Annotated in this window: 224 protein-coding genes, 2 tRNA genes and 1 pseudogene (2 of these 227 only partly in view); 100 read left to right on the top strand and 127 right to left on the bottom strand. The window is 60.3% G+C overall.

All coding sequences use genetic code 11. The annotated features are described in order from the left end of the window. Positions 1-40 carry the 5' end (the start) of a LysR substrate-binding domain-containing protein gene (locus WDZ78_RS09225; RefSeq protein WP_020011388.1) on the bottom strand. 914 nt of this gene lie to the left of the window's left edge, so only the first 40 of its 954 coding nucleotides appear in the window; the start codon lies at positions 38-40; its stop codon lies beyond the left edge, outside the window. An 87-nt stretch (positions 41-127) separates the two neighbouring features. On the opposite strand from WDZ78_RS09225, the gene WDZ78_RS09220 reads away from it, so the two are divergent. Continuing rightward, positions 128-1,093, top strand: a complete 966-nt coding sequence (locus WDZ78_RS09220) for an MBL fold metallo-hydrolase (RefSeq protein ID WP_020011389.1) — start codon at positions 128-130, stop codon at positions 1,091-1,093. A gap of 54 nt (positions 1,094-1,147) precedes the next feature. Here the strand turns inward: WDZ78_RS09220 and WDZ78_RS09215 are convergent, their stop codons facing one another. Further along, positions 1,148-2,461: an MFS transporter gene (locus WDZ78_RS09215; RefSeq protein ID WP_020011390.1), complete on the bottom strand. Its 1,314-nt coding sequence runs from the start codon at positions 2,459-2,461 to the stop codon at positions 1,148-1,150. A gap of 218 nt (positions 2,462-2,679) precedes the next feature. Further along, on the bottom strand, positions 2,680-3,249 hold the full coding sequence (locus tag WDZ78_RS09210; RefSeq protein WP_004430175.1) for a GNAT family N-acetyltransferase: 570 nt from the start codon (positions 3,247-3,249) through the stop codon (positions 2,680-2,682). Between the two features lie 296 nt (positions 3,250-3,545). On the opposite strand from WDZ78_RS09210, the gene WDZ78_RS09205 reads away from it, so the two are divergent. Continuing rightward, complete coding sequence (locus WDZ78_RS09205; protein WP_425672969.1) at positions 3,546-4,538, top strand: glutathione S-transferase family protein; 993 nt, start codon at positions 3,546-3,548, stop codon at positions 4,536-4,538. 12 nt (positions 4,539-4,550) lie between these two features. Here WDZ78_RS09205 and WDZ78_RS09200 read toward each other — a convergent pair whose 3' ends face one another. After that, on the bottom strand, positions 4,551-5,042 hold the full coding sequence (locus WDZ78_RS09200) for an NUDIX domain-containing protein (RefSeq protein WP_425672856.1): 492 nt from the start codon (positions 5,040-5,042) through the stop codon (positions 4,551-4,553). Positions 5,043-5,108: 66 nt separating this feature from the next. Between WDZ78_RS09200 and WDZ78_RS09195 the strand changes: the two genes are divergently transcribed. Next, entirely contained in the window at positions 5,109-6,059 is a 951-nt protein-coding gene (locus WDZ78_RS09195; RefSeq protein WP_425672855.1) for a metallophosphoesterase family protein, read from the top strand. A gap of 214 nt (positions 6,060-6,273) precedes the next feature. Here WDZ78_RS09195 and leuA read toward each other — a convergent pair whose 3' ends face one another. Further along, entirely contained in the window at positions 6,274-7,983 is a 1,710-nt protein-coding gene (leuA, locus tag WDZ78_RS09190) for a 2-isopropylmalate synthase (RefSeq protein ID WP_020011395.1), read from the bottom strand. 354 nt (positions 7,984-8,337) lie between these two features. Further along, positions 8,338-9,516 carry a benzoate/H(+) symporter BenE family transporter gene (locus WDZ78_RS09185; RefSeq protein WP_111793511.1) on the bottom strand — a complete coding sequence of 393 codons (1,179 nt, stop codon included), beginning with the start codon at positions 9,514-9,516 and terminating at the stop codon, positions 8,338-8,340. Positions 9,517-9,790: 274 nt separating this feature from the next. On the opposite strand from WDZ78_RS09185, the gene WDZ78_RS09180 reads away from it, so the two are divergent. Continuing rightward, the gene (locus WDZ78_RS09180; RefSeq protein ID WP_425672854.1) at positions 9,791-10,873 is read left to right on the top strand and encodes an esterase-like activity of phytase family protein; all 1,083 of its coding nucleotides are present in this window, start codon (positions 9,791-9,793) and stop codon (positions 10,871-10,873) included. Positions 10,874-10,944: 71 nt separating this feature from the next. Here WDZ78_RS09180 and WDZ78_RS09175 read toward each other — a convergent pair whose 3' ends face one another. Both WDZ78_RS09175 and WDZ78_RS09170 read right to left on the bottom strand, forming a co-directional pair. Continuing rightward, the gene (locus WDZ78_RS09175) at positions 10,945-11,589 is read right to left on the bottom strand and encodes an NrsF family protein (RefSeq protein ID WP_020011398.1); all 645 of its coding nucleotides are present in this window, start codon (positions 11,587-11,589) and stop codon (positions 10,945-10,947) included. Continuing rightward, a complete protein-coding gene (locus tag WDZ78_RS09170; RefSeq protein WP_425672968.1) occupies positions 11,586-12,101 on the bottom strand; it encodes a sigma-70 family RNA polymerase sigma factor in 516 nt (171 codons plus the stop codon). The genes WDZ78_RS09175 and WDZ78_RS09170 overlap by 4 nt, the downstream gene beginning before the upstream one ends. Positions 12,102-12,319: 218 nt before the next feature. Here WDZ78_RS09170 and WDZ78_RS09165 point away from each other — a divergent pair, with 218 nt between their 5' ends. Beyond that, complete coding sequence (locus WDZ78_RS09165) at positions 12,320-12,577, top strand: pentapeptide MXKDX repeat protein (RefSeq protein WP_425672853.1); 258 nt, start codon at positions 12,320-12,322, stop codon at positions 12,575-12,577. A 70-nt stretch (positions 12,578-12,647) separates the two neighbouring features. On the opposite strand, the gene WDZ78_RS09160 is transcribed toward WDZ78_RS09165, so the two are convergent. After that, complete coding sequence (locus tag WDZ78_RS09160; RefSeq protein ID WP_003523060.1) at positions 12,648-13,229, bottom strand: ATP-dependent Clp protease proteolytic subunit; 582 nt, start codon at positions 13,227-13,229, stop codon at positions 12,648-12,650. 235 nt (positions 13,230-13,464) lie between these two features. On the opposite strand from WDZ78_RS09160, the gene WDZ78_RS09155 reads away from it, so the two are divergent. Next, entirely contained in the window at positions 13,465-14,055 is a 591-nt protein-coding gene (locus tag WDZ78_RS09155) for a HupE/UreJ family protein (RefSeq protein WP_020011401.1), read from the top strand. A 100-nt stretch (positions 14,056-14,155) separates the two neighbouring features. Further along, positions 14,156-14,902: a DUF2076 domain-containing protein gene (locus tag WDZ78_RS09150; RefSeq protein WP_425672852.1), complete on the top strand. Its 747-nt coding sequence runs from the start codon at positions 14,156-14,158 to the stop codon at positions 14,900-14,902. 25 nt (positions 14,903-14,927) lie between these two features. Here the strand turns inward: WDZ78_RS09150 and queF are convergent, their stop codons facing one another. The 4 genes from queF to WDZ78_RS09130 form a co-directional block, all read right to left on the bottom strand. Further along, on the bottom strand, positions 14,928-15,392 hold the full coding sequence (gene queF / locus WDZ78_RS09145; RefSeq protein WP_004430149.1) for a preQ(1) synthase: 465 nt from the start codon (positions 15,390-15,392) through the stop codon (positions 14,928-14,930). Positions 15,393-15,409: 17 nt separating this feature from the next. After that, complete coding sequence (locus WDZ78_RS09140; RefSeq protein ID WP_026363876.1) at positions 15,410-16,312, bottom strand: cation diffusion facilitator family transporter; 903 nt, start codon at positions 16,310-16,312, stop codon at positions 15,410-15,412. Positions 16,313-16,467: 155 nt separating this feature from the next. Then, positions 16,468-16,869: a glyoxalase superfamily protein gene (locus WDZ78_RS09135; protein WP_020011404.1), complete on the bottom strand. Its 402-nt coding sequence runs from the start codon at positions 16,867-16,869 to the stop codon at positions 16,468-16,470. A gap of 69 nt (positions 16,870-16,938) precedes the next feature. Continuing rightward, on the bottom strand, positions 16,939-18,045 hold the full coding sequence (locus tag WDZ78_RS09130) for a branched-chain amino acid ABC transporter substrate-binding protein (protein ID WP_425672851.1): 1,107 nt from the start codon (positions 18,043-18,045) through the stop codon (positions 16,939-16,941). 284 nt (positions 18,046-18,329) lie between these two features. Between WDZ78_RS09130 and WDZ78_RS09125 the strand changes: the two genes are divergently transcribed. Then, a complete protein-coding gene (locus WDZ78_RS09125; RefSeq protein WP_425672850.1) occupies positions 18,330-19,505 on the top strand; it encodes a DUF3095 domain-containing protein in 1,176 nt (391 codons plus the stop codon). A gap of 130 nt (positions 19,506-19,635) precedes the next feature. On the opposite strand, the gene WDZ78_RS09120 is transcribed toward WDZ78_RS09125, so the two are convergent. From WDZ78_RS09120 to WDZ78_RS09105, 4 genes are all read right to left on the bottom strand, one after another. After that, positions 19,636-19,956 (bottom strand): ArsR/SmtB family transcription factor, encoded by a 321-nt coding sequence (locus WDZ78_RS09120; RefSeq protein WP_003524068.1) that lies wholly within the window; start codon positions 19,954-19,956, stop codon positions 19,636-19,638. A gap of 539 nt (positions 19,957-20,495) precedes the next feature. Then, positions 20,496-21,542, bottom strand: coding sequence for a choline ABC transporter ATP-binding protein (gene choV / locus WDZ78_RS09115; RefSeq protein WP_020011407.1), 1,047 nt, complete (start codon positions 21,540-21,542; stop codon positions 20,496-20,498). Continuing rightward, complete coding sequence (choW, locus tag WDZ78_RS09110) at positions 21,539-22,390, bottom strand: choline ABC transporter permease subunit (protein WP_425672849.1); 852 nt, start codon at positions 22,388-22,390, stop codon at positions 21,539-21,541. The genes choV and choW overlap by 4 nt, the downstream gene beginning before the upstream one ends. A gap of 285 nt (positions 22,391-22,675) precedes the next feature. After that, positions 22,676-23,629, bottom strand: coding sequence for a choline ABC transporter substrate-binding protein (locus WDZ78_RS09105; protein ID WP_004430127.1), 954 nt, complete (start codon positions 23,627-23,629; stop codon positions 22,676-22,678). Here WDZ78_RS09105 and WDZ78_RS09100 point away from each other — a divergent pair. From WDZ78_RS09100 to WDZ78_RS09085, 4 genes are all read left to right on the top strand, one after another. Further along, positions 23,532-23,903, top strand: a complete 372-nt coding sequence (locus tag WDZ78_RS09100) for a hypothetical protein (RefSeq protein WP_170940901.1) — start codon at positions 23,532-23,534, stop codon at positions 23,901-23,903. The two genes, WDZ78_RS09105 and WDZ78_RS09100, sit on opposite strands and share 98 nt — an antisense overlap. Positions 23,904-23,945: 42 nt before the next feature. Beyond that, complete coding sequence (locus WDZ78_RS09095; protein ID WP_020011410.1) at positions 23,946-24,527, top strand: thymidine kinase; 582 nt, start codon at positions 23,946-23,948, stop codon at positions 24,525-24,527. A 113-nt stretch (positions 24,528-24,640) separates the two neighbouring features. Continuing rightward, complete coding sequence (locus tag WDZ78_RS09090) at positions 24,641-25,093, top strand: pseudoazurin (protein ID WP_004430118.1); 453 nt, start codon at positions 24,641-24,643, stop codon at positions 25,091-25,093. A gap of 237 nt (positions 25,094-25,330) precedes the next feature. Next, entirely contained in the window at positions 25,331-26,488 is a 1,158-nt protein-coding gene (locus WDZ78_RS09085; RefSeq protein WP_020011411.1) for a DUF2333 family protein, read from the top strand. A 31-nt stretch (positions 26,489-26,519) separates the two neighbouring features. Here the strand turns inward: WDZ78_RS09085 and WDZ78_RS09080 are convergent, their stop codons facing one another. Both WDZ78_RS09080 and WDZ78_RS09075 read right to left on the bottom strand, forming a co-directional pair. Continuing rightward, positions 26,520-27,236 carry a helix-turn-helix transcriptional regulator gene (locus WDZ78_RS09080; RefSeq protein WP_425672848.1) on the bottom strand — a complete coding sequence of 239 codons (717 nt, stop codon included), beginning with the start codon at positions 27,234-27,236 and terminating at the stop codon, positions 26,520-26,522. A gap of 100 nt (positions 27,237-27,336) precedes the next feature. Continuing rightward, complete coding sequence (locus WDZ78_RS09075; protein ID WP_004430114.1) at positions 27,337-27,858, bottom strand: TIGR00645 family protein; 522 nt, start codon at positions 27,856-27,858, stop codon at positions 27,337-27,339. A gap of 343 nt (positions 27,859-28,201) precedes the next feature. Here WDZ78_RS09075 and WDZ78_RS09070 point away from each other — a divergent pair, with 343 nt between their 5' ends. Beyond that, positions 28,202-30,442 (top strand): TonB-dependent hemoglobin/transferrin/lactoferrin family receptor, encoded by a 2,241-nt coding sequence (locus tag WDZ78_RS09070; RefSeq protein ID WP_425672847.1) that lies wholly within the window; start codon positions 28,202-28,204, stop codon positions 30,440-30,442. A 56-nt stretch (positions 30,443-30,498) separates the two neighbouring features. On the opposite strand, the gene WDZ78_RS09065 is transcribed toward WDZ78_RS09070, so the two are convergent. Beyond that, positions 30,499-31,443 (bottom strand): extensin family protein, encoded by a 945-nt coding sequence (locus WDZ78_RS09065; RefSeq protein WP_425672846.1) that lies wholly within the window; start codon positions 31,441-31,443, stop codon positions 30,499-30,501. A gap of 336 nt (positions 31,444-31,779) precedes the next feature. Between WDZ78_RS09065 and WDZ78_RS09060 the strand changes: the two genes are divergently transcribed. Beyond that, positions 31,780-33,969: an anthranilate synthase gene (locus WDZ78_RS09060; protein ID WP_026363879.1), complete on the top strand. Its 2,190-nt coding sequence runs from the start codon at positions 31,780-31,782 to the stop codon at positions 33,967-33,969. Then, the gene (locus WDZ78_RS09055) at positions 33,966-34,478 is read left to right on the top strand and encodes a GNAT family N-acetyltransferase (protein ID WP_020011418.1); all 513 of its coding nucleotides are present in this window, start codon (positions 33,966-33,968) and stop codon (positions 34,476-34,478) included. The genes WDZ78_RS09060 and WDZ78_RS09055 overlap by 4 nt, the downstream gene beginning before the upstream one ends. Here WDZ78_RS09055 and WDZ78_RS09050 read toward each other — a convergent pair. Then, a complete protein-coding gene (locus tag WDZ78_RS09050) occupies positions 34,475-35,419 on the bottom strand; it encodes an HD-GYP domain-containing protein (RefSeq protein ID WP_020011419.1) in 945 nt (314 codons plus the stop codon). The genes WDZ78_RS09055 and WDZ78_RS09050 overlap by 4 nt on opposite strands. Before the next feature lie 277 nt (positions 35,420-35,696). Between WDZ78_RS09050 and ade the strand changes: the two genes are divergently transcribed. Then, a complete protein-coding gene (ade, locus tag WDZ78_RS09045) occupies positions 35,697-37,391 on the top strand; it encodes an adenine deaminase (RefSeq protein ID WP_425672845.1) in 1,695 nt (564 codons plus the stop codon). A gap of 28 nt (positions 37,392-37,419) precedes the next feature. Here the strand turns inward: ade and WDZ78_RS09040 are convergent, their stop codons facing one another. The 3 genes from WDZ78_RS09040 to WDZ78_RS09030 form a co-directional block, all read right to left on the bottom strand. Continuing rightward, positions 37,420-38,052, bottom strand: a complete 633-nt coding sequence (locus tag WDZ78_RS09040) for a hypothetical protein (protein WP_244559867.1) — start codon at positions 38,050-38,052, stop codon at positions 37,420-37,422. A gap of 228 nt (positions 38,053-38,280) precedes the next feature. Next, positions 38,281-38,736 carry an aminoglycoside 6'-N-acetyltransferase gene (gene aac(6'), locus WDZ78_RS09035; protein WP_425672844.1) on the bottom strand — a complete coding sequence of 152 codons (456 nt, stop codon included), beginning with the start codon at positions 38,734-38,736 and terminating at the stop codon, positions 38,281-38,283. After that, on the bottom strand, positions 38,733-40,397 hold the full coding sequence (locus WDZ78_RS09030) for an alpha-glucosidase family protein (RefSeq protein WP_425672842.1): 1,665 nt from the start codon (positions 40,395-40,397) through the stop codon (positions 38,733-38,735). The genes aac(6') and WDZ78_RS09030 overlap by 4 nt, the downstream gene beginning before the upstream one ends. A gap of 153 nt (positions 40,398-40,550) precedes the next feature. On the opposite strand from WDZ78_RS09030, the gene WDZ78_RS09025 reads away from it, so the two are divergent. Together WDZ78_RS09025 and WDZ78_RS09020 are read left to right on the top strand one after the other, a co-directional pair. Then, on the top strand, positions 40,551-41,471 hold the full coding sequence (locus WDZ78_RS09025; protein WP_425672841.1) for a sugar kinase: 921 nt from the start codon (positions 40,551-40,553) through the stop codon (positions 41,469-41,471). Between the two features lie 197 nt (positions 41,472-41,668). Then, on the top strand, positions 41,669-42,718 hold the full coding sequence (locus tag WDZ78_RS09020) for a bifunctional monoglucosyl/glucuronosyl diacylglycerol synthase (RefSeq protein ID WP_425672840.1): 1,050 nt from the start codon (positions 41,669-41,671) through the stop codon (positions 42,716-42,718). A 193-nt stretch (positions 42,719-42,911) separates the two neighbouring features. Here WDZ78_RS09020 and WDZ78_RS09015 read toward each other — a convergent pair whose 3' ends face one another. The 5 genes from WDZ78_RS09015 to WDZ78_RS08995 all read right to left on the bottom strand — a co-directional run bounded on the left by WDZ78_RS09015 (position 42,912) and on the right by WDZ78_RS08995 (position 47,424). Continuing rightward, the gene (locus tag WDZ78_RS09015) at positions 42,912-43,523 is read right to left on the bottom strand and encodes a hypothetical protein (protein WP_161974110.1); all 612 of its coding nucleotides are present in this window, start codon (positions 43,521-43,523) and stop codon (positions 42,912-42,914) included. A gap of 121 nt (positions 43,524-43,644) precedes the next feature. Continuing rightward, on the bottom strand, positions 43,645-44,253 hold the full coding sequence (locus WDZ78_RS09010) for a DUF2026 family protein (protein WP_425672838.1): 609 nt from the start codon (positions 44,251-44,253) through the stop codon (positions 43,645-43,647). A 195-nt stretch (positions 44,254-44,448) separates the two neighbouring features. After that, positions 44,449-45,879, bottom strand: a complete 1,431-nt coding sequence (gene der / locus WDZ78_RS09005) for a ribosome biogenesis GTPase Der (protein ID WP_003510370.1) — start codon at positions 45,877-45,879, stop codon at positions 44,449-44,451. Positions 45,880-46,012: 133 nt separating this feature from the next. Continuing rightward, entirely contained in the window at positions 46,013-46,684 is a 672-nt protein-coding gene (locus tag WDZ78_RS09000) for a tetratricopeptide repeat protein (RefSeq protein WP_020011428.1), read from the bottom strand. A gap of 155 nt (positions 46,685-46,839) precedes the next feature. Continuing rightward, positions 46,840-47,424, bottom strand: a complete 585-nt coding sequence (locus tag WDZ78_RS08995; RefSeq protein ID WP_425672837.1) for an NnrU family protein — start codon at positions 47,422-47,424, stop codon at positions 46,840-46,842. A gap of 148 nt (positions 47,425-47,572) precedes the next feature. Between WDZ78_RS08995 and WDZ78_RS08990 the strand changes: the two genes are divergently transcribed. Further along, positions 47,573-48,556, top strand: coding sequence for a polysaccharide deacetylase family protein (locus tag WDZ78_RS08990; protein WP_425672836.1), 984 nt, complete (start codon positions 47,573-47,575; stop codon positions 48,554-48,556). A gap of 84 nt (positions 48,557-48,640) precedes the next feature. Here WDZ78_RS08990 and sbmA read toward each other — a convergent pair whose 3' ends face one another. The 4 genes from sbmA to WDZ78_RS08970 all read right to left on the bottom strand — a co-directional run bounded on the left by sbmA (position 48,641) and on the right by WDZ78_RS08970 (position 53,395). After that, entirely contained in the window at positions 48,641-49,909 is a 1,269-nt protein-coding gene (gene sbmA / locus WDZ78_RS08985; protein ID WP_026363883.1) for a peptide antibiotic transporter SbmA, read from the bottom strand. Between the two features lie 183 nt (positions 49,910-50,092). Continuing rightward, positions 50,093-51,283 (bottom strand): MFS transporter, encoded by a 1,191-nt coding sequence (locus WDZ78_RS08980; protein ID WP_020011432.1) that lies wholly within the window; start codon positions 51,281-51,283, stop codon positions 50,093-50,095. 244 nt (positions 51,284-51,527) lie between these two features. After that, the gene (map, locus tag WDZ78_RS08975) at positions 51,528-52,280 is read right to left on the bottom strand and encodes a type I methionyl aminopeptidase (protein ID WP_003510360.1); all 753 of its coding nucleotides are present in this window, start codon (positions 52,278-52,280) and stop codon (positions 51,528-51,530) included. Between the two features lie 53 nt (positions 52,281-52,333). Next, a complete protein-coding gene (locus tag WDZ78_RS08970; RefSeq protein WP_020011433.1) occupies positions 52,334-53,395 on the bottom strand; it encodes an LLM class flavin-dependent oxidoreductase in 1,062 nt (353 codons plus the stop codon). A gap of 220 nt (positions 53,396-53,615) precedes the next feature. On the opposite strand from WDZ78_RS08970, the gene WDZ78_RS08965 reads away from it, so the two are divergent. The 5 genes from WDZ78_RS08965 to WDZ78_RS08945 all read left to right on the top strand — a co-directional run bounded on the left by WDZ78_RS08965 (position 53,616) and on the right by WDZ78_RS08945 (position 60,749). Continuing rightward, positions 53,616-54,392, top strand: coding sequence for a 3-hydroxybutyrate dehydrogenase (locus tag WDZ78_RS08965; protein ID WP_026363884.1), 777 nt, complete (start codon positions 53,616-53,618; stop codon positions 54,390-54,392). 137 nt (positions 54,393-54,529) lie between these two features. Then, positions 54,530-55,999 carry a xanthine dehydrogenase small subunit gene (xdhA, locus tag WDZ78_RS08960; protein WP_425672835.1) on the top strand — a complete coding sequence of 490 codons (1,470 nt, stop codon included), beginning with the start codon at positions 54,530-54,532 and terminating at the stop codon, positions 55,997-55,999. 194 nt (positions 56,000-56,193) lie between these two features. Beyond that, positions 56,194-58,533, top strand: a complete 2,340-nt coding sequence (xdhB, locus tag WDZ78_RS08955) for a xanthine dehydrogenase molybdopterin binding subunit (RefSeq protein ID WP_425672834.1) — start codon at positions 56,194-56,196, stop codon at positions 58,531-58,533. A gap of 193 nt (positions 58,534-58,726) precedes the next feature. Further along, positions 58,727-59,581, top strand: a complete 855-nt coding sequence (gene xdhC / locus WDZ78_RS08950; protein WP_425672833.1) for a xanthine dehydrogenase accessory protein XdhC — start codon at positions 58,727-58,729, stop codon at positions 59,579-59,581. A gap of 238 nt (positions 59,582-59,819) precedes the next feature. Continuing rightward, positions 59,820-60,749 carry a LysR substrate-binding domain-containing protein gene (locus WDZ78_RS08945; RefSeq protein WP_020011439.1) on the top strand — a complete coding sequence of 310 codons (930 nt, stop codon included), beginning with the start codon at positions 59,820-59,822 and terminating at the stop codon, positions 60,747-60,749. On the opposite strand, the gene WDZ78_RS08940 is transcribed toward WDZ78_RS08945, so the two are convergent. Further along, positions 60,725-61,063 (bottom strand): hypothetical protein, encoded by a 339-nt coding sequence (locus WDZ78_RS08940; RefSeq protein WP_026363886.1) that lies wholly within the window; start codon positions 61,061-61,063, stop codon positions 60,725-60,727. The genes WDZ78_RS08945 and WDZ78_RS08940 overlap by 25 nt on opposite strands. 506 nt (positions 61,064-61,569) lie before the next feature. Here WDZ78_RS08940 and puuD point away from each other — a divergent pair. From puuD to WDZ78_RS08920, 4 genes are all read left to right on the top strand, one after another. Then, the gene (gene puuD / locus WDZ78_RS08935; protein WP_003510343.1) at positions 61,570-62,832 is read left to right on the top strand and encodes a urate hydroxylase PuuD; all 1,263 of its coding nucleotides are present in this window, start codon (positions 61,570-61,572) and stop codon (positions 62,830-62,832) included. Then, complete coding sequence (gene guaD, locus WDZ78_RS08930; RefSeq protein ID WP_425672832.1) at positions 62,829-64,139, top strand: guanine deaminase; 1,311 nt, start codon at positions 62,829-62,831, stop codon at positions 64,137-64,139. Before puuD ends, guaD begins: the two co-directional genes overlap by 4 nt. 303 nt (positions 64,140-64,442) lie before the next feature. After that, positions 64,443-65,162 (top strand): sulfite exporter TauE/SafE family protein, encoded by a 720-nt coding sequence (locus tag WDZ78_RS08925; RefSeq protein ID WP_425672967.1) that lies wholly within the window; start codon positions 64,443-64,445, stop codon positions 65,160-65,162. Positions 65,163-65,241: 79 nt separating this feature from the next. Continuing rightward, positions 65,242-66,375 (top strand): alpha-hydroxy acid oxidase, encoded by a 1,134-nt coding sequence (locus WDZ78_RS08920; protein ID WP_020011443.1) that lies wholly within the window; start codon positions 65,242-65,244, stop codon positions 66,373-66,375. A 108-nt stretch (positions 66,376-66,483) separates the two neighbouring features. Here WDZ78_RS08920 and WDZ78_RS08915 read toward each other — a convergent pair whose 3' ends face one another. Together WDZ78_RS08915 and WDZ78_RS08910 are read right to left on the bottom strand one after the other, a co-directional pair. Continuing rightward, on the bottom strand, positions 66,484-66,816 hold the full coding sequence (locus WDZ78_RS08915; protein WP_371258472.1) for a DMT family transporter: 333 nt from the start codon (positions 66,814-66,816) through the stop codon (positions 66,484-66,486). Between the two features lie 8 nt (positions 66,817-66,824). Beyond that, a complete protein-coding gene (locus WDZ78_RS08910; RefSeq protein WP_425672831.1) occupies positions 66,825-67,409 on the bottom strand; it encodes a TetR/AcrR family transcriptional regulator in 585 nt (194 codons plus the stop codon). Between the two features lie 189 nt (positions 67,410-67,598). On the opposite strand from WDZ78_RS08910, the gene WDZ78_RS08905 reads away from it, so the two are divergent. Beyond that, the gene (locus tag WDZ78_RS08905) at positions 67,599-68,867 is read left to right on the top strand and encodes a serine hydrolase (protein WP_425672966.1); all 1,269 of its coding nucleotides are present in this window, start codon (positions 67,599-67,601) and stop codon (positions 68,865-68,867) included. A gap of 3 nt (positions 68,868-68,870) precedes the next feature. On the opposite strand, the gene WDZ78_RS08900 is transcribed toward WDZ78_RS08905, so the two are convergent. From WDZ78_RS08900 to WDZ78_RS08860, 9 genes are all read right to left on the bottom strand, one after another. After that, positions 68,871-69,614, bottom strand: a complete 744-nt coding sequence (locus WDZ78_RS08900) for a metallophosphoesterase family protein (protein ID WP_020011447.1) — start codon at positions 69,612-69,614, stop codon at positions 68,871-68,873. Between the two features lie 5 nt (positions 69,615-69,619). After that, the gene (gene uraH / locus WDZ78_RS08895; protein ID WP_020011448.1) at positions 69,620-69,976 is read right to left on the bottom strand and encodes a hydroxyisourate hydrolase; all 357 of its coding nucleotides are present in this window, start codon (positions 69,974-69,976) and stop codon (positions 69,620-69,622) included. Beyond that, positions 69,973-70,473 carry an ureidoglycolate lyase gene (locus WDZ78_RS08890; protein WP_425672830.1) on the bottom strand — a complete coding sequence of 167 codons (501 nt, stop codon included), beginning with the start codon at positions 70,471-70,473 and terminating at the stop codon, positions 69,973-69,975. The genes uraH and WDZ78_RS08890 overlap by 4 nt, the downstream gene beginning before the upstream one ends. A 3-nt stretch (positions 70,474-70,476) precedes the next feature. After that, entirely contained in the window at positions 70,477-70,839 is a 363-nt protein-coding gene (locus WDZ78_RS08885) for a DUF86 domain-containing protein (RefSeq protein ID WP_425672829.1), read from the bottom strand. Continuing rightward, the gene (locus WDZ78_RS08880) at positions 70,836-71,129 is read right to left on the bottom strand and encodes a nucleotidyltransferase family protein (RefSeq protein WP_425672828.1); all 294 of its coding nucleotides are present in this window, start codon (positions 71,127-71,129) and stop codon (positions 70,836-70,838) included. Before WDZ78_RS08880 ends, WDZ78_RS08885 begins: the two co-directional genes overlap by 4 nt. 53 nt (positions 71,130-71,182) lie before the next feature. After that, entirely contained in the window at positions 71,183-71,680 is a 498-nt protein-coding gene (gene uraD / locus WDZ78_RS08875) for a 2-oxo-4-hydroxy-4-carboxy-5-ureidoimidazoline decarboxylase (RefSeq protein WP_425672827.1), read from the bottom strand. Next, positions 71,680-72,603 carry an allantoinase PuuE gene (gene puuE / locus WDZ78_RS08870; protein WP_020011453.1) on the bottom strand — a complete coding sequence of 308 codons (924 nt, stop codon included), beginning with the start codon at positions 72,601-72,603 and terminating at the stop codon, positions 71,680-71,682. The genes uraD and puuE overlap by 1 nt, the downstream gene beginning before the upstream one ends. Before the next feature lie 203 nt (positions 72,604-72,806). After that, positions 72,807-73,514 (bottom strand): DUF1045 domain-containing protein, encoded by a 708-nt coding sequence (locus tag WDZ78_RS08865; RefSeq protein WP_020011455.1) that lies wholly within the window; start codon positions 73,512-73,514, stop codon positions 72,807-72,809. 95 nt (positions 73,515-73,609) lie between these two features. Further along, entirely contained in the window at positions 73,610-74,818 is a 1,209-nt protein-coding gene (locus tag WDZ78_RS08860) for an NAD(P)/FAD-dependent oxidoreductase (RefSeq protein ID WP_425672826.1), read from the bottom strand. Between WDZ78_RS08860 and mnmD the strand changes: the two genes are divergently transcribed. Next, positions 74,817-75,584 (top strand): tRNA (5-methylaminomethyl-2-thiouridine)(34)-methyltransferase MnmD, encoded by a 768-nt coding sequence (mnmD, locus tag WDZ78_RS08855; protein ID WP_425672825.1) that lies wholly within the window; start codon positions 74,817-74,819, stop codon positions 75,582-75,584. The genes WDZ78_RS08860 and mnmD overlap by 2 nt on opposite strands. A gap of 31 nt (positions 75,585-75,615) precedes the next feature. Here the strand turns inward: mnmD and WDZ78_RS08850 are convergent, their stop codons facing one another. After that, complete coding sequence (locus WDZ78_RS08850) at positions 75,616-79,290, bottom strand: response regulator (RefSeq protein WP_425672824.1); 3,675 nt, start codon at positions 79,288-79,290, stop codon at positions 75,616-75,618. A gap of 505 nt (positions 79,291-79,795) precedes the next feature. On the opposite strand from WDZ78_RS08850, the gene WDZ78_RS08845 reads away from it, so the two are divergent. Further along, entirely contained in the window at positions 79,796-81,268 is a 1,473-nt protein-coding gene (locus WDZ78_RS08845; protein WP_080866364.1) for a DEAD/DEAH box helicase, read from the top strand. A 233-nt stretch (positions 81,269-81,501) separates the two neighbouring features. On the opposite strand, the gene WDZ78_RS08840 is transcribed toward WDZ78_RS08845, so the two are convergent. The 4 genes from WDZ78_RS08840 to WDZ78_RS08825 form a co-directional block, all read right to left on the bottom strand. Further along, positions 81,502-82,410 carry a DMT family transporter gene (locus WDZ78_RS08840; RefSeq protein ID WP_425672823.1) on the bottom strand — a complete coding sequence of 303 codons (909 nt, stop codon included), beginning with the start codon at positions 82,408-82,410 and terminating at the stop codon, positions 81,502-81,504. Between the two features lie 164 nt (positions 82,411-82,574). Then, positions 82,575-82,964: a DoxX family protein gene (locus WDZ78_RS08835; RefSeq protein ID WP_003520528.1), complete on the bottom strand. Its 390-nt coding sequence runs from the start codon at positions 82,962-82,964 to the stop codon at positions 82,575-82,577. Between the two features lie 241 nt (positions 82,965-83,205). Next, on the bottom strand, positions 83,206-83,823 hold the full coding sequence (locus WDZ78_RS08830) for a L,D-transpeptidase (protein ID WP_026363891.1): 618 nt from the start codon (positions 83,821-83,823) through the stop codon (positions 83,206-83,208). A 78-nt stretch (positions 83,824-83,901) separates the two neighbouring features. Further along, positions 83,902-84,798: a DMT family transporter gene (locus WDZ78_RS08825; protein WP_026363892.1), complete on the bottom strand. Its 897-nt coding sequence runs from the start codon at positions 84,796-84,798 to the stop codon at positions 83,902-83,904. 442 nt (positions 84,799-85,240) lie between these two features. On the opposite strand from WDZ78_RS08825, the gene WDZ78_RS08820 reads away from it, so the two are divergent. The 6 genes from WDZ78_RS08820 (at position 85,241) to WDZ78_RS08795 (ending at position 90,074) form a co-directional block, all read left to right on the top strand. Next, positions 85,241-86,650 (top strand): circularly permuted type 2 ATP-grasp protein, encoded by a 1,410-nt coding sequence (locus tag WDZ78_RS08820; protein WP_026363893.1) that lies wholly within the window; start codon positions 85,241-85,243, stop codon positions 86,648-86,650. Positions 86,651-86,653: 3 nt separating this feature from the next. After that, positions 86,654-87,595, top strand: a complete 942-nt coding sequence (locus WDZ78_RS08815) for an alpha-E domain-containing protein (RefSeq protein WP_003509488.1) — start codon at positions 86,654-86,656, stop codon at positions 87,593-87,595. A gap of 21 nt (positions 87,596-87,616) precedes the next feature. Then, the gene (locus tag WDZ78_RS08810) at positions 87,617-88,432 is read left to right on the top strand and encodes a transglutaminase family protein (RefSeq protein ID WP_425672822.1); all 816 of its coding nucleotides are present in this window, start codon (positions 87,617-87,619) and stop codon (positions 88,430-88,432) included. A gap of 4 nt (positions 88,433-88,436) precedes the next feature. Further along, complete coding sequence (locus WDZ78_RS08805; protein WP_425672965.1) at positions 88,437-89,033, top strand: class I SAM-dependent methyltransferase; 597 nt, start codon at positions 88,437-88,439, stop codon at positions 89,031-89,033. Positions 89,034-89,150: 117 nt separating this feature from the next. Continuing rightward, entirely contained in the window at positions 89,151-89,615 is a 465-nt protein-coding gene (locus tag WDZ78_RS08800) for a GNAT family N-acetyltransferase (RefSeq protein WP_020011468.1), read from the top strand. A gap of 48 nt (positions 89,616-89,663) precedes the next feature. After that, complete coding sequence (locus tag WDZ78_RS08795) at positions 89,664-90,074, top strand: VOC family protein (RefSeq protein WP_425672821.1); 411 nt, start codon at positions 89,664-89,666, stop codon at positions 90,072-90,074. 200 nt (positions 90,075-90,274) lie between these two features. Here WDZ78_RS08795 and araD1 read toward each other — a convergent pair whose 3' ends face one another. The 4 genes from araD1 to chvE form a co-directional block, all read right to left on the bottom strand. Continuing rightward, positions 90,275-91,270 (bottom strand): 2-keto-3-deoxy-L-arabinonate dehydratase AraD1, encoded by a 996-nt coding sequence (gene araD1 / locus WDZ78_RS08790; RefSeq protein ID WP_026363895.1) that lies wholly within the window; start codon positions 91,268-91,270, stop codon positions 90,275-90,277. Positions 91,271-91,389: 119 nt separating this feature from the next. After that, a complete protein-coding gene (gene gguB, locus WDZ78_RS08785) occupies positions 91,390-92,586 on the bottom strand; it encodes a sugar ABC transporter permease GguB (RefSeq protein WP_020011471.1) in 1,197 nt (398 codons plus the stop codon). Further along, a complete protein-coding gene (gene gguA, locus WDZ78_RS08780; protein ID WP_020011472.1) occupies positions 92,583-94,121 on the bottom strand; it encodes a sugar ABC transporter ATP-binding protein GguA in 1,539 nt (512 codons plus the stop codon). Before gguA ends, gguB begins: the two co-directional genes overlap by 4 nt. 90 nt (positions 94,122-94,211) lie before the next feature. Continuing rightward, positions 94,212-95,276 carry a sugar ABC transporter substrate-binding protein ChvE gene (chvE, locus tag WDZ78_RS08775; protein WP_020011473.1) on the bottom strand — a complete coding sequence of 355 codons (1,065 nt, stop codon included), beginning with the start codon at positions 95,274-95,276 and terminating at the stop codon, positions 94,212-94,214. Between the two features lie 254 nt (positions 95,277-95,530). Here chvE and WDZ78_RS08770 point away from each other — a divergent pair, with 254 nt between their 5' ends. Further along, the gene (locus WDZ78_RS08770) at positions 95,531-96,535 is read left to right on the top strand and encodes a LysR family transcriptional regulator (protein WP_003509470.1); all 1,005 of its coding nucleotides are present in this window, start codon (positions 95,531-95,533) and stop codon (positions 96,533-96,535) included. Between the two features lie 71 nt (positions 96,536-96,606). Continuing rightward, positions 96,607-97,086, top strand: coding sequence for a hypothetical protein (locus WDZ78_RS08765; protein WP_425672820.1), 480 nt, complete (start codon positions 96,607-96,609; stop codon positions 97,084-97,086). Positions 97,087-97,141: 55 nt separating this feature from the next. Here the strand turns inward: WDZ78_RS08765 and WDZ78_RS08760 are convergent, their stop codons facing one another. Together WDZ78_RS08760 and WDZ78_RS08755 are read right to left on the bottom strand one after the other, a co-directional pair. Continuing rightward, the gene (locus tag WDZ78_RS08760) at positions 97,142-97,405 is read right to left on the bottom strand and encodes a hypothetical protein (protein WP_425672964.1); all 264 of its coding nucleotides are present in this window, start codon (positions 97,403-97,405) and stop codon (positions 97,142-97,144) included. Between the two features lie 260 nt (positions 97,406-97,665). Continuing rightward, the gene (locus WDZ78_RS08755; RefSeq protein WP_003520548.1) at positions 97,666-98,172 is read right to left on the bottom strand and encodes a MarR family winged helix-turn-helix transcriptional regulator; all 507 of its coding nucleotides are present in this window, start codon (positions 98,170-98,172) and stop codon (positions 97,666-97,668) included. A gap of 521 nt (positions 98,173-98,693) precedes the next feature. Here WDZ78_RS08755 and WDZ78_RS08750 point away from each other — a divergent pair. Both WDZ78_RS08750 and WDZ78_RS08745 read left to right on the top strand, forming a co-directional pair. Next, positions 98,694-98,770 (top strand) — tRNA-Arg (locus WDZ78_RS08750). A 229-nt stretch (positions 98,771-98,999) separates the two neighbouring features. After that, a complete protein-coding gene (locus tag WDZ78_RS08745; protein ID WP_425672819.1) occupies positions 99,000-99,329 on the top strand; it encodes a hypothetical protein in 330 nt (109 codons plus the stop codon). A 204-nt stretch (positions 99,330-99,533) separates the two neighbouring features. Here the strand turns inward: WDZ78_RS08745 and WDZ78_RS08740 are convergent, their stop codons facing one another. The 9 genes from WDZ78_RS08740 to uppW form a co-directional block, all read right to left on the bottom strand. After that, positions 99,534-101,480, bottom strand: coding sequence for a methyl-accepting chemotaxis protein (locus WDZ78_RS08740; RefSeq protein WP_425672818.1), 1,947 nt, complete (start codon positions 101,478-101,480; stop codon positions 99,534-99,536). A 347-nt stretch (positions 101,481-101,827) separates the two neighbouring features. Beyond that, the gene (locus tag WDZ78_RS08735; protein WP_020011552.1) at positions 101,828-103,030 is read right to left on the bottom strand and encodes an MFS transporter; all 1,203 of its coding nucleotides are present in this window, start codon (positions 103,028-103,030) and stop codon (positions 101,828-101,830) included. Between the two features lie 2 nt (positions 103,031-103,032). Further along, on the bottom strand, positions 103,033-103,605 hold the full coding sequence (locus tag WDZ78_RS08730) for an NADPH-dependent FMN reductase (RefSeq protein WP_425672817.1): 573 nt from the start codon (positions 103,603-103,605) through the stop codon (positions 103,033-103,035). A gap of 140 nt (positions 103,606-103,745) precedes the next feature. Then, positions 103,746-104,657: a homocysteine S-methyltransferase family protein gene (locus WDZ78_RS08725; protein WP_026363910.1), complete on the bottom strand. Its 912-nt coding sequence runs from the start codon at positions 104,655-104,657 to the stop codon at positions 103,746-103,748. Between the two features lie 20 nt (positions 104,658-104,677). Then, positions 104,678-105,367 carry an ABC transporter permease gene (locus WDZ78_RS08720; RefSeq protein ID WP_425672816.1) on the bottom strand — a complete coding sequence of 230 codons (690 nt, stop codon included), beginning with the start codon at positions 105,365-105,367 and terminating at the stop codon, positions 104,678-104,680. Positions 105,368-105,379: 12 nt separating this feature from the next. After that, entirely contained in the window at positions 105,380-106,102 is a 723-nt protein-coding gene (locus tag WDZ78_RS08715) for an ABC transporter permease (protein ID WP_425672815.1), read from the bottom strand. A 22-nt stretch (positions 106,103-106,124) separates the two neighbouring features. Continuing rightward, entirely contained in the window at positions 106,125-106,895 is a 771-nt protein-coding gene (locus WDZ78_RS08710; protein WP_003509438.1) for a transporter substrate-binding domain-containing protein, read from the bottom strand. Positions 106,896-106,935: 40 nt separating this feature from the next. Continuing rightward, positions 106,936-107,715 (bottom strand): ABC transporter ATP-binding protein, encoded by a 780-nt coding sequence (locus tag WDZ78_RS08705; RefSeq protein ID WP_425672814.1) that lies wholly within the window; start codon positions 107,713-107,715, stop codon positions 106,936-106,938. Between the two features lie 174 nt (positions 107,716-107,889). Further along, on the bottom strand, positions 107,890-109,248 hold the full coding sequence (gene uppW / locus WDZ78_RS08700) for a Wzy-type polysaccharide biosynthesis protein UppW (protein WP_425672813.1): 1,359 nt from the start codon (positions 109,246-109,248) through the stop codon (positions 107,890-107,892). Positions 109,249-109,790: 542 nt separating this feature from the next. On the opposite strand from uppW, the gene WDZ78_RS08695 reads away from it, so the two are divergent. Next, on the top strand, positions 109,791-110,861 hold the full coding sequence (locus tag WDZ78_RS08695; protein WP_020011559.1) for a hypothetical protein: 1,071 nt from the start codon (positions 109,791-109,793) through the stop codon (positions 110,859-110,861). A 48-nt stretch (positions 110,862-110,909) separates the two neighbouring features. Here WDZ78_RS08695 and uppG read toward each other — a convergent pair whose 3' ends face one another. Together uppG and uppI are read right to left on the bottom strand one after the other, a co-directional pair. Further along, positions 110,910-111,983, bottom strand: coding sequence for a polysaccharide biosynthesis glycosyltransferase UppG (uppG, locus tag WDZ78_RS08690; protein ID WP_425672963.1), 1,074 nt, complete (start codon positions 111,981-111,983; stop codon positions 110,910-110,912). Positions 111,984-111,985: 2 nt separating this feature from the next. Continuing rightward, positions 111,986-113,056, bottom strand: a complete 1,071-nt coding sequence (uppI, locus tag WDZ78_RS08685) for a polysaccharide biosynthesis UDP-hexose transferase UppI (RefSeq protein WP_020011561.1) — start codon at positions 113,054-113,056, stop codon at positions 111,986-111,988. A gap of 212 nt (positions 113,057-113,268) precedes the next feature. On the opposite strand from uppI, the gene uppH reads away from it, so the two are divergent. After that, the gene (uppH, locus tag WDZ78_RS08680; RefSeq protein ID WP_245259282.1) at positions 113,269-114,180 is read left to right on the top strand and encodes a polysaccharide biosynthesis endo-1,4-beta-xylanase UppH; all 912 of its coding nucleotides are present in this window, start codon (positions 113,269-113,271) and stop codon (positions 114,178-114,180) included. A gap of 8 nt (positions 114,181-114,188) precedes the next feature. Next, positions 114,189-115,133: a polysaccharide biosynthesis UDP-hexose transferase UppJ gene (gene uppJ, locus WDZ78_RS08675; protein WP_020011563.1), complete on the top strand. Its 945-nt coding sequence runs from the start codon at positions 114,189-114,191 to the stop codon at positions 115,131-115,133. Between the two features lie 22 nt (positions 115,134-115,155). Here the strand turns inward: uppJ and WDZ78_RS08670 are convergent, their stop codons facing one another. Continuing rightward, complete coding sequence (locus WDZ78_RS08670) at positions 115,156-115,404, bottom strand: hypothetical protein (RefSeq protein WP_003509419.1); 249 nt, start codon at positions 115,402-115,404, stop codon at positions 115,156-115,158. Positions 115,405-115,558: 154 nt separating this feature from the next. Next, complete coding sequence (uppL, locus tag WDZ78_RS08665) at positions 115,559-116,359, bottom strand: polysaccharide biosynthesis UDP-hexose transferase UppL (protein ID WP_020011564.1); 801 nt, start codon at positions 116,357-116,359, stop codon at positions 115,559-115,561. Positions 116,360-116,604: 245 nt separating this feature from the next. Here uppL and WDZ78_RS08660 point away from each other — a divergent pair, with 245 nt between their 5' ends. Next, entirely contained in the window at positions 116,605-116,814 is a 210-nt protein-coding gene (locus WDZ78_RS08660; RefSeq protein ID WP_003509414.1) for a hypothetical protein, read from the top strand. Between the two features lie 24 nt (positions 116,815-116,838). Here WDZ78_RS08660 and uppM read toward each other — a convergent pair whose 3' ends face one another. Next, positions 116,839-118,461, bottom strand: a complete 1,623-nt coding sequence (gene uppM, locus WDZ78_RS08655) for a polysaccharide biosynthesis protein UppM (protein ID WP_425672812.1) — start codon at positions 118,459-118,461, stop codon at positions 116,839-116,841. Between the two features lie 260 nt (positions 118,462-118,721). On the opposite strand from uppM, the gene uppO reads away from it, so the two are divergent. The 3 genes from uppO to WDZ78_RS08640 all read left to right on the top strand — a co-directional run bounded on the left by uppO (position 118,722) and on the right by WDZ78_RS08640 (position 121,064). Further along, positions 118,722-120,137, top strand: coding sequence for a polysaccharide biosynthesis phosphomannomutase UppO (uppO, locus tag WDZ78_RS08650; RefSeq protein WP_425672811.1), 1,416 nt, complete (start codon positions 118,722-118,724; stop codon positions 120,135-120,137). Positions 120,138-120,270: 133 nt separating this feature from the next. Beyond that, complete coding sequence (locus tag WDZ78_RS08645; RefSeq protein WP_003509402.1) at positions 120,271-120,672, top strand: group II truncated hemoglobin; 402 nt, start codon at positions 120,271-120,273, stop codon at positions 120,670-120,672. Next, on the top strand, positions 120,669-121,064 hold the full coding sequence (locus WDZ78_RS08640; RefSeq protein ID WP_112954918.1) for a DUF423 domain-containing protein: 396 nt from the start codon (positions 120,669-120,671) through the stop codon (positions 121,062-121,064). Before WDZ78_RS08645 ends, WDZ78_RS08640 begins: the two co-directional genes overlap by 4 nt. 9 nt (positions 121,065-121,073) lie before the next feature. On the opposite strand, the gene WDZ78_RS08635 is transcribed toward WDZ78_RS08640, so the two are convergent. The 3 genes and pseudogenes from WDZ78_RS08635 to WDZ78_RS08625 form a co-directional block, all read right to left on the bottom strand. After that, the gene (locus WDZ78_RS08635) at positions 121,074-121,361 is read right to left on the bottom strand and encodes a hypothetical protein (protein ID WP_060725229.1); all 288 of its coding nucleotides are present in this window, start codon (positions 121,359-121,361) and stop codon (positions 121,074-121,076) included. Further along, positions 121,342-121,665 (bottom strand): annotated as a pseudogene (locus WDZ78_RS08630) (DUF2325 domain-containing protein); the annotation flags it as partial. The pseudogene WDZ78_RS08630 and the gene WDZ78_RS08635, both read right to left, overlap by 20 nt. Positions 121,666-121,919: 254 nt before the next feature. Then, the gene (locus tag WDZ78_RS08625) at positions 121,920-122,561 is read right to left on the bottom strand and encodes a TetR family transcriptional regulator C-terminal domain-containing protein (protein ID WP_060725230.1); all 642 of its coding nucleotides are present in this window, start codon (positions 122,559-122,561) and stop codon (positions 121,920-121,922) included. Positions 122,562-122,822: 261 nt separating this feature from the next. On the opposite strand from WDZ78_RS08625, the gene WDZ78_RS08620 reads away from it, so the two are divergent. The 10 genes from WDZ78_RS08620 to WDZ78_RS08575 all read left to right on the top strand — a co-directional run bounded on the left by WDZ78_RS08620 (position 122,823) and on the right by WDZ78_RS08575 (position 135,795). After that, positions 122,823-124,070: a Zn-dependent hydrolase gene (locus tag WDZ78_RS08620; protein ID WP_060725231.1), complete on the top strand. Its 1,248-nt coding sequence runs from the start codon at positions 122,823-122,825 to the stop codon at positions 124,068-124,070. Further along, positions 124,067-125,524: a dihydropyrimidinase gene (gene hydA / locus WDZ78_RS08615; protein WP_425672810.1), complete on the top strand. Its 1,458-nt coding sequence runs from the start codon at positions 124,067-124,069 to the stop codon at positions 125,522-125,524. Before WDZ78_RS08620 ends, hydA begins: the two co-directional genes overlap by 4 nt. After that, positions 125,521-125,964 (top strand): NUDIX hydrolase, encoded by a 444-nt coding sequence (locus tag WDZ78_RS08610; RefSeq protein WP_425672809.1) that lies wholly within the window; start codon positions 125,521-125,523, stop codon positions 125,962-125,964. The genes hydA and WDZ78_RS08610 overlap by 4 nt, the downstream gene beginning before the upstream one ends. Next, positions 125,961-126,755: an ABC transporter ATP-binding protein gene (locus tag WDZ78_RS08605; RefSeq protein WP_425672808.1), complete on the top strand. Its 795-nt coding sequence runs from the start codon at positions 125,961-125,963 to the stop codon at positions 126,753-126,755. Before WDZ78_RS08610 ends, WDZ78_RS08605 begins: the two co-directional genes overlap by 4 nt. A gap of 222 nt (positions 126,756-126,977) precedes the next feature. After that, a complete protein-coding gene (locus tag WDZ78_RS08600) occupies positions 126,978-127,853 on the top strand; it encodes an ABC transporter permease (RefSeq protein WP_425672807.1) in 876 nt (291 codons plus the stop codon). Continuing rightward, positions 127,850-128,722 (top strand): ABC transporter permease, encoded by an 873-nt coding sequence (locus WDZ78_RS08595; RefSeq protein ID WP_425672806.1) that lies wholly within the window; start codon positions 127,850-127,852, stop codon positions 128,720-128,722. Before WDZ78_RS08600 ends, WDZ78_RS08595 begins: the two co-directional genes overlap by 4 nt. A 21-nt stretch (positions 128,723-128,743) precedes the next feature. Further along, entirely contained in the window at positions 128,744-129,736 is a 993-nt protein-coding gene (locus WDZ78_RS08590) for an ABC transporter substrate-binding protein (protein WP_026363912.1), read from the top strand. Between the two features lie 362 nt (positions 129,737-130,098). Further along, positions 130,099-131,292, top strand: coding sequence for an efflux RND transporter periplasmic adaptor subunit (locus WDZ78_RS08585; RefSeq protein ID WP_425672805.1), 1,194 nt, complete (start codon positions 130,099-130,101; stop codon positions 131,290-131,292). 13 nt (positions 131,293-131,305) lie between these two features. Then, the gene (locus WDZ78_RS08580; RefSeq protein WP_425672804.1) at positions 131,306-134,626 is read left to right on the top strand and encodes an efflux RND transporter permease subunit; all 3,321 of its coding nucleotides are present in this window, start codon (positions 131,306-131,308) and stop codon (positions 134,624-134,626) included. 479 nt (positions 134,627-135,105) lie between these two features. Continuing rightward, positions 135,106-135,795 carry a Crp/Fnr family transcriptional regulator gene (locus WDZ78_RS08575; protein WP_425672803.1) on the top strand — a complete coding sequence of 230 codons (690 nt, stop codon included), beginning with the start codon at positions 135,106-135,108 and terminating at the stop codon, positions 135,793-135,795. Positions 135,796-135,867: 72 nt separating this feature from the next. On the opposite strand, the gene aidB is transcribed toward WDZ78_RS08575, so the two are convergent. The 21 genes from aidB to WDZ78_RS08470 form a co-directional block, all read right to left on the bottom strand. Next, positions 135,868-136,692, bottom strand: coding sequence for an AidB family quorum-quenching N-acyl homoserine lactonase (gene aidB / locus WDZ78_RS08570; protein WP_425672802.1), 825 nt, complete (start codon positions 136,690-136,692; stop codon positions 135,868-135,870). A 3-nt stretch (positions 136,693-136,695) separates the two neighbouring features. Continuing rightward, the gene (gene ureG / locus WDZ78_RS08565; RefSeq protein ID WP_020813394.1) at positions 136,696-137,307 is read right to left on the bottom strand and encodes an urease accessory protein UreG; all 612 of its coding nucleotides are present in this window, start codon (positions 137,305-137,307) and stop codon (positions 136,696-136,698) included. Positions 137,308-137,562: 255 nt separating this feature from the next. Further along, the gene (locus tag WDZ78_RS08560; RefSeq protein WP_425672801.1) at positions 137,563-138,234 is read right to left on the bottom strand and encodes an urease accessory protein UreF; all 672 of its coding nucleotides are present in this window, start codon (positions 138,232-138,234) and stop codon (positions 137,563-137,565) included. 3 nt (positions 138,235-138,237) lie between these two features. Then, a complete protein-coding gene (gene ureE, locus WDZ78_RS08555; protein ID WP_020011584.1) occupies positions 138,238-138,723 on the bottom strand; it encodes an urease accessory protein UreE in 486 nt (161 codons plus the stop codon). Between the two features lie 274 nt (positions 138,724-138,997). Further along, a complete protein-coding gene (locus WDZ78_RS08550; RefSeq protein ID WP_003510133.1) occupies positions 138,998-139,534 on the bottom strand; it encodes a peroxiredoxin in 537 nt (178 codons plus the stop codon). Positions 139,535-139,677: 143 nt separating this feature from the next. Further along, positions 139,678-140,349 (bottom strand): TIGR02117 family protein, encoded by a 672-nt coding sequence (locus tag WDZ78_RS08545; RefSeq protein ID WP_425672800.1) that lies wholly within the window; start codon positions 140,347-140,349, stop codon positions 139,678-139,680. Positions 140,350-140,358: 9 nt separating this feature from the next. After that, positions 140,359-142,068 (bottom strand): urease subunit alpha, encoded by a 1,710-nt coding sequence (ureC, locus tag WDZ78_RS08540; RefSeq protein ID WP_269340321.1) that lies wholly within the window; start codon positions 142,066-142,068, stop codon positions 140,359-140,361. 4 nt (positions 142,069-142,072) lie between these two features. Continuing rightward, a complete protein-coding gene (locus WDZ78_RS08535; protein WP_425672799.1) occupies positions 142,073-142,717 on the bottom strand; it encodes a Urease operon accessory protein in 645 nt (214 codons plus the stop codon). Positions 142,718-142,721: 4 nt separating this feature from the next. After that, positions 142,722-143,144 carry a lysozyme inhibitor LprI family protein gene (locus tag WDZ78_RS08530; RefSeq protein ID WP_425672798.1) on the bottom strand — a complete coding sequence of 141 codons (423 nt, stop codon included), beginning with the start codon at positions 143,142-143,144 and terminating at the stop codon, positions 142,722-142,724. 3 nt (positions 143,145-143,147) lie between these two features. Beyond that, positions 143,148-143,504, bottom strand: a complete 357-nt coding sequence (locus WDZ78_RS08525; protein ID WP_020011590.1) for a GFA family protein — start codon at positions 143,502-143,504, stop codon at positions 143,148-143,150. Between the two features lies 1 nt (position 143,505). Further along, the gene (locus WDZ78_RS08520) at positions 143,506-143,811 is read right to left on the bottom strand and encodes an urease subunit beta (RefSeq protein ID WP_003510142.1); all 306 of its coding nucleotides are present in this window, start codon (positions 143,809-143,811) and stop codon (positions 143,506-143,508) included. Positions 143,812-143,830: 19 nt separating this feature from the next. Beyond that, entirely contained in the window at positions 143,831-144,088 is a 258-nt protein-coding gene (locus WDZ78_RS08515) for a DUF1272 domain-containing protein (RefSeq protein WP_020011591.1), read from the bottom strand. Between the two features lie 9 nt (positions 144,089-144,097). After that, complete coding sequence (locus WDZ78_RS08510) at positions 144,098-144,400, bottom strand: urease subunit gamma (RefSeq protein ID WP_004443305.1); 303 nt, start codon at positions 144,398-144,400, stop codon at positions 144,098-144,100. A gap of 110 nt (positions 144,401-144,510) precedes the next feature. Next, positions 144,511-145,362 carry an urease accessory protein UreD gene (locus WDZ78_RS08505; protein ID WP_020011593.1) on the bottom strand — a complete coding sequence of 284 codons (852 nt, stop codon included), beginning with the start codon at positions 145,360-145,362 and terminating at the stop codon, positions 144,511-144,513. After that, positions 145,269-146,522, bottom strand: coding sequence for an alpha/beta hydrolase family esterase (locus tag WDZ78_RS08500; protein WP_034501293.1), 1,254 nt, complete (start codon positions 146,520-146,522; stop codon positions 145,269-145,271). The genes WDZ78_RS08505 and WDZ78_RS08500 overlap by 94 nt, the downstream gene beginning before the upstream one ends. Before the next feature lie 242 nt (positions 146,523-146,764). Beyond that, positions 146,765-147,460 carry an urea ABC transporter ATP-binding subunit UrtE gene (gene urtE / locus WDZ78_RS08495; RefSeq protein ID WP_020011595.1) on the bottom strand — a complete coding sequence of 232 codons (696 nt, stop codon included), beginning with the start codon at positions 147,458-147,460 and terminating at the stop codon, positions 146,765-146,767. Positions 147,461-147,668: 208 nt separating this feature from the next. Next, positions 147,669-148,430, bottom strand: coding sequence for an urea ABC transporter ATP-binding protein UrtD (urtD, locus tag WDZ78_RS08490; protein WP_020011597.1), 762 nt, complete (start codon positions 148,428-148,430; stop codon positions 147,669-147,671). A gap of 4 nt (positions 148,431-148,434) precedes the next feature. Continuing rightward, the gene (gene urtC / locus WDZ78_RS08485; RefSeq protein WP_425672797.1) at positions 148,435-149,607 is read right to left on the bottom strand and encodes an urea ABC transporter permease subunit UrtC; all 1,173 of its coding nucleotides are present in this window, start codon (positions 149,605-149,607) and stop codon (positions 148,435-148,437) included. Continuing rightward, on the bottom strand, positions 149,604-151,217 hold the full coding sequence (urtB, locus tag WDZ78_RS08480) for an urea ABC transporter permease subunit UrtB (RefSeq protein ID WP_425672796.1): 1,614 nt from the start codon (positions 151,215-151,217) through the stop codon (positions 149,604-149,606). Before urtB ends, urtC begins: the two co-directional genes overlap by 4 nt. Before the next feature lie 286 nt (positions 151,218-151,503). After that, positions 151,504-152,793, bottom strand: a complete 1,290-nt coding sequence (gene urtA, locus WDZ78_RS08475) for an urea ABC transporter substrate-binding protein (protein ID WP_003520618.1) — start codon at positions 152,791-152,793, stop codon at positions 151,504-151,506. Positions 152,794-153,136: 343 nt separating this feature from the next. Continuing rightward, positions 153,137-153,343 carry a DUF2735 domain-containing protein gene (locus WDZ78_RS08470; RefSeq protein ID WP_425672794.1) on the bottom strand — a complete coding sequence of 69 codons (207 nt, stop codon included), beginning with the start codon at positions 153,341-153,343 and terminating at the stop codon, positions 153,137-153,139. Positions 153,344-153,823: 480 nt separating this feature from the next. Between WDZ78_RS08470 and WDZ78_RS08465 the strand changes: the two genes are divergently transcribed. The 5 genes from WDZ78_RS08465 (at position 153,824) to WDZ78_RS08445 (ending at position 161,006) form a co-directional block, all read left to right on the top strand. Continuing rightward, positions 153,824-154,858 carry a glutamine synthetase beta-grasp domain-containing protein gene (locus WDZ78_RS08465; protein ID WP_026363914.1) on the top strand — a complete coding sequence of 345 codons (1,035 nt, stop codon included), beginning with the start codon at positions 153,824-153,826 and terminating at the stop codon, positions 154,856-154,858. A gap of 217 nt (positions 154,859-155,075) precedes the next feature. Next, complete coding sequence (locus tag WDZ78_RS08460; protein ID WP_425672793.1) at positions 155,076-155,846, top strand: SDR family oxidoreductase; 771 nt, start codon at positions 155,076-155,078, stop codon at positions 155,844-155,846. Between the two features lie 31 nt (positions 155,847-155,877). Further along, a complete protein-coding gene (locus WDZ78_RS08455) occupies positions 155,878-159,273 on the top strand; it encodes a hybrid sensor histidine kinase/response regulator (RefSeq protein WP_425672792.1) in 3,396 nt (1,131 codons plus the stop codon). Further along, the gene (locus WDZ78_RS08450; RefSeq protein WP_013636721.1) at positions 159,270-160,199 is read left to right on the top strand and encodes a response regulator; all 930 of its coding nucleotides are present in this window, start codon (positions 159,270-159,272) and stop codon (positions 160,197-160,199) included. Before WDZ78_RS08455 ends, WDZ78_RS08450 begins: the two co-directional genes overlap by 4 nt. Before the next feature lie 282 nt (positions 160,200-160,481). After that, positions 160,482-161,006 (top strand): AAA family ATPase, encoded by a 525-nt coding sequence (locus WDZ78_RS08445; RefSeq protein WP_020011607.1) that lies wholly within the window; start codon positions 160,482-160,484, stop codon positions 161,004-161,006. A 24-nt stretch (positions 161,007-161,030) separates the two neighbouring features. Here the strand turns inward: WDZ78_RS08445 and WDZ78_RS08440 are convergent, their stop codons facing one another. The 7 genes from WDZ78_RS08440 to WDZ78_RS08410 all read right to left on the bottom strand — a co-directional run bounded on the left by WDZ78_RS08440 (position 161,031) and on the right by WDZ78_RS08410 (position 167,552). Then, positions 161,031-161,738 carry a polysaccharide deacetylase family protein gene (locus WDZ78_RS08440; protein ID WP_425672791.1) on the bottom strand — a complete coding sequence of 236 codons (708 nt, stop codon included), beginning with the start codon at positions 161,736-161,738 and terminating at the stop codon, positions 161,031-161,033. Between the two features lie 130 nt (positions 161,739-161,868). After that, the gene (locus WDZ78_RS08435; RefSeq protein ID WP_425672790.1) at positions 161,869-162,987 is read right to left on the bottom strand and encodes a branched-chain amino acid ABC transporter substrate-binding protein; all 1,119 of its coding nucleotides are present in this window, start codon (positions 162,985-162,987) and stop codon (positions 161,869-161,871) included. A gap of 119 nt (positions 162,988-163,106) precedes the next feature. Beyond that, entirely contained in the window at positions 163,107-163,460 is a 354-nt protein-coding gene (locus WDZ78_RS08430; protein ID WP_020011610.1) for a DUF6867 family protein, read from the bottom strand. A gap of 181 nt (positions 163,461-163,641) precedes the next feature. After that, on the bottom strand, positions 163,642-164,370 hold the full coding sequence (locus WDZ78_RS08425; RefSeq protein WP_020011611.1) for an ABC transporter ATP-binding protein: 729 nt from the start codon (positions 164,368-164,370) through the stop codon (positions 163,642-163,644). After that, the gene (locus WDZ78_RS08420) at positions 164,370-165,248 is read right to left on the bottom strand and encodes an ABC transporter ATP-binding protein (RefSeq protein WP_020011612.1); all 879 of its coding nucleotides are present in this window, start codon (positions 165,246-165,248) and stop codon (positions 164,370-164,372) included. Before WDZ78_RS08420 ends, WDZ78_RS08425 begins: the two co-directional genes overlap by 1 nt. After that, a complete protein-coding gene (livM, locus tag WDZ78_RS08415) occupies positions 165,248-166,645 on the bottom strand; it encodes a high-affinity branched-chain amino acid ABC transporter permease LivM (protein ID WP_020011613.1) in 1,398 nt (465 codons plus the stop codon). The genes WDZ78_RS08420 and livM overlap by 1 nt, the downstream gene beginning before the upstream one ends. Positions 166,646-166,649: 4 nt before the next feature. Beyond that, the gene (locus WDZ78_RS08410) at positions 166,650-167,552 is read right to left on the bottom strand and encodes a branched-chain amino acid ABC transporter permease (RefSeq protein WP_004430050.1); all 903 of its coding nucleotides are present in this window, start codon (positions 167,550-167,552) and stop codon (positions 166,650-166,652) included. A gap of 335 nt (positions 167,553-167,887) precedes the next feature. On the opposite strand from WDZ78_RS08410, the gene cysQ reads away from it, so the two are divergent. From cysQ to WDZ78_RS08390, 4 genes are all read left to right on the top strand, one after another. Then, positions 167,888-168,676, top strand: coding sequence for a 3'(2'),5'-bisphosphate nucleotidase CysQ (cysQ, locus tag WDZ78_RS08405; RefSeq protein WP_425672789.1), 789 nt, complete (start codon positions 167,888-167,890; stop codon positions 168,674-168,676). Positions 168,677-168,999: 323 nt separating this feature from the next. Further along, positions 169,000-170,040 (top strand): DUF2793 domain-containing protein, encoded by a 1,041-nt coding sequence (locus WDZ78_RS08400; RefSeq protein ID WP_425672788.1) that lies wholly within the window; start codon positions 169,000-169,002, stop codon positions 170,038-170,040. A gap of 191 nt (positions 170,041-170,231) precedes the next feature. Further along, positions 170,232-170,507, top strand: a complete 276-nt coding sequence (locus WDZ78_RS08395) for a DUF1153 domain-containing protein (protein ID WP_004430042.1) — start codon at positions 170,232-170,234, stop codon at positions 170,505-170,507. Positions 170,508-170,729: 222 nt separating this feature from the next. Then, positions 170,730-171,011, top strand: coding sequence for a GNAT family N-acetyltransferase (locus WDZ78_RS08390; protein ID WP_425672787.1), 282 nt, complete (start codon positions 170,730-170,732; stop codon positions 171,009-171,011). 209 nt (positions 171,012-171,220) lie between these two features. Here the strand turns inward: WDZ78_RS08390 and WDZ78_RS08385 are convergent, their stop codons facing one another. After that, positions 171,221-171,424 (bottom strand): DUF1059 domain-containing protein, encoded by a 204-nt coding sequence (locus WDZ78_RS08385; RefSeq protein ID WP_020011618.1) that lies wholly within the window; start codon positions 171,422-171,424, stop codon positions 171,221-171,223. A 286-nt stretch (positions 171,425-171,710) separates the two neighbouring features. Continuing rightward, positions 171,711-172,061, bottom strand: a complete 351-nt coding sequence (locus WDZ78_RS08380; RefSeq protein ID WP_003491821.1) for a flagellar export protein FliJ — start codon at positions 172,059-172,061, stop codon at positions 171,711-171,713. A 480-nt stretch (positions 172,062-172,541) separates the two neighbouring features. On the opposite strand from WDZ78_RS08380, the gene ctrA reads away from it, so the two are divergent. Next, on the top strand, positions 172,542-173,246 hold the full coding sequence (gene ctrA / locus WDZ78_RS08375) for a response regulator transcription factor CtrA (protein WP_003522926.1): 705 nt from the start codon (positions 172,542-172,544) through the stop codon (positions 173,244-173,246). A gap of 139 nt (positions 173,247-173,385) precedes the next feature. Then, positions 173,386-173,901, top strand: coding sequence for a GNAT family N-acetyltransferase (locus WDZ78_RS08370; protein WP_425672785.1), 516 nt, complete (start codon positions 173,386-173,388; stop codon positions 173,899-173,901). Positions 173,902-173,953: 52 nt separating this feature from the next. On the opposite strand, the gene WDZ78_RS08365 is transcribed toward WDZ78_RS08370, so the two are convergent. The 3 genes from WDZ78_RS08365 to chpT all read right to left on the bottom strand — a co-directional run bounded on the left by WDZ78_RS08365 (position 173,954) and on the right by chpT (position 176,399). Beyond that, positions 173,954-175,000: an alpha/beta hydrolase family protein gene (locus WDZ78_RS08365; protein WP_425672784.1), complete on the bottom strand. Its 1,047-nt coding sequence runs from the start codon at positions 174,998-175,000 to the stop codon at positions 173,954-173,956. A gap of 111 nt (positions 175,001-175,111) precedes the next feature. Continuing rightward, positions 175,112-175,666 carry a GNAT family N-acetyltransferase gene (locus WDZ78_RS08360; protein WP_020011622.1) on the bottom strand — a complete coding sequence of 185 codons (555 nt, stop codon included), beginning with the start codon at positions 175,664-175,666 and terminating at the stop codon, positions 175,112-175,114. Positions 175,667-175,751: 85 nt separating this feature from the next. Then, positions 175,752-176,399 carry a histidine phosphotransferase ChpT gene (gene chpT / locus WDZ78_RS08355; protein ID WP_020011623.1) on the bottom strand — a complete coding sequence of 216 codons (648 nt, stop codon included), beginning with the start codon at positions 176,397-176,399 and terminating at the stop codon, positions 175,752-175,754. A gap of 252 nt (positions 176,400-176,651) precedes the next feature. Here chpT and WDZ78_RS08350 point away from each other — a divergent pair, with 252 nt between their 5' ends. Then, the gene (locus WDZ78_RS08350; protein WP_020011624.1) at positions 176,652-177,248 is read left to right on the top strand and encodes a DUF1134 domain-containing protein; all 597 of its coding nucleotides are present in this window, start codon (positions 176,652-176,654) and stop codon (positions 177,246-177,248) included. Positions 177,249-177,519: 271 nt separating this feature from the next. After that, positions 177,520-178,749 (top strand): hypothetical protein, encoded by a 1,230-nt coding sequence (locus WDZ78_RS08345; protein ID WP_425672783.1) that lies wholly within the window; start codon positions 177,520-177,522, stop codon positions 178,747-178,749. A gap of 187 nt (positions 178,750-178,936) precedes the next feature. On the opposite strand, the gene WDZ78_RS08340 is transcribed toward WDZ78_RS08345, so the two are convergent. Continuing rightward, positions 178,937-179,791, bottom strand: coding sequence for a TrmH family RNA methyltransferase (locus WDZ78_RS08340; RefSeq protein ID WP_020011626.1), 855 nt, complete (start codon positions 179,789-179,791; stop codon positions 178,937-178,939). Further along, complete coding sequence (locus WDZ78_RS08335; RefSeq protein ID WP_020011627.1) at positions 179,781-180,173, bottom strand: membrane protein; 393 nt, start codon at positions 180,171-180,173, stop codon at positions 179,781-179,783. Before WDZ78_RS08335 ends, WDZ78_RS08340 begins: the two co-directional genes overlap by 11 nt. 38 nt (positions 180,174-180,211) lie before the next feature. On the opposite strand from WDZ78_RS08335, the gene WDZ78_RS08330 reads away from it, so the two are divergent. After that, complete coding sequence (locus WDZ78_RS08330) at positions 180,212-181,234, top strand: RluA family pseudouridine synthase (protein ID WP_425672782.1); 1,023 nt, start codon at positions 180,212-180,214, stop codon at positions 181,232-181,234. Positions 181,235-181,305: 71 nt separating this feature from the next. Here WDZ78_RS08330 and WDZ78_RS08325 read toward each other — a convergent pair whose 3' ends face one another. Both WDZ78_RS08325 and WDZ78_RS08320 read right to left on the bottom strand, forming a co-directional pair. Then, positions 181,306-181,590, bottom strand: coding sequence for a YciI family protein (locus WDZ78_RS08325; protein WP_020011629.1), 285 nt, complete (start codon positions 181,588-181,590; stop codon positions 181,306-181,308). A 24-nt stretch (positions 181,591-181,614) separates the two neighbouring features. Next, positions 181,615-182,208, bottom strand: coding sequence for a TetR/AcrR family transcriptional regulator (locus tag WDZ78_RS08320; RefSeq protein ID WP_425672781.1), 594 nt, complete (start codon positions 182,206-182,208; stop codon positions 181,615-181,617). 410 nt (positions 182,209-182,618) lie between these two features. On the opposite strand from WDZ78_RS08320, the gene WDZ78_RS08315 reads away from it, so the two are divergent. Together WDZ78_RS08315 and rpoH are read left to right on the top strand one after the other, a co-directional pair. Next, the gene (locus tag WDZ78_RS08315) at positions 182,619-183,443 is read left to right on the top strand and encodes a class I SAM-dependent methyltransferase (protein WP_425672780.1); all 825 of its coding nucleotides are present in this window, start codon (positions 182,619-182,621) and stop codon (positions 183,441-183,443) included. 166 nt (positions 183,444-183,609) lie between these two features. Then, positions 183,610-184,512: an RNA polymerase sigma factor RpoH gene (gene rpoH / locus WDZ78_RS08310; protein ID WP_003491840.1), complete on the top strand. Its 903-nt coding sequence runs from the start codon at positions 183,610-183,612 to the stop codon at positions 184,510-184,512. Positions 184,513-184,964: 452 nt separating this feature from the next. On the opposite strand, the gene WDZ78_RS08305 is transcribed toward rpoH, so the two are convergent. Next, positions 184,965-187,250 carry a hypothetical protein gene (locus tag WDZ78_RS08305; protein ID WP_026363918.1) on the bottom strand — a complete coding sequence of 762 codons (2,286 nt, stop codon included), beginning with the start codon at positions 187,248-187,250 and terminating at the stop codon, positions 184,965-184,967. A 70-nt stretch (positions 187,251-187,320) separates the two neighbouring features. After that, a complete protein-coding gene (locus WDZ78_RS08300) occupies positions 187,321-188,619 on the bottom strand; it encodes an adenylosuccinate synthase (protein WP_425672779.1) in 1,299 nt (432 codons plus the stop codon). A gap of 239 nt (positions 188,620-188,858) precedes the next feature. Between WDZ78_RS08300 and WDZ78_RS08295 the strand changes: the two genes are divergently transcribed. After that, positions 188,859-189,746 carry a DMT family transporter gene (locus WDZ78_RS08295; protein ID WP_167377485.1) on the top strand — a complete coding sequence of 296 codons (888 nt, stop codon included), beginning with the start codon at positions 188,859-188,861 and terminating at the stop codon, positions 189,744-189,746. A gap of 54 nt (positions 189,747-189,800) precedes the next feature. Here WDZ78_RS08295 and WDZ78_RS08290 read toward each other — a convergent pair whose 3' ends face one another. After that, on the bottom strand, positions 189,801-190,334 hold the full coding sequence (locus WDZ78_RS08290) for a transglutaminase-like cysteine peptidase (protein WP_080835796.1): 534 nt from the start codon (positions 190,332-190,334) through the stop codon (positions 189,801-189,803). A 679-nt stretch (positions 190,335-191,013) separates the two neighbouring features. Between WDZ78_RS08290 and WDZ78_RS08285 the strand changes: the two genes are divergently transcribed. After that, on the top strand, positions 191,014-191,598 hold the full coding sequence (locus WDZ78_RS08285) for a transglycosylase SLT domain-containing protein (RefSeq protein ID WP_080835799.1): 585 nt from the start codon (positions 191,014-191,016) through the stop codon (positions 191,596-191,598). Between the two features lie 201 nt (positions 191,599-191,799). On the opposite strand, the gene WDZ78_RS08280 is transcribed toward WDZ78_RS08285, so the two are convergent. The 5 genes from WDZ78_RS08280 to WDZ78_RS08260 all read right to left on the bottom strand — a co-directional run bounded on the left by WDZ78_RS08280 (position 191,800) and on the right by WDZ78_RS08260 (position 196,041). Beyond that, entirely contained in the window at positions 191,800-192,414 is a 615-nt protein-coding gene (locus WDZ78_RS08280) for an alpha/beta hydrolase (protein ID WP_425672778.1), read from the bottom strand. 243 nt (positions 192,415-192,657) lie between these two features. Next, positions 192,658-193,602: a VOC family protein gene (locus WDZ78_RS08275; protein ID WP_020011639.1), complete on the bottom strand. Its 945-nt coding sequence runs from the start codon at positions 193,600-193,602 to the stop codon at positions 192,658-192,660. A 163-nt stretch (positions 193,603-193,765) separates the two neighbouring features. Next, complete coding sequence (locus WDZ78_RS08270) at positions 193,766-194,842, bottom strand: DUF2218 domain-containing protein (RefSeq protein WP_425672777.1); 1,077 nt, start codon at positions 194,840-194,842, stop codon at positions 193,766-193,768. A 71-nt stretch (positions 194,843-194,913) separates the two neighbouring features. Next, complete coding sequence (gene ung, locus WDZ78_RS08265) at positions 194,914-195,627, bottom strand: uracil-DNA glycosylase (protein WP_425672776.1); 714 nt, start codon at positions 195,625-195,627, stop codon at positions 194,914-194,916. Positions 195,628-195,645: 18 nt separating this feature from the next. Next, entirely contained in the window at positions 195,646-196,041 is a 396-nt protein-coding gene (locus WDZ78_RS08260) for a VOC family protein (RefSeq protein WP_004429967.1), read from the bottom strand. A 252-nt stretch (positions 196,042-196,293) separates the two neighbouring features. On the opposite strand from WDZ78_RS08260, the gene WDZ78_RS08255 reads away from it, so the two are divergent. Continuing rightward, positions 196,294-196,650 carry a YbaN family protein gene (locus WDZ78_RS08255; protein WP_026363921.1) on the top strand — a complete coding sequence of 119 codons (357 nt, stop codon included), beginning with the start codon at positions 196,294-196,296 and terminating at the stop codon, positions 196,648-196,650. A gap of 16 nt (positions 196,651-196,666) precedes the next feature. Here WDZ78_RS08255 and WDZ78_RS08250 read toward each other — a convergent pair whose 3' ends face one another. Genes WDZ78_RS08250 through WDZ78_RS08240 form a run of 3 tightly spaced genes read right to left on the bottom strand, consistent with a single transcriptional unit; the run spans position 196,667 to position 199,424 of the window. After that, entirely contained in the window at positions 196,667-197,449 is a 783-nt protein-coding gene (locus WDZ78_RS08250; protein WP_425672775.1) for a heme ABC transporter ATP-binding protein, read from the bottom strand. Continuing rightward, complete coding sequence (locus tag WDZ78_RS08245) at positions 197,446-198,534, bottom strand: FecCD family ABC transporter permease (RefSeq protein ID WP_020011645.1); 1,089 nt, start codon at positions 198,532-198,534, stop codon at positions 197,446-197,448. The genes WDZ78_RS08250 and WDZ78_RS08245 overlap by 4 nt, the downstream gene beginning before the upstream one ends. Then, positions 198,531-199,424 carry a heme/hemin ABC transporter substrate-binding protein gene (locus WDZ78_RS08240; protein WP_425672774.1) on the bottom strand — a complete coding sequence of 298 codons (894 nt, stop codon included), beginning with the start codon at positions 199,422-199,424 and terminating at the stop codon, positions 198,531-198,533. Before WDZ78_RS08240 ends, WDZ78_RS08245 begins: the two co-directional genes overlap by 4 nt. Before the next feature lie 186 nt (positions 199,425-199,610). Here WDZ78_RS08240 and WDZ78_RS08235 point away from each other — a divergent pair, with 186 nt between their 5' ends. The 8 genes from WDZ78_RS08235 (at position 199,611) to WDZ78_RS08200 (ending at position 204,413) form a co-directional block, all read left to right on the top strand. Then, on the top strand, positions 199,611-199,958 hold the full coding sequence (locus WDZ78_RS08235) for an antibiotic biosynthesis monooxygenase family protein (RefSeq protein ID WP_425672773.1): 348 nt from the start codon (positions 199,611-199,613) through the stop codon (positions 199,956-199,958). 9 nt (positions 199,959-199,967) lie between these two features. Further along, positions 199,968-200,492 carry a heme utilization cystosolic carrier protein HutX gene (hutX, locus tag WDZ78_RS08230; RefSeq protein WP_020011647.1) on the top strand — a complete coding sequence of 175 codons (525 nt, stop codon included), beginning with the start codon at positions 199,968-199,970 and terminating at the stop codon, positions 200,490-200,492. 184 nt (positions 200,493-200,676) lie between these two features. Beyond that, entirely contained in the window at positions 200,677-201,066 is a 390-nt protein-coding gene (locus WDZ78_RS08225) for a hypothetical protein (RefSeq protein ID WP_244559874.1), read from the top strand. Positions 201,067-201,216: 150 nt separating this feature from the next. After that, entirely contained in the window at positions 201,217-201,756 is a 540-nt protein-coding gene (locus tag WDZ78_RS08220) for a DUF2975 domain-containing protein (protein ID WP_020011649.1), read from the top strand. A gap of 9 nt (positions 201,757-201,765) precedes the next feature. Then, entirely contained in the window at positions 201,766-202,008 is a 243-nt protein-coding gene (locus WDZ78_RS08215) for a helix-turn-helix domain-containing protein (protein WP_020011650.1), read from the top strand. 93 nt (positions 202,009-202,101) lie between these two features. After that, positions 202,102-202,878: a YbaY family lipoprotein gene (locus WDZ78_RS08210; protein WP_425672772.1), complete on the top strand. Its 777-nt coding sequence runs from the start codon at positions 202,102-202,104 to the stop codon at positions 202,876-202,878. Between the two features lie 206 nt (positions 202,879-203,084). Beyond that, a complete protein-coding gene (gene purU, locus WDZ78_RS08205) occupies positions 203,085-203,969 on the top strand; it encodes a formyltetrahydrofolate deformylase (protein WP_020011653.1) in 885 nt (294 codons plus the stop codon). Positions 203,970-204,272: 303 nt separating this feature from the next. Beyond that, complete coding sequence (locus WDZ78_RS08200; protein ID WP_162696836.1) at positions 204,273-204,413, top strand: hypothetical protein; 141 nt, start codon at positions 204,273-204,275, stop codon at positions 204,411-204,413. Between the two features lie 42 nt (positions 204,414-204,455). Here the strand turns inward: WDZ78_RS08200 and WDZ78_RS08195 are convergent, their stop codons facing one another. Next, positions 204,456-205,832 (bottom strand): sensor histidine kinase, encoded by a 1,377-nt coding sequence (locus tag WDZ78_RS08195; protein WP_425672771.1) that lies wholly within the window; start codon positions 205,830-205,832, stop codon positions 204,456-204,458. Continuing rightward, positions 205,829-206,509 (bottom strand): response regulator, encoded by a 681-nt coding sequence (locus WDZ78_RS08190; RefSeq protein WP_010972345.1) that lies wholly within the window; start codon positions 206,507-206,509, stop codon positions 205,829-205,831. Before WDZ78_RS08190 ends, WDZ78_RS08195 begins: the two co-directional genes overlap by 4 nt. Before the next feature lie 51 nt (positions 206,510-206,560). Between WDZ78_RS08190 and WDZ78_RS08185 the strand changes: the two genes are divergently transcribed. From WDZ78_RS08185 to dps, 10 genes are all read left to right on the top strand, one after another. Continuing rightward, entirely contained in the window at positions 206,561-207,658 is a 1,098-nt protein-coding gene (locus WDZ78_RS08185; protein ID WP_020011658.1) for an ABC transporter substrate-binding protein, read from the top strand. A 461-nt stretch (positions 207,659-208,119) separates the two neighbouring features. Continuing rightward, the gene (locus tag WDZ78_RS08180) at positions 208,120-209,028 is read left to right on the top strand and encodes a Bug family tripartite tricarboxylate transporter substrate binding protein (RefSeq protein ID WP_153463847.1); all 909 of its coding nucleotides are present in this window, start codon (positions 208,120-208,122) and stop codon (positions 209,026-209,028) included. Beyond that, on the top strand, positions 209,025-209,519 hold the full coding sequence (locus tag WDZ78_RS08175; RefSeq protein ID WP_425672770.1) for a tripartite tricarboxylate transporter TctB family protein: 495 nt from the start codon (positions 209,025-209,027) through the stop codon (positions 209,517-209,519). The genes WDZ78_RS08180 and WDZ78_RS08175 overlap by 4 nt, the downstream gene beginning before the upstream one ends. A 107-nt stretch (positions 209,520-209,626) precedes the next feature. Next, the gene (locus WDZ78_RS08170) at positions 209,627-211,144 is read left to right on the top strand and encodes a tripartite tricarboxylate transporter permease (RefSeq protein ID WP_425672769.1); all 1,518 of its coding nucleotides are present in this window, start codon (positions 209,627-209,629) and stop codon (positions 211,142-211,144) included. 128 nt (positions 211,145-211,272) lie between these two features. Further along, on the top strand, positions 211,273-211,533 hold the full coding sequence (locus tag WDZ78_RS08165) for a hypothetical protein (protein WP_026363924.1): 261 nt from the start codon (positions 211,273-211,275) through the stop codon (positions 211,531-211,533). A gap of 317 nt (positions 211,534-211,850) precedes the next feature. Further along, positions 211,851-212,789: a siderophore ABC transporter substrate-binding protein gene (locus tag WDZ78_RS08160; protein WP_425672767.1), complete on the top strand. Its 939-nt coding sequence runs from the start codon at positions 211,851-211,853 to the stop codon at positions 212,787-212,789. A 188-nt stretch (positions 212,790-212,977) separates the two neighbouring features. Then, the gene (locus WDZ78_RS08155; protein WP_425672766.1) at positions 212,978-213,943 is read left to right on the top strand and encodes an ABC transporter permease; all 966 of its coding nucleotides are present in this window, start codon (positions 212,978-212,980) and stop codon (positions 213,941-213,943) included. Continuing rightward, entirely contained in the window at positions 213,936-214,904 is a 969-nt protein-coding gene (locus WDZ78_RS08150) for an iron chelate uptake ABC transporter family permease subunit (RefSeq protein ID WP_425672764.1), read from the top strand. Before WDZ78_RS08155 ends, WDZ78_RS08150 begins: the two co-directional genes overlap by 8 nt. Next, entirely contained in the window at positions 214,901-215,659 is a 759-nt protein-coding gene (locus WDZ78_RS08145; protein ID WP_425672763.1) for an ABC transporter ATP-binding protein, read from the top strand. Before WDZ78_RS08150 ends, WDZ78_RS08145 begins: the two co-directional genes overlap by 4 nt. A 122-nt stretch (positions 215,660-215,781) precedes the next feature. Continuing rightward, on the top strand, positions 215,782-216,270 hold the full coding sequence (dps, locus tag WDZ78_RS08140; RefSeq protein WP_137410887.1) for a DNA starvation/stationary phase protection protein Dps: 489 nt from the start codon (positions 215,782-215,784) through the stop codon (positions 216,268-216,270). Between the two features lie 70 nt (positions 216,271-216,340). Here dps and WDZ78_RS08135 read toward each other — a convergent pair whose 3' ends face one another. Then, positions 216,341-216,562 (bottom strand): hypothetical protein, encoded by a 222-nt coding sequence (locus WDZ78_RS08135; protein WP_004429892.1) that lies wholly within the window; start codon positions 216,560-216,562, stop codon positions 216,341-216,343. Positions 216,563-216,930: 368 nt separating this feature from the next. Between WDZ78_RS08135 and WDZ78_RS08130 the strand changes: the two genes are divergently transcribed. Beyond that, positions 216,931-217,005, top strand: a tRNA-Gly gene (locus WDZ78_RS08130). A gap of 143 nt (positions 217,006-217,148) precedes the next feature. On the opposite strand, the gene WDZ78_RS08125 is transcribed toward WDZ78_RS08130, so the two are convergent. Then, complete coding sequence (locus WDZ78_RS08125; RefSeq protein ID WP_425672762.1) at positions 217,149-217,982, bottom strand: aldo/keto reductase; 834 nt, start codon at positions 217,980-217,982, stop codon at positions 217,149-217,151. Positions 217,983-218,044: 62 nt separating this feature from the next. After that, a complete protein-coding gene (locus tag WDZ78_RS08120) occupies positions 218,045-219,226 on the bottom strand; it encodes an MFS transporter (RefSeq protein ID WP_425672761.1) in 1,182 nt (393 codons plus the stop codon). A 190-nt stretch (positions 219,227-219,416) separates the two neighbouring features. On the opposite strand from WDZ78_RS08120, the gene WDZ78_RS08115 reads away from it, so the two are divergent. Next, complete coding sequence (locus tag WDZ78_RS08115) at positions 219,417-220,316, top strand: LysR family transcriptional regulator (RefSeq protein ID WP_425672760.1); 900 nt, start codon at positions 219,417-219,419, stop codon at positions 220,314-220,316. A gap of 25 nt (positions 220,317-220,341) precedes the next feature. Here WDZ78_RS08115 and WDZ78_RS08110 read toward each other — a convergent pair whose 3' ends face one another. After that, positions 220,342-221,241 carry a LysR family transcriptional regulator gene (locus tag WDZ78_RS08110; RefSeq protein ID WP_020011673.1) on the bottom strand — a complete coding sequence of 300 codons (900 nt, stop codon included), beginning with the start codon at positions 221,239-221,241 and terminating at the stop codon, positions 220,342-220,344. Positions 221,242-221,388: 147 nt separating this feature from the next. Here WDZ78_RS08110 and WDZ78_RS08105 point away from each other — a divergent pair, with 147 nt between their 5' ends. The 3 genes from WDZ78_RS08105 to WDZ78_RS08095 form a co-directional block, all read left to right on the top strand. Further along, a complete protein-coding gene (locus WDZ78_RS08105; protein WP_020011674.1) occupies positions 221,389-222,198 on the top strand; it encodes an alpha/beta hydrolase fold domain-containing protein in 810 nt (269 codons plus the stop codon). Between the two features lie 55 nt (positions 222,199-222,253). Beyond that, positions 222,254-223,444, top strand: a complete 1,191-nt coding sequence (locus WDZ78_RS08100) for an efflux RND transporter periplasmic adaptor subunit (RefSeq protein WP_020011675.1) — start codon at positions 222,254-222,256, stop codon at positions 223,442-223,444. 133 nt (positions 223,445-223,577) lie between these two features. Beyond that, on the top strand, positions 223,578-225,897 hold the 5' portion of the coding sequence (locus WDZ78_RS08095; protein WP_020011676.1) for an efflux RND transporter permease subunit. 875 nt of this gene lie beyond the right edge of the window; 2,320 of the gene's 3,195 nt are visible here — the first part of the coding sequence; it begins with the start codon at positions 223,578-223,580; the stop codon falls past the right edge of the window.

The raw sequence follows: 225,897 nt of genomic DNA, 5'->3' as shown, positions 1-225,897 counted from the left end.
GGTCAAAGGAACGGAGATTGAAATGATCGATAGTTTGCATAAGTCACATCGATTTGATTGCTGGCCTCTCTACACTTAGCTGGAGTTCGGAAACTTTCAAGACGTTCCCCGAACCCAGGAGCCCTCAATGCCCTCACGTCGCTCACTTCTCAAAGGCGCTGTCAGCGCCATCATCGCCGCCCCCTTCGTTGCGCCCTCCCTCGCCTTCGCCAAGGCGCCGCTCGTCGCCACCCAGGCGCCCGGCTTCTACCGGCTGATGATCGGCAAGGTGGAAGTCACCGCGCTTTCGGACGGCGTCATCGCGCTGCCGCTCGCCAAAATCTACACCAACACCACGCCGGAGCATGCGACAAAGGTCCTGCAGGACGCCTTCCTGCCGGAAGAAACGCCCACCTCCGTCAATGCCTTTCTCGTCAACACCGGCGACAGGCTGGTGCTGATCGATGCCGGCACCGGCACCTATCTCGGCCCGAGCCTCGGCCGGCTCGTCGCCAATATCGAGGCATCAGGCTACAAGGCGGGGGAGATAGACGATGTCATCCTCACCCATATCCATACCGACCACTCCGGCGGGCTGTCTACGGATGGCAAACGCGTCTTTGCCAATGCGACCCTGCACGTCAACAAGCGCGAAGCCGCTTTCTGGCTTGATGAGGCAAAGGCCAAGGCAGCGCCCGAGGCGCTGAAGAAGGGTTATGCCGAAGCGAAGGAAAGCATCCAGCCCTATATCGATGCCGGCAAGTTCGAGACATTCGGTGATAATGCCGCGCCGGTTCCCGGCCTCGGCTCAATCCTTTATGCCGGTCATACGCCGGGCCACAGCGGCATCGTTCTGGAAAGCGACGGCGAGAAAATCGTCTTCTGGGGCGATATCACCCATGGCGATATCCTCCAGTTCGATGAGCCTGATGTCGCAATCGAATTCGACGTCGACCAGAAGGCTGCCGTCGTCGCCCGCGATCTGGCGTTCAAACAGGCGGTGGAAGGCAGGTATCTGGTGGCAGGCGCGCATATCGCCTTCCCCGGCATAGGCCATGTGCGCACCGACAGCACGAATTATGATTGGCTGCCGGTCAATTACACGACGCTTTAACCGCAAACAGCATGGCCTGATCCTTGACGCTCAGGCCATGCCCCTGAGCGGCAATCAGGTCAGCGCCACCTGCCGCGTTTCCGCATTGATCATCGTCGCGGCGATGGCGGCAAGCACCAGCAGACCGGCAAAAATGCCGATCGCGACACCGAAACCCTGCGCTATGGCATAACCAAGCAATGAGGGCGCCAGCAGGCCACCGAGCCTTGCCATGGCGCCTGCGGCCCCCATGCCGGTCGCCCGCGACTCCGTTGGGTAAAGCTCCGGCGTAAAGGCATAAAGCGCGCCCCAGGTGCCAAGCAGCGCAAAACTCATGATGAGAAGCGAGGCGGCGATCATCGCGCCACCGGTGGCAAGCGTGAAGAGAAGGCAACCGAGCGCGGAAAGCAGGCAGAAGCCGATCAGCGTCGGCTTGCGGCCCGATTTTTCAACACCATAGGCGGCAAGCGCATAACCGGGGATCTGCGCCAGCGCCACGAGCACCAGAAAACCATAACCGCGCACGAAGCCGAAGCCGTCACCGGCAAGTTTCGCCGGCATCCAGGTAAAGACGCCATAATAGGAGACCGAAACGAGGAACCAGATGGCAAGGATCATGATGCTGCGCTGCCGGAGCGCCGGTGAAAATATCCCCTGCCCCTTGGCCACGTCAGGCTGGAAAAGCCCGGTTCCGGCATCGAGCGGCGCACGGCCATTCGTCACCAGCATACGGTTGACGACAGCCTTTGCTTCTTCCGACCGACCGCTGCGCAAGAGGTAAAGCGGCGATTCCGGCACCAGAAAGCGCAGGCCAAGGCCGAGGACGGCCGGAAAGGCCGTCACGGCAAAAATATAACGCCAGGCGTCGGCGACACCGGCAAGGCTGGCGCCCCAGGCCGCAAGCGCCACAATCAGCGTTCCGACAGCCCAGAAGCCTTCCAGAAAGACCAGCCAGCGCCCGCGATTCTTGGCGGGCAGGAATTCCGCCATCATCGCATAATCCACCGGCAGCGTGCCGCCCACGGCGGCCCCGGTGAGAAAGCGCAGGACGAGCAGAATGGTGAAATCGGGCGAGAATATCGAAAGCACACCAAACAGCGCATCACAGGCCACGGTGACGATCAGCACCCGGCGACGCCCGTAACGATCCGCCAGCCGCCCGAAACCGGCAGCGCCGAGAAGCATGCCGAAAAAGAACGCCGTTCCGGTCTGCAGCGCCTGCGGCACCGTCAGGCCAAAGGTTGCGGCAATCGAAGCGGCTGTGAAGCCGACGGCCAGAACCTGCATGGCATCCGCCGCCCAGACGAGGCCGAAAATACCCATCAGCCTGCGCTGATAGGCGCCTGCGCCTGCGCGCTCCAGCGCATCATTCATGGTGATTGCCGTCATGCCCCGTCCCTCTGCAGAAATCGACTTTCACTTGCTATCGCATGGGGGGAGGAAACGGAATTGAATTCTGAGGAAGGGTGCGCACGGCTGGTACGACAGGCTCGGCGCAACGATAGGCGAACCCTTGCGCCTCCACCCTCATCCCTGTGACAAGCACAGGAATGAGGGAAGACAGAAGCGCTGGCGGGAAAAGGCAAAGCTGCCTTGCAGAAAGACCCTTAGCCGTAAACCCGAAGAGGCTCCTCAAAACCCTCATCTTCAGCCGCTGCGGCAGGCATCACCGCCTCGCAGTTGCGCCAGCCGATCTTGCCCTTCAGCCGCTGATGAACGTCATTGCCAAGCGGCGCCACCAGCACCCGGTTCGGATCAACCGGCCCCGGAAAATCGAGCGCCGCATAAGCGACCTTTTCGAAACCGAGCGGCATGTAATAGGGCGGATCGCCGATCAGGATGACGGCTTCGGAGCCCTTCCGCCTTGCGGCCGCAATGGCGATGCGAACGAGTTCCCGGCCAATGCCCTTGTTCTTGTGCGAGGGCCGAACCGCAAGCGGGCCAAGCATATGGCCCTTCACCCCGCCGGCCAGAACCGGCGTCATGCGCACCGAAGCGATCGTCTCGCCGTCATCGGCGCAGACGAAGGAGAGCGACCGGTCATGCGGACCCTGCTCACGGATGCGCGCCGCCGCACGGGTGTGCCGGCCGGGACCAAATGCTTCTTCGTTGATGACTTCGATGATGGCGTCGTGCGACGCGTCCTCGGTGAGGTAGACAAGATCGTGCTTGGACATGAAGAGACCGAAACTTCCAGAATGCGGATGCGACAATAGATGACGTCTGCGCCCGTAAGGGCGTTCAGGAGCGTCAGCGTCGTCGGAGCATCCGTGGTTCGATCATAGTCTGCAATTTCCTCAGATTTGTGAAAATCGCAATTATCAGGAAAATCACCACCCGTCCAGAACAAATCTCGACGCTCCCCCATTCACCCTGTGCGGGACCGGAAACGCATTGTTCAACGCCTTGCGGGTTCGCGGGATTGAGCGAAACGGGTAGTATCGTCGTCAAGGAAACAATCAAGGAGATCATCATGGGCATGCTGGTGGAAGGTGTGTGGAAAGACGTCTGGTACGACACCAAGGAAACCAAGGGGCATTTCAAGCGCAGCGCCTCGCAGTTCCGCAACTGGGTCACGGCGGATGGCGCACCCGGCCCTTCCGGAGAAGGCGGTTTCGAGGCGGAGAAAGATCGTTACCACCTTTATGTTTCTTTCGCCTGCCCCTGGGCGCACCGCACCCTGATCTTCCGCAAGCTGAAAAAACTGGACGACCTGATCTCGGTCTCAGTCGTTGATCCGCTGATGCTGGAAAACGGTTGGGAATTCAAGCCGCAGGGCGAGCGCACGCCGGGCGCGACCGAGGATCCCCTCTTCGGCGCCTCCACGCTCTGGCAGGTCTATACCAAAGCGGACCCCAAATATTCCGGGCGCGTTACCGTGCCGGTGCTCTGGGACAAAAAGCGCGGCACCATCGTTTCCAATGAATCAGCGGAAATCATCCGCATGTTCAATACCGCCTTCAACGACCTCACCGGCTCGCAGGCGGATTATTATCCCGAGGCGTTGCGCGCCGAGATCGACGCGCTGAACGACGTGATCTATGACACCGTCAATAACGGCGTCTACAAGGCCGGCTTCGCCACCACGCAGGACGCCTATCAGCAGAATGCCGTGAAGGTGTTCGAAACGCTCGATATGCTGGAAGATCGCCTGAAGGACCGCCGTTTCCTGTTCGGCGCGGAGCAGACGGAAGCGGACTGGCGTCTGTTCACCACTCTGGTGCGGTTCGATCCCGTTTATGTCGGCCATTTCAAGTGCAATATCCGCCGCATCCACGACTATCCGCACCTGACGGGTTACCTGCGCGATCTTTACCAGACACCGGGCGTGCCTGACACGGTCGACATGCGCCACATCAAGGAACATTATTACCGCAGCCACCGCACCATCAATCCGACCGGCATCGTGCCCGTCGGTCCGGAGCTGGACCTGACCATGGCGCATGGACGCGAGACGCTGGTCTGACGAAATACGCCGCTACCAGTAGTCGGCAATCGCCGCTTCGCCGGCAAGTTCGGCAAGGCGGCGGCGGGTTGCGGCCGTCACCCCTTCGGGCAGATTTGAAAGATCGAAAAAGCCGCTTTCAGCAATTTCATGATCCGGCTTTTTCGGTTTGGTCTGGGTGACCTCAAGCCGATAAAGCGCGACATGATCGCGATTGCTGCCTTCCAGATTGAGGTAAACGTGGAAAAGCTCCGGCCTGGAGGCAGCTTCGAGATTGCCTTCCTCGCGGATTTCCTTGTGCAGCGCCGCGAGCAGGGTTTCGCCACGCTCTACACCGCCGCCCGGCAGATACCAGCCCGGAAGATAGGTGTGCCGCACCAGAAAAATCCTGCCCTTTTCATCGTAGCAAGCCGCACGCACACCAAGAGTCGCGCCGCGCGTGAACAGAAAAACGAAATGCAGAAAGCGGATGAAGACACGCATATGGAACGGACGGGCCTGCCGCTCGGTTGTTTCGTCATTCACCCTGGTTTCTCCCCGCCTGCCGGCTTTTATTGGACGCGCGGCATATCATAGGTTATCTCTGCCGCCATGTTCAAACTTGCCCATATTTCAGACGTCCATTTAGGGCCACTGCCAAAACTCACTTTCCGGGAACTTGCATCGAAACGGATTACCGGTTTCGTCAACTGGCACCGCAACCGCCGCAAACATCTCTTCACCGATACGCTGGAAAAGCTGCTCGACGATCTCGAGGCCAAATCACCCGATCATCTGGCTATTACCGGCGATCTCGTCAATCTTGCGACGGGCATCGAAATCCGCGCCGCCGCCGACTGGCTGGAGGAAGTGGGCGACCCTGACAGAACCTCGGTGGTGCCAGGCAATCACGACGCCTATGTTTCCGGCGCGCATGACAAGGCCATGCAGGCCTGGTATCCCTACGTTCGTGGCGATGGCGACCCGGCTGAATGGGACGACGACCGCAAGATCTTCCCCTATATGCGCGTGCGCGGCCCCGTGGCGCTGATCGGCTGCTCCACCTCGATTGCAACGCCGCCCTTTTCAGCCACCGGTTATTTCGGCAACCGGCAGGCCCGCGCCACGGCGGAACTCCTGAAAAAGGCTGGTGAACAGGGGCTGTTCCGCGTGGTGATGATCCATCACCCGCCCATTCGCGGCGCCTCCCCCACCCACAAGCGCATGATCGGCATTCGCCGTTTCGCAGCGGCGCTGGGCGTCGGCGGTGCGGAACTCGTGCTGCACGGCCATACCCATCTCAACACGGTTTATTGGCTGAATACGCATCACGGGGAAGACCACATTCCGGTCGTTGGTGTCGCCTCGGCCAGCCAGGGGCCGGGTGGGGAAAAACCGCGCGCGGCCTATAATCTCTTCCACATTTCCGGTGGGCCGGGCACGTGGAGCGTCGCCTGCGAACGGCATAGTCTCAATGAGACGGGAACGGGTGTGGCGCTTGAGGATATCAGGGTGTTTTATGAAAACGGGCGGCCGTTGGGGTTTTCGCTGCTGGGGAAATAGAGTCTGGAGCAGTGAGGTTGGAGGCTCTGGCTTACCCCCCTCTGCCCTGCCGGGCATCTCCCCCTCAAGGGGGGAGATCGACCCGAGGCGAGCCCTCGACCATCTCGATGTTTGAGAATGAAGCAGTGGTGGTGCTTCTTGCTGATCTCCCCCCTTGAGGGGGAGATGCCCGGCAGGGCAGAGGGGGGTGCCATCCCCCACCCTCAAGGCAAGCTTATTTCGCCCGCTCTTCCAGCACCCGGTTCGCCGCCGACACAATCGCCTCAAGCGACGCCGCCACAATGTTCGTGTTGACGCCCGCCCCGAACAGCTTACCGCCAGGATGCTCCATCTCGACATAGGCGATGGCAGATGCGTTAGAGCCATGCTGCAGCGAGTGCTCGGAATAATCATTCACCGACAGATCGATGCCGAGATAAACCGACAGCGCATTGATGAACCCGTCAATCGGACCGGTGCCCTTGCCCTCGATACGCTTCACCTCACCATTATCAGTGATCTCGGCCGCGACGATGCGCACGCCCTTGAAATCGCCGGCCGGATAGGTGTGGTGATCGACGAACTTGATGCGCGCATTGGGCTGCGTCACGTAGCGCTCGATAAAGCGCTCATAGATGCGCTTGGCCGGCAGTTCCACGCCCTCTTCATCGGTAATGCGCTGGATCTCCTCGCGGAACTCCACCTGCAGGTTGCGCGGCAGGTTGATGCCGTAATCCTGCTGGAGGATATAGGCGATGCCGCCCTTACCCGACTGAGAGTTGATGCGGATGATCGCCTCGTAGGAGCGGCCGACATCCTTCGGGTCGATCGGCAGGTAGGGCACTTCCCAGACGGGATGGTTGGCGACCTTGATCGCCTTCATGCCCTTGTTGATCGCATCCTGATGCGAGCCGGAAAAGGCCGTATAGACCAGTTCGCCGACATAAGGGTGACGCTCGGGGATCGTCATTTCGTTGGAATATTCATAGACCGCCTTGATGCGCTCGATATCGCGGCAATCCAGCTCGGGGTCGACACCCTGCGTATACATGTTCAGCGCCAGCGTCACGACGTCGACATTGCCGGTGCGCTCGCCATTGCCGAACAGCGTGCCTTCGACGCGGTCGGCACCGGCCATCAGGCCGAGTTCCGTCGCAGCGATGCCCGTGCCGCGGTCATTGTGCGGATGCAGGGAAATGATGACGTTTTCGCGGTTGTCGATGTTGCGGCACATCCATTCGATCTGGTCGGCATAGATGTTCGGCGTCGCCATTTCCACCGTCGACGGCAGGTTCAGGATCAGCTTGTTGTCGGCCGTCGGCTTTACGACCTCGACCACGGCGTTGCAGATTTCCAGCGCCACTTCCAGCTCGGTGCCGGTGAAGCTCTCAGGCGAATATTCGAAGCGGTAGCCGCCGCCGGCCTTGGCCGCCATATCGGTGATCATCTTGGCCGCATCGACAGCGATCTGCTTGATGCCGTGCACATCCTTGCCGAACACCACGCGGCGCTGCAATTCCGAGGTGGAGTTGTAGAAATGGATGATCGGCTTGTTGGCGCCTTCCAGCGCTTCAAACGTGCGGGTAATCAGCTCCGGGCGGCACTGCACCAGCACCTGCAGGGAGACATCGTCAGGCACATTGCCTTCCTCCACGCACCAGCGGGCGAAATCGAAGTCCGTCTGCGAGGCCGAAGGAAAACCGATCTCGATTTCCTTGAAGCCCATTTCGAGCAGCAGCTTGAACATGCGGGCCTTGCGGTCGTGACCCATGGGGTTGACCAGCGACTGGTTGCCGTCGCGCAGGTCCACCGAACACCAGATCGGCGCCTTGTCGATGGTCTTGCCCGGCCATGTGCGGTCAGGGATATTGATGGTCGGGTAAGGGCGATACTTCACGCTCGCGTCCGACATGCCCTTGGAAATATTAGTGATCTTGCCGTCCATTTCGCTTCCTCCTTGCGCAGTCCGCGGGCGTCTTCAGCCATCGGCGGATGCGCGGCCCTTTAGAGCCTAAATCCAGTATAAAATGAGATTTCGAGATGAGGAGCGTTTGCACCAGCGGGCTTTCGGCCGCCGGGCGCTCCTCACTGGACCCGGCAACCGCGTGTAAGGTCGAGGCTAAGAAGCGAGAGTGCACCGCACGGAGAGGCGTTCGCAGAAATCTGCGCGCTCATGCCGGAAATGGTTGCGATGCTGTTGCTCATGGCGTCGTGTATAAACAGCGGCTGGCGGTCTGACAAGTGATCTTGTGCTGCGCGCTGGTTATTTTCCCTGCCTGCCGCTCTCAAGCCTTTCTGCCTAACCACGCTTTACCACCCGCTGCAACGCCATCATCAGCCCGCCGCCGATCAGCCCCCAGAAGGCACCGGAAACGCCGCCGAAGGAGAGGCCGGAGGCCGTGATGAGGAAAGTGATGGCCGCCGCCTCGCGGGTTTCCGGCTCCTTGAAGGCCGCCACTGCGGAACCGGAAAAGGCGCCGACCAGTGCCAGCCCCGCCACCGCCTGAATGAGGATGGGCGGCGCCAGCGCCACGAAGGCCGTGACCACGCCGGCCAGCAGGCCGAAGATGATATAGCCGATACCGGCGATGATCGCCGCCCAGTAACGCCGCTTCGGATCAGGATGAGCATCCTCGCCCGCGCACATCGCAGCCGTGATTGCGGCAAGATTGACCGCATGGCCGCCAAAGGGCGCGGAAAGCAGCGAGAAAAAGCCGGTCGCCGCGAAAAGTGGTCCGGGCTGTGGGTCGTAGTGATTGACCTTCAGCACCGCGATGCCGGGAATATTCTGCGAGGCCATGGTGACGATGAAGAGCGGCAGCGCGATGGAGACGACGGCGTGCAGGCTGAAGACGGGCGTTACCCACTCAATCGGCGGTGTCAGCGATTGCGCCACGCTATCGAGCGCGGCATCAGGAATATCGACGCCGAAGATCATGACAAGCACGAAGGCGGCAAGGGCCGCGGGCACGGCGAACAGCCGCTTGAAGGCTCCAACAACGATCCAGGCGAGAATGATTGGTAATCCAAGCGCCGGGTTGAAGCCGATTGCCTTGATCGGCGCGAAACACAGGCCGATGATGACGCCTGACAGCATGGCATTGGCAAGCGGCGCGGGAATGGAGGCGACCGCCTTTCCAAGTGGCCTGAACAGGCCTGCGATGATGATCAAAATGGCGCAGATGACGAACCCGCCAACGGCTGCCGGAAAGCCACCCTCAATGACGCCGGTGGTGGCAAGCAGCGCGGCGCCCGGCGTCGACCACGCGATGCTGATGGGAAGCCGGGTTGTGACGGAAAGAGCGATGGCGCAAAGCCCCATCGCCACCGAAAGCGCCATCAGCGCCGACGCCGCTTCGAAATCCGTCGCACCGACGGCTTTCAGCCCCTGCAACACAACGGCGAAGGAGCTGGCGAAACCGACAAAGGCGGTAAGGCAGCCCATGAACAGGCTCTGGACGGAAAAATCTTTCAGCATAAAGCACTCTGCGGCCTGCGGCCTGTCGCAAACAACCGCAGCGGTCTGCATTGGCGACAGGCAGAAAAATTGAAGCGTGATGCGCGAATCCGGGGATGGCGACACGCCTTGGATGAAGCGTGGTTATATTCAGGATCAAAAAAGACGCGACTTGGCAAGATGGGCCACCAGACTTCAGGTACGGCGGCAGGGAAAACGTCATCAAAGTTTAGCGGCGGGGCGCTAATCCTGCCCGCATCACAACAGGTCATCCGCCACAAGAGGGACCCTCGCCATGCTCCGCATCGTCACCATTGCCGCCTGCTGTTTTGCGGCTCTTCCCGCCGCTGCCCAGACCCCGCCTGCGCCGGCCTTCCTCGGCCAGATCGTCGTGCCTTCGGGCCTCTCCATCAATGGCGTTACCTTCGGCGGCATTTCCGATCTCGCCTTCGACAGCGAAACGGGCCGTTATTTCGCAATTTCCGATGATCGCGTGGAAAAAGGTCCGGCCCGCTATTACGAGCTGGAACTGGCCGTAACGGAAGGCGCCGCCACGCTCAACATCGCCGCGACCCATGAACTGAAAGACGAGACCGGCGCGGCTTTTGCGCCAAAGAGCATCGATGCGGAAGGCATCGCGCTCGACCGCAAGGGCGGCAAGCTCTATTGGTCCTCCGAACGCGACCTGAAGAACCTGCCGGCGCTTTACGTCTCGGACATCGACGGCGGCAATGTGAAGCGGCTGGAATTGCCGGACGCCTATCTCGTCAACGACGCAAAGACCAAGGGCGTTCAGAACAACCTCGCTTTTGAAGGCCTGGCCCTGATGCCCGGCCGGCTGATCGCCGCCACCGAAAACGCTCTCATCCAGGACGGCCCCAAGGCGACGCCGCAGGCGGGCAGCCCGGCCCGTATCCTCGTCATCGACACGGCGACGCTGAAGCCGGTCGCCGAGCACGTCTATGTCACCGAGGCAATCTCGAAGACACCAACAGCCGCCGAGCCGAAATATAACGACAACGGCCTTTCCGCCATTGCAGCCCTGCCGGATGGCCGTTTTGTCGCGGTAGAGCGCAATTTTGCCTCCGGCGTCGGCAACCACATCCGCTTCTTCATCGCCGACATGTCCCGCGCCGACAATATTCTCGGCAAGGACAAGATCGATCCGGCATCCGTGGCCGCCGTGTCCAAATCACCCTGGTTTGAAATCAACGAAGGCGATTTCGGCCTCGATATCGACAATATCGAGAGCTTCGCCTTCGGCCCTGTGGTGGATGGCAAGCAGCTTTTTGTCATCGCCTCCGACGACAATTTCAACATGGGCAAGCAGTTCACCCAGTTTGCGGCATTCGCAATTCCCGCCAATCTGGGTCAGTGAAATCCACCGCAACAGAATGCCGGCTCTGGACAATGTCCGGGCCGGCATCGGCAACCGAGAGGGATACTGCTTTACCAGCGGAGCAGACGTGAACCGGCGAAAGCGCCAATGATACCGGCCAACAGAATGCCCAGGGAATACCAGATCAACACGAAGGCCATGCCGTTTTCGGTGCAGAACCACGAATAGACCCATGCTCCGGCCGCACCCGCGGCGATACCGGCGGCAAAACCCGCAAGCGTGGGATCAGCGGGAGCCGACCGCCTGAGAATCGCGAAATTCGCCAGAAACAGCGGCAGCGCGAAAGCAACGATCAGAAACGGGCAATGCAGCGCCGATGATCCGAGAATGAGGGTGCTGTAGGTGCCGGGCACGGCAAATCCAAGCTGGACGAGCGCAATCAGCGCCATGGCGGCAAAAATCAGCGCAAGCCACACAAACAGGCAACCCCTCTCGCCTTCCGGCCGCGCAAGGCGCATGACGGCAAAAAATGCAGTGAGGGCCAGCAGGGCATTATAGGCGGATTTGACCCAGAAACCCGGCTCGGTCATGGCCTCGCTCATGTCGACGCGAAGCCCCAGAATGACGACCATCAGCACGAGTGAGATCCCGAGCGCGGGCAAGGCCGCGAATGCCAGCCTGCGCTCCAGTGCGAAAGCGGGTACGGGTTTCAGATCACCCGCCAGTTGTTCGATGATGTCTTCCGTTTTTCTCACCTGTCCCCCCGCAACTTTGCCGCCAGGACTTTCAGCGTTCTGTGAATACCAACCCTTGCCGCCAGCTCGGTCTGGCCGGATTTTTCCGCCGCTTCGGCAATTGACTGGCCTTCGAGCTTAACCCTTCGAATGAGATCGCGTTGCCGCTCCGGCAGGTCATCGAGCAGCCGCTCCACATCCATACGGGCCATGACCGCATCGACGGAGGGTTCCGCCTCCAGCGTCTCATCGAGTTCCACTTCCGCCAGCATTCGGGCGCCCCTGCCCCGATAATGATCGATGAGCTTGTAGCGCGCTATCGAGAAGAACCATGCCGTGAACGGTCTTGCACGGTCATAGGTCTCCCGCTTGGCGTGAAGCGACAACAGGGTTTCCTGCACGAGATCTTCGACATCGCCTCTGGAGGCGGCCGCCATGCGCCGGCCGTAATAGGCAATCAGCAGCCGTCGCAGGCCATGAAGCAAATGCCGGTAGGCACCTTCGTCCCCATCAAGGGAACGCAGCATCAGCATTTTTAATGTCTCTTCCGAAGGGCTGCCTGTCATCGTCACTATCGGGTTATTCGCAGTCGGCAGGATATTGTTACATGGTGGCTTAAAAAAAATCTCGCCCGAACTTGTCGTCACAAGCGCGTGAAGATGTAACAGGCGGCGGGTCGCTCCCGAATGGACAATCGTGAGCCCCGGCACAATGCCGGCGGACATGCAACGACGTCCAGAGGAGACCTTTCATGACCCGCATTTTTACCGCCATCGCCGCCGCTTCCCTGTTTTCCGCTCTTTCCTTCGCAGGCATCGCCCATGCCGATGGCATGAAAACCGATACGATGAAGAAGGATACCATGCATAGCGACACCATGAAGACGGAGACGATGAAAAAGGATGGCATGTCCATGGCCAGCAAGAAGGACTGCATGCACAAGGCCGGTATGGAAATGGACAAGATGAAAAAGGCCGACATGATGAAGGCCTGCGACATGATGAAGTAAGGCGGCCTGAACGGAAAAAGCCCGCACCGGTTTTGACCGATGCGGGCTTTCTCAACTGAAAATCGAAAACTCAGAGTTCCGACTGGCTTTCGACGATCTTGCCGACGAGGCCGTAATCCTTGGCCTCTTCCGCGCCGAGCCAGTAGTCGCGATCGATGTCCTTGGCGATCTTTTCTTCGCTCTGGCCGGTGGCCTTGGAGAAGATCTTGATCAGGCGCTGGTTCATCTTGATGATTTCGCGCGCCTGGATTTCGATGTCGGACGCCATGCCGCGCGTACCGCCGGAGGGTTGGTGCAGCAGGAAGCGGGTGTTCGGCAGGCAGAGGCGACGTTCCTTCGGCACCGAGACGTAAATCAGCGCACCGGCGGAGGCGACCCAGCCCGTGCCGATGATGTAGACCTTCGGCTTGATGAACTTGATCATGTCATGGATGGAATCACCCGATTCGACATGACCGCCCGGCGAATTGACGTAAACGCGAATGTCATCGTCACTGGCGGCGGCAAGAGCCACGAGCTGCGTGCAGACCTTCTGCGCCAGTTCCTGCGTGATGCCGCCATAGATGAAGATCGAACGCGACTTGAAAAGATTCGCTTCCGTTTCCTTGCCGATCGGCAGTTCCTTGCTCTTGTCGTCTTCGTCTTCGTTCATCAACGGCTCTCTCCAGCAAAATTCGTGCATGCCCTTCGGACATAGTGCGACTTGTTACGTAAGGCAATGAGAGAAAAAGGCAAGGTTTGCCCGCCAACAATAAACAGCACCCCCGGCAGATGACGCATGGACAGCCTGTCTGCCTTCGCGATATCGTCGACGCCTCATTGCAGCGCCGCCTGCCGCGGAAAGCCCAAGATTCCGTTGCGGACGGCCATAATTTCAAGAGGGAACCATGCTGAAAAGACTAAGCCTCGCCGCCGCCGCGCTCGGCCTCACCACCCTGCCCGCTTTCGCCCATCTGAACCCGGAAGAACACGGTTCCTTCATGGCCGGCGTGTCCCACCCCTTCTTCGGTGCGGACCATATTCTGGCGATGGTGGCCGTCGGCATCTGGGCCTCGCAGATCGCCTTTGCCCGAAACGACCGCAAGGCGCTGTGGATCGTGCCCGCCGCTTTCGTCGGCACCATGGCCGCAGGCTTCCTGATGGCGGTTTACGGCATCGACCTTCCCTTCGTCGAACCCGCCATTCTCGCCTCCGTGATCGGCCTTGGCCTGCTGGTTGCGATGGCGGCAAGGCTTCCCACGGCAGCGGCGGCGGCCGTTGTCGGCGCTTTCGCGCTTTTCCACGGCCATGCCCATGGCGGTGAACTCGGCAGCGCCGGCGCGCTTCAATTCGGCGTCGGCTTCATGATCGCCACCGCCATCCTGCATGCGGCCGGCATCGCGCTCGGCCTCGGCATTGCCCGTTTCGGCTCGGCCGCAAGCCGCACCGTCGGCGCGCTGACGGCGATTGCGGGTCTCTCGCTTGCCTTTGGCGGCTGAGGATCATTACCGAAATTTAAAATTTGGACCGCTTTGAAAAGCCTGAATTCTGGCCTACCTCCTTATCGTGGATTTACGCTTCACGGTAAGGAGGCAGCATATGTCACCGGAAGAACGCCAGCTTCTCAAGGCCCTGTTCGACAGGACCAAAACCGCATCCGCCACCCCGCGTGACCGCGAGGCGGAAACTTTGATCGCAGACGCCGTGCGCGATCAGCCCGCAGCCCCCTATTATCTCGCCCAGGCGGTGATCGTTCAGGAAAAAGGTCTGGAAGCGGCAGCAGCCCATATCAAACAGCTCGAAGACCGCATCCACGCGCTGGAAAGCGACAATAGCGCCCCTCAAGCGGCGGCGCAGGGCGGTTTCCTCAGCTCCATCTTCGGCACCGGCCAGCCGCAACCACCCGCACCGGCGCCAGCCCCTGCGGCCCCGCAAACGTCATGGCGCAACGATACCGCCGGCCAGACGGCCGGCCCTTGGGGAGCGGCAGCCAATCAGCAACAGCCCGGTGGCCCATGGAGCCAGGCCGCCGCAGGCGGACGTTCAGGTGGTGGGTTTCTGCAAGGCGCGCTCGGCACCGCTGCCGGTGTTGCGGGCGGCATGCTGCTGGCCAATTCGCTGAGCGGCATTTTCGGCAGCCACATGTCGTCGCTCGGCCTTGGTTCGCCCTTCGGCGGCGGCAATGCCGCTGGCAACGCACCCGTCGAGGAAACCGTCGTCAACAACTATTACGGCGACAGCGCAAGCCCGCAGAATAACGACGATGACGATATCCAGCAGGCCGATTACGACGACAGCGCCGACGATGCGGATGTTGATTCAGGCGACGACGGTTCGTTCGCCTGAACCTTGTATCACATAAACAGCCGGATCAGCCGCGGCCGCGATAGGTGGCAACGCCCTGATCCGGCAACCACACGCCTTCAGGCGCCGGTCCGGTCTGCCAGAACACATCGATCGGAATGCCGCCGCGCGGATACCAGTAAGCGCCGATGCGCAGCCATTTCGGCTGCAGCAGCTCCACGAGCCGCTTGGCAATATAGACCGAGCAATCCTCGTGGAATGCGCCGTGGTTGCGGAAGGACTGCAAAAACAGCTTCAGAGACTTCGATTCCACCAGGAAATCGCCCGGAATATAGTCGATGACGATATGGGCGAAATCCGGCTGGCCGGTCATCGGGCAAAGCGAGGTGAACTCGGGCGCGGTGAAGCGCACGACATAATCGGTGCCGGCATTGCCGTTCGGCACTTTTTCGAGAACGGCCTTTTCCGGGCTCTCTGGCGTATCGACCTTCGTGCCCAGCTGCGACAGGCCGGAAACATCCGTCACGGACATGGAAAACTCCTGTTTATTTAAACAATCACTTTGACGCCATGCGCCTTTTCGCCTTCCGGCTCGACGTGAATGGCAAGGCTGGCGCCCGGTATGACGTCCCTTATGGCATCTTCAAGGCGGTCGCAAATATCATGCGCCTCCCGCACCGTCATGACGGCCGGAACGACGACGTGAAAATCGATGAAGGCGGCCGAACCGGCGCGGCGGGTTCTGAGATCATGTACCCCGATGACGCCGCCGGAATTTTCCGCAATCGCCTTCTTGATCGCCTCGTCCTCTTCCGGCTCCACCGCCCGGTCCATCAAGCCGCCAAGTGAATGCAGAATGACTTTCGAGCCCTGGAAGAGGATGTTGATGGCCACCAGAATGGCGAGCAGCGGATCGAGAATCGCGTAACCCGTCAGAAGCGCCAGAACGAGACCCACGAGAACGCCCGCCGAGGTCACGACGTCAGACATGATATGATGGCCGTCGGCCGCGAGCGCCGGTGAGGCATATTTCTTGCCGACGCGAATGAGGATCGTCGCCCAGACAGCATTGATCGCACCCGCCGCCGCATTGATGACCAGACCGAGAACCGGCGCTTCCGGCAGCCTCGGATTGAAAAGGGCGCCCCACGCCTCCTGCACGATCAGGAGCGCGGCAACCACGATCAGCACACCCTCCACGACGGCGGAAATATACTCCGCCTTGTGGTGACCGAACTGGTGATCATCATCGGCCGGCTTCTGCGCATAGCGAATGACGAAATAGGCGATGAAGGCCGCGACCACATTGACGGTCGATTCCAGACCGTCAGATAAAAGCGCGACCGAGCCCGTGACCCACCAGGCCACAAGTTTGAGGCCCAGCACACCGAAAGAAAGCGGAATGCTCCAGAATGCGAGCTTCCTTACCAGCGCATTGCCTTCACTGTTCATTTTTGCCCCCGTGCGGATGCGAACGAATTGCATGACCGACTGCCAAAACGCACGAACCGCGCGCACGGGGTCTCCGTGCGCGCGGTTCGTTATTTGAGCGTTCTATCGTTCAAACGGAGAACAAGGTCAAGGGCCTTGCGCTTACGCCAAAAGCATCACTCTTCGCTCTTCTGCTCGCAGAAACGAATGCGGTTGCCGAATGGATCGGTCACTTCCATCACATCGCCCCAGGGCAGTTCTTCAACGCCGGGCTTCAGGAAGCGATAATCCTTCGCCGCCAGTTCCTGCTGATAGGCATGAACGCCGCGCATGGTCGCGAAAATGTTGGAGCCCGGCGTCGCATCACCGTGATGACCGCTGAGATGGAGACCCATTCCGGCCCGGGAAACCTGCATGTAAAGCGGGAAATTATCGCCGAAGCGGTGTTCCCAATCGACCTCGAAACCGAGAAAATCGACATAGAACTCCCGCGCCTTGGCTTCGTCGAATATCCTGACGATCGGGAATATCCGCTCGAAGCCAATGTCTCCAGCGTTTTGTGTCCCGGCACCACCCATGCTGCCTCAACCTCTTTTCGGCCCCATAAAATGAAACCGGCCGCAACAGGTGCGGCCGGTACAGTCAGCTTATTCGGCTGCGACGATCTTGCCGTCCTGCCACTTGAACAGCGAGAAGGCCTGCGACGTCAGGTCGCCGTTTTCGCCATAGGTGACCTTGCCGATTGCCGTCGGGAAAGCGTCGCCGCTCTTCAGGGCCGTGGCGACCGCTTCGGAATCCTTGGCGCTTCCGGCCTTCTCGATGCCGGCCTTCAGGACTTCAACGGCAGCGTAAGCGTTGAGCGTGAAGGCTTCCGCCGGAATGTTGGCGGCCTTCAGCGCTTCGGCAGCAGCCTTGGAGTCGTCGTTCTTCAGCGCGTCGGAAGCGTTGGTGAAGATCGTGCCTTCGCCAGCCTGCGAACCGATGTTCCAGAACTCGCTGTTCGACAGGCCGTCACCGCCGATAACGGCAGCCTTGGAGCCGATATCCTTCAGCTGGCGCACCAGAAGACCTGCTTCCGGGTGGTAACCGCCGAAATAGACGATGTCGACATTGTCGGACTTCAGACGGGCCGTCAGCGCGCCGAGATCTTTTTCGCCTGGTGTCAGCGCATCATAGAGAACTTCGGTCACGCCACCGGCATTCAGCGTCGCCTTGAAGGAGTCCGCCAGACCTTTGCCGTAAGCGCCCTTGTCGTGAATGATGGCGATCTTCTTGTCCTTGAGGTTGGAAAGAACATATTTCGCCGCAACCTCGGCCTGCTGGTCGTCACGACCGCAGGTGCGGAAGACGTTGGCAAGGCCGCGGTTGGTCAGGCCCGGTGCGGTCGCCGTCGGCGTCACCATCAGCACGCCGTTTTCGGCAAAGACATCCGATGCCGGAATGGCGACGCCCGAGGTCACCGGACCGACGACGAAGTGGATGCCTTCGGCTACCAGCTGGTTGGCAGCGGAAACGCCCTGCTTGGGCTCGCCGCCATCATCAGCGAGCTTCAGCACGACCTGTTCGCCGAGGATGCCGCCCTTTTTGTTGATTTCATTGACTGCCGTCTGGGCGCCGTTCTTGACCTGGTCGCCATAGGCGGCAACAGGACCGGTGAGCGGCGCAATCAGGCCGATGACGATTTCGGCATGAGCAAGGGGTGCGAATGCGAAGGACGCTGCGAGCGTCACGCTGGTCAATGTCTTCAGTTTCATCCTGGTGTCTCCTTAAAGGGGGTCGCGGACCCGGTGAGCGCCATGGGCGCCGACCGAATGAAACTATCGGACGCCTCCCGGCGAAAACTCGTTCCATTTTTGAATTCCGAGCCTTCCACTCAACTCATACGGAAGGTTTGATGATTTATGCAAGTCACCTTTGCTGGATTAGGTCTATTAGCGGTAAATCATTCACCGGATCGGCCGTGATTGCGCTGTCTGAACGGGCAAATCGACCTTCCTTAAACGCTTGGCGTTTGGCCGCCGCTGGAGGATAATACGCCATGATCGCAGCAGATGAAGAATTTCTGGCGGGCCTGCCCGTCTTCCGGCATTTTGAAGACGTGGCCGACCCCGCGCTTTATCGCGCCCTGCCGCCGGGATGGGGGCTGGCCATCGCCGATATCGTTGATTCGACCGCGGCCATCGGTACTGGCCGATACAAGGCCGTCAACATGGCTGGTGCGGCGGTCATTTCAAGCGTTTCAAACAGTCTCGGACGTCACGACCTGCCCTTCGTTTTCGGCGGCGATGGCGCAGCCGTTGCCGTGCCGCCCCACGGGCTGCCTGTGGCGCGCACAGCACTTTCGAATGTGCAGCGCTGGGTGAAGGATGACCTCGATCTTGCCATGCGCGTGGCGCTGGTCCCCGTCGAAGATATCCGCAGCAACGGTTTCGATATTCGCGTCGCCCGCTTTCAGGCAAGCGAGGATGTTTCCTACGCCATGTTTTCGGGCGGCGGTAACAGCTGGGCGGAGGCGCGGATGAAGGAGGGGCAATATGCCCTGCCCGCAGCCGAAGCGGGCGAGCGCCCGGACCTGACGGGACTTTCCTGTCGCTGGAACCCCATCCCCGCCACCCACGGCAAGGTGGTGTCGATCATTGCCGTGCCTGGGCCGTCGCGGGACATGCCAGCGTTTCGCCAGCTGGTCGTCGATCTCGTTGATCTGGCCGAGCAGGATGCGCGACACGGCCACCCCGTGCCGGAGGATGGGCCTAAACTTGGTTTCGTGGGTGAGGGTCTCGGCCTCGAAGCCCGGGCAGGTGCTGCCCATCACGATCTCTGGGGCAAGACGCGCCGTTCGTTGCGCATTCTCGGCGAGTCCCTGCTCGTCAATCTTCTCGGCCTGACAAAGCTGTCTCTCGGGCGGTTCAATGCGGCGCGTTACCGGCGTTCGGTCGCGAGCAATACCGATTTCAGAAAATTCGATGACGGCCTGAAGATGACGGTGGATATCGACGCCGCACGGCTCGAGAAAATCCGCGCAAGGCTGGAAACGGGTCGCCTCTCTGGCAGCTGCTATTACGGCCTGCACGAACAGGATGCCGCATTGATGACCTGCATCGTGCCGTCACCACTTTCGAGAGACCACATGCATTTCGTGGATGGTGCGGACGGCGGATATGCGGCTGCGGCGACCCGTCTCAAGCAGCAGATACACATTGCTGCGCCGGGCTGAATACCACGCCGATACCCTCCCTCAATTCCCGTGCCGGAGGCACTGCCGCAAAAGCCGCCGAAAAGAAAAACCGGCGTCATGCGCCGGTTTCAATGGAGTTGTGCTGCCGGGCCTTAACAGGGCCGTGGGATCAGGCTGCGGTCTTGCTGCTCTTCTGCGCCTGGCAGTAAATTTCCTCGAGGGAGGCGAGGATTTTCTTCACGGATTCGGAGTTGCTGGAATAGTAGATGGTCTGCGCATCGCGTCGTGTCTTGACCAGTCGCTGGGCACGCAATTTTGAAAGATGCTGCGAGAGAGCGGACTGGCTGAGACCAACCTGTGAGGCGAGGACACCAACCGGCACTTCCGTATCCACCAGCGTGCACAAGATCATCAGGCGCTTGGGATTCGCCATGGCTGAGAGCAAGTCTGCAGCGGCGATGCTATGTTCCGACAGAGATTGGTTATCCATACGCTCAAGTCTCCTGATGACAGTCGAAAAAGACGGTCATGGTGGCTATTATAGGTGTTCCAAAAGGTGTTTTTATAATTCAGTTGATACGTTGTATATACCTAAATCTTGCTTATATCGTGTCCCTTTCAAAGACTATTCTTCATCGGTTATTTACTTAAGATATTGTGACAAAATTATCAGCTTTTTGCCTGTTTTTTGGCAGTTTAATGATAAACATATGTATTAGCAGCAGTATTTATAAGCAATAAACGATCAAAAGTTGAGCGCTTCAATCTTAACGCCCGATGCCGGATTTTGGGGTGACAATCTACTACCACCTTAAATTTAGCAGCGAGCTAAAGAATCTAGATTAACTTTGCGCAATTTTCTCTAAGTTTGCAATATGATTTTTATTAGTAATTATTTTCATGCATAACTTGTGATATCAAAAATATTCTTTGCTACCGTGGGAAGGTATAACTTGCGCTGCAAAGATCTTGTAGAAACAGAAAAAGGGCCTTCCATGAAGGCCCTTTCTTTTTCAGACCGGCGAATCACTACTTTTTGCGGTGACGCGTCAGTCCTGCCACGACTTCATCTGCGGAAATCGTGCCTATTATAGCACCATTGTCGACGACACCGATCGCTCCGGAATGTTTTGACAGCGCGTCGAGAATATCGATCAGCGGCGATGATGGACGGGCGGTGGCGGCGACGTTCATCTGGCCGTTGCGTTCATCCACGCCCCGCTTCATCACATCAGCAGCAGTCAGCATGGAAATCGGGTTCATGTTCTGCACGAAATCCGCGACATAGGACGTGGCCGGCTGCTTGACGATCTGCTGCGGCGTTCCGCACTGGATGATGCGTCCGCCTTCCATCATGGCGATACGGTTGCCGATGCGGAAGGCCTCGTCCAGATCGTGACTGACGAAGAGGATAGTCTTCTTCAGCCGGCTCTGGAATTCCAGAAGCTCGTCCTGCAGGCGGCTTCTGATAAGGGGGTCGAGCGCCGAGAACGGCTCGTCCATCAACAGGATCGGCGCGCCGGTGGCAAAGGCTCTGGCCAGCCCCACACGCTGCTGCATGCCGCCGGAGAGCTCTCCCACCTTGCGGTCGGCCCAGGCGGAGAGATTGACCAGTTCCAGCTGCTCGGCCACCATGCGCTTGCGCTCGGCTTCCGGCACGCCGGAAAGCTCAAGCCCGAAGCCGACATTGTCGGCCACATTGCGCCAGGGCAGAAGACCGAATTGCTGGAAGACCATGGAAACCGTGTGCATGCGCAGATCGCGCAGCGATTTCGCCGGGCAGCGATAGGGATCGACATAGCCGGACTTGGTCTTCACGCCGACATTGCCGCGCACCACAGGCGCAAGCCCATTGACGGCCCTGAGCAGGGTCGACTTGCCGGAACCGGAAAGCCCCATGAGCACAAGTATCTCGCCTTCACTGACCGAGAGCGAGGCATTGGCGACGCCGAGAACCAGCCCGGTTTCGGTATTGATCTCGTCCCGCGTGCTGCCCTTGTCGATCAGCGGCAGCGCCGCATCGGGCCGGTCGCCGAAAACGATATCGACATTTCCGAAGATGATGGCGTCACTCATAGATCATCCTCCGCGCCGGGAAGGCGGAAAAGCCGGTCGAGAACGATCGCCAGTATGACGATGCACAGTCCCGCTTCGAAGCCCATGGCGATATTGACGGTGTTCAGGGCGCGCACGACAGGCACCCCAAGACCATTCGCGCCCACGAGGGCGGAAATGACCACCATCGACAGTGACAGCATGATAGTCTGGGTGAGGCCGGCCATGATCTGCGGTGCGGCGAAGGGGAGCTCCACCTTGCGCAGCACCTGCGACGGCGTTGCACCAAAGGCGACGGCCGCCTCCACCAGCGCAGGCGGCGTCGAGACGATGCCGAGGCGGGTAAGCCGCACGGGTGCTGGAATGGCGAAGATGACGGTGGCGATGAGGCCCGGAACCATGCCGAGACCGAACAGCACCAGCGCCGGAATGAGATAGACGAAAGTGGGGATGGTCTGCATCAGATCCAGCGCCGGGCGCATACCGGCATAGATCCATTTGCGGCGGGCCGCCAATATGCCGAGCGGTATGCCGATGATCATGCACACGGCGCTGGCGGCGATGACCAGCGCCAGCGTTTCCGTCGTCGCTTTCCAGTAGCCGAGATTGATGATGAGCAGCAGCCCGAGCGCGGTAAAGATGGGCATGCCGACGGAGCGGCGCGTCCAGGCGGAAAGCGCCGTCAAGATCACGACGATGACCAGCGGATGCGGCGCCTGCAGCACATAAAGCAGGGCGTTGATGACGCTTTGGAAAATGAAGGAAAGCCAATCGAAGAAAAAAGCGAGATTGCCGGTCAGCCAGTCAATGGCCTCCTTGGCATATCGGCCGACAGGCAGGCGGTTTTCAGGAGCGCTGAGCCATTCCACGGTAAGAAAAGACCTTTCGTGAATTAAAACAATTCCAGCAAAAATGCGTAGCGGTTTTGCGTCCGGAATTGCGCAGACAACAAAGGAATGGAGCATCGCCATCCCGTTTTACCGGAATTGCTCCAATGCAGAAATGACGGCCGGCAATAAAACTGCCGGACGCGGTGCTGGCGCATGACCTTCAATGTCTGAAAATTCACAGGCAAGGTCATGCATGGGCATCGTTATTTCCCGCTGATCCGGCCTGCCATGCAGGCCGGATGCAGTCATGCATAGTCTTGCGGCTTAAAGGCCGAGGGCCTTCTTTACGGTGGGCAGGGCATCGGCGCTGCCGTCCTTGGTCTTGACGTTGGCGAGCCATGGTTCGATCGCCGCCGGATTGGCCTTCAGCCAGGCGGTTGCAGCCGCCTCGCCCTCAAGGCCGTCATTCAGGATCTTGCCCATGATCTCGTTTTCCATGGGCAGGGAAAATTGCAGGTTCTTGAGGAAAGCGCCGACATTCGGGCATTCCTCGACATAACCCTTGCGGACATTGGTATGGATCGTCGCGCCGCCGAGGTTGGGGCCGAAGACCTCGTCGCCGCCGGTCAGATAGGTCAGCTTGAAATTCGCATTCATCGGATGCGGTTCCCAGCCGAGGAAGACGATCGGTTCGCCGGATTTTTCCGCGCGCGCCACCTGGGAAAGCATGCCCTGTTCGGACGATTCGACCACCTCGAAAGATTTCAGTCCGAAACTGTCCTTGGCCACCATGTCGAGAATCAGGCGGTTGCCGTCATTGCCGGGTTCGATGCCATAGATCTTGCCGCCGAGATCAGCGCTGTGGGCGGCGATATCCTTGAAATCCTTGATGCCGAGTTCGGCGCCCTTGGCGTTGGTCGCCAGCGTGTATTTGGCGCCGGTCAGGTTTTCCCGCAGCGTCTCGACGGATTTGTCTTCGCGATAAGGCGCGATATCGCCTTCCATGGTCGGCATCCAGTTGCCGAGGAAGACATCGATGTCCTTGTTTTTGAGGGATGTATAGGTAACGGGGACGGAGAGAAGCTTGACGTCGGTCTCATAGCCAAGGCTTTTCAGAAGGACGGTGGCGGTCGCCGTCGTGGCGGTGATGTCGGTCCAGCCGACATCGGAAAACCGCACCGTGCCGCAACTTGCCGGTTCGGCGGCGCTGGCCGCGCTGAACGTCATGGAGGAGATTGCTGCGGCCAAGACCAGACAGCGACTTCTATTTGCAAACATTGTTTGCTCCCTGTTTTTTCGTTCCCTTGCCATTATCAATATCTGCCGGACACAATCAACTCGCGTGCATTTGCGTGCTTTGGCCCACCGTTTGCGACAAAATGGTAAAAATGTGGGTATTCAGCGGTGCAGTGTCGAAAAAGGGCAGGCCGTAGAAATCTGTGTTTTTCCCACGGCCATACTTTTCAATCCGCCTCTTCCTCGTCAAAAGACGCAGGATGCAGCACCGGCTGGAAAACCGGGAGCGGTTTGTGAGGCACGGCGTGCCGATTGAAGAGGTTGGAGCATTCAAACGCGGGTGCTCCGGGAGTGGATAATGGCAAAACTCTATTTCAATTATTCGACGATGAATGCCGGCAAATCGACCATGCTGCTGCAGGCGTCCTATAATTATCACGAACGCGGCATGCGCACGCTGATCTTCACGGCCGCCTTTGACGACCGGGCGGGTGTCGGCCGCGTTGCCTCGCGCATCGGCCTGTCCTCCGACGCCATGACCTTCGATGAAAATACCGACCTGTTCGCCGAGGTATCGGCCCACAATACGCAAGCGCCGGTCGCCTGCGTTTTCGTCGATGAGGCCAATTTTCTCTCAGAGCACCATGTCTGGCAGCTTGCCGAGATTGTCGACCAGCTCAACATTCCGGTCATGACCTACGGCCTGCGCACGGATTTTCAGGGCAAGCTTTTTCCCGCCTCGAAAGAACTCCTCGCCATTGCCGACGAGCTTCGCGAAATCCGCACCATCTGCCATTGCGGCCGCAAGGCAACGATGGTGGCCCGCTTCGACAATGAAGGAAAGGTCGTGACGGAAGGCGCACAGATCGATGTCGGCGGCAACGAGAAATATGTTTCCTTCTGCCGCCGCCACTGGGTGGAGACGTTCAAGGGCGAATGAGCATCTGCGTCCGGTTGCCGCATTTGATTTTCCGCAAAGATGGCCGCCCTGCTCCCGGGCTAAGACGACAGCGACACATTCGCGTGGATGTGCTTTCTCTCAGGAGCAAAATTATGCAGAACAGAACTGCCAAATTCGCCGGCCTCGCCATTCTCGCAGGTCTTTTCGCCTTTCCCGCCCTTTCTGCCGAAATCGAAGTGAAGATGCTCAACAAGGGCAGCGACGGTCAGGCGATGGTCTTCGAACCCGCAACCGTCAAGGCCGCCGTCGGTGACGTCATCACCTTCGTCCCGGTTGACAAGGGTCATGATGCGGCCGCCGTGAAGGACATGATCCCCGAGGGTGTCGCCGACTTCAAGGGCAAGATGAACGAGACGGTGAAGGTGACCGTCGAGAAGGAAGGCGCCTACGTCGTCAAATGCACACCGCATCTCGGCATGGGCATGATCGCGCTTGTCGTCGTTGGCGATGCGGCTCCGGCCAATCTTGACGCCGTCAAGAACGGCAAACTGCCGAAAAAGGCGCGCGACCGGTTGAATGACGAGATCGCCAAGCTCGGCCTCTAACCACATATGCCTTCGGTTCCGCGGCGGCCGCTGTTCCACAATCAGTGTGGAAAGCCATAATGGCCGGCGCGGACCGCAGGTTGAGAAAAGTTTCGCAATCATGTTGTATCCCGGTTGACCGGGACATATCTGGAAGACAGTAAATGACCGCGGCTTATACGAAGCGCCGAAGGGCGCGGGCGGACCGAGGTCTTTCTTCCGGCGTCCAGCCCCACGGGCAGAGGAGACTATGACGACATGATCGACCGGATCACCGCCTGGATTCAGGCAGCCTTCAGCGCCATCGGCAGGGCCGCCGGTCTTCTCGTCGCCTGGCTTTTGTGGCCGTTCATGGCCGCCCATGGCTGGTATCAAGGCCGCAACTGGATCATCAAGGGCCCGATCGCTCTGGTTCTCATCCTGCTTGCCGGTTTTTACGGATATTTCGTCTGGCAAACGCAGGTCTGGAGCAATTTCGATCCGGATTACATTTCCCGTTACAAGCTTGCCGAACGTACCGTGCCGCCCGGACAGGAATTACCGGCCGCCGGCCCGACGTCGCCCGCCGGCGCAACGGGTGCCGCCGCCAACACATCCGCGCCCGTTTGCCAGCGTTCGGCCATTGTCGACGCCGCCGCCGATCTCACCGATTTCAACGTCAACCAGAACGCCTGGATTTCCTCCATGCTGCTCTATCGTCTCGGCCTCTTCGGCATGGACTGGGACAGCACGCCGTTTCTGGATAACAAGGCCTCCTTCCAGCGCGGCGTAAACCAGGCCGTGCGCCGCACCTCGGTTGAACTGGTGGATACGCTCGGCCGCGTCCGCGGAACCTCCGGCATCAACAACAATCTCCAGGAAGCGCGCGGCAACATGCAGTTCAGCGAATATTCCTGGTATTTCGGTCTCGATCCCTTCGGCCCGAAGACGCCGACCCCCAGCTATTACCGCGCCGCCATCCGCAGCTTCCAGGCCTTCAACGGCGAACTCACGGCCTGCAAGGCGGTTTTTGACACCCGCGCCGACAACCTGATCCAGTTCATCGATCGTATCGCCGGCGACATCGGTTCGACTTCGGCGATCCTTCGCGAGCGTTCGGAAAACTATAATGGCGGCTGGTTCGACACCCGCGCCGATGACCGCTTCTGGTTCGCTTATGGCCAGCTCTACGGTTATTACGGCGTGCTTTCCGCCGCAGGATCGGACTTCGCGCAGGTCATCCGCGAGCGTAACCTGACAAACCTGTGGAACGACACGCTGTTGCAAACCCGCGCAGCGCTGCGCATCCAGCCGGCGATCATTTCCAATGGTGAGGAAAGCGGCTGGATCATGCCGTCGCACCTCGCCACCATGGGATTTTACGTCCTGCGGGTGCGCTCGAATCTCGTCGAGCTTCGCTCGGTTCTCGACCGGTAAGGCGCAGGCCTGCCCCGGACGACAGTGCCGATCAGTCGATCAGGCCAAGGCGTATGGCCTTGGCCACGAGCTGGGTGCGGTTGACGCAATCGAGCTTGCGAATGGCGTTGTTCATATAGGCATTGACGGTATGTTCCGAGATGGAGAGAAGCTCGGCGATCTCCACGGAGGTCTTTCCCTGCGCTGTCCAGCGCACGACGTCGAGTTCCCGTTTCGTCAGTGGCGAGGGCCCTCTGGAATTGGCGCGACAAAGCCGGTCATAAACCTCCAGCGCATGCAGCACGATCATGCCCAGCTCGTTCAGCGAGGCCTGCGGCAGGACATCGCGATCGCCTGCGAAATTCATCAGATGGCGGTTGCCGTACATGCCGTGCACCGGCACCATGAGACCGGAGGTAATGCCCATGCTGCTTAGCGAGGCCGCCGCATGCAGCAGCGGTTCACAGGCAATATCCGGGTCCTGCAGCGACCAATATTGCGGCATCATCGATGACGCGCCGCGCTTGATGACGGGACAATCCCCAAGTGCGCCATCCTTGGTCATCGCATTCACGACCCAGATCGGCAGGCTGCTTTCAACGACCGTGGGCAGGGCATAGACATTTTGGCCGCCGGGCAAGCGCAGCAGGGTCACATAAGCGTAGCCGAAGGCGCGCATCACCTCCCGCAGCGCCTCCAGCCATTGGGATTTGTCGGCCGCCGCCGACAGATCGTCACAAAGTCTGGCCTGGCGCTCCGTCTTCACCATTCACGCGCCCTCGCCACGCCGGGACGCACTGCCCGGAGCGAGAAACATGCGGTATGACCGGGACGGGATTGCGACCTTCATAGCGGCTGGACCATCCTGATCAAAGCACCGGCTTTTCGGATTTGTCCTTCGGCTTTGCCATCAGTTTTTCGAGGAAACCGAGCATCACCGCCGAGACGACAAAAGCCAGATGAATGATGGTGAACCACATCAGCTGGCTGTCCGTATACTGGCTGGCGTTGAGGAATATCTGCAGCAGGTGGATCGATGAAATCGCCACGATCGACGACGCGACCTTGATTTTGAGGCTGCCCGAGTCGAGCTTGCCCAGAAACGAAACCTCGGCATCCGACTCGTCGAAGCGGCTGACGAAGTTCTCGTAACCGGAGATCATCACCATGACGATCAGGCTGGCGACCAGCGCCGCATCGATCAGCCCGAGCATGGCAAGGATCATATCTGCTTCGTCGTAAGTGAAGACGTTTTTTGCAACCTTCAGAAACTTGAGCATGAAGGAAAAGGCATAAACCGCGAGCGCCGCGACGAGCCCGAGATAAAAGACCACAAGCAGCCAGCGGCTGGAGAGAATGATCCGCTCGACGAGCAGTTCAAGAGACTTCATTTCCGTATCCGATTAATAATCTGTTTATTGTTTCGCCATGTAAACTGGCTGCCAATATCCTAGCAAGCGGCAATGTCGGGACTTTGACCGTATCGCGGCGTTTTCGCACCCATTCGCCGGCCAGACGCCGCTGGGGGATAAGCGTCGTATTTTTGCAACATACCGTTATGCTTTAAAACATGATGTAAAAAGTCATATATAATATGTTGACAGTTATCGTCATGTTTTTTAGTCCTCGATTATCGGCTCGCCCGTAACAATCAAAACAGTTTCAGCCGCGACAGCAAACGCGGCGTGCTTTCGCACGCCGTGGCCTATTCGCGCGTCTACCTGGGGGTACTTCATGTCCATTTCGCGCACGCAGTCCGCGTTGCTTCTGTGCACTGCCATCTCTCTCCTGCCGCTTGCCGGCCCTGCACGGGCGCAGGGTGCCGCTTCGCAGGCGGACGGCACCACCACGCTTGAAAAGATCGTGGTCAAGGGCAAGCGCGTCAAAAGCGCCAATGCCGCCGCCGACACGCCGCTGGCAAGCCAGACCACGGCGGAAGACATCCGCAAGAAGGACATCGGCAGCATCAAGGACCTCGGCAACAGCACGGAACCGGGCGTCGATTACGTCGATGCCAAGCCCGGCCGACCCGGCGGCCTGTTCATTCGCGGCCTCGGCGGCGCACGCGTCGTCACTTTGATCGACAATATTCCCGTTCCCTTCTTCGAAAACTTTGCCCGGCAGGGTCAGGCCACCACCACATTGAGCAATACGAATTCGAGCTTCGATTTTTCCTCGCTTTCGACTGTTGATGTGGTGCGCGGCGCCGATTCCAGCCGCATCGGTTCCGGTGCTCTCGGCGGCGCGCTGGTGTTGCGCACGCTCGAGCCGGAAGACCTGATCGGCGAAGGCAGGGACTGGGGCGGAGTGGCCAAGACCACCTATGACAGCGAAGACAGAAGCGTGGGCGGATCGCTCGCCGTCGCCAAGAAGATCGAGAACACCTCGGTCCTGTTCCAGGGCTCCTACAAGCGCGGCAACGAAACGGACAACAAGGGTACGGCCGACGTCTACGGAACGCGCCGCACCAAGCCCAATCCCGCCGATACCTATGAAAGCAATCTGATGTTCAAGATCCGGCAGGATCTTGAAGGCGGTCACCGCATCGGGCTGACGGCCGAGCGTTATTCGCTGAGAGACCGCAGCGACATGAAGACCCTGCAGGGCGTCAGCGTATCGGGATCGACCTACCGGATCGGCGACTACCGGGGCTACGAGAACACCGAGCGTGACCGCGTATCGCTCGACTATGAATACGAGGCGCCCTCGACCGATGGCGTGATCGACGCCGCCAATCTTTCGCTTTACTGGACGCGCCTTTCCAAGGAGTCCGGTGCGGGCGACCGTCTGACCAACAATTCGCTCTATATTCGCGAAGACAGCATGCGTAACAGCGCATTCGGCATCGTCGGCGGCCTCGAATCCGGTTTCGAGCTTGGCGGCGTGCAGCACACGGTCCGTTTCGGTGGCAATGCCATGACGACCGATTTCAGCCAGGAGCTTTTCGCCAATACGGCAGGATCAACCTCGTCTTCACAATCGGACATGCCTGACGTGAGCGGCAAGAGCCTCGGCCTTTATCTCGATGATGAAATCGCCTTCGGCAACGGCTTCCGTCTTACTCCCGGTCTGCGCTTCGATTCCTACGACTACGACCCGGATGGCTCGGTTTCCAGCAATGGCGGCTACAGAACCTTCGGCCTGCCGAGCGGCAACAGCGGCTCGCGCTTCTCGCCGAAGCTTCTTGCAACTTACGACGTCACCCCGGAACTGCAGCTCTTCGCACAATGGTCGATGGCCTATCGTGCCCCGACGATCAACGAACTGTACCTGAATTTCTCCAACATCAGCTCCGGTTACGCTGTTGTCGGCAACTCCGCCCTCAACCCCGAAACCAGCAACAGTTTTGAAATCGGCGCGAACTATGCCTCCGGCGACCTGACGGGAAGCCTGACGCTGTTCCACAACAAGTACAAGAACTTCATCGAGCAATATACGACCTCGACGACACTCTTCCCCGGTTTCGGCGGCAGGGGCAACGGATCGCTCTTCACCTATCGCAACCGTAACAATGTCGAAATCTCCGGTGTCGAGGCCAAGGTCCGCAAGGATCTTGCAAACGGCTTCTTCGCCCATGCCTCGCTTGCCTACGCCTATGGCAAGGACACCGATACCAACGAGTTCATTCGCACGGTCGCGCCGTTCAAGTCCGTCCTCGGCGTCGGTTATGCGCAGGATGTCTGGGGCACGGAACTGACTGGCGTCTTCTCGTCGGGCATGCGTGACGACAGGGTGGCCAACACCTTCGACGCCCCCGGCTACGGCGTCTTCAACCTGACCGGCTGGTGGGAGCCGGAACAGACCAAGGGCCTGCGTATCCAGGCCGGTATCTACAATCTGTTCGACAGGAAATACTGGAACGCCGTCGGCGTCCGCGACGTGAACCCGAATTCCGTCAGCACCGTAAACCAGCCGGTCGATTTCTATACGGAAGCCGGCCGCACCTTCAAAATCTCCCTGACCCAGAAATTCTAAATCCGGGTGGAAATATCATCTCCAGTCGGGGCGGCCTTCGGGTCGCCCCTTTTTTGTCAGCGGCAATAGAGATAACCGCCTTTTCGCTCCAGCACGTCGAGATGCAGGTGATCCTGATGGGTGGCGTCGCTGCCGGGCGAAAGAACCGTGCGGAAGAACAGGCAGGCGGCGGCGGTAATGGTGCGCTGGAAAGCGCCTTCCGGCGTCCCGTCCTCGACCCGCGGCTTCATCACCAGCGGCTCGCCCTTGTCGAAAGCGATCGTGGAAATATCCACGGCATTGCCCTTGGCATGTTCGGAAATCTTGCCGTTTTCCGCGCTGTTGCGGTTGCGGCAGATATAGGTCGAGGCATTGGCGATGGCCGTCACCTTTTTCTCCGGCAAAGCGAGAGCCGCCGCCGGCAACATCATCTCCTTGGTCCAACGGGAAAGCGCAAGCGCGGTTTCGCAGCGCATGGTGCCCGAGGGTTCCAGCTTGATACCGGGCAGAACCACGGAAAGCTCAACAGGCGCTTCGATGCCGCACCCCTGCTCCGCATCGCGGATCGGCTCAAGCTGCTTGAACTCGGCGCCGATCTCCTTCAATGCGCCAAGGCATGCCTGAAGGACGGCCGGATCTTCCGGTTTCACCGGCTCCGGCGGCTTCTCGTCAGGTTTGGCCGCCTCGTCACCGGGCTTCTTACGCTCGCCACCGTCCTTGCCCTCCTCTTCCTTTCTGGCGTTATCGGAACCTTTATCAGCGGGTGTCTTTTCGCCATCCTGCTTCTGTTCTTCCGAGGCCTGCGGCTTCGCGGCCGGTTTCTGCTCTTCCGGAGGCTGCGGTTTAGGGGCGGGTTTCGGCGCTTCCGCCGGGCTTTGCGACGGCTCGTCCGATGGCTTTTCCGAGGGGGTTGAGGATTGCCCGTCGCCCGGTTTTGGCTGCGGCACCGGCACCTGCGCCGGCGGTTCAGAGGCGGAAATCAATGCGAGGGCGGCTGCCAGAAGACATAGGCGATGAAGCATTTTTCGGGGCACTCCTGACCGTTTCGGCAGGAGAGCAACGCGGCGGCGGCCCGTAAGGTTCACTCCCTTGCCGAAATCCGCTTGCCAAGGAGGATCGTGCACGCTAACAATTTTCCCATGAATATCGTGTCTAAGAACATTGCTAACTGGTGGTGGGGCAGCTTTTCGCGGCCTTGACCAGTCATGTCTTCAGACAAAGTCCAAGCCGCCCGAATTTTCAGGCGGCTTTTTTGTTATTTTGCCGCCTGTCATCGGGCTTGAACAACAGAAAGCATGCGCGCAAAAGTGCTTGGCGGTTTTGCGATAACGACATGCGACAAAATGAGTACGAAAGAAATGGTAACGATCATTCAGGATGACGGAGCGGAAACCTACGAGACGAAAGGCGGCATCAAGGTCAGCCGAAAGCGCCGGCCCGCCGACTACGCCAACGCCATCGATAATTATATCGAAAAGCTCGATTCCCATCGCGGCGCGGTTTTTTCGTCCAACTATGAATATCCGGGCCGCTACACCCGCTGGGATACGGCCATCATCGACCCGCCGCTCGGCATTTCCTGTTTCGGCCGCAAAATGTGGATCGAGGCCTATAATGGCCGTGGCGAAGTGCTGCTCGATTTCATCACCGAAAAGCTGAAGGCGACGCCCGATCTCACGCTTGGCGCTTCCACCACACGCCGTCTCGATCTCACCGTCAACGAGCCGGACCGCGTCTTCACCGAGGAAGAACGCTCGAAGATCCCGACCGTCTTCACCGCACTGCGCGCCATCGTCGACCTCTTCTATTCGAATGCGGATTCGGCCATCGGCCTGTTCGGCGCTTTCGGTTACGATCTCGCTTTCCAGTTCGACGCGATCAAGCTGTCGCTGGCGCGGCCGGAAGACCAGCGCGACATGGTGCTGTTCCTGCCCGATGAAATCCTCGTCGTTGACCACTATTCCGCCAAGGCCTGGATCGACCGCTACGATTTCGAAAAGGCCGGCGTGACGACGGACGGCAAGTCCTCCGAAATCACACCCGAGCCCTTCAAGACCACGGACACGATCCCGCCCAAGGGCGATCACCGTCCCGGCGAATATTCCGAACTTGTCGTGAAGGCCAAGGAAAGCTTCCGCCGCGGCGATCTGTTCGAGGTCGTGCCCGGCCAGAAATTCATGGAGCGCTGCGAAAGCAATCCGTCGGCGATTTCGCGCCGCCTGAAGGCGATCAACCCGTCGCCCTATTCCTTCTTCATCAATCTGGGCCATCAGGAATATCTGGTCGGCGCTTCGCCGGAAATGTTCGTGCGCGTTTCCGGCCGCCGCATCGAGACCTGCCCGATCTCAGGCACCATCAAGCGCGGTGACGACCCGATTGCCGACAGCGAGCAGATCCTGAAGCTGCTCAACTCGAAAAAGGACGAGTCCGAACTCACCATGTGCTCGGATGTGGACCGTAACGACAAGAGCCGCGTCTGCGAGCCGGGTTCGGTGAAGGTTATCGGCCGCCGCCAGATCGAGATGTATTCGCGCCTCATCCACACCGTCGACCATATCGAGGGTCGCCTTCGCGACGACATGGACGCCTTTGACGGCTTCCTCAGCCACGCCTGGGCCGTCACCGTCACCGGTGCGCCAAAACTGTGGGCCATGCGCTTCATCGAAGGCCATGAAAAGAGCCCGCGCGCCTGGTATGGCGGCGCAATCGGCATGGTCGGCTTCAACGGCGACATGAATACCGGGCTTACGCTGCGCACCATCCGCATCAAGGATGGCATCGCGGAAGTGCGCGCCGGTGCGACGCTGCTCAACGATTCCAACCCGCAGGAAGAAGAAGCCGAAACCGAACTCAAGGCCTCCGCCATGATATCAGCCATTCGCGATGCAAAGGGCACCAACTCGGCCGCCACCAAGCGCGATGCCGCCAAGGTGGGCACCGGTGTGAAGATCCTGCTCGTCGACCATGAAGACAGCTTCGTGCACACGCTGGCGAACTACTTCCGCCAGACAGGCGCGACCGTCTCCACCGTCAGAACACCCGTCGCCGCAGACGTGTTCGATCGCTTCCAGCCCGATCTGGTCGTGCTCTCGCCCGGACCCGGCAGCCCGACGGATTTCGACTGCAAGGCGACGATCAAGGCCGCCCGCGCCCGCGAGCTGCCGATCTTCGGCGTCTGCCTCGGTCTTCAGGCATTGGCGGAAGCCTATGGCGGCGAGCTTCGCCAGCTTGCGGTGCCGATGCACGGCAAGCCCTCGCGCATCCGCGTGCTGGAACCGGGTCTGGTCTTCTCCGGTCTCGGCAAGGAAGTGACCGTCGGCCGTTACCACTCGATCTTCGCCGACCCCGCCACTCTTCCGCGTGATTTCATCATCACCGCGGAAAGCGAGGACGGCACGATCATGGGCATCGAACACGCCAAGGAACCGGTTGCCGCCGTTCAGTTCCACCCGGAATCGATCATGACGCTCGGCCAGGACGCCGGCATGCGCATGATCGAGAATGTCGTGGTGCATCTGACCCGCAAGGCGAAAACCAAGGCGGCATGATGGTGGCTACCGACGCCATCAGCATCGAACCCATCCGGGCAGAGCACGTTGAAAGCTTTCACCGTGCTCTCGATGCGGTATCGCGCGAGCGGAAATATCTGAGCTTCCTGGAAGCGCCGCCGCTCGATTCGGTACGCGCCTTCGTTCTCGACATGATCGAAAACGACCATCCGCAATTCGTGGCGATTGCGGATGGGGAGGTGGCCGGCTGGTGCGATATTCGCCGCCAGAGCAGGGCAACCCGCGCCCATTGCGGCACGCTCGGCATGGGCATCTTGCCCGCCTATCGTGACAAGGGACTTGGCGCGCGGCTGATGCGGCGGACACTCGATGCCGCCCGTCAATGCGGGCTGCATCGTGTCGAGCTAAACGTGCATGCGGACAATGCGAGAGCAATTGCGCTTTATGAAAAGATCGGGTTCGTGCATGAAGGCCGGGGCCGTGACGCCGTCCTGATCGACGGGCGTCACATCGACAGCCTCAACATGGCGATCATCTTCGGCAGCTAACCCCTCGGCAGCGACGCCGAAATACACAGGGCGAATTTCTTCAGAAGCTGCATGTCGAAGTGCCCTTCCCGGCGCAGCATCCACGTCAGCGCTTCATTCGCCGTCCACGGCTTCTTGTAGGGCCTGACCGAGGTCACGGCGTCATAGACATCGCAGACCGCCGCGATACGGGCGTAAAGGCTGATCTCGCTGCCTGCACGCCCGCTCGGATAACCGCCGCCATCCATCCGCTCATGATGATTGAAGCAGACATCGAGCACCATCTCGGGCATCTGTGCGTTGCGTGACAATATATCCCGGCCGAATGCCGGGTGAAGATTGATGATCTCCCGCTCGCTGGCGCTCAATCCTTCCGCCTTGTTGAGGATCGAAGAGGGGATTTCCACCTTGCCAATATCGTGCAGCAACCCGCTGATGCCGAGCAGATTGACCGTTCCCCTGTCGAGCCCGAGATAATTACCGAAAAGAATCATCAGGCCGCTGACGGAGACCGAGTGCACAAACGTTGTTTCGTCTTTCGATTTCAGGCGGGTGACGCCGATGAAGATCGCCGGGTTGGACTGCACGGCATCGGAAATCTTGCCGGCCGCAGCAGCCATGCCCTTCAGCGAGACATTGCCGCCAGCTTCGGCGGCGGCAAAGGTTTCGGCAATGGTATCGGCGGCCGAGCGTACGGCATGGGTAACGGCGGCGACGGTTTCCGGGCAATTGCCCAATGGCGGCGAAACGGCCGCGGAACGCCTGCCGCCTTCGGTGTCGTGTCCCTTGGCGGTGTTGATAACAATGCTTTCGGCGCCGCTCAATTTCAATTGACGCATTAATTCCTCATGCCGCAAAAGAAAGCGGTGCCGCTTTAAAAATCCCTGGTTCGACAGCGTTCCTTCGACCGCTTCGATAAACATGCCAAGCGTCAGTTGCTGGGTGGAAATTCGTTTGAGCATCAGATGCTTTTATTTTCCTTCCCGGGAATGATAGCCTGAAACCGTAATTCGTAAAAATGCCGGCGTGTAACCGGCTAAACTACAAAGGTGAAGTCAAGCCTTCCCAATTTGCCTAAACTTGAACCTCGAAAGATTAGATAACACAAATATGAAAATTTTTTACTCCGGATATATTTAAAACCCAAAGAATCAATCCAAATAGACCAAGAAACAACCTTAGAATGTAAATAGTGAAAACTATCGCATACGACGCAAACCAGGAGCCGAAGAAACCCGCATGAATTCCAGACTTGAAACGCGCATCGATCAGGGTACGGGCCGTGAACCGGCGGACATGGTTCTCAAGGGCGGACGCTTCTTCGACCTCGTTACCGGAGAACTCGTCGCGTCGGATATCGCCATCTGCGGCGACACCATCGTCGGCACCTGCGAGAACTACAAGGGTCGACAGGAAATCGACATTTCCGGAAAGATCGTCGTTCCGGGTTTCATCGACACGCATCTCCACATCGAATCGTCGCTGGTGACACCGCACGAATTCGACCGCTGCGTTCTGCCCTATGGCGTTACCACCGCTATCTGCGACCCGCATGAGATCGCCAATGTTCTGGGCGTGGAAGGGCTTCAGTTCTTCCTCGACAGCGCCATGGAAACCATCATGGACATTCGCGTGCAGCTTTCCTCCTGCGTGCCCGCGACCCATCTGGAAACATCAGGCGCCGATCTGCCGATCGAAAAGCTGCTGCCGTTCCGCGATCACCCGAAGGTCATCGGCCTTGCCGAATTCATGAATTTTCCCGGCGTCATCCACAAGGACCCGGTGTGCATGGCAAAGCTTGAGGCCTTCCAGGGCCAGCATATCGACGGGCACGCACCACTTCTGTCAGGAACGGCGCTGAACGGTTATCTCGCCGCCGGCATCCGCACCGAACATGAATGCACGAGTGCGACTGAGGCGCTGGAGAAAATCCGCAAGGGCATGCATATTCTGGTGCGCGAAGGCTCGGTCTCGAAAGACCTGCGCGCCCTGATGCCTGTTATCACCGAGCGGCTGTCGCCCTATCTGGCGCTCTGCACCGATGATCGCAACCCGCTCGATATCGCCGAACAGGGCCATCTCGACTATATGATCCGCACCGCGATCGCCAGCGGCGTGGAGCCGCTCGCCATCTACCGCGCCGCCTCGATTTCCGCCGCCAAGGCCTTCGGCCTGCGCGATCGCGGCCTCGTTGCACCGGGCTGGCGCGCCGATCTCGTGGTCGTCGACAGCCTGCAGAACTGCAAGGCCAGCATGGTGCTTTCCGGCGGCCGTATCGTCGATGACGCCCTGTTTGCCACGCGCAAACCGGTTGCACCCGTGGGTCTCGACAGCGTCAAGGCAAGGCCGGTGCTGGCGGCCCATTTCGGCGTGCCGGTCACGGAAGGCGAAAGCCCGGTCATGGGCGTGCTTCCCGGCAAGATCATTACCGAGCACCGCCGCTACAGGCTGCCGACAGACGGCAACCAGACCACCGTCGATCTTGAGAACGACATCATCAAGGTTGCCGTCATCGAACGCCATGGCAAGAACGGCAACCACGCCAACGGTTTCGTTCAGGGCTTTGGCCTCAAGAAGGGCGCGATCGCCTCAACCGTCGGCCATGACAGCCACAATATCTGTGTCGTCGGTGTCAACGAAGACGACATGGCGCTGGCCGCCAACCGGCTGGGTGAAATCAAGGGCGGTTTCGTGGTGGTGGAAGACGGCAGGGTGACGGGCGAGATCGCTTTGCCGGTGGCAGGGCTGATGAGCCTCGAACCCTACGAGACCGTTCGCGACACGCTGCACACGCTCAGAAAAGCAGCCTATGCGCTCGGCACGACGCTGGAAGAACCCTTCCTGCAGGTCGCCTTCCTGCCGCTGCCCGTCATCCCGCATTTGAAGATTTCGGATATGGGCATGGTGGATGTGGATCGGTTTATGCTGATCTGACGATGCAGCTTATCGGCAGAGAGCCAGCTTATGCTTTCGTTTCTGACGGCCAGGTCACATAATAATATTTGCCCGCGACCCTGCCGAAATAGGCATGTTTTCCTGTCGCCTTGTCGACATAGCTGCCGCTTCCATCCTTGGAAAGCGCTCCGTCTTCTGTGCGTTTGAGCTGGGAGTTCAGGAAGTCGGCCCAGCTGGTCTTGGCGATCTCGGTGGCGGTCGTCGGCTTGGTGTTTTTCTGGCTCGAATCCCAGGCGTTGATCGATTTGCCCTGTGTGGGGTCCGAAACCTGCAGGCGTCCGCGCTCAAGGGCGCTCATCATTGATTGGGCACGCAAATATTGCGCTGGATCGTCCCCCGCCGTCGAAAGCTTGGCCTTCAGGTTTCGCATGAAGGCGGGCGATGCGATATAGTCGACTGAAGGTGTTTTTGCGGCTGGTTTCGTTGTGGATGCGCGAGCCGCCGATTGTCCGGAAAGGAAGACGTCTCTGATGGATGGCAGGGCGGCGGCCTGGGTTTTGGCGCGTGAGGATGCGTAATTACCGGTATTAGACTGACTAAAATTCTTGATTGAAACGGACATGACAATCCCTGCTTCACTTATGGGTGGAGGCCGAAAGATCTTTACCGATTCAATTTTTAATACTCCAACCTTGCCCAAGGCTCGCCGAATATTAATGTAAACATAAAAAACTTACTACATAACTCGCTACATATACGTAAAAACATGAATATTGAATGATAATATCCCGATTTACGGGCGCTCTAAATTAGATAAATACTTAAATATTATTATTCAATCGCTTGATCCATAGTTATCGCTTCGCATTTTGGCGTCAGAACGCGCCCCGAAATCCCCGGCCTCATTCGCTGTAACCGCGTCGAGAGGTTATGAATCCGAAGGCAGAAGCTTGCGGAAATAAACCACCCGCTCCGTTTCCTCAAATCCCAGCGCCGCATGCATGCGATGGGAATCGACATTTGCAATATCGGCATCGGATGCGAGTTCGGTGACGCCCTGGCTGATGGCCCAGCGGGTTACTTCGGCCACGAGCGCTGCGGCGACGCCCTGTCTGCGAAACGCCTCCTCGACATAAATTCCCTCGAGAAACGCCACGGGCGACGTATCGCAGCCGTTGACGTAGTCCCGCCGCAGACTGACCTCGGCAAGACCAATGGCCACTCCGGCCGGATCGTGGACAATAAATCCAGCCCCGGCGTCGGAGACGTCCTGCAACTCCGCCATATGTCCGTCAGGCGTGGTATCCGGCCACAGGCGGTGTCGCAAAAGACACCAGTCATCCCGATAGTCGGCGGCGTTTTCGATGACAAAGGGGCCGCTCATGCAACTATCCCGCAAAACACATCCAACCCGTCGAGTTTCACAATCCCCGCATCGAAAAGCGGCGCAAAACCCGGCATCGGCAGGATATCCGTGACCCGCATGCCTTTCGGTATCGGAAATTCCAGGGCCTCGCGCGTCAGGTTGAAAACGAACAGCAGTTTTTCGTCACCCTTCTGGCGCGTGAAGGCCAGCACATCGAGATTGGTCTTGATGAAGTGCATATCCCCATCGCGCAGCGCGCCGTGACCTTTGCGGAAAGACAAAACCGCACGATAGTGGCTGAGAACCGAGTCAGGCTTGCGCTCCTGCGCATCCGCGGCCTGCATGGCATGGACATAGGGCACCGGCAGCCAGGGTTTTTCAGCATTTGAAAAGCCGGCATTCGGCTTGCCGGTCTCCCACACCATCGGCGTGCGGCACCCGTCACGCCCCTTGAAGGCGGGCCAGAAGCGGATGCCGTAGGGGTCGCGCAAATCCTCGAAGGCAAGTTCGGCCTCGGTCAAACCCAGCTCCTCGCCCTGATAAAGGCAGATGGAGCCGCGCAGGCTGGCGAGGACACAGATGGCGAGCTTCGCAACCCGTGTCTGTTCTTCAGTACCTTCGGAAAACCGGCTGAGGTGTCGCACCACGTCATGGTTGGAAAAGGCCCAGCAGACCCAGCCATCCGTTACCACCTTGCCGAAGGTCTCGACCGAACCGCGTAAGTGTTTGGCGCTGAAATCCGGTCCCAGCAGATCGAAGGTATAGCACATGTTGAGCTTGTCGTTGCCGGACGTATAGGCCGCAACCGTCTTCAGCGACCGAGCCCCGTCACCCACCTCGCCCACCGTGGCGCGGCCCTCATATTCATCGAGCAGCGCGCGGAAACGCTTCAGGAAAGCCACGTTTTCCGGCCGGGTCTTGTCGTAGAGATGATCCTGCATGCCATAGGGGTTGACGTCGGACGCATCGAGACCAAAACTTTCCTCGTCGAAAAGCGGCGGGTTGTCGCGCAAAAGCTTGTCGTGGAAATAGTGGTTCACGGTATCGAGCCGGAACCCGTCCACGCCGCGATCCAGCCAGAAACGCACGGTTTCGAGAAGCGCATCCTGAACCTCGGGATTGTGAAAATTCAGGTCCGGCTGCGAGGCGAGGAAACTGTGCATGTAATATTGCTTGCGCACGCCGTCCCATTCCCAGGCAGGGCCGCCGAACACGGAAAGCCAGTTTGTCGGCGCCGTGCCATCCGGCTTGGGATTGGCCCAGACGTACCAGTCAGCCTTGCTGTTGGTGCGGCTGGCACGGCTGTCCACGAACCAGGGATGCTGATCTGACGTGTGCGAGATGACCTGATCGATGATGACCTTCAAGCCCAGCCGGTGCGCCTCGGCCATCAGGGCGTCGAAATCGGCAAGCGTGCCGAACATCGGATCGACATTGCAATAATCGGAAACGTCATAACCCATATCGGCCATGGGCGAGGTGAAGAAGGGCGAGAGCCAGATGGCATCGACACCGAGTGAGGCGATATAGGGCAGACGTTTCGTTACCCCGGCAAGATCGCCATAACCGTCGCCGGTCGTATCCTGAAACGAGCGCGGGTAGACCTGATAGATCACCGCTCCCTTCCACCAGTCCGATTGCGCTTGGGGTTTGTGGACCGGGGCATGGGTTAGCGGCATGGGCGATCTCCTGATGGTTTGAGCGGAGAATATAAAGCCGACGCGGCCGCGTAAACCGGAACTTCGCACATGCACAAACGGCCAAAACCGCCCTTGTCAGCGGCGCGCACTCGTCGTAAGCCGCATGGCTGGAAAAAACGGGAGGATGACAGCGTGGGCGGACGGTTTCTGTCGATTGGCGAATGCATGGTGGAACTGTCGCAGGCCGGCAACGGGCTGCTGCGCAAGGGTTTTGCGGGCGATACGTTCAATACCGCCTGGTATGCCCGCGCCTGCCTGCCGGAAGACTGGTCGGTCGATTATTTCACCGCACTCGGCGACGATCCGCTTTCGGAAGACATGCTCTCCTTCATTGCCGACGCCGGCATCGGCACCGAAAAAATCCGCCGTATCAAGGGTGGCACGCCCGGCCTCTACCTCATCAATCTGAAGGATGGCGAACGCACCTTCAGCTACTGGCGCAACGCCGCCGCCGCAAGACAGCTGGCCGCGGACGCGGATCACCTGCGCAGGACGGTCGAAAGCGCCGATGTCGTCTATTTCTCCGGCATCACGCTTGCCATTCTCGCCTCCGCGCATGATGTCGATACGTTTCTGTCGGAACTGCGCCGCGTCAAGGCGGCGGGCAAGCTCGTGGTGTTCGACCCCAACATCCGCCCGCGCCTGTGGGCGGACAAGGACAACATGCTCGAGACCATTTCCAACGGTGCGCGCGCGGCAACGCTTGTGATGCCGAGCTTCGATGACGAGGCGAGCCATTTCGGCGATGCTTCCGTTGAAGCGACCATCGACCGCTATCGTTCACTCGGCGTCGAAAACATCGTGGTCAAGGACGGCGCCAAGGGTGCGACGCTCGATTTCGGCGGCAGCCGCAGCCACGCCCCGGCGGAAAAGGCCGTGGACGTGGTGGATACGACAAGCGCCGGCGACAGTTTCAACGGCGCGTTCCTCGCCCGTTATGTGACCGGCAGTTCCCCGGAGGAAGCGGCCACCTTCGCCGCAAGGGCGGCGGCAACCGTCATCGGTCACCACGGCGCGCTGATCAGCCCCGATCTGCTTCCGCTGGTGGGATAGACCCCTCTCTGCCCCTCATTCCTGTGTTTGTCACCGGAAACCGGCCGACGTGCGTCTACGCGGCGGAGAGCCTCCTCTCAGCCGCTTCCCCGCCGTCAAAAGCCCTGACATGATCCTGTAACACGCACGCCGCATATACGGACAGAAGCCGGGCAATGGGGATTCGCCCGCGCGCAGATGAGCAGGATCAGTGTTTCATGACGAGAATCACGATTGTCACAGATGCCTGGCACCCGCAGGTCAACGGCGTGGTTCGCTCGATAGAAAATACCAACACCGAACTGGCGCGGCTGGGTGTGGATGTGCGCATGGTCACGCCGCAGAGTTTTTACAGCATCCCCTGCCCCACCTATCCGGAAATTCGCCTCTCCGTCGCCGGCTATCGCCGTGTGGCGGCGGAGATCGAAAAAAGCCAGCCTTCCTTCGTGCATATCGCGACGGAAGGGCCGCTGGGCTTCATGGCGCGGCGCTGGTGCGTGAAGAACCGCATGCGTTTTTCCACCAGCTACCACACCCGCTTCCCGGAATATGTGGCGGCGCGTTTCCCCGTTCCGGAAAGCTGGCTTTATGCCTTCGTGCGCTGGTTCCACAATGGTGGCAACACCTGCATGGTGGCGACCCCGAGCCTTGAGACCGAGCTGGAGGCGCGCGGCGTGCGCAACCTGAAGCGCTGGAGCCGCGGCATCGACGCCGAGCTTTTTCATCCCCGCCCGAAGGCAAAGCTGCCTTTCGACCTGCCGAGGCCGATCTTCATGACGGTGGGACGTGTGGCGGTGGAGAAGAACCTGCCGGAATTTCTGGACCTCGACCTGCCGGGCTCGAAGATCGTCATCGGGGACGGACCTGCCCGCCATGAATTGCAGGAAAAATATCCTGATGTGCTGTTCACCGGCATCAAGACCGGTGAGGACCTCGCCGGTGCCTATGCGCAGGCCGACGTCTTCGTTTTCCCCTCGAAGACCGACACATTCGGCAACACCATTCTGGAAGCACTGGCAAGCGGCGTGCCCGTGGCCGCCTTCCCCGTTACCGGACCGATCGACATTCTCGGCGGCAACCCCGCCGCCGGCGCGCTGGACGACAATCTTCGCGATGCCTGTCTCGCGGCGCTTCATTGTTCGCCGCAGGCAGCGCTGACGCTCTCCAAAAGCTACAGCTGGGAAAAGGCCTCAAGGCAATTTCTCGACAATGTCATCCACGCCGCAGGGAAATCGCTGCCGCTGTTATCCCGTTCCCAACTTGCATGAAGGCAATCCCCGAGATTTTCTTTGGGAACAGTGGACGAAACCGAGCGGGGATGTCACAAGGCGATCAGGACGCGACTGCCGTTATCTTTAGAACGGGGTCGGGCTGCTGATTGACGTCAGGCGGCTGCCGCGAGAACACGCTGGCCGTCCTTTTTGCGGATGATCCCCCCGCCACACCCCTCGAGATGCCGCTTCAGGATAAGGGCAGAAGCTCTTTTTGCTGGGCAGCGCACCAATGATTGATCTTCTCGACAACATCCTTTGGCGCAATCGGCAAGGCGCTACTGGGTATGACGACCACTGTCCCATGGAAAACCAGCACCAGACTATCCGGCGGCGTGATTGCGAGATGATAGCGCGCCCAGCTCAGTTGCACGGTGTCCAGCCGTGTGACCTGCTTGTAGCCCTGAGGCCCGATCTCGATCTGCGTTTGAGGTGAATACATTCGCTCGTGGGCGATATTCCAGTGAGCGAGAACCTCATAATAGGATTTCGCCTCCCGTCTCGCGCCCTGCCAGATAATGAACCAGATGGCGAGAGCCACGACCGGTGCGGGGGCGAACACCCAATAACCGACCACCGGCCAGACGCCCGGGAACCACGGCAAGCTTATGGAATAGATGAAGGCCGCAGCCAGTCCCGCGAAAATCGACAGTTTGACTCGCGCCGAGGAAAAATGGCGAGCCCAGGACTTGTCGAAAATCATGCTGTAATTTTCATAGGCCTGATTTTGATAGCCGTAGACATAGGAAGGGACATGTTTCGGGTCGGGCGTGAAGCTTATTGAAATGGTGTCATCGGCCATAGGAGCACGTCGATCCCGTTCCTGTTGCAGCTCAGTCTGCGTAGCACCGGCGCCCTTATAAATCAAAAGGCCTTTCGCTGCCAAACCCTTCGGGGTCGACGCCGCACCGCGTAACCTGCCTTCACCATGCTCCGGCAAGCATTTGGCCGGAAAGCGGCACGGTCCGCGCCTTGCCATCCCGATCCGTTACCGAAAGCGAGGCCGCCATCTGCTTCGGCGATTTGCGGAACCAGCTGGCGGCAACGCTTGCCATATCGCCGATCATCGCCTGTTTGCGCCAGTCGGCGAAGCGCTTGGCCGTGGCTTCCGGCTCGGAGCGGTAAAAGAAATCGCCGGATTGACCGAGATCGTTGATGGAGGCCGCCATGGCCGCGAGCGGCCGCTGGAACATCTTTGCCGGTACAGCAAGCGTATCGGCCCCTTGCGAAAAAGCGGGCGCCATGAAATCGATCGCCCATCCATCCGCCTCCACCCAGCAGTGGAAATTCTCGCCCGCGCCCGTCACATAACCGTCTTCGCGATGATCGGCGAACAGCAAAACCGTTCCGCCGAGATTATAGGCCGCGAGCCCGCCTTTCGGCACCGCCTTCACCTTGTAATGCTGCTGCAAAATGAACGCGCCGAAGGTGCTGAAATACATGGAAGCCGAAGCGGGATCGGCATTCTGGCTGAGGAGCAGGCTGTTGATGACCCGGTAAATCCTGAAATAGTCGGTCTGCTTGATCAACATGGTTTTTACTCTTCAAAACAAGGCGTTGGACGAGCGTCCGCCGCTTGTTTCTTCTCCCCGCCGGGGAGAAGGTCGCGGCAGCGGGATGAGGGGGCTAGGCTGGCAGTATACGGAGAGGGTTCCCCCTCATCCGACCCTTCGGGCCACCTTCTCCCCCACGGGGAGAAGAAATGCGCCGCGACGCCGCGCGGAAGATTACCGCCTCTTCTTCGCCTTGCTCTCAAACGGATTGTCCGACCCGCGATAATGCACCCGGATCGGCACGCCCGGCATGTCGAAATCCTTGCGCAGGCCGTTAACGAGGTAACGCGTATAGCTCTCGGGAATGGCTTCCGGCCTCGTGCAGGAAATCATGAAGGCCGGCGGGCGGGCCTTTACCTGCGTCATATATTTCAGCTTCAGGCGGCGGCCGGAAACGGCCGGCGGCGGATGCTGCGTCGTCTGCGAATCCAGCCAGCGGTTCAGCTTGGCGGTCGAGATGCGACGGTTCCAGATCTTGTCGGTATCGATGATATTCTGCATCAGCCGGTCAAGGCCATAGCCCGTCTGGCCGGAAATCGGCACGGCGCGGATGCCGCGCGCCTGCGGCAGAAGCCGCTCGGTCTTTTCGCGCAGATCGGCCAGATAGGCCTGCGGGTCTTCGACCAGATCCCATTTGTTGAAGGCGAGCACGGCGGCGCGGCCTTCGCGGATGACGAGGTCGACCAGCTGCAAATCCTGCTTTTCGAACGGGATGGTGCTGTCGAACACGATAACGACGGTTTCCGCAAAGCGGATGGAGCGCAGCGAATCCGCAACCGAGAGCTTTTCCAGCTTCTCCGTCACCTTGGCCTTGCGGCGCATGCCGGCCGTATCGAACATCTTGATGGTGCGGCCGCGCCAGTCCCATTCGACCGAGATGCTGTCGCGGGTGATGCCGGCTTCCGGGCCGGTCAACAGGCGGTCTTCACCGAGGAAACGGTTGATCAGCGTCGACTTGCCCGCATTCGGACGGCCAATGATGGCGACGCGCAGCGGCTTGGTTTCGTCATAAACCGGCTCTTCGTCTTCTTCGTCCTCGCTGCCCGGCTCGCTGCGCGGCAGAACGATATCCGTCTCCGCCTCATCCACCTCAGGCGGGAAAGCGGCGTCTTCGCCGATTGCCTCGACAATGGCGTCACGCAGGTCGATCATGCCCTGGCCATGTTCGGCGGAGATCGGGCAAGGGTCACCAAGGCCGAGGGTAAAGGCGTCGTAGAAACCGGCGTCGGAACCGCGCGCTTCAGACTTGTTGGCCACCAGCACCACCGGCTTGCCGCGACGGCGCAGCATTTCGGCCAGCGTCTCGTCGGCCGGCGTCAGGCCCGCCTTGGCGTCCACGACAAACAGCGTCACATCGGCTTCGTCAATCGCCGCTTCCGTCTGCGCCCACATGCGGCCCTGAAGCGTTTCCGGCCCGGATTGCTCCAGACCGGCGGTATCGATGATGGTGAAACGCAGGTCGACCAGCTTCGCCTCGCCGGGGCGGCGGTCGCGGGTGACACCCGGCGTGTCGTCCACCAGCGCCAGTTTCTTTCCGACCAGACGGTTGAAAAGCGTGGACTTGCCGACATTGGGGCGCCCGACTATGGCGACGGTGAAGCTCATTGATCTTGGTTCCCTAGAGCAAGTCTGCCCAAAACGTTACCTGTTTTGGGCAAAAGACATGCGTAAAATAAAGAGTTGGATCGCTTTGGCAATGCGAAGAAATGCCGGAGCGATCTTGCGTGGCGAAGCGGCTTTAAGCAGCCTTGCCCGAAGCGGTGATGTTGTCGAGCATGATCTGCGCACGGTTCGTCACGTTGCGCGGCGCCTGCGTGTCGCTGATGATCTGCTCGAACCATTGTTTGGCCTTGGCGAAATCGCCAGCCTTATAGGCGGCGAGACCGAGCGCCTCGCGGGCAGACGCCCGCATGGTCTGACCGTCGGTGCTCAAGGGCTCCGCAAGGGCGACGACCTGATCATAGGTGCCGTTGTCCACCAGCAGCCATGCCGCACGCACCTTGGCGGTATCGCGGAAGACCTGCGGTGCGGAGGTGTCGTTGCCGATGGCGGTGAAGGCGGCGATGGCGCCGGCCGCGTCGCCCTTCTGCGAAAGCAGCGTGGCCGAGCGGAACTTCGCCAGAACAGGGTAATTGCCGTGACCGGAAGTTTCGAGATCGGCGAAGGCCTTCAGCGCCTCATCCGTCTTGTTTTCCGAAGCAAGTTTCAGCGCCACGAGGAACTGGTCGCCGGAGTTGGAAGCACGGCTGGTGTTCCAGTACTCGTAGATACCGGCGCCGGCGGCGCCCGCAACCACGAGAATGGCCGCACCCACGACCACGATACCGTAACGGCCCCAGAAGCGCGACAGCTGCTCGGAACGGATCTGCTCGTTCACTTCGCGGATAAAGGTATCATTTTCGTTTGCCATCAAATTCTCCGTTACCCGCGGGGAGATCGTCACCGATCCATCCGTCCGCGGACATACCAAGCCGCTTACCCGGGTCAGCGAAAGTCAGGCCAACCGGGTCATGGTCGGCCTTCTAGCCTATTTTGCCTGATATGTAAGGGGGAAACGTCGATTTCCTACATGGCGATGGGCTGAACGCCGATCAACCATTCGTGCAGTTTCAGGATGAAAGCACCCCACAGAACGATGCCGCCGACAACGGCCACCAGATCATAGCGGCTTGAAACGAAGTTGCGAACCACTTTTTCACCCGCGCGTTCCCGGCGCTTCAGCGAAATCCGCATCACCACGCCCCAGGCGAGGAACGATGCGAAGAGGAGGATCGACGACGCCTCGCCATTCGCCAGAAGATGGGCGAGCGCCCAGATCTTGACGGAAAGGACCATCGGATGCTTGGTCTTCGTCGCGATGTGGCCAGCCGGTATGAGGCTGGCGATAAGACAGATCATCGCGGGCAGCATCAGGGTGACGGCGATGTGGCTCATCCAGACCGGCGGATACCACAACATGCCTGTCTCCTGCCGTGCTTCACCGAAGGCATAGATGACGAGGCCGAGCGTGACGAGGCTGACAATGGAATAGACGCCCTTGAAAGGGCCTTCGCCCATCGTCGCGATCATGCGGGCACGAAATTGCGGCGCGACCACCTTCAAAAGATGCGTCAGCAGGAACAAGGCAAGACAGAGTGCGAGAAAAAGCATGGAACACGGTCCCCGGTGGAACGAAGCGGCCCTATCACCGCAGTTGAGAACAGGAATTAGGCCGAAAGTCATGAAAACGCCAGACTATTCAAAGCTTCGCCTTATTCCACCCGCAAAAGGCCACGGTGTTTCATATGACGGATAACTGATGTTTCGCCCATTTACCGCTTTTTCCCTGTCGCTTCTCGCCGCCCTTCCCGCCTTTGCCGAAGAGGCGCAGAAGCCGAAGCAGCTTGTCATCGTGTCCTTCGACGGTGCGGGCGACAATACGCTGTGGGAAAGAAGCCGGGCGACGGGCAAGCAAGTCGGCGCGCATTTCACCTATTTCCTCGCCTGCACGCTGGTGATGGACAGGAAGACCAGCGCCAAGACCTATCAGGGACCCGGCCAGAAGGCCGGCCGTTCCAATGTCGGTTTCGGCCAGTCGCCGGAAGAGGTGGAGACAAGGCTTAGAAACATCTGGGCCGCCTATCGCGAAGGTCATGAGATCGGCAACCACACCTGTGGCCATTTCGATGGCGGCCAGTGGACCGCGGAACAATGGGACGGCGAATTCACCACATTCACCAGCACCCTGGAAAACGCCTGGCAGATGATCGGCAAGAAGGGCGAGGAGCCCGAGGGCTGGCGGGAGATGGTCAAGAACATCAACGGTTTTCGTGCGCCCTATCTCTCACAGGGGCCGGCGCTGACCGCCGCCCAGAAAAAGCACGGTTTCGTTTATGACGCCACCAGCATCACCAAGGGGCCGGAATGGCCGGTGGAGCGCGACGGCATCGAGCATTTCGGCCTGCCGCTCATTCCCGAAGGTCCGGGCAACCGCCCGATCATCGCCATGGACTATAACCTCTTCATCCGCCACTCCATCGGCGTCGAGACGCCGGATCGCTCAAAGGAGTTCGAGGAGCGCGCCTATGCCGCCTTCCGCACCGCCTTCGACAGGCAATATAATGGCGAGCGCATTCCCCTGCAGATGGGCTTTCACTTCGTGAAGATGAACGGCGGCGCCTATTGGAACGCCTATGAGCGGCTGCTGCGCGAAGTCTGCCGGAAGGACGACGTCGCCTGTCTGAGCTATGCCGAGGCGATGCCGATGATCGAGGCGCGCAGGAAGCAGAAGACAGAGGGTTAAACTCGACCGCGGATCATCCTCGGGCTTCTTCCTTGGACCGAAGCAACAGATGCAAAAGGCGGCCGAGGGGCCGCCTTTTCTTACTCAGGGCTTGTTGGCCGCCAGCTCGCCGGCTTCCGCTTCCCGCTGCAGATAACGCTCGTCGATATCCGGCAGGGGCTTGTCGTCAATCGCAGCCTCAAAGGCCACAAGACGCTTGTGGATTGAAAGCAGCTCGATGATCGTCGTCCAGGAATTGACGAGATACTGGAACGAATTGCTGACCTGACCGAAGGCCGTGGCGATCTGCTGGTAGATACCATAGGTGATCTTGCCCGCGACAATGGTGGGAACCAGCATCAGAAGCAGGAACACCGCATCGGCCTGAATATAGAAATACCGGGCGACGTTGAAATAGAGATAATGCCAGTACATGCGGAAATAATTCTTCCGCACATTGGAGTAGAGTTCCTTGACTGTCGGCGGCTGGGCGCGGTCGGCGTGGTCCTCGCCATAGACCAGTTCCTTGCGGTAAGCCGCTTCCACGCGCTGATTGCGGAAGTTCAGGCCGGGCAGCTTGATGCCGACTGTCGCCAGAAGCACCGTACCAAATACCGACCAGACAATCGCCAGCCAGAACAGCGCATGCGGCACCTCGCCGAGGATCGGCAATTCCGAGACATAGGACGACAGCGCAAACAGGATCGGCAGGAAGACGACGAGCGTCATTACCGAGTTGATGAGCGTGATGCCCAGCCCTTCGAGCGTCGAGGAGAACCGCATCGTATCTTCCTGAACGCGCTGGGACGCACCTTCGATGTGACGCAGCTTTTCCCATTTCGACATGTAGAAGTCGTTCATCGCGGTTCGCCAGCGGAAGATATAATGGCTGGTGAAGAAATCCGTCAGGATCGAAACGGCCATGCTGAGAAAGGCGATCTTGGCAAAGACGATTTGAAGGCTGTAAAAATCCCAGACCTCGATACCCGGTTGTTTCGAAAGGGCATTTTGCAAAAGATCGCCGAAAGGCCGCCGGAAATTGTTGATCACGACGGAAATCTGAACGCCGAAATAGGTCACCGCGATAATCAGCAACGATCCCCAGATGGACCAGTATTTCCAGGGATGATCCTTGGCGATAACGGTCCACACGCCGCCGAACGCCGCCAGGCACAAGGCGAGATAGCCGTAAAAGAACAGGTTAGCCGGGACCAGGAAGTAGCTGAGATCGTAGGGTTCCTGCTCGGGCATTACGTAGCCCCAAGACCGCCCTAACCCTTCAACGATGAAGTACCATCCAAGAATGGCGAAAAAAGCCCAGATAATGGCCGACGTGAAGAAGATTTTCGGCTTGGGAAAGAAGGAATGAAACACGTTTCGAACTCACGCGCGTTTGAAATCAGCCATTATTGGCGAAGCACTAGATGGCCCGAACCTAGGGCAGAAATTTGTGCACAGCAATGAAGAAGCGCTGACCTTAACAAGATGTAAGGCGTGCGCGGCGGACAATCCCCAAGGGAAACACCAGATTAAAGGCAGGAAAAGACGGCCTGCGGCCTAGCTCCGCCGCTCCGTGGCGAGCACCGGCAGCATCAGGAGAATGCTGACGACGAGCACCGCCGAAGCGAGAATGCTGGGCGCGGTAAAACTTCCCGTCACCTCGGCAATCCAGCCGGCGGCAAGCGGCCCGACAATCTGGCCCGTGCCGAAAGCGGCCGTCATCAGCGCAAAGGCGCGGCGCGGGCTCGGCCCGGCAAATTCCCGGCCGAGCTGCAGGCCATAAGCGGTGATGACCATGAAGGTCAGTCCGAGAAGCAGGCCGCCGGCGAGAACACCCGGCACGGGCGGCAGCATCACGGAAGCGAAGACGCCCACGGCTTCCAGCGCGAGCACGATCACGAAAGCGCGTTTCAGTCCCTGCGATTTCAGCACCGGTTTCCAGAGGAAAAGCGAAATGGCGGCGGCGCAGCCGGTGATGAACCAGGCGAGAAACTCCACGAAAGCACCGGCGGCGGCCATGCGCGCGATCGCCACGATGAAGGTGGCGGTGATGACATAACCGAAGCCGAAAAGCCCGTAGGCGAGCGTCGTCAGAACCAGCGGCCGTGTCCAGCGGAGCGGCGGCTCCGCCACTGCGGATGCATGCCGCGGCGGGCCGGCGGGAAGCACGCGAAAGACGAGAAGGAATGTGATGAAGGAAAAGACCGCGCCCGCAATCCATTCCTCTCTCCACGAGGAACCACCGCCGTCAAAAACGACGCCGATCAGATAGACCGCAAGCGAAGAAATCGCGATACCTGCGCCGACGCCGCCATAATGCAGCGCCTGGATCGTGTCCCGGCCCGCCTTCATGGCATGGCCGATAACGATCTGCGAGGTGAAGATCATGGTCATTGCACTGGCGACACCGGCAAGAAACCGGATGACGGTGAAGGCCGCGACGGAATTGAAAGCAGCCATGGCAAGCAACAGCGCAGCCGTGGAAAACAGGCCGCAAAGGGCCACCAGCCGTTCCCGTCCCGACCCCCAGGAAGAGGCGGCCAGAACCGCACCCGCCAGATAACCGGCGAAGTTGCCAGCCGCCACGATCCCCGCATCCCCCGCCGAGAGCGGAACATCCGCCATCATGCCGGGCAGGATGGGGGTGAAGGAAAAACGGCCGAAACCCATTGCGGAGGCCATCATCAGCGCCCCGGAAAATCCAAGTGCGGTCAGATGTTTGGCGGAAAGTGGCTTGTCGATGCTCATGCATGGCTTATCGCAATGGGGCGGATAAGGGACAAGCGAGTTATTTTGATCGGCGTCATAAGCGGCCGTTATCGGTCATGAATGTTCGGGTGTTGCCGCTTGTTTCTTCTCCCCGCCGGGGAGAAGGTGGCCCTAAGGGTCGGATGAGGGGGCATGCTCTCCGAAATCCGGCGAGGCGGCCCCTCATCCCGCTGCCGCGGACTTCTCCCCCTCGGGGAGAAGAAACAAGGGGCACCCGCTCGCCTCACTCGGCCAGCGTCAACACCAGCGGCCCGTTCTTGGTCGCCACGACCGTATGTTCATACTGCACCGTCGGCGCGCTCGGATCGCTATAGAGCGTCCATGGATCGTCATCGCCATCCTCGGCCCAATAGGCCCCCGTCGACAGGAAGGGCTCGACGGTAAACACCATGCCTTCCTGCATGATACGGCGCTCGTCCTTGTCCGGCCAGGTCGCCAGTTCCTTCGGCTCCTCATGCAGCGAACGGCCAATGCCGTGGCTCGCCAGATTGGTGATCAGCGTATAGCGGTTCTTTTTCGCAAAAGCGCCGATGGCATTGCCGATATCGGCGAAAGGCCTGCCGGTTTTCACCTGCTGCAGGCCCGTCCACATGGCGCGTTTGCCATCGCGGCAGAGGCGTTCGATTTCCTTTTTGACAGGCGGCACGGCAAAAGACGAACCGGTATCGCCGAAGAAACCGTTCTTCACGGCCGAGACATCGATATTGACGAGGTCACCCGCCTTGATGATGCGCGGCCCCGGAATGCCGTGGGCCACTTCCTCGTTGACGCTGATGCAGGTTGCCCCAGGGAACTTGTAGCAGAACTCCGGAGCAGATTGCGCGCCATTGTCCTCCAGCACCTTGCGGCCGATGGCATCCAGCTCGGCCGTGGTGATGCCGGGTTCCAGCGCGTCCGCCATGGTCTGCATGGCCACGGCGCAAAGGCGACCGATATCCTTCAGCAGAACCAGTTCTTCTTCGGTGGAAATGACCATGTCTCTGTCCGTCGTTCTGTCTGGCGGGTCTGAAAGCGCCCGCCTTGTAATAATCAGGCCGTGGCTTTCACCGGATCGGCGCTCCCCGTCAATTCTTTTCTGACGATCGGGGCGACTTTCGTACCATAAAGCTCGATGCCGCGCATGATCTGGTCGTGCGGCATCAGGCCGATGGCCATCTGCAGCAGGAAGCGATCATTCCTGAAAACGCCATGCGCCTTGATGATCTTTTCAGCCACCAGCTCCGGTTCGCCTAGGAAGAGATTGCCTTCCGGTCCGCGCGCCGCATCGAAATGGGCACGGTTCGTCGGCCCCCAGCCGCGTTCGCGGCCGATGCGGTTCATCACCTCCGCCTGCGGGCCGTAAAACTGATCGGCCGCCTTGTCGGTGGTGTCGGCAATGAAACCATGCACATTGATGCTGGTGCGCAGCCTGGTCTTTTCCTGACCCGCCCGGCGCGCAGCCTCATGGTAAAGATCAAACAGCGGCGCAAAGCGACGATATTCACCGCCGATGATGGCAAGCGCCACCGGCAGCCCCATCGCGCCAGCCCGCGCCACCGATTGCGGCGTGCCGCCGACGGCGATCCACACCGGCAGACGCTCCTGCAACGGACGCGGATAGACGCCGCGCCCATTGATGGCCGGGTGCTTGGTGCCGGACCAGGTGACGACCTCCTGTTCGCGCAGCGCCAAAAGCAGATCGAGCTTTTCAGCGAAGAGCACATCGTAATCTTCGAGATCGTAACCGAACAGCGGGTAGGATTCGATGAAGGAACCACGCCCGGCCATGATCTCGGCGCGGCCGTTCGACAGGAGGTCGACGGTTGAGAATTGCTGGAACACCCGCACCGGATCATCCGAACTCAGCACCGAGACGGCGCTCGTCAGGCGAATGTTCTTGGTCTTCACCGCGGCTGCCGCCAGCACCGTTGAGGGCGAGGACACAACATAATCCGGACGGTGATGCTCACCGAGGCCAAAAACATCGAGCCCGACCTGATCGGCAAGCTCGATTTCCTCCAGCAGATGCCTGAGACGGCGCGCGCCTTCCGGCCCGCGGCCATCGGCGGGGTTGGGATTGACATCCGCGAATGTGTAAAGACCGAGTTCCATAGGTGATACCTCTGTTTGCTTGCCTCAGAGATAGGGGCGGACGCCGCCGCAGGCAAATGCAAAATCTGGCGCAAAATCTGGATGCTTCGCTTCGAAAAAATGGATGGGCGCGACTGGATTCACCCCTCTGTCACCCTCACCCGAAATCGCGATTGCCAGCCCGCCCCCTTTGGGCATACGCTGCTTAAACATGTGCGAAGTAATGCAAAAAGGGGAAAGCATGCATCGGACAGTTATCGTGACAGGCTCTACAAGCGGTATCGGTCTTGCCATCGCGCAGAGATTTGCGCGGGAGGGCGCCAATATCGTGCTGAACGGCTTCGGCGACGAGGACGAGATCGAAAAATTGCGGCTGTTGCTGGAAGCCGAAAGCGGCGGGCGTGTGCTTTACCACCCCGCGGATATGACGAAACCGGACGAGATCGCCGACCTCATTCAGTCCTCGCATGAAAAACTCGGCTCGGTGGATGTGCTCGTCAACAATGCCGGAATCCAGCATATCGCACCCATCGAGGAATTCCCGACGGAAAAATGGGACTGGATCATCGCCATCAATCTGACCAGTTCCTTCCATACCATGCGCGCCGCGATACCGCTGATGAAGAAGGCCGGCAAGGGCCGCATCATCAACATTTCCTCGGCCCACGGCCTCGTCGCCTCACCGTTCAAATCGGCCTATGTGGCGGCCAAGCACGGTATCATGGGCCTGACGAAGACGGCAGCGCTTGAGCTTGCCCAGACCGGGGTTACCGTCAACGCCATCTGTCCCGGTTATGTGCTCACGCCGCTGGTCGAAAAGCAGATACCTGAGATGGCCAAGGTACGCGGCATCAGCGAAGAGGCGGTGAAGAACGACGTAATGCTGGAGCTGCAGGCGACCAAGCAGTTCGTCACCGTCGATGACGTGGCCACCGCCGCCGTATTTCTGGCCAGCGACGCCGCCAGCAACATCACCGGCACCCATATTTCCGTGGATGGCGGCTGGACGGCGCAATAATTGCCAGATTTTCTTTCCGTTATGGAAACAATGAATTGCCAAAACGGAAATCGATATGCGCGCAAGAGCGTGCATAGATACGTCAAGATAATCACAAGAAACCGGCTCGGCAGCCGGTCAAAACAGCAGGGCATTGCATGAAGGACGCGATCAGCTTCATCCTCAACAACGAAACGGTTTCGTTGAAGGATTTCGGACCGACGGACACGCTTCTCGATTATCTCCGCCTTAGCAAGCGGTTGACCGGGACCAAGGAAGGCTGCGCGGAAGGCGACTGCGGCGCCTGCACCGTGCTCGTCGGGCGGCTGCTCGATGGTTCGCTGCGGTATGAAAGCGTCAACGCCTGCATCCGCTTTCTTGGCTCGCTGCACGGCATCCATATCGTGACCGTCGAGCATCTTGCCGCCCGCGACGGCACGCTGCACCCCGTGCAGCAGGCCATGGTGGATTTTCACGGCTCGCAATGCGGCTTCTGCACGCCGGGTTTCATCATGTCGCTTTATGGCCTGTGGCTTACCAGCGAAAACCCCGGCCGCGCCGATATCGAAAAGGCCCTGCAAGGCAATCTCTGTCGATGCACGGGCTATGAGCCGATCGTGAAGGCCGCCGAAAAGATCGCCGCCGCGCGCCCAAGCGCGCTGTTCGACCCGCTGCAGCGCGACCGGACCGACATCATGGCAAAGCTCTGGGCGATCCGCGAAAACGAGACGATCACCGTCGTCAGAGGCGAGGACCGCACGATCATTCCGGCAACGCTTTCCGATCTGACCGAAATCTACGCCGCCGAGCCGAAGGCGACCATCGTTGCCGGCTCAACCGATGTCGGCCTGTGGGTGACGAAGCAGATGCGGGCGCTGAACCCTGTCATCTTCATTAACAATCTCGGGGATCTGCAGACCATCACCGTGGATGAAGACGGTATCACGCTCGGTGCCGGTGTCACCTACAGCCAGGCCTTCAAGACCATTGCAGAACATTTCCCGCCGCTTGCCCGGCTGTTTGACCGGCTCGGCGGCGAGCAGGTGCGCAATATGGGCACCATTGGCGGCAACATCGCCAACGGTTCGCCCATCGGCGACACTCCACCGGCGTTGATCGCACTCGGCACGACGCTCACCCTGCGCTCGTCTTCTGGCAACCGCAGCCTGCCGCTGGAAAGCTATTTCATCGATTACGGCAAACAGGACCGGCTGAGCGGCGAGTTCGTCGAAAAACTCTTCATCCCGTTCCAGAAGCCGGAAAGCCGTTACGCCGTCTACAAGATTTCCAAGCGGCGCGACGAGGATATTTCCGCGCTCTGCGCCGCCTTCAACCTGACGCTTGACGCCGATGGCGCAGTCGAAGACATCCGCATCGCCTTTGGCGGCATGGCCGGCACGCCGAAACGGGCCGCGCATCTTGAGGCGGCGCTTCTCGGCAAAGAGTGGTCACAGGAAACGATCGATGCGGCGCGCGATGCGCTGGACGATGATTTCACCCCGCTCACCGACTGGCGCGCCACCGCCGAATACCGGCAACTGACGGCCAAGAACCTGCTGACAAGGTTCTTCCTGGAGACTTCAGGCGAAAAGCAGGAACTCATCCGTTTCACACTGGCGGAGGCGTGACGATGACGTTGGCGACACCCACAACCTCCCTCATTCCTGTGCTTGTCACAGGAATCCGGCCGACGCGCGTCTGCGCGGCGAGACAACCCTTTCAGCCCAAGGACTTGGGCTGGCTGGGTTCCTGTGACAAGCACAGGAATGAGGGTTTATTATCGCTGCCATATGCCGCAATTAACGAAGGAGGAGCTTGAACCATGGACACCACAAGCTTCGACAAGACCAAGACCGAAATCGACGGCCCGATGCATGCCTCGCTTCGGCACGATTCCGCGCATAAGCATGTGACCGGCAGCGCCGAATATATCGATGATATTCCCGAACCCGCCGGCCTCGTTCACGGTGCACTCGGCCTTTCCGATCGCGCGCATGCGGAAATCGTCTCAATGGACCTTTCCGAAGTGGAAGCCACGCCGGGCGTGCTCTGGGTGATGATTGGCAAGGATGTGCCCGGCGAAAACGACATCTCCTCCGGTGGCCGTCACGACGAACCGCTGCTGGCCGAAACAAAGGTGGAGTTTCACGGCCAGCCGATTTTCGCGGTCTTCGCCGAAACCCGAGATATCGCCAGAAAGGCCGCCCGCAAGGCGAAGATCACCTATAAGGACCTGCCGCATTTCACCGATATCGACACCGCGATTGAAAATGGCGGCGCGCTCGTCATCGATCCCATGACGCTCACGCGCGGCGATGCCAAGCTGGAAATGGATGTCGCGCCGCGCCGCCTGACCGGCACGATGCGGATCGGCGGGCAGGAGCATTTTTATCTCGAGAGCCACATCGCCATGGCCGTGCCCGGTGAGGATGACGAGGTAACGCTGTGGAGCTCCACCCAGCATCCGAGCGAAATCCAGCATATCGTCAGCCACATGCTTCAGGTGCCGTCCAACGCCGTCACGGTGCAGGTGCGCCGTATGGGCGGCGGCTTCGGCGGCAAGGAAACTCAAGGAAACCAGTTCGCCGCCCTTTGCGCCATTGCCGCCAAGAGGCTGAACCGGGCCGTTAAAATCCGCCCCGACCGCGACGAGGACATGACGGCGACCGGCAAGCGCCACGATTTCCGCGTCGATTACGAGCTGGGCTTCGATGAGGAAGGCCGCATCCACGCCGTCGACGCCACCTATGCGGCGCGCTGCGGTTTTTCCTCCGATCTGTCAGGCCCGGTAACCGACCGTGCGTTGTTCCATGCCGATTCCAGCTATTTCTATCCGCATGTGCATCTGACCTCCCGGCCGCTTAAAACCCATACGGTCTCCAACACCGCCTTTCGTGGTTTCGGCGGTCCGCAGGGCATGCTCGGGGCTGAACGTTTCATCGAAGAAATCGCCTATGCCGTCGGCAAGGACCCGCTTGATGTCCGCAAGCTCAATTTCTACGGAGAGACCGGCTCGGAGCGCACCACGACGCCCTATCATCAGGAGGTCGAAGACAACATCATCGCCCGCATCGTCGAGGAGCTGGAAACCTCGAGCGACTATCGCACGCGGCGAGACGCCATCATCGAGTTCAACAAAACCAGCCCGATCATCCGCAAGGGTATCGCGCTGACCCCTGTCAAATTCGGCATCTCCTTCACCATGACCGCCTTCAATCAGGCCGGTGCGCTGGTGCATATCTACAATGACGGCTCCATCCATCTGAACCATGGCGGCACGGAAATGGGTCAGGGCCTTTATACCAAGGTGGCGCAGGTGGTGGCCGATGCCTTCCAGGTGGATATCGGCCGGGTAAAGATAACAGCGACGACCACAGGCAAGGTGCCGAATACCTCCGCCACTGCCGCCTCCTCCGGCTCCGATCTCAACGGCATGGCCGCCTATGACGCCGCCCGCCAGATCCGCGAGCGGCTGATCAAATTCGCCGCCGAGAACTGGAACGTCCCGGAAGAAGAGGTCGTCTTCCTGCCGAACCGGGTGCGGATCGGGCTTGAGGAAATCGCCTTCAACGACTTCATCAAGAAGGCCTATTTCGCCCGCGTGCAGCTTTCCGCCGCCGGTTTTTACAAGACCCCGAAAATCCACTGGGACCGCGCCGCCGGTCGCGGCACGCCGTTTTATTATTTCGCCTATGGCGCAGCCTGCTCGGAAGTGTCGATCGATACGCTGACCGGCGAATATATGATGGAACGCACCGATATCCTCCACGATGTCGGCAAGTCGCTGAACCCGGCCATCGATATCGGCCAGATCGAAGGCGCCTTCGTGCAAGGCATGGGCTGGCTGACGACGGAGGAATTGTGGTGGGACGGCAAGGGGCGACTGCGCACCCACGCGCCTTCCACCTACAAGATCCCGCTTGCCTCCGACCGACCGAAAAGTTTCAACGTGAAGCTGGCGGAATGGTCGGAAAATGCCGAGCCCACCATCGGCCGCTCCAAGGCCGTGGGCGAACCGCCCTTCATGCTGGCGATCTCGGTTCTCGAAGCACTCTCCATGGCCGTCGCCTCCGTTGCCGACTACAAGGTCTGCCCGCGCCTCGACGCGCCGGCAACGCCCGAGCGGGTTCTGATGGCGGTGGAACGGCTGAAGAAGGTGTGAGGGGGAGTATCCATGCGGCCGAGCCCCCTCATCCGGCGCTTTGCGCCACCTTCTCCCCGGCGGGGAGAAGAAACTTCCGGTAAGCTCCATGCTACGACCGCAACCCTTTTGAATTGCCTCGACGGTGCGGCGCATTTCTTCTCCCCGCCGGGGAGAAGGTGGCGCAAAGCGCCGGATGAGGGGGCCAGCGCCAATGCCTGACACCTCCCTGTCCGCTTTCCTCACCCACCCTGCCCCAGCGATCCTCGTGGAAATCGAGGCCGTCAAAGGCTCGTCCCCACGCGAGGCCGGAACCTTCATGCTGGTAAGCCAGGAGGCGTTATGGGAAACCATCGGCGGCGGGCAGTTTGAATATATGGCGATAGACCACGCCCGCGCGATGTTGAGGAGCGGTGCCGCCGAAGACCGTATGGATATTCCGCTCGGACCGGAAATCGGCCAATGCTGCGGCGGGCGCACCCTGCTCCGGTTCCGGCGCGTAACAGCGGAACTCGCGGCAGCGCTCGAGGCAAGGCTGAAGGGCGAGGCCGAGCAACAGCCCGCCATCTTCATTTTCGGGGCGGGCCATGTTGGCAAGGCACTGGCGCAGGCTCTGTCGCTCCTGCCCTTGACCCTGACAATCGTGGAAACCCGTGAAAACGAGCTGCACGATCTTCCAGTGAACGTCGCATCCGTGTTGACCCCCATGCCGGAGGCGCTCGTCGCGAAAATCCCGGCAAACGGGGCGGCCATCATCGTCACCCACGATCACGCACTCGATTTCCTCATCGCGAAGGAGGCGCTTGTCCGCGACGACCTCGCCTATGTCGGCATGATCGGCTCGAAGACCAAACGCGCCACCTTCGCCCATTGGCTGGAGCGGGAGGGAGAGCCCCTGTCCCGCCTTACAAAGCTCATCCTGCCCATCGGCGGCAACAGCGTCAGGGATAAGCGGCCTGCAATCATAGCGGCCCTTGTGGCAGCCGAGTTGCTGCAAGCATTTTCCGCTGCCGAAACCCGTCGCAACGAAAATCGACACGGCCATCCTCAAGACCAAGATCACGCCTGAGCCCGTCGGGCAGGCTTTCATCCGCCAGATTGTCCGGTGCAAGGCTTTCAAGGGTAAACCGTTCCGCAGTTCGCAGACCCGCACGCAGGCGGGACCACGCGCGCAAGATTGCTGTGCGCATGTTCGTCTCCATTTAAAAAATGTCAGAAGCTCAGTTGATGAATTGGGCTAAAAATGCTCTGTTTTTCGGATAAAAACCAATGAAACCTTTGGCCGTTGACATAAAGAGAACTTATCCATGAAAATGTCCCGCCAGTTCCCCCTGAACGCCCTGCGCGTGTTCGAAGCCGCAGCAAGGCATCTCAGCTTCACCAAGGCCGGTGAGGAACTGGGCATGACGCAGACGGCGGTCAGCTATCAGGTGAAACTGCTGGAGGAGAATGTTGGCGAGCCGCTCTTCATCAGAAAGGCGCGGCAGGTTGTGCTGACCGAGGCCGGGCAGAAACTGGCGCCGAAGGTTGCGGAAGCTTTCAACACTTTGCGGGAGGCTGTCGATAATGTGCGCGACACCTCCGACACGACCCTGACAATCCATTCCACCGCGACTTTTGCGTCGCGCTGGCTTTCGCGGCATCTGGGCGCCTTCCAGCTGGAACACCCATCAATCGCCGTGCGGCTCGACACATCAAGCACATTGATCGATTTTTCCCAGTCAGACTGCGATGTCGCCATTCGCTGGAGCAAAGATAACGGCAAAGGGCTGATCTACCATCAACTGCTGCGCGGCGTTTATACGCCGATGCTGCATCCGAGCCTTGCCGAAAGCATCGGCGGATTGCACAAACCGGAAGACCTGCTGCGCCTGCGCATCATCGATCCCGGCGATATCTGGTGGAGCCAGTGGTTTCAGGAAGTGGGCGTCGAAAATCCGGGCCTCGACCGTTATCCCCGCAGCCGCCTCAATGTGCAGGCCTTCGAAGCCGCCGCGGCAATCGCCAGCCAGGGCGTGGCCATGCTCACCCCTGAACTCTACGCCGATGAGATTGCCCTCGGTCGACTTTATCAACCCTTCGAGCACCTCAGCAGCGAAGGAAAGAACTATTGGCTGGTCTACCCTGAAAACCGTAGGAACATTCGCAAGATAAGGCTGTTTCGCGACTGGATACTGAAGCGGACCGAAGAATGCCGCCCGCAGAAACCACATCAAAATCCCATATCCGGCGCATAAAAACAGCGCGGCGTATCTTCATCCGGAAACAGGCAGAGGTGATATTCGCCATCTTCTGATCGTCTTGCCTCCCGCTGCGACCAGCTGAAAACGTGGCGTCGCGTGACCATGCGGTGATCGCCGGGTGCGAGCGAGACCTCGTAACCGTCAGGCGTCACACGAACGCTTCGCGTGGGAATCATCTGGCAGTCGCCGGTCTCGGCGTCACCATTGCAGCAGTAGCTTTCATATTTGAACCCCTTGTGGGATTCATGGGCAAGCGCAGTGGCGCTGAGCGCCAAAAGCAGGAACAGGACCGTCAGAACAAGGCGCATCGGCATGGTCTCCGTTGAAACAACGGCGGCCGCCGGAAGATCATTGCGTCCCTTTATTCAAATTTCACATCAACACCCACCCGGACACAACGGCACCGGGAACTGCGATACCTGCCCCCTGATCTGCCCCGCCCAGGGTTCGCAGCGCCCGCTTTCGGAAGAACCGCCAGCGAAACATGTCATTGAAGCCCCGCGCATCGGCGTAAAACCGGAATGGATTTCCGACGAAGCGCGCCCGAGGGCTCCGCAGCCTTATATTTTAGCACATCGGCAGACTGCACAAAGGATAATAGCTGAGTCGCGTTAGCCAGCTAAGCACAAACTATGCGGCAGGAATGAGCGGCTGCAACTTTACCGGGCTCATCCCGCCTGCATGGGCGAACTGAAACGAGATTGCGGACACAAAGGCATCGGATTGTGAACAATGACGTTCCAGCCTTTGCTTTTCACTTTCCTAACGGTCAAATTTCTCGCAAGGTGCGCTGCACAAGGATCAGGGGAACCGCATGTACGAATACGCCATTGCGTGGGAATGGATGGCTTTTGCCGTCCGCTGGCTCCACGTCATCACCGCCATCGCCTGGATCGGCTCATCCTTTTATTTCATCGCGCTCGATCTCGGGCTGGTCAAACGGCCGCATCTGCCGCCGGGGGCCTATGGCGAGGAATGGCAGGTACATGGCGGCGGCTTTTATCACATCCAGAAATATCTGGTCGCCCCCGCCCAGATGCCCGAGCACCTGACATGGTTCAAATGGGAAAGCTACGTCACCTGGCTTTCCGGCTTCGCCATGCTGTGCATCGTTTATTATGGCGGCGCGGATCTTTTCCTGATCGATCATTCGGTGCTGGCGCTCACCCAGTTCCAGGCCATCTGTCTTTCGCTCGCTTCGCTTGCCATCGGCTGGCTGTTTTATGATTTCCTCTGCAAATCGCCGCTCGGCAACAATACCTGGGGCCTGATGATCGTGCTCTATGTCGCGCTGGTGGCGATGGCGTGGGGTTATACTCAGGTTTTCACCGGCCGCGCCGCCTTCCTGCATCTCGGCGCATTTACCGCCACCATCATGTCGGCGAACGTGTTTTTCATCATCATTCCCAACCAGAAGATCGTGGTTGCGGACCTGATCGCCGGGCGCACGCCGGACCCGAAATATGGCCGCATCGCCAAACAGCGCTCGCTGCACAACAACTACCTGACGCTGCCCGTCATCTTCTTCATGCTGTCGAACCATTATCCGCTGGCTTTTGCCACGCAGTTCAACTGGATCATCGCCGCACTCGTCTTCCTGATGGGCGTCACCATCCGCCACTGGTTCAACACCACCCATGCCCGCAAGGGCAAGCCGACATGGACCTGGCTGCTGACCGCGCTCATCTTCATCGTCATCATGTGGCTTTCCACCGTGCCGAAGGTGCTGACCGGCGAGGAGGAACAGAAGGCCGCCACCCTCTCCCCCATGCAGCAGCAATTCGTCAGCGACGCCCATTTCGCCAAGGCGCGTGATGTGGTTCAGGGCCGCTGTTCCATGTGCCATGCGGCCGAGCCGGTGTGGGAAGGCGTGCCCTTCACACCCAAATCCGTGAAGCTCGAAACCGACGAACAGATCGCCGCCCACGCGCGTGAAATCTATTTGCAAGCCGGGCGCAGCCATGCCATGCCTCCCGGCAACATCACCGCCATCACCCCGGATGAGCGCAAGGTGCTGACCGCCTGGTATGAAAGCGCGGTGTCCGGGACAGGAAAAGCCGAAGGAAAGACTGAATGAGCATGGTTCTGCTGCGTGGCCGCCTGCTGAGCTTCCGCCGCGCGCCGCTCTCGATCGACGATACGCAAAGCTATCTCTATATCGAAGATGGCGGCCTGCTTCTCGAAAACGGCAACATCGCCGCCATCGGCGACTACGCCGATATTCGCAGCCAAGCGCCTGATGACATCGAGGAAAAGGATCACCGGCCGCATCTCCTCGTGCCCGGCCTGATCGACATGCACCTGCATTTCCCGCAGATGCAGGTCATCGGCTCCTATGCCGCCAATCTCCTTGAATGGCTGAATACCTATACTTTCCCGGAAGAGTGCCGCTTCGTCGAAACCGCACATGCCCAGCGCATCGCCACGCATTTTTACGATGAGCTTCTGCGCCACGGCACCACCACCGCCGCCGCCTATTGCTCCGTGCACAAGACCTCCGCCGACGCCTTCTTCACTGAGGCCATGAAGCGCAACATGCTGATGGTGGGCGGCAAGGTGATGATGGACCGCAACGCTCCGCAGGGTCTGCTGGACACGCCCGAGACCTCCTACGACGAGACCCGGCAAGTGATCGCCGACTGGCACGGCAAGGGCCGCAACCACGTCGCCATCACCCCTCGCTTCGCCATCACCTCCACGCCGAAGCAGATGGAAGCCGCCCAGGCGCTGGCGCAGGAATTTCCCGATCTCTTCATCCAGATGCATCTTTCCGAAAATCTGGACGAGATCAAATATACCTGCGAACTCTACCCTGATGCGACCGACTATACCGATATCTATGTGCGTTACGGCCTGATGGGCAAAAAGACCCTGCTCGGCCACGCCATCCACCTCTCAGAGCGCGAAGCGGATGTGCTGTCGGAAACCGGCGCGGTGGCGGTGCATTGCCCCACCTCGAACCTCTTCATCGGTTCCGGCCTGTTCCCGATGAAGAAGCTGCAGCGTCGCGAAAAGCCGGTGCGGATCGCCGTTGCGACCGATATCGGCGGCGGATCGAGCTATTCCATGCTGCGCACCATGGATGAGGCCTACAAGATCCAGCAATTGCTGGGCGAGCGCCTCAACCCGCTGGAAAGCTGGTATCTGATGACCCGCGGCAATGCCGAAGCCCTTTCCATGGTCGACCGCATCGGCACGCTGGACGCCGGCACGGATGCCGACATCACGGTGCTCAACGCTTCTTCCACGCCCGCCATGGCGCTGAAGATGGAAGTGGTGAAAAGCCTGACGGAAGAACTGTTCCTGATGCTGACCATGGGTGACGACCGCACCGTCGTCGAAACCTACGTGGCCGGCAAGGCGATGAAAAGCACGCTTGCATAGTTCGGCTTGGGCCGAAACATAAAGCTGCGGCCTCATTTATATCGGTCACACATTGGAGTGAGCGGGTGCCGCGTCTTTCTTCTCCCCGCCGGGGAGAAGTCCGCGGCAGCGGGATGAGGGGGCAAGGGTAGTGAGTTACGGCAACGTTGCCCCCTCATCCGACCCTTCGGGCCACCTTCTCCCCGACGGGGAGAAGAAACCCGGCGCAACGCCGAGCTTCATGCGATTGCCGCCGCCGGTGGGCCGAAACGCGAATGACCCTTGGAGTGCCCCGTGCCGAATCTAGACACAACCACCCTGCTCATGGTTCTCGCGACCTTCATCATCGCAGGCATCGTCAAGGGCGTGACCGGCATGGGACTGCCCACCGTTGCCATGGGCGTGCTCGGCCTCTTCATGCCGCCGGTCATCGCCGCCGGCCTGCTCATTTTGCCCTCCTTCATCACCAATATCTGGCAATTGCTGGCCGGGCCGGATTTCCGGGCCATCGTGAAGCGGCTGTGGCCGATGATGATCGCCATTGCGCTCGGCACCCTCATCGGCATCCGGCTGATGACATCAGGCACCGGCGTCTGGACCACCTCGGCGCTCGGCCTGTGCCTTGCTGCTTACGCGGCCTATAGCCTGTTTGCCAAACCCGTCTCAATTCCGGCCGGGCTGGAACCAAAACTCTCCCCGGTCATGGGGCTCGCAACCGGCCTGTTGACCGGCGGCACCGGCATTTTCGTCGTTCCCGCCGTGCCCTATATCCAGTCGCTCGGTTTTACCCGCGACGATCTCGTGCAGGCGCTCGGCCTTTCCTTCACCGTTTCCACCGTCGCACTCGCCGCAGGCCTCGCCTCGCAGGGCGCCTTCCACGTCGAGCATCTGTCACTGTCCGCGCTCGCCATCCTTCCGGCGCTTCTCGGCATGTGGCTCGGCCAGAAGATCCGCAATATCGTCAGCCCTGCGACATTCCGGCGCTGGTTCCTCATCTGCCTGCTTTTATTGGGGGCCGAACTGTTTTTGCGGGCTTTCTGGTGATCAACCCCGTCGATTTTGATGTTGCAGCCATCCCATTCATGTTATGTGAAGCCATCATTCAAATGTGAAGGCTTTATCCATGGGCAAAATCCTGACCATAGCGGACCTGAAGCAACAGGCTCAGCGCCGTGTGCCAAAAATGTTTTTCGATTACGCCGATAGCGGCGCGTGGACGGAAGGCACCTACCGCGCCAATGAGGAGGATTTTTCGAAGATAAAGCTGCGCCAGCGCGTGCTGGTGGATATGACTGACCGGTCGCTGGCGACCGAAATGGTCGGCGAGAAGGTTTCGATGCCGGTAGCCCTCTCCCCCACCGGCCTCACGGGCATGCAGCATGCCGATGGCGAAATGCTGGCCGCACAAGCGGCGGAGGAATTCGGCGTGCCCTTCACGCTCTCCACCATGAGCATCTGCTCCATCGAGGATGTCGCTTCCGTCACCTCGAAACCCTTCTGGTTCCAGCTTTACGTGATGAAGGACCGGGACTTCGTCAATAATCTGATCGACCGCGCCAAGGCCGCCGGCTGCTCGGCACTGGTGCTGACGCTCGACCTGCAAATTCTCGGCCAGCGCCACAAGGATTTGCGCAACGGCCTCTCCGCACCGCCGAAATTCACCCCGAAACATATCTGGCAGATGGCGACCCGGCCGAAATGGTGCATGGACATGGCTCGCACCAAGCGCCGCAGCTTCGGCAATATCGTCGGCCACGCCAGGAATGTCTCCGACCTCTCCTCGCTCTCCTCCTGGACTGCCGAGCAATTCGATCCGCGCCTGTCGTGGAAAGATGTCGAATGGATCAAGCAGCGCTGGGGCGGCAAGCTGATCCTCAAGGGCATCCTTGACGAGGAAGATGCGCGCGCCTCTGTCGATACCGGCGCGGACGCCATCATCGTCTCCAACCATGGCGGCCGCCAGCTCGACGGCGCGCATTCCTCCATCGCGATGCTGCCGAAGATCGTCGACGCCGTCGGCGACAGGGTCGAGGTGCATATGGATGGCGGCATCCGCTCCGGCCAGGATGTGCTGAAAGCGGTCGCGCTCGGCGCCAGGGGCACCTATATCGGCCGCCCGTTCCTTTATGGCCTCGGTGCCGATGGCAAACAGGGCGTGACCACCGCTCTCGAGATCATCCGCAAGGAAATGGATGTCAGCATGGCGCTTTGCGGCAAGCGGCTGATTACGGATGTGGACCGCAGCATTCTGGCTTGATGATGCCTCAAAGCCGGGCGCGTCAGAAAGTCCTACCCTAAGCCGCCTCCCTCATCCCTCCACCCTCATCCTTGTGACAAGCACAGGAATGAGGGTGGAGGAATGCCGTCAATGCCCCACCGTCTTCGAAAACACATTCACGATCACCACGCCGGTCACGATGAAACCGAGGCCGATGACAGCCGCGAGGTCCAGCGTCTGGCGGAAAACAAAATACCCGATGCCGGAAATCAGCACGATGCCGAGCCCGCTCCAGATCGCATACGCCACACCAACCGGCATCGCCCGCAGCGTGAATGACAGGAGATAAAAGGCCGCACCGTAAAACAGCGCCATTAGCACTGTCGGCAGCAACCGGGTGAATTGCTGCGACTGCTGCAGGAAAGAGGTGGCGATGACCTCGCAGACAATGGCCGCGACGAGCGCCCCATAGGTGAAGATTGCCGCGTTCATCGTTCCATTTCCTTCTTCGTCTGGGCGATCATCCGGGCCTTGAGAGCCGCCCTGTCGCCACCTGCCCTGCCGTCATCGGCCAGAAGATCGGCAAACCAGATGCCGTCAGCTGCAAGCCTCACGAGCTCCAATATCACCCCCTCATCCGTTTCCTTGTGACGGATGAGACGTCCTTCGTACCAGCTGGTCCACATGCGCCGAAGCGACGGTTCACCGACCATCGATACCGATAACGCAGCCCACTGCCTGCCCGATTCCCGGTCGCGATCGGCAAAAACCGCGTTCACATAGGCCCGGGTGAAGCATCCATGGGCTTCACGATCCTGTGAGATGAGCACGTCGATTTCCGCATCCAGCGCCGAAAGAAGGTCCGCCATAACAGCTTCCAGCAACGCCTGCTTGGAGGCGAAATGGTGAAACAGCCCACCCTTCGTCACCCCCGCCGCATCCGCCACCGCCTGCACGGAAAGCGCCGCAACACCTTGGTCAGCAGCAAGTTTCGCCGCGCAATCGAGAAGATTGCGGCGCACGATCTCAGGCTGCTTTTTGCGTTCATGTGCATTTGTCATGGCAATAAACATACCGGATGGTTGGTTTCTTTTCAAGAAAATTGTGAGGGCAGCCATCGGGTTGAATTTCATACTTAATTAAGCATGAAAGCGATCTCTAAAGTTTTAGCGGTTTTGTTGCCGGAAAGTGTCAGTAAAACTTCGCTCATTGCGGCGATCGAACAAAAGGGGTGGATTATGTCGGGAACGGTCAAACGGGGAATGGCGGGTGCATGGGTCTTCGCACTCACCTTCTTTTGCGCGATCCTCTCATTGCAGGCATCGCCTGCGCAGGCCGGTTACGCCCACTTCATCATGGATGCCAATACCGGCAAGGTGCTGGCCGCCCGCAATGCCGATGTGCTCAATCACCCCGCCTCGCTCACCAAGATGATGACGCTTTACCTGACCTTCGAGGCGCTGCACGCCGGCCGGCTTCGCTGGGACCAGAAGATAACCATGTCCAAGAATGGCGCAGCCGTTATCCCCTCGAAGCTCTATGTGCGGCAGGGCCAGACCTTCACCGTGCGCGAAGCCGTCTACGGCATGATCGTCAAATCCGCCAATGACATGGCCGAAGGCATGGGCGATCACCTTGGCGGCTCCGAGGCGCGGTTCGCCGAAATGATGACCCGCAAGGCCCGCCAGCTCGGCATGACCAAGACGGTGTTCCGCAACGCCTCCGGCCTGCCCAGCAAATCGCAGGTGACGACCGCGCGCGACATGGCGAAACTCGGCCTTGCACTGCAGCGCGACTTTCCCAGGGAATACGGCCTCTTCGCCATGGAATCCTTCAGTTTCCGGGGAAAACGCATCCGCGGCCACAACAATCTGATGTATCGTTATCAGGGCATGGACGGCATCAAGACCGGTTATACCAACGCATCAGGCTTCAACCTCGTCAGCGCCATCAATCACAATGGCCGCCGCGTCGTCGGCGTCGTGCTGGGCGGCAAGACCGCGCGCAGCCGCGATGCGCAGATGGCCGCCCTTCTCGACAAGGCCGTGCCGCAGGCATCGAGAAGCCGCAACACCGAGCAGCTCGTCGCCAGCGCCAGTGTCAGCCGCACCTTCGATGTGCCGCCCGCAGCCGTGCCGCTCCCCATGTTTGCCGAACGCCGTTCCGATCCGGTCGCCATGCAGATCGCCACGGCCAACAACCAGATGGCCGACATGATCCAGGTCTCCGCCATTCCGAAACCCGCCCCTGCCGCCGCCATTGGCCAGCCCACAGGCCAGAGAAGCCGCTGGGAAGTGCAGATTGCCGCAACCGACAGCGAAGCCGCCGCGCGCTCGCTGCTCGCCAATGCCCGTTCCAACATCGGCAGCTATGCCGGGATCGCTCCCTATACCGAAGCCGTGCAGAGCGGATCGGCGACGCTCTACCGCGCCCGCTTCACCGGCTTCGAAGACCAGTCTTCGGCCGTATCCGCGTGCAAGGAACTGAAGGCGCAATCCTATGCCTGCGTGGTGATGACCAGCGAGGGGTGATCCCTAGCGCTTCAGCCAGCCGTTCTCCAGCGCATCGGCCAAATAGGGAATACCGTTGACCCGCGCCATTTCGGACATGGCCAGATTGTCGTAACGGATATTCCGGAAATAGACCTGCCAACCGCGCCCGGTCTCTTCCAGCACGGCATAGGTGGCGAGCGGGTGACCCACCTCGACGTGATGATCGAAAGGCGTGTCGTCTTTCCAGCCGGGGCAACCGACGCTGCCGGGATTGACGATCAGCCGACCATCGGAAAGCTGCACGGTACGGGGAATATGCGTGTGGCCGCACAACATAAGCGGCTGGGTGATGCCTTCAGCCATGGCTTCGATTTCGGCGAGCGGCCGCAGTTTCAGAACGCCTTCCGGCGACAGCGTCTCGAGCCAATATTCCAGATCGCCGCGCGGTGAGCCGTGGCAGCAATAGGCGACATCCTTGAACACCATGCTGAACGGCAGCGTTTGCAGCCAGTCCAGATGGGCTGCGCTCAGCTGCGCGTGCGCTGGCCTTTCCCAACTCCCCATCTCCTCCGGCGCGCGCTCGATCAGCTCGCGGTCATGATTGCCGCGAATGCTGGGTATCCAGTTGCCAACGAGCACATCGCCGGTAAATCCCGCTTCCAGCGGACCGCTGAAACAATCACCGAGATTGACGATATCCTTGATGCCGAGCCTGGCGATATCCTCCAGCACGGCTTCGAGGGCGGCGCAGTTTCCGTGAATATCGGCAATGGCGGCAAAGATCATGGCGATCAGCTTCCTCGATAGGTGGAATAGCTATAGGGCGAAAGCAAAAGCGGCACATGGTAATGGCCGCTCTCATCAGCAATGCCGAAACGGATCGGGACAATGTCGAGAAAGGCCGGTTCCGGCAGCACAACGCCCTTGCCGCGCAGATAATCGCCGGCATGGAAAACCAGTTCATATTCGCCGGCCTTGAAACTGTCGCCGGCAAGCAGCGGCCCGCCATCAACACGGCCGTCGTTATTGGTCTTCACCGTCTTCAGCTTCTCGCGGCGATCACCGGAGAGCCGGTAAAGCTCGATCACCAGCCCTTCGGCGGGTGTGCCATGGGCAGCGTCGAGAACATGGGTGGTCAGACCGGTCATGGGCTGGGCTCCGCGATCATATAGGGCTCATCGAAAAAATACTCTTCCAGATTGTCGCCCGGTCCCTCGCGGTCGGCAACAAGAAAATCAGAGACCGCCTGCAACGGCATCAGCGGATAATGCCAGACATTGCGGCGGTAATTCACACCCTGGTCCCCGCGCGCCAGAAATACCTGCGGCTGCGCCGGACGGCCTCCGTCATCTTCCGCAACGACGACGAGGAAAGGCCTGCTGGACAGCGGCGAAAAACTCTGGCTGCCGAGCGGATGCCGCTCCATCATCTCGATGTTATGCGGGAACACCCGCGGCTGCCCCCGGAAGATGTTGAGGATGATGCGTGCGCCCTCGCCCGCAGCCTCGGGTGCGGCAAGCGCATGATGCCGTTCGGTCTGGCCGCCATTGATGTGCCGCATGGAGGAAGGCGTGATTTCGATCACATCGCCGAAGGATGCGAATGCCTCTTTGGTGAGGGGTTTTATGTCGAGGAAATCGGTCAAATGTCATTCACCTTGGGCATGCCAGTTTTGCAGAAGTAAGAGTCTGTCCAGAAGATCCGGTATCGCCGTCTGTGTCGTATCCCAAACGGTTTCCAGATTGATGCTCAGATATCCGTTCGCGATCCGGTTCCGCATGCCGCGCATCTTGACCCACGGGATATCCGGAAAATCCGCCACGAAAGCCGGAAACTCGTCCATTATCCGCACCGTCGTTTCGCCGATAATCAGAAGGTTCATCGCCACCGCCCGTTGACGGACCAGGTCAGCCAGAAATTCGTCCTTTGTCTTCAATCGCACGAAGTCGATGGTTTCCGAAGCAATCTGTCTGATGTCCTGAAGATAAACATGCAGTCGCTCGGCGCTCATACAGGCTTCGCTTCCTGTAGAACCTTCACACCGACGCGCTCGGGAAAATCCCCCGGCGTCAATAGATGAATTTCCGTGCCGCGCATGATGGCCGATAGCTCTTCCAACAGGCCGCCCAGATCGAACAAGGTTGCCCCCGGCAATGCATCCACCAGAATATCGAGATCGCTGTCCGGCCGGTCCTCACCGCGGGCGACGGAGCCGAACACGCGCGGGTTCGCCGCGTTGAAGCGCTTCGTCGCTTCGCGGATTGCTTCCCTGTTCTTTTCCAGCACCTCGGAAGGTCTCATGATCTCCATCTCCAGTCAGCGCGATTCTAACAGAACGACCCCAACTCGCCAATTCAGCCTTCCGGCAGCATCGCGGAAAGACGCAGCCAGGCGATCTTTTCCACCTGCGCCGTCGCAGTCTCAAATTCTTCGGCCGCATCATTGCCGATACGTGTCTCGAACGCCGAGAGAATATCGTGCCTGTTCAGCCCCTTGACCGCGATGATGAAGGGAAAGCCGAATTTTTCGGTATAGGCGCTGTTCAATTCGGTAAAACGGGCATGTTCTTCCGGGGTAAGACGGTCCAGCCCCGCACCGGCCTGTTCGTTGCGGCTGTCGGCTGTCAACTCGCCTGCGATCGCCAGCTTGCCGGCAAGATCGGGATGCGCCCGCAATACGCCGACCCTTTCCGCCTCGGAAGCGGCGCGAAACTGCGCGCTAAGCGCGGCGTGAACCGCCTTCGCCGTCAGTTCCAGGCCGGCTCCGCCGGCATCATAGGCCCGTTCTGCGATAAAGGGCGAATGTTCGAACACGCCGCCGAAGCGGGCGACAAATTCCTCACGGGTCACCATCAGAGCGCCTCCGGCTTGTGATGTTCATGCCAGTGACGGGCGATCTCGATGCGCTGCGGGATCCACACTTTCTCGTGGCCGAGCACATATTCGATGAAACGGCGAAGAGCCGCCGCGCGGCCGGGGCGGCCGACAAGACGGCAATGCAGACCGACGCTCATCATCTTCGGCGCGCCTTCGACACCTTCCTGATAAAGCACGTCGAAAGCATCCTTCAGATAGGTGAAGAACTGGTCGCCGGAATTGAACCCCTGCGGCGTGGCGAAACGCATATCGTTGGTTTCAAGCGTATAGGGAATGATCAGGAAAGGCTCGTCCTTCGCACCCTTCACCCAATAGGGCAGATCGTCGGCATAGGAGTCCGACGAATAGAGGAAACCGCCCTCTTCCATGACAAGACGCAGCGTATTGTCTGAAGGCTTGCCCTGATACATGCCATAGGGACGCTCGCCGGTAACCTCCGTGTGCAGACGCACGGCTTCGACTATGTGCTTGCGCTCCTCCTCTTCGGAAAAATCCTTGTATTCCAGCCAACGGTAACCGTGGCTGGCGATTTCCCATCCCGCTTCCTTCATCGCCGCGACAGCTTCGGGGTTGCGGGCCATGGCGGCGGTCACGCCATAAACGGTGGTGGTAACGCCGAGACCGGTGAACATGCGCCACAGCCGCCAGAAACCGGCGCGCGAGCCATATTCGTAAATCGATTCCATGTTCAGGTTGCGCTGGCCGGGCCAGGGCTGCGCACCGACGATTTCCGACAGCAGCGATTCCGACGCCTTGTCATTGTCGAGAATGCAGCTCTCGCCGCCCTCCTCGTAATTGATGACGAACTGCACGGCGATGCGCGCGCCGCCCGGCCATTTCGGATCGGGAACATTGCGACCGTAGCCCACCAGATTGCGGGAGTAATTTTCGGAAATCATTCAGCCACCCAGACCATCTCTCCCAAAGCGGAAACCGATCAGGGAGACATAAAACAGACCTCTGAAGCGCGATGACACCGAGGGAGCACAACACACGCTTCAGATATGCGATATCCGAACGGTAGCATCCGCATCCGGAATGTCGAGATCAATCTTGCCGACATTCCGATGCTTTTTTGTATACGATTGCGGCGACGTGGTCTTCAGGCAATCTTCCGGGCGGAAACGCGGCCCATGGGGTGAAGCGAATGGACGCGGAAAGGCGCGCCCGGCTCATCCTCGATGAAAAGCGCAAGGCTGGAGAACTGCAGGGACCGGGTCAGCAACGGCTCGAAAACCTTGCGCACGGCCCGCTCGATCCTCTGGGTGCTGGAGGCTTCCACACCGCCCGTCAGCGACATCTGGAACCGGAACTCGTCCATCACATGCGGGCTGCCCCAGCGATGCAGATTGGTGAGCTGCGAGGCCGAAAGCCGGTCGGGATCCGCCCGCTCGATTTCCGCCTCGGAAAGCGGCGCACGGTAACGGTCGAATTCCTGCACCACGCGGGCGGCAAAAAAATGCAGCACTTCGCAGGGACGCTCGGGAACAAGACTGAAGACATTGTCGTGCCTTGCCACCACCAGTTGTGGCAACATGAAAGGATCCTGCCTGCCGGAAAAATACATCAGGTCCCGCAAAAGCGCTGCTTCGGAATGGCCTTCGGCAAGGCGGAAGGGAGCCTTGATCGTGCCATGGAAACCATACCGGCGCGGCAGGGCCGTATGGTAGGAAATCTCCTGCATGCCGAGGTCGATCGTGCCGGGCGGCTCCACCGCCTGACCGGAATAGACATCGCGCCCCAACCACGCGGCGGCCGCCTGCGTCAGGGGGTCATTGGGGGAAGGCGTGAAATGAATGGCGTATCGCATGCGCTGTCACCTCGCCGCAAATGCGGACAAACCGGCCTCTTTGCAGGCCAGCAGATAAGTGATTTGCGTGACAGATTAACGACGTGGCGGCCTGATCAGAACTTTCTAAAGTCCGCAACCGCAATACTCACGTGTTGTTGAAGGTGAAAGCCCGAGGGGATGACAGGCGTGTGACCACACACGGTCTGCAACGCCGCATCGGCAAGAAAATGTGCAAGACCGAAGCTGACCTTGAAGCCGCCGGTCAGCGCAACGATCCTCGGATGGCCGGGGATCGCGCCCACCATCGGGTCCCTCCCCACCGCCTTCGGCCGCAGCCCGGCCCAGCGTTCCAGCACCGGCGCGCCGGCAAGCGAGGGAACAACGGCAGACGCGTCGGCAAGCAGTTTTTCAAGCTTTTCATCGGTACTTAAGGGATCGGAAAAACAATCTTCGCTGGTACTGCCGATCGCAACGGTGCCGTCTTCATGCGGCACGATATAAAGTCCGTTCAGAAAAACGACCGGCATCGCCGGGTCGACCGCCGCGTCGAGAAGCGCGGCCTGCCCCTTCACCGCCTGCCCGAGCGTAACGCCCGCCTCCAGACCGAGAGCATCGCGGATCAAGGGAAAAGAATCATGCCCGTTGGCAACAATGACATGGCCGAAAGCAACCTCGTCGCCTGACGACAGCACCGCCCGCCCGGCATCCGCGTCAAGCGAAAGGACGCGGCAACCCTGCGCCAGCCGCACATGCCGCGCCCTGTCAAGAAAAGCCGAAAGAAGGGCGATCATCGCACGCGGCGAGACCCGCGCCGCCAGCGTATCGAAAACGAAACCCGCCTTACCAGCCGCGTCATCCACCCAGCCAGTGACCGAAGGGCTGTCGCCGACATGCCAATGGAACCGGCGCTCACCCGACACCCAGTTCTCCAGCGCATCCCGTTCGTGTCGCTCGGCAATGGCGCGCAGATGCGGCTTCGGCAGCGGAATGATCCGGCCTGAGCGGCGGTAGCCCGCGGAAAGCCCGGTCTCCGCCGCCAGCCCGGCGATCTCCTTTTCCAGCGCAACGAGGGCATCGAACTGGAACTGCTTCTTGTCCGACCAGCGATCCGGCATATGCGGCATCAACGCGCCCAGCAGCCCGCCGCTGGCGCCGCCGCCGGGGCGATCCGCCTCCACCAGCAACGTCTCGATGCCGAGCCTTTCCGCCTTGACGGCGGCCCACAGCCCCATAATGCCGCCGCCGATGATGAGGAGCGGCATGGAAGCCGGCAATCTTGGCGATTGACCCTGTTCGAAACCGGGATTATCGGCTTTAGCCATGAAACATTCCAACGACACTTTCACAGATACTGGCCCAGAGACCGGCGCTGCGACCGGTTCACCGGCCGGAGAAAGCCACACCGCGCTCGACTGGCGTGACGGGGATATGCCCTATTCACTGGCCTTTGACGACCATTTTTATTGCCAGACGGACGGCAGGTTGGAATGCGGCCATGTGTTCCTCTCCGGAAACGGCCTGCCAGAGCGTTGGCTCGAACGGGAAGGTGTCTTCCGCATCGGCGAACTCGGCTTCGGCACCGGGCTTAACCTCTGCGAGACATGGCGCCAATGGAAAGAGGCCCGCAACGGCCGCTCCAGGCTGCATTTCATCTCCTTCGAACTCTACCCGATGAAGGCGGAGGAAATCGACCGGGCGCTTTCCCGCTGGCCGGAAGTGGATGCCGAACGCAAGGCGCTCACCGCGCTCTGGCCTGCCGATCCGAAAGGCCGGGTCGAAATCCAGCTGGATGACGGAACGCAGCTGACGGTGGTTTGCGGCGAGGCGCTCGCCGGCATTTCCGCAAGCGCGGAAAGTTTCGACGCCTGGTTTCTCGATGGCTTCGCACCCGCGCGCAATCCGGACATGTGGTCGCTGGAGATCATGCAGGCGCTTTTCGCTAAGACGGCGCCGGGAGGCACATTCGCCACCTATGCCGCCGCCGGCTTCGTTCGCCGCAACCTCATCGCGGCCGGTTTTGAGCTGGAACGCCGGAAAGGATTTGCCGGAAAGCGTGAGATGCTCTGCGGCACCAAACCCTCCGACTGACGCCAGGCAGAACCATGTTCCAGTTGGAAACTCAGACGCCCGGCGCGTCGCGGCGCGGCATGTTTTCGCCCAACCATTGCGCGATCTTGTCTTCAAGCGTTTCCGGGCTGATGGGCTTCGACAGATAATCATCCATGCCCGCCTCCAGGCATAGTTCTCGATCCGCCTCCTGCGTATGGGCGGTAACGCCGATGATCGGCACATGCCTGCCATCGGCGGCCATCCGTTCGGCGGCGCGGATGGCCTGCGTCGCCTGATGCCCGTTCATGACCGGCATCGAGACATCCATCAGGATGATGGCGGGATTATTCTCCTGCCACGCCTGTACGGCTTTCTTGCCATTACCGACGATCAGAAAGCGCAGACCCGCCTGCTGCAATATCTGGGTGAAAACAATCTGGTTGACGTCATTGTCCTCGGCCACCAGCACATCGACAAGGCTGGGCCGATGCCGCGTCGGCACCGCCGGTGATATATCAGCCCGCTGTTTCCTCTCGACGGCGCCGTTTTCCGGCCGGATGGCGCCCTCACCGCGGCCTGTCTCACGCGGGGACGGAGCCTGCCGCGCGCGCTTCAGCCGCACATCCCGCACCACATCGAACAGGGTGGAGCGCAGGAGCCGCGCCCGCGCCGGCTTCATCAGATGCGCCTGCACGTTGAGATCGGTAAAGAGCGTCTCGTCACCGACGACATCCATGGAGGTCAGGAAAACAATGGCGATGTCGTCAAAGCGCGCATCCGCGCGGATGCGCTCCACCACATCCAGCCCGTTCATGACGGGCATATGATAATCGAGAATGATGGCGTCGAGGGAAAAGCCGAGCGATGCCGCCTCCTGCAGCACGGCGATGCCGGAAGGCCCGTCTTCCACCGCATGGCCGTCTACGCCCCAGCTTCTCAGCTGCTCCGTTAATATACGGCGATTGACATCGTTGTCGTCAATGACGAGCACACGGATATCGTCGATCGCCACGGAAAGAAGCGGGAGGTCGCGCTGTCTCTCGGTCACCTGAAACGGAATATTGACCTCGAAGGCCGATCCCTTGCCGACGTCGCTGACGACATTGATCGCGCCATCGAACAGACCGACGAGGCCGACCGTGATCGCCAGCCCCAGTCCCGTTCCTTCGTGCCGACGCGTCGCGGAGCCATCGACCTGGCTGAACTTGTCAAAGATGGTTTCGAGCTTGTCTGCCGGAATGCCGATGCCGCTGTCTTCGACGCGCAGCGACAGAATGGCCTCGGACGCTTCCGCCGACCGCGCCGAAAGCTCGACCAGCACATGCCCCGTTTCCGTAAACTTGACGGCGTTTCCAACGATATTGGTCACGATCTGCCGAAAGCGTCCGGCATCGCCGATGACCTTGCCGAAAACCGAAGCATCGATCCGGACGATCAGCTCGATGTCCTTTTCCAGCGCCGCCGAGGACAGCAGCGACACCACATCCTCGACCGCCTCCGCCGGATCGAAAGGCACGCTGCGCAGCTTCATCTGCCCGGCCTCGATCTTCGAGAAATCGAGAATATCATTGATGATCGTCAGAAGCGCATTGCCTGACTTGACGATGATGTCGGTAAATGTCTTCTGCCGCGTATCGAGATTGGACTTGGCCAGAAGCTCCGCCATGCCGAGAACGCCATTCATCGGCGTGCGGATTTCATGGCTCATATTGGCCAGGAATTCCGATTTGGCCCGATCGGCCGCTTCCGCGCGTGACAGCAGCCGCTGTAATTCCTCTTCACGCAGCTTCATCTCGGTCACATCGGTAACGATGATGAGCCAGTAATTGCCGGAACTGTTGGTGGCTTCCAGATTGAGCCAGCTTTTGCCGGCGACATGGATGAGCCAGGAAAACGGCCGGTTGGCGGCGATATTCTCCCTCCAGGCGGCAAGCGTCCCGGCCGCTTCGTCAGCCGTGCCGAAATCCCCGCGCCCGGCGCAATGGGCAAAGAAACCCGACCAGTTGCAGCCCTTTTCCAGGAGATGCGGCGGCACGTCGAACATGCGCGCCATCGCCTCGTTGGACATGATGATCGTGCCCTGCTCGACCAGCACCAGCCCCTGCGCCATGGCGCGTGTGGAGCCCTGCATATATTCGCCGACCCGCTCCAGTTCGGCCTTCGCCTTGCTGATCTCGACATCGCGCATGCGCACATCGGTGACATCGGCATAGGTGCTGAGGATTTTCCCGCCTTCTAGCCGGGTTTTCGAAATGACGGTGACCTTGCCGCTTTTGCTGCGCACCTCGCGCGGCGCAAAGACCTCCTCCTGCAGAAGCCGCTGCACCCGCTCGCCATAGACCTCATCGAAAGGTCTGTCGCCATAGTCATAAAGGCCGCTGTCGAAATTCATCTCCATGAATTCGCGATAACTTTTGCCGACAAGCGACTTCTCGCCGCCGATCTCGCCCCAGACCTCGTAGAAGAACGGATTGACATATTCGATGACAAGATCGGCGCTGAGCAGCAGCACGCCCACCGGCAGGGCATGGAGAACCGCTTCGAGCTGGCGGTGCAGCGCCTCAGCCTCGGCCTGCGCCGCAATCAGCGCCTTTTCCCGGTCCTGCAACAGGCTGGCGTCGGTGACCGAGCCCACCAGATAATATTCATCGTCAGGCGTCGCCACCCGGCCGAGCCTTGTGATGACGGGAACGACCCTGCCATCGGAAAGCGGAACGCTTCCCGTCTTTTCAACGGCCTCTCCGGTTCGCAGAATATGCTCGTTTTCCCGCTGGAACTGCGGGCCTTCCTCCGGAAAAATCTCGCATTCGGTCTTGCCGATATGGTCGGCGAGGCTGCCGCCCAGATATTTCTCATAGGCCGCATTGGCAAAGGTCAGCCGCCTGTCCTGGTCCCTCAGGAACACGCCGACCGGCAATTGCTCCAGTGCGGCGCGCAGAAGCCATGTCTCGCGGATCTGCGTGCTCAGAAGCGTCTCATGCGCCTTGAACTCGGTGACATCCACCCGCAGCCCGACAAGCATGCCGTTTTCCAGCCGCTTGTTGACCATACGCACCCAGCGGCCATCGGCAAACTGCTCCACCCTTTCGAGATAGGGCAGGGAAAACTCCCGCAACTGCTCCTGCATCCACCCTTCGAACGCCGGATCGTCTTCTTTCGCCTCGCGGTAGCCGCTCGAAAAATAAATGGCCCTCATCAGCGTCTCGAGCGGGACGCCGGCCTTCAGTTCGACACCGAGGGCGCCGTAGAACTCCCTGAACCGGGCGTTGCAGTAGACCAGCCGGTTTTCGCGGTCATAAATCACGATACCCGCATCAACGAGATCGATCACGCCGCTGCCAAACAGCAGGTCCGAAGCGCTGCCGGCGTCCGGAAAAACCTCCACGACGGCGGACGGCATGTCCTCGAACACTTCGAACAGGAACAGATTGCCGTCATCACCGGTGAAACGTTCGCAACGAAGCGTGTATGGCCCGGACGAAGCCGCGCCATGGCAGGCGATCATCTCATCCGTGGCGAAGACCAGCGAGCGGCGCTCCCTGTCCTCCCGCTCGGCATCGCGAATATCGGCGGAAAGAGAAAGGCTGGTATATCCTTTGAACGCCCCGGACGGGCGTCCCATGACCCGGCCATAGGCGGCGTTGACCGCGACATAGCGTAGCTCGCTGTCCTTGATGCACGCGGGCAGGTCCAGGGCGGCAACAGCCCTGCAAGCCTTTTCCAGCAACCCGCAGCCTTCGGTCAATCGATACTCCACACCCTGCAGTCCATTCTTGTCGAATCAAATAGTTCCGGACGCCGTCGCAAAAACGTTATGTGAGAAAATCGATCTTTGCTATGTATCCAAGGGCGCCGTTACCCTTTTTTAACCATAATTCTTCGCTTGCGCCTGTGCCGTCGCGGCAATCGCCGGCCACTGCGACGCATGGCTGCCATGCGCCCTCCTGCGGCCGTGTTACAAAACTATCGCTTGACTTTGGCGCACAAAACGCCCACATGCCCCTCAAGCTTTCACCTTTGGCAGCCGCGTGAGCTGCAGCGTATGACCGGAGAACTTCCTTAGAATAAGGAAACTGGCCCGCATGAAGGAAAAGCGCAGAGAATACAGAAGACGGCATGTGCCGCACTGATGCGCAGAAAGTTATTCCAACCCACAAGTTCCCAATTCACGCGGGGTTCTTGACGCCGAGACCACCGGACAGCAGCCCTGCTCCGGATGAGTTTGTTTTGGCGCCCCGAAAGGCATTATATTGACCAGTTTTAGCGAACTCGGCCTCTCCGAAAAGATCGTGGCCAGCGTTACCCAGCTTGGCTATACGACCCCTACGCCCATTCAGGCAAAGGCCATTCCGCTGCTGCTCGAAGGCCGCGACCTGATCGGCCTCGCACAGACCGGCACCGGCAAGACCGCCGCTTTCGGCCTGCCCATCATCGAAATGCTGATGAAGCAGGCGGACCGCCCGGCAAACCGCACCTGCCGCACGCTCATCCTCGCCCCGACGCGCGAGCTGGTGAACCAGATCGGTGAAAACCTGCGCTCCTTCGTGAAGAAGACGCCGCTGCGCATCAACCAGGTGGTTGGCGGCGCATCGATCAACAAGCAGCAGCTCCAGCTCGAAAAGGGCACGGATATTCTGGTGGCGACCCCCGGCCGCCTGCTTGATCTCATCGCCCGCAACGCCATCTCGCTCTCCAAGGTCACCTATCTGGTGCTTGATGAAGCGGACCAGATGCTCGATCTCGGCTTCATCCACGACCTGCGCAAGATTTCCAAGATGGTCCCGGCCAAGCGCCAGACGCTTCTGTTCTCGGCCACCATGCCGAAGGCGATCGCCGATCTGTCGCATAACTACCTGACCGATCCGGTCAAGGTCGAAGTGACGCCTCCGGGCAAGGCTGCCGACAAGGTCGAGCAGTACGTGCATTTCGTGGCCGGCAAGAACGACAAGACCGATCTCCTGAAGAAGTCGCTCAACGAGAACCCTGATGGCCGCGCCATCGTGTTCCTGCGCACCAAGCACGGCGCCGAGAAGCTCTACAAGCATCTCGAACATATCGGCTTCAAGGTCGCCTCCATCCACGGCAACAAGAGCCAGGGCCAGCGCGAGCGGGCACTGAAGGGCTTCAAGGATGGTGAGATCAAGGTACTGGTCGCAACCGACGTCGCTGCCCGCGGCATCGACATTCCGGCCGTAACGCATGTCTTCAACTATGACCTGCCGGAAGTGCCTGACGCCTATGTCCACCGCATCGGCCGTACCGCCCGCGCCGGCCGCGACGGCATCGCCATCGCATTTTGCGCACCGGACGAAACCCGTCTGCTGCATGACATCGAAAAGCTGATGAAGATCGATATTCCGGTCGCCTCAGGCGAACGTCCGGCCGGTCTCGCCAGCCCGACGCGCCCCAACAACAACCGCGGCGGCCGCAACAACAATGGTGGCCAGCAGCGCGGCCCGCGTGAAGGCGGACGTCACAATGGCGAGTCCCGCCCGTCCCGCCACCATGCACCGCGCGATGCCGACAACGATCTGGAAGTCACCTCCGACTTCAAGCGCGTCAAGACGGCGGAAGGCGATGCAGGCCGCCCGGCCGGCCCGCGCAAACAACGCCGCCCGGCCCGCAAGCCCGGCGGCAGCGGCGCCAACCGCCACGCCCCTGCCGGCGGCAACGGCCAGGAAAAGCGCGCTTCCGGCAACGGCCATCGCGGCCGCAACCGCTAAGTTGCACGGAGTGGATTGAGGACGCGCGGCATTGCCGGGCGTCCTTCTCCCTGGCGGGGAGAAGGTGGACCGAAGGGTCGGATGAGGGGGTAACGTTGCCGTATCTCACCACCCTTGCCCCCTCATCCCGCTGCCGCGACCTTCTCCCCGGCGGGGAGAAGAAACAAGCGGCACGCACTCGCCAATAATCAAGCCCCGCAGCCACAGCCGGCCAGCGGGGCTTTTCTTTGCCCTCACCCGCCCTGCGCGACCGGACGACGCCTTGACGGCAGGGTCATGGCCAGCACACCGGCAATGACGCAGACAAGACCCACCCACATGGCAGGCGTCGGCATTTCCCCCAGAAACGCCATGCCGATGGCGACGCCGACAGGCACCCTGAGATAGGCCTGCGAGGTGGTGCCGACCGAACCGAGCGTCTGCATCAGCCGGAAATAGATCATGAAGGCGAGCGCAGTCGAAAAGACGCTAAGGCACACCAGCGCGGTCAGTGACGCCGCCGAAGGCGACAATGTCCAGGGCCGGTCGACAATCAGGCTCACGGGCAACAGCAGGACAGCACCGCAGATGAGCGAGCCGGCGGCTGGCATGATCGGATCAAGCCCTTTGAAATTTTTACTGAAAATGGCCGCGCAGGCATAGGAAAAAGCGGCCGTCAGCACGGCGAGCTGGCTCCATATCGCCTCCCCCGCACCGCTTAAGGCCTCTACGCCGATGATGAGGCACACACCCGTCATGCCGGCGATGGTGCCAAACAGCTTGCGCCCGCTGACCGGCTCATGCCGGATGACGAGCGCCGTGAGAAGAAAGGTGAAGATCGGCGTCGTCGCATTGAGAATGACGGCGAGACCGGCATCGATACTCTGCTCCGCCCAGGCAATCAGCGTGAAGGGCAGAACGCTGTTAATGCAGGCCTGAATGAAGAACAGCCGCCACGTCGCAAAATCCGTGGGCAGGCGCAGCCCACGCAGCCGGATCACCACGTAGAGCAGCAGACCGGCAATCAGCGTGCGCGATGCGATGAAGGTGATCGGCGGCATCGTCTCCACCCCGATCTTGATGAAAGTGTAGGATGCGGCCCACAGCGTGGACAGCAGGGCGAGAAACAGCAATTCGCGGGCAATGGGGTTCTGGGAGGTCACGGATCGATTTTCCAACTGCGTTCAGGATTGCGCGTTCTTAACCTGAAAACAAGCATCTATGCTTCGGCCGCGGCCGAAGTTTCAATCCTTTTCAAAAAAAGAAGCTCCGCATGGCGTGACCATGCGGAGCGTCAGTAAAAGAGATCGATGACAGGTCGGGCAGATCAGGCCCGGCGCTCATCCACCGAGAAAGCGCCCGGACCGGCAACAAACAGATAGAGGAAGATGAAGCAGAACAGGATGGCGGCGTCACCACCGTTCAGGGCCGGGAAGAAGTTGCTCGGCGCATGCGCCATGAAATAGGCGACCGCCATCTGGCCGGACAGGATGAAGGCGACCGGGCGTGTGAACAGGCCGATCAGCACGAGAATGCCGCCGACGAGTTCCAGAAGCGCCGCCACCAGCAGCATCGTCGGCAGGGAGCCATCCATCTGCGATGCCGGAAAACCGAACAGCTTTTGCGTTCCATGCGAAATGAAAAGCAGCGCCGTCATGATGCGCAGCGCCCCGAGCGCCTGCGGGCGATAGCGAGAGAGAGAGTCGAAAGTTGCCATGTTCATGTGTCCCCGTTGAAGTGGTGCCGCGCTCGATACAGCGCATTTAAGCCTTTATGGATACACGTCTCGAACACCGGAAATCACGTTTCCGATATAGCAGAACTCCCTTAAATACCCAAAGGGAGCCATTCTACACATGGTTGATTTTCCAGCATAAAATTGGCCTTCCGCCGGAAAAATCAACCCAAGGGTACAGGCATTTTCTTGCGTGGAAAAGGTGGAAAAATCCGCCTTTACGTCACGCCTGCAAGACGACGACCTTCGAACCCACCGGCACGCGGCTATAGAGATCGATGATGTCGTGGTTCAGCATGCGGATGCAGCCGCTCGACATGGCGTGGCCGATGGATTGCGGCTGGTTGGTGCCATGCAGGCGGAACATGGTGTCGTTGCCGCCGCGATAGAGGTAGAGCGCGCGTGCACCGAGCGGATTGCTGGGGCCACCGGGCATGCCGGCGGCGAATTTCAGATTGCGCGGATCACGGCGCATCATATTGGCGGTCGGCGTCCAGGACGGCCATTCCGCCTTGCGGCCGATATAGGCATCGCCCTTCAGTGCAAGGCCCTGCCGGCCGACGCCGACGCCGTAACGCATGGCGCGACCATCGCCCAGAACGTAATAGAGCCGCCGGGCCGGCGTATCCACCACAACCGTTCCGGCCGGGTGATGGGTGTCATAGGTGACTTCCTGCCGGCGAAGCTCCGGCTTGACCTTATCGAGATGCATGGCGGGAAGCGGGAACTTCTCCTCCGGCTTTGCCGCATAATTCAGCCTCTGCTGGCCGATGCCGGTATTCGCGCAGCCGGCCAGAAACAGCGGCAATCCGAACAGAACACCACGACGTGAAATAGACATGTAACCCCCGCCAAATCTTTGGATTAACGAGAGGTATAATTTTATGGTTAACAAAGCCCTAATATGCGGTTGTAGTAATTAACGCGCAACAACCGCTGTAGCAGGTTTGCGGTTGGCGAGATAAACCCCCGTTACCGCCAGAACAGTGCCGGCAATCATGGCTGGCGTCAGTGTTTCGCCGAAAAGCAGCGCGGCTTCCACGGCCGCAAGCGGCGGTACGAGATAGATCAGCGACGCGGCCCGCGAGACCTGCCCGCGCCGGATCAGATAAAGAAGCAGCGCCACGGCGCCGATGGAGATCGCACCCACGGACCAGGCGAGCGTGGCTGCAAGGCCGAGGCTCCAGTCCACATGTCCATCCTCCAGCAAAAGCGCGAAGGGAACGGTGACAAGCAGCGCGCCAACATATTGCAGCGTTGCCACCGCCATGATGTTTCCGCCATGGACATATTTCTTCTGGTAGAGGGTGCCATAGGTAACCGACGTCATGCCCAGCACATTCACCGCCACGGCGTAAAGCGGCACGGAGAGGCCAAATGCGCCCGTCGCCATGACCTTCGGCAGCACGGCAATGGCGATGCCCACAAATCCAAGCAATAGGCCCGCGCGCTGCAATGGCGAGATTTTCTCGCCGATCATGTAGCGGGCAGCCACCGCCGTCATCAGCGGTTGCAAACCGGCGATGATGCCGCCGATCGCCGCCGGCACGCCCTGCCCGATCGCCCACCAGATCATGCCGAGATAAAGACCGTGCAGGAAGACGCCGGACAGGATCGCCCGGAAAAGGTCGACGCGCCGCTGCGGCCACTGGATGGAGGATACGCGGCAGATCGCCCACAGCAGCGCTCCTGCCAGAAGATAGCGCAGACAGAGAAAGGTGAGCGGCTCGGTATAATAGACAGCATATTTGGCGGTGACCCAGCCGGTCGACCAGAGAAAGACGAAGATGGCCGGAGCCAGACGGTCGAGCGACATGGGAACATCCATTATGCCACATGATGCCCGTAACCGGACGCGGTGCGGGACAGGCGGCGAATTGATATTTCTGCGGCTTCACGCAAACCGGCGAATGATCGAACCGGGTGTTAGCATGGCGGTATCCGCATCCCGCCCAAAGGTCAAAGGCGTTTTCGTGATCGCATCTTTCAGATTTTCTGATGCGACGCCGGATATTGATCAGCCGAAAGCGAACGAACAAAATTTATGCATTCGCCCACAGCGCACACAGCGCCGCCACCCCATTACACCCCTCGTCACCGCGCAACCAATTTGCCGATGCCGCATTTATAGGCTGAAACCGAAAAAACGCTTCTTTTTTAAAACTCTAGGGCGGTGAAAAATCTTCTCGGGGAGGCCTGCATAGTTCTTGCATTGCATTTGGCGTTGTATTCATATGGCAAAAAAGGGGACATCGAAGTTGGCATTTGACGAAATGATAAATGCGGACGACACGCCGCGAAGCCCATATGAAAACTATAACGAGTGGTATAGCCGGCAGGACAGGGCTCACCTGATCCAGAAATCAAAAGACGCGGAAAACATCTTTCGGAAAACCGGTATTACTTTCGCAGTCTATGGCCATGCCGATAGTTCAGAAAAACTGATCCCCTTCGATATCATCCCGCGCATCATCTCCGGCCGCGAGTGGCGTAAACTGGCCCAGGGCATCGAACAGCGCGTTCTCGCCCTCAATGCTTTCCTCGACGATATCTACCACAAGCAGGAAATCATCCGCGCCGGGCGCATTCCCCGCGAAATCATCGAGAAAAACGAAGCCTTCCTGCCGGAAATGATCGGCTTCACTCCGCCCGGCGGCGTTTATACCCATATTGTCGGCACTGACATTGTCCGCACCGGCGAAGACCAGTTCTACGTTCTGGAAGACAATGCCCGCACCCCCTCCGGTGTCAGCTACATGCTGGAAAACCGCGAGACGATGATGCAGATGTTCCCGGAACTCTTCCACGAAAACCGCGTGCGCCGGGTGGAGGATTACCCCTATCTGCTGCGCCAGTCGCTCGCTTCGCTCGCACCGCCCGGCTGTTCCGGCAAGCCGCGCGTCGCGGTGCTGACGCCCGGCATCTATAATTCCGCCTATTACGAGCACTCCTTCCTCGCCGACATGATGGGCGTGGAACTGGTGGAAGGCTCCGACCTGCGCGTCATGGACGGCAAAGTCAAGATGCGCACCACGCGCGGTTACGAAGCGATCGACGTGCTCTACCGCCGCGTCGATGATGATTTCCTCGATCCGCTGACCTTCCGGCCGGATTCGGCGCTCGGCGTGCCGGGCATCATGGATGTCTATCGCGCCGGCAACATCACCATTGCCAATGCGCCCGGCACCGGTATTTCCGATGACAAGGCGATCTATTCCTACATGCCCGAGATCGTCGAATTCTATACCGGCCGCAAGCCGCTTCTCGAAAACGTGCCGACCTGGCGCTGTTCGGAGCCGGACAGCCTGAAATACGTTCTCGACAACCTTGCCGAGCTGGTCGTCAAGGAGGTCCACGGTTCGGGCGGTTACGGCATGCTCGTCGGCCCCACCGCATCGAAAAAGGAACGGGCGCTTTTTGCCGAAAAGCTGAAAGCCCGCCCCTCCAATTACATTGCGCAGCCGACACTGTCGCTGTCCACCGTGCCGATCATGGTGAAAAACGGCATTGCGCCGCGCCATGTCGATCTGCGTCCCTATGTGCTTGTCTCGGACAAGGTGCAGATCATTCCCGGCGGCCTGACCCGTGTTGCCCTCAAGCAGGGCTCGCTCGTGGTCAATTCCAGCCAGGGCGGCGGCACCAAGGATACATGGGTACTGGAGGATTAAGCCATGCTGGGCAGAACGGCAAACGGGCTCTACTGGATGTTCCGGTATATCGAGCGCGCTGAAAACATCGCCCGGCTTATCGATGCGGGCCTGCGTGTTTCATTGACGCGCAGCGGCAGCGGCGATGAGGACTGGGACGGCGTGTTGCAAAGCGCCGGCGTGCACGACGAATTTCTCGAAACGCGCGAGAAGGTAACGGCGGCGAATGCGATCGACTATCTCCTGCGAGACAAGGCCAACCCCTCCAGCGTCATGTCCTGCATCGAGGCGGGCCGCAACAATGCCCGCATGGTGCGCACGGCGCTGACGCGTGAGACATGGGAAGCGACAAACGAATTCTGGATCGAGCTGAAGAACATCCTCGGCCGCAAGCTCAGCCACGCCGAGCTGCCGCAGACCATCGATGTCATCAAACATCGCGCCGGCTTGGTGCGCGGCGCTTTCCACGGCTCGATGCTGCGCAACGATCTCTATAATTTCTCCCGCATCGGCACCTTCATAGAGCGCGCCGACAACACCGCCCGCATTCTCGATGTCAAATATTACGTGCTGCTGCCGGCGGTGGCGCATGTGGGGTCGTCGCTCGACAATGCGCAATGGGAATCCATCCTGCGCTCGGTCTCGGCCCACCGCTCCTATGGCTGGGTCTATGATGCGGAATACAAGCCTTCCAACATTGCCGACTTCCTCATTCTCAATGGCCGCATGCCGCGCTCGCTTGCCTATTGTTATGAAAAGATCGCCAGCAACCTCAACTACATCGCCGAGGATTACAGCGAGAGGCACAAGGCGCATGACACGGCCGAGAGCATTCGCGACAGCCTGCGCACGACCACCATCGGCCGGGTGATGGATGAGGGCTTGCACGAATTTCTGGAGAGATTTGTCAACCGCAACGGCCAATTGGGACAGGAAATCACGGAAGGCTACCGCTTCTATCAATAAGCGCGTGGACGGGGACAGCTTATGCGTCTGAAAATCACCCATACGACGGAATATGTCTATGACGAGCCGATGCCCTATGCGTTGCAGCGGCTGCGCCTGACACCGCAGACCGGCCCGAGCCAGACGGTCGAAGACTGGGATGTCTCGGTGGATGGCGCCACCGTCGAAGTGAGCTATGACGACCATTTCGGCAACCGCGTCGCGCTGGTGGAAACCGAAGGCCCGCAAAAGCGGGTGAAGGTCGTGGCAAGCGGCACGGTGAGCACGCAGGATAAGGCCGGGGTATTCGGACACCACATCGGCAACGCACCGCTCTGGCTGTTCCTGCGGGAAACACCGCGCACCAAACCGGGAAAGCTGGTACGCGAACTGGTGAAGGTGAGCGTGGGCGAAACCGAGCTTGCCCGCCTGCATAACCTCATGGAGAATATTCACGGCAAGGTGGACTATGTTCCCGGCTCGACCGACATCGAAACCACGGCGGAAACGGCGCTGGAAGCGGGCAAGGGCGTCTGCCAGGACCATGCCCATATCCTGATTTCCGCCGCCCGGCTGATGGGCCTGCCCGCGCGTTATATTTCCGGTTATCTGATGATGGAAGAGGTGGAGGAACAGACCGCCACCCACGCCTGGGCCGAGGTGTATCTTCAGGGGCTGGGCTGGGTGGGCTTCGACGCCGCCAACAATATCTGCCCCGACGACCGCTATGTCCGCATCGCATCCGGCCTCTGCTACCGCGATTGCGCGCCGATATCAGGCATGCGTATCGGTCCGGCGGGCGAGACGCTGAGCGTGTCTGTCACCGTGCAGCAGTCGCAGAGCCAGTCACAGAGCTGAGATGATGTCCGGCAAGGACGACGATACAATCGGCTTTTATACTGACAATGCCGCAGCCTATACATCACGGGGACAGGCGGCGGACCGCCCGCATCTGGAGACATTTCTGGCGCGCTTGCCAGAGGGCGCAAGCATTCTCGAACTGGGATGCGGCGGCGGGCAGGATAGCGAATTCATGCTGTCAGCCGGTTTCGACGTTCATCCCACCGATGGAACGCCTGACATCGCGAAAGCGGCGGAAATCCGGCTCGGCATTCCCGTCAGGACATTGCTGTTCGAGAATATCGACGAGCGTGAGCGATATGACGGCGTCTGGGCCAATGCCTGCCTGCTGCATGTGCCCCGCCCTGCCCTGCCGGGCATTATCGACCGTATCCACACGGCGCTGAGGAAGGGCGGTGTTTTTTATGCCAGCTTCAAGGCGGGAGAAGCGGAAGGACGCGACATGTTCGGCCGATATTACAATTACCCGTCGAAGCCCTGGCTGGAGGAGGTTTACGGACAGTTTGACTGGACGGCGGTGGAGATCGAGGCGCGGCAGGGCAGCGGTTACGACAATCTCCCGACCGCATGGTTGCATGTGACAGCAACGAAATCCTGATCCGGCGCGACAAGTTGGCGGTTGCGAAACCCCTTCCCACCCGGTTTAATCTCCGCATCGATTTGAAAGCATGATCCGGCTTCCGCCCGCGGGAGGAAAGCCGGCCGGGAGACGGCCTTGTACAGCATTTCCGACTATCGCGACTGCCAGTCGCATGGACCCGTCATCGCCGAGCGGGTCTGGACGGCATGGTGGCAGGATAGCGGTCTTCAGGTGGGCGACGTCGCCGAACACCTGAAAGACATGACCAACCCCCATACGCTGCCCACCGGTTTCGTTGCCCATGACGGCGACGACTATGTCGGCTCCGCCTTCCTCATCCATTGCGATCTGGAAGAACGGCCGCAATATCTGCCCTGGGTCGCTGCCCTTTGGGTGGAGGAAGATCGCCGGCGCTCAGGCGTGGCACGGGCGCTCATGCAGGCGGCGACACAAAGGGCCGCCGAACTCGGCCACGAGACCAGCTATCTCTGCTGCCAGCGCGATCTGGAAACCTATTACACCGGTTGCGGCTGGACCGTTCTGGAACGTGGTGTCGGCAAACACGATCTAACGGTGCTGACCTACAGCGCGAAAATTTAAGGCCGTCTGTCCCCGCGCCGGACAGCCCATGGACTACCGGAGGAAACCATGCGCCCACCAGCCGCCCTTATGGAAACCGCGATTTACGCCGACGATCTCGATGCCGCCGAAGCTTTTTACCGGGATGTCTTCGGGCTGGAAGTGGTGCGCAGGCTGCCGGGGCAATTCATCTTCTTCAGATGCGGGCAGCAGATGCTGCTGATCTTCGACCCGCAGCAATCCCGCCGCGCCGACCCCGACAATCCGATCCCCCGCCATGGTGCGGTGGGGCAAGGCCATTTCTGTTTTTACGCGAAGGACAAGTCGGAAGTGGACGGCTGGAAGGCTCGTTTCGAAGAGCTTGGAATTCCCATTGAGCACTATCACCGCTGGCCGAATGACAGCTATTCCGTCTATATTCGCGATCCCGCGGGCAATTCGGTGGAGGTGGGTGAAGGCAAGTTGTGGGGGTTCGGATAAGGCAAGCGCCTGAAAGTTACCCGACGCGAAAGGGACAATGGGATGAAAGAGCTATCATCTTGCGTCATCCTCGGGCTTGTCCCGAGGATCTATCCACGTCGCGTAAAATCAATCGGTCGCAGATCTTCGGGACAAGCCCGAGGATGACGTCGAAGGAGGGATGACCCACCCCCGACCATTTTTCACGCGCAGCCCGCAGATCAAATCTGCCGAACAGTGATCTCTTCTTCCGCATCCACGGCCAGCGGGTTCTTCAGCGGCAGGCCGAAACCGGCGGCCTCGATCTCGAAGACATCGCCTGCTTCCGGCTTGATGCCTTCGGCAAAAGAGAGCGTCGCCGTTCCGAACATGTGCACATGCACGTCGCCCGGTGCGCGGAACAGGCCGTATTTGAAGTGGTGATATTCAAGGTTCGCGAAGGTGTGGGACATGTTGTCCTCACCCGAAACGAACGGCTTCTCAAAAATCACCTTGTCGCCGCGGCGAATGCGCGAGGTGCCGCGAATATCGGACGGCGGAGCGCCGACACGGATTTCCGGGCCGAAGCTTGCCGGGCGCAGCTTGGAATGGGCGAGGTAGAGATAGTTGATCCGCTCGGTGACGTGATCGGAAAACTCGTTCGAGACGGCAAAACCGATGCGCACCGCCTCACCCTTGTCCGAGATCACGTAGATGCCGGCCATTTCCGGCTCTTCGCCGCCATCGAGCGCGAAGGACGGAGAGGTGAGTGCCGCGCCGGGCGCCGCCGCCACATGGCCGTTGCCCTTGTAGAACCATTCGGGCTGAACGCCCTTTTCGCCGGCCTTGGGCTTGCCGTTTTCGAGACCCATGCGGAACATCTTCATGGAATCCGTCAGGCTTTCCTCGGCGGCTTCCGTGGTTTTCTTGTGCATGCTGTCACGGGTCGCGGCGGAGCCGAGATGCGTGAGGCCCGTACCGGTCAGATGCAGATGCGCCGGATCGGGATGGGTGATCGGCGGCAGGAAGCGACCTTCGGCATAGGCCTTTTCAAGATCGACAGCGTCGCCCAGACCATGGGCGGAAATGACATCGGCAAGGCTCTTGCCGCCATTGGCGGCTTCCATGGCGAGTGCATAGACCGAGTCCGCACCTTTGACGGCCTGCGCCTGTCCGCCTTCTTCGCGAACCGCTACGGTGATTTTGCCACTGGCATCTTTGATCTGTGAAATGAGCACGGGATTTCCTTCCTCCGGCGCAATGCGCCTTATCTCTTCTACGCGGCGCATAACGCCTGCATCTTATGAAAGTGGCCGGAAACCGGCCACTTTTTTGACTGCGATAGGGTTGGGACCGATCAGCCCTTGTTCTTGTTGTAGACGTCGAAGAACACGGCGGCGAGCAGCACGAGGCCCTTGACCATCTGCTGGAAATCGATGCCGAGGCCGACAATCGACATGCCGTTGTTCATGACGCCCATGATGAAGGCGCCGATGACCGCACCGGTGATCTTGCCAACGCCGCCGGAAGCCGAAGCACCGCCGATGAAGCAGGCCGCGATAACATCAAGCTCGAAGCCCACGCCAGCCTTCGGCGTCGCCGAGTTGAGGCGGGTCGCGATGATCATGCCGGCAAGACCGGCCAGCACGCCCATGTTGACGAAGGTGAGGAAGCTCAGGCGTTCGGTATTGATACCGGAAAGCTTGGTCGCCTTCTCGTTGCCGCCCATGGCGTAGACGCGGCGGCCAATGGTCGTGCGGCGCGTCACGAAGCTGTAGAGCGCAATCAGAACCAGCATCACAATCAGAACGTTCGGCAGGCCGCGATAGGTGGACAGCTGGTAACCCAGGAACAGGATGGCGCCAGAGATCAGCAGATTCTGAACGATGAAGAAACCGAACGGCTCGACGTCGATGCCATGCTTCACGTTCACCACGCGACGGCGCCAGGCCAGATAGAACAGCACGACCGTAATCAGCAATGTCAGGATCATCGAGGTGGTGTTCAGACCTTCGATACCACCGATATCAGGCAGGAAGCCCGTGCTGATGATCTGGAAATCGGTCGGGAACGGACCGATGTTCTTGCCGCCAAGCACGAACAGCGTGAGCCCGCGGAACACCAGCATGCCCGCCAGCGTCACGATGAAGGACGGAATGCGGTGATAGGCGATCCAGTAACCCTGGGCAGCACCGATGACGCCGCCGATGACGAGACAAATCAGCGCCGCGAGAAACGGGTTCATGCCCCATTGCACGGTCAATATGGCCGCTATCGCGCCGACGAAGGCGACGATGGAGCCGACCGAAAGGTCGATATGCCCGGCCACGATGACGAGCAGCATGCCCAGCGCCATGATGACGATGAACGAGTTCTGCAGGATGAGGTTGGTCAGGTTCACAGGGCGGAACAGGATGCCGCCGGTGTAGAACTGGAAGAAAACCATGATGGCGACGAGCGCGATCAGCATGCCGTATTCGCGGATATTGGAGCGAATATACGACCCGACCGAGATGACGTTACTTTCTTCGTTTGTGGTGTTTGCCGAACTCATGAGTTCTTCTCCCCTGAGCGCATGATAGCGCGCATGATGCTTTCCTGGCTCGCCTCTCCCTTCGGCAATTCAGCGACGATGCGGCCTTCGTTCATGACGTAGATGCGGTCGCAATTGCCGAGCAGTTCGGGCATTTCCGATGAGATCATCAGAACGCCTTTGCCGTCGGCAGCGAGCTGGTTGATGATGGTGTAGATTTCGTATTTCGCGCCGACATCGATACCGCGGGTCGGTTCATCGAGGATCAGGACGTCAGGATTGGAGAACAGCCACTTGGAGAGCACAACCTTCTGCTGGTTGCCGCCCGAAAGATTGACCGTTTCCTGGAAGATGCCCGACGAGCGGATGCGCAGGCGCGTGCGGAAATCGCTCGCCACCTTCATTTCCTTGATGTCGTCGATGATGCTGGCATTCGATACGCCGGCCAGATTGGCGAGCGTGGTGTTGTGCAGGATGTTGTCGTTGAGCACGAGACCGAGATGTTTGCGGTCTTCCGTCACATAGGCGAGACCGGCGTCGATCGCCTTGCGCACGGTGCTGACGTCAACGGGCTTGCCGTCGATCAGCACTTCGCCGCTGATCTTGTGGCCATAGGACTTGCCGAAGACGCTCATCGCAAATTCGGTTCGCCCTGCCCCCATCAGACCGGCAATGCCGACCACTTCGCCCTTGCGCACGGTGACATTGATATCATGCAGAACCTGGCGGTCGCGATGCTGCTGGTGATAGGCGTTCCAGTTCTTCACTTCGAGAATGGTCTCGCCGATCGGCACATCGCGCGGCGGATAACGATCTTCGAGATCGCGCCCCACCATGTTGCGGATGATGACATCCTCGCTGATTTCTTCCTCGTGACAGTCGAGCGTCTTCACCGTCATGCCGTCGCGCAGCACGGTGATCTGGTCGGCCACCTTTCGCACTTCGTTGAGCTTGTGGGTGATGATGATCGACGTCATGCCCTGCTTGCGGAATTCCATCAACAGGTTCAGCAGCGCCTCGGAATCGCTTTCGTTGAGCGAAGCCGTCGGTTCATCAAGGATGAGCAGCTTCACGCTCTTCGACAGCGCCTTGGCGATTTCGACCAGCTGCTGCTTGCCAACGCCGATATCGGTGATCAGCGTCTCCGGCGATTCCTTCAGACCCACCTTCTTTAAAAGTTCGCGGGTACGGTTGAAGGTCTGCTGCCAGCTGATGACGCCGTTCGAAGCGACCTCATTGCCAAGGAAGATGTTTTCCGCAATCGACAGGAGCGGCACGAGCGCCAGCTCCTGGTGAATGATGATGATACCAATATCTTCACTGTCGTTGATGGCGCGAAAATTCCGCACGGCGCCTTCATAGTGGATTTCGCCCTCATAGGTGCCGGCGGGGTAAACACCGGAAAGGACCTTCATCAAGGTCGACTTCCCCGCGCCGTTCTCACCGACGAGTGCGTGGATCTCACCCTCCTTAACCTTGAGGTTGACGTTCTCAAGCGCTTTCACGCCCGGAAACGTCTTGGTGATGTTCCGCATTTCGAGAATGGTATTGGCCATATCGCAATCCAGCGCCCGATTAATTCCGGCGTTTTTATTTTTATGGAAAAACGGGGATGACGCCAAGTCATCCCCGCATGTGTCTTCAGCTTATTTCAGCTGGTCTTCCTTGTAGTAACCGCCATCGACGAGAACCTGCTTGTAGTTCTCCTTGGTAACGGCAACCGGCTTCAGGAGGTAGGACGGAACGACCTTGACGCCATTTTCATAGGTCTTGGTGTCGTTAACTTCCGGCTCCTTGCCCTGCAGAACAGCGTTGACCATGTTCACGGTCACCTTTGCGAGTTCGCGGGTGTCCTTGAAGATGGTGGAATACTGTTCGCCTGCAATGATCGACTTGACGGAGGGAACTTCAGCGTCCTGACCGGAAACGACCGGCAGCGGCTGGTCCTTCGTGCCATAACCAACGCCCTTCAGCGAGGAGATGATGCCGATGGACAGACCGTCGTAAGGCGACAGAACGGCGTCAACCTTGGCGTCGGTGTAATAAGCGGACAGAAGGTTGTCCATGCGGGCCTGGGCCGTTGCCGGATCCCAACGCAGCGTGCCGACCTTGTCCATGCCCATCTGGCCGGACTTCACGACCAGCTTGCCGCTGTCGATGTAGGGCTTCAGGACAGACATTGCGCCGTCATAGAAGAAGAAGGCGTTGTTGTCGTCAGGAGAACCGCCGAACAGCTCGATGTTGAACGGACCCTTGCCGTCCTTCAGGCCAAGCTTGTCGACAATCGAAGTCGCCTGCAGAACGCCAACCTGGAAGTTGTCGAAGGTTGCGTAGTAGCTGACGTCGCCGCTGTTGCGGATCAGGCGGTCATAAGCGATGACCTTGATGCCCTGCTCGCCAGCCTGCTTCAGGACGTCCGACAGCGTCGTGCCGTCGATCGATGCGATCACGAGAACCTTGACGCCCTTGGTGACCATGTTTTCGATCTGGGAAAGCTGGTTCGGAATATCGTCATCGGCATATTGCAGGTCGGTCGTGTAACCGGCTTCCTGAAGCTGCTTTACGATGTTGTTGCCGTCATCGATCCAGCGTGCGGACGACTTGGTCGGCATGGCGATACCAACGGAACCCTTGTCCTGCGCGAAAGCCGGCGCTGCGAAAGAAGCAGCACCGATGGCACAAGCCGCCATCAGCGAAATAATGGACTTCATTAACTCTCTCCCTTGAGCCCTTCTCTGGAGCCCGCATGCTGCGGTGCACCATGAAATTCATGCCGTCAGAGGAAGAAGCCGCGTTGCGCTCATTCCGTTTCGCACATGCGAAATGGAACAGCTGCCGCTCCTCCCCGGCATTCCGCAAATTGTTCTGAATCCATATAACTGTCAAATAGAATAAATCAGTTTCCATATATCAATTATGATATATTAAATCGATACAAAAACCGATGAGGGGTATAAAACCACGAATGAACAACCAAAAAGTGTATGAGCAGGCGCAAACAACAGAGGCCCTTTTCGTCTTTGAGGACAACCCTTTGCTGCGGGCCGGATTGAAGATGAGCCACCTGCGCATGCTGGTCATGATCGAGGAGCACGGGCAGGTCAGCGCGGCGGCGGCCGCCATGAACATGACGCAGCCAGCAGCCTCGCGCATGCTCGCGGAAATGGAGGCGATCGTCAAATCACCCCTTTGTCAGCGGGCCTCGCGCGGCGTGGTGCTGACGAAATTCGGCGAGGCGCTGGCGCGCCGGGCCCGCACCATCCTGCTGGAACTGCGCGAGGCGAGCCGTGAACTGAACCAGATGAAGTCGGGCAGCGGCGGCTCGGTCTATATCGGCGCCGTCACCGCGCCCGCCATCAGCCTCGTGGTTCCCGCCATAAGGCGCGCCATGGACACCTATCCCGGCATTGAAATCAACGTGCAGGTGGAAAGCAGCAACGTGCTGGCGCGCGAACTGCTGGCCGCGCGCCACGATTTCATCATCGGCCGCATTCCCGATGATTTCGATCCCGGCCTCTTCTCCATCCATGAAATCGGCATCGAGCGCGCCTGTCTTGTCGTGCGCGAAGGCCACCCCCTGCTGCGCGGCGAGCCCGTGACCCTGCAGGATCTCTCCGGTTACGACTGGGTTTTCCAGCCGCCCGGCGCGCTTTTGCGCAGAACCATGGAGGATGTCTTCCTGACCCACGGCGTCACCATGCCCCGCAACATCATCAACACGCCCTCCATGCTTTTGACGCTCGCCCTGATCTGCAACACCGATGCGATTGCGCCGATCGCCCAGGACATGGCCGAATTCGTTGCCGGCCAGCAGGCGGATATCGGCCGAACCCGCATATTGCCGACGGATTTCGAACTCGTCGTGAAGCCCTACAGCATCATCACCACCAAGGGCCGGGTTTTGCCGCCCAGCGCCCGCCTGCTCTACGATCTGGTTCTGGATGAGAGCCGCAAGCTGACCGGCCCGTGAGGGCGGCAAGCCAGACACCACCTTCATGATCCATAAAGGCCGGATAGTCAGACCGGCGAGGGAAAAGCCGCATGCTCTTCGGACAATCCGTCTTCCAGTCGGTTGTTGAACGACTGAAACTGGAAAAAGAAGAAGAAGAAAGCGTGGAGCCGCCACCGCCGGCCGGTCATCGTATTGCCGGTTTCAGCTCGGGCTTTGTCATCGATACGCATATTGAAACGCCGCCACCGGCGAACGGCAATCTCGATGCCTATCTCGCCTTCATGGCTGAACCCGCGCCACCCGCGGAACCTCAACCGGAGCCCGAGCCGGAAGCGATGCCGGCCCACCTCGAAAAGACCTCGCTTGCCGATGTCTCCGCGGAACTGGCGATCCACGACACCGACACGGCCGCAACGCTTGCGGAAAAGCGCCGCGCCTTTGCCCGCCTCAATCATCCCGACCGGGTGAAGCCGCAATTCCGGCATAATGCGACGCTGCGCATGACGGCGGCCAATCTCCTGATCGACCAGGCGATCCGGATGCTGCGGATGCGGGAGCATTTCCGGTGAAAATGCCGGGCCGTCTTATCTCGGGAAATATATAAAACGGAAGATAGGCGGCGCTTCAGCCCGCATCGCTCTTATCGGTGGGCGCGCTTTCGGCGGCGGGCTCATCCGTGCCATTTCCGCTTTTGGCGGCATCGCTTGCGGGTTTGAACTTCAGCAGCAATTCATAGGCCGCATAAGCCCCGATGCCGGCTACGATGGTTCCCCAGAAAAACTCGCGATTGACGAATTCGATGACGGCCCAGGCGGCGCAAAAGCCGACAATGAGCAACCGGACCCACAGGGGACGATAAAGCGGATGACTCGTATCGATATTCAGCATGGCGTTCCAGTCCCGGGCCTTTCCAGTCGATCGCATGATTGCGGCTCCGCGCCACAAGACGTGAAGATGCTTATGCGTCTTGGCGGTTTCACAGAAAAATTGCAACGCAATTCGGCCCGCCGCCGCTCAGGCTGCCGTGAAGGACCAACGGGAAGATGGTTCCGATGTCGCAGACAATGGACGACAGAAACATCCGGGCGCAGGCCGCACCCCGCAGCCGCCCGGCACTACTCTGATTGCCCGACGCTCTCTTCGACGGTTCAGTCGCGCAGGCGTCCAAGCAGAGCCAGAAGCTGATCGCGGGCCTTCTTGCCGCCGATCCGGTCGATCAGCTTTTCCTCACGGTCCCGCCAGGTATTGGAAAGCCGGTCGAGAAGGCTGCTGCCTTCCTCCGTCATGTCCAGGAAATGAACGCGCCTGTCCTCTTCCGATTTGCGGCGGACAAGCAGCCCCTTCTCTTCCATGCTGTCGACGATCGCGACGAAATTGGCCCGCTGTATGCCGAGCGCTTCAGCCACATCGCTCTGTTTGAGGCCCGGATTACCGCCAACGATGACGAGCACGGAAAAATCGGCGGGCCGCAATCCCTGCTCGGCCAGCACATCGGCAAAGCCATTTGCCACGGCAAGTTGCGAGTGCCGCAAATGATAGCTGATCGCAGTCGTCAGCAACCCATAGTCGATCGCCGTGATGTGCGCCGCTTCCGCGCTGCCGCTTTCGGCCTTTTCCGTCCGCGGCCCGTTGCTGTGTGCCAATCGCAAAGCCATCCGATCCCCCGCCTGATTCGTTCCTTTACCTTGCCGAAATCATAACCGACAACGTTGCGAAACTGTATCCCAAATAAATGTAGATGATACTAATATTGTATAATAATTTGACAGTTAATCGCCGGCGAAGCAACCACGGACTCCGGATCGCGGTTGGCAAAACAAAAAAAGTATGACTATTTACCCACCAATTTTGAGGGGCTAAAATCGACTCCCGCGCCGTGTTTGAAAGGCATTGCAGCAATCCTGCCGCCACTTCGATAATGGGGCAGGACAACGGTCCGGCTCGGCGATAACATACTACTTATAAGGGAAAATCTATTCCGATAAAAACACAATACGCCAAACGACGTAACGCACCGCCGCCACGCAAAAGCGTGCGACGCCCTCACAACACACCCTCACGCCCGGCCCCGCCCGAAAACAGGCAACCTTTCGCAAATCTTTGATTTTTAGACGTTGATGCGGAAACAAAGCTGGGGTATGAACCAACCGCTGCACGCGATTCAAGCGTGACTGCTGCACCCGTAGCTCAGCTGGATAGAGTGTTGGATTCCGATTCCAAAGGTCACAGGTTCGAATCCTGTCGGGTGCGCCATTTATCTTACCCTGACATCGTCTATGGCAATCCTCCACTTAGGAGGCTGCATAGAGCTTTATGCCTGTCTTCCAAAGCGACTAACCCCTTCGGCGCGGGTTCTGTGAACATATTCCTGTAATCACCCGGATGTATTTGCCGCAATATGGCTGCAATACTCCTGATCGACGGGTCTGGTTGGGTTGCTCCAGCATGAGCCATCTGGCGGGGTAAAAGGGAAAGTTAATCTATGCAAATCAAGGCAATTATTGCTGTATTTGTATCAGTGTTCATCCTTTCAGGATGCCAGACGAACCCCAGTTTCGAAAGGGATCAGGAAATCATAGGAGGAAGTCCCGCCGTCAAACGCAGGGCGGTTCAAAATTGCTATGAAACGACAAAGAAAAAGTCCAAGAGTTCCAAAATTGCCGTGGCTGAAGCCATGAATGTCAGCCCGAAGAGCAACGTCGACATGATCTTCTGCACGCGATTAATCGACGCCATCGCAAGTAAAAGAATTACATACAGTGATTTGAATAGCGGAAGCCCGGCCTTTATTCGCGCCATGCAGGCCAGATAATTTCCGATCCGGCAAATCTTGCGGATAGGAACGGCGGTCTGCGGAAAGTAAATAATTCCGACATGCCGCGCTCAAAAAATGCCGCACGGGAGATCAGGCCCGTGCGGCATTTTTCGTTCTCGGGCGGGCGGGCGATATCAGGCCCGCCAACCCCAGTCATAAATAACCCGGCGCCAGGACCATGGAAGCGCCCTGAAATAGCGATCAGAACTCCTGCCAGTCGCCCTTTGTATCGACAGCGGCGTTGCCCGAAAACGCCGTGGCGATCTTGCGACCCAGCGCACGGACGGGGGATGCCACATATTTGTCGTTGCCGGCGGCGCTGCGAACCGGAGCAGTCTGGCTTTTTTGCTGATAAGCGCCATCGGCGAGCCTGAACTGGGAGAGCAGCTGGTTGAGCGACGCCACTTCCTTGGCCAGGCTGTGGCTTGCGGCATTGGTTTCTTCCACCATGGCCGCATTTTTCTGCGTGTCCTGGTCCATCTGGTTGACCGCCGTATTGATCTGCTGCAGGCCGGAAGATTGTTCCTGCGCGGCCTCAACGATGGAGACGACGTGCCGGTTGATTTCCTGCACTTCGGAAACGATGGTCTCCAGCGCCTTGCCGGTGTCGCCCACCAGCTGCACGCCCTGCTGCACCTGGTCGTTCGAGGTGGTGATCAGCGCCTTGATCTCCTTGGCGGCGCTCGCGGAGCGCTGGGCGAGCTCACGCACCTCCTGCGCCACCACGGCGAAACCCTTGCCGGCCTCGCCGGCACGGGCGGCTTCCACACCGGCATTCAGCGCAAGCAGGTTGGTCTGGAAGGCGATTTCGTCGATAACGCCGATGATGTTGCTGATCTCGTTGGCCGATTTGGCGATCTGCTCCATGGCGACCACGGCGCGGCGCACCACCTGGCCGGATTGTTCGGCGCCCGCCTTGGCGCGGCTGACGATCTGGCCCGCCTCCTGCGCGCGTTTGGTGGAATCCCTGACCGTCGTCGTGATTTCTTCAAGCGCAGCGGCTGTTTCCTCCACGGCTGCGGCCTGCTGCTCGGTGCGCTTGGCCAGATCGTCGGCGGCAGACTTGATCTCGTTTGCACCCGCGCCGATGCCGCTGGCGTTCTGCGCCACCTTGGTCAATGCAGCCTGCAGCTTTTCGGCAGACATGTTGAAATCATTGCGGACGCCATCAAGCGTCGCGGTGAAAGGCTGGCCGATGCGATAGGAAACATCGCCTTCCGAAAGCTTCGAGAGACCGGCTGCGAGATTGTCGACGGCGAATTTGACATCGGCCGCCTCCGTTGCCTTCTGCTGCTCGCGCTCGATCCGGTCTTTCTCCGAGAGGCTGCGATTGGCTTCGGTTTCCTGTTCGAGGCGAATGCGCTCGATGGCGTTTTCGCGGAACACCTGAACGGCTTTCGCCATCTGGCCCACTTCATCCCGGCGCGCCGTGCCGTCAATCTCCGTGGCCGTTTCGCCACCGGCGAGCGACACCATGCGTTCGCGCAGACGGGCGATCGGCGTGGTGATGCCACGAGACGCCACGAACAGCGCCAGAATGATGCCGATCGCAAAAGCAACGCCGACTACCACCAGCGAGCTGAAGATGGTCGAGTTGGTCTGATCCGTCAGTTCCTCGCTTCCCTCGACGACGCCCTCGGAAAGTTTTTCCAGGAGGGCGGCGATTTCGTTTCCGGTCGAGCGGATCACGATGTCGGCCTTCAGGAGTTCAGCGGCGGATTCCGCATTACGGTTGGACGAACCGAATTCCACGGCCTTGTCGGTCAAGGCGATAATGCCCTGAGCCTGGCTCAACAGCTTGTCCAGCGCCGGAGCTTCCTCCGGGAAAATGGTTTTGACCCCATTCAGACGTGATATCAATGCCGTCCTGTCCGTCTCATATTCATGTTTGACAACCTTGAAGTCAGGATTGCCGGCGTCATAAGCCATGACCTGATAGGCGCCATAGGCCATGGCCTGTAGGTTACGGTTCGCACGGGAAAGCTCCACCAGAGCGGCGTTGTCATTGGCGATAAAAAACGAGTAGGCCGTGTCCGCTTGCTTGTAATGGGTGGCCATGTAAGCCGTGGCGCCAAGGCCGACGATGCAGAGCGGAAGAATGAGCGACAGGATTTTGGTGCGGATACTGGCGTTTTGGAGAAAAGACACGGGGAACCTCAGATCATTGAAAAACCGCTCCTTCCCCGTGCCGGAGGTGTTCGGCGAGACTGACATTGCACGTCGAACGCCTCGATCATCGAAGCTCCGCCAGCCGTATCATCGGCTCTCACTGCACCTGCTTCATGCATGCGCCGGGAAAGCCGCCCGTCCCTTCAAATACGGACAGGCCACCGCCCCGGATGGCCTGGCGGCTCCGCAAGGAAAGCGGAAACGCCACGCCGAATTTCGAGGAACGGAATGAAATCAACCGGTTCTTCAGCCGATGCGCCTTCCGTTTGTTTTTCAAAGAAATGATTATATTGAAAAACTTTATAATTCCTTCACGATCACCGGTGTCAGCGGCTCGAGGCAAAAGAACGCGATCTTCGTGCGTCGCTGCGTCGCTGGAAGATCAGGGCGACAAGGGCGAGCCCGGCCATGGCGGCGAATATCACGGCTATGTCGCGATAGGCGCCAGCAAAACCAAACCTGGCAATCCACGGCTGGCTTGCCAGCGGTGAGATGAAATGCCCGAGAAACATCGAAGCGGTGACGATGCCGGCGATACGCCCGCGCAGTCTGAGCGGCGCCAGCATGATGGTCGTGGACATGATGCCCGGCATCACCACACCAAGGCCAAATCCCACCACCGCAAGCGATGACAGCATGGCGACCAGCCCCTCGGCCATGGCAAGCAGCGCAAAACCCGCCGCCATCAACACCAGCCCGGCGGCAATGATGGCGGTAACGCTGACCTTTGCCCGCAACCGCCCGAAATTGAGTGCCGCCAGCGCCCCGGCCAGATTAAAAATGCCGATGGCGTATCCCGCAATGCTGCCGGAAAACACCCCAAGCTCCCGCAGGAAAAACGGCAGCTGCGAGGGGATGGTGTAGAACAGGGCATTGACGAGAAATACCGCCAGCGCCAGCAGGCCCACCAGCAGCCAGTTGACCGCAAAGTCCTGTTCGCCTCCAGCCTTGATAGCGCCATCGTTCCTCACCGGCTCCGTCAGAAAGAACAGGGCTGCCGGCAGAATGAGCAGGGCGACGGCATAGACCGCGAAGGGCGCGCGCCAATGCAGATCCGCCAGCAAACCGCCCGCCACCACAAAAACCACGCCGCCGATCTGCGTAAAGGCCTGTTGCAGGCCGAGATAGCGCTCCCGCGCCGGGCCTTCGAAATAATCACCCACCAGCGCCGTGCCGATCGTCATGATCGCGCCGATCGCCAGACCGAGAAAGGCGCGCCCGATGAGCAGGCCGGCAAGACTTTCGGCAAAAAGGCCGGACATGCCGGAAAGGCTGTAGAGCAGGATCGCGCCGAGCAGCAGCCGCTTGCGGCCGAAGCGATCCGCCAGCATCCCGGCAATGGGGGCGCAGAAGGCCACGAAAACCGACGGCAATGTCAGCACCATGCGGCTCATGATATCCACATGCGGCGTCGACAGGAAAGTCTGCTCTATGGCCGGCAGCGAAGGTGCAACCGTGGTTCCGGCCATGATGGTGAGCGTGGCGACGAACAGGAGCGTCACTTTCAACGCGAGGGATTTTTCGGTCATTCTCACGCCCCCTTGTAAGGCGTTGCGGACCGCGCCTGTTTCAGCGCCCGCGCCCACCAGCCAAGCTTGTTCATCATCGTCTCCAGCGCGCCTGCCGCCGCCGCGCCGGCATCGAGCTGGCCGGCGGCATCGACACGATCCCAGGGACTGGCGAAGCTGACGACATCGCGGATCGTCACCGCATGCAGTTCCGCAAAAACGGGGCGAAGCTGTTCGGCGGCGCGAAGGCCACCGGAAATCCCGCCATAGGACACGAAGGCCACCGGTTTGGCGCCCCATTCGTCATAGGCGGAATCGATCAGCACCTTCAGCGCGCCGGGGTAACTGCGGTTATATTCCGGGGTGACGACGATGAAGGCATCGGCGCCATCGAGGCTTTGCCGAAGCTGCCGCACCGAGGCGCGCTCGGGCGCGTGGTCCTGCGGCAGATCGAGTTCGCGCGGGTCGATGACCGCAAGCTCCAGTCCGGGCAGAGCCTTCAGCTGGTCAAGCAGCCATTGGCCGACAACATCGCAGAAGCGCGGGTTGCGGGCGCTGCCAAATATGATCCGTATGGAAAGTGTATCATCGCTCATGGAACGTCCTTCAACAGTGTTCCATGTCCTGATAATTCCTCAACTATAGTTGAGGTCAATAGCCGCATACAAAAAAGCGGCAGGTTTTGAAACTGCCGCTTTGATTTATGATGGTGGCGTCAACTGCGACGCCGGGCGCCTCAGGCGGCCGCCCGCCGCAACGCTGTCGCAACCCTGTGAATATGCGCAGCACCAATACCGCAGCAGCCGCCGATCATGGTCGCGCCGGCATCCGCCCAGGAGCAGGCAAAACGGGAATAGACATCGCCGGTCAGATCGGCACGCGTGTCATGCAGCCCTTCATTGGCGGCGGAATCACCCTGCTCGCCTTCAAAGGCATTGGCGTAGACGCCGATTTCCAGGGACACACCCTTTTCCGCGAAGACAGCGGCGGCCGTCTCAACCGCGGCTTTCATGACTTCCGGCTTGCTGCAATTGAACAGAAGGGCGGTCGCGCCCGATTGCGCCGCCCATTCAGCCGCCGCCTTGACCGTTTCACCGGAGCGAAGCGCAGGCTCGCCGCCGACCGCAGCCGCATCATCATTAAGCGTGAAGGAAATCCAGAACGGTTTGCCGGTTGCGGCAACGGCCTCGCGCACCGCCTCGCCCTCGGCGATCAGGCTGAGCGTCTCGCCGAGCCAGACATCGACATGCGGCGCAAGATTATCGACCAGCACCTTCAGATAAGCCTGCACCCGCGTGGCATCGAAATTCTGCGGCTCATAGGAGCCGAAGATCGGCGGCAGTGAACCCGCCACCAGCACCTTGCGCCCGGCGGCATCCGCCGCTTCGCGCGCCAGCTTGCCCGAAAGGGCGATCAGCGATGCGCCGTCCTTCTGAAAACGCTCTTCGCCGATGTGGAAGGGCACCAGCGCATAGGAATTGGTGGTGACGACATCGGCGCCGGCTTCGATGAATTCCTGGTGCACCTGCCGCACGATCTCGGGCGCGTCGATAAGCGCCAGCGCCGACCATTCCGGCTGTTTCAGCACGGCGCCAAGCCGCTGCAATTCGCGGCTCATGCCGCCGTCGAGGATACGGATTGTGCTCATGGTCATAACTCCCTGAATGTTTATCGCCGGACCGGCACCTGCTGTTCGACGAGACCGAAACAGCGGGCGATGATGGCGGTGAGAATGAGATAAAAGACGGTGACGACGATCAGCGGCTCATAAACGAGCAGCGTGTCCTGCCGCACCTTGTAGGCGACGGCGTAGAGGTCCATGACAGTCACGGTGAAAGCAAGCGGCGTCGCCTTCAGCTGCATCACCACCTCGCCGGCAATGGTCGGCAGCGCGATGCGGATGGCGCGCGGCAGCCAGATGCGGCGAATGAGGGTGAAGCGGCCCATGCCGAAAGCCCTGCCCGCCTCCAGCTCGCCTTTCGGCACCGCCAGCAGCGCGCCGCGCAGAACTTCCGCCTCATAAGCCGCATAGTTCAGCGTGAAGCTGACGGCCGCGAAAAAGAACCCTTCGCGCAGCACCGGCCACATGAAGCTTTGCCTGATGCCTGGTATCATCGGCAGAAGCGAGCCGACGCCGTAATAAAGCAGCCAGAGCTGGATGAGCAGCGGCGTGCCGCGGAAGAAGGTGCAATAAGCCCGCGCCAGGATTTTCGCCATCCGCCCGCCGCTCACCTGCGCAAAGGCAAGCCCGATGGCCAGAAGAAACCCGATGCTGACGGAGATGACAAGCAGCGCCACCGTCTGCCATGCACCCGAAAGAAGAAGCGGCCAATATTTCGCGACCCATGAAAAATCCATGCCGTCCCCTCCTCAGGCCAGAGCCGGCTGGCCGCGCTGCACGCGGCGTTCGACCAGCGAAAAAACGAGGTTCGAAACGAGCGTAATGGCGAGGTAAAGCAGGGCGGCGGCAAGGAAGAACAGGAAATATTGCTTGGTGCTGGCCCCGGCCAGCCGCGTCGCGAGCGCCAGTTCCTGATAACCGACAACCGCCACCAGGGCGCTGTCCTTGGTCACCGCAAGCCAGAGATTGCCAAGCCCCGGCAAGGCGTTCGGCAAAAGCGCCGGCAAAACCACCCGGCGGAACCGCAAGCCCGGCGACATGCCGAAGGCGCGCGCCGCCTCGATCTGCCCGTTCGGAATGGCAAGGATCGCACCGCGCAGCACCTCCGTCATATAGGCGCCCTGCACGAAACCCAGAACCGCAACGGCGGCAACGAAACCGTTGACCTCCAGCGGCGGCATGCCCGCCAGCAGCAGCAGCCGGTTGAGACCATCAGTACCGGCATAATAAAGCCCGACGATGAGGATCAGCTCGGGAACGGCGCGGATCGCGGTGGTATAGAGGTTGAGCAGCAGGCCAAGCGGCCTGTTGCCCGAAAGCTTGCCGAGCGCCCCGGCCATGCCGATGGCAAGGCCGATCAGATAGGCGCCGGCGGAAATGGCAAGCGTCGACGCCGCACCCTTCAACAGGGTGCCGCCCCATCCCGGAGGATAAGGAGACAGAAGTTGCAACGTGGTTTCAAGGCTTGCCATATGCGTGACCGATCAGCTTGAATTACTGCCCGTAAATATTGAAGCTGAAGTACTTCTTGCTGATCTCGTCATATTTGCCGCTGGCGCGCACGGCGGCGATTGCCGCATTCAGCTTGGCCTTGAGTTCGGTGTCTTCCTTGCGCAGGCCGCCCGAAACGCCGAGACCGAGGATTTCCTTGTCGTCGGCGACATCGCCCATGTCGGCGCAGCAATCCTTGCCCGCGTCACTCTTCACGAAAGCGTCGAGAACGATGGAATCGCCGAAGACATAGTCGATGCGGCCGGCCGCGAGATCCTGAAACGCCTCGTCCAGCGTCTGGTAGGTCTTCTCATCGGCGACACCGGCAAAATATTTCTTGTAATATTCGGACTGGATCGTCGCCACCTGAATGCCGATGGTCTTGCCCTTGACGTCCTCGGCCGTCGCACCCGCCTTTTCACCCTTGGCGCCGATCAGCTTGCTCGGCGTGTTATAATATTTGTCGGTGAAATCGATGATCTTCTGACGCTCTTCCGTGTTCGACATGGAGGACCAGATGACGTCGAATTTCTTCGTCTGCAGCGCCGGGATGAGACCATCCCAGGACAGTTCCACGATCGAGCATTTTTCCTTCATTTCGGCGCAGACGGCGTCCATGAGGTCGATTTCCCAGCCCTGCCACTTGCCGCTGGCGTCCTTGGCGAAGAAGGGCGGATAGGCCTCGTTCATGATGCCGAAGCGCACATCGGCGCTGGCGGTGAAGGCGGAAAACGCAAATGCCGTTCCGGCAAGCAGCGTGGCGAAGAATTTCATTCAAGTCTCTCCTGTTAAAACGGACTGTCAGGCAAAAGGGTCAATTGGCCAGCGCGCCGGTGAATTCCCGGCAGCGGGCGCTCGTGGGGTTGCCGAACACCTGCGCCGGCGGCCCCGCCTCCTCCACCCGGCCCTGATGCAAAAACACGACCTGCGAGGACACATCGCGCGCAAAGCGCATTTCGTGGGTGACCAGCAGCATGGTGCGGCCTTCCTCGGCCAGATCACGGATGACCTTCAGAACCTCTCCCACCAGTTCCGGATCAAGCGCCGAGGTGGGTTCGTCGAACAGCATCACCGCCGGTTCCATGCAGAGAGCACGCGCAATGGCGGCGCGCTGCTGCTGTCCGCCGGAAAGGAATGCCGGATAGGCGTTTTTCTTGTCATGGAGCCCGACCTTGTTCAGCAGGGCTTCGGCCTTTTCGATCGCTTCCTGCCGTCTGACGCCGAGAACGTGAACCGGGGCCTCGATGACGTTTTCCAGAACGGTGCGATGGGCCCAGAGATTGAAATTCTGGAACACCATGCCGAGACCGGTCCGCAGTTTTTCCACCTGCCGCCAGTTTTTCGGCACGGCCTTGCCGTCGCGGCCGGTTTTTGTGGCGATTTCCTCGCCATTGATGATGACGCGGCCGCGATCAGGCGTTTCGAGAAAGTTCATGCAGCGCAGAAAGGTGCTTTTGCCGGAACCGGAAGACCCGATGATCGAGATGACGTCGCCCTTGTGGGCCTGCAGCGAAACGCCCTTCAAAACTTCATGCGTGCCGAAGCTCTTGTGGATGTCATCCGCCTCGAGCGCGCAGGCGCCTGTATCTGCCATCGATTGACCTAGCCGATCCGTTTTTTTAGTGCCGCCGCGCCGATACCCCTGGGTTCGCGATGCGATTTGCACAATAACAAAGACTTGAGCCGCGCATGTTTAGCGAAAATAGCTGCAGACGCGCGCAACAATCGGCTCTTTTACATATTTGCAACGAAAAATCATTTCAAAATATCACCTGGAACGAACAACCGGGGAAACCTGCCGCCGTTCAGGTATCGGGGCCGCGCCAGTTCTGTCCGGTTCCCCCTCCGCCTCGTCTTCCACGAGGCTGGCATTGGCCTGAAGATGCAGGCCAATCACCGCCACGATGAGGAAGAACCAGACGAACCCGGTGCTGAGGAAAAACAGCGTCTCCAGAAAGCCGTAGAGCAGCACATAAAGCCATACGCCGACATAAAGCCGCGTCAGCGGACTGTTGCGCGTGGCGTCATTCATTTTGCCGAGATACTGCAGCGGCAGGAGATAGATCCACACCATTACCAGCGCCAGGCCCGGCACGCCGCCGGCCAGCAGAAGGTCGAAATAACCATTGTGCGAATCCGGCGCGGTCGTCGCCCAGGTATTGTTCTCGGTGAAACTCGACATCAGGGCGTCGCTGCGCCAGAAGGCCTGATAGCCATATCCGAGGAGCGGGCTTTGGCGGATATAGTCGATGGCGACGGTCCAGATATCCCGTCTGCCGGTAAAGCTGGCGTCAAGCCCCAGCTTCGTCAGCATCTGCGAAAAGACGGGATCGACCGTGGTGCCGACGGTCACCAGCGCGAAAACCGCCAGAAACAGGGTCACGACCGGGTAGCGCCAGCGGGGCCAGCGCAGGATGAACCAGCCTGTCGCAATGATGATCGGCATCAGCCCAAGCGCGGTCTTGCCGCCGGACTTGACCAGAAAGACCAGCGACAGCAACAGCACCGACAGCCCGCCGATGAAGGACCAGCGCTTGCAGAGATAAATACCGACGATGATCAACACCGCCATGACCGAGGCGGCCTCGTTCTTGTGGCGGAAAACCCCGCGCCAGTCCCCCGCCAGCAGCGGCTCCAGCGCATCGCTGGCCTGATGGATCGAGCGCGAGGGCAGCACGGTTATTCCGAAATAGCACAGGAACAATATGATCAGGGCACATGTGGCGAGCAGCGTCGTGAAATGCCGCTCGGTGCGCGGCAATTGCAGGAAGCCACCGGCAAGCACGCAGATAATGGCGCACATGACCAGCCGCCTGAGCGAAAATAGCGGCGCTTCACCCGCAAGCGAGGTCAGGACAAACCAGCCGAAAATCGCCGCCATCAGCAGGCGCGGCATGAAGAGGATGGAAAACGACCGCTCCTTCGCCATGAAGGCCAGGAAACTGAAGAACAGGATGATCGCCGTCAACTGGTTGAGCAGGTTGGACCCGGCCGCCATGGCGGAGCCCTGATAGGTCGATGAGAGCGAGATATAGGGCGAAAAGCCGACCGTGAAATACAGGAAAGTCACGTAAAACAACGCGTCCCGCCAGTAGCCCCGCCCCTGTTCTTCACGCGCTGCATCCATAAGGGGTTTTTCTCTCCCTCTTTCCTGAAGCCACCCGCATTAAAACTCGTGCTTCTCATATTCGATAATACGAATATCCCGCGCAAATCCTATTTTTTAGTTATCCGTGATGCACGGGCAAATAGCACCGCGATTGGTCGCTTTTCCTCGGGAAATCGGAGCCCGGACACAAAGGACAAGACAGAAGCTTGCCAAAATTGACGCAAGACCCCAAAAAATCGCCTACAAAAATTTATCCATATTTCATCCAAAGGTTGCTTGCTTGAGCGTATTTTGTTAACCTCAACCGATGCGACTTATACAGATTAATATCTTGATATTAATATGATTTATTCCAAACCCGATACTTTCGATCCCACCGGATTGCAGGTTTTATATCTATATTAATACATTCAAATATACGCTGCCTATGGTTGATTTCGTCAATGCACAAAAGGTGGGGGCCGACGGTGGACGTTCCGATACACACCCATATGGACGATGGCGATAGCGGTCACTTGACACAACGCCCGGTTCAAATCGGTGTGTCTGGCATCCGCCCGATGCGCAGGGAAGACGTCCCGGCTGTCGAGGCCGTGCTCAACAGCGCTTTCAGAAAGACCGGGCAAGAGCGGAACTTCGATTTCCGCTCCTATATCGAAAAACTGTTTTTCGGCAGTCCCGCCTTCAGTCCGGAAAACGGCAGCGTTGTCTACGATGCCGGGGAGAACGGGGTCACCAGCGTCATCCTCGCCGTGCCCATGCGCTTCGTTGCGAATGGAAAAACCATCACCGCGCGGCTGCTCTGCGCCTTCGCATCGGACGGGAAACGCGGCGCGCTTGGCGCGGCGCGCCTGTCCCGTGGCATGCGGGCATCCAAACACGACATGCTGTTCTCGGATACGGCTTCACCTGTGAGCGCCGATCACTGGGTGGCGACCGGCGGCAACATGTTGCCGATTGAAAGCCTGCAATGGCACAAGGCGCTCAAGCCCTTCTGCACCATTGCCCTGCGCATGCCGCGCCGTTCCAAATTGGCCAAAACCACGCTTGCGCTGACCACGCTCGGTTTCGTCGATGGAATCCTCAGACGATGGAAAAAGGGTCTGCGACCGCAGGAGGCGGCCGGCGCCACGGTCAAAACGGTTGACTACGAAACCTTCCGTCGCAGGGCGCTCACGATGATCGAGCGTTTTTCCATTCGCCCGGAATGGTCTCACGAGGAGTTTCACTGGCTGATAGAGATGAGCAGGGCCAATGAAAGCCTCGGTGAACTGCAAGGCGTGATGATCGAGAATGCCGCAGGCCATGCCATGGGTGCTGCGCTGTTTTTTGGCCAGCGGGGACGAACCGCCTATGTGCTTAATCTCGTCTGCGATGCCGGCTGCGAAAACGATGTGCTCAACACCCTGTTCCGCCATTTCGATGACGAGAACTATGCGCATGTCACCGGCATGTCGCAGCCGTTTCTCATCAATGCGCTTTACCGCCAGAACCACATGAGCTTCCGCCATGACGGTTATTTCTGCATGGCGACCCGGGATGACGACCTCAGGGAAAAAGCGCTGGCCGGAGATATCTATATTGGCGGGCTGTGCTCTGAAAGCTGGAGCAAGCTCATAACAGACTATTGAGGCCTCCACCCGGCAACGGGACGGAGCGCCGACCGGGCACCCTCAAGCCTAGCTGAACCGCCCGACATTGGCCGAGATGAGATGGCGCAGCGCTTTCGCATAACGTTTGGAGCGCGTCTTGGCCGCCAGCGCGCTGGTCCAGTCCACCATCGATCCGTTGATATCGAAATCGCCGAGCTGTCCTTCCGGAATATCGCCCTTTTCGATGCGCTCGACGATGGAGGCGAGCGCCGCATAAAATTCCGGCGAGCGATAGGGCGGATGCAGCGAATACATGCCCTTGCCCGTGCCGAGAAAATCGAGGCGATAAACGCCGGCGCGCATCATGTTTGTGCTCAGCACTTCCTCGGCGGGCATGGAGACCGGCTGCTGGTTATAGGCATAAGAGCGGATGCGTCGTTTGACATCGGGCCTGAGCAGTTCCAAAGAACCGATCCGTTTCGCAAAACGGTCCATGTCGATCAAGAAAAGCCGGGTGGAAACGGTGGCGAAACGCCAGGTGGGAATGCGCGACGGCAGCTTGCGCGGCTCAGGGATGTTCTTCACGCCGGGCATGCCGACATGGCGGGAAATATCGAGATCGCCGCGCACCGTCGGCGGCCCGGAAAAGGGCGTGATGCACAGCGCATCCGGATTGGCCTTTTGCAGCGCGATCGCCTCGGCGAACCAGCTCTGGCTGCCGCCGCCGAACATCATGTCGCTGTCCATATGCAGCACATAACGGGCATTGGCGCGTTTGATACCATGGAAATAGACATGGAAGGGCCCGCCGTCGAAAGCCTTGGCGGGATAGGGAATGGGTGAGCGGGAAAAGAAGGTCTGCGTCACCGCGCTGCGCGCCGCATCGCTGTAATCGACGATATCCACATGCAGATGCGGATAGTTGGTCTGCATTTCCTCCAGCATGTCGAAGAGACGCTGGCGCGCCGCGTCAAAACCGTTGCCCTTGTAGCGGCCGGCGCCCACCTGGCCCGTATCGACGGTCAGGAGAATGCGATCCACCTGTCCGCCCCAGACCCGCAGCTGATGCGGCAGGGTCAGGGCCGCATGCGGGGCATCGAAGGGATGGAGGTTGATTTGCAGCGCCTTTTGCACGGGAGGAAGCGGCATTTCAGCATTCATAGTCATGCACCACGGTTCCGGAATTCATTAATGACGGCCATCATGGGTTTTTCGTTGAAACTCCAGTCCAGCGGCAGCGGCCGGTTGGCGGTGCCGTCGCGGCGCGGATAGGCCCAGCGGATCCAGCTATATTGATCCGAAATGCCCCATGTGGTGATGGAGGAAAGCGGGCCGCCTGCAGAAGCTGCTTCCAGAAACTCGCGGACCTGACCGGTGATCAGCATGTCGCGCTCGGCCTCCGGCGACGGCAGCGTCTGGTCCATCACGTCCAGTTCCGTCACCAGGACGGCAAGACCGTAACTGCGCATTTCCGTCGTGAAGGCGGCAAGCTCGTCCTTGGCGATCGGCCAGCCGCCGCGCAAATGACCCTGCAGGCCGATGGCGTTGATCGGCGCGCCCTTTTCCAGCAGTTCGAGGATGAGATTGCGGAAAGCGGCGCGTTTGGCCGGCGATTTCTCGGCGGCAAATTCGACGTCATATTCGTTGAGCACGAGCTGCGCCTTTGGATCGACCGCATGGGCGATCTCGAAAGCCTTCTTGATGGCGTCAGGCCCCGCGCCATAATACCAGGCATCACGCCGCGCACGCACATTGCCCGGCACGTCGGGGATCGGTTCGTTGACCACGTCCCAGCTGTGGATGACGTCCTTGTATCGCTCCATCACGGTAACGATATGGGTCTCCATCAGCTTCTCGACCTTCATGCCGCCGCCAATGCTCGCAAGCCACGGCGCGTTGGAGGCATACCAGATCAGCGGATGGCCATGCATGGAAAGCTTGTGCTGACGCGCGAAGTTGGCGATTGCATCCGCAGCGGCGAAATCGAACGCATCAGCCGAAGGCCGCAGGACCTCCCATTTCATTTCGGTGACGGGGGTGATGCGCGAGCAATATTTCACCACCGCCTCGCCGATGCGACTATCGGCGGCAAGGTCAGGCAGGTAGACGGCCGCGCCATAGGGGGCGGTTTTGATCGTGGCTTTCTTCTGCGCGGCAAAGGCCGGGCCGGCCACGGCATGCAGCAGGCCAGCGCTTGCCGCACCACCCAGAAAATTCCGCCGCCCGATCCGCATCAACCCGCCTCCGCAACCCCGGCGCATCGGCGTCCGGAAGGACGCACCGCGCTTTCATTCTCAAAACATAACATTCCAATCATGCCAAAAGGATATTAAAGATTTGCAAGGTTAACCGACGTTATACCACGTCATAATTGGTGAGCCCGGCTTAATGCGGTAGTAACTTCACTGTGAGAATGCTTGGGCCGCCCCTCATGGAGTTGAAAAGCTTGGTCTCCGTTTCGATTGTCATTCCCGTTCGCAATGGCGAGCGTTACATCGTGGAAGCGATCGAAAGCGTGTTGCTGCAGGGCGGTACCATCCGCGAAGTGCTTGTCGTCGATGACGGCTCCACTGACACCACCGCGCAAAAGGTGGAAGGTTTTTCCGATCCGCGCGTAAAACTTCTGGCCCGGCCGCAGGGAAGACAGGGCGTTTCCGCCGTGCGCAATTTCGGCCTGTCGCAGGCGCGCGGCGAATGGACGATGTTTCTCGATGCCGACGACCGTCTGAAACCGGGCGCCATCGCAGCGCTTTGCGCCGGCATTTCCGGGCAGGATGTCGTCGCCGTCTATGGGGATTACGAGCGCATCGATGAAAACGGCGTCAAGATCGGCCGGCGCAATCTCATCCGCCGCCGGGAAAAGCCTGACGGTTTCATTCTCCAGCCGCTGCTCGGCGGCAATTTCATCGTCAACGGCGGCATCATGCTGGTCAGGACCCGCATCTTTCAGGACTTTGGCGGTTTCGACGAGACCTTGCGTTATGCGGAAGACTGGTACGGCTGGTGCAGGCTCGCCGCCGCCGGCCGTTTTGTCTATCTGCCCGGCCGCCATGTGCTCGATTACCGGGTGCACAGGACAAGCGTGATGATGAACCGGCTTTTGACCTTCCGGGATTGCGAACCGGCAATCGAAGCCGTGTTTTCCGATCCCGCCATCATCGCAGCCGTCTCCCCGCAGGAACTGCGGCGGCTTCGCCGCAAGTCGGAAAACCACATGAATGCCTATACCGTGGCGCAGGCCTTCCGCGCCCGCCGCTACCGCGAGGCCTTTTCGGCGCTGGCCGATACCTTCCTCAACCGCCCGCGCCAGAGCCTTCGGGCCGTCGTTTTTTCCGCCGCCGCACTTGCCGGAATTTAGGAGTTTCCATGTCCGAGATCATGCCGGAAGCGGTGGTGTGCATACCGAGTTTCCGCCGGCCGGAAGGCTTGAAGAAGACGCTCGCATCGCTCGCAGCCCAGAAGGTCGATTTTCCCTTCGCCGTCGTCGTTGTCGATAATGACGGCGCGGGTCAGCAGGGTCTCGCCGTCGCACGCGCCTTTTTCGCCGAGAGCGGCATGGCCGGTCAGGCGCTGGTGGAGCCGACACAGGGCAATTGTTACGCCATCAACACGGCCTTCCGCACCGCCCGGCAAAGTTATGCTTCGGCTGAGTGGTTGCTGATGATCGATGACGACGAGGCCGCCTCCCCCCAATGGCTTGCCGAAATGGTTTCAGCGGCAAAGTCCTTCGGCGTCGATATCGTCGGCGGACCGGTCAACCGCGAATTCGACGCCCCGGCTTCCAAGGCGGTTTTATCCCATCCGCTGTTCGGCTCCATCGAGGCGCCGACCGGCCGGGTCGAGCAAATCCACGGATCGGGCAATTGCCTGATCTCCCGGCGGGTGTTCGAAACCCTGCCGAAACCGGAATTCGACGTGCAGTTCAACTTCCTCGGCGGCGGCGACATGGACTTCTTTACCCGCTGCCGCAAGGCCGGCTTTAAATTCGCCTGGAATGCGCAGGCCGTCATCATCGAATATGTGCCGGAAAGCCGCATGGCGCCGCGCTGGATCATGGAGCGCTCGCTCCGCACCGGTATCATCAATTACAGCATCGACCGCGCCCACCGCCCCGGCCTGAAGGGCGGACTGCTGCTTGCCGCCAAAAACGCCGTCAGCCTGTGCCTGTCGCTGGTCCGCGCCATTTCCGCAGGCTTGAAAACCGGCGCATTGCTGCCCGCCACCCATCCGCCGCTGATGTCCATCGGCCGCGTGATGGCGAGCCTTGGCATAACGCTGACGCCTTACAAGGCGCCGGCGAAGAAGACCTGAAGTCCAATCACTCCAGCCATGGTTAGTTCAGGGTCTTTTCCCTGCCGAGCGAGATTGTATTTATGAGCCGTTTCTGCAAACCGAACGACGAAAAGGCCGTCGCAAGGACGAGCAGCGGCACGAGCACCGGCCAGAAGAAACAAAGGACAATGCCGGTTACCCGATAAAAATCCCAGCTCTTATCGCGGCGGGCGCCTTCGATATAGGTCATGGCGAGAGAGGTAACGGTGCCAATTCCATATATGAAAAGAGAAATGGACGTAATCACCATTGGCGGCCTCGAAATATCTCTGATTCGAATAAATTTATAATATTTGTGCAGTGTAGCGCACCCGTTCGCAGTTGCAACGGGTTTCGGCGGCGAAGCGCATCGATTCAATATGTTAGAGAAATCTCAAATTATCGGGCGGGAGAGGCGCGATGCTCTAGCGATTTTGCCCCGACGCCCCGAAGCGGTACTTCAGCAGTGAATATATGGCGATCGGATTGGTCAGCAGGTAACGTTTTCCAAGACGCTTCGGCTCGAGCATCGCCCGGTAGAGCCATTCCAGCCCCATATCCTGCATCCATTGCGGCGCCCGGCTGTTCTTGCCGGCGAGAAAATCGAAAAGGCCGCCGCAGGTCTTGATGACAGCGATGCCGGAAAGCCTGTCCAGATTGCGCGAAACGAAACGCTGCTCCAGCGGTATGCCGAAACCAACCCAGAGAATATCGGTCCCGGATGCGGCGATATCAGCGAGGATCGCCTCTTCCTCGGCCCGGCTGAAATAACCGTTGCGCCGCCCGGAAAAGACGAGGCGCGGATAGAGCCTCTGCATTTCCTCGACTGCCGCACGGTTCACGTCTTCAGAACCGCCGAGGAAATAAAACCGGCTGCCCGTCTCTTCGGCGCGCTTCGCCACCGCATGGACGAGATCAGTCGTCGCGACCCGTTCCCTCAATGCCCTCGGGCAGAATTTGCGGGAGAAGATCACCAGCGACATGCCATCGGCGTGTATCTGGTCCGCCTGCCGCAGCATGGCGTCAAATTCCCGGTCGTGATGGCAGAGCGCGATGACCTGGCCGTTCGCCGATGTCGAATAAAATGGCCGTGCACCGGCGACGCGCGCCGACGTCGCACGCAGGATGAAGTCCTGCGCCGTTTCATCAATGGTCGCGTCAGTGATGGGCAACGCCGCAAGCGGAATAACCGGCCAGACCTGACCAGTCCCCTCCGCATCCGGCATCTCTCTCCCTGTCATGATCTGTCCGGTGTCCAAGATAGGCATCGTTTCATTGTTATATTCACGCTTAGGCATAGGGTATAAGGCTTCAAACACTACGAAGAACTATCATTAATATTTTTATAAATCCCCGTATGCGGCAGGCATTTTACACGCCTGAAGGTTGTGCGCCACATTTTCTGCCTATTCCGGTTTTTCAGCCGATGGGTTAAGGGACGCGAACATCAAACCACGGAAGGGCTCCGGCCATGGAAACAATCTCGATCGACAATCGCGGCGATTTCGGCCTCTGGGCGATAGAGCGGGCAAAAGAAATCGTCGCCAACGAGGCGTCCGATCTTGCGATTTCGGTTCGCGACGGTGACGAGGCCGGCATTCGCGACGCCGGCAATGCGCTGGGTGCTGCCATCGCCGCCGCCCTGCTCGAAGTTTATGACGGTCTGATTTCGGAAGAATAACGCGGGACGAAGCCGCCCTACGGCTTAACGCGCCGCGGCTTCCGCATGATCATCCCGGCGCAGATAACCCCAGAGACCAAGCGCCACGGCAATTCCGAGACCGAGGAACAGACCTCCGACGCCACCGGCAATCAGGAAGGTCAGCTTGCCGGGCGGCCAGCTTCTGGAATTGGGTGCGACCGGCTGCGAAATCACCCGCACATTGGTGGAATCGATCGACTGCTGTTCGGCCAGCTGGCGCGAGCGGGTCAGATAGGTCTCGTAGATCGCCGCCGCCGAGCGGGCGTCGCGATCAAGATCACGCAGCCGCACCTGGGCGTCATTGTCGGTAAAGACATTGGCGCGTTCCGCCACGGCCTTCAGCCTCAGCGCATCCAGCGAGGAGCGCGCTTCGGCGACATTGATCTTGGCCGCCTGCAGGATGCGCCGCGCCTCGTCCGCCATGCCGCGTTCCAGCATTGCCCGCTCCGCACCTGCGGTTGCAAGACGCGGATGACGGGCGCCATAGGTCAGCGTCATCGCGCCGATCTGCTGCTGCAGGGTGCTGTATTGGGCGCGGATGGTGTTCATGGTCTGGCTGTCGAAGATGGCGTCGCTCTGGGTGCGGTTCTGGGCAATCGCCGCCTCCATCTGCTTGAGACGCGATTCTTCCTGGATGAGGCGCTGCTGGGTCGCAAGCACCTGCGCATTCAGCTCGCCGGATGCGAGATTGCTGACGAGCTGGCCATTATTTTCCTGCAGGCCGTTCTCGCGACGGAAATCGGCCACGCGCTTTTCGGCGATGGTTACATTCTCGCGCATTTCCTCGAGCCGCTTCTTGAGATCGTCGACGACACGCTGGCTGCTGTCGGAGGTCGTCTGGAACAGCTCGCTTTCGAAGGCCTTCACGATCGCCTTGGAAACCGTCACGGATTTTTCCGCGTCATTGGTCCAGACCGAAAGCGTCACGACAAAGGAACGCGGATCGCGTTCCGCCGCCACCCTGTCGCCAAGCGAGCGAAGCGCACCGACCCGGTTGTCGCCATCATCAGGTGCGGAAGAAAACATCGCCTTCAACCGGGCAAGCGGCGGGGGCGTTATGAATTCACGGTCCTGATCGAGCTTCAGCTCGTCCACCACCCGCGCCAGCACGTTGCGTGAGGTGATGGTGCGCAGCTTGCTTTCCACCTCGAGGATCTGCGTGTCGCGCTGCTGGTTGGGCGAAAACACCCCGTCATTGACGACATTCAGATTGGAGGGATTAACGACGATATCCGTATAGGCCTTGTAGCGCGGCGGCGTCATATAGGCGTAGGTGAGTGCGCCGGCGACGCAGAGAACAATCGCCAGCACGATCCAGACGATGCCTTTGCGAAGCCAGAGGATGACGTCATCCACACCGATCCTGTCGATATGTTTCAGACCGGGCAGCGCAGCCGCCAGACTGCCGCTCGGCGAAGCCGTCTTCACCGGCGTCTCGGCCGCAGCCGGCTCGGCAGCAGCAGCAGCCGGTTTGGGCTCAAGATGCTCCTTCAGCACCGTGCGCTCGAAAACCTCGTCCTCATCCACCAGATCGTCCAGCAGGGAACCATGGGATTTCGCGGCGGGCGCCGTTTTTTCATCGAGCGGACGTGCCTGCTTATGTCCCGCCTTTTGAAGCCTGTACATCAGCCAATCCAACTCGAACGAACCACAAAAAAGGCCGGCAACACATGGTTCTCATCGTCGCCAGAGCCGCTATCGATGGATAAGTTTAAATATGACGGGTGAATTTTAGGTTACCCGCATTTATTTGCACCATCATCGCCTATTCGCGGCCGCCATGAAAGGGATGATTGACTTGAATGGATCGATACGGTTCTTTCAGGCGTTATATTTTTACATTATCCATTTGACCCTCAAAAGATTTTATCGAAACGGAGTTTGGCATGAGCCTGAAATTTGGAACGAGCGGCCTTCGCGGCCTCTCTGTCGATCTGAAAGGAAAAGCCTCGGCCGTCTATGCCACGGCATTTGCAAGGCACCTTCTCACATCGGGTCAGGCAAAGGCGGGTGATCCCATTCTCGTCGGCCGCGATTTCCGCGATTCGAGCCCGGATGTTTCCGCCACCTGCATCGCTGCGCTGAAAAAAGCCGGCCTGACCCCGTTCGATTGCGGTGCGGTGCCGACACCGGCGCTGGCGCTTTATAGCCTTTCGCTGAAGGCGGCAGCGCTGATGATAACAGGCTCGCATATCCCGGCCGACCGCAACGGCATCAAGTTCTACCGCCCGGACGGCGAAATCGATAAGCAGGACGAGACGGCGATTGCCGCTCTCGCTGCCGAAATCGAGGCGGAGGGCGTAAGCGCCGAGGCGGCGACGGCGGAGGACCATTCCGGCATCTCGGCCGAACTATTCTACGAGCGCAACATCGCGCTGCTGCCTGAAAAGGCGCTCGCCGGCCTCAAGATCGGCGTTTATCAACACAGTACCGTGGCGCGCGATCTCTTCGTCGATGTCCTCGCCCATTATGGCGCCGATGTCGTTCCGCTCGGTCGCTCCGAAACCTTCATCCCCGTGGATACCGAAGCGGTTTCGCCGGAAACGCTGGCGCTTCTCAAAAAATGGTCGCCGGAGCACGGTCTCGACGCCATCGTTTCCGCAGACGGCGACGGCGACCGCCCGCTGCTGACCGATGAAAACGGTGTGCCGCTGCGCGGCGACCTCATCGGCCTGATCACGGCCAACTTCCTCGATGCCGGCGTGGTCGTCACCCCCGTCACCTCCAATTCGGGCATCGAGGCAAGCGGCTCCTTCGACGTTATCCGCACCAAAGTCGGCTCGCCCTTCGTCATCGCCGGCATGACTGAGGCGCTCGCCGCCGGCAGGAACGGCGTCATGGGTTTTGAAGCCAATGGCGGCCTGCTGACGGCCTCGGCCTTCACACTCAACGGCAGGCCGCTTTCGCCATTACCGACGCGGGACAGCTTCTTGCCGATCCTCGCCGTGCTGCTTCTCTCGGCCGAACAGAAAAAGCCGCTGTCGCAGATCGCCGCCGCCTATAGGCTGCCGGTCGCCGCCGCCGACCGTCTTGAAAATTTCGCGCAGGAAAAGAGCGCCGCCCTGATGACGCATCTGCGCGCCTCGCGGACCAATCTCGACGCCTTCCTCGCCCCGGTCGGCACCGTCAAGGCGCTGAGCGACATTGACGGCCTGCGCGTGGCGTTGACCGATGGCAGCACCATCCATTTCCGCCCTTCCGGCAACGCGCCGGAAATGCGCTGCTACGTCGAAGCCGCCAATCAGGATGAGGCCGAAACGCTTCTGAACAAGGGGCTCGATCTCATCCGTAATTTCGGGTGATGTTTTGCATGATGCCGGGCTTGCCCGGCATCTGTCCTCTTTGACCTGTCGCAAATGTCGCACCCCGCCAGCGCCCTGTTGCTCTTCCGGCTCCACGGAGCGATAAGGATCGGAGGGCCACGAGAGGCGGATTATGAGCGGCGAGACCATTACCCTTTATGAAGCGATCGGTGGCGATGCGACCGTCAGGGCGCTCACCCGGCGCTTCTACGAATTGATGGATACCCTGCCGGAGGCAGCGCGCTGCCGCGCCATCCACCCTGCCGATCTCTCCGGCAGCGAAGCGAAGTTTTACGATTATCTGACGGGATATCTTGGCGGACCGCCCGTCTATGTCGAGAAACACGGCCATCCAATGTTGCGGCGACGCCATTTCGTCGCCCCCATCGGCCCCGCCGAGCGGGATGAATGGCTGCTCTGCTTCCGCCGCGCCATGGACGAAACCATCGAGAACGAGAAGCTGCGCGAGATCATCTGGACGCCGGTCGAGCGGCTGGCCTTTCACATGCAGAACCAGGAGGCGGACAGCCAATGACCACGCAGAGCGCGACCATCGCAAGCGTGCCCCGTGAAAGATTGCGGGCCTTCATTTTGCTGCTGGGCGGCCTGCTGGGCGCGAGCGGCGTCATGCTTGCCGCCGCCGCCACCCATACCGGCGAAACCTATATGCTCGGCAATGCCTCGGCGATGGCGCTGGCCCATGCGCCGGTTCTGGTGGCGCTGCATATCGGTGCGGGTCGCATCAGAACCGCCATTCCGGCGGGCCTGATCCTCGGCCTCGGCACGGCGATCTTTGTCGGCGATCTCGTTGTCAGGCATTTTTCCGGCCACAGCCTGTTTCCCTACGCTGCACCAACGGGCGGCCTCGGCATGATCGTCGGGTGGCTGGTACTCTGCGCGGGAGCGTTTCTGAAGCCGAAGGGCTAGCTTTCAGCCCTAACGCCGCTTCCAGCGAAACGATAGAATATTGCGGCCCTCTTCAGCCGCCGCGCCGATCTCGAAGGACGGTGTTTCACCCGGCTGGCGGGTGCGCAGATGGGGAAAAGTCACAACATTGCCGCCGCTTCTGGCAACGCGGTTGCGTCTTTCCCGTTCACCGACGATTTCATAGATGTCCGTCAGGACGGGGTCGCCGGCCTGCTCGGCCATCTTGTGCAGTTCCACACGGCAGGCTTCTGCTACCGCGGGATCTTCATCGTGGAAATTACTGCGCTCGTCGCTCATCGCTGGAGGTCCGTTCATTCATCGTCTGCAGCGCCCGCTCCAGACTGGATTTGCTGCCATTGCGCAGCGGAATGAACGTCTTGCCGAATTTCTTGCAACCCGACTTCACCCGCAGACACGCATCGTGGCTGATACAGTCGATCGGGCAGAAAACGCAGTCGACGGAGGGAAGGACGGTATCGATGCGGGAGACGGCCTCGCGCAGGCCGCCATCATGATGAATGAGCTCCGCACCGAAATTGCTGGCGATCTGGCGAAGATGCGCAACCTGACAGTCACGGCCGCCGACATAAAGAAAGCTTTTCGGACCGGAAAGCTGCTGTTCGGCCACGTCCTTTTCGGTCTGTGGCGCGCCCTTGCCCTGCTTGCCGCCGCGTTCGGCCTTCTTCTTTTCCTTGCGTGCCATTCCCTCACCTGCCGGTTGATTTTTCAATGCCCCGGACGTTCGGGATGCCGGCACCATAATAAAGATGAGTTTTGGAGTAAAGTATAAAGGTGATAATTTTCCTCATGTTTTGACATAAAGAATCGATCACATATTCGCGAGAACGGTCCCGTTCAGCCGTTTATCCGCAATCCGCCCATGAAAAGCTGCTCCAGATGCCGGGCCGCATCTTCGAAACGGCCTTCGCCACCATTCTTGTCACCCAGCACCGCCCGCACCTGCACGTCGAAATCCGCATAATGCTGGGTGGTCGACCAGATCGAGAAAATCAGGTGGTAGGGATCACATTTGGCCATCCGTCCGGCCTTCACCCAGGCGCGGATGACCTCAACCTTCTCATCCACCAGTTGTTTCAGCGGTCCTTTCAGCTCGTCCTCGATATGCGGCGCGCCCTGCAGGATCTCATTGGCGAACAGGCGGCTCTCACGCGGAAAATCGCGCGACATTTCCAGCTTGCGGCGAATATAGGAGCGGATTTCGCTTTCTGGATTGCCCGTGGCGTCGAAAGCCCTGAGCGGGTCGAGCCATGTATCAAGCACTCGCTCGATCAGCGCGCGATGCATCGCCTCCTTGGTGCGGAAATAATAAAGCACGTTCGGTTTCGACATGCCGGCGGCCTCGGCAATCTGGTCGATGGTGGAGCCGCGAAACCCGTTCGTGGAAAAAACACTGAGCGCGGCTTCAAGAATCGCTTCCTGCTTTTCTTCCTGAATGCGGGTCCGCTTCTGTGTTTTCGCTGCTCGCGGTATGGCCATTCTCAGCTCTCTGTTTCTTTTCAATGCAATTGCCGCTACAGTATGATTAAAAAATAATCGCCGCGTACAGTTTAGGCAAAATTAGTGCGATTCGTCACGAAAATCCCTTGCTGACGCCATGGCGAATTTGCAATGTTTACCAGCCGGTCAATTTATCCCCCATCGCCATCACAAGGCAATGGCTGTTATCTTAACCGGCAAAAAAGGGAACGGCACAAGCTTTGCTTCGATAAAAAACAAAACAGGTGAGGACGACACTGCATGACGGCGGGTAAAAACTTGACGGTCAATGGCGACCGTCTGTGGGACAGTCTGATGGACATGGCGAAAATCGGCCCCGGCATCGCCGGCGGCAATAATCGCCGCACGCTGACGGATGAGGATGCGGAAGGCCGCCGCCTGTTCCAGCGCTGGTGCGAGGCGGCGGGCCTGACAATGGGCGTCGACCGCATGGGCACCATGTTCGCCACGCGCCCCGGTGAGGACCCGGAGGCTTTGCCGGTCTATATCGGCAGCCATCTCGACACCCAGCCGACCGGCGGCAAGTTCGACGGCGTGCTCGGCGTGCTGGCCGGGCTGGAAGTGGTGCGCAGCCTGAACGATCTGAACATCAAGACCAAACACCCGATCGTCGTCACCAACTGGTCCAATGAGGAAGGCGCGCGCTTCGCGCCCGCCATGCTGGCCTCCGGCGTCTTTGCCGGCATTCACGATCTCGATTACGCCTATAGCCGCACCGATACCGACGGCAAGACCTATGGCAACGAACTGAAACGCATCGGCTGGCTGGGCGAAGAAGAGGTGGGCGCACGCAGGATGCACGCCTATTTCGAATATCATATTGAACAGGGGCCTATCCTCGAAGCGGAAGGCAAACAGATCGGTGTCGTCACCCATGGTCAGGGCCTGTGGTGGCTGGAAGTTACGTTGACCGGCAAGGAGGCGCATACCGGCTCGACGCCGATGGCGATGCGCGTCAATGCCGGCCTAGCTGCCGCCCGCATCCTCGAAAAGGTGCAGGAAGTGGCGATGGCCCACCAGCCGGGCGCTGTCGCCGGCGTCGGCCAGATGATCTTCACGCCCAATTCCCGCAACGTGCTGCCCGGCAAGGTGGTCTTCACCATCGACCTCAGAACGCCCTCACAGGCGAAACTCGACAGCATGCGCGCCATCTTCGAACGCGAGGTGCCCGCAATCGCCGAAGAACTCGGCGTCGGCTGCTCGATCGAAGCCATCGGCCATTTCGATCCCGTCACTTTCGACGCCGTTCTGGTCGGCCGCGTGCGCGCCGCCGCCGAAAGACTGGGCTACAGCCACATGGATATCATCTCCGGCGCCGGCCACGATGCCTGCTGGACGGCAAGGGTCGCCCCTTCCACCATGATCTTCTGCCCCTGCGTGGACGGGCTCTCCCACAACGAGGCGGAGGAGATTTCGCCGGAATGGGCAGCAGCCGGCTGCGATGTGCTGCTGCATGCGGTGCTGGAGACTGCGGAGATCGTACAATGACCGCCACCATCATCAAGAACGGTATCATCGTCACCGCCGACCTCACCTACAAGTCCGATGTGAAGATCGAAGGCGGCAGGATCACCGAGATCGGGCCCGATCTGACCGGCGGCACGGTGCTCGATGCCACGGGATGTTACGTCATGCCCGGCGGCATCGATCCGCATGTGCATCTGGAAATGCCCTTCATGGGCACCTATTCCGCCGATGATTTCGAGAGCGGCACGCGGGCGGCCCTTGCCGGCGGCACAACCATGGTGGTGGATTTCTGCCTGCCCGAGCCCGGCCAGTCGCTTCTGGACGCGCTGGCGCGATGGGACAACAAGGCGACCCGCGCCAATTGCGATTATTCCTTCCACATGGCCGTCACCTGGTGGGGCGAGCAGGTCTTCGACGAAATGAAGACGGTGGTCCGGGAAAAGGGCATCAACTCCTTCAAGCACTTCATGGCCTATAAGGGCGCGCTGATGGTGAATGACGACGAGATGTTCGCCTCCTTCTCGCGCTGCGCCGAGCTTGGCGCCATTCCCTTCGTGCATGCGGAAAACGGCGATATCGTCGCGCAGATGCAGGAAAAGCTGATGGCGGAAGGCAATGTCGGGCCGGAAGCGCATGCCTATTCCCGCCCGCCCTCGGTGGAGGGCGAGGCCACCAACCGCGCCATCATCATTGCCGATATGGCCGGCGCCCCGCTTTATGTCGTCCACACCTCCTGCGAGCAGGCGCATGAAGCGATCCGCCGCGCCCGCCAGAACGGCATGCGGGTCTATGGCGAACCGCTGATCCAGCACCTGATCCTCGATGAAAGCGAATATGCCAACCCCGACTGGGATCACGCCGCCCGCCGGGTCATGTCTCCGCCCTTCCGCAACCGGCAGCATCAGGACAGCCTCTGGGCGGGTCTGGCTTCCGGCTCGCTGCAATGCGTGGCGACCGACCATTGCGCCTTCACCACCGAGCAGAAACGCTTCGGCCTCGGCGATTTCCGCAGGATTCCGAACGGCACCGGCGGGCTGGAAGATCGCATGCCGCTGCTCTGGACCCATGGCGTAACCACCGGCCGCCTGACCATGAACGAATTCGTCGCCGTCACCTCCACCAACATCGCCAAGATCCTCAACATCTATCCGAAAAAGGGCGCGATCCTCGTCGGCAGCGATGCGGATATCGTCGTCTGGGATCCGCAGCTGGAAAAGACCATCAGTGCGGCAAGCCAGCAATCGGCCATTGATTACAATGTATTCGAAGGGCGGAAGGTCAAAGGCCTGCCGCGCTACACCCTGTCGCGCGGTCTCGTCAGCATCGAGGAGGCCACCATCGAAACGCAGCCGGGCCACGGCCAGTTCATTGCCCGCGACGCTTATCCAGCCGTCAGCCGGGCGCTTTCCACCTGGAAGGAACTCGTTTCGCCGCGCAAGGTGGAACGCACAGGCATTCCGGCATCGGGTGTATGACCGTGAGCACTGAGCCCAAACGCGAAATCGTCATCGCCGCAGCCGTTCTCCTCAACGAGCGGCGGCAGATGCTTGTCGTGCGCAAGCGCGGCACCACGCAGTTCATGCAGCCGGGCGGCAAGATCGATCCTGGCGAAACGCCGGAACAGGCGCTTCACCGCGAACTTGCCGAGGAAATCGGCCTGATGCTTCCCGAAAATGCCGCGCGTTATGAGGGCATCTTTCGCGAGGCGGCCGCCAATGAGACCGGCGCCGACGTCGTCGCCCATGCCTTCATTGCAAGGCTCTATACCGATGTCACCCCACAGGCGGAGATAGAGGAAGTGCGCTGGCTCGATCTCGACCGCCACCCCGGCGTGATGATCGCCAGGCTTACGGAAACCCAAATGCTGCCGCTGGCGCGCGCGGCGCTCACGGAAAGCGACAATCAGCCAAGATGAACCAGGCCTCTCCCTATTCCGTCGTTTCCACCAGAAAACTGGGCCTCACCTTCGAAACGGGGGATGGCCCGGTCCACGCCTTGTCTCATGTCGATCTGGATGTGGGAAAGGGCGATTTCGTCTCCTTCATCGGCCCTTCCGGCTGCGGCAAGACCACTTTCCTGCGGGTCATCGCCGATCTTGAAAAGCACACGTCAGGAGAAATCACCGTCAACGGCACGACACCGGAAAACGCCCGCAAGGACCGCTCCTACGGGTACGTCTTTCAGGCCGCCGCGCTTTATCCATGGCGCAGCATCGAAAAAAACATCGCCCTGCCGCTTGAAATCATGGGTTACGGCAAGGCGGAACAGCGCGAGCGCATCGACCGCACGCTCGATCTCGTCAACCTCAACGGTTTCGGCAAGAAATACCCCTGGCAGCTCTCGGGCGGCATGCAGCAGCGCGCCTCCATCGCCCGCGCGCTGGCTTTCGATGCCGACCTGCTGCTGATGGACGAACCCTTCGGGGCGCTGGACGAGATCGTTCGGGATCATCTGAACGAGCAGCTGCTGAAGCTCTGGGACAGGACCGGCAAGACCATCTGCTTCGTCACCCATTCCATTCCCGAAGCGGTGTATCTCTCGACGAAAATCGTCGTCATGTCGCCTCGGCCGGGGAGAGTGACTGACGTGATCGAATCCACCCTGCCGCGGGAAAGGCCGCTGGAGATCAGGGAGACGCCGGAGTTTCTAGCCATTGCGCATCGCGTGCGTGAGGGGTTGAAGGCGGGGCATGGCTATGAGGGGTGAGGTCATCGCAAGCTTTACCCCCCTCTGCCCTGCCGGGCATCTCCCCCTCAAGGGGGGAGATCGGCAGGAGGCGAGGTCTCACCCATCTCGACACTTGAGAATGAAATGGCGGAAGGGCCTCCTGCTGATCTCCCCCCTTGAGGGGGAGATGTCCGGCAGGACAGAGGGGGGTAAGCCGCATCCTCGGAGCAAACGTAACCCCCACCCACCGAGGGCTCCCCAATGACCCTCCTCCGCCACCACATCCTCCCCATCCTCACCGTCCTCCTCGCCATCCTCATCCTCTGGCACCTCGCCGTCATCTACCTCAACATGCCCTTCGCCCGCGATCAGGCAAACCGTGCCGGCCAGACGCCGAGCTTCATGGAGCTTCTGCCGCAAACCTTCGCGCAGGAACGCCCGGTTCTTCCCGCCCCGCACCAGATCATCGCGGAACTCTGGGACACCACCGTCAACAAGGCGATCACCTCCAAGCGCAGCCTCGTCTATCACGCGGGCGTCACGCTCTCGGCCACACTCCTCGGTTTCGCCATCGGAGCTGTCCTCGGCATCCTGCTCGCCGTCGCCATCATCCATAACCGCGCCATGGACGGCTCCGTCATGCCGTGGATCATCGCCAGCCAGACGATCCCGATCCTCGCCGTCGCGCCGATGATCATCGTCGTGCTGAATTCCATCGGCATTTCCGGGCTGTTGCCCAAGGCGCTGATTTCCACCTACCTTTCCTTCTTCCCCATCGTTGTCGGCATGGTGAAGGGCCTCAGAAGCCCCGAAACCATCCAGCTCGACCTGATGCACACCTATAATGCCTCACCGGCGCAGATCTTCTGGAAGCTGCGCTGGCCCTCGGCCCTGCCCTATCTCTTCACCTCGCTGAAGATCGCCATCGCCATTGCGCTGGTCGGCGCCATCGTCGGCGAATTGCCGACCGGGGCCGTCGCCGGGCTCGGCGCGCGCCTGCTTTCCGGCTCCTATTACGGCCAGACGGTGCAGATATGGGCCGCCCTGTTCATGGCCGCCGGCGTCGCGGCCCTGCTGGTGTCGATCATCGGCATCGCCCACGCCGCCGTCCTCAAGAGAATGGGAGCCCGGCCATGACAAATCCCGTCTGGTTTATCAGCGCGATCCTGTTCTGGCTTGCCGCCTGGGCCTTCAATGAATGGCTGGTGCGCCGCCGGTTCTCCTCGCCAGCGGCAAAGCGCATGAGCCGCATGGCCGTGCCGCTTCTCTTCGGGCTGGCCATTCTCGCGCTCTGGGAAGGCGTGGTGCGCGGTTTTTCCGTACCGCCCATCCTGTTGCCTGCCCCGAGCGCCATCCTTGCGCGCCTTCTCACCTCCCTGCCGATCCTCTGGGCCGATTTCCGCCAGACCTTCCTCAAATCGGTGCTGACGGGTTATGTGCTCGGCTGCGGCCTCGGCTTCATCGTCGCCATCCTCATCGACCGGTCGCCTTTCCTCCAGCGCGGGCTGCTGCCCATCGGCAATTTCGTCTCCGCTCTGCCTGTTGTCGGCATCGCCCCGATCATGGTCATGTGGTTCGGTTTCGACTGGCAGTCGAAAGTGGCCGTCGTCGTCATCATGACGTTCTTCCCGATGCTGGTGAACACGGTTCAGGGGCTCGCCGCCTCCAGCCACATGGAGCGCGACCTGATGCGCACCTATGCCGCCGGCTGGTGGCCAACGCTGATAAAACTGCGCCTGCCCGCCGCCTGGCCCTTCATCTTCAACGCCCTGAAGATCAATTCCACACTGGCGCTGATCGGCGCCATCGTCGCGGAATTCTTCGGCACGCCCATCGTCGGCATGGGTTTCCGCATCTCGGCGGAAATGGGCCGCAGCAATGTCGATATGGTCTGGGCCGAAATCGCCGTCGCGGCGCTTGCCGGCTCCGGCTTTTATGGTCTGGTGGCGCTCGCTGAGCGGGCCGTCACCTTCTGGCATCCGTCCGTCCGTGGGGGACGAACGTAAATAACGAAAAAGGGAACAGCGATGAAAATGAAACTTGCATCCATGCTTCTTGCCGGTGCGTCACTTCTGACGGCGGTGAGCGCCGAGGCCGCCGACAAGATCACCCTGCAGCTGAAATGGGTGACCCAGGCGCAATTCGCCGGTTATTACGTCGCCAAGGATAAAGGGTTCTACGAGGCAGAGGGCCTCGACGTCGATATCAAGCCGGGCGGCCCGGATATCGCGCCTGCACAGGTTCTGGCCGGCGGCGGCGCCGATGTCATCGTCGACTGGATGCCGTCAGCACTCGCCACCCGCGAAAAGGGCGTTCCGCTCGTCAACATCGCACAGCCGTTCAAATCGTCAGGCATGATGCTGACCTGCCTCAAGGAAACCGGCATCACCAAGCCGGAAGACTTCAAGGGCAAGACGCTCGGCGTCTGGTTCTTCGGCAATGAATATCCGTTCCTGTCGTGGATGGCGCATCTGAAAATCCCGACCACCGGCGGCGCGGATGGTGTCACGGTTTTGAAGCAGGGCTTCAACGTCGATCCGCTGCTGCAAAAGCAGGCTGCCTGCATTTCCACCATGACCTATAATGAATATTGGCAGGTCATCGATGCCGGCATCAAGCCGGAGGAACTCGTCACCTTCAAATACGAGGCGGAAGGCGTGGCGACGCTGGAGGACGGTCTTTACGTTCTCGAAGACAAGCTGAAGGACGCCAAGTTCAAGGAAGACATGGTCAAATTCGTCCGCGCTTCCATGAAGGGCTGGAAATGGGCGGAAGAAAACCCTGACGACGCCGCCGGTATCGTTCTCGAAAACGACGCCTCCGGCGCTCAGACCGAAAAGCACCAGAAGCGCATGATGGGCGAAGTCGCCAAGCTGACGGCCGGCTCGAAGGGCGCGCTGGACAAGGCGGATTACGAGCGCACCGTCAAGACGCTGCTGGGCGGCGGTTCCGATCCTGTCATCACCAAGGAGCCATCGGGCGCCTACACCACCGAAATCACCGATGCGGCGTTGAAGTAGTCGAATTTACCCTGGATGCATGGAACGCGCGGCACCGTCCGCGCGTTTTTTTTCAATGGTAACCCTTTTGATGAATTACAATATCCCGACCTATACAAAAATGTATATCAACCATCGCGGCTATGCGGATTGATTTGTACGACAACAAGAATTACAGTCCCGCCCACAAGACTGCCAAATTTGATCTTGTAAAGAAAGCACTCGGCAAAGGTGCTTGAGATTCGCGTTGAGGGGCGTTTGAATCGGGAGGATCGAAAAGGAAGTATTGTGATCCCTTGTTTCACATTCGCTATCGCATGACCTTCTAATATACGCCGCAAGGCTGCAGGACATGCGATCGAATATTGCGCGAGCCAAGACACATGCAGCATAAAGTCACGTTTAACCGCTTTGTATTCCTTCTTCTTTCCGCAACGGCGCTCCCCCTTTCCGCAGCCGCCGAAGGAGAGGCGCAGGCACCGGTCAAACAGCAGAACCTGCCTTCCATCATCGTCGCACATGCCGCAAAACGCGATCTCGTGGACCGTATCATCGCGACAGGCACGATCCGCCCCGTGGACGAAATCTACGTCCAGCCGCTGGTCGACGGCCTGTCGATCGACACGCTGAACGTTGATATCGGCGACAGGGTGGAAGCAAATGCGGTTCTGGCCGTGCTTTCTTCCGACAGCCTCATCCTGCAGAAAAGCCAGCTGGAAGCCAACAAGGCAAAGGCGGAAGCCGCCGTTGCCCAGGCCAAGGCGCAGGTGCTGGAAGCCGAAGCGAGCGCGAGCGACGCGAACCGCCAGCGCGACCGCGCCGCAAAGCTCGGCCAGAGCGGCTCCGGCTCGATTTCGCAGGTGGAACAGACCCAGGCACAGGCCGAAGTGGCCGCCGCCAAACTCAACGCCGCCCGCCAGGCCGTTTCCGCCGGCGAGGCCGACATCAAGGTGGTTGACGCCCAGATCGCCGACATCGACCTGAAGCTGACGCGCACCGGCGTGAAAACCCCGGTCACCGGTATCGTCTCGGCCAAGAACGCCAAGGTCGGCGCGATTGCCAGCGGCGCCGGAAACCCGCTTTTCACCGTCATCAAGGACGGCGCGATCGAACTCGTCGCCGATCTGTCCGAGACCGATATCCAGAAGGTGAAGGTCGGGCAGAAAGCCTATTTGACGGTTGCCGGCGGAGCTGAGAAAATAGAGGGCAAGGTGCGCCTCGTTTCGCCTACCGTCGATCCGACGACGCGCCTCGGTTCCGTGCATGTCGTTCTGCCCGAAAACAGCCCGGCGCGCTCGGGCATGTATGCCAGCGCGGCGATCATCGTCGAGGAGACGAATGCGCTCGCTTTGCCGCTGTCGGCCGTCACCTCCGGGCGTGAAGGCTCGACCACCCGCAGGGTGGAAGGCGATATCGTCAAGCAGGTGAAGATCGAGACTGGCATCGAAGACGGTGGTTTTATCGAGATTGTCAGCGGTCTTGCCGCTGGAGACAAGGTTGTCGAGAAAGCTGGAGCATTCGTGCGTGATGGTGACCGGATAAGACCGGTGGAAGCCCCTGCGGCTGTGTCCAACTGACTGAGGGAATGAGATGAACTTCTCCGCATGGTCAATCCGTAACCCGATTGCGCCGCTGCTCGGCTTCGCGCTTTTGATGATCCTCGGCATGCAGGCGTTCAACACCCTGCCGATCACCCGTTTTCCGAATATCGACGTTCCCGTCGTGGCCGTCACCGTGACCCAGAGCGGCGCTTCGCCCTCCGAGCTGGAAATGCAGGTGACGAAGGAGATTGAGGACGCCGTCGCCGCCATCAGCGGCGTCGACGAAATCCAGTCCACCGTGGTCGACGGCCAGTCGACGACGACGGTCGTCTTCCGCATCGAAAAGCCGACGGAAGAAGCCGTTCAGGACACCAAGGACGCCATCGACAAAATTCGCAGCGATCTGCCTTCCGATATCGAAGTGCCCGTCGTCAGCAAGATCGACGTCGAGGGACAGGCGATCCAGACCTTTGCCGTCTCCTCACCGAACATGACGCTGGAAGAGCTGTCCTGGTTCGTGGATGACACGATCAAGCGTTCGCTGCAGGGCCAGTCCGGCATCGGCAAGGTCGACCGCTATGGCGGCGCCGACCGCGAGGTGCGCGTTTCGCTGAGCCCCGAAAAGCTCGACGCCTATGGCATCACCGCCACCGAGGTGAACAGCCAGCTGCGCGGCACCAATATCGACCTCGGCTCCGGCCGCGGCCAGGTCGGCGGCAACGAACAGACCATCCGCACGCTCGGCGACACACGCGATGTGAGCCAGCTTGCCAACACCACGATTGCGCTCTCCAACGGTCGTTTCGTCAAGCTTTCCGAGCTCGGCACGGTCACCGACACCTATGAGGAGCAGAAGTCCTTCTCTCGGTTCAACGGCAACCCTGCTGTCACCTTCGCGGTGTTCCGCTCCAAGGGCGCCAGTGAGGTCTCGGTCGCCGAAACCGTGGCCGCGAGCCTCGATCAGGTGCGCAAGAACCACCCTGATGTTTCGATCGAAATGGTCGATGACGCCGTCTATTTCACCTATGGCAACTACAAGGCGGCGCTCGACACGCTGATCGAGGGCGCGATCCTCGCCGTCATCGTGGTCCTGCTCTTCCTTCGCAACTGGCGCGCAACCCTGATTGCCGCCGTGGCGCTGCCGCTCTCCGCGATCCCGACCTTCTGGATCATGGATATCATGGGCTTCTCGCTGAACCTCGTCAGCTTCCTCGCGCTCACGCTCGCCACGGGTATTCTCGTGGACGACGCCATCGTGGAAATCGAGAACATCGCCCGCCATATCAAGATGGGCAAGACGCCCTATCGCGCGGCACTGGAAGCGGCGGACGAAATCGGCCTCGCCGTCATCGCCACCAGCTTCACCATCATCGCGGTCTTCGTGCCTGTCTCGTTCATGCCGGGCATTCCGGGCCAGTACTTCATCCAGTTCGGCCTCACCGTCGCCTTCTCGGTGTTCTTCTCGCTCGCCGTCGCCCGTCTCATCACGCCGCTGATGGCGGCCTATCTGATGCGCGCCGAAGACGCGATGGACGATCACCACGACAATGACAGCCGGCTGATGAAGGCCTATACGCGCATGGTGACCGCCACCACCCGCAAGTGGTGGGCGCGGTATCTGACGCTGCTCGGCGCGATCGGCTTCCTCGTGGCTTCCGTCATTCTCCTCGCTGGCGTTCCGGGCAGTTTCCTGCCGCCGGACGACGCCTCACGCGTAACGCTTTCGGTGGAACTGCCGCCCAATGCGACGCTTTACGAGACAGACCGGACGACGACGCAGATCTATCACGCGCTGCGTGACATCAACGGCGTGGAAAGCGTCTTCATCCTTGGCGGCGCCTCGCCCAAGGGGGACCTGGAGCTTCGCCGCGCCACCGTCAACGTCATCCTGCAGCATATCGACCATTCGCTGCTCAAGCTGGTGGTCAACAAGGGGCTAGGTTCCATTCCGCTCATCGGCCAATATCTGCCGAAGGTGGAGGAAAAGGGCCGCATACGTCCGCAATGGGATGTGGAACGGGATATTTTCGCGCAGGTTCGCGGCATTCCGGATGTCCGCATCATCAAGCTGAACGACCGTGCGGAACGCGAGCTCTCCTTCAACTTCCTCTCCACCAATGAGAAGGACCTGAACGACGCCGTCGGCATTCTCGAAAGCCGCCTGCGCGCCTCGCCCATCCTTGCCAATGTCAGCTCGGAAGGCGCCCTGCCCCGCCCCGAACTGCAGATCCGCCCGCGCAAGGACGAAATCGCCCGCCTCGGCATCACGCCGCAGCAGATTTCGCAGACGGTGCGTGTCGCCACCATCGGTGATATCGACGCCCAGCTGACGAAGATTTCGCTTGATGACCGGCAGATTCCGATCCGCGTGCAGACCTCGCTCGATACACGTCGTGACCTCGCCACCATCCGCGCGCTGAAGATCAAGACCGCCTCCGGGTCGCTGGTGCCGCTCTATAGCGTCGCCGATATCGACTATTTGGAAGGTCCAAGCTCGATCAAGCGCAACGACCGCAACCGCGTCGTCTCCATCGGCTCCGACGTGCCCTTCGGCACGGCGCTGGATACCTCGACGGCCGAGTTCAAGCGCATCGTGTCGGAAACCGACCTGCCGGCAAGTGTTCGCCTTGCCGAAAGCGGCGACGCCAAGGTGCAGGGCGAAATGCAGCAGGGCTTCGTCAACGCCATGCTGCTTGGCCTGATGCTGGTGCTGGTCGTGCTCATCCTGCTGTTCAAGGATGTCATCCAGCCCTTCACCATCCTGTTCTCGCTGCCGCTTGCCATCGGCGGCGTGGCCGTCGCGCTCATCATCACGCAGAACGCGCTCTCCATGCCCGTTCTCATCGGCATCCTGATGCTGATGGGCATCGTGACCAAGAACGCCATCCTGCTGGTGGATTTCGCCATCGAAATGCGCCGGCACGGCATGGAGCGGGTGCATGCCATGGTGGAGGCCGGCCGCAAGCGCGCCCGCCCGATCATCATGACCTCGATCGCCATGTCGGCGGGCATGTTGCCCTCGGCGCTCGGCGTCGGCGAAGGCGGCTCCTTCCGCGCGCCGATGGCGATTGCGGTGATCGGCGGCATCATCGTCTCGACGGTGCTGTCCCTGATCGTGGTCCCGGCCTTCTTCCTGATCATGGACGACCTGTCTCGCCTGCTCGCCCACCTCTTCGGCCGCTTCGTCGGCAAGAAGGAAGAGGAGGAAGAAGCGCTCTCCAACGAGAAACTCTCGGAGATCGCCCGCGAAAACAGCCTGGCTCTCTCCTCGCTGGAAGCACGGGTGGCCGGCATGGAAAAGGGCAGCGGCGACAAGGCCGGTGACAAGGGCAGCAATATATTGCGGCTGCCGCCGCTTGCTGCGGAGTGAAGTTTGCAGCGTAACGATTGAGACGCCGGGCCATCTGCCCGGCGTTTCTTTTTAGGCGGACGTTTAGAGGCAAAGCGTCGCCGCTTGTTTCTTCTCCCCGAGGGGGAGAAGGTGGCCCGAAGGGTCGGATGAGGGGACAACGTTGCCGAATATCTCGACCCTTGCCCCCTCATCCCGCTGCCGCGGACTTCTCCCCGGCGGGGAGAAGAAATATGTGGCACTCGCCCGCTCCATATTCCTCCTCACATTCTTGAGCAAGAATGGTCTCGCCGCATTCCCGCTGTCCCAAATGACAACTCAAATCCGGTTTGATCGAAATCAATTCGCTTTCCAGGTGAACTGCTAATCTCCCTCGCATCGGGAATTGCCGGTCGAGGGATTATGCGATGAGTTCTGTGCAGATAGGCGTGAGGGAGAAGGAGCTTCCCCGGTTTCGTATCGCTTCGGACAGCCCGGCAAAAGGTTTGAGCGGGAGCCGAATGGACGTGAACAAGACCGTGAAGCTGAGCAACAGGGACAGGAACATTCTGCTGCGTGCACCCTTGATCGGGATAGCGGATGATGCAGCGGCATTGAAGCTGATGGAGGCGGCGACCATCACCAATGTGAACGCCCGCCATGTGCTCTTCAAGGAAGGCGAAGCGGCGCAGCATTTCTACTGCGTGCTGTCGGGTTACATCAGGCTTTACCGGCTGGACAGGCACGGGCGCGAGGCGGATGTGCGCGTCAGCGGCCCCGGCGATACCTTCAACGAGTGCCTGATTTTCGGCAGCGATACCTATCGTTACAGCGCGCAGGCGGCGGAAAGCTGCACCGTGGCGCGGTTCGAACTTGCAAGAATCCGCAGCCTGATCGATCAGGAACCGGCAATCGCCAAGGCCGTCATGCGCTGCCTGTCCAACAGCCTGCTCACCACCATGGACTGCATCGCCAACGACCGGCTGCAGACAGCGCCGCAGCGTGTCGCCCATTACCTCATCAATCAGGGCCCCCGCGACGCCACATCCTTTTCACTGCGGCTGCCATTCCAGAAAAGCCTGCTCGCCGGCAAGCTCGGCCTTGCGCCGGAAGCGCTCTCGCGCGCCTTCTCGGCGCTGAAAAAGGCTGGCGTCACCGTGCGCGGCCGCATCGTGCAGGTCAATGACGTCGCGGCGCTGAAGCAGATCTGAAAATACCGGGAGAGGATGAAGGGCGGGATGCCTTGGGGCATTCCGCCCTTCTGTATGTCCGAAATCGAAAAATCAGTCCGGCTGCGGCACAAAACTGAAGCTGTCACCCTGCCGCTCGGCACGGAAAAATCCACCGAGATGACCGCCGGAAACCAGCCAGCCGTGATCGGCGGCCTCGGCCAGCGCCTTGAGGCGTGTTTGGTAAGCAAGCGCGGAATCGATATCATAGACAAAACCGACACCGGGGTCCTTCACCTGCAAGTCGCTCACATGCAGCACGTCGCCCCATAATAACAGCCGCTCATCACCATTGCCGATCAGGTAACCGGTATGTCCCGGCGTATGGCCGGGCATGGCGATGGCTTCGACGTCCTCGGCAATCCTGCCTGTCGGGATCGGCCGCAACATCGGACCACAAATGTCGAGCAGCCGCGCGGCGAGATCGAATCCGCCCTGCCGGGCCGGCGGCAGGGCCTTGCGCGCCTCCGCACTGCTGAAAAATCCGAGATCGGCCTCGGGCACCCAGATATCGGCATTGGGAAAATAAGGCCGGTCGCCATCGATGAGGCCAAGCGCATGATCGCCATGAATATGGGTGAGGATGACGCGCCTGACATCAGCCGGCTGAATACCCGCCGCAATCATCGCCGCGCGGGCATGGCCATAGGCTGCACCCCAGGCCGTGCCGCAACCGGCATCGATCAGCCAGATGCCCTCAGGCCCGGACAATGCAAAGCAGTTGACGTCCATATCCACCGTTTCGCCCTGATGGCCGGCAAGCGCCGCCGCCAGCGCTTCGGCACCCTGACGGTGGATGAGATGGCCGACCGGCGCCTTGTAGACACCGTCGACAAAACGGGAAACCTCGTAAGCGCCGAACCGGCGGGACATTGCCATATTTCAGAGACCGCCCTGCTCTTTCAGGAAACCGACGATACGCTCCACGCCATCGCCGCGCTTCATATCGGTGAAGACGAAGGGCATGGCGTTGCGCATGCGGGTCGCATCACTGTCCATCACCGTCAGATCAGCGCCGACATAAGGAGCCAGATCCTTCTTGTTGATGACCAGCAGATCGGAGCGGGTGATGCCCGGGCCGCCCTTGCGGGGAATTTCCTCGCCCTGGCAAACGGAGATCACATAGATGGTGATATCGGCTAGATCGGGCGAGAAGGTCGCCGCGAGATTGTCGCCGCCCGATTCGATGAAGACCACATCGAGATCGGGAAAGCGTGCATTGAGCCCGGCAATCGCCTGCAGATTGATCGTCGCATCCTCGCGGATCGCGGTATGCGGGCAACCGCCCGTTTCCACGCCGACGATACGCTCGGAAGGCAGCGCCTGCATGCGCACCAGCGCCTCGGCGTCTTCCTTGGTATAGATATCATTGGTGACGACGGCGACGGAATAATCGGCGCTCATCGCCTTGCAGAGCTTTTCCGTCAGCGCCGTCTTGCCCGAACCGACCGGCCCGCCAATGCCGACGCGCAGCGGCCCATTACCCGATTTCATCACGCTGTTCCCTTCGATATGCTTTGGTCTTGTTTCACCATAGTCCCTCAACGGGACGCTTCAAGATATGCAAGGATCGTGCCGCGCGTTTCTTCTCCCCGCCGGGGAGAAGGTGGCCCGAAGGGTCGGATGAGGGGGCACCCTCTCCGAGTAATGCTACCCTTGCCCCCTCATCCCGCTGCCGCGACCTTCTCCCCGGCGGGGAGAAGAAACAAGCAGCATCCGCTCGTTCAATAAGATCGTCATACAGCACGATCAGGACCGGAAAAGCCGGGTGCCCTGCGTTTCATGCCGCATGGCCGCCGTGTCAGCGATGATCGTCGCACTGCCGAGATCATCGAGCGTGGATTGCATCGCCAGCGCCGCCATCTCCGCGATGATGGCTTCACTTGCCGCCAGAATGGTGACACCATCCTTCTGTCCCGCGACCCCGAGGCGGATGCCAGCCGACACGACCTGCGAGACGCCGGCGTGCAAAAAGGCGGCAATCGTGTCCCTGAGCGGCACCGCATGACCGGCGGCGACCGCCCCGACAGCGATGGGATAGGGAACGTCTTTGGGCAACGCCTCCAGAACCGCATGCGGCCAGGCGCCGGCGGCGGCAACGAAGGCATCGCCCAGAAGCACCGTCTCGCGGTATCGCTCCGCCGAACCGGCCAGCGCCCGCGCCAGATCGGCCGTTTCGCTCAAGACGGCGGCGTCCCCGGCATTGCGCCAGGCATGCGCCAGAAACACCGCATCGTTCCACAGGCCGCCGCAGCGCAGAAGCGTATCGAGCCAGTCGCGCAGAGCCGCCGCATCCCCGACACGCCGATCCTCCACCGCCTTTTCAAGTCCGCCGGAATAGGAAAAACCGCCAACCGGAAAGGCAGGCGACATCCAGGCCATGAGCCGCAGCAGCGCGGCGACGCCGCGATCTTCGCTCACGGCTCAGCCGTGATCGTGATGGTGGTGGCCGTGATCATGGCCGTGGGAATGACCGCCATGGGCATGATAAGCGCCGCGGGCCGGCTGGAAAGGTTCTTCGACATCACGCACGGTGGCGCCAAGACCTTCCAGCATGGCGCGGATGACGTGGTCACGCAGGATGAGAATACGTTCCTCCTCGATCTGCGCGGAAAGATGCCGGTTGCCCAGATGCCAGGCAAGCTCGATCAGGTGAAGCCGATCCTTCGCCTTGATTTCGAAGAGCTTTTCGTCAGCCGCGCGAACCTCGATCAGGTCGCCGTTTTCCACCACGAGAAGATCGCCATGGGCAAAAAGCACCGCTTCCTTCAGGTCCAGCATCACCATCTCGTCATTCTGCAGATGCAGCAGCTTGCGACGCAGATGCCGCTGGTCATGCGCCAGGGTGACATAACCGGAAGGTTCGTCGGCAGGGGTTCCGGCCGGATGATAGGAGGTGACGCGCAGCATGGGATGATCCGTTTCAGAAACAGTCTTGGGGTTACGATTTTTGACGGATAGACGGGGGGATTTCAAGGCACGATTTCCGCACCCACGGCCGCCGGAACGACAAAGCCCGGCATTGCTGCCGGGCCAAGCGTAAACCTTTTTCCACCTTCGACGTCATCCTGAGGCTTGAGCCGAGGGTCCACGCCTCAAGGGTGAGGATGACGGAGGAGAGATTTTCGCCTCCTGTCGATACCGCGAAGACACGACATCGCTGCCGGGCCTTCCAAACCCACAATCAGGCCGCAGCGCGGCTCTTGAGGTTTTCCAGAATGTTCTGCGGCGCGGAAACGCCATAGGGGTCGGATTCGCAATTGTCCTGATAACCCTCTTCCTCGAACCACTGCTCGACGACGCCATCATTGACGACGGCGGCGTAACGCCAGGAGCGCATGCCGAAACCGAGATTGTCCTTGGCGACCAGCATGCCCATCTTGCGGGTGAACTCGCCCGAACCGTCAGGAATGACCTTGACGTTTTCGAGGTTCTGGCCCTTGGCCCAGGCATTCATGACGAAGGCGTCATTGACCGACAGGCAATAGATTTCATCGACGCCGAGCGCGCGGAATTCCGGCGCCAGCTTTTCGAAATCGGGGAGCTGGTAGGTCGAGCATGTCGGCGTGAAAGCGCCGGGCAGCGAAAACAGAACGACCTTCTTGCCCTTGAAATAGTCGTCTGAGGTCATGTCCTGCCAACGGAAGGGGTTCGGGCCACCAACGGCCTCATCACGAACGCGCGTGCGGAAGGTAACGGCGGGCACTTTTTTGCCGAGCATGTCTTGTCTCCTGTTCTGGCGTTTTACAGGGATCACTTGGGATCGATCCCTGCGGAATTCTTTTGCCGTTTCCATAACGCAAGACGCGCTGCGGTGCAGCATAAAAATAGGTTTCGCCAGAGGAAAACAGCGGCTTGCGAGCATCAATCATGCAGCGCCACCGACCAGCGCAGAAACGGCGGCAACGGTGTCCACCAGCCGGTGCGAATGCCGGCCTCACGCAACATGGCAGCCGACCATGTGTTGCAGCCGACAAGGGCGTTGAACCGGCCATTCGCCTCGAAAAACGCATCCGTCAGGCCATAAGCGACACCCGGTATCAGCAGCACCTTGCCATTGTCTCGCGAAAAGCTGGCACGAATGGCCGTCACCAGGCGCTGATACCCGGCGTCGGAAATGCGAAGCCGCTTTACCCCGGCAAGATCGGCGGGAAAATCTCCCGTCACATCCACATGCATCACCGACTGGTCAAGCGTCAGCGAGCGCAAGACCGGCATGGGCTTCAGATCGGCCCAGGTGGGTGTCTCGGTATAAAACGACCGGCCGCCCCAGCCGAACACCAGATAGGCGGCCGCCGGGTGGTTGACGGCAATGCCGTCCCCCTGCAATTCGGAAAAGACCCGCCGCAGATCGTCATCGATCGGCAGCGCAATATCGGTGTGGATCGGGTTGGATAACAGCAGGATTTCGCGGTCTTTCACGCCCCCGCTCACCTCATCGGCAAAGAACGGGCGCGGCAGGACAGTACCGAGCAGAAGGAGCAGGAGGATCAGCAGCATGCCGCCGCCGATCCACCTTGTGATAAATCTCACCATGAAATGCCGTTAGAACAGGAAATAACGCTGCGCCATCGGCAGCACCGTGGCCGGCTCGCAGGTCAAAAGCTCGCCATCCGCCCTCACCTCATAGGTTTCCGGATCGACCTCGATATGCGGCGTCAGCGAATTATGGATCATCGACGCCTTGGAAATGCCGCCGCGTACATTCTTCACCGGCAGCAGCTTTTTCGCCACGCCGAGGCGCTGGGCAAGACCGGCATCCAGCGACGCCTGCGACACGAATGTGACCGAGGAATTGGTGCGCAGTTTGCCATAGGCGGCAAACATCGGCCGGTAATGCATCGGCTGCGGTGTGGGAATGGAGGCATTGGGATCGCCCATCGGGGCTGCGGCAATCGAACCGCCGAGCAGCACCATCTCCGGCTTCACGCCGAAAAAGGCCGGGTTCCACAATACCAGATCGGCGCGCTTTCCGACTTCGATGGAGCCGATCTCATGGCTGACGCCCTGGGCGATGGCGGGGTTGATTGTATATTTGGCGATGTAACGGCGGACGCGAAAATTATCGTTTTCGCCGGTCTCCTCCTTCAGGCGGCCGCGCTGGCGCTTCATCTTGTCGGCGGTCTGCCAGGTGCGGATCGCCACTTCGCCGACACGGCCCATGGCCTGACTGTCGGACGAGATGATCGAAAACGCGCCGATATCGTGAAGAATATCTTCTGCAGCGATGGTTTCCTTGCGGATGCGGCTTTCGGCAAAGGCGATGTCTTCAGGGATGGACGGCGACAGGTGGTGGCACACCATCAGCATGTCGAGATGCTCCGCCAGCGTATTGACGGTGTAAGGCCGCGTCGGGTTGGTGGAGGACGGAATGACGTTCGGGTTGCCGCAAACCTTGATGATATCAGGCGCATGGCCGCCGCCCGCACCTTCGGTATGGAAGGCATGGATGGTGCGCCCCCTGATCGCGGCGACGGTGTCCTCCACGAAACCGCTTTCGTTCAGCGTATCGGTGTGGATCATCACCTGCACGTCGTATTCATCGGCCACCGTCAGGCAATTGTCGATGGCGGCAGGCGTCGTGCCCCAGTCCTCATGCAATTTCAGCGAGGAGGCGCCGGCAAGGATCATCTCTTCCAGCGGTGCGGGCAGCGAGGCGTTGCCCTTGCCGGCGAGCGCGAGATTCATCGGGAAAGCATCGAAGCTTTCGATCATGCGCTCGATATGCCATGCGCCGGTGCAGGTGGTGGCGAGCGTGCCATGCGCCGGGCCGGAACCGCCGCCGAGCATGCAGGTCACACCGCTCATCAGCGCTTCTTCGATCTGCTGCGGGCAGATGAAGTGAATATGCGCATCCATGCCGCCGGCGGTCAGGATCTTGCCTTCACCGGCGATCGCCTCCGTCGAGGGGCCGACGATGATCGTCACGCCCGGCTGCGTATCGGGGTTGCCCGCCTTGCCGATGGCGTGAATGCGGCCGTTCTTCAGGCCCACATCCGCCTTGTAGATACCGCTGTGGTCAACGATGACGGCATTGGTGATGACGGTGTCGACCGCCCCTTCGGCCCGCGTCGCCTGGCTCTGGCCCATGCCGTCGCGAATGACCTTGCCGCCGCCGAATTTCACTTCCTCGCCATAGGTGGTGTGGTCCTTCTCGATCTCGATGAAAAGCTCGGTATCGGCAAGGCGCACCTTGTCACCCACGGTCGGGCCGAACATGCCGGCATAGGCGGCGCGGGAAATCTTGTATGGCATGGGTTCAGGCTCCTTCGGACGCGGAGAAAATCGATGTGGGAGAAATTCGTTTGAGCTGGCCCTCACCCGCAAGGGCTTCGACCAGCTGTTGTTCGGCGGCAAATGGATGGCCGCTCCAGCCCTGATGGCCGAAACCGGCAATCGCCACTTCGTCACCGCCGCCGCTCACGTTCTCAAGAACATGGGCGATGGCGACAAGGCCGGTGCTGGGGCAGACATAGGGCGCGGGCGCATAGGTTTCGAGCGCAGCATCGAGCCTTTCATGCACGCCGCGCGGAATGACGATGTGGCTCTTGCCGGTTTCGCGGGCGATGGCGGCAAAGCTTTCGGTGTAATCGGCGCAGAAATCGGTCAGTTCGGGCCAGCGTGCGCGTATATCAGGTTCCATTTCGGAAAATTTTGCCGGATCACGGACGGACCAGATGGCAGCGGCCTGCCGCACACCGTCGCTCTCGCGCCATTCGGCGCCCTCGGTCATCTCGAGGCCCGGCCGCCCGGTGTTGCATACGGCCACCACATCGGTGCGCGTACCGCCCAGCCCCAGCGACCGGCAATCATTGAAGCGGATGACGATGTCGGAACGGTCGATGAAATCAGCCACGCCCGGCGGCAGTTCCCCGTTTCCGACGATCGTGATCCGCCGCCCCATGCGTTCAGAAACCTTCCGACAGCTGACGCAGTTCTTCCGCCCGCTTGCCGCTCATATCGGCGAGGCAGGAGGAAATCAGCATCGGTTCCATCGAGCCGCCACGCGCCTGAAAGCCTGAAAGCGCACAATTGGCGTCACGAAACGCCACCCAGGCGCGCTGGGCAGTCACCAGGGCGTCGGTCGCACCCTTGCCATCCGCCTCCGCCGTCTTGTCGCGCTCGGTGAGCAGCTTGCGCAGCTTCTGATATTCGGCGTTCAATTGCTTGTCGGCCTTTTCGTAATCCTTGCCGGCGCAGATGGTCATGTCCGCCTGCGTCTGCGGCGCCTTGCAGTCCGGCTCGCTCTGCGCTGCGGCCGGCGTGGAAAATCCGGCGGTCGCGCTGAGAAGCACGGCCGCCATGAAGACCTTGTTTCGGCTCATCTCCATCCCTCAGGCCGCCGCGCCGTCGAAAGCCTGCGGCTTCAGCGCCCGGGGATCAACACCATCAAGACAATTGGCGTTCACTGCCACCATCGGCGTTCCATCCGGCCCGTCGGCATAAGCAAAGCTCTCGATGCCGCAGGTGGAGCAGAAAAGATGACGGATCTTGTGTTTGTTGAAGAGATATTCCGCCAGCGTGTCCTCGCCGGAAAGAAGCGTGAACTTGTCACGCGGCGCGAAGGCGAGCGTGGAGCCAAGACGCTTGCAGCGCGAGCAATTGCAGACAACTGTGTGGTCGAGGTCGGCGTCGACCTCGAAGCTGACGCTACCGCACTGGCAGCTTCCATGATAATGCGCCGTCGCCATTTCATAACCTCCCCATGACCTGTTGACGGAAACCATAAACCTCACGCTTGCCGGAAAGCGGCACCAGCGTCACCTCCCGCTTCTGGCCGGGTTCGAAACGAACCGCCGTGCCCGCGGGAATATCGAGACGCATGCCGCGCGCCCTGTCGCGATCGAAGATGAGACCCGCATTGGTCTCGAAGAAATGATAATGGCTGCCCACCTGCACCGGCCGGTCGCCCGAATTGGCGACCTCGATCGTCACCGTCGGCTGGCCGGCATTGAGTTCGATGGTGCCTTCTGCGGCAATGATTTCGCCTGGTTTCATGGTGCTCCCCTTGTCTTTCTCACGCGGCCGTGGCTGCCGCGCAGCCTTCCGCCTTCAGCACCCGCTTCGTCGATGCCGGGTTGTTGATGAGCTTCGCCGCCGGACGAACGGGCCTGCGAACCAGCTCGCCGCCGCAATTCGGGCAGGCGCCGTGAAGCACATCCGTCACGCAGTCGACGCAGAAAGTGCATTCGAACGAACAGATCATCGCATCCCTGTCATCGGGCGCAAGATCACGATCGCAGCATTCGCAATTGGGCCGAAGTTCCAGAGCCATATCAACCCCTCAACGGATCGGTTCGTGAACGGTCACCAGCTTGGTGCCATCAGGAAAGGTCGCTTCCACCTGCACATCATGGATCATCTCGGCGATACCATCCATCACCTGATCGCGGGAAATGACATGCGCGCCCGCCTCCATCAGGTCGGCCACGGCGCGGCCATCGCGGGCGCCCTCGACCACGAAATCGGTAATCAGCGCAATCGCTTCGGGATAGTTCAGCTTCACGCCGCGTTCCAACCGGCGGCGCGCCACCATGGCGGCCATGGAAATCAGCAGCTTGTCTTTTTCTCTTGGGCTAAGGTTCATCGTGGTCCCGCAGCTTGGCGCCTGCCCCCGCAAACAGCGTGATTGCGGCAGGCAGATCCGACGTGTTGACAGACCCCGAAGGACGCCTGTCGCGGGGCAACCTTAAGGGTTTACAGATTCCAGACTTTCGGCACTGGCGCGCCGTTTCGCAAGAGCGAAATGATCGGAAAAAGCAATTTTCTCAAGGAGAAACCATCTTCGGCAGAGACGCGAACGACAAGCTTGCCCTGCCATTCGCTGGCGCCGCCGCTTTCACCGGCAATAGCCCGGATTTTAGGCAGAAGCGCCTCGGCCAGCGGCCCGATATAAAGAAGCGTGGCAAACGCCACCTGACCGGCCAGAACCGCCGGTTTCGCCGTCAGCGCCGCCACCTCGCCATGAAGCAGAAGTTCTTCCGCATGCACCAGCCTGCCCCCATGGCGAATACGCCAGCGGTCACGAAAAAGACCATGCGTCATCGCCTCGCCCATGGCCTTACGGCCGAGCAGCACGGCTTCGACGGCGATGAATTCGCAGGATTGATCGAGATCGGCTTCCAGCCGGCGGGTCAAGGAAGCACGGTCGAAGAGGATGGTTTCCTGCGGTAGCCAATGCAGCTTCGCACCCGGCCCGGCGGAAACGCGGGCGGTTACGGTGGCGGTGCCTGATGATGCCTTATAGACCTTTTCGCAGGCCTGCGTGGTCACAACAAGCGAGGTGCCGGCGCCGGCCGTGGCCTGCCATTCGATTTCGTCTCCGCCGGTCAGGCCGCCGGAGGAATTGATGAGGATGGCTTCCGCTTCGTTTGAGAAGGTTTCCGGCAGGCGGATTTTCGCGCAGCCTTCCTGGAACAGTTCGTCCAGCCGGCTGCGGCCTTCAACAGCCTTTGTTACAATGCGTCCTCTGCCACGGGCGCGTTGCTGCCGGACAGGTTGAGCGTCTTGGCGACCGGAAGGGCCGATGGCTTGCTGTTGCTGCTGCACGCGGTCTCCGAAACAGTTGCGGAAGCGGACGAGGTCTTGACGCCGCAATCCTTCTTGACGACGGCATCCACGACAAGCTGCCCTTCCGTATTGCGGAAGAAATCCCACATTCTTTCGGCCGCATCAACCGTGCGCGTCACTTCGCCTGTGGGCATCTTGCGCTCCACGGCCGGTTCCGCCTTCGGTGTCTGCTCGCCGCCCGGCTTGCGGGTGACAACGGCGTTAGCCGCCAGAACCTCGGCCTTCATGGTGGCGCGCGGCCAGGCGTGGTCCCAGTCGTTGATGACATAGGACTGGATGCGTGCGCCAGCCTTGCAGACATCATAGGAATTAACGGTGAAGCTCTCTCCCACCTTGCTTTTGGCAGCGCCCTTGCACCCATCCATTTCGGCCCAGCGCTTCAACGCCGTTTCGCCGCCATATTGCCAATAGGACTTGCCGCCGCCCTGATAGGGATTGGCGGGGTCTTTCAGCCCGGCAAAGGCGATGATCGACATTGGCCGCACAGGCTGGCAGCTTGCCGCATCCGGTCCCCATTTGCCTTCCGTCTCCAGCGGATAACCGGCGCGCAGCGAAGCAACGAAGCCGGCAGCGTTAAAATCCGCGTTGCCGCTGCAGATGAATTGCGACAGCATGCGCCCGCCGCCGGAATAACCGGAGCCATAAAAACGCTCCTCATCCACGCAGAACTTGCCCTTCACCATGGTAATGGCATCGCGGATGAAACCGACTTCATCCAGCCCGCCCGGCCGCTTGGTGACACCGGGAACATTCCAGGCATGGGTGCCCGGCAATTCGCCGTTCAGGCTGCCGGCCAGCGCCACGACCATGAGACCGTCACGCTCGGCAAGCTTGTCCCAGCCGCTGCGGTTCAGCTGACCATGCGGATTGCTGTTGGAACCATGGAAATCGAACACGACCGGCAGCGGCTTATTTCCATCATAGGCCGATGGAACAAAATAGACGCCGTCGCGTTTTTCACCGTTGGAAAGAATGGAAAAGTCGTGCCGACCCGGTTCCATGCCGGGGCCAATACCCTGACCGCAGGTCGATGCCGACGCTGCGGCCCCTGCGCCTGCGCTGATCACCAGCCCGAGGAACAGTCTGCGTGCGGAACGCACCAACCGGGAAGCCCGGCCCACTGCAAAGTCTTGAATCATTGACACGCCTTTATTGGCACAGTTTCCCGACGATACGTCGAGCGTGCGGGAAATGTAAGGGATCAACAGTCGCGGCGTGCGAATAGACTTCTTCTGTGTCTCGCATGCAGCATTTCATGCGCCCAATACCATAGGCTTTTACTTAATGAAACGCTAAAATCACGCATGAAAGCCATGCACAGGCGCATAGACTTTCAAAATATTAATCGGCCGTTTTTATGCCGTGATCGGCGCACGCAACATTACACCGTCAGATGCCGCCGCGCTTCCGGCGTATCCAGCGTTTCGGCCAGCCCCTCATGAACGATTTCACCGCGATCCATGATGTAGACGTAATCGGCAAGCTCGCGGCAGAAATCCAGATATTGCTCGACCAGCAGGATCGCCATGCCTGTGGAGTCGCGCAGATATTTGATCGCCCGGCCGATATCCTTGATGATCGACGGCTGGATGCCCTCCGTCGGCTCGTCGAGGACGAGGATTTTCGGCCGTGTCACCAGCGCCCGGCCAATCGCAAGCTGCTGCTGCTGGCCGCCCGAGAGATCGCCGCCGCGCCGCGACAGCATGGTTTGCAGCACCGGAAACAGGCTGAAAATATCGTCCGGGATAAAACGCTCCCTGCGCGGCAGCGGCGCATAACCGCTCTCCAGATTTTCCTGCACGCTGAGCAGCGGAAAGATTTCCCGTCCCTGCGGCACGTAACCCACCCCCCGCTTCGCCCTTTGGTAAGGTGCGAGCCCGTCAAGCGCCGCATCGCCGAAACGGATGGCGCCGGCGCTGGTGGGCTGCTGGCCGGTGACAGCACGCAAGAGCGAACTTTTGCCGACGCCGTTGCGGCCGAGAACACAGGTGATCTTGCCCATCTCCGCTTTCAGCGACACGCCGCGCAGGGCCTGCGCCGCGCCATAATGGAGGTTGATGTTTTCGACTGTCAGCATGATAAAACTCCATTGGCGGTATGGTGGGCGGCGTTACCCCCCTCTGCCCTGCCGGGCATCTCCCCCTCAAGGGGGGAGATCAGATGCCGTTCCCGCTCATCCCATCGCCTACTGGTCATGAGGCAGGGTGTTAGCCGCTTGCCGATCTCCCCCCTTGAGGGGGAGATGCCCGGCAGGGCAGAGGGGGGTAACGCCGCAAACACCACCATCACCGCCCCAGATAATTCTCGATCACCTTCGGATCGCTGGACACAAAATCGATCGACCCTTCGGCCAGCACCGAGCCTTCGGCAAGACACGTCACCTTCACGCCCAGTTCGCGGATGAAGCCCATATCGTGCTCCACCACGACAACCGAACGGGTCTTCGCGATCTCCTTCAAAAGCACGGCGGTTTCCGCCGTCTCTGCATCCGTCATGCCGGCGACAGGCTCGTCCACCAAAAGCAGCTTCGGTTCCTGCGCCAGCAGCATGCCGATTTCCAGCCACTGTTTCTGGCCGTGCGATAGGTTGGCGGCAAGATCGCCGCGGCGGTGGCCGAGACGCACGGTGGCGAGGATTTCCTCGATGCGCGCCTTGTCTTCCTCGGTCAGCCGGTAAAACAGCGTCGCGAAGACGCCGCGCTTGCGGTTGAGCGCCAGTTCCAGATTGTCCCAGACGGTGTGGCTTTCGAACACCGTCGGCTTCTGGAACTTCCGCCCGATGCCGAGCTGGGCGATATCAGCCTCGTCCTTTTTCGTGAGATCGATGCTGTCTTCGAACAACACCGTACCCGTATCCGGCCGCGTCTTGCCGGTGATGATATCCATCATCGTCGTTTTGCCCGCGCCATTCGGGCCGATGATTGCGCGGAGTTCACCGGGCTCCACCACGAAGGAGAGCGAGTTGAGGGCCTTGAAACCATCGAAGGAGACGGAGACGCCATCGAGATAAAGCAGGCTCTTGGTTCTGTTTTCGGAAACCGTGTTCATGGGCTTACTCCGCCGCCTGTTGCGCAACCGCGCTGTCGTTGCCGGGCTGCTGGGCAGCCCCTGCCGCCCGCGCGACCCGCTTTTCGCGACGCCCGACGAGATAATGCTGCACGGTGCCGACAATGCCCTTCGGGAAGAACAGCGTCACCGCGATGAAGAGACCGCCCAGAGCAAACAGCCAGAATTCGGGGAAAGCACCGGTGAAATAGCTCTTGCCGCCATTGACCAGAACGGCGCCGATGATCGGCCCGATCAGCGTGCCGCGCCCGCCTACCGCCGTCCACACCACCACTTCGATGGAGTTGGCGGGGGAGAATTCGCCGGGGTTGATGATGCCCACCTGCGGCACGAACAGCGCCCCGGCAATGCCCGCCATCATGGCTGACACAACGAAGGTGAAGAGTTTGATGTTTTCCACCCGGAAACCGAGGAAACGCACCCGGCTTTCGGCATCACGCACGCCCACCAGCACCTTGCCGAATTTGGAATTGACGATGCCGGAGGCAATCAGCAGCGAAAGCGCCAGCATCATCGCCGTCATGGCGAACAATACGGCGCGCGTGCCATCCGCCTGCACGGAAAAGCCGAGGATGTCCTTGAAATCGGTGAGGCCATTATTGCCGCCGAAACCCATGTCGTTGCGGAAGAAGGCAAGCAGCAGGGCGTAGGTCATGGCCTGCGTGATGATGGAGAGGTATACGCCGTTGACCCGCGAGCGGAAGGCGAACCAGCCGAACACGAAGGCGAGCAGGCCGGGCACCACCAGCACCATCAGCGCTGCAAACCAGAACATGTCGAAGCCGTGCCAGAACCACGGCAATTCCTTCCAGTTGAGGAACACCATGAAATCGGGCAGCACCGGATGGCCATAAACCCCGCGCGTGCCGATCTGCCGCATCAGATACATGCCCATGGCATAACCGCCGAGCGCAAAGAAGGCGGCGTGGCCGAGCGAGAGAATGCCGCAGTAACCCCAGACGAGATCAAGCGCCAGCGCCAGGAGCGCATAGGCCAGATATTTGCCGAGCATCGACATGATGTAGGTCGGGATGCGAAACGCGCTGTCAGCCGGCAACAGCAGGTTGGAGGCGGGCACCAGCACGGCAATGGCCAGAATGATGCCGATGGCGATGGAAATACGGCGATCGAGCGCGCGCAGGAGGAAGCCGGTAATCATGCTTCGATCGCCCTTCCCTTGAGTGCGAAGAGACCGCGCGGCCGCTTCTGGATGAACAGGATGATGAGAACGAGCACGAGAATCTTGCCGAGCACGGCGCCGACCGTCGGCTCGAGAAACTTGTTGAGCACGCCGAGCGACAGCGCGCCGACCAGCGTTCCCCAGAGATTGCCGACGCCGCCGAACACCACCACCATGAAACTGTCGATGATGTAGCTCTGGCCGAGATTGGGCGAGACATTGTCGATCTGCGACAGCGCCACGCCCGCAAGGCCGGCAACGCCCGAACCGAGCGCGAAGGTGAAGGCATCCACCCAGGGCGTGCGGATGCCCATGGAAGAGGCCATGCGGCGGTTCTGGGTCACGGCGCGCATCTGCAACCCGAAAGCGGAACGCTTCAGGAGAACCAGCAGCGCGAAGAACACCGAGAGCGAAAAACAGACGATCCACACCCGGTTCCAGGTGAAATTGAGATAACCGACGCTGAAGGAGCCGGACATCCAGCCGGGGCTGCCGACCTCGCGATTCGTGGGGCCGAAGATGGAGCGCACGCCCTGTTGCAGGATGAGCGAAATGCCCCAGGTGGCGAGCAGCGTTTCCAGCGGCCGCCCGTAAAGGAAGCGGATGACGCCGCGCTCCATGATGAGCCCGACGCAGGCCGTCACCAGAAAAGCGGCTGGCAGCGCAATGGCGAGCGACCAGTCGAACAGGCCGGGGAAGTTCGAACGGATTACCTCCTGCACCATGAAGGTGGAGTAAGCGCCGATCATCACCATCTCGCCATGGGCCATGTTGATGATGCCCATGACGCCGAAGGTGATGGCAAGGCCGATGGCCGCAAGCAGCAGCACAGAGCCGAGCGACAGGCCGTACCAGACATTCTGCGCGTAATCCCAGAAGGCAAGCGCGCTTTCAATGCTGGAAATGGCCTCGTCTATATCGGGTTTCAGGCTTTGATCGACGGAAGCGGAGGCCGCCATCAGAATGCCGATGGCGTCACGCCCGCCCAGCTTCTTGATGGTTGCGATCGCATCCTTCTTCTCAGCGAGCGACCGGTCGGAGGAGAGCAGCGAGACAGCCCGCGCCTCCTCCATCCGGGTCCGCACCTCACTGTCGGTTTCCTTGGCGATGGCCGCTTCCAGCAATTCGAGATTTTCGGCGCTCGGGGCTTTCAGGACGGCGTCAGCCGCCGAAAGCCGCACGGATTTTTCCGGGCTGAGCAGCGTCAGCCCGCCCATCGCGGCGCGGATGACGCGGCGAAGATTATTGTTGACCCTGATCTTGGAAACGGCCGCCTTCGGCGCTTCGCCCACGGTTTCGCCTGAAAGCGGATCGATCAGCGTGAAATTGGACCCGGCGGCCCGCGTCATGAACACCAGATTGTCGGCCTTGCGGACATAAAGCTCGCCCGATGCGAAAGCCTCAAGCGCCGGCACCACCCGTGCGTCGCTGGTGGCGGCAATCTGTCCGATCAACGTTTCAGCCTGCTTGAAATCCGCCGTGCCGAGCGCATCGATCAGCGCCTTTGGGTCGCTTTGCGCCATGGATTGGGCCGCGATCCCAAGGGTGAGCCAGAGGAAGATGGCTCCGAGAAAAGATCGGATCGTCATGTCGGGTTCCTTGGAGCGTTTCCGATAAAAGCGCCGTCTGTGGGTGCCGTCACCCCCCTCTGCCCTGCCGGGCATCTCCCCCACAAGGAGGGAGATCGGCAAGACGCACTCACGTCGCTCTATCTCGATAGATGAGAAAGGGCGGGGCCTTGCCGCGAGTCGATCTCCCCACCTGTGGGGGAGATGTCCGGTAGGACAGAGGGGGGGGCATGCTGGCTCAGTTTCTAATGATAGAAGCGCAAATTGGCCCGCCCCTCCCGAGAGGGGCGGCAACCAACCTCAGCTATCAGCTACCCTTGCCGCCGCACTTCCCACTGGCCACATTGAAGTTGCCGCAGGACATCGGCTTCCTCCAATCCGAGATCAAATCCTTCGAGTCCGGCAGATAATCCGACCACTCGTCACCCACCACCTGCGGCGTCTGCTGCACGATCTCAAACTGCCCGTCGGCCTGAATTTCACCGATCAGCACCGGCTTGGTGATGTGGTGGTTCGGCATGACGGTGGAGTAACCGCCCGAAAGGTTCGGCACCGAAACGCCGATGATCGAGTCGAGAACCTTGTCCGTATCGGTCGTGCCGGCGGATTCGACAGCCTTTACCCAGGCGTTGAAGCCGATATAGGCCGCTTCCATCGGATCGTTCGTCACGCGCTTGTCGTTCTTCGTAAACGCATGCCAGGTCTTGATGAACTCGGCATTGACCGGAGCATCGACGGACTGGAAGTAGTTCCAGGCGGCAAGGTGGCCGACCAGCGGCGCGGTATCGAGACCGGCAAGTTCTTCTTCACCGACGGAGAAGGCGACGACGGGAATGTCTTCAGCCTTGATGCCCTGGTTCGCCAGTTCCTTGTAGAACGGCACGTTGGCGTCGCCGTTGATGGTGGAAACCACGGCGGTCTTCTTGCCGGCCGAGCCGAATTTCTTGATGTCGGACACGATCGTCTGCCAGTCGGAATGGCCGAACGGCGTGTAGTTGATCATGATGTCCTCTTCCTTGACGCCCTTCGACATCAGGTAGGCCTTCAGGATCTTGTTGGTGGTCTGCGGATAGACATAGTCCGTGCCCGCCAGAACCCAGCGCTCCACACCTTCGGTGCTGGCGAGATAATCGACGGCCGGAATGGCCTGCTGGTTCGGCGCCGCACCCGTATAGAAGATGTTGCGAGAGGATTCTTCACCCTCATACTGAACAGGGTAGAACAGGATCGAGTTCAGTTCCTCGAAGACCGGCAGAACCGACTTGCGCGAGGAGGAGGTCCAGCAGCCAAAAACGGCGGCGACCTTGTCCTGCGAAATCAGCTGGCGGGCCTTTTCGGCAAACAGCGGCCAGTCGGAGGCCGGATCGACCACCACGGCTTCGAGTTTCTTGCCGAGCACGCCGCCCTTCTTGTTCTGCTCGTCGATGAGCATCAGCATGGCGTCCTTCAGCGTCGTCTCTGAAATCGCCATGGTACCGGAAAGAGAATGCAGCACGCCCACCTTGATCGTGTCATCGGCGGCGAAAGCGCCGTGAAAGGCGGTCGTGGACAGGATTGCGCCAAGCAGCGCGGCACTAAGCGTCTTGCGGAATATCATCGGAAGAACCCCTCTCCTTGTTTGGCCTCTCGTGGAGGCTCAGCGGCATCTGCGGCCGCTGCTGGGAGGGACTATCAATCTCGTGAGAGCGAAACCGTATACGTCAATTGACGTAGGCGGGGTGGCGAAAGATGCAGAAAGAGGTTTTGGTGGCCACACACAAGTAAAGGAGTCCCATGGGAATGGACGGCTTCAACTTGTTTCTTCTCCCCGAGGGGGAGAAGTCCGCGGCAGCGGGATGAGGGGGCAAGGGTCGAGATATTCGGCAAGGTTGCCCCCTCATCCGACCCTTCGGGCCACCTTCTCCCCGGCGGGGAGAAGAAATGCGCAGCACGGTCTCACATCAGGAATGCGGCTTGTCGTTCCGCTCTTCGTTACGGATCGCGTCGTCGTGATACCAGGAACCGAAGTCGATATGCGGCTCCCGCGCCTGGCGCTCGAGGTCGCTGAGGCTGCTGTTGCGGAACTTGGAAAGGCCCGCGCGCCCGCCGACCGGGAATTGATAGATCGTTGCCGTCTCGCGATGAATGCCAGTTGCCATTTCGATCATCTCACTTTGTTTGCATCGAAGCACTTTTTGTATGGAGCAAACCCGCAAGGGCCGATTTCGCTCCGTCTGATTAAAAAGAAATCACGTTGCGAAAAATATAGGCATTAACCGCCTCATCTACAAGAAAAACCATTCCGAAAGCGCCGGTTTTTGGGGCAAATGCCGATCCCTCGCGCGCAATCAAAATCATTGCACCGCAGCAGGGCATTTCCCCGCAAGACGTCGGCTATCTATCAGGATTCAATGATGAAACATGAGGGGTGAATTTGCCCGCCGCAGTGCAACAGAAGCCGGCCGGGGCAATATCGCAGCCCCTGCGTGACAGGGGCCCTGAAAGATTTTTCGAAAAAATCGCGAAACTCCCTCAATCTGGCACGCGGCATGCATCTAAGGGGGCAGCCCTTGAACGCGAATGCGCTTCCGGCGGCGAAAGCCACGGAGGCCTCAAGGCTTCGCATTGTTACCTATGAGAGGTTCGTAATGACTAAGTTCAAACTCGAGTACATCTGGCTGGACGGATACAAGCCGGTCCCTAACCTGCGCGGCAAGACGCAGATCAAGGAATTCGACGAATTCCCGACGCTCGAGCAGCTGCCGCTTTGGGGTTTTGACGGTTCGTCCACCCAGCAGGCCGAAGGCCACTCGTCGGATTGCGTGCTGAAGCCCGTTGCGATCTATCCCGATCCGGCCCGCTCCAACGGCGCGCTCGTCATGTGCGAAGTCATGATGCCCGATGGCGTCACCCCGCATGCATCGAACAGCCGCGCGACCATCCTCGACGACGAGGACGCATGGTTTGGTTTCGAGCAGGAATATTTCTTCTATCAGGACGGCCGCCCGCTCGGCTTCCCCGAGCAGGGCTACCCGGCTCCGCAGGGTCCTTATTACACCGGCGTCGGCTTCAAGAACGTCGGTTCGGTCGCCCGAGAAATCGTTGAAGAGCACCTCGACCTCTGCCTCGAGGCCGGCATCAACCACGAAGGCATCAACGCCGAAGTGGCCAAGGGCCAGTGGGAATTCCAGGTATTCGGCAAGGGCTCCAAGCGCGCCGCCGACCAGATCTGGATCGCCCGTTACCTGCTCCTTCGTCTTTGCGAACAGTACGGCATCGACGTCGAATTCCATTGCAAGCCGCTCGGCGATACCGACTGGAACGGTTCGGGCATGCATTGCAACTTCTCCACCAAGTTCATGCGCGAAGTTGGCGGCAAGGAATATTTCGAAGCCCTCATGGCTGCCTTTGCCAAGAACTGGAAAGAGCACATCGACGTTTACGGTCCGGACAACCACCTGCGCCTGACCGGCAAGCACGAAACCGCTCCGTGGAACAAGTTCTCCTACGGCGTTGCCGACCGTGGCGCCTCGATCCGCGTTCCGCACTCCTTCGTCAACAACGGTTACCGTGGTTACCTCGAAGACCGTCGTCCGAACTCGCAGGGCTGCCCTTACCAGATCGCTTCCGTCGTTCTGAAGACGATCGCAGAAGTGCCGCTCGCAAAGTCGGCTGCTGCCTGATAAGCCAAGACATGGCGTCGCCCGCAACCGGGCGACGCCATTTTTATGTCCACCGAACGGCCGGACCGGACAGGCGACCTTTCGCCCTCTGCCCTGCGTGGAATATTCTTGCCTATGCGCAAACTCGAAGACGTTGCGTGGCTTTGACCAACCGCATCGGCTTTTCCGAACCGCGACACGGTTTTCGGTCCGATGCTTTAAAGCAAGAAGGTGAGCGATGGGCATTCTCAAAAAATTCTCTCTCGAAAACCGCATCGCCATCATCACCGGCAGCGGCCGCGGCCTCGGTTTCGAAATCGCCAGGGCCTTTGCCGAGGCTGGCGCCCATGTGTGGCTGACCGGCCGTAACGCCGAGGCGCTGGAACAGGCAGCAGGCACACTTCGGCAAGCCGGCGGAAAAGCCGATTATGCCGCTTTCGACATTGCCGATACCGCCGCCGGAACTGCCCTCGTCCACCGCATCATGGACGAGTTCGGCCACCTCGATATCCTCGTCAACAATGTCGGCGCGCGCGACCGCCGCCCGCTTGCCGAATTCAGCGACGAGGACGTGCTGGAACTCATCCGTACCGACCTCACTTCCTCCATATCGCTGTCGCGCGACGCGGCGGAGGCCATGAATACCAACGGTTACGGCCGCATCATCACCATCACCTCCATTCTCGGCCATATCGTCCGGCCGGGCGATGCGATCTATCCCGTCGCCAAACAGGGTCTGACCGGGTTGATGCGCGCCATCGCCGTCGAATATGGCGCGCGCGGCATCACCAGCAACGCCATCGCCCCCGGCATGTTCGCCACGGAAACCAATGCGGCCCTTGCCGAAAACTCTGAGATGGTCGCCTTCGCCAAGCTGCGCGTGCCGCTGGAACGCTGGGGCAGGCCGGATGAAATCGCCGGTGCCGCCCTGTTTCTGGCCAGCGACGCGTCCTCCTTCGTCAACGGCCATGTGCTGACGGTGGATGGCGGCATGTCGGTGCGGCTGTGAGAGGCCCCTTTCGGAAAGGCGCTAGATAGGTATGGCCGCACGGCAACGCATCATCCCCGTCAGGCGCGAATATAACCGCTGGGTCGCCAACCAGACGCTGGAAGATTATGCGCTGCGCTTCACCGCCAAAAGCGCCCGGCAATTTTCGTCCAACCGCATCTCCCACACCGCCATCGGCGCGATTTCCTTTCTGGCGCTGGAAGCCATCGGCGGCGCGATCACGCTGTCATACGGCACCACCAACGCCTTTTACGCCATCATCGTCGCGGCCATTGCCATGCTTGCCGTCGGCCTGCCGATCAGCCGTTACGCCATCCGTCACGGCGTCGATATCGATCTCCTGACACGCGGCGCGAGCTTCGGTTACATCGGCTCCACCATCACCTCGCTGATCTACGCCGCCTTCACCTTCATGCTCTTCGCCATAGAGGCGTCGATCATGTCCGGCGCGCTGGAGCTGGCGCTCGGCATTCCCCTGTGGATCGGCTACATCATCTCCGCCGTCATGGTCATTCCGCTCGTCACCCATGGCGTGCGCCTCATCAGCCGGTTCCAGATCATCACCCAGCCCTTCTGGATCGTGCTGAACGTATTGCCCTTCATCTTCATCGCTTTGATGGACTGGGAAAAATACGATCTGTGGCGGGCCTTTTCCGGCATTCATCATGCTTCCGGCCCGCCGGGCACCGTGGCCCATTTCAATCTGGTGGAATTCGGCGCGGCGTCTGCCGTCATCCTCGCGCTGATGTCGCAGATCGGCGAACAGGTGGATTTCCTCCGCTTCCTGCCCGCGGAAGGCCAGAGCCGTCTGCGCCATCGCATCGCGGTCTTTCTGGCGGGTGCCGGCTGGGTCGTCGTCGGCGTGCCGAAGCTGCTGGCCGGCTCCTTCCTCGTGGTCTTGACCTTCAGTTCCGGCGTCTCGGTGGACCGCGCCGCCGATCCGGCCCAGATGTACCTCACCGCCTTCGGCTACATGATCCCCAATGAAACAGCGGCTATGCTGCTGATGGTCGCCTTCGTGGTCGTCTCGCAGCTGAAGATCAACGTCATGAACGCCTATGCGGGCTCGCTCGCCTGGTCCAACTTCTTCTCCCGCCTCACCCACAGCCATCCCGGCCGTGTCGTCTGGCTGGTCTTCAACGTGGTGATCGCGCTTCTGTTGATGGAACTCGGCATCTACCGCCTGCTGGAAGAAACGCTCGGCATCTTCTCCATCATCGCCATGGCCTGGCTCTGCACCATCTCAGCCGATCTGTTCATCAACAAGCCACTTGGCCTCGCCCCTCCCGGCATCGAGTTCAAGCGCGCCCATCTTTACGATATCAATCCGGTCGGCGTCGGCTCCATGGCGCTTTCGGCCACCATTGCGCTGATGGCGCATTTCGGCACCTTTGGCGCGCTTGCCGCTTCGCTTGCACCCTATCTGACCCTGATCGTCGCCTTCATCGCCTCGCCGCTGATCGCCTGGGGCACGAAGGGCAAGTTCTATCTGGCCCGCAAACCGCGCCAGCAATGGCGCGAGCTGAGCGCCATCACCTGCTCCATCTGCGAACACCCGTTCGAGCCGGAAGACATGGCATGGTGTCCGGCCTATGCGGCGCCGATCTGTTCGCTCTGCTGCTCGCTGGACAGCCGCTGCCATGACATGTGCAAGCCGAAGGCCAAGCTCAACTATCAGGTCGCGACGGTCGCAAAATCTTTCCTGCCCCACCAATTGGTGGCAAAACTCGCCACACGGCTCGGACGTTATGGCATGGCGGCGGCCATCGCCGTCACCGCCATTGGCGGCATATTGGCGCTCATCGCCCATCAGGTCGGCACCGCCTCGCCGGCAACGGCAGATGTGGTCAACCGCACCATCCTCATTGTGTTCTTCGTCTTCGCCGTCATTGCCGGCATCGTCTGCTGGTTTCTGGTTCTCGCCCATGACAGCCGGGTGGTGGCGGAGGAGGAATCCTCACGCCAGAACACATTGCTCCTCAAGGAAATCGCCGCCCACAAGAAGACCGACGCCGCCCTTCAGGACGCCAAGGAAACGGCGGAAGCCGCCAACCGCGCCAAGAGCCGTTATGTGGTCGGCCTCAGTCACGAACTGCGCACACCGCTCAACGCCGTGTTGGGTTACGCCCAGATTCTCGAACGCGATGAGACCATTCCCCCTCCCCGGCAATCGGCCATCAAGGTCATCCGCCGTTCCGCCGACCACCTTTCCGGCCTGATCGACGGGCTTCTGGATATTTCCAAGATCGAGGCGGGCCGCCTGCAGGTCTATTCCAACGAGATCAACATTCAGGATTTCCTCGACCAGATCGTCGACATGTTCCGCCCGCAGGCGCAGGCCAAGGGGCTGGAATTCCGGCATGAGCGCGCCCATTCCCTGCCGCAATATGTGCGCACGGATGAAAAGCGGCTGCGCCAGATTCTCGTCAACCTGCTCTCAAATGCCATCAAGTTCACCGATGAGGGCAGCGTCACCTTCGATGTCGCCTATCGCAGCCAGGTGGCGAGCTTCACGGTTTCCGATACCGGGCGCGGCATCGCCGAAAAAGACCTCGCCCGCATCTACGAACCCTTCCAGCGCGGCGAGGCGGAAAGCGTGCGCCCCATGCCGGGCCTCGGCCTCGGACTGACAATCACAAGGCTTCTGACCAACACGCTCGGCGGCGAGATTTCCGTCTCCAGCGAAAAGGATCAGGGCTCCACTTTCCGCGTCCGCCTCATGCTCTCTGCCGTGCACCGGCCAAGCACGGCGCCTGCGGCAGAAAAGACCATCCGCTCCTATTCCGGCCCACGCCGCACCATCGTGGTGGTTGATGACAATGAGGATCACCGCGAGTTGATGCGGCAGGTGCTTTCGCCGCTCGATTTCGTGGTGCTGACCGCCCAGAGCGGACCGGAATGCCTGACACTCATCGAAGGCGTGCAGCCCGACCTCTTTCTCATCGATATCTCCATGCCCGGAATGTCCGGCTGGCAGCTTGTGACGAAGTTGCGTGAAGCAGGGCAGACGGCTCCGCTCATCATGCTCTCGGCCAATATCGGTGACGGCACCGTAGCGGGTGCCGGAGAAGACAATCACAACGACGCCATCGCCAAGCCGGTCGACATCCGCCACCTGTGCGACAGGCTTGCGGTGCATCTCGGCCTGAAATGGATTTACGATACCGACCTTCCCCCGGCACCCATCCCCCAGCCGCCGGCGCAGATCGTTCATCCCGGCGCAATTCATATCAAGGATTTGCAGAGGCTCGGCGAAATAGGCTACATACGCGGCATAGAGGCAAAACTCGCAGATCTCGCCCGCAACACGAACAACCTGCCCTTCACGCAAGAGCTTGGCACCTATGTGCAGGCCTTCGATCTGGCCGGTTACGCCCATTTTCTAAAGCGGTTTGAAGAGAGCGACAGGGGAGACGGTAAGGCATGAGCGGGCAAGGCGCAGCACTGCCGAGAGACATCGTATTGCTGGTGGATGACAGCCCGGAAGCGCTGGGGTTCCTCACCGATGCGCTGGAACAGTCAGGCTTTTCGGCGCTGATCGCCACATCCGGTCAGGCCGCGCTCAACATTGCCGAACGCATCACGCCCGATATCATCCTGCTCGATGCGGTCATGCCGGCCATGGACGGTTTCGAAACCTGCCGCCGCCTGAAGGCCAACGCCGCCGTGGCCCAGGTGCCTGTCATCTTCATGACCGGGCTGACGGAGACCGAACATGTGGTGCGGGCGCTCGAATCCGGCGGTGTCGACTATCTGACCAAGCCGATCAACATCGATGAGCTGCGCGCCCGCATCCGTGTGCATCTCTCCAATGCCCGCTCGGCGCAGAGCGCCCGCGTGGCGCTTGATGCCGCCGGACGCCACCTGCTTGCCGTGCGCGCCAACGGCGCGATCCACTGGTCCACACCACAGGCAACCCGGCTGGTCAACGCCGCCACCGGCCGTGATGATGGGCTGGAGATTGTCGTTGCCCATATTTCCGGCTGGCTGGCCGACAGGACAACGGTGGATTCCGCCCGCGATGCACCGCTGACGATCACCGAGGCCGGGCGGCCCGCTTTGCAGCTCTCCTTCCTCGGCGCAATGGGACCGGACGAATATCTCTTCCGTCTGACAGCCGCCAATGAGAAATCCGACGACCACCTGCTGAAGGACCACTTTGCCCTGACAACGCGGGAATCGGAAGTTCTGCTGTGGATTGCCAAAGGCAAATCCAACCGCGATATCGGCGATATTCTCGGCCTTTCCGCCAGAACCGTAAACAAACATCTGGAACAAATTTACGTCAAACTCGGTGTCGAAAACCGCGCCTCCGCCGCCGTCAAGGCCGCGCATATTTTGCATCAGGGCTGACGAGTACAATTAGTGCGGTAAGGTTCAGCAAACATATATTTTCTGCTTGAACGCAGAGTATCCGCTTCCGCCCGAGCGGTCGCCACTTGTTTCTTCTCCCCGCCGGGGAGAAGTCCGCGGCAGCGGGATGAGGGGGCAAGGGTCGAGATATTCGGAGAGCTTGCCCCCTCATCCGACCCTTCGGGCCACCTTCTCCCCGGCGGGGAGAAGAAACACGCCGCACCCCACCTCCCAAAAAATCACCACCCGATCCACCTGAACCCCAACACGGGAGAAAGTCCCATGAACCGTTTCATCATCCTTTCCGGCTGCTCCGGCGGCGGTAAATCCACCCTCCTCGCAGAACTTGCCCGGCGCGGTTTCGTAACCGTCGAGGAACCGGGCCGCCGCATCGTTATCGAAGAAACCCGCAAGGGCGGCACCGCCCTGCCCTGGATCGACATCGAGGCCTTCGCCCGCCGGGCAATCGCCATGGCGCTGGAAGACCGGCAAAAAGCCCCGCCGGATGGCCTCGTCTTTTTCGATCGCAGCCTGATCGACGCCGCCTCAGCGCTACGCCATGTCAGCGGCGATGGCTTCATCGATACGCTGAAAAACACGCACCGCTATAACCGTCTGGTTTTCCTGACCCCGCCATGGCCTGAAATCTATCGTGGCGACGATGAGCGCCGGCATGGTTTCGACGCGGCGGTCGAGGAGTATGATCGTCTCGTCCGGGACTACGAAGCGCTTGGCTACGATAGCATCGTGCTTCCAAAATCAGGCATCGAGGAACGTGCCGACTTTATTCTGGCGCGGATCGGCTGAACAGCCACAGGTTCGGCAGCGATATCAGAGCAATTGCGCGACGGTAACAAACTCGAACCCGCGTTGACGAAGGCCATCTATGATCAGGGGCAGCGCCTGCCGGGACACCTCGCGGCTTCGATACATGACATGCATGATGATGATCGAGCCGTTTCTCGTTTGCTCGATGACGTGACTGGCGAGGGCGGACGCATCTTCAGCGACATCGGGAAACGATTCCGGCTCGACATCCCACATGATGGTTTTCCGGTCATGCCGTGAAAGATACCAGGGCAAGGCGAGCAGCTTCTTGCCATATGGCGGCCGGAACATGATCTCCCCTTCGTAGCCCGCAGCGCGAATAGCCGCATCGGTGCGCTCGATCTCCTCCCTGATCCGCGCCGGCCCCATGAACATCATGTTGGAATGCGTATAGCTATGGTTGCCGAGCTGATGCCCCTCGCTGACGATCATGCGCGCCTGCGGCAGGTTTTCTTCGGTCTCCTTGCCGGTCAAAAAGAAAGTCGCTTTTACCCCGCGCTGCCTCAGGACCGTCAGGATATCAGGCGTAAAGCGTACCGACGGCCCATCATCGAAGGTCAGCGCCACCACCGGCCTTTCCGTTTCGACCCTTGCGATGATGCCGCCGAATAATTGCGTCGTTCGGGATTTGCTGAAGAAATGCGCGCCGATGAACACCGCCGCCAGCCCAGCAAGAACAAGGAACAGGCACACGGTTCGCTTTGTCGTCATTGCCACCCCTCATTGCAGTTTTCCCGAGAGGCTTTGTTTCCCGCCTTGTTGTCTCCAGTATGGCAGGCAGGGATCACAAAAGAAAAAGCCCGGCATTGCGCCGGGCTTCGATAGAAAGTCACAGAAGAGCTTAGGTGCCCTGCTGGATGTAGGTGAACTTGCCGTCCGGACCCTTCTTCCACTCGTACATGACGTAACCGGGAAGCTTCGGGTCGCCCTTCTCGTCGAAGGAGATGTCGCCAAGCGCAGTCGGGAAGGTGCCGGACTTCAGGGCCTCGGCAACCTTTTCCGGCTCCACGGAACCGGCAGCCTTCGCCGCACCGGCGATCGCCTGCATCGCGGCATAGGAGTAGAGCGTGTAGGCTTCCGGGTTGAAGCCGGCGGCCTTGAACTTCTCTACCAGTTCCTTGTTTTCCGGGCGCAGCGTCGGATCGGGGCCGAAGGTGTTGAGCGTGCCTTCGACGGCGTCGCCGGCGATGGAGGCAAGTTCGTTCGAGACGATACCGTCGCCCGAAACGAGCTTCGCCTTCAGGCCCTGGTCAGCCGCCTGGCGGATGATGAGACCGGCTTCGGTGTGCAGACCGCCCCAGTAGATGATGGAAACGCCGGCTTCCTTCATCTTGGAGATCAGCGCGGAGAAATCCTTGTCGCCGACGTTCACGCCTTCATACATGACCTCAGTCACGCCGGCGGCATTGGCAGCCTTCTTGGTTTCATCGGCAAGGCCCTGACCATAAGGTGTCTTGTCGTGAATGATGGCGACCTTGGCGTCCTTGAAATGGTCGGCCAGGTACTTGCCGGCAATGCCGCCCTGCTGGTCGTCACGGCCGCAGGTGCGGAAAGTGTTCCACAGGCCGCGCTCGGTGAAAACCGGGTTGGTTGCGGCAGGCGTTATTTCGAGAATGCCGTTTTCGGCGTAAACTTCGGACGCCGGAATGGAAACGCCGGAGTTGAAGTGACCGACAACGAATTTCACGCCGTCAGCAACGAATTTGTTGGCAACCGAAATACCCTGTTTGGGGTCGGATACGTCGTCGCCCAGCACGATCTTGATCTGCTCGCCATTGATGCCGCCGGCGGCATTGATGTCTTTCGCAGCCTGTTCGGCACCCTTCTGGATCTGAGCACCGAAAGCAGCGTTCGGGCCGGTCAGCGGTGCGCCGACAGCGATCACGACATCGGCCCAGGCCGAACCGCCAAACGCGACCATGGCGGTCAGCGCAACAGCGGAAAGAAGAGACTTCTTCATTACTTTACTCCCAGTTCCTTTGGATGGGTTGATTGCAAGGACCTGTTCAGTACCCACCTTCACTGAACAGGAAACCGTTCCACTCTGACGAGCATTGTGCAGCCGGAAAAATCCGCCTGTCAATCTTTCTTCTTATAGGAAAATGCCGACGTCCGGTCGTAGAGCCAATAGTAGTTATTGACCATCTGGCTCGTCCGGCGCATGCGGAAACCGATGCTGGAAAAGACCAGAAGAAGAACGACGTCAAACACGTAATAGAAGCCGTTGATGAACGGCCCGTTGAAGAGCGCGTGATGCAGAAACCGCATGACGAGCCCCAGTGCGAGCGTATAGATCACCACCCGCGTATAACCGCCCCAGCCATCGGCCACGGATTTGCCCGTGCGCCATGCCGTCCAGAAGCCCAAGAGAACAACCAGCGCGCGCAGAACATAACGCACGCCGTTATCGGTTTCGAAAAAAAGGCCCTGCATCTCTTTCCCCATCAGCGCCGGGCTGAAACGCCCTGGCCCTGCCTTGTCTGTCGTCCCGTCGTTTCCCGCCGGGCATTTTATTGTTTACGCCCCGCCATGGATCCCTAAGGTTTGGCCGAAAGGAAGGCAGGCCGTCGTTTGCAGTCTTGCGCCGCAAGATTTCCGGCGCAAGTAAAATCTTTCAGTGCCGTCCGCCTTCGAGATAGGCGGCGCGTACCTGCGGATCGGCGAGCAGTTCCCTGCCCGAACCGCTCATCGTCACCTTGCCGTTGACCATCACATAAGCGCGGTCGGAAAGCTTCAGCGCGGCAAAGGCATTCTGCTCCACGAGGAAGACGGTCAGCCCCTCTTCCTGGTTGAGTTTCTTGATCGCCTCGAAAATGCCCTTAACGATCAGCGGCGCCAAGCCAAGCGACGGCTCGTCGAGAAGCAGAAGCTTCGGCCGCGCCATCAGCGCGCGGCCGATGGAGAGCATCTGCTGCTCCCCGCCGGAAAGCGTGCCGCCACGCTGGCTCTGACGCTCTTTCAGGCGCGGGAACATCACGAAGATCTTCTCGACGTCTTCCTTGAAATATTTCAGGTTATCGAGATTGGCGCCCATCTGCAGGTTTTCCAGCACCGTCATGCGCGGGAAGATCCGGCGGCCTTCCGGCGACTGGGCGATGCGTTTACGCGCAATCAGATGCGTCGGCAGATGGGTAATGTCCTCGCCGTCGAAGATCACCTGACCGGCGCGCGCCTGCGGGCTGCCGCAGATGGTCATCATCAGCGTCGACTTGCCGGCGCCGTTGGCGCCGATCAGGCTGACGATCTCACCCTTGTTGACCTCGACATCGACACCGGCCAGAGCCCGGATATTGCCATAATAGGTTTCGACACCCTGGACTTTGAGAAGCGATTCACCGGGCATCAGGCCGCTCCTCCGTCGAGTTCTTCCGCAATCACGTCTTCCACTTCATCATCCTCGACACCCAGATAGGCGGCGATGACCTTCGGGTCGTTCTTCACATGGTCCGGCGTGCCGTCGGAAATCTTCTGGCCATATTCCAGAACCACGACATGGTCGGAAATCTGCATGACCACCGACATGTCGTGTTCGATAAGAAGCAGCGACGTGCCTTCGTCACGGATGCCGCGCAGCAGCGCGTTGAGCGCCAGCGATTCCTTCGGGTTGAGGCCGGCGGCCGGCTCATCGAGGCACAGAAGTTCCGGCCCCGTGCACATGGCGCGGGCGATTTCCAGACGGCGCTGCGCGCCATAGGGAAGATCGCCGGCCGGATCGTCGGCGCGATCGGTCAGATCGGCCTTGTCCAGCCAGTATTTGGCCTTTTCGATCGAATCATCCACCGCCCGTCGGTAAGCGGGCAGGCCGAGCAGGCCGAGAATGGTGTAACCCGAGGCCTTCATCAGCGCATTGTGCTGCGCCACCAGCAGGTTTTCCAGAACCGTCAGACCCGAAAACAGGCGGATGTTCTGGAAGGTGCGCGCCACCTTCGCCTTCTTGGTGATCTCGAAATCCGGCAGGCGCTCAAGAAGATGCGCCTCGCCACTCTGCTGGCGCATGGTGATCATGCCCATCGTCGGCTTGTAGAAGCCGGTGATGCAGTTGAAGACCGTGGTCTTGCCCGCACCGTTGGGGCCGATCAGCGCCGTGATCTCACCGCGCTTCGCCTCGAAGGAGAAGTCGTTGATGGCCATCAGGCCGCCGAAGCGCATCGAGAGATGTTCGACCTTGAGGATCGTGTCGCCAGTGGTGTTTGGTGTCATGTTCGTCATTCCGGAAGCCATCAACCGTGACCTTCCTTGGTAAAGCTGCCGGAGACGGCCTTGCGTTCTTTAAGGAAGGCCGTGGGTTCACGCGAGCCGACGAAACCGCGCGGCTTGAACAGCATGACGATGACCATGGCGAGACCGAAGAGCAGCATGCGGTAGAGTTCCGGCGTGAAATCCGGCCCGAAGACATGCTTCAGGAACTCCATTTCACGCAGAAGCTCGGTGCCGCCGACCATGACGAGCGCCGCAATGGCGATACCGGTCAGCGAGCCCATGCCGCCAAGCACGACGATGGCGAGGATGACGGCGGATTCCAGGAACACGAAACTTTCCGGCGACACGAAACCCTGCCGCGCGGCGAAGAAGGAACCGGCGAAACCGCCGAACATCGCACCCGTGGCAAAGGCGGTGAGCTTGGTGATGACGGTATCGATGCCGAGCGAACGGCAGGCGATCTCGTCCTCACGCAGCGCTTCCCAGGCGCGGCCGATCGGCATGCGGCGCAGCTTGATCGTGACGTAAGCCGTCAGCATGCACAGAAGCAGGATGACGTAGAACAGGAAGATCTTGTAATAAGCCGACGACATCGACAGGCCGAAGGCCTTGGCGAAATTGTTCGGCGCGCCGACATCGAAGGACCAGATGCCGAAGACCGAAGCCTTGGCGATGCCGGAAATGCCGAAGGTGCCCTTGGTGACGGCCGTCCAGTTCAAAAGCACGAGACGGATGATTTCACCGAAGGCCAGCGTCACGATCGCCAGATAGTCGCCGCGAAGGCGCAGAACCGGGAAACCGAGAATGATGCCCCAGAAGCCCGCGAGAATGCCGGCGACGGGCAACAGCACCCAGAAGGACAGGCCGAAATGGCTTGACAGCAGCGCATAGGAATAAGCGCCGACCGCATAAAAGGCCACGTAACCGAGATCGAGCAGGCCGGCGAGGCCGACGACGATGTTGAGACCCCAGGCCAACATCACATAGATCAGGATCTGGATGCCGAAATTGTCGACGAATTTCAGCGAGCCCTGAAAGCCGAACAATTGCACGGCGATAACAGGATAAAGCAGCAGCAGGACGAGCGCCAGCTTCAGGAAGTGCTTGTGGAAAAATCCTTTTTCCTCGGAGATTTCCAGAATGCCACTTTTCGCCTTGGCAAGCCGCCGGCGGTCCAGAGACGGCTTGATGAAGCCGACCACGAGAAAGCGGCCGACGGCGGCGATGCCGACGAAGATCGCCAGAAGCCCCCAGCGGGTGCCCCAGATAAGCTGGTTGTTGATATCCTGATAGGTGACGATGCCGACATAAAGAATGAACATGCCGAACGAGATGAGGCCCGCAATCAGGCCCTCCTTCACAGCCGTCGCCATCAGGCTCGGGCTGGAAGCGGCGTTTTCGGAAGCGATATTGGTCATGGGATCACACCTTCTCGACTTCCGGACGACCGAGAATACCGGTCGGCTTGAAGATCAGCACGAAAGCCAGAATGCCGAATGCCGCGACATCCTTATAGGCGATGGAGAAATAGGCCGACCACAGCGATTCGATGAGACCGATCAGCAGGCCGCCGAGAACGGCGCCCGGAAGCGAGCCGATGCCGCCGAGAACGGCCGCGGTAAACGCCTTGACGCCGGGAATGAAGCCGTCGCTGAAAGAGGCGACACCATAATACATCAGATACATGGTGCCCGCGACCGCAGCCAGCGCCGCACCCATGATGAAGGTTATGGAGATGGTCTTGTCGACATCAACGCCGAGCAGTGCGGCCATCTTGCGGTCCTGTTCGGTGGCGCGCTGCGCCCGGCCGAGCGGGGTCTTGTTGACGATATACCAGAAGGCGAAGAGCAGCACCGAGGTGACGACCATGATGATCAGCTGCTTCAGCGAGACGGTAATGGCGCCGAAATGATAGCTTTCCGTCACCATCGACGGGATCGGCTTGTTGCGCGGACCCTGGGTGACCTGGATGAAATTGGACAGCGCGATCGACATGCCGATGGCAGTGATCAGCGGCGCAAGGCGGAAAGAACCTCTGAGCGGGCGGTAGGCGACGCGCTCGATCACCCAGTTCCACAGGCCGGTCATCAGCATGGCGACGACCATCATCAGAAGCAGAAGAAGCGCCACCGGAATGCCGGCGACAAAAGATGTCACGATCAGGAAAACGATCAGCGCGGCAAAGCCGCCAAGCATGAAAATATCGCCATGGGCGAAGTTGATCATGCCGATGATGCCGTAAACCATCGTATAGCCGATAGCGATGAGGCCGTAGATCGATCCAAGAGTCAGCCCGTTGATGAGCTGCTGGATAAAATACTCCATGTCTTTCCCCCGGGCACGACCTCAAATGGGTCACGCCTCGTTATGTTAATTATAGGGGAAGCCTTTCAGGCAGACCCCCACCCTCAAAATGCATATCGTGTTCGTTAAAAATGTGAAGTCAAAAACGGGCGATGCTGCACAAAATTTGGAATTTCCACATGGACTGCCGCTTTCCCGGTCAAAAGAGCCATGATTTTGGCAGGAAGTGCTGAAAAAATGACGGTTGGATACTTATTTTAGCATTGTCCAATGCCATTATTTGACGGGCAGCGGGCAAAGGAGTAGCGAAGATCGGAACGGCGTTATCCCGCAGACGGGATACAATTGGCAAAGAGATGATCGACATATTGACGAAAGCGGCGCTGGACGCCGGCCAGGCCATCATGGCGGTCCATCGCGCCGGCCCACATGTGTCATACAAGGACGACTGTTCGCCCGTGACCGAGGCCGACCAGCGTGCCGAAACGATCATCCTTGCGGCGCTGGCCCTCCATTTTCCTGACATTCCCGTGGTCGCCGAAGAGGCCGTCTCAAACGGCATCCTGCCGGAAACCGGTGCGGAATTCTTTCTTGTCGATCCGCTTGACGGCACCAAGGAATTCATTGCCGGCAAGGACGATTTCACCGTCAATATCGCGCTCATCCGCAATGGCATTCCGGTGGCCGGCGTCGTTTACGCCCCCTGCCGTGGACAGGCGTGGACGGGTGAAGAAAACGCCGCCGAAAAGCTCGCCATCTCGGGCGAAGGTGCAATCCTTTCGCGCCACCCCATCCGGGCGCGCCAGCGCGGCGCTTCGCCCGTGGCGCTGATCAGCCGCTCGCATTGCACGGCGAAAACGGAAGCCTTCGTGGCCGAACACGGGCTGAAAGACTGCATTTCCGTCGGCTCCTCGCTGAAATTCTGCATGCTGGCGGAAGGCGCCGCCGATATCTATCCCCGCTTCAGCCGCACCATGATGTGGGACACGGCCGCCGGCGACGCGGTGCTGCGCGCCGCAGGCGGCAGGACGCTCGATTGCGATGGCACCCCCCTTGTCTATGCGGTGAGGGGCGATGGCGAGGATGCGCTGGCCAATCCGGATTTCATTGCCGAAGGGGCGATGGCGGTGGAACACACGGGGTAACAGGCGTTCGGGGTTTCCTGCGGCCATTGGTGAGCTTCGGCGTATGCCGCTTCACCCCCCTCTGCCCTGCCGGGCATCTCCCCCTCAAGGGGGGAGATCGGCAGGAGGCGCTACCACCGCTTCATTCGTAAACGTCGTGATAGGCGAGACCTATCCACGAGTCGATCTCCGCCCTTGAGGGGGAGATGCCCGGCAGGGCAGAGGGGAGGTGAAGCGGCATACGCCGAAGCCCCCAAAAAATAATCCCATCCCCACTCATCCCCACCCCACGCCGCCACCCCACAATGCCCCGCAACGAAACACCACAGCGCGGAAGGCACATCATGACGGAACAGACGGCGAGACTTCGGCTTCCCTATATCCTCCCCTCGCAGGCACAGAAACACGTCACCCATAACGAAGCCCTGCAAAGGCTGGATGCTATCGTGCAACTGGTCATCAAGGCCATCATCACCACACCGCCCGATAGCGCAGCGGAAGGGGATTGTTTCCTCCTCTCCGCCGATGCCACGGGCGACTGGGCCGGCAAGGGCGGCAGGCTCGCCTTCCGGCAGGACGGCGCCTGGCTCTCGATCACGCCGCAGCCGGGCTGGACGGCATGGTTTGCGGCCGAGAGCAAATACCGTCTGCTGCAGGACGGGAGCTGGCGCGACATGCCGCTGCCCGCCACCGGCCGGCTGGAACGGCTGGGCATCGGCACGGAGGCCAATGCCGCCAACCGGCTTGCGCTTGCCTCCCCCGCCAGCCTCTTCACCCATGCCGAAGAAGACGGCAGCCACCGCATGACGATCAACAAGGCGGACAGGGCCGATACCGCCTCGCTGCTGTTCCAGTCCGGCTGGAGCGGCCGGGCGGAAATGGGCCTTGCCGGCCATGACGGGTTTTCGATCAAGACCAGCAAGGATGGCGCCTCCTGGCACACGGCGCTTTTGTGCAGCGGCGATGGCCGGGTCTCGATGCCCAACCGGCCGCTCGCCGTCGCCGGCCTGCCCTCGGGCACGACAAAACCCGCCAATGGCTCGGCGGCGGGTTTTTCCATGCTCTTTATCGCCGAGGGCGGATTTGCGCTCGGTGACACCCTTGGAACCGGCGGGCGTGAACTCGTCGTTCCGGCAAAGGGCCTTTATCTGGCGGCATTGTCGCTCGCCGTGGTCTCCTCCTCCGGCCACCGGGTGACGCTTTTCATCAACGGCGCGGCGGCCAACTTCGGTATCACCGGCAACGCATCGACTTCAGGCACACAGCAGTCGGCAACATCGATCCTTCCGCTCGATGCCGGCGACCGCCTGCGGCTGCAGCATGAGGGAACGGCGGAATTTACCCAGGGCGGCGGGAAAACGTGCCTTTCACTTGCGGCACTCTGACGGAAACAACCGATGAGAGAGAAAAAATGCGATTTTTGGAAAAATTTTTTCCCGGCAAAATAAGGCGACTCGAACAAATCAGGCGAAACCGTTCAAATTCTTAATAAATTGTCACGAGCTGCTTAGGCAATTTTTAAAGGTACCGGGATAGAGTTCCCGTCATATGGTCTTGAGTTTGTATAGAGTGTCCAATGACCGAAATGATACGCCCACGAGTTAAATATGTCATCGGCCCCGATGGCAGCCCTCTGACGATTGCGGATCTTCCGCCTGCCAATACCCGTCGCTGGGTCATTCGCAGAAAGGCGGAGGTGGTTGCCGCGGTACGCGGAGGACTGCTGAGCCTCGAGGAAGCCTGCGAGCGTTATACGCTCACGGTTGAAGAATTCCTGTCCTGGCAGTCCTCGATCTCCGATCATGGCCTCGCCGGCCTGCGCACCACGCGCATTCAGCAATATCGCCACTAAACAGTGCGCCGGCGCGGTAACGCGCCCCAAACCGAATTCCAGAACGCCCCGCCGGATCATCGACGGGGCTTTCGGTTTGATTTCGGATTTCTCCTGAAAACTGCCCGACAGCGCCGTTGATTGTCGCCGGTTTGTGTCCGCTGCGTTCGCTATCGCGCTGTTTCAATTCAGGCGCAAGCCGTTAGAGTGGCGAAAACGAACAGCAATGCGGAGGCAGAGACCATGGACATCAAGACCACCGAAACCGGATCGCGCGGCGAATATTCGGCGACCGTCGACGGCCACAAGGCGGAGATGACCTATTCGCGCACCTCCCCTTCCCTCATCATCATCGACCATACCGGCGTGCCCGATGCGCTGCGCGGTAAAGGCGTGGGCCAGGCGCTTGCCGCCCATGCGATCGATGAAGCCCGCAAGGGCGGCTGGAAGATCATTCCGCTCTGCCCCTTCTTCAAGGCCCAGACATTGCGCCATGCCGAATGGGCGGATGTGATCCAGGGGTAACACGACAGCATAGTCACAATCGTCACGGCATATTTCTTCTCCCCGCCGGGGAGAAGGTGGCCCGAAGGGACGGATGAGGGGGCGACGCCCGCGATATGCGGAGAGCTTGCCCCTCATCCCGCTGACGCGGACTTCTCCCCGGCGGGGAGAAGAAACAAGCGGCTTACACCCGGTCTCCCACAACCGTACAAAAATAATGCTCTCTCCCCTCACGCCACCTTCAGCGGAGGCGTTCCTGCATGCATGCTGTGGCGGACTTCCTCGCGAAATTCGGGGGTATCCTTTGCACCATGCACCGCCACGGCATGCTGCACGGCCGCTTCCATAAGCTCCTCCTGAGAATCGGCGGAAATGGCGACGGTGCATCTGCTGTCACTGGGGAATTCACGGCAGTCGATATATTGGCGGGCCATTTTTTCCTCCCTGCAATAGCCGCCCGCGCCTGCACGGGGCGCGTGCGCGTAAAAGCCTCCGGCTCACGGTCGGAACCCCCGTAAAATACGCCTTTCCCCACTTCCGGACAATCGAAATCGGGCCTGACCGTCCCGGCGGGAAACACCGGCGACACCGCAAGACAAAAGGCCGCCCTTAAGGAGCGGCCTTTTAAAAAAATGCATGGCGTCCCGTCATTGAAAGCCGCCTCCTGATCCACCGGCAGCCGTCGATGAGGACGATCATTCGTCAGGTTTGCGCCAATGGTCAGGCGCGGGCGCGGATGGCTCCGTCGCGATTTTCCAGTGCGGCGGCCTTTTCATATTCGGCCTGCACTTCTTCCAGTGAAGCCTCGGCGGCCTCCTGCTGGGCCTTCAGTTCCCGGATCGAGACCTGAAGATTATCCGCCCGCTGGCGCGCGGCCTTGGCGAAGGTCGGATAAGCGAAATGTGTCGGATCGGTAATGCCCGACTTGCTCTCTTCCAGAGAGATCTGATGCACCAGTTCCTTTGCCATCCGCTCAAACTCGGACATCATCTGCTGCAGCTGGTTAAGCTGCCGGCGTTTTTCATTGACCTGAAATTCCTTCAGGCGAACCAGGCTGTCACGCGACTTCATACGCAATACTCCATGGATAGCGAGACCCGGATCAAAAAGGCACTATGCCCCCCTGACCGGCCCGTTTAACCCGCCCGTTTTTCCGTAAGGGTTGCCCCCTGTCCCGGAATGATTCCCAAAAGTTACCCGGCGTTAATAAAAAACCGCCGCCGTTAACCTTTCGTTTACGGGCATCGTTAATGATAAACACGATCATTTAAGGGTCGGTAAATGCCAGGTCCAAAAAAACGGGCCAGACGATGTAAGAGTCGATTGAATCACTTAGCGGGAAATCCTCACGTTGAGCTTCAATTTTGGCGATGGTGGATTCACGTGCAAAAACAGCGAAATGCCTTCTTTGCTTAATAAATTCGATACACCTTGCCAAAGGCAATTAGAATTTGTTAACCATTTGGTGGCAGCCTGCAAATCAGGCAACGTCTGGATCCGCATCGCGCGAGGCAATGATTTACCGGTTCGCGGGCGGCAAAGGGGATAATTATGCGGGTTCTACTTATTGAAGACGACAGCGCGACAGCGCAGAGCATTGAACTGATGCTCAAGTCGGAAAGCTTTAACGTCTACACGACCGACCTCGGCGAGGAAGGCGTGGACCTCGGCAAGCTCTACGATTACGATATTATTCTTCTCGACCTCAACCTGCCCGACATGTCGGGTTACGAGGTTCTGAGAACGCTTCGCCTCTCCAAGGTCAAGACGCCGATCCTCATCCTGTCCGGCATGGCCGGTATCGAGGACAAGGTTCGCGGCCTCGGCTTCGGCGCAGACGATTACATGACGAAGCCGTTCCACAAAGACGAGCTTGTTGCCCGCATTCATGCCATCGTCCGCCGTTCCAAGGGCCATGCGCAATCGGTCATCGCCACCGGCGAGCTGATCGTCAATCTCGATGCCAAGACGGTTGAAGTGGGCGGCCAGCGCGTTCACCTGACCGGCAAGGAATATCAGATGCTTGAGCTGCTTTCGCTGCGCAAGGGCACGACGCTGACCAAGGAAATGTTCCTGAACCACCTCTACGGCGGCATGGACGAACCGGAACTGAAGATCATCGACGTCTTCATCTGCAAGCTGCGCAAGAAGCTCGCAAATGCTGCAGGCGGCGCAAACTACATCGAAACCGTCTGGGGCCGCGGCTATGTGCTGCGCGAGCCTGACGGCGCCACGGAATTCCTCGAAACCGCCTGATCCATTTCAGGGTATGGCAGTTTTTAAAAGACCCGCTGGTGACAGCGGGTTTTTTGTTGTGATTTCAAAAGGGAAGCGGCAGCGTCATCGGGATGTAATGACAAGGGCCTAGCTACGCTCCCAAAAAGGACGACGGCGCATGAACCACCCTATCCCCACCCTTAAGACTGAGCGCCTGACGCTGCGTCCGCTGGTCATGGCGGACTTTCCCGCCTATCAGCACTTCATGACGTCGCCGCGCTCCATCGGTGTCGGCGGACCATACGACCTGCCCTCAACATGGGGCGTGTTCTGCCACGATCTGGCCAACTGGTATTTTTTCGGCCACGGCGCGCTGATGATCGAGCTTGGCGAAACGGGGGAATGTATCGGCCAGGTCGGCATCAATCACGGTCCGCTGTTTCCGGAAAAGGAACTGGGCTGGCTGCTTTACGAGGGCCATGAAGGGCGCGGTTATGCCGCTGAAGCCGCCGCAGCGCTGCGCGACTGGGCCTTTGAAACCCTGAACCTGCCCGCGCTTGTCAGCTACGTCTCGCCGCAAAACCGCAAATCAGCGGCCGTCGCCGAACGAATCGGCGGAAGGCTCGATCCGGCAGCACCTCGTTCCGATCCCGAAGACCTCGTTTATCGGCACTATCAGCTAAATCCCGTTTGAAAGAGGGACGCCTTGCGGCCATTACGGTCGCGAGGCGCCCGGGAAACCCGGCCTAACGCATTTCCACTTTCAGAAAGCCGAGGATTGCCTCCGCGATCTGCGCATGGATGGCTACGCGGTCCCTGCCGCCGCCATCCCGGCAGACGAAACCCTCACCCGGTGAAAGTTCCTCCACGATCTTTTCGCCGTTCGGCTTGCAAATCTGCATGAAACTGAAATGGCTGGCATCCGGTATGTCCCGATAAACAGTCGTCGCCTTTGGCAGATGCTGCGCGATATATTCGGAATCGGCCTTGATGGCGGCGATCTCCGGCGTCTCCACACCTGCCGCCAGAACCAGAACCGGTACGCTGACGGCTTGCAGCGTTTCCGGCAGAAAACCGGCGGCCGGCCCGAGATCCAGCGCGATGGCGGCGCGGATGCGGGTATCCCTCAAATCCATCGAAAGCCGCGGATCGGCCTTGCCGTCACCGACAACCCCGACTTTTGCGAGCAGCCGGGGAGCCTTGCATTGCGGCGGGCGCTTCTCCCCGCCGCAATCCTTCAGGGCAAGATCGGCGCTGTATCGTGCGCCAGCCAATTCCATCGCGGTCCAGCCGCCCAGAGAATGGCCGATTACGGCGATGCGCGTCGCGTCGATCCTGCCGGCGAATCGCTCATCGCTAAGCAAGGCCGTCAGCGTTCTGCTGATGTCGCGGGGCCGTTCCCACAAAGGAACGATCTCGGTCGCATTTTCTTCGGTAAATGATTCGCCGCCGTGATCCGGCGCGGCCACGACATAACCTTCGCGAACAAGCTCGCCGGCGATCCAGTTCAGATTGCGCCAGCTGCCGCCAAAACCGTGTGACAGCAACACGAGCGGACGGGAACCGTTAAGAAGAGAGGCGCCCGGTTGAACCTCAAGACCATAAAAGGCGGCATTTTCGCCGACAATCTCACTTTTTCCCGAGGGCGCGGCCGGGTACCATAATGAAACGGCAAGCGTTCTCGCGCGCCCCTCATCCGGCAATTCGATCTGTTTAAAGCCGATGCCGCTTTCCGCCCCTGCGGCCTGAGCAGTGGAAAAGATGACGAGTATCGCCAGAATGAAATAGCGCATGGGATGCTCCAGGAGTTGATATGGACCAACCTTGGTTCAAACCACCGCCTGCCGAGACCTAAAACAGGTTTCAGGTCGTCCTGAAACGCAATCGAGACAGCAGCTCCTCCCTCAGACACCTGCCTGCAATGGAGTGCGCTCAATATCCGTTATTCGCTCGAAAAGCCGCACGGGACTGTCGCGGAAGGTCGTCTCCCGGAAAGGACAGAAGCCGAAACGGGCGGCGATCGCGAGCGACGGCGTATTCAGCGGATCGATCATGCAGACGACCCGGTTCGATACGCCTTTCGCATCGAACCAGCCAAGGGCCGCCTGCACCGCTTCGCTGGCCACGCCCTTGCCCGTCAGATCCCTGTCGATCTTCCACATGGCCTCCGGCGCGGTGTCGAAATCCGCGCCATGTCCACGGCGCATATGAGCCAGGCCCACCTCGCCGACGATTCGTCCCGTGGCGGTTTCCTCCACCACGAAGGGGCCGAAACCGAAGACGGACCAGTGGCCGATGAAACGCAGGAGCCGCGCAAAAGCGAGTTCGGGATCGAGCGGCGCAATCGAGCTCACGCCGGGGATCGGATGAACATCCGCGCTCCAGAAGGCGCAATAACGTGCTTCGTCCTCGATGGCATGCGGCCGCAGCAAAAGACGCGCGGTTTCGACACGGATCATGAGACCTCCTCCTCTGAACAGAAAAGGGCCGGGCGCTGGCAAAAGCCGGCCCGACCCTGATGGCGTCACTGTCGCATCGAAACGATCACTCCGTAATCGTCTTCGCCGTAAACACGATGCGATCGTCATGCACCTTGTATTCCACCGCCATATTGGCCTCTTCGGCCAGAAGCAGCGTGTAATAGGGCTGAACGGAATGGGCGTCGACCGCCTCTTCCAGCCGGCCTTCGTAAATTTCCACGAACTTGGCCGGCACGCGCATCATCCGGCCCTTGACGGTGATTTCGAACCTGGCGTCGCCATCGGGGCTTTCCAGCAGCACATCCACATTGCCGCCACGCGGAATGGCGCCGTAAGCCACCAGGAAAAGGTTGAGCAGAAGTTTGACACGATTCTTCGCAACGATGGCGCGCGGGCCGTTCCAGCTCACTTCCGCCTTCTTTTCGGCGGCAGCGAAATCCTGGGCAGCCTTTTCGGCCTCACCGGTGTCGATGGACGCTCCAGCGGAGCCGGAAGCACCAAATGCGAGGCGGGCGAACTTCAGCCGCACGGATGCGTTAAGGGCTGACGTGCGGATGAGATCAAGCGCGTCGTCGTCCGTGCCGCCCTCGTCCAGAAGTTCGAGGCCGTTATTGATGGCGCCGACAGGAGAAATAACGTCATGGCACACACGGCTGCACAGAAGAGCCGCCAGATCGGGACCGGACAGCGTGATATTGAGTTTGCTGGTCATAAAATTCTCTCCTGCGCAAGGGAGGCGCGGACGGTGTGGAAATTGTTAAGCCATAATGACACCATATTTGGTAAACCGATTGTTAATAGGATGGTTTCAAAATGCCAAATGCCTTAACAGGCCACACTGGAGCCCCGTGTATCCGCAAGGATGCACGAAACATGCTGTAGAACTTTGACTCTGCGCGACCGGCCCTTTCGAAAACCGATTCGGATTTTCGGGCTTGTGCGCTAACGAAACAGACGGACGGACATGACGATGCGCCTTACGAAAACCCGCACCATTGCACGCCTCGGACTGGGAAAGATTGTCGCGCTCCTTGCGAGCCTCTTGATGTGGGTCGCACCGGCCTCGGCCCAGAACAGCGATCAATATTCGTTCCAGGAAGTCGTGGATGCAGGCCACGGATTCTTCGGTGAAACCACCGGCGGCCTTGCCAAGGTGGTGGAGCGCGCCTTCCAGCAATACGGTCTTCCGAACGGTTACATTCTCGGCCAGGAAGGCTCCGGCGCTTTCGTCGCGGGCCTCACCTATGGCGAAGGCACGCTCTACACCAAGAATGCCGGCCAGCACCCGGTCTTCTGGCAGGGCCCGTCGCTCGGCCTCGACTACGGCGGCCAGGGCACCCGCGCCATGATGCTGGTCTACAACCTGCCTTCCGTCGATGCGCTTTACCGCCGTTACGGCGGCGTCAGCGGCTCCGCCTTCATCGTCGCTGGCGTCGGCATGACCTATCTGAAAAGCAGCGATGTCACGCTGGCGCCCATCCGCACCGGCATCGGCGCGCGCCTCGGCATCAATGTCGGCTACCTGAAGCTCACCCAGCAGCCGACCTGGAACCCCTTCTGATAAGACGGGACGGTGCGGCATCCTTTCTTCTCCCCGCCGGGGAGAAGGTGGCCCGAAGGGTCGGATGAGGGGGCAACGTTGCCGTATCTCACCACCCTCGCCCCTCATCCCGCTGCCGCGGCTTCTCTCCCCGGGGAGAAGAATTACGCGGCGCCCTCGCCGTTTTGCAATTGCCCGGAGACCCCTCCCCACGGTTGCAATAATAGCGTAACGTGTTTTCGCGCCCCTCTTTCCGAATGCGCGCGTATCTGAGTTTCGGAGACTGTCCCGCGTGATCGAATATGCCATTCTCTTCGGATTGGGTTTTCTCACCGCAACCCTGCTGGCCCTGCTGATCGCACCCGCGATCCATCGCCGCATCGTCGCCTATACGGAAAATCGTATACGCGCGACAATGCCCATCAGCCCGCAGGAAGTTCGCGCGCAAAAAGACATGGCGCGTGCGCTCTACGCCGCCGAAAACGCCAAGGTCCGCCAGGAACTGGATACGGAACGGGAAAAGAACACCTCGCTGCGCCTCGCCAATGAAGCCGCTTCCAGCGATGCCTATCGCCTTGGCGAGCAGAACCGCAGCTTCTCCCTGAGAATCGAGGAGCTGACGCTGGAGATCGGCGAATTGCGCGCAGCGCTTGATGCCAGCGAAGCACGCGCCGGCGCCGTGCAGGCAAACCTCGCACAGCAGGAGCAGGCCGCCAACGAGCGCGCCAGCCAGATGTCCGATCTCACCGCCCGCCTGACCAATCTGACGCGCGAGCTGGATGATTCGAAAATCCTCGCCGCCACCCGCGACCTCGAAGCAGAACAGGCAAAGCAGAGCGCCACGCGCTTCCGCAAGGAAGGCGAGACGGCGACCCGTGAACTGCAGGACGTGGCGGCCCGCAACAAGGAAGCCATGACGGCGGTTGCCCGCGAAAGCCGCAAGGTCACCCGGCTGGAGGAACAGGTCGCCACGCTAATGGCGAAAAACGCCGATCTCGACACGATGCTGACGCTGCGCAACCAGGAAGCCACCCGCCTCAAGGAACAGCTTGCCGCAACCGGCGGCCGCGCCAACGACATGATCATTCGTCTGCCGAACCCTGCAGTGCCGGTTGAGAAGGCGGTAAACCCGCCGCCACAGCCGGTCCCCGCCGCCGCGCTTGAAGTCGCACCCGTCGCCGAAGCAGAGGCGACACCCGTGGTCGCCGCCGAGGAGGCAGCCATCTCACCGGTTGAGAAGACAACGGCGCCGGCGTCAGAAGGTCTGGAACAGGAAATCGAGGATATCCGCAATCAGGGCACCGCTCTCACCGAGCGCCTGCTGAATGTGCGCGGCACCGGCAATGACGAACCGATCCGCCGCGAAATCGCAAGGATCGCCGCCGAGATGATCGCGCTCACGGCGGCGCAGGAGGGCGAGACATCGCCCATTCCGGGGCTGCTTGCCAAGGCCCCAAAGTCATCCGGCCGTGAGAGCCTTGCGAAGCGGGCGAAGGTGGTGATGGAGAAGCGGAAACACTGAGGGTGTGGTTTACCCCCCTCTGCCCTGCCGGGCATCTCCCCCTCAAGGGGGGAGATCAGCAGGAGGCGCTAGCACCGCTCCGTTCGCAAACATTGAGATGGACGAGAGCCAACCGCGAGTCGATCTCCCCCCTTGAGGGGGAGATGCCCGGCAGGGCAGAGGGGGGTAAACCACACCCACCGATGGCCTAAACCCGCCCGATCACCCCCGCCATCTGATAAAGCGCCAGCCCCGAAGCCGTCCCCGCATTCAAGCTATCCAGCTGCGGCGACTGCGCGATCCGTGCCGTATGAAACCGCGAGAGCACCGATTGCGGCAACCCCTCGCCTTCCGTGCCGATGACAAGCGCCATGCGCTCGGAGCGGGGAATATCGCGGATCTCGGTCTCGCCGCCAGGCGAAAGGCTCCAGATCGCAAAACCGGCCTCGGAGAGCTGTTCCAGCATCTCCACCGCTCCGCCGCCGCGATGATAGGGAACCGAAAGAACCGATCCGACGGAAACACGCAGCGCCTTGCGATAGAGCGGATCGCAGCAGGTCTCGTCGAGAAACACCGCATCGGCATAAAAGGCCGCCGCATTGCGGAACATCGCCCCGAGATTATCGTGATTGGAAATGCCGCAGCCCACGAGCACCAGCGAAGACGGAGGAAGCGCCGCCGTCATTTCGGTGAGCCCGCGATCCTGAACCCGGCGGCCGAGCGCCAGAATGCCGCGATGCAGGTGAAAACCGACAATGCCGTCAAGCACCGGCGCTTCAGCCACGTAAACAGGCACATCATCAGGGAAATCGGCAAGAATATCCGCAACACCGGACAGCCGGTTTCTGAGGATGAGGATGCTTTCCGCCGCAAAGGCACCGCCCGACTTGTGGGCGGCGGCCAGCATGCGCAGCACCACCGTGCCTTCGGCAATGAAACGGCCCTGCCGGCCGGTGAGGTCGCGCTCGCGAATATCGCGAAAGGCGGCGATGCGCGGATCGGCGGGATCTTCGACCGGGATCAGCGCCCGCCCATCCAGCCGGTCATCGCCCTCACTGGCCATCAACAGTCACATCGGCAAGGAACCGGCCGGCCGCGACATTGAAGACCAGCGCCTTGCGGGTGCCATTGGCCAGCCGGCCGTAAAACAGCATGTCGCCGCCGGAATAGCTGACATTGTCGATCACAAAGCCTTGCGGCAGGCTGGCGGTGACGGCAAGCGGTCCATTACCGGTCGGGACGGCAAGGTTTGGCGCTTCGTTCTGGGTTTGAACCGCTTTCGACGGCCCCATCGCCTTGTAGACAACCGCACCGAAGACGGCCATAAGGCTGATAAACATCACGGAGCCCGACACGATCTGCAAACGGATCATCTTGCGGCGAACTTTTTCCATGGCCGGATCAAGCGGCTTGTCTTCCTGTTCGTCTTGCTCGATCTGCGTCATCGGGTTCCCTGAAATGCTGATGGATCGGAAAAATAAGAATGAACGACCCCTTTAAACAAGGCGGAGACGCAAGGAAAGTCCTGATTGCCGGGGAAGACGCCGAAGGCCGCCTCGATTCCTGGCTGGCGGGCGAGGTGAGCGGCGACTTCTCCCGCAGCCGCCTGAAGGCGCTGATCGAACAGGGCGCGGTTTCCCTCAACGGCCAGCCGGTGACGGAGCCGAAAAAGAAGGTGCATCCCGGCGATCGCATCGAAATCGTGATGCCGGAACCGGAAGACCCGGAACCCAAGGGCGAGGACATTCCGCTCGACGTGGAATATGAGGATGAAGACCTGATCGTGCTCGTCAAGCCCGCCGGTCTCGTCGTGCATCCGGGCGCCGGCAACTGGACGGGAACGCTGGTCAACGCCCTTATCCACCATTGCGGCGACAGCCTCTCCGGCATTGGCGGCGTCAAGCGGCCGGGTATCGTGCACCGGCTGGACAAGGAAACCTCAGGCGTCATGGTCGTGGCGAAGAACGACAATGCCCACCGGCATCTCGCCGCCCAATTTGCCGATCATGGCCGCACCGGACCTTTGGAGCGGGCCTACAAGGCCGTCGTCTGGGGCCGCCCGCGCACCCTGCGCGGCACCATCGACGCAGCACTCGGCCGCAGTGCCGACCGCACCAAACGCGCCGTCAAGCACGAGGATTCGGACGATGCCCGCGAGGCGATCACCCATTATGAGGTGATGGAGCGTTACCATGAACGGCCGGATGCCACCTGCCTCGCCTCGATGGTGGAATGCCGCCTGGAAACCGGCCGCACCCACCAGATCCGCGTGCACATGGCCCATATCGGCAATCCGCTGATCGGTGACCCCGAATATGGCGCCGCCTTCCGCACCAAGGCGAACCTGCTGGAAGAACCGGCAAAAAGCACCGTTGGCCGCTTTCCGCGCCAGGCGCTGCATGCCTATCTGCTCGCCTTCGAACATCCCCGCACCGGCGACGTGATGGAGTTCGAAACCGACCTGCCGGATGACATGGAAGCGCTGCTCGCCGCATTGCGCGGCTGAACGCTGGAGCATTTCCGCTTTTTCCGGGCATACTGGAAATGCTCTGCAGCCGGCGTCAATGGACGGCCGGCTCAAGCCTTCAGAAAATCCAGACGTTCGTCCGTGCGGCCCGGTGTGAACTCGAGAATATCGGCGCTCACCACCCCTTCCGCCACGAACGGGTCATCCTTGATGCGTGCCTCGATCTCCGCACGCGACGCATTATGCGCAAGGATCGCGCCGCCCGCATTCGGTTGCAGACTGCCGACGAGAAGGAAAACGCCCTCGTCGAAACCACGTCTGATCCAGTCATTATGGGCGTCCATAAATTGCGACGCCTTGCTCCTGTCGGCGAAACGAAGGGTAATGGCATACATGAAAAGCTCCTGACGACCGGGTTGTCATTCTGGTTTTGAAATTGGGGCGGCGGACGGCACCTGTGCGTCGAGCCAGCAAAACATGTCGTCCATCTCGCGACGGATGAAGTCCTCGTCGGCAAAGGCGGTCGCCAAGGTTGCCACACCCTGACTTCGCATCAACAGATGCATGGCTGGCACATCGCAATCGCCGTTGTAACCGAGTTTCTGAAACTGCTGCGCCAGCCATTCCCGGAACATCAGAAAAATCGCCACCGCCTGCGGTTTGGCGGCGTGATCCAGCTTCGACAGCTCATTGCAGAGGGTGCCGACAGGGCAACCATACGCCATGATCTTATCGCCATTGACGGCGAGCATGCGGATAAAATCGCGGATCGCCTCTCCAGGGGACCGGCCCTCGGCCTGCCATCGATCCAGCATGGCGCGGGTATTCGCCAGTCGCTGCTTTATCACTGCGGCCAGAATTTCGTCCTTGGTCTTGAAGTGATAGTAAAAATTGCCGCGCGAGAGCTTTACCGCGGCGGCGATATCGGCGAACGACGTCGCCTCGAAGCCTGTTTCATAAAACAGCTGGTCTGCGGCATCGACAATCTGCTGACGTGTATCGGCGGCCGGCATCTCGTCCTCGTGCTTCGATTTCCATATCTGCAACACTAGGACGATCGACCTAAACAATCAATAGGACGTTCGTCCTAATAGCTGAAAACGTCATAGGCCGCCGTGACCCCGTCACAGCGCAGCTGAAAACCTGTCTGGCGCGGTCAAAAAACTGCGCCCTGTATTTCGCCAGAAGCCCCGGATAATAAAAAAAGATTAGCGGATAGCGATATTCCGCAGTCGGTCCTTTTTATAGACCGCCCCAATTTCGCTTCAATCGTCGCACCTCCTCGGCCCCGCAAAGCTTGAAACCGCCGCCGTGAAAACCGTGGCCGCACAAGAGCTTGGCGACCACTGACGCCGCAGGAAACGCCGAACGTTCAATTCGCCTCCCTCGAACGGAACCGGCATGATGACGGGATCTCTCGCGAATGAATACCGAAGACCGCCGGTTTATATTTCAGGAATTGCGCAGCGTCGAAGGCTATATCGACCCGCCCGATGCGCTTGTCTTCAAGGCGCTGCTGCAGGCCCAGACGAAAAACGATCTCCATGGCGGCATGGCGGAAATCGGCGTTTATTACGGCCGCTCCTATTTTCTGCTGCGCAAATTCGCTCAGCCGCAGGAAAAGGTGCTGGGCGTCGATCTGTTCGATCTCGACCCGCCCGAAGATGGCAGCCTCGACCAATATGAGCGCCTGATGGAAAACGGTCGCCGGCTGGGTTTTGCGATGGATGAGGAACTGATCATCAGGGGCGACAGCACCCGGCTCGCCCCCGCCGACATCACCGCGAAGATCGGCCCGGCCCGGTTCTTCAGCATCGATGGCGGCCACCATCTGCACCATGTGCTGGCGGATGCGAAACTGGCGATGGAGGTGACCGCGCCGCACGGCGTCATCGTCTTTGACGATACCTTCAACCCCGCCTGGCCGGAGGTGACGGTGGGTGTCGCCGATTTCCTGCGCACCCATGGCCATAGCCTCGTCTGCTTCGGCATGACCAAATACAAGACCTATGTCTGCAGGCGGGAATTTCACGCGACCTATGCCGGCGCGATTGCCGCCGATCCCGATCTGCAGGCGCTTGCCCATGTCGAGACGCAGTTCCTCGGCTCGAAGGTGGTTCGCCTTCATAATCCCATGCGCCGGCGGGTCATGTATGAGCTGATGGTGCGCTCCGGCCTTGGCGGTTTTTCGGAACGAATCTACCGTTCGAAAGTTAAACGGGTCAAAGAGGGTGTCGCCTCAACATAACGCATGTGTGAACGCAGCGTTCGCTTGAAACGCAGCGGGCGCGTACATATCTGTCACATGGGTTCGTGCGGGGTCGGTAACGACCCGCAGCTTACGGTGCGCCTCCGGCGGGTTAATCGCCGACCAAAGAGGGTGCCGTTCCAGACCATAGATAAGGGGGTGCTTTATGGCCCGCAATAGTTTGCCTACGATTACAGCCGGCGAAGCCGGTCTAAATAGATATCTCGACGAAATCCGTAAATTTCCGATGCTGGAGCCGCAGGAAGAATACATGCTTGGCAAGCGCTACGCCGAGCATGGTGACCGCGACGCCGCCCATAAGCTCGTCACCAGCCATCTGCGTCTCGTCGCCAAGATCGCCATGGGTTACCGCGGTTACGGCCTGCCGATCGGCGAAGTCGTGTCCGAAGGCAATGTCGGCCTGATGCAGGCGGTCAAGAAGTTCGATCCGGAACGCGGTTTCCGTCTTGCCACCTATGCCATGTGGTGGATCAAGGCCTCGATCCAGGAATATATCCTGCGCTCATGGTCGCTGGTGAAGATGGGCACGACGGCCAACCAGAAGCGTCTGTTCTTCAACCTGCGCCGTCTGAAGGGCCGCATCCAGGCGATCGACGACGGCGATCTGAAGCCGGAGCACGTCAAGGAAATCGCCACCAAGCTGCAGGTTTCCGAAGAAGAAGTCATCTCGATGAACCGCCGCCTGCATGGCGACGCATCGCTGAATGCGCCGATCAAGGCGTCCGAGGGCGAATCCGGCCAATGGCAGGACTGGCTGGTGGATGACCATGAAAGCCAGGAAGCCGTGCTGATCGAGCAGGACGAACTGGAAACCCGCCGCCGCATGCTGGCCAAGGCCATGGGCGTGCTGAACGACCGCGAACGCCGCATCTTCGAGGCCCGCCGCCTTGCCGAAGATCCGGTGACGCTGGAAGAGCTCTCCTCCGAGTTCGACATCAGCCGCGAACGCGTGCGCCAGATCGAGGTTCGCGCCTTTGAGAAGGTGCAGGAAGCGGTGCAGAAGGAAGCACTGGAAGCCGCGCGTGCGTTGCGCGTGGTTGACGCATAAGACAGCGCGCTCTTGACGCCAATGCCGCTGACCATGAATCATCCTCGGCCTTCGGCCGGGGATTTTTTGTTTGTAAAAGGCGGACGATGGGAAATGGTCTGCCTCTTAGACCCGCGATTGTGCTGGAGGAAAAGCGGTAGGGAAAGTATCCGCGCTTCGGAGTATGCCGCTTACCCCCCTCTGCCCTGCCGGGCATCTCCCCCACAAGGAGGGAGATTGGCAAGACGCGCCTGCGTTGCGCTATCTCGACTGTCAAGGAAGGCGAAACCTTGCTGCGAGTCGATCTCCCCACCTGTGGGGGAGATGCCCGGCAGGGCAGAGGGGGGTAGCCGCACCCACCAACATCCCTAAAACCCATCACCCGACAAAGCAAAGACACCGCCGCAGCCATTCCATAAGCACGTCGCCCGTTGCCTTATAACAAAAGGGCGGCCTAAGCCGCCCTTAAATCATCACTGTCCGGTCGCCGGCGCTGCCGCCGCCCATTCGCTGAGCGCCTTGTCGAAGGCGGCGACGCCGTCATTGCCCTTTTGCAGGGTCAGCAGCGCACGCCGGCCATTGCGATACGACACCGGAATGTCGATCCAGTTGCGGCTCTTCAGCAGCTCCAGATTGGTCTTCATCGCATCCGGGAAGTCGTTGAGCGCGATCATGTGGAAATCGTCGGTGATCTTGGCCGGAACCGCGATCAGCGCGTTGCCGCGATCCTGCTCGGTGCTCTTCATCGCAATGCGCTGGACGCTGTCGATAGCCCCGCCTTCAAAGCCGGGCGAAACCGAGAAGACGATCTCGATCAGATGGCTCGCCGGCAGCGACGGATCGGTATTGCGCTTGAAGGTGATGAGCGCGCTGAGGCCACGGCCGGGAACGGTGATCTGGCCCTGCACGGTCGGCGAAGGTTTGCCTTCGCCGTCACTTTCCTGCTGCAGCGACCAGGAAACGCTGCCCTGAATGGCGGTCGGCACCGTCTGGCCCAGCACTTCCTCGTAAAGGAACATGCGGTCGCCGGTCGCGGCAGTGGCAGGCTGCTGTGCCGGCGGCGTGCCGGCCGGCGCACCGGCATTATTGGCCGGAGCCTCGCCCGCAGGAGGCGGCGCGACATTCTGTTCATAGACCGACTGGCCTTCGGCCGTCACCGGCTGGCCGTTCGCACCGGCGGCAGGTCCCTCGTCACGCTCGGTGCCATCGGCCATAAGCCGCTGGGTGAACTTGGTGCCGGTGACAGAGCCGTCATCGCCATGGGTCGGCGTCTGATGGTTGGTCGGGGTTGTCGGCTGCTGCCCGGCGGCGGGCGACTGCTGGGTCGCCGGCGGTGTCGAGGTCTGCGCCTCGCCCGTGCCGTTCGAAGACGTCTGGCTGGCGCCGCCGTTCTGTGCGGAGCTGACCAGCCCGCCGACCATATCGTTCAGCGCATCGCGGTTCATCCACACGGCATAACCGCCGCCGGCAAGCAGCGCCACGCCGACAAGGGCCAGCACCAGCGAGGCATAATTGCGACGCGGCTTCTTCTTGACCATATAGGCTGGCGTCGCGGCGGCAGCGCCCACGCCATTCGTTTCGTCCGAGGCCTGACGGGTGGACGGCGACGCGCCGTCATAACCGATCAGCTCGTCCAGATCGTCCCAGGGTGTGCGTTCCTTATTGTCCTTTGCCGCGGCCTGATCACCGAAGGGATCGTTATCCGCGCGCGGCAGCGCCGGCGCGTCCTTGGCGGGAATGGCGATATCCGCATCCTGGAAATAGGACGAGAAATCCTCGACCACGGCTGCCTTTTTCGGGGCCTGCTCTTCCGTCTGGCGATGTTCGTCGAAATCGTGCCGGCCGCCAAAGGCGGGCGCGTGCTCCACGGCGGCAGGGCCCAAATGGTCGTCCGCCTCGCGACGCTCATCTTCTTCGTAAGGGGCCGGCTCGAAGCTTACTTCCGGTTCCTGATAATGCTGCGCGGCGTAACCGGCAACGAGCGGGCGTTCGTCGGTCTCGTTGCGAACCTCTTCATATTCCTCGGCGGCCGGACGCAGATCGTCATCCCGCGCTTCATCAAGCTTGCGCCAGTCGTCCTCATCCACCGGCTGCGCCCAATGGGAAGGAACGGAATCATCGGCGGGGCCGAGCGCCGTTTCAGGCTCGGGCTGTTGAGCCGGCTCTTCATCCGCCCGCGTGAAATAGGTGCCAACGGCCTCGTCGGAAACATGTGCCGGTGCCGGAGCGGCATGAACCGTTTCCGGCGCATCATAAAGCTCTTCCGGCTCGTGTTCGCCGTGGCGCTGCTCCTCAGCGGCAACGGCGTCAGCGTGCCGGGGCTCTTCCTCTTCGGCCGGTTCTTCGTAAACCGTCTCCGGTCGTGCAGGCTCGGCGGGCGCGGGCTCTTCATGGACCGGCTCGTGCCGTTCCTCTTCCCGCTCGGCCTGCTCCGCAGGTTCAGCGGCGCGGGCCTCGTCTGCGTCGGCAGCATCCTGCTGGTAATAGGATGCCGCCGTCTCTTCGGCCGCCGGGGAGACAGCGTCATCATCCTCAAGCGCGGGAAGCGCCTCGGCATATTCGCTGTCCACCTCGGCGATGGCGGCGTCCAGCTTGGCGATCTGCCGGCGCAACAATTCTTCCGGCGGACGTGGCTTCATATTCTCGAGTTGGCGCACAACCGCACTGCGCGCCTTGTCGTAAACCTTCGCCCGGTTTTCGGGAGTATTGTTCGCCAAGCCATCCACGGCCTTGCGAATGACTGCTACAAAATCCGCCATAAGCACTTTCTCGTCGTGACCGGCGACGTACCGGCCCGATATGGTTTATGAATCTAGATCGTCGAGGACATTAATCCTCAAACGGATCAGTCACAAGTATGGTGTCGTCACGCTCCGGACTTGTCGACAGAAGCGCGACAGGCGCCCCGATCAATTCCTCGACCTGACGGACATATTTGATTGCCTGAGCAGGCAAATCCGCCCATTTTCGGGCACCGACGGTAGATTCCTTCCAGCCTTCCAGCGTGACGTAGATCGGCTCGACGCGCGCCTGCGCGCCCTGGCTTGCCGGAAGATGGTCGATTTCCTGCCCGTCCAGCTTGTAGCCGACGCAGATTTTCAGCTCGTCAAGACCATCCAGAACATCAAGCTTGGTGAGCGCAATGCCGGTAATACCATTGGTGGCGACCGACTGGCGCACCAGTGCGGCGTCAAACCAGCCGCAGCGGCGCTTGCGGCCGGTGACGGTGCCGAATTCATGGCCCTTTTCGCCCAGGAACTGACCGATCTCATCGTTCAGCTCTGTCGGGAACGGACCTTCGCCAACGCGGGTGGTGTAAGCCTTGGTGATGCCGAGAATATAACCCAGCGAACCCGGACCCATGCCTGAACCGGCGGCGGCCTGGCCGGCAACCGTGTTGGAAGAGGTCACATAGGGGTATGTGCCGTGGTCGATATCGAGCAGCGAGCCCTGAGCGCCTTCAAACAGGATGCGCGCGCCGGCGCGGCGCTTCTTGTCGAGCAGCAGCCAGACGGTTTCGCTGAAGGGCAGGATGCGCTCGGCAATCGAGCCCAGCTCTTCCATGATCGTCTCGTGCGAGACTTCGGTTGCACCGAAACCGCGGCGAAGCGCATTGTGATGCGTCAGGATGCGATCGACCTTGGCGGAAAGCGCCTCCATGTCGGCGAGATCCATCACACGGATGGCGCGACGACCGACCTTGTCTTCGTAAGCCGGGCCGATGCCGCGGCGGGTGGTGCCGATCTTGGTGCCGCTGTTGGAGGCAGCGTCTTCGCGCATGCCGTCCAGCTCGCGGTGGAGCGAAAGAATGAGCGTGGCATTATCGGCAATACGCAGGTTTTCCGGTGTGACCTTGACGCCCTGAACTTCCAGACGGCCGATTTCGGCGATCAGCGCATGCGGATCAACGACGACGCCATTGCCGATGACGGCGAGCTTGCCGGGACGCACAACGCCGGACGGCAGAAGCGAAAGCTTGTAGCTGACACCGTCGATGACAAGCGTATGGCCGGCATTATGGCCGCCCTGATACCGCACGACGACATCTGCCCGCTCGGACAGCCAGTCGACAATCTTGCCTTTGCCTTCGTCGCCCCACTGCGAGCCGACCACCACAACATTCGTCATTTCTTGCTTTCCTGCTCATGGCGCTCGCGCGCCCGATAACCCGATGGGAAACCCAAACCCGCGAATGTATACTGTGTTGTTTTACGGAAAGCGACCCTGTTTCTTATGGTGAATTTTGCTTTTTCCGTGACAAAACGCCGAATTCCGCATTATCTCGCCCCGTGGGGGGACAAGCGCAAGCGCAAGGCCCCGTTCACCCGCCTTCATTTTCCCGCCCCTTGAAGAAGCGAAACATCAGCGTGCCTTCGAAAGCCTACATCGCCCTCATCATCGCCACGCTCTGCTGGGGCGGCAACACCGTTGCCGGAAAGCTGGCCGTCGGCCACATCAGCCCCATGGCCTTCACCTTCCTGCGCTGGGTTTTGGCCGTCGCCATCATCTTCGCCATTTCCGTGCCGCAGCTGATCAGGGACTGGCCGGTGGTGAAAAAGCGCCTGCCTTATTTCTTCGTGCTCGGCAGCGTCGGTTACACCGCCTTCAACGTCTTTCTCTACACGGCCCTGCAGCACACCTCAGCCATCAATGCCGCCGTCATCCAGGCCGGCATTCCCATGGTCATCTTCGTGCTGAACTTCATCCTGTTCCGCACCCGCGTGCTGTTCGGCCAGATCGCCGGTTTCTGCCTCACCATAGCAGGCGTGGCGCTGCTTGCCTCCCATGGCGATCCGGTTTCGCTGCTGCAACTGGAAATGAATGCGGGCGACGCCATCATGCTTCTGGCCGTGCTGGTTTATGCCATCTACACCGTCATCCTGCGCTGGAAACCCGCCGTCGACTGGCGCACGCTGATGGCGATACCCGCCTTCTTCGCGCTCCTCACCTCGGTGCCGCTGGTCTTCTGGGAAATGTCGCGAAACAGCGTTGTCTGGCCGGATCAGAAGGGCTGGGTGCTGGTGGTCTATGCCGCGATTTTTGCGTCGCTCATCGCGCAGATCCTGTACATCAAGGGCGTGGAACAGATCGGCGCCAACCGCGCCGGCCTCTTCATCAACCTCGTGCCCGTTTTCGGCACACTTTTGTCCGTTGTGGTGCTCAGCGAAACCCTGCACACCTACCAGATCGCGGCGCTGGTCATGGCGCTGGCGGGCATTGCCGTTGCCGAACGAAAAAAATCGCCGGCTCCCTGATCCCACAAGGATCAGGAGAAACCGGCGCAGTCTGGCAGGCATGAAAAGATGGGCTTAAAGCGCGGTTTCGCGCTCAGCCGGAGAAAAGACGGCGTTACCGAGCACGATATCGCCCTTGTCGGTGGTGACGATCAGCACTTTTTCGAGCGACCCGTCATCATTCAGGGCGAAGGCAAGGCGCAGTGCAGCGGAAGACCAGCCGGCACCGGCAAGGGCCGTGCGCTTGATCGCGGCGCAATCGCCACAATCCTCAGCGCTCAGCGACGGCGTTGCCGGGACACCGGCTCCGAAACCGGAGAAATAATCATCAAGCGCGCCCATGGTGGCATTCACATCGCGGTTGACGCGCAGCAGTTCTTCACGGCGCTCGCCGGTCAGCGGCGCGGCGATCGTCGAAACACATTGGCCGGCGGAAAGAACGCAGCCATCAAAACCGCCCGGAGCCGAAACACCGATCTGCGTCACCGCGCTTTTCTCGACAGCGGCAAAACCACGGGCAAAACCGGCGGCACCGGCCGCATCGGCATGGGTGGACATGGAAGCGATGGCAATTCCGCAGATGGCGGCAGCAATAATCTTCTTCAGCATTTCATACCCCGTTTGGCGATCCGCCGGCTTGTGCCGGTCTCGATTTCTGTTTTGTGGAGCCCCTGTCTGCGCAGGATGTCCGCTCCTTGTCTGTGATCCCACAATGGCACAGCACTGTTTTCAGCCGCTTTAAGCCGATTGCTACAATTTTATCGGTTTTCATTTTTGTACAGCGGACGCTTTTTTTCGAATATGCGTCGATATCACCGCGCCGAATTCCGGCGCAGCGTTGAGAGGCGATAAATGGGCCGCATCGCTGCGGGGGTATCAAAGGGTAGTGCAGGGTCTTGCAGACGATGCGGCCCCGGTTTCAACATATGATCCGCCCGCCAAACCGGTTCCTGTTTGGAGGATGGACATATGCCGGCCGCCTTGACCGTGACATTGGGAAACTCCCCGGTTTCGGCCGCCTGCCCCACCCACCTTGCGCCGCGCGCACGCTCGATGACCGGGATGGGGCAAGTGTAGCGGACCCGGCTGGACCGGGGACGCACGGGGATAAATGCATTTCAAAAAAGGCGCGCAGGAGAGGCGCGGCACACGCTTTCGCCCCATCCCGGACACAGGAATTTTCAGCAGGTTAACAAGCCCTTGATCGGCAGCATTTGAATTAACCTTGTCTTAAAACCCGACGTTAATGGTTAGCAATTTAAGAATAGCGGAACGAAAGGGTTCCGTTATGCGTGGCGTATTTGCCGTAGTTTTTCTGATGCTCGTTCTGGCTGGTTGTGCCACCGCACCGTCACAGGTCACCAATGCCTGTGCGATTTTCGAGCAGCGGAACGGCATATTCAACAACTGGCGACGCGATGCGAAAGCGGCCGAGCGCGAGTTCGGCGTGCCCGTGCCTGTCATGATGGCGACGATCTATACCGAATCCGCCTTCCGCCCCTATGCCCGCCCGCCGCGCACCAAGCTTCTCGGCTTCATTCCCTGGAAACGCCAGTCCACCGCTTACGGCTATGCTCAGGCGCTGGACGGCACATGGGGTGTGTACCAGCGCGAAACCGGCCGCTGGTCGGCAAGCCGCACCGATTTCACCGATGCGATCCATTTCGTCGGCTGGTATCACGCCAAGAGCCGCCGCGAAAACGGCATTTCACTGAACGACCCCTATAATCTCTACCTCGCTTATTATTCCGGCCATGCCGGTTACGCGAAGGGCAGCTGGCGCAACAATTCCGCGGTCCAGAAGGCCGCCCGCCGCTCCGCCAACATGGCGCTGCGTTACGAGGCGCAGTTGCAGCAATGCGGATATCGCTGAAGTTGGAGTAGCAGGACCATTTGTCTGCATGCGACGTGGAAAGGCAGATCACCTACCCTCTCCGTCACCCCGGACTTGATCCGGGGTCCAGCGCGATCAAGTCCTTGATCGCAAGAGACTCTTTTCACGGCGCAGACGCGCCGTGGCTGGATGCCGGATCAAGTCCGGCATGACGGTGAAGAATGAGGTCGGGCAGTAAAGCTACCGTCCATAAGCCGCCAGAAACCCCCTGACCGCATCGATCTCGCCCGAGCGGATTTCATGCCCGCCCGGATGCCACACGGTTTCCACCGTGCCGCCCTGCGCCTGCAGGCTCGTTTCCAGCGCCTTCGTCAGCGGCACCGGGCAGATCGGATCGCGCTCACCCGCCGTGATAAGCACCCGGCGTGTTGATTTGGCGGGGGAGATCTTCGGCTCGAACGGGATGAGCGGATGCATCAGCACCGCGGCATCGAAAAGCTCGGGTTGTTCGATCAGCACATTGGCGAGAATATTCGCACCATTGGAAAAGCCGAGACCGATGATTGGGCCGGCCTGATAATGCTCCCGGTTCGCCCTGATGAAATCCGCCATCTTGCCGGTTGCCCGTTGAAGGTCGGCCATGTCGTAGACGCCCTCGCCCTTACGCCGGAAAAACCGCGCCGCGCCATGTTCGGAAACATCGCCGACCGGCGAGAGAATGGTGGCCTCAGGCAGCAGGCGGGAGCCGAAATCGAAAAACTGGTTCTCATCGCCGCCGGTGCCGTGCAGCAAAACGAAAAGCGGTGCACCGGCAGAACCGGCGCGGGATTTGTGGAAATAGCTGTCCTTGGTCATGGGAGAATCCTTTCTGAAAGGAGGAGGTTCAACGGCTTCCGCAAGGTCTCTTCGGCCAAGCAGAGCAGCCATGTGGAGCGAACGGACACGGCTTGTTTCTTCTCCCCGAGGGGGAGAAGTCCGCGGTAGCGGGATGAGGGGGCAAGGGTACGGTCTATCGTGAGCGTTGCCCCCTCATCCGACCCTTCGGGCCACCTTCTCCCCAAACGGGGAGAAGAAATACGTGGCAACACTATCGAGAGGTTAAACCGCCTTCTCATCACCCAGCGGTTCCAGATGCTCTTCCAGCACGGAGCGCAGATGCGCATGCTGGGTGGGCAGCTTCAGCGCTTCGCCGAGATGGGCGGTGTCCTCGTCGCGGTCGAAACCGGGCTCGTTGGTGGCCACTTCGAACAGCACGCCGCCCGGCGTGCGGAAATAGATCGCCCAGAAATAATCGCGGTCAATGACAGGCGTCACCTGATAGCCGGTATCCATCAGCGCCTTGCGCACCTCCAGCTGCTTTTCGCGGTTTTCGACCGCAAAGGCGATGTGGTGCACAGACCCCGCACCCAGCCGCGCGCCAGAAATATTCGGCATGGTTTCGATGTCGATAAAGTCGGCACCGTTGCCGCCGGGAATACCGAGGCGCAGAACGCCGTCCTGGCGATCCACTTCCTGATAACCCATGAATTTCAAAAGCTCGGCCGTCGCACCTTCATCGCGAAGTCGCAAGGAGGCGCCCTGAAAACCATGGATCGCCTGATCCGCGCCGACGCCGTTGCCGATCCACTGCGCACGATTGTCGTCCCTGACCTCGACCAGCGCAAAACCGTCTCCATCGGGCCCTGCGAAATGCAGGCGCTTGTTGCCAAAGGCTTCATCCGCCTTCAGGCCATCCACGCCGGCCTTGGAAAGACGGTCCTGCCAGTGGCCGAGCGACCCTTCCGGAACGGAAAACAGCGTCGTGCCGACCTCGCCGGTGCCGGGACGGCCGCGGGCGATATGCGGGAACGGGAAATAGGTCATGACGGAGCCGGGCGTGCCGACTTCATCACCATAATAGAGGTGATAAACGTCAGGCGCGTCGAAATTGACCGTCTTTTTCACCCGGCGCAGGCCGAGCGTATCGGTGAAAAAACTGTTGTTCTGGCGCGCGCTCGCCGCCATCGACGTGACGTGGTGCAGGCCCTTGATCTGGTTGAGCATGATAAACCCCTTCTTGCCTGGCGGGCCTCATGGTTGGGCCTGCCCTGTTCATGGCGTAAAGATGGGGCAACAGCCCTCTCAGGCATAGAGTGGACAACGGGAACGGATTGTTCCCGAATGGTGAACGATAGAACCGACTGTTCAACGAGCCCGATAGGGCAACTCAATGATCGTCGGCAACGCCCAGGCTCCAGTAGCCGACGGCGCGCAGCGACGCTTTCGGGAAAGAAATCTCGTCGGTGAGGAAGGATTTTGCCGCCCTCGCCTCGGATTTTTCGCAGGCGACAAAGACGTGCAGGCCGTCATGATCCGCGCTCCAGGCATGGTCGCGCAGCGCTTTTTCAATGAGGCCGGCGGTGCCAGAGGGCTTGCCGCGGCGATAAAGCCATGTCCACTCGACATTTGCCGCGCAGACGATTTCCTGCCGCTCGGCTTCGTCATCGATTTCGGCATAGACGCTCAGCTTTTTCCCTGCCGGCATTTCGGCCGCCATGCGCAGCATCACCGGCAGCGCCGTCTCGTCACCCGCAAAGACATAACGCTCAGCGTCCGGGCAAACACCGCTCGGGCCGATGATGCCAAGAACATCACCGGGTTTCGCCGTTGCACCGAAGGTTGCGCCCGGCATGTGGTCGCCCTCATGCATGACGAAGTCGATATCGACTTCACCGCGCGCGATATCGCCGGAACGGATGGTGTAGACGCGCCGTGTCAGAAGATCATCGCCCGCCGGCCAGACAATCGCCCCGGTGGGCGCAAGATAGGGCCAGACCGGCGCACAGGCCTGATCCGGCACCAGAAGCAGGCGCACATGCATGCCGCCGGTCAGCAGCCTTTCGATGCCGCTTTCGACCGATACCACCAGCCGGCGCATATGCGGTGTCAGATTATAGGCGCGGGCAACCTTGCCGACGAAAAGATTGGGCAGTTCACGCTGCTCTGCGCCATGGCCGCTCCAGCGGAAATCCAGCCCCGTTTCACCGGTGAATTCGACGATATGCTCGGCCACCATCGCCTTTACAGACATCAATATATGTTCGGAAATGCAGCTGACCCTTGCGGCGAAACGGCCGCCTTCGGCGCTGAAACTGCCATGGCCATATTCGGTCTTGAACCGCACCGTCGCACCTTCGCGTTCCATCTCCATATGCTCGGAAAAATGATCCTCGAAAGCATCAACGATCGACAGCGGATCGGACAGCGAGACGGAGGTTTCGGCAGACAGGAGAGACACGGGCATAATCCTTCACTTTGTAGTCCGGTTATCTTTAATCCCGACAACCGCAAAGCGTAAAGACATTTTATGAGTGTCTAGAGAAGGTTTTTGTCGCCGCCCGCCGTTTCCGGCAATTGCCAGTCGATCGGCTGGCGGCCATGGGAGACGAGAAAGGCGTTTGCCTTGGAAAAATGGCCATTGCCGAAAAAGCCGTTATGGGCCGAAAGCGGGGACGGGTGCGGCGAGCGCAGCACGAGGTGCTTGCGCTGGTCCACGAAGGCGGCCTTCTTCTGGGCATAGGAGCCCCAGAGCAGAAAGACGACATGGTCGCATTCATCGTTGACGGCGCGGATAACGGCGTCGGTGAATTTTTCCCAGCCCTGCCCCTGATGCGAGGCGGCGCGGGACTCTTCCACCGTCAGCACGCTGTTGAGCAGAAGCACGCCCTGTTTCGCCCAGCTTTCCAGAAAGCCGTGACTGACCGGGCGAATGCCGAGATCGCTCTGCAATTCCTTGTAGATATTGACGAGCGAGGGCGGAATGCGCACGCCGGGCTGGACGGAAAAGCACAGCCCATGCGCCTGACCAAGCCCGTGATAGGGATCCTGGCCTAAAATGACGACCTTCACCTCATCGAGAGGCGTGAGATCGAGAGCGCGGAAATATTCCGCGCCCTTCGGGAAGATGCGCTTGCCGGCGGTCTTTTCGGCAAGCAGGAACTCTTTCAGCTTGAGCATGTAGGGGCTGGCGAATTCGCCGGAGAGAACGCGCTTCCAGCTGTCTTCGAGTTTGACGCCTGCCTCTGCCATGCCCGCCTCCATCAGAGCTTATTTGAACCGGTTGCCGCGCTGCAGCACTTCGATCTTGTAACCATCGGGATCGCAGATGAAAAAGTATTTTGCGAAAGGCTGGCCCTTATAATCGGCCTCGATGATCTTGCCGGGAGAAAGGCCGACCTCGATGAAGCGCTGGTGTTCGGCGTCCACATCGGCAACGCTGACAGCAAGGTGGCCATAACCGTCGCCCAGCGCATAGGGCACTTCGCGGCCACGGTTGACGGTCAGTTCCAGCTCGAAATCGCCCTCGGCATTGCTGAGATAGATCAGCGTGAAATTCTCGAACTCGGCGCGTTCCGCAATTTCAAGGCCGAAAGCCTGTTTGTAAAATTCCACCGAACGCTTTTCGTCCAGCACCCGGACCATCGAGTGGATCAGCTTGGCCATGGTGTTTTCCTTCTTCTTCCTGTTGACGGCCCGGTTATGCTCCGGGCATCGCGGCCCAAGGGGATAAAGACTGAGCGCCGCGCTTTCAACCCTAAAGGCGCTCTGCGACAGGACGTAGCGGCCAGATCACGGCAAATGTGATGGCAAAAACCCCTGGTTTTTCAGGTGCGGCTGCGACCTGCGGCAACGGGGCCGCATGGTTTTGGGCCCGCCGCTCTATCCTGAGTGATGAACTCATGATACCGGCTAGGCATGCGCCTTTTATACCTCTGTCTTGGCTGGCTGATGGTCGCGACCGGCATTGTCGGCGCGTTTCTTCCCGTTTTGCCCACCACGCCGTTCCTGCTTCTGGCGCTCTGGTGTTTTTCGCGCTCTTCGCCAAAACTCGAGGCGTGGCTGCTGGCCCACCCCAGATTCGGCCCTTCCCTGCGCCGGTGGCGCGAACGCGGCGCAATCGCCCGCAACGCCAAGATCGCGGCGCTTTCGGCCATGTCCGTCAGCTATGCCGCTTTCTGGTTCCTGAGCGAGCCGCCGCCGCTGCGGGCAGCCATCGTCGCCGCCGTCATGCTTGGCTCTGCGCTCTTCATCGCCACCCGCCCGGAAAGCTGAGGCGAAGGACAGGTCCTTAACGGTGCCGCGACTGCGGCAGCACGTAGGGAATATGCCGCGCCGGCAGACGGCCGACGACGCCGACAATGCCATAGACCCTGGCGATGGTCTCGTCGCTGATCGTTTCCAGCGAAGGACCGCTCGCCGTCACGCGGCCGCCATGCATGACGATAAGTTGATCGGCAAATTCCGCCGCAAGATTGAGATCGTGCAGGATGGCGAGCACCAGCCCGCCGCCGCTTGCAAAGTCGCGCGCCGTTTCCAGCACGGCGATCTGATGCCCGATATCGAGGCTGGCCGTCGGCTCGTCGAGAAAGAGCGCCCGCGCCTCACCATTTTCCATCGGAAAAGGCACCTGCGCCAGCGCCCGGGCAAACTGCACCCGCTGCTGCTCGCCGCCCGAGAGCATGTTGTAGGACCGCTGCTCGAAACCGCGCAGCCCGGCCTTGGCAAGCGCCCGGCGGGCCTGTTCTTCCGGCGTACGAGACCCCTGCGCCACCGCTCCCATGCGCACGATTTCGAGCGCCGTGAAAGGAAACGCCAGCTGGGTGCTCTGCGGCAGCACGGCCCTGAGACGCGCAAGCTGGACCGGCGTGAAGGCCGGCAGGTCGACCTCGTTATAGGTCACCGAACCGCTCTCGGCGCGCATCTCGCCCGAGAGAACCTTCATCAGCGTGGATTTGCCGGCGCCGTTGGGGCCGATGATGACGTTGACCTTGCCGGGCTTCAGATCAACGCTGACCGTATCGAGCAGCCGGCGGCCGGAGCGGATGAGGGTGAGGTTTTCGGCCCGGATCATGACATGTTCCGCATGGAAAAGCCGCCGCGTCCCAAGAGCAGGAACAGGAAGACCGGCGCACCGATGAGCGCCGTGACGACGCCGATCGGCAGCTCCGCAGGCGCGGCCACCGTGCGGGCGAAACTGTCGGCCAGCAGCAAAAGCGCGGCGCCGCCAAGCGCTGACGCCGGCAACAGGAAACGATGCGACGGGCCAATGGCGAGGCGAAGCAGATGCGGCACGACGATGCCGACGAAACCGATGGAACCGGCGGCCGCCACGCTCGCCCCGCAGGCGGCGGCAACGGCCAGAATGACGATCCGTTTCAGCCGCTGCACCGGAATGCCCATGTGAAAGGCGGCCGCATCCCCGAGGATCAGCGCATCGAGCCCGCGGGCAACGAAGGGAATGATGGCGAGAACGACGATGATGAAAGGCAGGGTCGCGAGCACCTTGGCGGGCGTGGCCCCGCCGAGCGAACCGAGCGACCAGAAGGTGATGTCGCGCAGCGCCCGGTCATCCGCCACGAAAATCATCAGCCCGGTCAGCGCGCCGCTGATTGCCGCCACCGCAATGCCCGCCAGAATGAGCGTGGTGGTGGAGGTCGCGCCGTCCTTGGTGGCGATCAGGTAAAGCACCCAGGTGTTCAGCAGTCCGCCGAAGAATGCCATGATCGGCAGGAAATTCGGGCCGAAAAACACGGCCACCGTAGCAAGCGCGCCTTCCCCAAGAGATATGGCCGCAACCGCAAACAGCGCCGCACCCGAGGTGACTCCGACAATGCCGGGATCGGCCAGCGGATTGCGGAACAGGCCCTGCATCATCGCCCCTGAAACGGCAAGTCCCGCACCGATCAACATGCCGAGCGCGGTGCGCGGCAGGCGCACGGCCTCGAGAATGATCCTGTCGCGCGCATCAAGCTGATCCGCGCCGCCGGTAAGATAGGCGAAGAGTTCTGAAATGCCGACGCCCGTGGGTCCGCTGACCAGCGACACGCCGCAGGCAAACAGCAGGATGCCGACGAGGACGGCAAGGGTGACAACCCCCTGACGGGATCTGTCGCCGGCAACGCCGCCCTCGGTCGAACTCAAGACGGCAAGGCTCACGGCTTCACCACGTCAGGATAGAGCTTGTTTGCCAGCTCACGACCGGCGGCCGGCGTGCGCGGGCCGAAACCGATGAGATAAAGCCCATCCATGCTGATGAGAGCCTTGCTTGCGGCGGCAGGCGTGGACTGGAAGGCGGGAAGCGCGAAAGTCTCGTCCGCCTTGGCGGCGTGGTCGCCGCGCGCCATGGTCAGGACCACGTCGGGTGCTGCGGCAATGACCGCCTCGTCCGTCAGCGGCTTGTAACCCGTAATCTCCTGCGCCGCATTTATGCCGCCCGCCATTTCGATGATCGCCGCCGCTTCGGTATCCTTGCCCGCCGCCATGATGCGGCCGCCGGCGGCGGAAAGCACGAAGAGAACGCGCTTTCTGCCCTTTTCCGGGATGGCGGAAACATCCTTGGCGAGTGCATCGAGCCCGGCTCTGGTTTCTGCCGCCAGCGCCTTCGCCTTGTCCGAGAGACCCACGGCCGCGCCGACATCCTCGATCTTTTTGGGGATGGCGTCGCCGCTCGGCGGCGTATCGACGGTGACGAAAGGCACAGCACTTGCCTTCAGGATGGCGATGACATCGGCCGGGCCGGAACCGTCTTCCGAAAGAATGAGATCCGGCTTCTGCGACAGGATGCCTTCCGACGACAGCGCCCGCATGTAACCGATGTCAGGCTTGGCGAGCGCATCGGCCGGATAGCTGCTGGTGCTGTCGCGGGCCACGATACGGTCTCCTGCGCCCAACGCATAAAGGATTTCCGTCACCGTACCGCCCACCGCGACGACGCGTTTCGCCTCCGGATTACCCTTGTCCGAAGCCATGGCAGCCGGCGCGGCAAAAGTGATTGCGGCGGGCACGAGGGCGGCGAGAACGAAGGAACGAAGGCGGGAATTCAACATGGCGTTATCCTGAAACACGACCCGGCGCCGGTTTGCCCGCGCCACTAATCTTGAGTTATTTACACATGTTTATACACCGCGCAATCGATAAGTGGAGTAAATTTGTTCGCTTTGTCGTGAACCCCTTTCCAACCTCCCTGCGGCTAGATATCCTGACTCAAACTGGAAACTTAAAGGGAGACTTTCATGTTTATCGCAATGAACCGCTTTCGTGTCGTGCCGGGTTATGAAGACACCTTCGAATCCATCTGGCACGAGCGCAAATCGCATCTCAGCGAATTGCCGGGCTATATCGAATTTCACATGCTGAAAGGCCCGAAGGCGGACGACCATACGCTTTATGCCTCGCACACCGTCTGGGCCACCAAGGACGACTTCCTTGCCTGGACCAAATCCGAACAGTTCCGCGCCGCCCACGCCAAGGCCGGCGAAAACCGCGGCAAGGTGGAATATCTTTCCGGCCCGCATTTCGAAGGCTTCGACGTCATCATCCATGAAGACAAGAATGGCGAGCGCCGTTCGATTGCCGCCTGAGGCCGTCCGATGAGCATTGCAGCCCAGAAGACCGATGACGACAGGCGGGCCCGCGCCGCATCAGCCCTTGCCGAAAAGCCCGATGGCATCGTGGAGGCCATTGCCGCCAAGGCCGAAGTGACGCCTGCTGAAATTCTGGCGATTCTGCCTGAGGGTGCGGCCGTTTCCGCTGCCGCCGACCAGTTCGACGCAATCTGGAACGAGATGCGCGGCTGGGGAGAAGTCCTGATGATCGTGCAGACCGGCGATATCGTGCTGGAAGTGCCCGGCCACCTGCCGGAAGGCACGGAAAGCCATGGCTGGTTCAACATCCATGGGGACAGCCCCATAGGCGGTCACATCAAGAAGGACAATTGCGCCGGGATCACCTTCGTCGATCGCGGTTTTCACGGTCGCCGCTCCTGTTCCGTCTGGTTCATGAACGCCGCCGGCGGCGCCATGTTCAAGATTTTCGTCCGCCGTGACGAGAACAAGGAACTGCTGGCCGGACAGCTTGCGAAGTTCGAAGCGCTGCGGGACGGTTTCCGCGGTTGAAAAGGCGCAGGGCTGCCACGGCAAAGTGGCAGCCTCTTCCGAGGTCGATTATCCACCGACGGAATGAAACTGCCTTAAAATAAATAATTGTCGTTTTACGATAAAAAATGTTGAAAAATCGATGTTCCTGATTGAGATTGGCCGCCGTCGGCCGATCCAGCCGTCATTTGAAAAAGGAACCTCGATGATGAAGAAATTATTCACCGCCGCCGTGGTGAGCGTGGTGCTGCAGGCCTGCCTTGTCTCACTCCCGGCGCAGGCAGCGGGCGGTCAGGACCCGGCCTCCGCGGAACGCACGCTCAGAATCGTTCTTGAGGAAGCACGCAGCGGCAGCCTCAACCTCTCGCGCTTCGAAGATGACATCGTCGCCGATGTCCGGGCCAATGCGGGCGCGGTTTCGGGTGAAATCAGACGCCGTGGCAAGGTGACGGCCATGCAATATCTCGGAAGACAGGCGACCGAGGCGGGTGATCTTCACAGATTCAAAGTCACCTTCGAAAAGGGCCAGATGCTCTGGTCGCTCATTCTCAACACGCGCGGCCAGATCGCCAATATCGACATGGAAGCCCCCTGACCCCTTTTTCGTGTGCCGGTGGGATGCAAAGCGCGCCCGCCGGCAGGCATGAACGGCGTCATCAGCCCAGCAAGATGGCCTACGGTCTCGATTGACGTTATAAATTTATCGTCTTACAGGAATTGAAGGACAAAAAAACCGGATCACCTGATGACCGACCCATCCATCAGCCGCCGCATCGCCCGGGTCAGCCGTATCCTGATATGGCTTTCCTTCGTTTTTGCAGGCACCCTCATCGCCGCTTATGTCGCCATATGGGCCGATACGGAAACCCTGCGGACGGTGATTGAAGGGCAGATCCTGCCGCCTGCCACGCCTTACATGCTCACCGACGCCGTGCTTGTCACCGGTTTTATCGTCGGGCTTCTGCCGCTCCTGGCCGTGCTTGGCGGGCTCTGGTTTGCCGTCCTTCTTTTCCGGCTTTTCGAAAGGGGCGAGGTCTTTACGCAGACGTCAGGCAAAAGGCTGATCCAGGTCGGTGTCGCGCTTGCCGCATTGCTGCCGGCGCAGATCGTCATGACCGGCTCTGCTTCCTTTCTGCTGACGATGGGCAATCCCGTTCCGAGCATCTCCTTTTCTTTTGAGAGCACGCAGATGCTTGTGGGCTTTGCCGGCGGGTTGATGATTGTCGTTGGCTGGGTGCTGGGGGAAGCGACGCGCATCGCCGATGAAAACCGCGAATTCATCTAGGAAACGACCGTGCCGATCATCGTCAATCTGGATGTCATGCTTGCAAAACGGAAGATGCGATCAAAGGAGCTCGCGGCCCGTATCGGCATTACCGAACAGAATCTTTCAATCCTGAAATCCGGCAGGGCGAAAGGCGTGCGCTTCGAAACCCTCGAAAAGATCTGCGAGGCGCTGGACTGCCAGCCCGGAGACCTTCTCGAATACAGGCATGGCCCCTCTGTCGTCACCGATGAGGTGACGGACGAAACCTGAAAGCGACGGGCAGTCCCGTTGGTTCATCGCCCGTTCAGTGCCGTTTTTTATCATCCGGTGGAATTCGAACGGAACCAGCACGGAGCAAGCACCATGACCGACCGCCAACCTCTTCTTTCGCGCCGCAGTTTCGCCGGGCTTGTCGCGCTTGCGCCGCTGTTTGCGGCAAGTGGTACGGTCGCCGCGCCGGCAAACCTGCGTGGCAGCGTCTCCTATCGCGAGCGCATCGCCCTGCCGCCGGGCGCGACCGTCACCGTGCGCCTGATCGATGTTTCGCTGGCGGATGCGCCGTCGCAGACGATTGCCGAAACCACCATCCGCCCGCGTGGCCAGGTGCCGGTGCCTTTCGTACTGCGTTATGACGACCGCGACATCAGGGGCCGCCGTTCCTATGCGCTGAGCGCCGAAATCCGCGACCGCGACCGGCTGCTCTTCACCACCACCCGCCGTTACTCCGTCCTGACCGGCGGTCGCGACGATACCGATCTCGTGCTGGAGCGTGTCGGCGCGGGTCCGGGCAGGCCGGAGCCGGAAGCCGGCATCGACGGACGCTGGCTGGTGCAGGAGATTCGCGGCGAACGGGTTCGCGGCCGCCGCCAGGCGACGCTGGAAATTACCCGCGAGGGCCGCGTTTCCGGCAATGCCGGCTGCAACGGCATCGGCGGCGAGGTGAAGATCAGCCGCAACCGCGTCGATTTCGGCCGGATGATCTCCACCCAGATGGCCTGCGCGCCTGACATCATGCGCCAGGAGCGGCAGTTCATCGAAGCGCTGGAAGGCGCGCGCTCCTTCCGGCTGGAACCGCGTCGCGGCACGCTGGAACTGATCGACGGCCGCGGCCGCCCGGCCATGCGTCTGCGCCGCGCCTGACCGGCGCAGCCCTCCCCCTCAGAATGCCGGCGCCGCCGTGCTGGCCATGGAACATTCCATGTCGCTTCCGGCACGGCGCGCGCCCGTTTCCCGCCCTATGACTTTGGCTACGTCGCCTTGGCGCTTTGCTCCGCCGCCAAGCTGCGCTATGGAACGCGCCGAACTGTGCCGGCCGATGCCGGCGTGAAGTCTTTGAGGGAAAACGAATGACATCCTATGTTCTGACCGTAGCCTGCAAATCGACCCGTGGCATCGTCGCCGCGATTTCCGGTTACCTGGCGGAAAAGGGCTGCAACATCGTCGACAGTTCGCAGTTCGACGACCTCGAGACCGGCAAGTTCTTCATGCGCGTTTCCTTCATTTCGGAAGAAGGCGCCTCCCTTGAAGCCATCACCGAAGGCTTTCAGCCGGTGGCGAAAAAATTCGGCATGGAGGCGGAGATCTACCCGGACGGCCAGCGCATGAAGGCAATGCTGATGGTGTCGCGTTTCGGCCATTGCCTCAATGACCTCCTCTATCGCTGGAAGATCGGCGCGCTGCCGATCGATATCGTCGGCGTCGTCTCCAACCATTTCGATTACCAGAAAGTGGTGGTCAACCACGACATTCCCTTCCACCACATCAAGGTGACGAAGGAGAACAAGCCGAAGGCCGAAGCGCAGCTGATGGACCTGATCGAAACGAGCGGCACGGAACTCGTCGTGCTGGCGCGTTACATGCAGGTTCTGTCCGATGACCTGTGCCGCAAGATGTCGGGCAAGATCATCAACATCCATCACTCCTTCCTGCCAAGCTTCAAGGGCGCGAACCCCTACAAGCAGGCCTATGAGCGCGGCGTGAAGCTTATCGGCGCAACGGCGCATTATGTCACCGCCGACCTCGACGAAGGCCCGATCATCGAGCAGGACACGGTGCGCGTCACCCACGCGCAATCGGCCGACGACTACGTCTCGCTTGGCCGCGACGTGGAAAGCCAGGTGCTGGCCCGCGCCATCCACGCCCATATCCATCACCGCACCTTCATCAACGGCAACCGCACGGTCGTCTTCCCGCCGAGCCCCGGCAGCTACGCTTCCGAGCGGATGGGGTGATGGAAGGCGAAGGCGAAGGTGAAGGGAAACGAGGCGGAATTATTTTTGCCGACCGGCAACCGAGCGTCTCATGTGGCCGTTTGTTACGCGTAGCCTAACAGCGAGGTCTCTCACATGAAAAAACTCGTCATTGCCGGCGCCGCGTTTCTCATCGCGGTAGGGTCCAGCTTTGCCCAGCAGCCGCCACCACCGCCGGGACCAGCGGATGCCGGTCCAAGGGCGGATGCGCCGCCGCCACCTCCTCCGCCCGGCCCCGGTGGTCCGAGGGAAGCAGGCTGGCGGGACGGCCCGCATGGGAAGAGAATGCCACCTCCACCCTCCAAGGCAGCGCATTTCAGGATTGAAGACGGCGAGCGCAAGATCGACGTCAAATGTGCCGATGACGAGCCGATGAAGGCCTGCGCCGACATCATGATGCAGATTATCGACAAGATGAACGAATAGGACCGCAAGTCTCATCCAAGGGGACAACGCAGCAGTGCCGCCTCAGGAAAACACCACCCGCGCCCTCAACCCGCGCCCGCCCGCGCCGTCCTCCAGCGTCAGTCGCCCGCCGAACAGCCCGGCGATCTCCTCGATGATGGCAAGGCCGAGGCCGGCGCCGGGGGCGGCGTTGGCTTCGCCGCGGGCGAAGCGCTGGCGCACCATGGCGCGTTTTTCCGGGGGTATGCCGGGGCCGTTATCTTCCACTTCCAGCCAGACGGCGCCCGCTTGCCTGCCGACGCGCACGGTGACTTCCGCACCGCGCCCGGCGTAGTTGATGGCATTGGAAACGAGATTGCCGATCAGTTCGCCGATGAGGAGCGGCTCGGCGAGAATTGTCGCTTCGCCCTCGCCTTCGAAACCGAGATCGATGCCGGCGTCGGCCGCGCGCGGCACGAAATCGGCGGTTACGTTCTGCGCGACGGCCACCAGGTCTATCGCGGAAAAATCATGTTTTTCGCTCGAACCGGCGGCATCGATATTGGCCATGCGCAGCAGCTGGGCGAGGATATGTTCGGCATGGGCCACCGAAGCACCGCCCTTCAGCGCCGCCGCCTGCGCCTCCTCAAGGCTTGCGGCGCGGGCGGAAAGCGCAAGCTGGGTGCTGATGATGGCGAGCGGCGTGCGCAGCTGGTGGCTGGCATTGCCGGTGAAATGCCGGAGCGCATCGAGCGCCGACTGCAGCCGCACCATGAAGGAATTGACCGTTTCCACCAGGTTTTCCACCTCAACCGGCACGGATTGGCGGATGGGGTGCAGGTCGTTCGGGCTGCGCTCGGCAATGGCTTCGCTGAGCCGGTAAAGCGGCCGAAGCGAAATCGTCACCGCGATCCAGACGATGATCGCCGCCCCCACGATCATCAGGAGCAGGCGTATCGCGGACCGCAGGATGATCGCCTGCGCCAGCTGGCTGCGGGCAATGGTGGTTTCGGCAACCGTGACGGAAAAGGGCACGGAATTGATGCCGGTGGAAGCGAAACGCCTGATAGCAGCGATGCGGATAGGTTCATCGCGGAAAACGGCATCGCGATAGGCGGGCGTATCACCCGCCGGGTTCGCAACCGTCGGCAGGTTCTGGTAACCCGTGAGGAATTGCCCGTTCGGCCCGTCGACGCGGTAAAATACCCGGTCCTGCGCGGCCGATGTCAGCATTTCCAGCGCAACATAGGGAATGTCCACTTCCAGCGAGCCGTCCTCTGCCACCACCACCCGTTCGGCAATGGCAAGTGCCGAACCTGAGAGCACCCGGTCGGAGACGACATTGGCGGTATTGACCGCCTCGCGCCATGTGTCGGTGAGCGCAACGCAGCCGATGATGGCGGTGGAGATGAGAAGCCAGCCTAGAAGTCGCCGCCTGAGCGAATAGGCGGCCTGTCTCATTCAGCCATCTCCGGCAGCTTTTCCAGATAATAGCCGATGCCGCGCGCGGTCTTGACCGTCAGCCCGTGGGGAGCGAGCCGTTTGCGCAGACGGCTGACATATTGCTCGATGGCATTGGCGGAAATATCGTCGTCGAAGCCGGTCAGCGACTGCACGATCGCTTCCTTGGCGACAACCTTGCCCGCCCGCATGAACAGCACTTCGAGCAGCGCCACCTCGCGGGCAGGAATATCGAGCGGACGTCCATCTGCGGAAAAGGTGCGCGACGTGAGGTCGAACAGCACCTTGCCGAAACTGAGGGCGGAGGAGCGCAGGCCGGCATTACGGCGCAACAGCACCCGCACCCGTGCCTCGAATTCGGTAATATCAAAGGGCTTGATCATGTAGTCGTCAGCGCCGAGATCGAGCCCCTTGACCTTTTCTTCCGGCGTGCCGCGCGCCGTCAGGATCAGCACCGCCGCCTTGTCCTGGCGCGAACGCATGGAGCGCAGCACCTCGATGCCATCCATTTCCGGCAGGTTGAGATCGAGAATGACGAGGTCGAAACTTTCCGCCGCAATCGCCGCATCGGCGGAAGCGCCATCGGAAACCACGTCCACCGCATAACCGCTGCCGCGCAGAAGTGCGGAAAGCCCTTCCGACAGCACCTGATTGTCCTCGACCAGCAAAATACGCAAATCTTCCCTCCCGCAATCCGCCGAATTTAACCAAGCCCTTGCCGCTTGTGAATGGCAAGCGCGTGCGGCATGATCTTTTCCATGCGTATCTGCCTTTTTCTCTGCCTCTGTCTTTGCATGGCCTCGCCCGCGCTTGCGCAGGTCGCCATTTTTCCCGCCCCATCAGGCAAGGCGGATGCGGAAACGCTGGTGGTCTATTCCTCGCTGGATGAGCCGCTGGCGACGCCGATGATCGAGGGTTTCCAGAAGGCCAATCCCGATATCGCCGTCCACTACGAGGATATGCTGACCGGCGAAATCTACGACCGCATCGTGAAAGAAACCGATGCGGGGAAAAAGACCGCCGATTTCGCCTTCTCTTCCGCCATGGATCTGCAGGTGAAGCTGAGCAATGACGGTTACGCCCAGCGCTCGGACCTTGCCATGAGCGCCCGCTGGCCCGCCTGGGCCAATTGGCGCAACACCGCCTACGCGCTGACTTTCGAGCCTGCGGTTTTCGTCTATCACAAGCCGAGCTTCACCACCGAAAAACCGCCCGCCACCCGCGCGGAATTCGTCGATTATCTGGAGCGCCACGCCAAAGAGGTGCATGGCCGTATCGCCACCTACGACATCGAGCGCTCGGGCGTCGGCTTCCTGTTCATGTCGCGCGACCAGGAGCAGTTCGGCGATATATGGAGCGTCATCAAGGCCATGGGTGCGGCGGGCGTGAAGGTCTATTCCACCTCTTCGGCCATTCTGGAGCGGGTCTCCGACGGCCGATTCGTGCTGGGCTACAATATTTTAGGCTCCTACGCCGCAGACTGGGCCTCGCGCCACCCCGATGTCGGCATCGTGCTGCCGAAAGACTATACCGTGGTCATGTCGCGCATCGGGCTGGTGCCGGAAGCCGCCGCCAACCCGGCGCTCGGCCGCCGTTATCTCGAATTCTTCATGTCCAAGGAGGGCCAGACGATCATGGCCCGGCAATTGCAAATCCCCGCCGTCAGCCCGGAAGTCGCAGGCGAAAACACCGCCAACACCATGCAGGCCATCCACGGCGCGCAATTGCGCCCGGTTCCCGTCAGCCCCGGCCTGATGGTCTATCTGGACCAGGTGAAACGCAGCCGCCTGATCGAGCGCTGGAACGAGGCGTTGCGGTCGCAGTAGGTTCCCCCTCATTCCTGTGCTCGTCACAGGAATCTAGCCAGCCCAAATCCTTGGGCTGAAAGGACTCTTCTCGCCGCGTAGACACGCACCGGCTGGATTCCTGTGACAAGCACAGGAATGAGGGTGTGGACCAAGCTTCAAAGGCGCAAAACAAGGCCATCCCACACGCCACAGTAGACGCCCGACACAAATTAATAGAGAGTAAATGCGCAAGGACTTGCGTAGCGTCAGTTAGATGACAGCTTTTTGTGATGCTCTGCAATCCTTCTTCATTCCGTGGAGGCGGAAGAAGATGCGGGAGGAAATCCAGGACGATTGCCAAGCACCACGCTGACTATTCAGCGCCGGCACAGACGCGTCCTGAAAGCCCCCCGCATAAACGAAAAACGACGCCCAAAAAGGGCATCCTGAGGAGGGTTTTCTACGTGAAACATTTTCTTATCGGCACATTTCTGGCGGGCATGATCGCTCTTCCGGCCGCTGCAGCGGATTACACCATCATTGCCCCGGCCAATCCCGGCGGCGGCTGGGATCAGACCGCGCGCTCCCTGCAGAGCGTGCTGCAGGAAGAAGGCATTTCCAAGAGCGTTCAGGTGCAGAACGTACCGGGCGCCGGCGGCACCATCGGTCTTGCGCAGTTCGCCAGCCAGCAGAAGGGCAACCCGAACGCCCTCATCGTCGGCGGTTACGTGATGGTCGGCGCGATCCTCACCAACAACGCGCCCGTCACGCTTAAGGAAGTAACGCCGATCGCCCGTCTGACCGGCGAATATGAAGCCATCGTCGTTCCAGCATCCTCGCCGCTGAAGACCATCGGCGACCTCGTCGACCAGCTCAAGAAGGACCCGGGCAGCGTTTCCTGGGGCGGCGGCTCCGCCGGCGGCACCGACCATATCGCCGTTGGCCTGATCGCCAAGGCGGCCGGCGTCGATCCGACCAAGATCAACTACATCGCCTATTCCGGCGGCGGCGAAGCGCTTGCCTCGATCCTCGGCTCGCAGGTCACAGCCGGTATTTCGAGCTACGGCGAATTCGAAAGCCAGGTGAAGGCCGGCACGCTGCGCCTGCTCGCGGTTTCCAGCGAAGAGAAGCTGGAAGGCGTCGATGCGCCGACGCTGAAGGAAAGCGGCCTTGATGTCGTCGTCCAGAACTGGCGCATGGTCGCCGCTCCTCCCGGCCTGACGCCGGAACAGGAAAAGGCCGTCAATGCCGATATCGAAAAGCTGGTGAAATCCGCCAAGTGGCAGGAAACCCTGAAGACCAAGAGCTGGATGGACACCTATCTCGCCGGTGACGAATTCAAGGCGCAGCTCGCCAAGGATACCGACGCCACCGCCGCCATCCTCAAAGACATCGGACTGGTAAAATGAGCCAGGGTTCCAACCCTTCGCAGCATCAAAAGCGCCGCCCTGATTGGGCGGCGCTGGCGATCGCCGTCTTCCTCGTCATCATCGCCTGCGTGATCTTCTGGGACAGCGCCCGTCTCGCCAGCGTCACCGGTTATTCGCCGGTCGGCCCGGCAACCGTGCCTTATGCCATCGGCTTCTGTCTTGTCGGCCTGGCGCTCTGGACGGCCATCGAAGCCTGGCGCGGTGATTTTCCCGAACGCGACAAACAGGAAATCGCCCCGGTTATCTGGGTCGTCGCCGGCCTTGCCGCACAGATGCTGCTGCTGAACATTGCCGGTTTCTCCATCGCCACCGGCCTGCTCTTCGCCTTCACGGCGCGCGCCTTCGGCAAACGCAAGCTCTGGTATTCGATCCCCATCGGCATCGCCCTGAGCTTCTTCATCTGGTTCATCTTCGCGCGGCTGCTGCAGCTTTCACTGCCCGCCGGGCCTCTGGAACGGCTGCTCTTCTAACAGCCATTCCGACCAAAATTCGAGATCACAGGAAACCGCAGGCGCGCGATGACGCATACGCCAGCCGTTCCGCCCGCCCATCGGGTCCATTTGGGGGACATCTGTCCATGAGTACCTTTGAATTCCTGCTGCACGGTCTTGAGGTTGCCGCCCAACCCATGAACCTGCTCTATGCGCTGATCGGCGTCACACTCGGCACCGCCGTCGGCGTTCTGCCCGGCATCGGGCCGGCGCTGACCGTGGCACTGCTTCTGCCCGTTACCTACCGGCTCGATCCCGCCGGTTCGCTCATCATGTTCGCCGGCATCTATTATGGCGGCATGTATGGCGGGTCGACCACCTCGATCCTGCTCAATACGCCCGGTGAAAGCGCCTCGATCGTCACCGCGCTTGAGGGCAACAAGATGGCCCGCAAGGGCAGAGGCGGCCCGGCGCTGGCCACCGCCGCCATCGGCTCCTTCGTCGCCGGCCTCATCGCCACCATCGCGTTGGCCTTTGTCGCACCCTTTATCGTCAAGCTGGCGCTGGTTTTCGGCCCACGCGAATATTTCGCGCTGATGGTGCTCGCCTTCGTCACCGTTTCCTCCGCTTTCGGAGATTCGGCATTGCGCGGCCTCACCTCGCTGTTCATCGGCTTTGCGCTCGCCATCGTCGGCATCGACCAGCTGACCGGCCAGACGCGCATGAGCTTCGGCATTCCCGACCTGCTCGACGGTGTGGAAGTGACGACGCTTGCGGTCGCCATGTTCGCCATCGGCGAAACGCTGTTCATTGTCGCGCAGGGCCAGACTGGCGACGACAAGGTCGAAGCCGTCAAGGGTTCGGTCTGGATGAGTGCGCAGGACTGGGCGCGTTCCTGGAAAGCCTGGCTGCGCGGCACCCTGATCGGCTTCCCCATCGGCGCCATGCCGGCGGGCGGCGCTGAAATCGGCACTTTCCTGTCCTACGCCACTGAAAAGAAGCTGACCAAATATCCCGAAGAATTCGGCCATGGCGCTATTGAAGGCGTTGCCGGACCTGAGGCCGCCAACAATGCTTCCGCCGCTGGTACGCTCGTGCCGCTCCTGACGCTCGGCCTGCCGACGACGGCGACCGCCGCCATTATGCTCGCCGGTTTCCAGCAGTTCGGCCTGCAGCCCGGCCCGCTGCTGTTCGCCACCAATCCGCAGCTCGTCTGGGGTCTGATCGCCAGCCTGTTCATCGCAAACCTGATGCTGCTGGTTCTGAACCTGCCGCTCGTCGGTCTGTGGGTGAAGCTTCTGACCATTCCGAAGCCCTGGCTTTATGCGGGTATTCTGCTGTTCGCGACGCTCGGCACCATTGGCGCCAACCCGTCGGTATTCGAACTCGGCATGCTGCTCGCCTTCGGTATCCTCGGCTACGTCATGCGCATCTTCGGTTATCCGATTGCGCCGGCCGTGGTGGGCCTGATCCTCGGCCCGCTTGCGGAACAGCAGCTTCGCCGCGCACTGGCCATCGGCCAGGGTGATCCGACCGTACTGCTCACCTCACCGATCGCCGTCGGCCTCTTCGCCGTCGCGGCAGCCGCCTTCATCATCCCGCTTATCATGCGCATCCGCGGCCGTGGCGAGGTGCTGACGCAGCTTGCCGCCAACGAGGACTGAGAAACCAAGAGCCTCCCAAGGCAACTGGCCCCGTATCTTCGGATGCGGGGCTTTTTTATTCACGCCAACGGGATGTGTGGCATAGACGCGGCCATGATATGATTCCGCTGCAAACGCAGGAGAAAAACATGCGCAAGATCGCGATCATGATGGTTCTGGCGCTCGCCGGCTGCACGACAGCCACGCCCGATGTCGAACCCATTCCCGGCAGCATCACCTATGGCGGGCAGCCCCGCACCAAATTGACCAAATCACCCATCGGCAGCACGCTCAGCAACGAATTCGTGATGGGCGACGGCCGGCTTGCGATTGAGACCTATCGCGTGCAACCCGACCGGTCGCTGAAACTGGAAAGACGCGAAATCGTCGGCGACTGGCCGCCGAATTGAGACGTGCGGACACAGACCGGGTTAGCGACGCGTTCGAAAATGGTGCTTCCGTCATCCTCGGCCTTGTGCCGAGGATCTGCGACCTATCGCTTTGTTCAACGTGATTAGATCCTCGGCACAAGGCCAAGGATGACGTTCGGAGAAATTGCAAGCCATGCTATTCCTCCCAGACATTTCCCGCTCACGGCAATTCAGAACCGTTCTAAAACATATTTTTGATTTCCGCATACCTTGCCAATAAAGCTGATAGCGAACATCAAGTTAACCCGGCGGGAGCACTTCCGCCGGGTTAGAACCATATTGCAAGGGACATATAAGTGGCCATCAACTTCACCTTCCCCGTTCGCCTGCTGGCGGCAGCAGCCTTCAGCCTTGGCGCGATGACCGCCGGCGCTGAGGAAATGACGATCAAGCACGCGCAGGGCGAGACCGTACTGAAGGCGGCGCCGAAGAAGGTTCTGGTTCTCGATATTCCCTCGCTCGACAATCTCGATGCACTGGGCGTCGAGCCAACAGGTGTCGTCAGCTCCAACCTGCCGATCTATCTGCAGAAATATGCCGATGGCAAATATCTGAAGGTCGGCACGCTATTCGAACCCGACTACGAGGCGATCAATGCGGCGGAAGCCGATCTCGTCATCGTCGGCGGCCGTTCGCGGGCGAAATATCCTGACGTTGCGAAGATCACGCCGGCCATCGACATGTCGATCGATTCCAAGGAATTCATCGGGAGCGTCAAAGGCAACATCACCAAGCTCGGCGATATCTTCGGCAAGCAGGAAGAAGCAGAGAAGCTTGACGCCGTCATCGATGAGAAGGTCGCGAAGCTGAAGGAGATCGCTCCCAACTCCGGCACGGCGATGATCCTCGTCACCAATGCCGGCAAGGTCGGCGTTTATGGCCCCAGCTCGCGCACCGGCTGGCTGCACACCGAAATCGGCTTCAAGCCCGTTGCCGCAGATATTGACGACCGTTTCGACCGCGGCGACGTTGTCTCCTTCGAATATCTGGCCGAGGTCAACCCCGAATGGCTGTTCGTGATCGATCGCGACGCCGGTATCGGCCGCGCCACCGATCCGGGCAAGGCAGCCGCGCAGGTGCTGGACAATGAGCTGGTGCACCAGACCAATGCCTGGAAGAAAAAGCAGATCGTCTATCTCGACCCGCAGGCGGCCTATATCGTCAGCAGCGGTTATACGGCGCTCACCACCCTGCTCGATCAGGTCTACAAGGCTGTTTCCGAGAAGAAGTCGTAGCAACCGCGCGCCATCTGCTCCACACTCGACGTCATCCTCGGGCTTGTCCCGAGGATCTACCAAGGTATCGTAAAATCAATAGGTTGCAGATCCTCGGGACAAGCCCGAGGATGACGGAGAGAGGTTTGTAGCCTCACCGTAACCTGCGGGTCGCCGGGAGCTTTCACCATTTTCGAAAAATCGCCGAAGTGAAGTCCCTGTCTCTCATTCTTGCCCTTCTTCTGGCCCTGGTGCTCGCCATCACCAGCCTGTTCGTCGGCGTCAGCAATGTCTCGCTCGCCACGCTCTTTTCGCCTGATACCAGCGCGGATGCACTGCTCGTGCTGCTCGTCAGCCGCATCCCCCGCACGCTGGCGCTCATACTGGCCGGAAGCTCGATGGCGATTGCCGGTCTCATCATGCAGATGCTGGTGCGCAACCGTTTCGTGGAACCTTCGACGGCGGGCACGACCGAATCCGCCGGCCTCGGGCTGCTGGTCGTCACCCTGCTTGCACCGGAAACACCCATATTCGGCAAGATGCTGGTAGCCGCCGCTTTCGCGCTCGCCGGAACCGCACTTTTCCTGCGTATCCTGAGACAGGTGCCGCTGCGCGACGTCCTGCTGGTGCCGCTGATCGGCATCATGCTGGGCGGTGTCATTTCCGCCGTCACCACCTTCTTCGCCTATCGTTTCGATCTCTTGCAATCGCTCGGCGCATGGATGACGGGGGATTTTTCCGGCGTGCTGCGCGGCCGTTACGAACTGCTGTGGATCGGTTTCGTTTTCGCCATCGCCGCCTATCTCGCCGCCGACCGTTTCACGGTGGCCGGCATGGGGCGCGACTTCACCACCAATCTCGGCCTCAACTATCGCCGGGTGATGGCGCTCGGCCTCACCATCGTCTCGCTGGTCAGCGCCGTCGTCGTCGTCACCGTCGGCATGATCCCCTTTCTCGGGCTGATCGTGCCGAATGTGGTCAGCCTGATGATCGGCGACAATATGCGCCGCTCCGTGCCTTGGGTGGCGACGCTTGGCGCGGTCTTCGTTCTTGCCTGCGACATCATCGGAAGAACGGTGCGCGCACCCTATGAGGTGCCGATCGGAACCGTGGTCGGTGTCATTGGCAGCGCGCTGTTCCTCTATCTCCTGCTGCGGAAACGCCACCATGCGTGAGAGAAACCCCGAAAGGCGCGCAAAAACCGTTCTGCTCGTGCTTGCGGCATTCGCACTCCTCTCCATGGCCGCCTTCATGACGCTCGGCGCCAAGGGCAGCTGGAGCTTCGTGCTGCCGTTTCGCGGCATCAAGCTTCTATCGCTGTTGCTGGTTGCCTATGCCATCGCCGTTTCCACCGTGCTGTTCCAGACTGTCACCAACAATCGCATCCTCACCCCTTCGGTCATGGGTTTCGATTCGCTTTATGTGCTGATGCAGACGGGGCTGATTTTCATATTCGGCTCGGCAACCGTGGTCATGATCGATCCGCAACTGAAGTTTCTGGTCGAAACCGGGCTGCTCGTCGCCTTTTCCGCCCTGCTCTATCGCTGGCTGTTCGTCGGCGCGGAACGCAGCCTGCATCTCCTGGTGCTGGTCGGCATCGTCTTTGGCGTGTTTTTCCGCAGCCTCTCGGGCTTCATGCAGCGCGTGCTCGATCCCAATGAATATACGGTGCTGCAGGATGTGCTGTTCGCCAGCTTCAATTCCATCGATCCGACGCTTCTCATGGTCTCCGCCGTCATCATCGGCGTGGTGACCATCGTCGGATTGCGCCTGATGCATACGCTCGACGTCCTCTCGCTCGGCCGCGCAACGGCCATCAGCCTCGGGGTCGAATACAAGCGCACGGTGACGATCATCCTCGTGCTGGTCTCCGTGCTCGTCGCCGTCTCCACAGCGCTGGTCGGCCCGGTCATGTTTTTCGGGTTGCTGGTTGCCGCCCTTGCCCATTATCTCACCGGCAATGGCAAACACGCCTACGTGCTGCCCGCCGCGATCCTCATCGCCATCATCTGCCTCGTCGGGGGTCAGGTGGTGCTGGAGCGGGTTTTCGCCTTCGATACGGCGCTCTCCATCATCATCGAATTTCTGGGCGGCATCGTCTTTATCGGTCTTATTCTGAAACGAGGTGCGCGATGATCATCGCCAGTCAGATCAGCAAATCCTATGGCGACACGGTTGTGGTTGACGGCGTCTCCGTCTCCATTCCGGCATGCGGCGTCACCTCCATCATCGGGCCGAATGGTGCGGGAAAATCGACGCTGCTCTCCATCGTGGCGCGGCTGATGTCGATGGATGCGGGAACCGTAACGGTCGATGGGCTCGATGTTACGAAAACCGCTTCCGACACGCTGGCGAAACGGCTTTCTATCCTGCGGCAGGACAACCACATCTCCTCGCGCCTGACGGTGCGCGATCTCGTCGGCTTCGGGCGCTATCCCTATTCCAAGGGCCGTCCCACTATCGAGGACAAGGCCCATATCGACCGGGCGCTCGAATATCTCAATCTCGAACCCCTTGCCGGCCGGTTTCTGGACGAGCTTTCCGGCGGCCAGCGCCAGCGCGCCTTCGTGGCCATGGTGCTGTGTCAGGACACGGATTATGTGCTGCTCGACGAACCGCTCAACAATCTCGACATGAAACACGCTTCCAGCATGATGAAGATCATGCGCAAGGCCGCCGACGAGCTGAAAAAAACCGTGGTTCTGGTGCTGCACGACATCAACTTCGCCTCCTGGTATTCCGACACCATCATCGCCATGCGCGAAGGCCGCATCTGCCATCAGGGACCTGCGGAAGAGATCATCCGCCCCGAGATTCTCAAGGACATCTATGACATGCCGATCCGCGTCAATGAGATAGACGGCCGGCGCATCTGCCTGTTTTACGAATGACATGATGATTGTGCAGGATTTTTACTGTCCCAGTGCTTAGCATGGAACAGGGCAACAGGCCCGGACGTTAAACGACGGACTTTTCCAAAGCGGCATTCCGTCCGCAACTTCAGGAGACATCGATGAAGACGCACAAGACGAAGAACGACCTGCCTTCCAACGCCAAGTCGACCGTGATCGGCATTCTGAATGAATCGCTCGCTTCCGTCATCGACCTTGCGCTCGTCACCAAGCAGGCGCACTGGAACCTCAAGGGCCCGCAATTCATCGCCGTCCATGAACTTCTCGACACGTTCCGCGCCCAGCTCGACAATCACGGCGACACGATTGCCGAGCGCGTCGTCCAGCTTGGCGGCACGGCGCTCGGCAGCCTGCAATCCGTCTCCTCGACGACCAAGCTCAAGGCTTATCCGACCGATATCTACAAGATCCATGACCATCTGGACGCCCTGATCGAGCGTTATGGCGATGTGGCCAACATGATCCGCAAGGCGATCGACGATTCCGACGAGGCCGGTGATCCGACGACGGCCGACATCTTCACCGCCGCCTCGCGCGATCTCGACAAGTCGCTTTGGTTCCTGGAAGCGCATGTACAGGAAAAGAGCTGAGCGGAAAAATCCGCCACCCCAACAGCAAAGCGCCCGGACGATCCGGGCGCTTTTTTCTCGTATTCAAGCGTCAGTGGCGCCGCAGAACGGCAAGCCCGATGTCCCGCAGCATCTCGTGATCGAGAATGCCCCGCTGGGCGCTGCGGATCAGAACCGCTGCGCACTCATTGGCAACGTGGCTACTGCGATCTTGAAAGCACTCGAAACATACGCCATCGAAAATATTCTGCAGATCGGTGATCTGCTCCGGCGACAATTGTGCGCCAACCCGTTCAAAAGCTGCATACGACAAGGCTCATCCTCCTGAAGATATGCCAAGTATCGTTTCTTTTTTTTCGTGGACATCAAATTTGTACACCCGAACGAATCACTTGTCGAATCAGATTTTAACCAAATGTAAATAGGTTATTTTCTGGCCTCCTCTCCCGCGATATCTTGCGGAAAGAAGATAAAACCCAATCGAAACAACGTCTTCTTCCTGGCGCACTCCTGTTCCGGTTCCCGGCCGCCCTTACATTGCGGAAAAACGTGCAGCCGCGTGGATTTCCACCGAAACCGCAAAAGAAACTGTTGCATTCCAAAAACGATTGAGCGATATAGCACCCGTCGCCGCTTCGGTGGCCCACGGTTCAGCGTACTACCCCGGACCGGTGGATTTGAGCGGGTGTAGCTCAGGGGTAGAGCACAACCTTGCCAAGGTTGGGGTCGAGGGTTCAAATCCCTTCGCCCGCTCCAGTTTTCCAAAAAAAGACGGATAAATCGTCACCACGTCCGATGTGAGATGCATCTTTTCTATGGGCTGTGATGCGCATCGCCATGCGCGAGGATTTCTCACACAAAGAAAACCGGGAAGAGCGTTCCCTCCCCGGCCCTCATCGTCAGGCAGCTTCGTCCCAGACAGGCGCAAGCCCGTCCGGGGAAACAATGCGGCCATCCGGTCCGGCGAGCGCATGGATCGCCGCCATTTCATCGGCAGAAAGCTCAAAATCGAAGATGGCGAGATTTTCATCGACGCGCGCTTCGCTGACCGTTTTCGACAGGGCAACGACACCCGGCTGCTGCACGAGCCAGCGCAGCACCACCTGCGCCACCGACTTGCGACGGCCTGTAGCAATCTCCTTCAGCACTGGATCGGCAAACACTTTACCATCGGCCATGCCGTAATAACCCGTCACCGACATGCCGGCGGCCTTGGCCGCGGCGATGACCACGTCCTGATCGATATAGGGGTGGTATTCGATCTGGTTGGTCACGATCGGAGCCTTGGAAAGCTTCATCGCCTCGGCCATCAGCGCCGTATTGAAGTTGGAGACGCCGATATGGCGCACCTTGCCGGCTTGCCTCACCGCGTTCAGCGCATCGATCTGTTCGGCAAGCGAAACCGCCTCGTTCGGCCAATGCAGCAGCAGCAGATCGACATAATCGGTCTTCAGCTTTTTCAGGCTTTCATCGACGGAGGCGAGGAAGGCACCGTGCTTATAGTTTTCGACCCAGACCTTGGTGGTGAGGAAAATATCGCCCCTCGCCACGCCGGAACCGGCGATGGCTTCGCCGACTTCGGCCTCGTTGCCGTAGATCTGGGCGGTATCGATATGGCGGAAACCGGCCGTCAGCGCATGCGGAACGATGCGCAGGACATCGGGGCCGGGAATGCGGAAGGTGCCGAAGCCGAGCGCCGGGATCGAAGCGCCATTTGCGGTGACATCAAACATATATTTTCTCCTTCGAGGTTGCCCGGCCAGCTTGGGGCATGGCCGGGAATTTTGTGAAAAGCTCAGGCGGTTTTCAACGTCGGCGCGGCACGACGGTCCAGCGCGCTGCTCCAGAGCGTGAGCAGCAGGGCCACCGCAACGAGGATGGCGCCGACCCAGGGCGTTGCCGCAAGACCCATCGGCGATTCCACCACCAGGCCGCCAAGCCATGCGCCAATGGCGATACCGAGGTTGAAGGCGGCGATGTTGAGCGCAGAGGCGACATCGACCGCGCCGGGACGATGTTCCTTGGCAAGCTGCACCACATAAAGCTGCAGGCCGGGAACATTGGCGAAGGACAGGAAACCAAGCGCCGCAAGCGTGATGAGCGTCAGCACCGGCGAGAAGGCCGTGAAGGAAAAGACGAGCAGCACGATGGCCTGCGCGAGAAAGAGTCCGATCAGCGCCTTGGCCGGGTTATGGTTGGCGATCCTGCCGCCGCCAATATTGCCGGCTGCAATGGCGACGCCATAGAGCACGAGGATCAGGCTGACGCTCTTTTCCGAAAAGCCGGTCACATCCTGCAGGATCGGCGCAAGGAAGGTAAAGGCGACGAAAGTGCCGCCGTAACCGAGCGCGGTCATGGCGAAAACGATGAGCAGGCGGCCGGAACCGAGAACGCGGACCTGATCGAAGAGGCTCGCCGGAGGCGCTTTCTTGAGCGTGTTCGGCAGAAGCGTGACAATGCCCAGGAAAGCAATGACGCCAAGGGCGGCGACGGCCCAGAAAGTGGCGCGCCAGCCGAAGACCTGCCCGATATAGGTGCCGAGCGGAACGCCGGTGACGATGGCGACCGTCAGCCCCATGAACATCATGGCGATGGCCGAGGCGCGGCGGTTTTCCGGAACGAGGTCGGCGGCGATGGTGGAGCCGACCGAGAAGAAAACGCCATGGGCGAAAGCGGCGATGACGCGGGCGGCGAGCAGCATCTCATAGTTCGGCGACAAAGCCGCGGCGCTGTTGCCGATGATGAACAGGGCCATGAGGCCGAGCAGCAGCGGCTTTCTTTCGATCCTGCCGGTCAGCGCCGTCAGGATCGGCGCGCCGAAGGTGACGCCAAGCGCGTAGACGCTGACGATGAGACCGGCCAGCGGCAGGGTGATATGAAGATCGTTGGCGACCGTCGGCAACAGGCCGACGATGACAAATTCCGTTGTTCCGATCGCATAGGCCGCGATCGTCAGGGCAAATATGGCCAATGGCATGATAACTACCTCTCCGCCCGGAGCGGGATCGCGGGCGTTCTGGACAGCGGCGCTGTCGGTTTGGAGCATTTTGACAGCGGTGCTGTCCGGTTGGATCACTCTATGGGGGCAATATGGGCGAAGGGGACTTGCATGATAATCGGCAAGATCGGATAAACGCCTTTGAATTGATTTCACAGATGGTGAGGCGATGGACAACAGGGCCGGAGAAATGGAAGTCTTCGTGGCGGCGGCGGAACTGGGCAGCTTTTCCGCGGCCGGGCGCAGGCTGAAGCTTTCCCCCTCAGCGGTGAGCAAGCTTGTCACACGCATCGAAGACCGCCTCGGCACCCGGCTGCTGGCCCGCTCCACCCGGCTTGTCACGCTCACACCGGAGGGTGAAGTCTATCTGGCCCGGGCAAGGCGCATTCTCGCCGACATCACTGAAACGGAGCAGATCGTGGCCAGCGGCGGCAAGGTGGTGCCGCGCGGCCTGCTGCGCGTCAACGCCACCCTGGGCTTCGGCGAACGTTACCTCCTGCCGCTTGCACCGGAATTTCTGTCGCTTTATCCGGAAATAGAACTGGATATCTCACTCACCGACGGCGTCATCAGCCTGATCGAGGAACGCACCGATATTGCGATCCGATCCGGCGCCATGGGCGATTCCTCCCTGAAGGCGCGGAAGCTCAAGGAAGTCCGCCGCGTCATCGTCGCTTCCCCTGCCTATATCGAAAAACGCGGAATGCCGGAAAAACCGCAGGATCTGACGCAGCACAATTGCCTGAGCTTCAATTTCAGCCGCAGCCTCAACGAATGGCCCTTCCGCGATCCCGGATCGACGGAAGTGTATCGCCTCCCCATCACCGGCAATGCATCGGTCAATAGCGGCATGGCGATGCGCAGGCTTTGCCTGGCGGGGCTGGGGCTCGGACGTGTTGGTGAATTCCACGTCGAGCCCGATATCAGGGCCGCCCTGCTCGTTCCCGTGCTGGAGGAGTATAGCGCCGAGGACATGGAGGTGATCCACGCGGTTTACGCCGGCCACGAGCATCTGGCCGCCCGCGTGCGCGCCTTCATCGATTTTCTCGCCGCAAGGGTCGGGCGCTGATTGGATTGGGAGGTGATCCCCCGCCTCACACCAGACCGTGCACCAGCTTTGCCAGCCAGTCGACGAAAACGCGGACCTTGTTGGTCACATGCCGGGTTTGTGGATAGACCACGTAGATCGGCATTGCCTCGCGCCGCCATTCGGAAAGCACCGGCACCAGTTCACCCCGCGAAAGCGCATCTTTCACCATGAAGACAGGAAGCTGCACGATGCCCATGCCGGCCAATGCCGCGTTGAGATAGGTACGGCTGTCATTGACCGAGACGACATAGTTCGGGGTCAGTTCAACGCTGCGCACACCATTGTCGAAAGAAGCCGGCATGATCTGGCCGGTGGTGGCATTGAGGTAGCCCACCGAATAATGATCCTTCTCGAGATCCTCCGGTTCTTGCGGCATGCCGAAGTTTTCGATGTAGGATGGCGAGGCGAATGTCTCGAACCGGAGTTCGCCCACTTTTCGGGCAATCAGCGACTGATCGCGCAGCACGCCGACCCGGAGTGCGCAGTCGACATTCTCCGCTATATAATCGACCAGACGGTCGCCGACGCCGAGATCGAGACGGATATGCGGATAACGCTGGTAAAATTCGCAAAGATGTGGGATAACCACCAGGTCCGCGAAGACACCGGCCATTTCCACCCGCAACCGGCCGGATGGCTGCACCTGTGCGCTGGACATGCTGCCGTCAAGTTCTTCGATTTCCGATAAAATCTGTGAGGCCCGCTCATAATAGAGAGCGCCATCCGTTGTCAGCATCACCCGGCGCGTGGTGCGGTTGAGAAGTGTGGTGTGCAAATGCGCCTCAAGCGCCTGCACCATGTTGGTGACCGTGGTTTTCGGCATGTTCAGCGCGGTGGCAGCGCGGCTGAAATTGCCGGTTTCCACAACCCGCGTAAAAACCCGCATGGCGGAGAGCTGATCCATTCACTGCCTCGGAGATATGATTATCCGTGATTTCGGAATAGTGTTTTCAAATTTGCATGCTTGATCGTTTCGATCCGAACAATAATATAGATTTCAGATTTTGCAATACGATCCGCCTATTGGTGGCGGCGCAAAGGATCTGGAGTCATGAACGCGCATTGGGAAAACATCGGCAGCAGCGAGGCGTCCGCGCCGAAGCTCTCCGTGCGCCGTTATGAAGGTTCCTGCCTCTGCAGCCATCCGCCTGTCGTGCTTTATCTGCGCGGCGGATCCTTTCTGGAACCCGGTCTCGAGCCGGGCGGCAATTGCCCCGAGCTTCCGGTGGCCCGCGCGCTTGCGGAAAGCGGCGCAGTGGTCGTGGAAGCCGATTACAGCAAGCCGTCCGGCAACGAGTTTCCGATGGTGATCGACTGTGCCTATGAAGCGCTCGATCATCTGAGCCGGGATCGCAAGCACTATGGCGGCGCGAAATCGCTGCTGTTCGTGGCCGGCGAAGAAGCAGGCGGCAATGTGGCGGCGGGGCTTGCCTTGAAGGCCCGTGACCGCATGCCGGGCAAGCTCGCAGGCCAGATTCTTCTGTCGCCCATGATCGACCCGATGATGACGACGGAATCCTTCCGCGATGCGGACAGGATCGGCATGCGCCAGCGTTGGGCCGATGGCTGGAGCCATTACCTTGCCAAGGCGTGCGGGTTCTTCCACCCCTATGCCGCACCGTGTCAGTGCACGCGGCTGAACCGGGTGGCGCCGGCGCTGATCTTTACCGCCGAGGACGACCCTCTGCGCGACGAAACGGTCAATTACGCAGACCGCCTCATCGCCTCAGGCGTCAGCGTCCGGCAGCATGTTTTCCCCGCCGGCGTCGGCTGGACGGGGCTCTATCAAGGAGAGGGCGGCGGATGGGTCTCATCCGTCTGTTCGGAATTCAAGACCTTCGTTGACCAGTTGAAACACTGAATACCGCATTTATTGAGAAACTGACCGGCTCCTGATCCGAGCCAAGGAGAAACCCATGACGCTGAACACCAAGCGCCGGGCCCTGACGGGCGCCGGTATCGGGCTCGCTATGTCCGTTGCAGCTGCAGCACTCATTTTCGACCTCCCCACCAGCCGTAATGCCACGGCCGCTTCCACCCCGGCTGAAACACCGGCAATCCCGGTTACCGTCGCCAAGGTGGAAAGCCGTGACGTGATGCGCTGGGAAGAATTTTCCGGCCGTCTCGAAGCCGTTGACCGGGTGCAGATCCGCTCCCGCGTCGCCGGCCAGATCAAGGCCGTGCATTTCCGCGAAGGCGCGCTGGTGAAGGAAGGCGATCCCCTCTTCACCATCGACCCGGCACCCTATCAGGCCGCCGTTGCAGGCGCTGAAGGACAGGTCGCTTCGGCCGAAGCCAAGGTCAGCCTTGCCAAGACCGAACTCGACCGTGGCCGCAGGCTTTCCGACAATCGCACCATCTCCCAGAGCGATCTCGACCAGCGCCAGAGCTCGTTTGCGGATGCCGAAGCCCAGCTTCGCGCCGCCCGCGCAGCACTGACCACGGCCCAGCTTGATCTCGGTTATACCGAAATCATCGCACCGGTTTCCGGCAGGGTCGGCCGCATCGAAATCACCGCCGGCAACCTCGTCGCCGCCGGTTCCACCTCGCCTGCGCTGACGACGCTGGTATCGGTCAACCCGATCTATGCCAGCTTCAACGCCAGCGAAGGAACGGTTGCTAAGGCGCTTGCCGAACTGCCGAAAACCGATGGCGCCCTGCCCGCTCTCGAACAGATTCCTGTCGAAATCGGCACGCTTTCGGATGAGGGCACGCCGATCAAGGGCACCCTGCACCTGATCGACAACCAGGTGGATTCGGCAAGCGGCACCATCGGTGTCCGCGCCATCTTCGACAATCCGGACGGCAGGCTCATTCCGGGCCAGTTCGTGCGGGTGCGCATGGGCGAACCGAAGCCGGAAAACCGTATCGTCATCAGTGACCGCGCCATCGGCACGGATCAGGACAAGCGCTTCGTCTTCGTGGTCGATGCCGAAAACAAGGTGAGCTACCGCCAGATCAAGCCGGGCGCACCGGCCGATGGCCAGCGCATCATCGATAGCGGCCTTGCCGCCGGTGATACGATTGTTGTCAACGGCCTGCAGCGCATTCGTCCCGGTGCGACCATCGCACCACAGGCGGAAGACAAGGTTGCTGCTTCGCAGTAACCATCCTCTTTGATCAGTAAGCGTCCCGCGCTTTCGCGAGACGCCCCTTCAGACAGAACCGGCCTCCACCGGCGGCAGAAAAGCCGCCGGAACGGCCTTTGCATTCCAAAATATACCCGGAGAGGGACTGGATATGAATATTTCCAGATTTTTTGTCGATAGGCCGGTCTTCGCCGGCGTTCTATCGATCCTGATCGTGGTGGCAGGCCTTCTCGGCATGCGCGCCCTGCCGATTTCCGAATATCCGGAAGTCGTTCCGCCATCCGTCGTCGTCCGCGCCACCTATCCCGGCGCGAACCCGGCCGTTATCGCCGAAACCGTCGCCACGCCGCTTGAAGAACAGATCAACGGCGTCGAGGACATGCTCTACATGGGCAGCCAGGCGACGTCCGACGGCGTGCTGACGCTGACCGTCACCTTCAAGCTCGGCACCGACCCCGACAAGGCGCAGCAGCTGGTGCAGAACCGCGTGTCGCAGGCCGAACCGCGCCTGCCGGCGGAAGTGCGCGCGCTCGGTATCACGACAGTCAAGAGCTCCCCCGACTTCATCATGGTCGTCAATCTGGTGTCGAAAACCGATGCCTATGACATCACCTATCTGCGCAACTACGCAACGCTGAACGTCAAGGACAGGCTCGCCCGCATCGAAGGCGTGGGCCAGGTTCAGGTCTTCGGCGCAGGTGACTATTCCATGCGCGTCTGGCTCGATCCACAGAAGGTCGCCGAACACGATCTTGCCGCCAGTGACGTCTCCGACGCCATTCGCCAGCAGAACGTACAGGCGGCAGCCGGCGTCATCGGCGCTTCGCCGAGCCCCAACGGCGTCGACCTGCAGCTCAACGTCAATGCCCAGGGCCGTCTGACGACGCCGGAAGAATTCGGCAACATCATCGTCAAGAGCGGCGCGAACGGCGAAATTACCCGCCTGCGCGATGTCGCCCGCATCGAACTCGGTGCTGCCGATTACACGCTGCGCTCGCTGCTCGACGGCGAACCCGCCGTGGCTGTGGCAGTTCTCCAGGCTCCCGGCTCCAACGCCATCGAAATCGCCGATAATGTCCGCGCCACGATGGACAATCTGCAGCTCGCGATGCCTGATGGCGTAAAATACGAGATCGTCTACGACACGACGAAATTCGTGCGTTCCTCCATCGAGAAGGTCGTTGATACACTCCTCGAGGCCGTTGGCCTCGTGGTGCTTGTGGTCATCCTCTTCCTGCAGACCTGGCGCGCATCGATCATTCCTCTGATCGCCGTTCCGGTCTCGATTATCGGCACCTTCGCCGTCATGTATGCTTTCGGGTTTTCCATCAACGCGCTAACGCTGTTCGGGCTTGTGCTCGCCATCGGCATCGTGGTGGATGACGCGATCGTGGTCGTCGAAAACGTCGAACGAAACATCGAAAACGGGCTCTCGCCGCGTGACGCCACCTATAAGGCGATGCGCGAAGTGTCCGGACCGATCATTGCGATTGCGCTGGTGCTGGTCGCGGTTTTCGTGCCGCTTGCCTTCATCTCCGGCCTGTCCGGCCAGTTCTACCGGCAGTTCGCACTGACCATCGCCATCTCCACCGTCATTTCGGCCATCAACTCGCTGACGCTGTCACCCGCTCTTGCGGCGCTGCTGCTCAAGGAACACGGTGCACCGAAAGACTGGCTGACCCGCTTCATGGACCGGATTTTCGGCTGGTTCTTCCGCGGCTTCAACCGCGCCTTCGGCGCCGCCTCCAATGGCTACGGCAAGACCGTGGGCGGGCTGGTGACGCGCAAGAGCCTGGTGATGCTGGTCTATATGGCGCTGGTTGCGGCAACCTACGGCATGTTCACGACAGTTCCGAGCGGCTTCGTGCCGGCGCAGGACAAGCAATATCTCATCGGCTTCGCCCAGCTTCCGGATGGAGCAACGCTCGACCGCACCGAAAGCGTCATCAAGCGGATGAGCGACATCGCGCTCGAAACACCCGGCGTCAGCCACGCCATCGCCTTCCCCGGCCTGTCGATCAACGGCTTCACCATCGGCTCCAATTCCGGCATCGTCTTTGCGGTTCTCGATGACTTCGAAAAGCGCAAGACACCGGAACTGTCCGGCGGCGCCATCGCCATGCAGCTGAACCAGAAATATGCGGGCATTCAGGATGCCTTCATCGCGATGTTCCCGCCGCCGCCGGTCAACGGTCTCGGCCAGACGGGCGGCTTCAAGCTGCAGATCGAGGACCGCGCCGGTTACGGCTACCGGACGCTTGATGAAGCGACCAAGGCGGTCATCGCCAAGGCATACCAGACACCGGAACTGGCGGGCATCTTCTCCAGCTTCCAGATCAACGTGCCGCAGCTCTTCGCCGATCTCGACCGCGCCAAGGCCGAGCAGCTGGGCGTTTCGGTGACCGACGTCTTCCAGACGCTGCAGATTTATCTCGGTTCGCTTTATGTCAACGACTTCAACGCCTTCGGGC

The sequence above is a fragment of the Agrobacterium sp. M50-1 genome (genome assembly GCF_049843495.1).
GTDB lineage: Bacteria > Pseudomonadota > Alphaproteobacteria > Rhizobiales > Rhizobiaceae > Agrobacterium > Agrobacterium radiobacter.
This window is presented reverse-complemented; position numbering and strand designations above follow the sequence as displayed.

What these genes read in the sequence shown, in the direction of transcription:
- WDZ78_RS08220 (WP_020011649.1), top strand. Translation starts at nt 201,217, where the DNA reads ATGACCGACCCATCCATCAGCCGCCGCATCGCCCGGGTCAGCCGTATC.
- WDZ78_RS08695 (WP_020011559.1), top strand. Translation starts at nt 109,791, where the DNA reads ATGCGCAGGGAAGACGTCCCGGCTGTCGAGGCCGTGCTCAACAGCGCT.
- WDZ78_RS08515 (WP_020011591.1), bottom strand. Translation starts at nt 144,088, where the DNA reads ATGGCTCTGGAACTTCGGCCCAATTGCGAATGCTGCGATCGTGATCTT.
- uppW (WP_425672813.1), bottom strand. Translation starts at nt 109,248, where the DNA reads ATGGATGCAGCGCGTGAAGAACAGGGGCGGGGCTACTGGCGGGACGCG.
- WDZ78_RS08330 (WP_425672782.1), top strand. Translation starts at nt 180,212, where the DNA reads ATGAACGACCCCTTTAAACAAGGCGGAGACGCAAGGAAAGTCCTGATT.
- WDZ78_RS08970 (WP_020011433.1), bottom strand. Translation starts at nt 53,395, where the DNA reads ATGGAACTCGGTCTTTACACATTCGCGGATGTCAATCCCAACCCCGCC.
- WDZ78_RS09135 (WP_020011404.1), bottom strand. Translation starts at nt 16,869, where the DNA reads ATGGGTGGTGCCGGGACACAAAACGCTGGAGACATTGGCTTCGAGCGG.
- WDZ78_RS09195 (WP_425672855.1), top strand. Translation starts at nt 5,109, where the DNA reads ATGTTCAAACTTGCCCATATTTCAGACGTCCATTTAGGGCCACTGCCA.
- WDZ78_RS08420 (WP_020011612.1), bottom strand. Translation starts at nt 165,248, where the DNA reads ATGGCTTCCGGAATGACGAACATGACACCAAACACCACTGGCGACACG.
- WDZ78_RS09180 (WP_425672854.1), top strand. Translation starts at nt 9,791, where the DNA reads ATGCTCCGCATCGTCACCATTGCCGCCTGCTGTTTTGCGGCTCTTCCC.
- puuE (WP_020011453.1), bottom strand. Translation starts at nt 72,603, where the DNA reads ATGATTTCCGAAAATTACTCCCGCAATCTGGTGGGCTACGGTCGCAAT.
- WDZ78_RS08165 (WP_026363924.1), top strand. Translation starts at nt 211,273, where the DNA reads ATGCGCAAGATCGCGATCATGATGGTTCTGGCGCTCGCCGGCTGCACG.
- aidB (WP_425672802.1), bottom strand. Translation starts at nt 136,692, where the DNA reads ATGGCAATGTCCCGCCGGTTCGGCGCTTACGAGGTTTCCCGTTTTGTC.
- WDZ78_RS09120 (WP_003524068.1), bottom strand. Translation starts at nt 19,956, where the DNA reads ATGGATAACCAATCTCTGTCGGAACATAGCATCGCCGCTGCAGACTTG.
- uraD (WP_425672827.1), bottom strand. Translation starts at nt 71,680, where the DNA reads ATGGTGACCCGTGAGGAATTTGTCGCCCGCTTCGGCGGCGTGTTCGAA.
- WDZ78_RS08625 (WP_060725230.1), bottom strand. Translation starts at nt 122,561, where the DNA reads ATGGCCATACCGCGAGCAGCGAAAACACAGAAGCGGACCCGCATTCAG.
- WDZ78_RS08755 (WP_003520548.1), bottom strand. Translation starts at nt 98,172, where the DNA reads ATGGCTTTGCGATTGGCACACAGCAACGGGCCGCGGACGGAAAAGGCC.
- WDZ78_RS08530 (WP_425672798.1), bottom strand. Translation starts at nt 143,144, where the DNA reads ATGGAGATGAGCCGAAACAAGGTCTTCATGGCGGCCGTGCTTCTCAGC.
- urtE (WP_020011595.1), bottom strand. Translation starts at nt 147,460, where the DNA reads ATGCTGACAGTCGAAAACATCAACCTCCATTATGGCGCGGCGCAGGCC.
- WDZ78_RS08520 (WP_003510142.1), bottom strand. Translation starts at nt 143,811, where the DNA reads ATGAAACCAGGCGAAATCATTGCCGCAGAAGGCACCATCGAACTCAAT.
- WDZ78_RS08640 (WP_112954918.1), top strand. Translation starts at nt 120,669, where the DNA reads ATGACCACGCAGAGCGCGACCATCGCAAGCGTGCCCCGTGAAAGATTG.
- WDZ78_RS08275 (WP_020011639.1), bottom strand. Translation starts at nt 193,602, where the DNA reads ATGCTCAACCAGATCAAGGGCCTGCACCACGTCACGTCGATGGCGGCG.
- WDZ78_RS08425 (WP_020011611.1), bottom strand. Translation starts at nt 164,370, where the DNA reads ATGCCCGGTGAATCGCTTCTCAAAGTCCAGGGTGTCGAAACCTATTAT.
- WDZ78_RS08525 (WP_020011590.1), bottom strand. Translation starts at nt 143,504, where the DNA reads ATGGCGACGGCGCATTATCATGGAAGCTGCCAGTGCGGTAGCGTCAGC.
- WDZ78_RS09215 (WP_020011390.1), bottom strand. Translation starts at nt 2,461, where the DNA reads ATGACGGCAATCACCATGAATGATGCGCTGGAGCGCGCAGGCGCAGGC.
- WDZ78_RS08605 (WP_425672808.1), top strand. Translation starts at nt 125,961, where the DNA reads ATGAACCAGGCCTCTCCCTATTCCGTCGTTTCCACCAGAAAACTGGGC.
- purU (WP_020011653.1), top strand. Translation starts at nt 203,085, where the DNA reads ATGACATCCTATGTTCTGACCGTAGCCTGCAAATCGACCCGTGGCATC.
- WDZ78_RS08290 (WP_080835796.1), bottom strand. Translation starts at nt 190,334, where the DNA reads ATGCTGAAGAAGATTATTGCTGCCGCCATCTGCGGAATTGCCATCGCT.
- WDZ78_RS08145 (WP_425672763.1), top strand. Translation starts at nt 214,901, where the DNA reads ATGATCATCGCCAGTCAGATCAGCAAATCCTATGGCGACACGGTTGTG.
- xdhB (WP_425672834.1), top strand. Translation starts at nt 56,194, where the DNA reads ATGGACACCACAAGCTTCGACAAGACCAAGACCGAAATCGACGGCCCG.
- WDZ78_RS08940 (WP_026363886.1), bottom strand. Translation starts at nt 61,063, where the DNA reads ATGCGCCTTGTTCTGACGGTCCTGTTCCTGCTTTTGGCGCTCAGCGCC.
- WDZ78_RS09205 (WP_425672969.1), top strand. Translation starts at nt 3,546, where the DNA reads ATGGGCATGCTGGTGGAAGGTGTGTGGAAAGACGTCTGGTACGACACC.
- WDZ78_RS09010 (WP_425672838.1), bottom strand. Translation starts at nt 44,253, where the DNA reads ATGTTGATCAAGCAGACCGACTATTTCAGGATTTACCGGGTCATCAAC.
- WDZ78_RS08120 (WP_425672761.1), bottom strand. Translation starts at nt 219,226, where the DNA reads ATGCCATTGGCCATATTTGCCCTGACGATCGCGGCCTATGCGATCGGA.
- WDZ78_RS09075 (WP_004430114.1), bottom strand. Translation starts at nt 27,858, where the DNA reads ATGAAGTCTCTTGAACTGCTCGTCGAGCGGATCATTCTCTCCAGCCGC.
- WDZ78_RS08995 (WP_425672837.1), bottom strand. Translation starts at nt 47,424, where the DNA reads ATGCTTTTTCTCGCACTCTGTCTTGCCTTGTTCCTGCTGACGCATCTT.
- rpoH (WP_003491840.1), top strand. Translation starts at nt 183,610, where the DNA reads ATGGCCCGCAATAGTTTGCCTACGATTACAGCCGGCGAAGCCGGTCTA.
- hydA (WP_425672810.1), top strand. Translation starts at nt 124,067, where the DNA reads ATGACCGCCACCATCATCAAGAACGGTATCATCGTCACCGCCGACCTC.
- chvE (WP_020011473.1), bottom strand. Translation starts at nt 95,276, where the DNA reads ATGAAGTCCATTATTTCGCTGATGGCGGCTTGTGCCATCGGTGCTGCT.
- WDZ78_RS08880 (WP_425672828.1), bottom strand. Translation starts at nt 71,129, where the DNA reads ATGAGACCTTCCGAGGTGCTGGAAAAGAACAGGGAAGCAATCCGCGAA.
- livM (WP_020011613.1), bottom strand. Translation starts at nt 166,645, where the DNA reads ATGACCAATATCGCTTCCGAAAACGCCGCTTCCAGCCCGAGCCTGATG.
- WDZ78_RS08885 (WP_425672829.1), bottom strand. Translation starts at nt 70,839, where the DNA reads ATGAGCGCCGAGCGACTGCATGTTTATCTTCAGGACATCAGACAGATT.
- WDZ78_RS08400 (WP_425672788.1), top strand. Translation starts at nt 169,000, where the DNA reads ATGACGGAACAGACGGCGAGACTTCGGCTTCCCTATATCCTCCCCTCG.
- ureG (WP_020813394.1), bottom strand. Translation starts at nt 137,307, where the DNA reads ATGAAATCGGGTAATGGGCCGCTGCGCGTCGGCATTGGCGGGCCGGTC.
- WDZ78_RS09155 (WP_020011401.1), top strand. Translation starts at nt 13,465, where the DNA reads ATGCTGAAAAGACTAAGCCTCGCCGCCGCCGCGCTCGGCCTCACCACC.
- WDZ78_RS08465 (WP_026363914.1), top strand. Translation starts at nt 153,824, where the DNA reads ATGACTAAGTTCAAACTCGAGTACATCTGGCTGGACGGATACAAGCCG.
- WDZ78_RS08965 (WP_026363884.1), top strand. Translation starts at nt 53,616, where the DNA reads ATGCATCGGACAGTTATCGTGACAGGCTCTACAAGCGGTATCGGTCTT.
- WDZ78_RS08920 (WP_020011443.1), top strand. Translation starts at nt 65,242, where the DNA reads ATGGGCAAAATCCTGACCATAGCGGACCTGAAGCAACAGGCTCAGCGC.
- WDZ78_RS08185 (WP_020011658.1), top strand. Translation starts at nt 206,561, where the DNA reads ATGGCAAGCGCGTGCGGCATGATCTTTTCCATGCGTATCTGCCTTTTT.
- WDZ78_RS08250 (WP_425672775.1), bottom strand. Translation starts at nt 197,449, where the DNA reads ATGATCCGGGCCGAAAACCTCACCCTCATCCGCTCCGGCCGCCGGCTG.
- WDZ78_RS08825 (WP_026363892.1), bottom strand. Translation starts at nt 84,798, where the DNA reads ATGTCGCTCGACCGTCTGGCTCCGGCCATCTTCGTCTTTCTCTGGTCG.
- WDZ78_RS09130 (WP_425672851.1), bottom strand. Translation starts at nt 18,045, where the DNA reads ATGAAACTGAAGACATTGACCAGCGTGACGCTCGCAGCGTCCTTCGCA.
- WDZ78_RS08910 (WP_425672831.1), bottom strand. Translation starts at nt 67,409, where the DNA reads ATGTTTATTGCCATGACAAATGCACATGAACGCAAAAAGCAGCCTGAG.
- urtC (WP_425672797.1), bottom strand. Translation starts at nt 149,607, where the DNA reads ATGATTACCGGCTTCCTCCTGCGCGCGCTCGATCGCCGTATTTCCATC.
- WDZ78_RS08620 (WP_060725231.1), top strand. Translation starts at nt 122,823, where the DNA reads ATGACGGCGGGTAAAAACTTGACGGTCAATGGCGACCGTCTGTGGGAC.
- WDZ78_RS08725 (WP_026363910.1), bottom strand. Translation starts at nt 104,657, where the DNA reads ATGAGCACAATCCGTATCCTCGACGGCGGCATGAGCCGCGAATTGCAG.
- WDZ78_RS08645 (WP_003509402.1), top strand. Translation starts at nt 120,271, where the DNA reads ATGAGCGGCGAGACCATTACCCTTTATGAAGCGATCGGTGGCGATGCG.
- ctrA (WP_003522926.1), top strand. Translation starts at nt 172,542, where the DNA reads ATGCGGGTTCTACTTATTGAAGACGACAGCGCGACAGCGCAGAGCATT.
- WDZ78_RS08255 (WP_026363921.1), top strand. Translation starts at nt 196,294, where the DNA reads ATGCGCCTTTTATACCTCTGTCTTGGCTGGCTGATGGTCGCGACCGGC.
- WDZ78_RS08710 (WP_003509438.1), bottom strand. Translation starts at nt 106,895, where the DNA reads ATGAAATTCTTCGCCACGCTGCTTGCCGGAACGGCATTTGCGTTTTCC.
- WDZ78_RS08300 (WP_425672779.1), bottom strand. Translation starts at nt 188,619, where the DNA reads ATGACGAATGTTGTGGTGGTCGGCTCGCAGTGGGGCGACGAAGGCAAA.
- WDZ78_RS08500 (WP_034501293.1), bottom strand. Translation starts at nt 146,522, where the DNA reads ATGATTCAAGACTTTGCAGTGGGCCGGGCTTCCCGGTTGGTGCGTTCC.
- WDZ78_RS08260 (WP_004429967.1), bottom strand. Translation starts at nt 196,041, where the DNA reads ATGGCCAAGCTGATCCACTCGATGGTCCGGGTGCTGGACGAAAAGCGT.
- WDZ78_RS08770 (WP_003509470.1), top strand. Translation starts at nt 95,531, where the DNA reads ATGAACAACCAAAAAGTGTATGAGCAGGCGCAAACAACAGAGGCCCTT.
- xdhA (WP_425672835.1), top strand. Translation starts at nt 54,530, where the DNA reads ATGAAGGACGCGATCAGCTTCATCCTCAACAACGAAACGGTTTCGTTG.
- WDZ78_RS08370 (WP_425672785.1), top strand. Translation starts at nt 173,386, where the DNA reads ATGAACCACCCTATCCCCACCCTTAAGACTGAGCGCCTGACGCTGCGT.
- WDZ78_RS08660 (WP_003509414.1), top strand. Translation starts at nt 116,605, where the DNA reads ATGGAAACAATCTCGATCGACAATCGCGGCGATTTCGGCCTCTGGGCG.
- WDZ78_RS08380 (WP_003491821.1), bottom strand. Translation starts at nt 172,061, where the DNA reads ATGAAGTCGCGTGACAGCCTGGTTCGCCTGAAGGAATTTCAGGTCAAT.
- WDZ78_RS08455 (WP_425672792.1), top strand. Translation starts at nt 155,878, where the DNA reads ATGGCCGCACGGCAACGCATCATCCCCGTCAGGCGCGAATATAACCGC.
- WDZ78_RS08305 (WP_026363918.1), bottom strand. Translation starts at nt 187,250, where the DNA reads ATGGCGGATTTTGTAGCAGTCATTCGCAAGGCCGTGGATGGCTTGGCG.
- WDZ78_RS08835 (WP_003520528.1), bottom strand. Translation starts at nt 82,964, where the DNA reads ATGGCAACTTTCGACTCTCTCTCTCGCTATCGCCCGCAGGCGCTCGGG.
- uppI (WP_020011561.1), bottom strand. Translation starts at nt 113,056, where the DNA reads ATGCGGATCGGGCGGCGGAATTTTCTGGGTGGTGCGGCAAGCGCTGGC.
- WDZ78_RS09070 (WP_425672847.1), top strand. Translation starts at nt 28,202, where the DNA reads ATGTCCATTTCGCGCACGCAGTCCGCGTTGCTTCTGTGCACTGCCATC.
- WDZ78_RS08815 (WP_003509488.1), top strand. Translation starts at nt 86,654, where the DNA reads ATGCTGGGCAGAACGGCAAACGGGCTCTACTGGATGTTCCGGTATATC.
- WDZ78_RS08150 (WP_425672764.1), top strand. Translation starts at nt 213,936, where the DNA reads ATGCGTGAGAGAAACCCCGAAAGGCGCGCAAAAACCGTTCTGCTCGTG.
- ureE (WP_020011584.1), bottom strand. Translation starts at nt 138,723, where the DNA reads ATGCTGCGCGTCACCTCCTATCATCCGGCCGGAACCCCTGCCGACGAA.
- WDZ78_RS08925 (WP_425672967.1), top strand. Translation starts at nt 64,443, where the DNA reads ATGGTTCTCGCGACCTTCATCATCGCAGGCATCGTCAAGGGCGTGACC.
- uppO (WP_425672811.1), top strand. Translation starts at nt 118,722, where the DNA reads ATGAGCCTGAAATTTGGAACGAGCGGCCTTCGCGGCCTCTCTGTCGAT.
- WDZ78_RS08175 (WP_425672770.1), top strand. Translation starts at nt 209,025, where the DNA reads ATGAGCCAGGGTTCCAACCCTTCGCAGCATCAAAAGCGCCGCCCTGAT.
- WDZ78_RS08285 (WP_080835799.1), top strand. Translation starts at nt 191,014, where the DNA reads ATGCGTGGCGTATTTGCCGTAGTTTTTCTGATGCTCGTTCTGGCTGGT.
- WDZ78_RS09080 (WP_425672848.1), bottom strand. Translation starts at nt 27,236, where the DNA reads ATGGTGAAGACGGAGCGCCAGGCCAGACTTTGTGACGATCTGTCGGCG.
- gguA (WP_020011472.1), bottom strand. Translation starts at nt 94,121, where the DNA reads ATGGCCAATACCATTCTCGAAATGCGGAACATCACCAAGACGTTTCCG.
- WDZ78_RS08235 (WP_425672773.1), top strand. Translation starts at nt 199,611, where the DNA reads ATGTTTATCGCAATGAACCGCTTTCGTGTCGTGCCGGGTTATGAAGAC.
- WDZ78_RS08435 (WP_425672790.1), bottom strand. Translation starts at nt 162,987, where the DNA reads ATGAAGAAGTCTCTTCTTTCCGCTGTTGCGCTGACCGCCATGGTCGCG.
- WDZ78_RS08545 (WP_425672800.1), bottom strand. Translation starts at nt 140,349, where the DNA reads ATGGTGAGATTTATCACAAGGTGGATCGGCGGCGGCATGCTGCTGATC.
- WDZ78_RS08325 (WP_020011629.1), bottom strand. Translation starts at nt 181,590, where the DNA reads ATGTATGCCATTACCCTTCGTTTCGCCGACAGGAGCAAGGCGTCGCAA.
- WDZ78_RS08360 (WP_020011622.1), bottom strand. Translation starts at nt 175,666, where the DNA reads ATGATCCGTGTCGAAACCGCGCGTCTTTTGCTGCGGCCGCATGCCATC.
- WDZ78_RS08180 (WP_153463847.1), top strand. Translation starts at nt 208,120, where the DNA reads ATGATCGCTCTTCCGGCCGCTGCAGCGGATTACACCATCATTGCCCCG.
- WDZ78_RS08810 (WP_425672822.1), top strand. Translation starts at nt 87,617, where the DNA reads ATGCGTCTGAAAATCACCCATACGACGGAATATGTCTATGACGAGCCG.
- WDZ78_RS08830 (WP_026363891.1), bottom strand. Translation starts at nt 83,823, where the DNA reads ATGTCTATTTCACGTCGTGGTGTTCTGTTCGGATTGCCGCTGTTTCTG.
- WDZ78_RS08440 (WP_425672791.1), bottom strand. Translation starts at nt 161,738, where the DNA reads ATGACGACAAAGCGAACCGTGTGCCTGTTCCTTGTTCTTGCTGGGCTG.
- WDZ78_RS09150 (WP_425672852.1), top strand. Translation starts at nt 14,156, where the DNA reads ATGTCACCGGAAGAACGCCAGCTTCTCAAGGCCCTGTTCGACAGGACC.
- WDZ78_RS08125 (WP_425672762.1), bottom strand. Translation starts at nt 217,982, where the DNA reads ATGTTTGATGTCACCGCAAATGGCGCTTCGATCCCGGCGCTCGGCTTC.
- der (WP_003510370.1), bottom strand. Translation starts at nt 45,879, where the DNA reads ATGAGCTTCACCGTCGCCATAGTCGGGCGCCCCAATGTCGGCAAGTCC.
- WDZ78_RS08395 (WP_004430042.1), top strand. Translation starts at nt 170,232, where the DNA reads ATGACCGAAATGATACGCCCACGAGTTAAATATGTCATCGGCCCCGAT.
- WDZ78_RS08105 (WP_020011674.1), top strand. Translation starts at nt 221,389, where the DNA reads ATGAACGCGCATTGGGAAAACATCGGCAGCAGCGAGGCGTCCGCGCCG.
- WDZ78_RS08100 (WP_020011675.1), top strand. Translation starts at nt 222,254, where the DNA reads ATGACGCTGAACACCAAGCGCCGGGCCCTGACGGGCGCCGGTATCGGG.
- WDZ78_RS09220 (WP_020011389.1), top strand. Translation starts at nt 128, where the DNA reads ATGCCCTCACGTCGCTCACTTCTCAAAGGCGCTGTCAGCGCCATCATC.
- WDZ78_RS08705 (WP_425672814.1), bottom strand. Translation starts at nt 107,715, where the DNA reads ATGGCAGATACAGGCGCCTGCGCGCTCGAGGCGGATGACATCCACAAG.
- WDZ78_RS08335 (WP_020011627.1), bottom strand. Translation starts at nt 180,173, where the DNA reads ATGACGCAGATCGAGCAAGACGAACAGGAAGACAAGCCGCTTGATCCG.
- WDZ78_RS09210 (WP_004430175.1), bottom strand. Translation starts at nt 3,249, where the DNA reads ATGTCCAAGCACGATCTTGTCTACCTCACCGAGGACGCGTCGCACGAC.
- WDZ78_RS08730 (WP_425672817.1), bottom strand. Translation starts at nt 103,605, where the DNA reads ATGAGCGATGATACACTTTCCATACGGATCATATTTGGCAGCGCCCGC.
- chpT (WP_020011623.1), bottom strand. Translation starts at nt 176,399, where the DNA reads ATGACCAGCAAACTCAATATCACGCTGTCCGGTCCCGATCTGGCGGCT.
- WDZ78_RS09095 (WP_020011410.1), top strand. Translation starts at nt 23,946, where the DNA reads ATGGCAAAACTCTATTTCAATTATTCGACGATGAATGCCGGCAAATCG.
- queF (WP_004430149.1), bottom strand. Translation starts at nt 15,392, where the DNA reads ATGTCCGTGACGGATGTTTCCGGCCTGTCGCAGCTGGGCACGAAGGTC.
- WDZ78_RS08600 (WP_425672807.1), top strand. Translation starts at nt 126,978, where the DNA reads ATGACCCTCCTCCGCCACCACATCCTCCCCATCCTCACCGTCCTCCTC.
- choV (WP_020011407.1), bottom strand. Translation starts at nt 21,542, where the DNA reads ATGAGTGACGCCATCATCTTCGGAAATGTCGATATCGTTTTCGGCGAC.
- WDZ78_RS08460 (WP_425672793.1), top strand. Translation starts at nt 155,076, where the DNA reads ATGGGCATTCTCAAAAAATTCTCTCTCGAAAACCGCATCGCCATCATC.
- WDZ78_RS08390 (WP_425672787.1), top strand. Translation starts at nt 170,730, where the DNA reads ATGGACATCAAGACCACCGAAACCGGATCGCGCGGCGAATATTCGGCG.
- WDZ78_RS08745 (WP_425672819.1), top strand. Translation starts at nt 99,000, where the DNA reads ATGCAAATCAAGGCAATTATTGCTGTATTTGTATCAGTGTTCATCCTT.
- WDZ78_RS09085 (WP_020011411.1), top strand. Translation starts at nt 25,331, where the DNA reads ATGATCGACCGGATCACCGCCTGGATTCAGGCAGCCTTCAGCGCCATC.
- WDZ78_RS08200 (WP_162696836.1), top strand. Translation starts at nt 204,273, where the DNA reads ATGCCACCTCCACCCTCCAAGGCAGCGCATTTCAGGATTGAAGACGGC.
- WDZ78_RS08795 (WP_425672821.1), top strand. Translation starts at nt 89,664, where the DNA reads ATGCGCCCACCAGCCGCCCTTATGGAAACCGCGATTTACGCCGACGAT.
- uppL (WP_020011564.1), bottom strand. Translation starts at nt 116,359, where the DNA reads ATGCCGGATGCGGAGGGGACTGGTCAGGTCTGGCCGGTTATTCCGCTT.
- urtD (WP_020011597.1), bottom strand. Translation starts at nt 148,430, where the DNA reads ATGAACACGGTTTCCGAAAACAGAACCAAGAGCCTGCTTTATCTCGAT.
- WDZ78_RS08735 (WP_020011552.1), bottom strand. Translation starts at nt 103,030, where the DNA reads ATGACCGAAAAATCCCTCGCGTTGAAAGTGACGCTCCTGTTCGTCGCC.
- WDZ78_RS08225 (WP_244559874.1), top strand. Translation starts at nt 200,677, where the DNA reads ATGATGAAGAAATTATTCACCGCCGCCGTGGTGAGCGTGGTGCTGCAG.
- WDZ78_RS09030 (WP_425672842.1), bottom strand. Translation starts at nt 40,397, where the DNA reads ATGCCGCTAACCCATGCCCCGGTCCACAAACCCCAAGCGCAATCGGAC.
- hutX (WP_020011647.1), top strand. Translation starts at nt 199,968, where the DNA reads ATGAGCATTGCAGCCCAGAAGACCGATGACGACAGGCGGGCCCGCGCC.
- WDZ78_RS08470 (WP_425672794.1), bottom strand. Translation starts at nt 153,343, where the DNA reads ATGATCGAAATGGCAACTGGCATTCATCGCGAGACGGCAACGATCTAT.
- WDZ78_RS08900 (WP_020011447.1), bottom strand. Translation starts at nt 69,614, where the DNA reads ATGATCTTTGCCGCCATTGCCGATATTCACGGAAACTGCGCCGCCCTC.
- WDZ78_RS09015 (WP_161974110.1), bottom strand. Translation starts at nt 43,523, where the DNA reads ATGGCCGATGACACCATTTCAATAAGCTTCACGCCCGACCCGAAACAT.
- xdhC (WP_425672833.1), top strand. Translation starts at nt 58,727, where the DNA reads ATGCCTGACACCTCCCTGTCCGCTTTCCTCACCCACCCTGCCCCAGCG.
- guaD (WP_425672832.1), top strand. Translation starts at nt 62,829, where the DNA reads ATGAGCATGGTTCTGCTGCGTGGCCGCCTGCTGAGCTTCCGCCGCGCG.
- WDZ78_RS08585 (WP_425672805.1), top strand. Translation starts at nt 130,099, where the DNA reads ATGCAGCATAAAGTCACGTTTAACCGCTTTGTATTCCTTCTTCTTTCC.
- WDZ78_RS08410 (WP_004430050.1), bottom strand. Translation starts at nt 167,552, where the DNA reads ATGGAGTATTTTATCCAGCAGCTCATCAACGGGCTGACTCTTGGATCG.
- WDZ78_RS08270 (WP_425672777.1), bottom strand. Translation starts at nt 194,842, where the DNA reads ATGCCCGTGTCTCTCCTGTCTGCCGAAACCTCCGTCTCGCTGTCCGAT.
- WDZ78_RS09090 (WP_004430118.1), top strand. Translation starts at nt 24,641, where the DNA reads ATGCAGAACAGAACTGCCAAATTCGCCGGCCTCGCCATTCTCGCAGGT.
- WDZ78_RS08445 (WP_020011607.1), top strand. Translation starts at nt 160,482, where the DNA reads ATGAACCGTTTCATCATCCTTTCCGGCTGCTCCGGCGGCGGTAAATCC.
- WDZ78_RS09105 (WP_004430127.1), bottom strand. Translation starts at nt 23,629, where the DNA reads ATGTTTGCAAATAGAAGTCGCTGTCTGGTCTTGGCCGCAGCAATCTCC.
- ade (WP_425672845.1), top strand. Translation starts at nt 35,697, where the DNA reads ATGAATTCCAGACTTGAAACGCGCATCGATCAGGGTACGGGCCGTGAA.
- WDZ78_RS08945 (WP_020011439.1), top strand. Translation starts at nt 59,820, where the DNA reads ATGAAAATGTCCCGCCAGTTCCCCCTGAACGCCCTGCGCGTGTTCGAA.
- WDZ78_RS08210 (WP_425672772.1), top strand. Translation starts at nt 202,102, where the DNA reads ATGACCGACCGCCAACCTCTTCTTTCGCGCCGCAGTTTCGCCGGGCTT.
- WDZ78_RS08195 (WP_425672771.1), bottom strand. Translation starts at nt 205,832, where the DNA reads ATGAGACAGGCCGCCTATTCGCTCAGGCGGCGACTTCTAGGCTGGCTT.
- WDZ78_RS08280 (WP_425672778.1), bottom strand. Translation starts at nt 192,414, where the DNA reads ATGACCAAGGACAGCTATTTCCACAAATCCCGCGCCGGTTCTGCCGGT.
- WDZ78_RS08340 (WP_020011626.1), bottom strand. Translation starts at nt 179,791, where the DNA reads ATGGCCAGTGAGGGCGATGACCGGCTGGATGGGCGGGCGCTGATCCCG.
- map (WP_003510360.1), bottom strand. Translation starts at nt 52,280, where the DNA reads ATGGTCATTTCCACCGAAGAAGAACTGGTTCTGCTGAAGGATATCGGT.
- WDZ78_RS09000 (WP_020011428.1), bottom strand. Translation starts at nt 46,684, where the DNA reads ATGGCAAACGAAAATGATACCTTTATCCGCGAAGTGAACGAGCAGATC.
- urtB (WP_425672796.1), bottom strand. Translation starts at nt 151,217, where the DNA reads ATGACGATCCGATCTTTTCTCGGAGCCATCTTCCTCTGGCTCACCCTT.
- mnmD (WP_425672825.1), top strand. Translation starts at nt 74,817, where the DNA reads ATGAAACATTCCAACGACACTTTCACAGATACTGGCCCAGAGACCGGC.
- WDZ78_RS08580 (WP_425672804.1), top strand. Translation starts at nt 131,306, where the DNA reads ATGAACTTCTCCGCATGGTCAATCCGTAACCCGATTGCGCCGCTGCTC.
- WDZ78_RS08860 (WP_425672826.1), bottom strand. Translation starts at nt 74,818, where the DNA reads ATGGCTAAAGCCGATAATCCCGGTTTCGAACAGGGTCAATCGCCAAGA.
- WDZ78_RS09055 (WP_020011418.1), top strand. Translation starts at nt 33,966, where the DNA reads ATGATGGTGGCTACCGACGCCATCAGCATCGAACCCATCCGGGCAGAG.
- WDZ78_RS09020 (WP_425672840.1), top strand. Translation starts at nt 41,669, where the DNA reads ATGACGAGAATCACGATTGTCACAGATGCCTGGCACCCGCAGGTCAAC.
- WDZ78_RS08240 (WP_425672774.1), bottom strand. Translation starts at nt 199,424, where the DNA reads ATGTTGAATTCCCGCCTTCGTTCCTTCGTTCTCGCCGCCCTCGTGCCC.
- puuD (WP_003510343.1), top strand. Translation starts at nt 61,570, where the DNA reads ATGTACGAATACGCCATTGCGTGGGAATGGATGGCTTTTGCCGTCCGC.
- leuA (WP_020011395.1), bottom strand. Translation starts at nt 7,983, where the DNA reads ATGGACGGCAAGATCACTAATATTTCCAAGGGCATGTCGGACGCGAGC.
- WDZ78_RS08115 (WP_425672760.1), top strand. Translation starts at nt 219,417, where the DNA reads ATGGACAACAGGGCCGGAGAAATGGAAGTCTTCGTGGCGGCGGCGGAA.
- ung (WP_425672776.1), bottom strand. Translation starts at nt 195,627, where the DNA reads ATGGCAGAGGCAGGCGTCAAACTCGAAGACAGCTGGAAGCGCGTTCTC.
- WDZ78_RS08720 (WP_425672816.1), bottom strand. Translation starts at nt 105,367, where the DNA reads ATGGATTTTTCATGGGTCGCGAAATATTGGCCGCTTCTTCTTTCGGGT.
- WDZ78_RS08350 (WP_020011624.1), top strand. Translation starts at nt 176,652, where the DNA reads ATGACGATGCGCCTTACGAAAACCCGCACCATTGCACGCCTCGGACTG.
- urtA (WP_003520618.1), bottom strand. Translation starts at nt 152,793, where the DNA reads ATGATATTCCGCAAGACGCTTAGTGCCGCGCTGCTTGGCGCAATCCTG.
- uppJ (WP_020011563.1), top strand. Translation starts at nt 114,189, where the DNA reads ATGTCCGAGATCATGCCGGAAGCGGTGGTGTGCATACCGAGTTTCCGC.
- WDZ78_RS08550 (WP_003510133.1), bottom strand. Translation starts at nt 139,534, where the DNA reads ATGCTCGGCAAAAAAGTGCCCGCCGTTACCTTCCGCACGCGCGTTCGT.
- gguB (WP_020011471.1), bottom strand. Translation starts at nt 92,586, where the DNA reads ATGAGTTCGGCAAACACCACAAACGAAGAAAGTAACGTCATCTCGGTC.
- WDZ78_RS08575 (WP_425672803.1), top strand. Translation starts at nt 135,106, where the DNA reads ATGGACGTGAACAAGACCGTGAAGCTGAGCAACAGGGACAGGAACATT.
- WDZ78_RS08595 (WP_425672806.1), top strand. Translation starts at nt 127,850, where the DNA reads ATGACAAATCCCGTCTGGTTTATCAGCGCGATCCTGTTCTGGCTTGCC.
- WDZ78_RS09050 (WP_020011419.1), bottom strand. Translation starts at nt 35,419, where the DNA reads ATGCTCAAACGAATTTCCACCCAGCAACTGACGCTTGGCATGTTTATC.
- WDZ78_RS08865 (WP_020011455.1), bottom strand. Translation starts at nt 73,514, where the DNA reads ATGCGATACGCCATTCATTTCACGCCTTCCCCCAATGACCCCCTGACG.
- WDZ78_RS08905 (WP_425672966.1), top strand. Translation starts at nt 67,599, where the DNA reads ATGGCGGGTGCATGGGTCTTCGCACTCACCTTCTTTTGCGCGATCCTC.
- WDZ78_RS08980 (WP_020011432.1), bottom strand. Translation starts at nt 51,283, where the DNA reads ATGAGCATCGACAAGCCACTTTCCGCCAAACATCTGACCGCACTTGGA.
- uppG (WP_425672963.1), bottom strand. Translation starts at nt 111,983, where the DNA reads ATGAATGCTGAAATGCCGCTTCCTCCCGTGCAAAAGGCGCTGCAAATC.
- WDZ78_RS08450 (WP_013636721.1), top strand. Translation starts at nt 159,270, where the DNA reads ATGAGCGGGCAAGGCGCAGCACTGCCGAGAGACATCGTATTGCTGGTG.
- WDZ78_RS08430 (WP_020011610.1), bottom strand. Translation starts at nt 163,460, where the DNA reads ATGCAGGGCCTTTTTTTCGAAACCGATAACGGCGTGCGTTATGTTCTG.
- WDZ78_RS08110 (WP_020011673.1), bottom strand. Translation starts at nt 221,241, where the DNA reads ATGGATCAGCTCTCCGCCATGCGGGTTTTTACGCGGGTTGTGGAAACC.
- cysQ (WP_425672789.1), top strand. Translation starts at nt 167,888, where the DNA reads ATGATCGACATATTGACGAAAGCGGCGCTGGACGCCGGCCAGGCCATC.
- WDZ78_RS09065 (WP_425672846.1), bottom strand. Translation starts at nt 31,443, where the DNA reads ATGCTTCATCGCCTATGTCTTCTGGCAGCCGCCCTCGCATTGATTTCC.
- WDZ78_RS08670 (WP_003509419.1), bottom strand. Translation starts at nt 115,404, where the DNA reads ATGGTGATTACGTCCATTTCTCTTTTCATATATGGAATTGGCACCGTT.
- WDZ78_RS08990 (WP_425672836.1), top strand. Translation starts at nt 47,573, where the DNA reads ATGTTTCGCCCATTTACCGCTTTTTCCCTGTCGCTTCTCGCCGCCCTT.
- WDZ78_RS08510 (WP_004443305.1), bottom strand. Translation starts at nt 144,400, where the DNA reads ATGAACCTTAGCCCAAGAGAAAAAGACAAGCTGCTGATTTCCATGGCC.
- WDZ78_RS09185 (WP_111793511.1), bottom strand. Translation starts at nt 9,516, where the DNA reads ATGCTGAAAGATTTTTCCGTCCAGAGCCTGTTCATGGGCTGCCTTACC.
- WDZ78_RS08535 (WP_425672799.1), bottom strand. Translation starts at nt 142,717, where the DNA reads ATGGGGCGGCGGATCACGATCGTCGGAAACGGGGAACTGCCGCCGGGC.
- WDZ78_RS09140 (WP_026363876.1), bottom strand. Translation starts at nt 16,312, where the DNA reads ATGAACAGTGAAGGCAATGCGCTGGTAAGGAAGCTCGCATTCTGGAGC.
- uraH (WP_020011448.1), bottom strand. Translation starts at nt 69,976, where the DNA reads ATGACCGGTCTGACCACCCATGTTCTCGACGCTGCCCATGGCACACCC.
- WDZ78_RS08590 (WP_026363912.1), top strand. Translation starts at nt 128,744, where the DNA reads ATGAAAATGAAACTTGCATCCATGCTTCTTGCCGGTGCGTCACTTCTG.
- WDZ78_RS08365 (WP_425672784.1), bottom strand. Translation starts at nt 175,000, where the DNA reads ATGCGCTATTTCATTCTGGCGATACTCGTCATCTTTTCCACTGCTCAG.
- WDZ78_RS09060 (WP_026363879.1), top strand. Translation starts at nt 31,780, where the DNA reads ATGGTAACGATCATTCAGGATGACGGAGCGGAAACCTACGAGACGAAA.
- WDZ78_RS08610 (WP_425672809.1), top strand. Translation starts at nt 125,521, where the DNA reads ATGACCGTGAGCACTGAGCCCAAACGCGAAATCGTCATCGCCGCAGCC.
- WDZ78_RS08715 (WP_425672815.1), bottom strand. Translation starts at nt 106,102, where the DNA reads ATGGCAAGCCTTGAAACCACGTTGCAACTTCTGTCTCCTTATCCTCCG.
- WDZ78_RS08170 (WP_425672769.1), top strand. Translation starts at nt 209,627, where the DNA reads ATGAGTACCTTTGAATTCCTGCTGCACGGTCTTGAGGTTGCCGCCCAA.
- dps (WP_137410887.1), top strand. Translation starts at nt 215,782, where the DNA reads ATGAAGACGCACAAGACGAAGAACGACCTGCCTTCCAACGCCAAGTCG.
- WDZ78_RS08320 (WP_425672781.1), bottom strand. Translation starts at nt 182,208, where the DNA reads ATGCCGGCCGCCGATACACGTCAGCAGATTGTCGATGCCGCAGACCAG.
- WDZ78_RS08765 (WP_425672820.1), top strand. Translation starts at nt 96,607, where the DNA reads ATGCTCTTCGGACAATCCGTCTTCCAGTCGGTTGTTGAACGACTGAAA.
- WDZ78_RS09165 (WP_425672853.1), top strand. Translation starts at nt 12,320, where the DNA reads ATGACCCGCATTTTTACCGCCATCGCCGCCGCTTCCCTGTTTTCCGCT.
- uppM (WP_425672812.1), bottom strand. Translation starts at nt 118,461, where the DNA reads ATGTACAGGCTTCAAAAGGCGGGACATAAGCAGGCACGTCCGCTCGAT.
- WDZ78_RS09125 (WP_425672850.1), top strand. Translation starts at nt 18,330, where the DNA reads ATGATCGCAGCAGATGAAGAATTTCTGGCGGGCCTGCCCGTCTTCCGG.
- ureC (WP_269340321.1), bottom strand. Translation starts at nt 142,068, where the DNA reads ATGCCATACAAGATTTCCCGCGCCGCCTATGCCGGCATGTTCGGCCCG.
- WDZ78_RS09170 (WP_425672968.1), bottom strand. Translation starts at nt 12,101, where the DNA reads ATGCTGATGCTGCGTTCCCTTGATGGGGACGAAGGTGCCTACCGGCAT.
- WDZ78_RS08315 (WP_425672780.1), top strand. Translation starts at nt 182,619, where the DNA reads ATGAATACCGAAGACCGCCGGTTTATATTTCAGGAATTGCGCAGCGTC.
- WDZ78_RS08385 (WP_020011618.1), bottom strand. Translation starts at nt 171,424, where the DNA reads ATGGCCCGCCAATATATCGACTGCCGTGAATTCCCCAGTGACAGCAGA.
- WDZ78_RS08805 (WP_425672965.1), top strand. Translation starts at nt 88,437, where the DNA reads ATGTCCGGCAAGGACGACGATACAATCGGCTTTTATACTGACAATGCC.
- WDZ78_RS08760 (WP_425672964.1), bottom strand. Translation starts at nt 97,405, where the DNA reads ATGCTGAATATCGATACGAGTCATCCGCTTTATCGTCCCCTGTGGGTC.
- WDZ78_RS08635 (WP_060725229.1), bottom strand. Translation starts at nt 121,361, where the DNA reads ATGAGCGACGAGCGCAGTAATTTCCACGATGAAGATCCCGCGGTAGCA.
- WDZ78_RS09160 (WP_003523060.1), bottom strand. Translation starts at nt 13,229, where the DNA reads ATGAACGAAGACGAAGACGACAAGAGCAAGGAACTGCCGATCGGCAAG.